The sequence below is a fragment of the Stenotrophomonas sp. JAI102 genome, assembly GCF_013409105.1.
Taxonomy (GTDB): domain Bacteria; phylum Pseudomonadota; class Gammaproteobacteria; order Xanthomonadales; family Xanthomonadaceae; genus Stenotrophomonas; species Stenotrophomonas maltophilia_AA.
Window position 1 is genome coordinate 70,442 of sequence record NZ_JACCCI010000003.1, and the last position, 228,747, is coordinate 299,188.

The following is a 228,747-nucleotide window of genomic DNA, read 5'->3' on the forward strand; positions in this document are numbered from 1 at the left end:
GCTGCTCTGCTTTGATCTGCTCTGCTCTGCTCTGCTTTGATCTGCTCTGCTCTGCTCTGCTTTGATCTGCTCTGCTCTGCTCTGCTTTGATCTGCTCTGCTCTGCTCTGCTTTGATCTGCTCGGCGTTGATGAGCCCTGCGCTGATTGGTTTGGCTTAGCTCTGCTGAACTTTAGTCGGCCTGTTCAACAAGCCTCCGCCTGGCTCCAGCTCGCTCAACCCTGCTGCCTGCGCGCTGTCTTGGCTGAGCTTCCACCGGCATTGCCCACCGAATCAATAGGCCCCTCGGCGCTGCAGAAATGGCGCCGCAGTGCCAGACCGCCCTTGGCTTTGCCTAGGCCACCAACCAATTGTCGGAGGCGGGGTGTGGGTGGGTGTGCGGGACCATATGCCGCCATGGATGGCGGCATATGAGCCCCCATGGATGGGTTCACGGCGGGTCCCGCGCACCCACCCACACCCTGCCCAGCCAGCCATCCCCCAGCCCAAGGCTTCAACGCTTTCAGCCTTTCAAACCCCCAACCCGCGACCGCCAAACACCGTCGCCGATGAACAGCAGCAGCCCGGTCCAGATCGCGGCGAAACCCACCGCCTTCGCCGTATCGAACGGCTCGCGGAAAAAGAACACCCCCAACAGCAGGCCGATACTCGGCGCGATGTACTGCAGGATCCCGACCAGCGACAGCGGAATCCGCTTCACCCCGTACGCAAACCCGATCAACGGCAACGCCGTCACCGCCCCCCCGAAGATCAACAGCGCATCGTTGCGCCAACCCCACCCACTGAAGAACGCCCCGCCGTGCCCATTCTCGCTCCACAGCGCGAACCCGATCGCCGGCAGGAACAGATACAGACTCTCCATCCCAAGGCCGGCCACCGGATCCACCGAGATCATCTTGCGCAGCAGCCCGTACAGCCCGAACGAACAGGCCAGCCCCAGCGCGATCCAGGGCGGCGTTCCCGCATCGACGGTCAGCCATGCCACCCCGAGGGCCGCGCAGGCCACCGCGAGCCACTGCAGGCGGCGCAGGCGCTCTTTCAGCACCACCACGCCGAGCACCACGCTCACCAAGGGGTTGATGAAGTACCCCAGGCTGGTCTCGATCACGTGACCGGCATTGATCGCCCAGATGTACAGACCCCAGTTGAACGCGATCGCCACGCTGCTCAGCGCCAGCGTCGGCAGCGCGCGCGGCTGGGCCGCGATCGCCTTCCACCAGCCCATCCCGTTGCTCAGCAGCAGCCAGGCCACCACCAGCACCGTGCTCCAGATGATGCGGTGCGCGATGATCTGCTGCGACGGCACCGCCTTGAGCAGGTGCCAGTAGACCGGCACCAGGCCCCACAGGGTGAAGGTGAAGGCGGTGATCGCGAAGCCGCGGCGCTGCTCCTGCAGGCTGTGTTGCGCAGGCAGGCTCACTTCGCGCGCGTCCGGGCCAGGGTCAGCACCACCACGCCGGCCAGGATCACCGCCATTGCCAGCAGGTCACGCCCACCGAAATGCTCGTTGCCGATGATCACGCCCAGAATCACCGCGATCACCGGATTGACGTAGGCATAGCTGGCCACCAGCGCCGGACGCACGTTGTGCAGCAGCCACACGTACGCGGTGAAGGCGACGATCGAGCCGAACATGCACAGGTAGGCCACTGCCAGCAGGCCATTCATGCTGGGCCACGTGGTCGGGCGTTCGCCGCTGAGCAGGCCGAGCACGATCAGCATCGCGCCACCGCAGAGCATCTGCCCGGCGGCGGTCATGAACGGGCTGGGCAGGTCCAGGCCGCGCGCCCAGATCGAGCCGAAGGCCCAGCCGATCGGCGCGATCAGCAGCAGGATCAGGCCCTGTGGCGAGGCGGTCAGGCTGCTGCCGGCGTTGAGCCAGACCACGCCGAGGAAGCCGATCGCAATGCCCAGCCACTCGCCGCGGCTGGCGTTCTGCCCGCGCATCGCGCCGAACAGGGCCATCCACAGCGGCACCGAGGCCACGGCGGTCGCGGCCAGGCCCGAGGACACCGTGCGCTCGGCCAGGACCACCATGCCGTTGCCCAGCACCAGCATGGTCAGGCCCATGATCGCCAGGTTGCGCCACTGGCGCCGGGTCGGCGCGGGCGAGCCACGCCAGCGCAGCACGGCGTACATCAGCGAGCCGGCGATGATGAACCGGCCGCCGGAGACCATCGTCAGCGGCAGCGCGCCGCCTTCCAGCGCCAGCCGGATCCCGAGATAGGTGGACCCCCAGACCACGTACACCAGCAGCAGCGCCAGGACGACCAGGCCGCTGCGGGGAGCGGCCGACGGGGATTCGGGTAGGACGGCCATGGGCCACCACGGTGCGGGGGAACCCGAATTCTAGGCGGTTGCCGATGGCGCGGCACCCCTTGTGCTGGCACGCTGATTTCACCGGGCCGCCGCGTGATGCCTGACACGCACCCGTTTTTGACGTGCGGTAAGGTAACAAGAGCCATCAACGCTTCCCAGCCAGGACCCCTACCCTGCATGAGCACTTCCGTCCCCGCCACCGCGGCACACCCCGAACGGGCCGCCCTGCGGCGCTCCATCTCCAACACCCTCAAAGGCTCGGCCGGCAACCTGGTCGAGTGGTATGACGTCTACGTCTACTCGGTCTTCGCGGTGTACTTCGAATCCCAGTTCTTCTCGGCCGCCGACAAGAACTCCACGATGTATGTGTGGGCGATCTTCGCCGCCACCTTCCTGATGCGCCCGATCGGCGCGTGGTACTTCGGCCGCTTCGCCGACCGCTACGGCCGCCGGCTGGCGCTGACGGTGTCGGTCACGGTGATGGCCGCCTGTTCGTTCCTGATCGCGATCACCCCTACCGCCTCGCAGATCGGCATCTGGGCAGCGGTGATCCTGCTGTTCGCGCGCCTCCTGCAGGGCTTCGCGACCGGGGGTGAGTACGGCACCAGTGCGACCTACATGTCCGAGGCCGCCATCCCCGGCCGGCGCGGCTTCCTGTCCTCGTTCCACTACGTCACCCTGGTCGGTGGCCACGTGCTGGCGCAGTTGACCCTGCTGGGCATGCTGACCTTCTGGGACAAGCCGGAGATTTCCGCATGGGGCTGGCGCGTGGCGTTCGGCATCGGCGGCATCGCGGCGATCGTGGTGTTCTGGCTGCGCCGGAGCATGGACGAATCGCTGCAGACCGATTCCATCGAAGCCGCACGCGATGGCCGCGCCAAGGCCTCCGGCTCGATGCGTGAGCTGTTCGTCAACCAGTGGCGTCCGCTGCTGCTGTGCTTCCTGATCACCGCCGGCGGCACCGTCGCGTTCTATACGTATTCGGTCAACGGGCCGAAGATGATCCAGAGCGCGTTCGCGGGCGATGACGTCATGACCGGCACGATGATCAACCTCGGCGTGCTGACCTTCCTGATGGTGCTGCAGCCGATCGGCGGCTGGCTGTCGGACATGGTCGGGCGCAAGAGCCTGCTGGTGTTCTTCGGCATCGGCGGCGTGCTGTACAGCTGGTACCTGATCACCGAACTGCCCAACCAGCACGATCCGTTCATGGCCTTCCTGGTGCTGGGTATCGGCTTCGTGATCCTGACCGGCTACACCTCGATCAACGCCGTGGTCAAAGCCGAGCTGTTCCCCACCCATGTGCGCGCACTGGGCGTGGGCTTCGGCTATGCGATGGCCAACTCGCTGTTCGGTGGCACCGCGCCGCTGCTGTACCAGGGTGCGCTGAAGACCGGCCAGGTCGGCATGTTCGCGGTGTACGTCACGGCGATCATCGCGGTATCGCTGGTGGTCTACATGTTCTTCCTGACCAACAAGGGCCCGAACTGGCTCGATGGCACGCGCAAGTAGGGGACGCGCCATCGCATACGCGCTGACGCCCCACGCTTTGCTGCGCAAATCGCGGGCCCCTTCTTACCAACACCCAGACCCCCGCCGCTACGCGGCCGCCCCCTGACTCAGGGGGCTTTGGTTCTGCTGGCGGATGCGGTGATCCCGCAATCCACCCCTACATCAGCGGCGCGCGGACTCGGTCTTCTCGCGCTCGGCGCGGAATTCGGAGCCTTCTTCCCACTGCGGCCAGCGACGGCTGTTGGCCAGTTCCGCGCCCAGGTCGTAGACCAGCAGGGTGTCGGCAGCGTGGCCGCTCGGGTCCCAGCCCGGGGTCCAGGCATCGCAGGCCTGGTGGTAGCAGGCGGCGAAATACGCATCGCGCAGCTCACGGCCCTTTTCGACGCCACCCTCGCGCATGTCCAGCCCCGGGCCGATGGTGATCGCCGGCACGCCGAGGCGGGCGAAGGCGAAATGGTCGGCGCGGTAGAAGAAGCCGGCTTCCAGGTTCGGATCCGGCGAGTAGGTCCGGCCGCGTGCCTTGGCCACGCGCTCCAGGTCCCCCTCCAGCGAGACCCGGCCGTTGCCCCACGAGGCGATGTCGCGGGTCGGGCCATCCGGGCTGAACATTTCGATGTTGAGCACCGCCGCGGTCTTGTCGAGCGGGGCGAGCGGGTGCGCGGCGTAATAGCTGGCGCCGAGCAGGCCCTTCTCTTCCGCGGTCAACGCCACGAAATACAGCGTGCGCTGCGGCTGCGGGCCGGCAGCGAAGACGCGGCCCAGCTCCAGCACGGTGGCCACGCCGGTGGCGTTGTCGATCGCGCCGCGACGGATGCGGTCGCCCTTGGCATCGGGCTGGCCGATACCGAACGCGTCCCAATGCGCGGAGAAGATCACCGCTTCATCGGCATGCGCGCCACCGGGCAGCTTGGCCACCACGTTGCGGGTGATCACCTGCTCGCGCTTGAGCTTGAAGTCGACCGAGAGCTGCGCATCGCCCAGGGCCACCGGCTTGAAGGCCGGGGTCATGGCGCGGCGCTTCTCGGCCTCGAAATCCAGGCCCGCGTCGCGGAACAACTGCTCGGCCAGGCTGCGCTGCATCCAGCCGCGCACCGGTACGTGCTGGGCCAGGGCCTGCTCGCGGGTGCGTTCGATATCGAACAGCGGCGAGGTGCCCGAGCTCTTTACCGTGGCCCAGCCGTACGCGGCCGGCGCGGTCTCGTGCACGATCAGCACGCCCTGCGCACCGCGGCGTGCGGCCTCCTCGAATTTATAGGTCCAGCGGCCGTAGTAGGTCACGGCCTTGCCATCGAACGCGCCCGGCTGGTCGGCCTCGAAATCGGCGTCATTGATCAGCACCACGGCGATCTTGCCGTGCAGGTCGACGTCCTTGTAATCGTTCCAGTGGCGCTCGGGCGCATCGATGCCGTAGCCGACGAACACCAGCGGTGCGTTCTTGATCGCCACCGCATCCTGCGGACGCAGGCTCTGCAGGGTCACGTCCTCGCCATTGGCCAAGGCGCGCTGCTTGCCCTTCTGGCGCAGCTGCGCGCGCACCGGACCATCGACCTGTGCGCGCACCATCGGTACCGGCTGCACCCAGCCGCCGTCGACGCCACCGGGCTGCAGACCGTACTTCTTGAATTCCTCGATCAGGTACTGGACCGTGCGCTCTTCACCGGGCGTGGCCGGGGCACGGCCTTCGAATTCGTCCGAGGCCAGGATGCGCACATGCCGCGACAGGGCCTGCGGATCGATGCCGCCACCGGGCAGATCATTGGCGGCGTGGGCCAGGCCGCCCACGAACAGGCAGGACGACAGCAGCAGCATGCGCATCGGATTCACGGCAGACACCAGGACGAAAACGGGACACCGGAGTGTAACGTGACACCTCCATGACCGTGCACTAGCGGCGATCGCGATCCAGCCAGCAGGCCAGGCCCTGCGCGTTGAGCTCGATGTCCATCGCCAGCACCCGGGTCACCGCTTCGTCATCCAGCGGGCAACCGTGAGCCTGCGCGCGTTCGAGGTACAGCGCGGTCAGCGCCGCCACCAGGCAGCGATGCCGGTCCGGGCGACCATCGCATTGGCGACCGATCTCGACCATCGCATCGATCTGCTCGACGAGATCCGCCGCCAGTTTCCGCGGCGGTGCCACGGGCCCGTAGTGGGTCAGGTACATGGCCTGCGGATCGTAGGCCAGCATCTTCGCGATCGACTGCTTCAGCGGCTCCGGATCGAACTGGACAGGCGAAGAGGTCGGCACGATGAAGGCGCCCTGTGCGCTGTCCAGCTCGCGGTAGGACAGCCCGAAGGTGTCGCCGGTGAACCAGCTGCGGCTGCGTGCATCCCACACGCACAGGTGATGGCGCGCGTGTCCGGGGGTATCGATGCACAGCAGTGCGCGCCCGGCCAGATCCACGGTGTGGCCATCCTCGGCAATCACCACGCGCGCGGCGGGCACCGGCAGCACCGGGCCATAACTGCGTGCGATCTCGGCTTCGCCATAGACCTCGGTGGCCCCGGCAATCAGGCGGGTCGGATCGACCATGTGCGGCGCGCCGCGCGGATGCACGACCAGGGTGGCATTGGGCAGCTGCTGCATCAGCAGGCCGGCACCGCCGGCATGATCCAGATGCACGTGGGTCAGGATCAGCCAATCGACCTGTTCCGGCACGCAGCCGGCGCGCGTCAATGCGGCGAGCATCGCGGGCACGGCCAGGCCGGTACCGCAATCGATGAAGGCCGCCCGGCCGTTCTCGACGATCAGGTAGGCCGCGTCGAAATCATCGCGCTGGAACGCGGTGTCGATCGTATGAATGCTGGGGTCGGAGTGCATCAACACATCCCTGGCACGAAACGCCCCCATCTTACGTCGATCAGTGCAGTGGCTTCGATGCGGCTTTGGTCGCAGTGGCGGCCAGCAGCGGTCCGCGCAGCAGCACCGCAGCGACCATCACCGCCAGGAACGCACCGTAGGCATAAAGCACCGCCAGTACCTGCCGCCAGATCGGCCCGGCATCGTTCTGGACCACGCCGATGTGGTGGCCCCACAGCATCGCCACGATGCTCAGCACGAAGGCAAGGACCAGCGCGGCGCCATCGAACAGGCGGCGCGCGGTGCCACGCGGCTGGCGCGGGAACAGCCAGTACAGCGTGCCCAGCAGCACGAACCAGGGCAGGAACAACAACAACGACAACCAGGCCATCGCAGTCTCCCGTGCAGGAACACGCCCCTGCGGCGTGCAGGGGCATCATGCCATAGCGGTTCCATCGACCCACGGTCGATGCCTGCGTGATGGGGCGTTCGCCTGGTTGCCGGCCAGCGGCCGGCACTACGTGATGCTGCGGTCACCTGGTCGCCGGGCAGCGGCAGGCGTTACCCGCGCAGCGCCTGGAGTGCAGCCAGCACCACGTCGACCTCGGCCTCGAGCTTGAACAGCTCGCTCTGCAGCCCGTCGCCATGTTCGGTCTGCTTGAGCACGCCGATCAGCTGGCCGGCATCGCGCGGCGAATCGAAGCCTTCGCTCTGGATCAGCGGCGTGCCGTCACCGGCCTGCAGCTTGAAGTAGAAACGGCCGTCCTTCTCGCGGTACTGCTTGAACAGCGGCGGTGCGGCGCGCACGGCCTCGCTTTCCTCGCTGGGCACGTCACCGGCGGTGGACAGATCGCGCAGGCCGACCGCATGGCGCAGCTCCTTGAGCAGCGGCACGGCGAACTGCTCGCGCAGTTGCTGGCCACGACGGCGCAGCAGCGCCTCGATCTTTTCCGGCTCGGCCATCAGCGCGTCATAGCGCTCGCGCAGCGGGGTGATCTCGCTGTCGATGCGCTCGAACAGCTGCTGCTTGGCATCGCCCCAGCTGATGCCGTCGGCGAAGGCCTGCGCGAACGCAGCGGTCTGTTCCGGGGTGGCGAAGGCCTGGTACATCTGGAACAGCGCCGAGCCTTCGGTGCTCTTCGGCTCGCCGGGCGCGCGCGAATCGGTGAGGATCGCGAACACCAGCTTCTTCAGCTCCGCGCGCGGGGCGAACAGCGGGATGGTGTTGTGATAGCTCTTGCTCATCTTGCGGCCATCCAGGCCCGCGAGCGTGGCGACCTGCTCATCGATCACCACCTCCGGCAGCGGGAAGAATTCCTGGCCGTAGACGTGGTTGAAACGCTGGGCGAAGTCGCGCGCCATCTCGATATGCTGGATCTGGTCGCGGCCGACCGGCACGCGGTTGGCCTTGAAGATCAGGATGTCAGCCGCCATCAGCACCGGGTACATGAACAACCCCGCGCTGACCCCGGCGTCATCATCCAACTGCTCCTCGCGGTTCTTGTCCACGGCCGCCTTGTAGGCATGCGCGCGGTTGAGGATGCCCTTGCTGGCGATCACGGTCAGGAACCACATCAGCTCGGTGGTTTCCGGGATGTCGCTCTGCCGGTAGAACCACACCTTGTCCGGATCCAGCCCGCACGCCAGCCAGCTCGCCGCGATCTCCAGCGTGGAGCGCTGGGTGCGCTCCGGCTCCTGCGCCTTGATCAGGCTGTGCAGGTCGGCCAGGAAGAAGAAGCTCTCGATATCCGAGGCCTGGCTGGCGGTGATCGCCGGACGGATGGCGCCGACGTAGTTGCCCAGGTGGGGCGTGCCGGAGGGGGTGATGCCGGTAAGGACGCGGGTAGTCATGGGGGAATCAATGCGGACAGATGAACCGCCCTAGTTTACCTGCCCGCGCTCGACCCCGTTGGCCCGGCCCGTGCGTTTGATCCTGCACCTGCCCTGCGGAGCCCTGCCATGAAACGCCTGATCCTGCCCCTGCTTGCCGTGCTGGCCCTGTGCGGCTTCAAGCCGGCGCCCTCTCTGCGCTACGACACCGGGCCCGTCCACCTGACCGTGATCGACCGCGACAGCGGCCAGGCCCTCACCCAGTACCGCCAGGGCAGCGAGCGCTGGGTGGCAGGGCAGCAGGGCCATCGCTACAGCGTGCGCCTGCGCAACGGCAGCGCCGAGCGGGTGCTGGTCGTGCTCTCGGTCGATGGCCTGAATGCCATCAGCGGCGAGGTGGCTGCCCCCGGCCAGACCGGCTATGTGCTCAACCCGTGGCAAACCACCGATATCCACGGCTGGCGCAAATCTTCCGACGAGGTCGCCCAGTTCGTGTTCACCGATCCGGACCGCAGCTATGCGGCCCGTACCGGGCGCCCGGACAACATCGGGGTGATCGGCGTGGCGGTCTTCCACGAAGCCGGGCGGGTGTCCTGGGAAGCGGCGCCCGCGGTGGCCGGCGCGGCCGATGCCAAGGCACGCCCGCAGGCGCGCGCAGCGACGATGGAGAGCGCACGCGTGACCGGCTCCTCGGCACCCGCCCCCCAACTGGGCACCGGCCATGGCCAGCGCGAGGCATCGCGCGTGCGCAACACCGCCTTCGAGCGCGCCACGGCGGCTCCTGCACAGCAGCTGCAGGTCCGCTACGACAGTGAGCGCAACCTGAGAGCACGCGGGATCCTTCCACGGCGGAGCACGCCGCCGCGCGACGAGCCGCAGGCCTTCCCCGGCCAGTACGTGCCGGACCCGCCGCCGTACCGCGATCGCTGATCCCGGACCAAGCACATGAAAAAACGGGCCGCTCTCGCGGCCCGTTCCGGTTTCAACCCCCGACGGCAGCGCCGTCGCGACGGATCACAAATCAGTGGTAATCCGGATAATCCTTGCGCATGGCCGCTTCGAAGTCGCGGACTTCGGTTTCAGCACGGTCGCGTGCCCAGCCATAGCGTTCCTGCAGGCGTCCTGCGAGGTACTCGGCATTGCCCTCGGCCACCTTGAAATCGTCGTCGGTCAGGTCGCCCCACTTGGCCTGCGCCTTGCCCTTGAGCTGCGTCCACTTGCCGGAAATGATGTCTTTGTTCATGGGTTCGCTTCCTTGATTGCAACGGCCATCTCGCCGTGGGACCAGATTGCGCCACCGCGCGTTGCCGCACGGTCAAGCGGCGATGAAACGCATGCTCACGAGCTTGAATGATTCACTACGGCATCCGTCCGCACTGTCATCCCGCGGACATGAAAAAGGCCGGGAATTCCCGGCCTTTTTCGTTGACTGCTGATCCGCGGATCAGTTGCCCTTGGCAGCGTCTTCGACCGATTCACCGGCCTTCTGCACGTCCTTGCCTGCACCAGCAACGGTGTTGCAGCCGGACAGCATGGCCACCGAGAACATCGACAACAGCATCAGTGCGATAACACGCTTCATGGGGTTCTCCTGGTTGTTCAAATTCAATACCGAAATCCGGTCCCGCCTGTCAGGAGAGCACGCCAGCGCAGCTCCCCTTCCTGACCTGCAGTGCCGTGGGTCGAAACACACGGCGCCGCGTGACGTGCAATCTGGCTGGAGCGGCGTGCAGCGGATGTGAATGCAGGAAAACGCTGTTCAGCCAGAAGTTCTCAATCGCGCATCAGCGTCGATTTGCCGAACAGGCTTTCGACCAGATCCACCGCCAGTTCGGCCGTGGCATTGCGGTTGTCCAGCAGCGGATTCAGCTCGACGATGTCCAGCGAGCCCATGCGCCCGGTGTCGGCGATCATCTCCATCACCAGCTGCGCCTCGCGGTAGTTGACCCCGCCCGGCACCGTGGTGCCCACGCCCGGCGCGATGCTGGGATCCAGGAAGTCCACGTCGAAGCTGACATGCAGGTGGGTGTTGGCATCGATGCCGGCCAGCGCCGCTTCCATGGTGCGCTTCATGCCGGCTTCGTCGATGTAGCGCATGTCGTAGACATCGACCTGGTGCTGCTTGATCAGGCGCTTCTCCTCCTGGTCCACCGAGCGGATGCCGATCTGGTGCACCTGCTGCGGGCGGATCGCCGGGGCGTCGCCGCCGAGCCGGGTCAACGCATCGGGGCCAAGCCCGCACAGGCAGGCCACCGGCATGCCGTGCACATTGCCCGACGGGGTGACCTCGCTGGTGTTGAAGTCCGAATGCGCGTCCAGCCAGAGCACGCGCAGGTCCTTCCCCTGCTCTCGGCACCAGCGCGCGACCGCGGTGATCGAGCCGATGCCCAGGCAGTGGTCGCCGCCGAGCATGATCGGCATGCGGCCGGCCTGCAGTTCGGTGTAGGTGGCGTCCATCAGCGCGCGGTTCCAGGCGACCACCTCGTCGAGATGGCGATAGCCCTGCACCGGTGCCGTCCATGGATTGCGCGGACCGTCCAGGTTGCCGAGATCGCGCACCTCCACGCCCCGCGCGATCAGCGCATCACCCAGGCCCGCGATGCGCAGGGCGTCCGGTCCCAGACCCGCGCCACGGTGGCCCGCCCCGATGTCGGTGGGCACGCCAATCAGGGAAACCGGGGAATACATCGCCATCGCTGTTGCCTCCATTGCAAAGAGGAACAGCATAGCCAGCGCGAGGTGATACGACTCGCGGCGCTGCAGCAGCCGTCATCGACCGTGCAGCAATGGTGCCGGCACCCGGATTCGAACTGGGGACCTACCGCTTACAAGGCGGTTGCTCTACCAACTGAGCTATGCCGGCATCGGCATCGCGGCGGGACGACCCGTCGCGGAGCCGGGATTCTAGCGCACGCGCGCGCATTCCAGCGAGCGCTGCTGGGCTGCGCCGCTACGCTGGCGTGCCGCGGCGGCCTCTGTACCCGCTGCCAGGGTCGCATCCAGCCACCACTGCGCGCTGCCATCGCCACCGCTGGCGACCATTTTCGCCTTGAAACCGGCCGCACTCAGCGCCGCCAGGCGGCGATCCGCGCCTTCCCGGTTGCGGTACTGGCCCAGCGCGATGGCATGGGTCTCCTCGCCCTGGGCAATGATGTAGTAATCGCTCACCCCGGCCGCAACGATGCGCTTGACCGTGGCCTGCGCCTCTTCCCGGCTGGCGGCGGGCGGCAGCAGCACCCGGTAACGGGTGGCGCCGGCATCGGCGACCTCACGCAGCCGGGCCGCGCGCAGGGCACTCCCGGCGCGGGACTGGGCGGCCTGGGCCGTCGCGCGGTCGGCGAAGGGCCCCAGGCTGACGCATTGGGCAGGCGCGGTCGGTGGCGGGACCGGTGCAGGTGGGGCGACCGCCGGGGCGGCAGTAGCGGGGGCGACAGCAGTAGCTGCAGGCGTGGGCGCGGGCGTGGCAGCCACGGCGGTGGGCGGCACTTCGGGGGTCACCGGCGGCTGCGCCACCGGCGCCGCAGCCGGGGCCGACGCCGGCGTCACGTCCTGCAGCGCGGGCGCGTTGTTCGTCGGTATCGCCGCCGCGGGGGGCGCCTGCGTGGGCGGCAGCACTTCCAGCTGCGCTACGCCGACCGGCGAGGCCGGGGGTTCGCTGACTGGTTCGCCGCGCAGCAGCCACCACAGCGCGACACCGAGGTTGAGGATGACCAGGACGACGATCAGGGCACGGGTGAGCATCGGCTGATCCTAGCCTGCCGACGGCGGTTGATGCACGGCCCAGCGGGCCAGCCCGTCGAGCACCAGCGCAGGCTGGAATTCGGCATGGCCGAGCAGCGGCAGCAGGGCGGGTGCACCGCCCCCGTGGACCAGCAGGTGCGGCAGCGTGCCGAGCCGTTCGCCACCCTGTACGCGGCTGCGTTCGATCAGCGCCACCGCTGCACCATCGCAGCCGGACGCCAGCGCATCGGCGGTGTCATTGGCGAACTCGCTGTAGTCGCCGCCGGCCGCGGGCAGCTGCACCGCCCGCGCATGCAGCGCTTCGCGCATGGTGGTCGGCGAGGCCGAGATGCGGCCGCCGTGGTGCTGGCCATCGGCATCGAGCAGATCGATGGTCAGCGCGGTGCCCACGCCGGCGATCAACACAGCCTGGCCCCGCGCCGCCACGGCCAGCAGCGCCAGGTAACGGTCCACGCCGAAGCGGCCGGGATCGGCATAGGCGATCCGCACTCCGGCGTACTCTGCTTCGGTGCGCGCCACGCGCACATGGCGGAAGCGCGCCTGCAGCACATCCAGCATGGCGGCGGTCAGCGAGGGCGCTGCGACGCTGGCGACATAGGCGGTGTCGCCCGACGGCAGCGCATCCAGTGCCGCGGCGGGCATCGCTTCGGCGCCATGCGGCCATGCCTGCACATCGCCCGCGCGCACGCCCTGCAGCGGGGCGAACTTGAAGCGCGAATTGCCCAGATCAAACAACCAGTCGCTCATTGCGCCCTCACGCTGACTTCGCCCGCATGGAAAACCCGTTCGCTGCCGTCGATGCGCACGCGCAACGCTCCGTCGTCGGCCAGACCCAGCGCCGTGCCGGCGAACAGCACGCCGCCTTCTTCCACCTGCACCTCGCGCCCGGCCAGGCTGTCCAACGCGGCATACCGCGCGAGGAACGGCGCCAGGCCGTCCTGCTCGAACGCGTCCAATGCCGGCAGCAGGACCGCGAGGATGCGTGCGACCACCGCGTTGCGCGACGTCTGCGCGCCGGACAGCGTGTCCAGATCGGTCCAGGGCTGGGTGATCTCCGCGGCGAACGCGGGGGGCATGCGCACGTTGACGCCCAGGCCGATCACCGCACGCGCGGGGCCGGCGAACTCACCGCCGCCCTCGATCAACAGGCCGCCGAGTTTGTGCCCCTCGACGACAAGGTCATTCGGCCACTTCAGCGCGACATCCCGGAAGCCCGCCTCGCGCAGCGCCTCGGCTACCGCGACCCCGGCGACCAGACTCAGCCCGCCCAACCGCGACAGGCCACCGGCAAAGCCACGCAGCACGGAGAGATAGATGTGCGCCGCCAGCGGCGAGGCCCAGGCCCGTCCGCGGCGCCCGCGGCCACGGGTCTGGCGCTCGGCCAGCAGGACCATCGTCCCGCGCTCCGGCGCGCTGCAGCGCAGCAATTCACTGTTCGTTGACGCCACCGACCAGGCCACCTGCAGGGAAGCGAGCTGGCGCGCGGCCGGGGCTGGCAGCGCGGCCTGGATCGCGTCGGCGTCCAGCAGTTCCAGTGGCTGCTGCAACTGGTAGCCGTCACCGGCGCGCCCGTCGATATCGACGCCCGCTGCCCTAAGTCCTTGAATCCGCTTCCAAATCGCGGCACGGGTCTGGCCCAGTTCGCGCGCCAGCGCGTCGCCGGACAGGCGCCCGGCGCCCAGTTTGGCCAGCAGTTGGCGGTCGTCCACGGCAGCTTCCATCGGGTAAACGGGAAAAGTATGCGGGAAAGCCGCCGCCAGCGCCCGCCCGGGGCCTTCCAATCCCCCGGCGGAATCGGGCTAGAATCGAGAACTTCACCCGCCGCTGGATGTTGACGATGCGCCCGTTCGCCCATTGCCTGCTCCTCCTGATGGCCCCGCTGGCCGCGCATGCTTCCGATGCGCTCACCACGGCGGGTCGCGGCGCGTGTGTCTATTCGCCCAGTGAAAGCGAGCGCAGTGCGCCTGCATCGGCATCGGCGTCCGCCGCACCCGCCACGGTCAAGCCCAGCGCCGGCAGCGGGACCAGCACCGGCGGCGGCGGCGATGAGGACGTGTTGCCGCGCCTGCGCGCGCCGAAGTGGCACAGCTTCCTGCCGGGTATGTTCCGCTGATCGAACGACTGTTGGGCTGGCTGCGACGCACGCCACGCGAGATCGACCCCACCCTCTGGGACACCACCTGCCACCGCGCCGCCTGGCTGCGGCAGCTGGATGCTGCCCGCCGCGAACGCCTGCGCGCCCTCGCCGCCCGCTTCCTGCACGAGAAAACCATCAGCCCGGCCGCCGGACTGCAGCTGGACGCCGCCGATGGGGTGCTGCTGGCCGCGTTGTGCTGCCTGCCGCTGCTGGAGCTGGGTGAGGTCGGCCTGCGCGGCTGGTCGCAGCTCATCGTCTATCCCGACGCGTTCCGCGTGCACCGCAGCCAGGTGGATGCCGCCGGCGTGCTGCACGAATGGGACGATGCGCTGATCGGCGAATCCTGGGACAGCGGCCCGCTGATCCTGTCGTGGGCCGACATCCAGGCCGACATCGCCGATCCCGAGGCCGGGTTCTGCGTGGCGGTACATGAGATGGCGCACAAGATCGATGCGCTGGACGGCGCGATCGACGGCACGCCGCCGTTGCCACGTGCGTGGCAGAAACAGTGGGCGGCGGATTTCCAGCAGGCCTATGACGCGTTCTACGCTGTTGTGGACCAGGGTCGGGAAACGCAGATCGATCCGTATGCGTCCGAGGCGCCGGAGGAGTTCTTCGCGGTGGTCAGCGAGTACCACTTCTCCGCACCGGCGCTGCTGGCCCGCGAGATGCCGGCGGTGGCTGGGCATCTGCAGCGGTTCTATGGTCCGTCGCCGCTGATGCGGTGAGGTGCGCCACGACCAACGGTCGTGGGCTACCTGTCCCGTGGGAATGCCGGGGTACGGGCCATCGGTAGGTACCGACCGTTGGTCGGTACGGCCTTCAAGGCCCCGGCGGCAACTTCACTTCGAAGCGTGCACCACCCAGCTCCGGCGAACGCTTCACCTGCAGCTCGCCGCGGTAATCCTTGATCAGATCCTGCACGATCGACAGACCGATGCCGTGGCCCTGCACGCGCTCGTCGCCACGCACGCCACGCTGCAGCACCTTGGCGATGTCCTCCGGTGCGATGCCCGGGCCATCGTCATCCACCGACAGCACCAGGCCGGCGCGACGCGCACCCGGTGCAGGCAACGGATGCGCGGTCAGCAGCACGCGGCGCTTGGCCCACTTGAACGCATTCTCCAGCAGGTTGCCGAGCAGTTCCTGCAGATCGCCGGGCTCGCCATGGAAACGCGCGGCCGGATCGATGTCGAACTCGCACAGCACGCCCTTGGAGGCATAGACCTTTTCCAGGCCACGCACGATCTCTTCGGCGTTGGACTCGATCGGCAGCGGGGCGGAGAACAGCTTGTGGCCGGACGACGCCGCGCGCGCCAGCTGGTAGGACACCAGGTTGTTCATGCGTCGCAGCTGCACGTCGAATTCTTCGCGCAGATCCTCGTCGCGTGCGCCGCTGTCGAGCTGCGTGCGCAGCACCGCGAGCGGTGTCTTCAGGCTGTGCGCGAGATCGGCCAGGGTGTTGCGCTGGCGCTCGAGGTTTTCGCGCTCGCTCTCGATGAAGGCGTTGATGCTGTCGGTCAGCGGCTCAAGCTCGCGCGGATGGCGTTCGCTCATGCGCTCGGTTTCACCGCGCTGGACCTTGGTCAGTTCGTTGATCACGCGCCGCATCGGGCGCAGGCTCCACTGCAGAATGACCGTCTGCAGCAGCAGCAGGATCAGACCGATGCCGCCGAGGTAGAACCACACCCGCCCGCGGAACACGCGCAGCTGTGCGCCGAGCGCGCGTGAGTCTTCGAGCACGTAGATCGTGTACGGGAATTCGGTGGCCGGGTCGGCGTCGGCATCCCAGACCAGGCCCATGCCATAGCGGTAGGCCGAGCCCTCGCTGCCGTCGATCTGGATCATCGGCAACGGGCCTTCGAAGACTTCCTGGCGCGGGGCCAGCATGCCGCCGCCTTCGGTCGGCAGCATCGGGCCTTCGGCGGACATGGAGTTGCCCTTGCCGTCGGGCATCACGACCTGCAGATAGAGGCCGCTGCCGGGAACGTCGAAGCGCGGATCCGGCGGCTGCTCGCGGATGTACAGCGAGCGGTCGCGGGTGAAATCGATGCCGGCCGCATACGCGGTGGCGTAGTTCTTCAGCCGCTCGCGCAGGTTGGCCTTCGCGGTATCGGCGAAGGCGGCATCCAGCGCGTAGCCGGCCAGGGCCAGGAAGGCCACCAGGCCCACCGAGGCGGCCAACAGCTGGCGCGCCTGCAGTGAGCGCGGCCGCCAGCGTTTAAAGAACCACAGACGGCCGGACATCATCTATCGCCAGCCGCAGCTCAGCCTTCGTTGCGCGGAATGGCGAAGCGGTAACCGCGGCCACGCACGGTTTCGATCGGCTTGAGTTCGCCGTCGGCATCGAGCTTCTTGCGCAGGCGGCCGATGAAGACTTCCAGCACGTTCGAGTCGCGGTCGAAGTCCTGCTGATAGATGTGTTCGGTGAGGTCGGCCTTGGAGACCAGTTCACCGGCATGCATCATCAGGTACTCCAGCACCTTGTACTCGTAGCTGGTGAGGTCCACGTTGCTGCCGTTGACGCTGACCGTCTGCGCGGCAAGATCCAGCGCGACCGGGCCGCACTCCAGCGTGGGCTTGCTCCAGCCGGCCGCACGGCGCAGCAGCGCATTGACGCGGGCCAGCAGCTCTTCGACATGGAACGGCTTGACGAGGTAATCGTCGGCGCCCTGCTTGAGGCCCTCGACCTTGTCCTGCCAGCTCGAACGCGCGGTCAGGATGAGCACCGGGAACTTCTTGCCCTCGTCGCGCAGCGCCTTGATCAGTTCCATGCCCGACATCTTGGGCAGGCCCAGATCGATGATGCCGACGTCGAACGGTACTTCGCGGCCCATGTACAGACCTTCCTCACCGTCCTGCGCAGCATCGACGGCAAAGCCTTCGCGCTTGAGCCGGGCTGCCAGTGTTTCCCGCAGCGGGGCTTCGTCTTCGACCAGAAGGATACGCATGAACTCTCCCTAGTGTCCTGGGTATGGCCCCATGGGGCCAGTGGGTAATGCAGATGACTGCGGACAACTATCCCTGTTCAGGGGTTATCGCCGCGTAGTGATGACATATCCGAGCGCGGCGTGCGGGGCTGTGAACGCGATGTCGCGGGATCGTCCATATAGCGGACGCGGCCGCGGTCATCCATGTACTTGACCCGGTTGATGTCGCGCCCGTCGAAGGGCACGCGCTCGGCGCCGAGAATGTGTCCACCGGTGGTCCGCTGCACCCGACGGACCGCATCGGACAGCGAGCGCTCCTGCGGGCCACCGCGTTCGGCGGTGCGCATCATCTCGGCACGGGCCGCTTCCGGCGGCATCTGCGCCCACGCACTGGCGGAAGCAGCTGCGCCCGTCGCCAGAAGGGCGAGGGCAGCGATGCGGCGGTGGCGGGTCACGGAGAACATCGGTCTGATCCTAGCGGAGCGCGGCTAAACGTTCAAAAGTTGTGAATCGGCAACCGCCAGCCTGGGCCGGCGCTTTACGAATCTTTAGCGAATTCTTGGTTTTAGCCAGTGAATCCGGTCTGAACTTTTCCGGTTGCCTCCCCGCTTTGTTCATCTAAGTGAACATTGGCGGCCAAAGCGCGGCCCTTGTCAAGCTGACAGGGTGATGCGGTTCACGCTGCGACGCGCTCGGCCTGGGCGCGGGTCACCGCCAGCGCCTGGTCGATCAGGCTCCAGTCTGCCCCGACGCGGTGCGAGCCTTCGCTCAGGATCTGGCGGAAGGCACGCCCACCGGGTTGGCCGTGGAACAGCCCCAGCAGGTGGCGGGTGATGTGCTTGAGCGCCAGCCCGCGGGCCAGCTGGGCCTCGATGTACGGCTGCATGGCGCGCAGCAGCGCCTCGCGCGACTGCAGCGCGGCACCGGTCTGGGCCGCCTCCAGCTGATGCAGCACGTAGGGGTCGTGGTAAGCCGCACGGCCCAGCATCACCCCGTCCAGCCCCGGCAACTGGGCCTGCGCGGCCTCGACCGTGGCCAGACCGCCGTTGAGGACGATCTGCAACTGCGGGCGGTCGGCCTTGAGACGGTGCGCCCAGTCGTAACGCAGCGGCGGCACTTCGCGGTTTTCCTTCGGCGAGAGACCCTTCAGCCACGCGTTGCGCGCATGCACCACGAACATCGCGCTACCGGCGTTGTCCGATTGATCGACGAAGTTAACGAAGTTTTCGTAGTCGTTGTCGTCATCCACGCCCAGGCGGCACTTTACCGTCACCGGGATGTCCACCGCTGCGACCATGGCGCCCACGCACTCGGCGACCAGGGCCGGCTCGCGCATCAGGCAGGCACCGAAGCGCCCGGCCTGGACCCGGTCGGAGGGGCAGCCGCAGTTGAGATTGACCTCGTCGTAGCCCCACTCCTGCGCGATGCGCGCGGCCTGGGCCAGCAGGGCCGGATCACTGCCACCGAGCTGCAGCGCGAGCGGATGTTCGCTGCCATCGAAGCCGAGCAGGCGCTCACGGTCGCCGTGGATCACCGCGTTGGCGTGCACCATCTCGGTATACAGCCGTGCACCCGGTGCCAGCAGCCGGTGGAAATACCGGCAATGGCGGTCCGTCCAGTCCATCATCGGAGCGACGGACAGACGCAGGGAGGCGGCGTAACGCGCGGTGGCGTCGGTGATGGGCTGGGTCATGGGGCGCGGGGCTATCTGGATTCACTGGCAATACCAGCGCAATCAATAGTTTACCCCCTTACAATGAACGCTGCCCGTGGGGCCGACGACCCCGGGACCGCGTAGGGAGTACACGCCTGCAACGACGGCAGTAGACAATGCAGCCCTGCACGTCCCTCCCAGACATCCATGCCCGCGTTCCGCTTGCCCAGCTTCGACCCCACCACCGAACAAGGCGTGCTGCGCCTGTCGATCGCAGCCTCGTTGGCGATGGCGGCGGCCGCAGTGGCCTTCGGCCTGCTCGCCAACTCCTCGCTGATCATCTTCGACGGCATCTATGGCCTGATCGACGTGGTGATGACCTGGCTGTCGCTGCTGGTGGTGCGCCTGATCAGCCTGTCGACCCACGTGGATACCCTGCAGTCGCGCTTGAACCAGCGCTTCACCATGGGTTTCTGGCATCTGGAGCCGATCGTGCTCGGGGTCAGCGGCACGCTGATGATCGGGGCCGCGCTGTATGCCGCGGTCAATGCGGTCGATGCGCTGATGTCCGGCGGGCGCGAGATCGCGCTGGGGCCGGCGATCCTGTTCGCGGTGATCTCGATCGTGGCCGAAACCGGGCTGGCGCTGTTCGTGCGCCGTGCGAACCGGTCGATCGGCTCGGACTTCATCGCGCTCGATGCGAAGAACTGGGTGGTCGCGGCCAGCATGTCGGCCGCGTACCTGGTCGCCTTCGTCGGCGGCTATGTGCTGGGCGGCACCGAGTGGGCGTGGCTGGTCCCGTACATCGATCCGGCGATCCTGCTGGTGGTCTGCCTGTTCGTGGTCGTGGCGCCCCTGGGCACGGTGCGCCAAGCGCTGTCCGACATCCTGCTGATCACGCCGCTGGACCTGCAGGCGCATGTCGACGCGGTGGCGCGCGACATCGTGGCCAGGCACGGTTTCCTGGAGTACCGCAGTTACGTGGCCAAGGTCGGACGCGGTGAGCAGATCGAACTGTTCTTCGTGGCGCGCGCGGACGATCCGCCGCGGCCGCTGATCGAATGGGACCGGCTGCGCGACGAGATCGGCGAGGCGCTGGGCGAGGAGTCGCCGGACCGCTGGCTGACGATCATGTTCACGACGGATCGGGAGTGGGCGATCTAGAGCTGTCCTCAGTGTCTTTGACTGACCATGACTGCTATAGGCTCCCCTCTCAGAGGGAGAATCAAGTCAAGAAGCGTCTTGCACGACACTGCCCTGAGCCCGGCCCTACCCTGTCATGAAGGCCACAACGCCGAATGCCAGGAAAGAAATCAGAAGGAAGATGCGAATGGGGACGACCGCCCCATTGATTTCGCGAAAATCACTCAACCGCACCCTTTTTTCACGCCCTAGAATTAGCCACAGATAGGTCACCTGCCCCTGTATACCAAACGTTTCCGGGCAATCCAGCTGCCTCCATGCATCTGGATACGTCGCTCTAAACTTCCAAGCGAACCGGAAGAAGAGAAAGACGTAGATCGCAGTAGCCGTGAACGCGATTGCGAAAAGAATATTCATAATCATGGCTGATTTTCCTTGTCGCACTCCTTGGCCGGGATGCGCGGAAGCTAGCAACATCGGATGCCTTTCAACGGAACAAAGTCACGAATCTGATGCTTCACTGCACTGCTGATTCCTGCCTCCATGCATAACGTGATGCCGCAAATTGGTGAGTGGAGACCGAAACTCAGCGCAGACAGCGTTGTCCCGCTCCAAAAACGCGCCTCTAGGTCGACAGCGCAGAGAAGCAGATCATCAAGTTGTTGACGACAACCATCGTGTCGTCATCTGCTCGCTTTCGTTCGGCTGCACTGCGCCCCATGCTTCCACTGCCGCGGCGACTGCCCGGTATGCGCCTTGAACGCGCGCGACAATGCCGCCTCACTGCCGTAGCCCACATCGATCGCGATCCGCTTGAGCGGATGGCCGCGGCGCAGCGCCTGCTGCACGAGGCGGGTACGCCAGCCCTGCAGGTAGTGGCCGGGTGTGCTGCCGATGGTGTCGCGGAAACTGTCGGCGAAGGCGCTGCGTGACATGCCGGCGCGCTGCGCGAGCGACTCCAGCGTCCACTCGTCGGCCGGCGCTTCGTGCATGGCGACCAGCGCGTGGCGCAGCCGCGGATGGGCCATGCCGGCGAGCAGGCCGACGCGGATCTGGCCACTCTCCATCAGCGCGCGCAGGATCTGGATCAGCACCACCTCGAACAGGCGATCCAGCAGCGCCTGGCGGCCGCAGCGCTGCGCGAACGCTTCTTCGAACAACAGTGACAGCACCGGCTGGCCGCCGTACAAGCCCTCCAGCGGCAGGCAGACGATCGGCGGCAGTGCCGCGGCGACCGGGTTGTTGGCGCCCCCTTCGAACTGCAGGTGGGCGCAGGCGAAATCCGCACCCCTTGTGGCATCGGTGACGAAGCGGTGCGCGAGCGGACGCGGGTACAGCAGGACGCTGGGCGTGCTGATCTGCAGCGTGCTGCCATCCGGGTGCTCGACACGCACCTCGCCGTCGCGGATCAGATGCAGCTGGCCGCGCTCGCCGTCGGCCGGCAGATCGTTGATGCCGCACAGCGCGCCGGCGTGGAAGACCTCGGCCGAGACTGCGAAACGGTCCAACAGGGATTGCAGTCGATCGACCATGGCGGACTCCAGATCAAGTTTTCTGGACGAAATGTTGCCACAAGTACGAGGTAGGCGCGCAAAGTACACCTGCCATCTGGCCCACCCCTTTCATTCCGCAGGAGAGTCCCATGTCCATTGCCAACGTTCTGTATACCGCCCAGGCCACTGCCAACGGCGGCCGCGACGGCCGCGCCGTCTCTTCCGACAACGTGCTGGACATCCAGCTCTCCACCCCGCGCGAGCTGGGCGGCGCCGGCGGCCCGGGCACCAACCCGGAGCAGCTGTTCGCGGCCGGCTACTCGGCCTGCTTCCTGGGCGCGCTGAAGTACGTGGCCGGCCAGGCCAAGGTCGCCCTGCCGGCCGAAACGCAGATCACCGGCAAGGTCGGCATCGGCCAGATCCCGACCGGCTTCGGCATCGAAGTGGCACTGGAGATCTCGGTGCCGGGCCTGCCGCGCGAGCAGGTCGAAGAACTGGTGCAGAAGGCGCACATCGTGTGCCCGTACTCGAACGCGACCCGCGGCAACATCGATGTGACGCTGACCGTGGTCTGAGCCACCCAAGGCGCCTGCAATCCACGTACGGCCGGGCCTTGTCCCGGCCGTACGCGTGTGTGCGCGCCGTGATGCCGTGAGTCAGGATTGCTTCGTATACTGCCCGCCGGACAATGGAATGAAGGAATCAGGCATGCAGGCGAAGTTCAAACAGTCCCTTCTGGTCGGCCTCACGCTGACCGCGCTGATCGCCAGCGGTGCGGCGATGGCGCGCTCGCCGGTCTCCACGGCGCAGCCCGGCAAGGGCATCAGTGCCTCCTTCACCACCTGCCAGCAGCGCGCCCAGGGCGCGATCGCACAGGCAGCGTGCATCTCGCAGGAAACCAAGCTGCAGGATCAGCGTCTGAACCGGGTCTACAAGGATCTTCAGGGCAAACTCGACGCCGCCGGCAAAGCCAAGCTGGTTGCGGCGCAGCGTGCCTGGCTGGAGTCGCGCAAGCGCGACGGCGAGCTGGAAACCCGGATCTTCGACAGCACCCAGCCCGGCAACCTGCAGGGAAGCGAGATCGAGATGCGCCGCCTTGGCGCCCGTGCGGACCAGTTGCAGGGCTACGTCGACCTGCTCGACTGAGGCCGCGCCCCGCTGACTGCTGACCCGGCCCCGGCCGCCCCCCCGATTGCACAGAAACAAGGAAGTAAGCCATGCCCGACAACATCGATACCCGCAACCTGGATGCCACCTCCGGCGCGGTCTACTTCGCGGTAGGCCGTGGCACCGAAGGCGGCCCGGCGTCGTACCATCTGTCCATCGCAGGCATCACCCGCGGTACCCGCGAGCCGGACTGGGGCGAGGTCAGCAGCGTCGCGCAGAACAGCGGCTACAGCCTCGGCGCGATCCAGGTAGATTTCGGCCAGCGCGGTACCTGGCCGGTCGGCGCGATCGGCGATCGTCCGCTGGCGGCGGGCGAAAAAACCTATGTGGATGCGGTGATCGACCAGGCCCAGGCCTACGCGAAAACGCACAATCTGCCGTTCACCAACGATCGCGCCGACCTGCGTGGCGACCTGCTCAGCCACGGCAACGGGCTCGGCGGGCGTTCTTCGATCCGCTTCATGGACGAACAGACCCGCGACAGCATCAACGCCTGGGCCGGTTCGGACGAAGGAAAGCAGTGGATCCACGCCAACATCGATTACCCGCAGGTGCGCAACGCCACCCAGACCGCGATGTCGATCCTGGACGCGCACGGCAGCCATATTCCCGATGAGCGCCGTTTCGAGGCGATCAGCCTGCTGGCCAAGACCGCCAACCAGATGCCCGGCCAGCTTTCAAAGCTGGAAAAGGTGCTGGAGAACGGCGGCGACTACGACGCCCTGCGCACGAGGGCCGGCGAGATCCGCGCCACACACACCTACTACGATGGCCCCAAGGCCGCCGACATCGCCGCGCGCTACGAAGACGCCTACGCGAACAACAAGGACGCGATGGACCGTGCCCACACCAAGGTCAGCAGTCGTGACTACGCGCCAGCCGGTGAGCGCAATGATGCGGACATCCGCGTCGCGCTCGACCAGATCCATCCGCCGCGCCAGCAGAGTGCGGCCTCGAGCGTGCTCAAGGAAGGCGCCAGCGGCAAGGAGGTCGGCAAGCTGGAGTCCAATCTGACGGTGCTCGGCTACACCGCCGCCAACGGCCAGGCCCTGAACGCCGACAAGCGCTTCGACGGCGACACCCGCGCGGCGGTGGAAGCCTTCCAGCGCGCGCATGGGCTGGAGCCGGTGGATGGAAAGGCGGGGCCGGCCACCCTGGGCGCGATCGACCGTGAAGCACGCCAGCTGCAGACCGCACTGGCCGCGCAGGGACATACGGATGCCAACGGACGCGCGCTGAGCGTGGACGGGCACCTGGGCGCCGGTAGCCGCGCCGCGCTGGGGGCCTACCAGCAGGCGCACGGCCTGGACCCCAGCGGCGTGCTCGACGCGCAGACCCGCGAAGCGATGGCCGCACCGGCACGCATTGAGACACCGGCCGCCATTGCGCCTGCGCTGGACCCCGCGCAGCGCGATGGCGCCACGCTGCGGCCGCTGTCCGACCCGGGCAATGCCCAGTACGTCCTCTATATGGAAACCCTGATGCGCGTGCATGAAGCCGAAGAGGCACGCGGCATCAGCCACGGCCCGCACAGCGAGCGACTGGCGGGTGCCCTGACGGTGGAAGCCGCACGTGCCGGCCTGCACACCATCGACCGCGTCGAGCTCAACCAGGACGGTTCGATGGCGCGCGCAGTGCAGGCCAATGCGCTGCGCGACGAGGCCGCGTTGAACCGCACCAGCGCGCCGGTGCAGACCGCCGAAGCGATGGGCCAGTCGCTGGAAGAAAGCGCGGCCCGCGCGCAGCAGGCCGGCGATCAACAGCGGGAGCAGCGGCTGATGGATCAGCAGGCCCAGCAGCATGGCGCGCGGGCCATGTCGGCCTGAACCCGGCCGCCAGCGACCGGGCTTTACCGGTCGCTGGTGACCAGCTGCACCACGCTGGAGAAATCCAGTTTCCCGCGGCCGGCCTGGTGGTTCATCGAGTACAGGTTGCGGGCCAGCTCGCCCAGCGGGATCGAGGCGCCGACACTCATCGCCGCTTCCACCGCCAGGCCCATGTCCTTGAGCATCAGGTCGCTGCCGAAACCACCGCTGTAACCGCGCGACGCCGGGGCGTTTTCCAGCACACCGGGCCACGGGTTGCACACTTCGGTGGCCCAGCTGCGACCGGTGCTGACCGCCATCATCTGCGAAAGCACCTTCGGGTCCAGCCCGTGTGCGACGCCCAGCGCGATCGACTCACCGGTCACCGCCATGATCACGCCCAGCGCCATGTTGTTGCACAGCTTGGCGACCTGGCCGGCACCGCTGGCACCGACATGGAAGATGTTCTTGCCCATCGCCTGCAGCAGCGGGCGGGCGCGTTCCAGCGCCTCGGCTTCACCACCGACGATGAAGGTCAGGGTGCCGGCCTGGGCCCCCGCGGTGCCGCCGGAGACCGGAGCATCCAGCATCTGCAGGCCACGTGCGGCGGCCGCTTCGGCGACCTTGCGGGCGGTGGCCGGGGCGATCGTGCTGCAGTCGATGACCAGCGCGCCGCCGGGGATATCCGCGAGCAGGCCGTCATCGCCGAGGTAGACGCCTTCGACATGGCGGCTGGCCGGCAGCATGGAGATGACGATCTCGGCGTCGGTCAGCGTATCCAGCGCCGAGGTGGCGGCAGTGGCGCCGGCATCGACGGCGGCCTGCACGGCGGCGGGCACCAGATCGAACACGCGCACGGCGTGGCCGGCTTTGGCCAGGTTGGCGGCCATCGGGCCACCCATGTTGCCCAACCCGATGAATGCAATACGGCTCATGCGTGGCTCCTTTCAGGGACGGTGGCACCGAGGTCGGCCAGCGGATGCGCGGCATCGGACCACGGCGAAACGAAGAAGGTGCGGGCCCACTCGGCCGTCGCGTCAGCCAGCGTGCGCGGCTGCCACTGCGGGGTGCGGTCCTTGTCGATCAGCAGCGCACGGATGCCTTCGGCGAAATCGCCATGGGCCGCCGCGTGCAGGGCTGCGATGTACTCGATGCGATAGACCTCGGCCAGCGAGGCACCCTCGGCCAGGTGCTGCAGCTCGAACGCGAGCCGCGCCGAGCCCGGTGCACCGGCAGCGAGCGTCGCCTTGGCGGTGCTCAGCCAGGCATCGTCCGTCTCCAGGGCAAGGATCGCATCGACGATCGCGCCGACGTCGTCGCCGGCGCACAGCGCATCGACCGTCGCGGCGTTGCGCAGCAGCGGGCCGGTGGCCGCATCGCTGGCATGCTGCTGCAGCAGCGCGGTCAGCTGTTCGTGATTGCGCTTGGCCTTGCGGCTCCAGTGCACGTCCGCCAGCGCGTTGAACACGGTCTCGCGCTGCGCCTCGGCGATGTGGATATCCGCCAGGCCGGCATAGATCGCATCGCCCGCATTGAGCGGCGCGCCGGTCAGGGCCAGGAACAGACCGCCATGGCCGGGCACGCGCGGCAGCAGCCAGCTGCCACCCACGTCCGGGAACAGGCCGACCGTGATCTCCGGGAACGCCAGCTTGGAGCGCTCACTGACCACGCGGTGGCTGGCGCCGGACATCAGGCCGATGCCACCGCCCATGACGATGCCATGGCCCCAGCACAGGATCGGCTTGGGATAGGTGTGGATCGCGTAGTCGACGCGGTACTCGATGTCGAAGAATTCGGCTGCGTAGCTGTTGTCGCGGATATCGGTGTTCCCGCTCCCGCGGTACTCGACCATGCTGCGGTACAGGCTGTGCAGGTCGCCGCCGGCGCAGAACGCCTTCTCGCCCGCGCCCTGCAGCACCACCAGCGCGATGCCGTCATCGCTCGCCCAGGCATCCAGCCGCTCGCGCAGCAGGTGCGCCATCGGCAGCGAGAAGCCGTTGAGGGTGCGCGCTGCGTTGAGCGTGGCGATACCGATGCGCGTGCCGTTGCCGGCCTGGCGCTCTTCGAACAGCACCGGCGCCTCGTCGTTGGCGACGACGGTACTCATGCGTTCTTCCACTGCGCGGCGCGCTTTTCCAGGAAGGCGTTCACGCCCTCGGCCTGGTCGGCGCTGTCGAACAGATCGACGAAGGCCTCGCGCTCGGCCACCAATGCCGAGGCGTGGGTGCCGGTGCGGGTGGCCTGCACCAGGGTCTTGCAGGCGGCGATGCTCGTCGGGCTCTGCTTGCCCGCCTTGTGCGCCCATGCCAGTGCGAGGGCCTTGGCTTCGCCCTTGCCCACCTTTTCTTCGACCAGGCCGATAGGCAGCGCGGTGTCCGCGTCGATGCGTTCGCCGAGCAGGATCATGCGCTTGGCCCAGCCTTCACCGACCAGACGCGGCAGGTTCTGGGTACCGCCGGCGCACGGCAGCAGGCCGACGGTGGCCTCCGGCAGTGCCACCTGGGCGTGTTCTTCGATGATGCGCAGGTCGCAGGCCAGCGCGCATTCCAGACCGCCACCCATCGCGTAGCCGTTGATCGCCGCGATGGAGACACCGCGGAAACCCGACAGGGCTTCGAACGCCTCACCGAAGCGGCGCGCGGCTTCACGAGCGGCGGCCTTGTCACCGGTCGCGAACTGCTTGAGGTCGGCGCCGGCCGAGAAGAATTTCTCGCCATCGCCGGTGATCACCAGCGCGTAGATATCGCGGTCTGCATTGAGCGCGCCGACCAGATCGCGCAGCGCGGACAGGCTGTGCACGGTCCAGGTATGCGCCGGCGGGTTGTCGAGGGTGATGACCGCGACGTGGCCATCGGCCTCGACCTTCAGGCCGACATGATCATGCTGGCGCCACTCCATCATCGCAGTTCCTCTTCAGTGTTGAGCAGGTGGCGGGCCACGATCACACGCATGATCTCGTTGGTGCCCTCCAGGATCTGGTGCACGCGCGAATCGCGCAGCAGCCGTTCAATCGGGTATTCGCGGATATAGCCGTAGCCGCCGTGGATCTGCAGCGCATCGTTGCAGATGTTGAAGCCGGCATCGGTGGCGAAGCGCTTGGCCATCGCGCACCACACATTGGCATCGCTGGCACCGGCGTCGAGCTTGCGCGCGGCGGTATGCACCATCTGCCGGGCGGCCACCAGCTGGGTGACCATGTCGGCCAGCTTGAACTGCAGCGCCTGGAACTCCGACAGCGCCTTGCCGAACTGGCGGCGCTCGCCCATGTAGCGGCGGGCGGCATCCAGTGCGCCTTGGGCAGCGCCCAGCGAGCAGGCGGCGATGTTGATGCGGCCGCCGTCCAGGCCCTTCATGGCCAGCTTGAAGCCGCTGCCTTCCTCGCCGAGCAGATGGCTGACCGGCACGCGCACGTTCTCGAACGTGATGCCGCGGGTCGGCTGGCTGTTCCAGCCCATCTTCTCTTCCTTGCGGCCGTAGCTGATGCCGGGCAGGTCGGCCGGCACCGCGATCGCACTGATGCCACCGGCCCCGGCGCCGCCGGTACGGGCCATCACCACCAGCAGCTCGGTGGCACCGGCGCCGGAGATGAAGGCCTTGGAGCCGTTGAGCACGTAATGCTCGCCGTCGCGTACCGCGCTGGTCTTCAGCGAGGCCGCATCCGAGCCGGCACCCGGCTCGGTCAGGCAGTACGAGGCCAGTTTGGTGCCGGACGAGAGGTCTGCACCCCACTCCGCACGCAGGCTCTCCTGGCCCCATTTGGCCACCATCCACGACGCCATGTTGTGGATGCTGACATAGGCAGCCGTGGACGGATCCACATTGGCGAGCTCCTCGATGACGACGGCGGCGTCCAGACGGCTCAAGCCGCTGCCACCGACCTCGGGGTCCATGTACAAACCACAGAACCCGAGTTCCCCTGCCTTGGCGATCGCCTCGCGCGGAAAGATGCCCTCCGCATCCCATCGCGCGGCGTGCGGCGCCAGTTCGGCCTGGGCGAAGTCACGCGCTGCCTCTCTATAGGCCTGCTGCGCTTCGTCGAGTTCCGTCGTCATCGAGTGGCTCATGGTCGAACTCCGTTGTTGCTTACTTCAGGCTGATGGTGGTGTTGACGCCATGACCCAGCGTCTCGTCATCGAACCAGCGCGAGGTGATCGTCTTGGTCTGGGTGTAGAACATCACCACCTGCTTGCCGTACGGGCCCAGGTCGCCGAGCTTGGAGGCGCGCGAACCGGTGAACGAGAACAGCGGCACCGGCACCGGGATCGGCACGTTGATGCCGACCTGGCCGACGTCGATGTCTTCCTGGAACTTGCGGGCAGCCGCACCGGACTGGGTGAACAGCGCGGTGCCGTTGCCGTTCGGGTTGGCGTTGATCAGTTCGATGGCGTCCTCCAGCGTCTCCGCTTCCAGGATCACCAGCACCGGCCCGAAGATTTCCTCGTCGTACACGCGCATGCCCGGCTTGACGCCGGCGAAGATGGTCGGGCCAACGAAGTTGCCCTTCTCGAAGCCATCGACCTGCGGGTTGCGGCCGTCGAGCACCAGCTTGGCGCCCTGCTCCACGCCCGAGGCGATCAGGCCTTCGACACGCTCACGCGCGGCGCAGGAGATCACCGGGCCGACATCGGTCCCGGCGACGCTGCCGCCGCTGACCTTCAGCGTCTCGGCCTTGGCCACCAGGTCCGGCACCCACTCGCGCGCTTCGCCGACCAGCACCAGGGTGGAGGCGGCCATGCAGCGCTGGCCGGCCGCACCGAAGGCGGCACCGACCATCGCGTTGAGGCTCTGTTCCTTGTTGGCGTCCGGCAGCACCACGGCGTGGTTCTTGGCGCCCATCATGCACTGCACGCGCTTGCCGGCCAGCGAGGCGCGGTTGTACACGTGGGTGCCGACGCGGGTGGAACCCACGAACGAAACCGCCTTGATATCCGGGTGATCGCAGATCGCGTTGACCACGTCTTCGCCACCGTGGACGACGTTCAGCACGCCCTTGGGGATGCCAGCTTCCAGCGCCAGTTCGACCAGGCGCATGGTGACCATCGGGTCCTGCTCGGACGGCTTGAGGATGAAGGTGTTGCCGGTGGCGATCGCCATCGGGAACATCCACAGCGGAATCATCGCCGGGAAGTTGAACGGGGTGATGCCCGCGCAGACGCCCAGCGGCTGCAGCAGGGTGTAGGTGTCCACGCCGTTGGCCACGTTGTTGGCCAGCTCGCCGAGCTGCAGGTTGCCGATCGCCGCAGCGTGCTCGACCACTTCCAGGCCACGGAACACATCGCCCTCGGCATCCGGCACGGTCTTGCCCTGCTCGGCGCTGAGGATGTGGGCCAGCTCGCTCATGTTCTCGCGGATCAGCTGCTGATACTTCAGGAAGATGCGCGCACGGGTGCCGATCGGGGTCTTGCGCCAGGTCTTGAACGCTTCCTTGGCCGAGGCGACGGCGGCGTGGACTTCGCTGGGGGTGGCGAACGGGACCTGGGCCAGGACGTCCTGGGTGGCCGGGTTGACCACGTTCTGCCAATGCGAGCTGGTCGATTCGATGAACTGGCCATCGATCAACATGCGGATACGGGGCGCTGCAACAGTCATGGACAATCCCGACGGGTCGAAAGTTGTTGGCATTATTCACAGTGCCACCCTCGATTTCCGGGCTGTATGCGCTTAATCTGGCCAATGCCCGCTACGATTCTTGTGAATTCTGTGAATAGCCAGCCCGTCCAACGCCAGATCGGCCTGCGCCTGCTCAAGCTGCGCGAGCAGCGGGGCTACAGCCAGCTCGCGCTGGCCAAGGCGCTGGGGCTGTCGGCCAGCTACCTGAACCAGATCGAGCGCAACAAGCGGCCACTGACCCCGGCGGTGCAGGGCAAGCTGCGCGAGGTGCTGGGTGACGTCAGCGACCTGTTCGAGGTCGATGACCCCGGTGCGCTGCAGGAATCGCTGGGCGAGACCCTGCGCGACCTGGGCCTGGCCGATGTCAGCAGCACCGAGCTGCGTGCCATGGCCGGCAACCTGCCCCAGATCAGCCGCGCCCTGCTCGACCTGCACCGCCGCCACCTGATGCTGCGCGAGCATGCCGCCGCGCTGGAGTTCCAGCTGGGCGACGTGCATGCCGGGCAGGCGCTGCCGGCCGGCGACCAGGTGCGTGACTTCTTCAACCGCATGCACAACCACATCCCCGAGCTGGATGACCTGGCCGAGCAGTTGTTCGGCGAATGGGGGCTGGTCGCCGGGCACGTCGCGCCGCGCCTGCGCCAGCTGCTGGCCGACCGCCACGGCGTGCTGGTGGAAGTGGGGCCGCTGCAGGCCGGGCGCGAGAAGCGCGTCTATGACGGCGGCAGCCGCACCTTGTGGCTGCCCGACTACCTGGAGCCGGGCCAGCAGGCGTTCCAGATGGCGGCCGAGCTGGCCCTGCTCGGGTATGCGGCGCAGATCGATGCGGTGATCGCCCGCGCGGGGTTCGGCGAAGCCGAGCAGATCGCGCAGGCGCGGATCGGCATGTCCAACTATTTCGCCGGTGCGCTGGTGATGCCGTATGCCCAGTTCCTGCGCGCCGCCGAGCACAGCGCGTACGACATCGATGCGCTCGCACATCGCTTCGGCGTGGGCTTCGAGGCGGTCTGCCATCGCTTGAGCACGCTGGCGCGACGCAGCGCGCCGGGGCTGCCGTTCTTCTTCATCCGCGTGGACCGCGCCGGCAATGTCTCCAAGCGGCATTCGGCGACCGACTTCCACTTCTCCCAGGTGGGCGGCTCCTGCCCGCTGTGGATCGTGTACGAGGCCTTCAACCAGCCAGGACGGGTGCTGACCCAGACCGCGCGCATGCCCGACGGGCGCCGCCATTTCTGGCTGGCGCGGCAGGTGAGCAGCGGCCCGATCGGGCATGGCCAGCCACGCAAGACCTTTGCGGTGGCGCTGGGCTGTGATCTGCAGCATGCCGAGCGGCTGATCTACACGCGCGGGCTGGACATCCAGAGCCCGGGCAACTCGGTGTCGATCGGCCCGGGCTGCCGGGTGTGCCCGCGCGAGGACTGCATGCAGCGCGCGTTCCCGCAGCTGCCGGGCCGGGGCTGATACGGCCCGGTGGCGGTTGGATCGTGCCGGCCAACGGCCGGCACCTACCGGTTTGGAGGACACCGATCTAGTAGATCGGCGTGACCTTCATCTGCGGCAGCGGTCGCGGTGCGCCGTCGGTGAGGTCCGGCCCGAGGTCTTCCCAGGTCTGGCCCTGCTCGACCATGTGCCGCCACAGCTGCTGCGACGCGCGGCGTTTGTCTTCCGAGCCCAGGCGATAGGACGGCGGTACCGGCGTGCCGGTGGCCACGCTCTGGTAGGCCGCTTCGTACGCCGCCACCCGTTGTGCGCGGTCATCGGTGCGCGCCACATCCAGCGTGTAGCGCTGGTAGGCCGAGGCCAGGTTGCGCCAGCGGATCCAGTAGTGGTTGGCGAAGGAGAAATCGCAGAAGCGTTCGCCGGCGATGCTGCCCTTGTCGGCGATGCGGCTGAGCACGGCCTGCGGCATGTCCAGATTCATGCCGCCCTCGTCGCCCTCCAGCGCGACATGCACGATGCGGTCGCGGTAGCCCGGTGCGCGGGCCTGCAGCACATCGCGCCAGTTCTGCATGGTCGACACGATCGAGAAAAGGAAACCGGACATCTCCGCGGCGGCCAGCGGCTGCGCGATGGAATGGTAGCTGCGCTGCCAGCCATGGCGGTTCTCGGTCGGCAGGAACACCGCCTGCTCCGCACGCGCATGCGCGTCGCCGTGGGCCAGCACGCTGACCGCCTCGGCGTCGCGCGGATACACCAGATTGATGCCGAACGTCGGCCAGCGCGGCAACGCGGCGTCGAACAGGTGGATCGGGAAATTGCTGCTGATCCCGCCATCGGAAAACCAGCAAACGCGGAAGGCCGCGATCACCGGGCCACAACTCTGGCCGCCGCTGGTGAGCCCTTCCATGCTGTCGGCGACGTTGGTGTTGTCGCGACGCGGCTCGGCGTCCGCGACCGGCTCGCAGCGACGCTCACGGCGCGCCGGCTCGTGCAGCGGCACCGCGCTGATCAGCAACGGGAAGCTCAGGCTCATGCGCGTGGCGACCAGCACCGGCAGTTCCTCGCCATCGACCAGGCGGTAGTAGTCGCGCCCATCGACGTGCTCCGGCGTGCCTGCACGCGCCACCAGCCAGTCGACCACGCTCGCCGGGAACAGCTGCGCGAACTCCTCGCGCAGGAACCAGAAATGCGCGGCACTGAACGGCAGCGTGCGCGGCTCGCTGTGCGAGATGCAGGTCGTGATCATCTGCAGGGTGATCGCGTGCGCGCCGCCCGGCTCACCGGGATAGCGCGGCGCGGCGTGCAGATCGCCGAAGGTCAATGGCTGGTCGTCCGGCTTGCCGGCCAGTGCCTGCAGCCGTGCGTGCAGCCAGTCGGTCAGGGCCGGCGCGGAGGCATCGGGCTGGGTACTGCCATTGCACAGGCCGAGCAGGTTGCGCCGTGCCACGCGCGCGACGCGCAGCGCCGAGGCCAGCACGCCGGCGCCATACGCGCACAGCAGCGAGGGCAGCAGCGTGGCCCAGATGCCGTCGAGGCCACCGGCCAGGTAGCCGATCCCGAGCAGCCCGGCCAGCGCAACCAGCAGCTCCACGGGAGCGATCGCGAACACTGCCGCGAGCAGGCAGGCGATCTTGCGCAGCAGGCCGGCCTTGCCGGTGAGCATCACCAGCAGGCGATACGCGGTACGCGCGCCGTACGCCGGCTGGAACAGGCTGTGGATGAACCCCTGCCGCGACAGCTGTGCCGAGACTTCGGCCAGTCCGGGAAAGCCTACCGCCGCCCCGACCGGCTCACCGGTCTGGCGACGCCGATCACCCAGTGCGGCGGCGGCGGCCACGGCGGCGGCAATGGCCCCGGCCGAGGTGCCGCCGATGCTCTTGAAGCGGTACTCGCGGGCCAGCGACAGCACCGCATTGGGATACACGATGCCGCTGGTGATGCCGCCCTTCATGACCAGATCGCAGTACTTGTCCGCCACGTTGCCGTCCTCTGTCCGCCGGTGCGCGGCCGATCCGCACACCCTCCCCGCCTGTTCCCGCACCGATGCAGGGACCGGGGAGGTCGATGGCGACAGTATCGCCCGCGCGCTTCTCAGGGCCTGAGAAGCGCGGCACGGAACGGCTTATTCGGCCTTGCCGGACTGCGGCACGCGCCGTACCTGGGACAGGTCGTAGCCGAGCGCGGCGATGCGGGTCATGGCCGCCTGGTAGTCCGCATCGGAGATGGTTGGCGTGCGCGCCATCAGCCACATGTAATCGCGTTTGCTGCGCCCGACGATGGTCTGCCTGTAGTCGGAATCGAGATCCACGATCACGTACTCGGCCTGGATCGGCCAGATGAACTGCATGCCCCAGACGGCGCCGCCGGTGCCCTCCTTGACCGTCCCGATCGGGTGCATGGTTTTGATCGGGGCCTGGAAGCTGCCCTTGCGGTAGCGGAAGGTGGTCTGGATGCGACCGTCCGGACGCAACGCATAGGACTCCACCGCATCGAACGCTTCACGCTCGGGGCGACTGGGAATATGGGCGATCACATACCAGTCGCCCATGAAGCGCGGCACGTCCACGTGGGCCACGGGCGGAATCGGACGGGTGTTGCCACTGCAGCCGCCGAGCATCATGCCGACGGCCAGCAGGGGGATGAGAGCGCGGAGCGACATGACGGCTTCCTCCAGGAACGTGGGGTGATCACGGACGGTTGAACAGGTAATGGGCGACCTGCCACTGCTGGCCCTGCTGATAGCCGAACAGCTCCGCGCAGGCCATCCAGAACATGCGCCAGCGCTGGTGCCACAGCGCGGCCGACGCATCGCCGTAGGTCTGGCGCAGCACGGCCATCACCGCCTCCTTCTCGCGGTCCTGGTTGGCCAGCCAATGGTTGGCGGTGCGCTCGTAGTGGGTGCCATCGAGCAGCCAGCGCTGCTGCAGCTGCAGGTGCTGCTGGAAGAACAGCAGGGTATCGGCGGCGGGCATCAGGCCACCGGTGAAGAAGTGGCGGCCCATCCAGTTGTCATCGCCCTCGGTCTCGAACGGGTACATCAGCGTGCGGTGCACGAAGATGTGCACGAACAGCTTGCCCTCCGGGCGCAGCCAGCGGTGGATGCGCTGCAGCAGCTGCGGGTAGTTGCGCATGTGCTCGAACATCTCGATCGACACGCAGCGATCGAAGGTCTCCGCATCCAGCATCAGATGGTTCACGTCACGGGTCAGCACGGTGACGTTGATCAGGCCACGCGCGCGGCACTGGCCCAGGATGTACTCGCGCTGGCTGTTGGAATTCGATACCGCGGTGATCTGCGCGTTCGGGTAACGCTCGGCCATCCACAGTGTCAGCGACCCCCAGCCGCAGCCCAGCTCCAGGATGTGCTGTCCATCGGCCAGCTGTGCGCGCTCGCCGTACAGCGCCAGCATCGCCTCTTCAGCTTCGTCCAGCGTTTCCGTGCCGGTGACGTAGTAGCAGCTGCTGTACTTCAGGCGCTTGCCCAGGCAACGGTGGAAGAACTCGGCCGGCACCTCGTAGTGCTGGCGGTTGGCGGCATCCACGTGCAGCGCCACCGCGCTGCTGGCCAGCCCGGCGATGCGCGCGGCAAAGCGCTGCGACTGCACCTGCTGGCCGCCGGCGAGCTCTTCGCGCAGGCGCTGCTCGCACTGGCGGCGGATGCCCAGCCGCAGCAGGGCATCGGGCAGCAGCCCGCGTTCGGCCAGGCCGGTCAGGCCCGGTGCGTAGTCCGGCAGCGGAAGACGGTCACTGGCGACATTCATGGGGAAGATTCCTTGCGGGCATGCGACGAGCGGGAGGGGAACCACGGAAACAGCATCGGCGTGGTGCGCTGGTACTCGCGGTAATCCTCGCCACGCGAACGCAATGCCTGCGCCTCGGTGAAGGGAATCCCGCTGACCCAGCGCAGGAACACGTACATCACCAGTGGCCCGGACCAGGCCAGCCACCACAGCGGCGACTGCACGGCGAGCAGCACATAGGTGAACCAGTGCAGCCACTCGAAGAAATAGTTGGGATGCCGCGAGTAGCGCCACAGCCCGTCACGGCAGGTCTTGCCCTTGTTGGCCGGATCGGCACGGAAGCGCGCCAGCTGACGATCCGCCAGCGATTCGCCGCCCACGCTCAGCAGCCACATCGCGATGGCCGCGATCAGCCAGCCCCAGCCCTGGGGTGCCGGATTCACCGACACCGCCACGAACGGCAGCGCGAACAGCACGATCAACAGCCCCTGGAACTGGAAGAAGCCGAAGATCTTTCCCTGGTGGCCGTTCCAGTGCCTGCGCAGGTGCTGGTAGCGGCCATCCTCGGGCTCGCTGCGCACGCGGTGCCACAGGTGCAGTGCCAGGCGTGAGCCCCACAGGCCGCCCAGCACTGCCAGTGCGATCCGCGGCATCGCCGCGCCATTCCCCAACAGTGCCAGCAGCAGGGCAGAGGCGCCGACGCCCTTGGCCCAGAGCACATCCACCACGCCGATGTTCTGGTGCCGGCGCTGCCACCACCAGCCCCAGGTCATGATCACGGCGGCGTACAGCCACACCCACCACAGCATTTTCATCGTGTCTCTCCCGGAACAAGTGGGCTGAGCGGCGCGGCGTGGCGCTGCCAATGACGGGCGCACGCCGCAAGTACCGGCAGTGCGATCGCCCAGCCGAAGCCGAGCAGCAGCACGCCGTGCCACTGCGGTGCGGCGAACACCACCGACGACCAGCCGCGCGCGGCGGACAGATACGCCAGCGGCGCCAACAACAGGCCGACCAGCGCTGCCGCGACCAGATGTCGCTGCAGCACTGCGAACGACACCGTCAGCGTCATCGCGAACGCGGCCCACAGCGCGAGGATCCAGACCGGGGCGACCCACGCGGGCTCATTGCCGGCCGCGTAGAACACCCACCCGGAAGCGCCGGCCAACCCGTCAACCACCAGGCCGCAGCCGATCGCCACCAGCATCAGTTTGAGTTCCACCGAGGGCTGCGCCGACAGCGCCAGCTGGCTGCCCACATACACCGCCGCCGCCACCAGCGCGGGCCAGCGCAGCCCATGACCAGCGCCGATCACGGCGCACAGCCAGACCAGCTGGTTGCCGATCACGTTGGCCCAGAAGCGGGGCACCTCAGCCTTCCCCGGCGATCAGCGCGGGCCGGTAGCCCGGACGCGCCATCAGCAGGTGCGAGACGCCGATGGAGCGTTCCAGGAAGCCACCTTCGCAGTACGCGAGATAGAACTCCCACAAGCGGATGAAGCGTGCATCGAAGCCCTGCGCGCGCACTGCGGGCAGCTGGGCCAGGAAACGCTGGCGCCACGCGCGGAGGGTGAGTGCATAGGATGGCCCGAAATCATGCTGGCCGATCAGCTGCAGGTCGCTGCTGCGGGTCTTGGCCGCGACGATCGCGTTGATCGAGGGGATGAAACTGCCGGGGAACACGAAGCGCTTGATGTAGTCCACGCTGCGCCGCGCCTGCTCGTAACGCTGGTCTTCGATGGTGATGGCCTGCAGCAGCGCCAGACCGTCATCCTTGAGCAGGCGGGTCAGCGTGGCGAAGTAGGTGTCCAGGTACTGCGCGCCGATCGCCTCGATCATCTCGATGGACACCAGCTTGTCGTACTGACCGTCCAGATCGCGGTAATCCTTGAGCAGCAGGGTCACCTTGTCCTGCAGGCCGGCCGCCTCGACCCGCTGCCTGGCCAGCGTGTACTGCTCGACCGAGATGGTGGTGGTGGTGACGTGGCAACCGATATGGCGCGCCGCGTACAGCGCGAAGCCGCCCCAGCCGGTGCCGATCTCGACCACGCGGTCGCCCGCAGTCAGCTGCAGCTGCTCGCAGATCCGCGCCAGCTTGTGCTGGGACGCAGCCTCCAGCGTGTCCTCGGGGCTCGTGTACAGCGCCGAGGAGTACATCAGGTCCGGGGACAGGAACAGCGAGAAGAACGGATTGCCCAGGTCGTAGTGCGCGGCGATGTTGCGGCGGCTGCCTTCGCGCGTGTTGCGGCGCAGCCGGTTCCAGCCTTTCAGCAGCCAGCCGCCGATCCGCGCCGGGCCGCGCTCCATGCCGTCGAGCAGATCGCGGTTGCGCACCAGCAACTGGACCAGCGCGACCAGGTCATCGCAGCGCCAGTCACCGCGGATGTAGGCCTCGCCTGCACCCACACTGCCCTGCGCGGCGACCGCGCGGTAGAAACCGGGGTCGTCCACCCAGACCGTCACCTGTGGCGTGGCCTTCGGATCGCCGATCACCACATCACCCACGGCGTCGCGCAGCCGCAGATGCCCACCGCGCAGCGGTGCCAGCTGCGCCAGCAGGCGCCCGCGCAGGAACCCTTCAAGGGCGGACGGTTGCGGCACGGCCACCGCACGGGTCATGTCGTTCATGGGGATTTTCCGGCAAGAGAGGGATGGTCGTGGACGGGAGTGCGCTTCAGCCACAGGCGCAGCGCCTGCCAGTGGATCGCGACAACTACCTTGAGCGTCATCAGCGGGTAGCGCAGCAGCACGCCGGCCAGGCCGCGTCCGGTGAGTGGGTGCCGCTGCATCACCAGATCGGCATCGAACTGGCACGCGCCCCCGCGCCACACCTGCATGTGCACGTGCAGGTCGTCGCCCGGTGCGGTGAAGCGCCAGCGGTACTCGCAGTCCATCGGCATGAAGGGCGAGACGTGGAACTGCTTGTCGAACGTCCAGCACAGCGCGCGGCCCTGGGCATCGGCCTGCGCCACCGGCAGCACGTAGGCATGGCGCTCCTTCCACGGCGTGTTGGTGATCTCCGCGACGATGCTGTCCAGCGTGCTGCCATCGGCGGCATAGCAGTAGTAGAAGCTCACCGGGTTGAACACATGCCCGGCGTAGCGCGGATGGGTGAGCAGCCGGATCGGCCCGGCGGGCGCGCGGCCCAGTGCCTCGGTGATGCGTGTGCGCACGGCATCGGCCAGCGGCTGATCGGGCGCGCCGAGATAGTCACTGCGGCGGAACTCGACCACGTTGCGGCGGCCGACCGACCACAGCCAGCGCCGCTCGAACAGGCGCGGCAGTTCGTCCAGGTCCAGCAGCAGCTGCGCGATCGGGTAGCGGAATGCATGCGCGCGCGGCGCGTGCCGCCGATGGCGCATCCAGCCGCGGTAGATCGCACTGGCGCTCATGCCGGCAGCGCCTCGGCCAGCGGCCAGTACGACTCGGCATCCAGCGCCTGCAGAGCATCAACCACGCGCCGCGCACTGCGGATGCCATCCTCGTGGAAGCCCCAGCCCCAGTACGCACCGGCGAACCAGGTCCGGCGGTGGCCCTGGATGTCCGTCCAGCGCTGCTGCGCCCGCACCATCGCGTGGTCGTGCACGGGATGGGCGTACTGCAGGCGACGCAGCACGGTGGCCGGATCGACCGCCTCGCTGCGGTTGAGGGTGACCACCAACGGCGTCGGCGTGTCGATGCCCTGCAGCAGGTTCATGCAGTAGCTCACCGTGCACGGCGCCAGCGGATCGCGCGGCACGTGCGCGTTCCACGCCGCCCAGGCCTTGCGATCACGCGGAAGCAGGCTGGCATCGGTGTGCAGCACGACCTCGTTGGGCTGGTAACGGATCGCGCCGAGCACGGCACGTTCGGTGAGATCGGCATCGGACAGCAGGGCCAGCGCCTGGTCGCTATGACAGGCCAGCACCAGCTGGTCGAAACCTTCCAGGCCGGCAGCGCTGTGCACGCGCACGCCATGCTCGTGGCGCTCCACGCCGAATACCGGGCACTCCAGGCGCTCACGCACCTGCCAGCGGCTGCGAAGCGCCTCGACGTACCGCGCCGAGCCACCCTGCACCACGCGCCACGGCGCGCGCCCGGTCATCTGCAGCATCTGGTGATTGGCCATGAACTGCACCAGGTAGCGCGCCGGGAACGCGGCCAGGCTGGCCGTCGGGGACGACCACAGCGCCGAGGCCATCGGCAGCAGGTGTTCGTCGATGAAGGTGCGGCCGTAACGGCCCTTGTCCAGGAATTCCCCCAGCGAGGGGCCCTCATCGTCGCGTTCGAGCAGCGCCGGTGCCTCGCGGTAGAACCGGCGCAGGTCGCGCAGCATGCCCCAGAAGCGTGGCGACACCAGATTGCGGCGCTGGCAGAACAGCGTGTCCAGCGAGGTGGCGTTGTACTCCAGCCCGCTGCGTTCGCTGTGCACCGAGAAGCTCATGGTGGTCGGCTGTGAGGCGACACCCAGTTCCTCGAACAGGCCGGTCAGCAACGGATAGTGCGCGGGGTTGAACACGATGAAGCCGGTGTCCACCGCCTGCGTGCGGCCGTCGATCTCCACCTCATGCGTGTGGGTATGGCCACCAAGGTAGTCATTGGCCTCGAACAGCGTCACTTCGTGCTGCTGGCTCAACCACCACGCACTGGCGAGGCCGGCGATGCCCGATCCGATCACGGCGATACGCATGTCAGTGCTCCGCCTTGGCCAGCACCCAGGCCGGCACGGGTTTGAGATCACGCACCAGCCCGAGCGCCGCCATTGCCCGCAGGCCATACCAGGTGACATCCACTTCCCACCAGTAGAAGCCCTGGCGCGCGGTCCCCGGGAAGAAGTGATGGTTGTTGTGCCAGCCTTCGCCGAAGGTCAACAGGGCCAGCCACAGGTTGTTGCGGCTGTCATCGCCGGTGTTGAAACGCTGGCGGCCGAACCGGTGCGCCAGCGAATTGATCGTGACCGTGGCATGGAACAGCACGACGGTGGAGATGAAGAAGCCCCACACCAGCATCTGCCCACCGGTAGTGCCCCACGACGGCGCGATGCGCTCCAGCAGGGCGCCCAGGCCGAACAGCGCGGCGGCCAAGGCGATCGGCACCAGCGTGTCGAAGCGATCCAGCCAGCGCAGCTCCGGGTACTTCGCCAGGTCGGGGATGCGCGACCAGTCGGTACGGAAGCCCTCGACCGTGAGGAACCAGCCCATGTGGCTCCACCAGAAGCCATGCACCGAGGGCGAATGCGGATCGGCCGCCGTGTCGGTATGGCGATGATGGTTGCGGTGATGCGCGGCCCACCACAACGGCCCGCGCTGCACGCTGGAGGCGCCGATCAGCGCGAAGAGGAACTGCACGGCGCGCGAGGTGCGGAAGGTACGGTGGGAGAAGTAGCGGTGGTAGAAGGCGGTGATCGCGAACATGCGCACCGCGTACAGCGCGACCGCCACGCCGACCGCCACCCAGGAGACACCCACCCAGATCACCGCCAGGCAGGCCAGGTGCATCGCGGCGAACGGGATCGCCCGCACCCAGTCCACGCGCTGTGGCTGGCCGGTCGCGGCTGCCGCATCGGTGCGGGTGTCGAACCAGCGCAGCAGCGTTGCCCAGCGGCGTCGCTGTGCGGTGCGTCCTGCGTCGGGGGTGGGGCTGACCGACATGACTCGCTTCTCCTGAGGCGTTATCAGGAGATACGGGAGCGGGCGCCGTTTGGATGCACGGATCCGGAAAAATAGTCCGGACCCATGCGGTTACAGGTTCGCGATATCGCCCTTGGCGATGATCGGGCCGGTCGGAATGCCTTGCGGCGCGCCGGTGGACGGCTCCAGCGTGATCGCCAGCACCGAGCCGTTCACAAGTGCATCACGCAGGGTGTCGGGCACGGCGACGGTGTGGGCACGGTTGATCGAGACCAGGCCCAGCGAACGCGGGGCGCCACCGGCCGGGATCAGCCACAGCTCCGGCGCGCGACCGGCCGCGTCTGCCGGTGCCGGGACGGGCACCATCAGCACCTTGCCCTGGGCCGTGTCGACCGAGGCCAGCCAGCCCGGCGTGCCATCGTCGTGCAGCAGCGGAGTGACCGGCTTGGTCGCCTGCTCCGGTTCGGCCGGGGCCGTCGGGGTGCTCGGCGTGACCGCCACCGGGCTGGACACCGGTGCGGCAGGCTCCAGATCGCGGCGGCTGAACACCGCCACCAATGCCAATGCGGCGGCCAGTGCGGTCATGCCCTGCCAGAACCCGGTGCGCTGCCACAGCCGCGGCGAGGCCGTGGCTGCAGACGGCCAGCCCAGCGAGGTCCGGATGCGCGGCCACAGATGCGCGGGCACGGGTTCGCTTCCGAGCGACTCCAGCATCGGCGCGAGGCGGTTTTCCCACTGCGTCACCAGCCGGCCGAACCCAGGATCGCTGGCGATGCGGCGTTCAACCTCGGCGCGTCGCGCAGCATCGAGCACCCCGAGCACGTACTCACCGGCGAGGATGTCGGCGCTCGGCGGTTCGCCGTCGTCATGCTGATCGTGGCGGTCGCGGATGTTCATCGTTCCAGGCACACCCGCAGTTGGCCCAGGCCCCGGCGGATCCAGCTCTTGACCGAGCCCAGCGGCGAGCCGATGCGGCGCGCGAGTTCTTCATAGCTGGCGCCATCGAGGAAGGCCAGCCGGATCAGCGAGCGACGGCGCGGCTCCAGCGTGTCCAGGCAGTCCTGCAGGCGCTCGTGATCGGATGCCTGTTCGGCCACCTGAGCGGGCTGCGGCGCGAAATCGGGCAGTTCCTCGGCCACCGACAGATCATCCAGCGCGCGCGGCGGCGCGGCGCGCAGGCGGTCGATCGAGCGGTTGCGGGCCATCATCGACAGCCAGGTCATGGCCGCGGCCTTGGCACGGTCGAACTGTGCCGCCTTGTGCCAGACCGTAGTGAAGACCTCCTGCAGCACCTCTTCGGCATCGCCGCGGTCGCGCAGCACCTGCAGGCAGATCGCGAACAGGCGGCCGGAGGCAAGCCGATAGACCGATTCGAACGCCTGGCGATCGCCTCCGGCGACGCGCACGAGCAACTCATCCAGGCGGTGTGATGCGGCGGTGGCGGCGGCGTCCAGCTCGGGCATTGCAGGCTCAATGTCGATAACGGGCGTATCGGCATCCTCCTTGCTCCCGGCGCTGTCTGCAAGGGGGCGCTCAGGCACCGCATGTCTTCACCAGCGGCTGCGTGCGGGCAGCGGTGAGCTCGGCGGCGGGCGTTGCAACGGGGGCGGCGGGAAACTCGACCCGCACGTCCGGGTACCTGCCTTTGTCATCGCGGACGTTGCCGGTGCCGGTGAACTGCAGCAGGCGCTGGTCCGCGGTGGCGTAGATCAAGGTCACCGCGGGCACGGCGAAGCCGAACCACGCATCGAGCTTCATCTGCAACTGCTCGGCCGGCTGGCCCTGCCAGGTGACCGGGCCGGTACGCTGCAGCTTCAGCGGCACCAGACGCTGGCGGCTGGGCAGCAGGAACTGGAACGCCACGCTCTGCCCGGCCTGCAGCGCAGCCCAATGGCGGCGCACAGCGGCATCGAAGCCGGCGTCGACCACGGCCCCCGAGGGGATCGCGATCGCCCGGCTGAAGGTGGGCGCCTGGGCGCTGGCGCGGACCGATACCTGGCGGGTAGCGGCACTGCCGCGCACGCCTTCCTGATACCCATCACGGCCGTCGTCCAGTGTGAAGTCCGGTGTCTGCGGGTTGCCCTGCGGCGTCATCCATTTGCGCGCGAACGGACGTCCATCGCTGCAGCGGTACAGCACCAGCCGCGACTGCGCGCTTGCCGGTCCCTGCAGCCAGTGCGTCTCGCGGTACAGCAGGCGCCCATCGGCAGTGGCGTACGCGCGCCCTTCCTGGCGCTGCACGGTCTGGTCGGCGGCACTCACGGGGACGGCGAAGGCCGACATCAGCAGGATCAGGCAGGACATCGGCTGGCGCATGGGGGTCCAAACAGGCGGGCTTGCAGGGAGATACGCTGCGCGCGGTGGTTTGGATGCAGTGGGGCAGCTGAGCAAGCGCTATGCGCAATTTCGACCGGAAATCGGGATGTCATCAGACCAACGTATTGGCGCTTCCACGCCAATGCGAGAAGAGTAGCGGTGCTGAGTTTTTCACTGACATCTCGCGGGCATGCCGACCCGCCCGCCGGTGCTTGTTGGTAACGCTTGACGATACTACCGCACAGCGTTACTATCCTGACTGCGGAACGCCCCATGCCAATAGTGTCTTTCCGATGCATGACGACGCGACGACTCTTCGCCGGTGGGAAGGTCAAAAAGCTGGAGCGCATCGGCACTGTCGCCATGCGGAAGCTGGCGATGTTGGATGCCGCGGTTTCTCTTGCTGACCTGCGCGTGCCACCGGCAAATCGCCTTGAAGCGCTGCGTGGAGATCGCGCCGGTCAGTGGAGCATCCGTATCAACGATCAGTACCGTGTCTGCTTCAGCTGGACAAATGCCGGCGCCTGCAATGTTGAAATCTGCGACTACCATTGAGAGGTCCCGCTATGCGCGCCACTCCCTACCCTCATCCGGGTGAAATCCTGCAGGAAGAGTTTCTGGTGCCTTTCGGCTTGAGCCAGTACAGGCTCGCCAAGGGCATAGATGTGGCGCAGACCCGCATTGGTGAGATCGTGGCCGGCCGCCGCAGCATCACCGCGGATACGGCACTGCGTCTGTCCCGGTTCTTCGGCACGACCGACATCTTCTGGCTGAATCTCCAGGTGGCCCACGATATGGCGAAGGCCAAAGATGCATTGACGGACATTCTTGCCGCCATCGAGCCGTATCACCACGCCGCCTGACGCCAGGCACTGAACACAGTCATCCACGGTAAGGGGCCGGAGACTCCGCCTCCCCTTGACCGACGCCGCAAGTCGGCCTACCTTGTGCTCGCCGAAGGTATCCATCGCTTCATGCAGATGAAGGGATGGATTTAAACGGGAATCCGGTGAAGGCGCCTCGCGCGCCCATTCCGGAGCTGCCCCGCAGCGGTGAATGGAAACGACTCCTGCCAACAGCACTGGGCCTTCGCGCCTGGGAAGCGGCAGGTACTAGGTGGGCGTCCGCGCCCGTGTCCATCAGCCCGAATACCGGCCCCGGCCGGAAGACACGACCGTCTTCCGATTCGACCTGGAACGTCCGCGGGGAGGTTGCCGGGGCCTGCCGCCATGCCGCCTGCATGGCGCTGCCCCCGTGCGTCCGATTCACGGCATCCGGTTCGCCCGCGGGGGCGAAGGTCGCTGGCGGGGCGGAACGGGCTGCAAAGCCCCGGACGGCGCGCGGTTCCTTCGTTCCTCAATGCCCCTACGCAATGAGGACACGTTCCAATGACCACTGTTACCACCCTGGGTTTTCCGCGCATCGGCGCCAAGCGCGAACTCAAGCGCGCGCTCGAAGCCTTCTGGTCCGGCGAGAGCAGCGCCGCGTCGCTGCAGGACACCGCGGCCGCGCTGCGCGAACGCCACTGGCAGCTGCAGCGCGAGGCCGGCGTGGATGTGCCGCCGAGCAACGATTTCAGCCTGTATGACCAGGTGCTCGATGCCGCCTTCCTGTTCGATGCGATCCCGGCCCGTTACCGCGCGCTCGCCGATGCCGAGCCCCTGAGCGGCTACTTCGCGATGGCGCGTGGCCTGCAGCGCGATGGCATCGACCTGCATGCGCTGGAAATGACCAAGTGGTTCGACACCAACTACCACTACCTGGTGCCCGAACTGCATGCCGGCCAGACCTTCACGGTGCGCGGCGACAAGCCGCTGGCCGAGTACCGCCAGGCCAAGGCGCTGGGGATCGAGACCCGCCCGGTGCTGATCGGGCCGGTGACCTTCCTGCGGCTGTCCAAGACCACCGATGGCAGCAACGCGCTGGACCTGCTCGATGCGCTGCTGCCGGTGTACGTGCAGCTGCTGGGCGAGCTCAAGGCCGCTGGCGCTTCGTGGGTGCAGCTGGATGAGCCGCTGCTGGTGCAGGACCTGGACGAGGCCACGCGGGCCGCGTTCCAGCACGCTTATGCGGTGCTGGGCCAGGCCGCCCGCCCGAAGGTACTGGTCGCTACCTACTTTGGTGCGCTGGAGGACAACCTCGATCTCGCCGCGTCGCTGCCGGTCGATGGCCTGCATGTGGATCTGGTCCGCGCGCCGGAACAACTGGATGCGGTGATCAAGGCGCTGCCGGCCGGTCGCGTGCTGTCGGCCGGGCTGGTCAACGGCCGCAACATCTGGCGCACCCACCTGGACAACGCGCTGGTGCTGGCGCGCTACGCGCACGGTCATGTCGGCAGCGATGCGCTGTGGCTGGCCCCCTCGTGTTCGCTGCTGCACAGCCCGGTCGATCTGGACCACGAAAAGAAGCTGGACGACGAACTGCGCAGCTGGCTGGCGTTCTCCCGGCAGAAGCTCGGCGAGCTGCGCGTGCTGGCCGACGCGATCGATGCGCCGGCACGCGCCGAGGCGCCGCTGGCGCACTCGCGTGCGTGCATCGAATCCCGTCGCCGCTCGCCGCGCGTGCACAACCCGGCCGTCGCCGCGCGACTGGCCGCGCTGACCCCGGCCGATGCCCAGCGCCACAGCCGCTACCCGCAGCGTCACCTGGCCCAGGCCGCCGCGCTCAAGCTGCCGCGCTTCCCGACCACCACGATCGGCTCGTTCCCGCAGACGCTGGACGTCCGTGAGGCGCGCGCCCGCAACAAGTCCGGCAAGCTCTCCGATGCCGACTACGATGCCTTCCTGGCCACCCAGACCGAGCACTGCGTCCGCGTGCAGGAACAGATCGGGCTGGACGTGCTGGTGCACGGCGAGTTCGAGCGCAACGACATGGTCGAGTACTTCGGCGAGCAGCTGGATGGTTTCGCCTTCACCAGGAACGGCTGGGTGCAGAGCTACGGCTCGCGCTGCGTGAAGCCGCCGGTGATCTTCGGCGATGTGACCCGCCCGCAGCCGATGACGGTGCGCTGGTCGCAGTACGCGCAGTCGCTCACCCAGCGGCCGATGAAGGGCATGCTGACCGGCCCGGTGACGGTGCTGCAGTGGTCGTTCGTGCGCGATGACCAGTCGCGCGCGGATACCTGCCGCCAGATCGCGCTGGCCCTGCGCGATGAAGTGACCGATCTGGAGGCGGCCGGCATCGGCGTGATCCAGATCGACGAGCCGGCGATCCGCGAAGGGCTGCCGCTGCGCCGCGCGCAGTGGCGCGACTACCTGGACTGGGCGGTCGAAGCCTTCCGGATCAGTGCCAGCGGCGTGCGCGATGCGACCCAGATCCACACCCACATGTGCTATTCCGAGTTCAACGACATCATCCACTCAGTGGCCGCGATGGACGCGGACGTGATCTCGATCGAGACCTCGCGCTCGCGCATGGAACTGCTGGACGCCTTCGTGCGCTTCCAGTACCCCAACGAGATCGGCCCGGGCGTGTACGACATCCACTCCCCGCGGGTGCCGGACAAGGCCGAGATGCTGGCACTGCTGCGCAAGGCTGCCGAGGTGCTGCGTCCCGAGCAGATCTGGGTCAACCCGGATTGCGGCCTGAAGACCCGTGGCTGGCCGGAAACCCGTGCCGCGCTGGAAGCACTGGTGGCCGCTGCGCGTGAGCTGCGCGAGGAAACCGCGGACGCCAACGCCGCCTGATCTGCCCTTTGTAGACGGCCCCAAGGACCCCATCGCCGCCGTTGCCGGCGGTGGGGTCGACGAGAGACCCATGAACACGCCCCAGCTGACACCGATCGACCGTCCCACCCTGTCCCTGCCCGATGGGCACACCAGGCTGCTGCTGCATTCGTGCTGTGCACCGTGCTCGGGCGAAGTGATGGAAGCGATCACCGCCTCCGGTATCGACTACACGATCTTCTTCTACAACCCCAACATCCACCCGGTGAAGGAATACGAACTGCGCAAGCAGGAGAACATCCGCTTCGCCGAGAAGCATGGCGTGCCGTTCGTCGACGCCGACTACGACACGGATAACTGGTTCTCGCGTGCCCGCGGCATGGAGAACGAACCCGAGCGCGGCATCCGCTGCACGATGTGTTTCGACATGCGCTTCGTGCGCACCGCGCTGTATGCGCACGAACATGGTTTCCAGGTGATCAGCAGCTCGCTGGGCATCTCGCGCTGGAAGGACATGAACCAGATCAACGATTGCGGCCACCGCGCCGCCGCGCACTACCCCGGCATCCAGTACTGGGATTACAACTGGCGCAAGGGCGGCGGTGCCGCGCGGATGGTGGAGATCAGCAAGCGCGAACAGTTCTACCAGCAGGAATACTGCGGCTGCGTGTACTCGCTGCGCGACGCCAACCGCCACCGCCGCGAGACCGGACGCGAGCGGATCAAGCTGGGGGTGCTGTATTACGGCGATGGCACCTCCCGGCAGGGCGACGCCGACTGACCGTTACAGGGGCGTCGGCTAGACTGGGCGCCCCCACTGTCGTGAAGCCGCCATGAGCCGTTACCCCGCCGATGTCGCCCTGGTCGTGATCGACCTGCAGCCGGACTTCATGCCCGGTGGCGCGCTGGCCTGCGTGGACGGCGATGCGATCGTACCGGGCATCGCCGCGGTGCTCGCCGAGCGCCATTACCGCACCGTGGTGGCGACCCAGGACTGGCATCCGGCCGACCATGCCTCGTTCGCCCGCCAGCACCCGGGCCACCTGCCGTTCGAGGCGATCCTGCTGCACGCGCAGCCGCAGACCCTGTGGCCGGACCACTGCGTGCAGGGCAGTCTGGGCGCTGCATTGCACCCGGGCGTGGACTGGACCGTGGCCGACCTGATCCTGCGCAAGGGTACCCGGCGCGAGGTGGACTCCTACAGCGCCTTCCGTGAGAACCATGGCCCCGACGGCACCCGCCCGGCCACCGGACTGGCGGGCTGGCTGCATGAGCGCGGCATCCGCGAGGTGCATGTATGCGGCCTGGCGCGCGATTACTGCGTGCTGTGGAGCGCCCAGGACGCGGTGAAGTCCGGGTTCCGGGTGAAATTCCTGTGGGACCTGACCCGGCCGGTCACCGAGGCCAATGACGGCATGGTGCGTGAGGCGCTGGCCAAGGCGAAGATCGCGGTTGTCTGACGGGCGAACCCGGGCGCCGGCCGGAAAGCGTACCCACCAACGGTGGGTACCTACCGGATCAAAGCGCAGGCAGCATCAGGCAGCCGGCACCACATCCCGTCAGCGGAACACGACGGTGCGATGCCCGTTGCGCAGGATGCGATGCTCCACATGCCGGCGTACCGCGCGGGCCAATACCTGCGATTCGGTATCGCTGCCCAGCCGCACCAGGTCGCGCGGCGTCATCGCATGGTCCACGCGCGCGACGTCCTGCTCGATGATCGGGCCTTCGTCCAGATCCGGGGTCACGTAGTGCGCGGTCGCACCGATGATCTTGACCCCGCGGGCGTGCGCCTGGTGGTACGGCTGCGCGCCCTTGAAGCTGGGCAGGAAGCTGTGATGGATGTTGATCGCGCGCCCGGCCAGGGCCTCGCACAGGCGCGGCGACAGAATCTGCATGTAGCGCGCCAGCACCACCAGGTCGATCTGCTCGCGTTCGACCAGGTCGATGATCTGCTGCTCCTGCACGGCACGGTTGTCGGCGTTGACCGGCAGGTGATGGAACGGCACGCCATAGGAGCCGGCCAGGGCGGCGAAGTCCTCGTGATTGGAGGCCACCGCCGCGATGTCCACCTGCAGCTGCCGGCTGTGCGCACGGAACAACAGGTCGTTGAGGCAATGCCCCTGCTTGCTCACCAGCACCAGCAGGCGCGCACGACGGCGGGCGTCATGCAGCTGCCAGTCCATCCCGAACTCGGCGGCCAGCGTGCCCATGCGCGCTTCCACGTCACCCAGCGACTGCGCGGCGGCACGGTCGAAATGCACACGCAGGAAGAACCGGCCGCTCTCGTCGTCGCCGAACTGCTGGGCATCGAGGATGTTGCAGCCCAGCTCGAACAGCAGGCCGGACACACGGTAGACGATCCCGGTACGGTCCGGGCATGACAGGGTGAGGATGGAATCGGGGCGCATCCGACCAGTGTAAGCGAGCACCGCCGGGCTGCGGACGATGCTCTCAGATGCAACCAAGGGCAGTGGCCCAGCCCCTACACCGCCGCCGGATCCACCTTCTCCACATCGATGCCGTAGCGGTCGATCGCCACCTGCAGCCGGGCCCGTTCGATCCGGCCCTCGTCGGCCAGCGACTTGAGCGCGGCGAGCACGATGAAGTGGCGGTCCACTTCAAAGAACGTACGCAGTGACTCGCGCGTATCCGAGCGGCCGAAGCCATCGGTGCCCAACGCGGTGAAGCGGCGGCTGTCGATGAAGGGGCGGATCTGGTCGCCGACGATCTTCATGTAGTCGGTGGCCACGATCACCGGGCCCGGGTGCGCGCCCAGGCATTGCTGCACATACGGCACCCGCGGCTCCTCCACGGGGTGCAGCAGGTTCCAGCGCTCCGCCGCCAGGCCATCACGGCGCAGTTCGGTTAGGCTGGTGGCGCTCCACACGTCGCTGGCGATGCCGAAGTCCTGCAGCAGCAGGGTGGCCGCGGCTTCCACTTCGCGCAGGATCGCGCCGCTGCCCATCAGCTGCACGCGCAGTGCCGGGTCACTGTCGGCGACAGCCGGGTGCAGCAGGTACAGGCCCTTGAGGATGCCGGCTTCGCTGCCTTCCGGCAGTGCCGGGTGCGGATAGGCCTCGTTGAGCACGGTGATGTAGTAGTAGATGTCTTCCTGGTCCACGTACATCCGGCGCAGGCCGTCCTGGATGATCACCGCCAGTTCGAAGTTGTAGGTCGGGTCGTAGGACACACAGCTGGGGATCACCGAGGACAGCACGTGGCTGTGGCCGTCGTCGTGCTGCAGGCCCTCGCCCATCAGCGTGGTGCGGCCGGAGGTGGCGCCGAGCAGGAAGCCACGGGTGCGCGCGTCCGCAGCGGCCCAGGCCAGGTCACCGACGCGCTGCAGGCCGAACATCGAATAGAAGATGTAGAACGGAATCGTGGCCAGGCCGTGGTTGCTGTAGGCGGTGCCGGCGGCGATCCACGAGCAGATCGCACCGGACTCGTTGATGCCTTCCTGCAGGATCTGGCCGTCCTTGGCTTCCTTGTAATAGCTCAGCTGGCCGGCATCCTGCGGCGTGTACAGCTGGCCGAGGTAAGAGTGGATGCCGATCTGGCGGAACAGGCCTTCCATGCCGAACGTGCGCGATTCATCAGGCACGATCGGAATGATCAGCTTGCCCAGTTCGGGATCCTTGAGCAGCGTGGTGAGGATGCGCACGAAGCCCATCGTGGTGGACTGGCCACGCTCGCCACTGCCCTGCAGCTGGGTGGCGAACGCCGACAACGCCGGCACCGGCAACGGATCGACATGGGTGACGCGCGCCGGCAGCTGGCCGCCCTGGGCCTGGCGACGCTGTGCGAAATAGCGCGCTTCGGCACTGCCCGGCGCGGGACGCAGGTACGGCATGTCTTCCAGCTGGTCGTCGCTGACCGGCAGGTCAAACCGATCGCGGAACGCGCGCACGGCGTCGGCGCTCATTTTCTTGAGCTGGTGGTTGATGTTCTGCCCTTCACCGGCCTCGCCCATGCCGAAGCCTTTCACCGTCTTGGCCAGGATCACGCTTGGCCGACCATTGCCGGCGACCGCCTGCGCGTAGGCGGCGTACACCTTCTGCGGATCGTGGCCGCCGCGGGCGAGTGCCCAGATGTCGTCATCGCTCAGGTCCGCGACCAGCGCCAGCAGTTCGGGATACCTGCCGAAGAAATGCTCGCGCACGTAGGCACCGTTCTGCGACTTGAAGGTCTGGTAGTCGCCATCCACGCATTCCATCATGCGTTGGCGCAGCAGGCCGGTGCTGTCCTTGGCCAGCAGCGCATCCCAGCCGCCGCCCCAGATCACCTTGATGACGTTCCAGCCGGCGGCGCGGAAGGTGCCTTCCAGTTCCTGGATCACCTTGGCGTTGCCGCGCACCGGGCCGTCGAGCCGCTGCAGATTGCAGTTCACCACGAACACCAGGTTGTCCAGGCGCTCGCGGCCAGCCACGGAAATGGCGGCCAGCGATTCGGGCTGGTCCATTTCACCATCGCCGAGGAAGGCCCAGACCTTGCGGCCCTGGTGCTCCTTCAGCCCGCGGTATTCCAGATACCGCATGTAACGCGCCTGGTAGGCGGCGGTGAGTGGGCCCAGACCCATCGAGACGGTGGGGAACTGCCAGAAGTCCGGCATCAGGCGCGGGTGCGGGTACGAGGACAGGCCGTCGCGGTCGGATTCGCGGCGGAAGTTGTCCATGCGTTCGGGCGCGATGCGGCCTTCGACGAACGCGCGGCCGTAGATGCCGGGCGCCGAGTGGCCCTGGATATAGATCATGTCGCCGTCGAAGGTATCGGTGCGGCCACGGAAGAAGTGATCGAAGCCGACGTCGTACAGCACCGCCGCGGACTGGTAGGTGGCGATGTGGCCGCCCACGTTGGAGTGCTTGCCGGCGCGCAACACCATCACCATCGCGTTCCAGCGGATCATCGCGTTGAGGCGGCGCTCGATACCGAGGTCGCCCGGATAGGCCGGCTGGCGTTCGACCGGAATGGTGTTGGTGTAGGCGGTCCACACGCGGCCATGCAGGTCGCCGTGGCGCGCCGTGTCCAGCTCGCTCAGCTGGTCCATCAGGTAGTGCGCGCGCGGGCGGCCGGCGGCGTGGATGACCGCCTCCAGCGACTCACGCCATTCCTGGGTTTCCTGCGGGTCGGTATCGAGGGGGGCGAGCGCTGGGTTCATGTGCATCTCCGGGAAAGGCGGCCAGGCCGTGCGCAGGACGCGACGGCAGCGGGGGCGGCACAGCGCGGAAGCGGCGTCGCCCGGGCAACAGAGCCGGGCGAGCGGGCAACCTGGCGGTTGCAGGACAGGCACGATAAGCAGCCGCCGCCGGGGCGGGTAGACCGGATGGGCTTGGCGCTTTATAAAGAAATTCTTTCCAATGGAGCGAGAGAATGGCGGCCAGCATGAACATTCTCCAGTCAATCCGCAGCTTCATCCGGACCGCCGATGCCGGCAGCCTGGCCGCGGCCGCGCGCACGCTGGGGGTCAGCCCGGCGGCGGTCGGGCAGAACATCGCTCGCTTGGAAGCCCATCTGGGCGTGCGCCTGCTCAACCGCACCACGCGCACGCTGGCCCTGACCGAACGCGGCGCGCTGTACCTGGCCCAGGTGCGCCATATCGAGCGCGACCTGCAGCGCGCCCAGGCCGCGGTGACCGACCTGGATGCCACGCCCGAAGGCCGGCTGCGGATCGCCAGCAGCACCGCGTTCGGCCGGCACGCGCTGGCGCCGTTGCTGCCCGCGCTGCAGGCCCGGTTCCGACGCCTGGCGATCGAACTGCTGCTCACCGACCGCAGCGTGGACCATGCGCACGAAGACGTGGACGTCAGCATCCGGATCGAGCCGCAGCTGGAGGAAGGCCTGGTGGCGCGGCCGATCGCGCAGGTGCCGTTCGTGTTCTGCGCGGCGCCCTCGTACCTCGCGCGGGCCGGCATCCCGCTGACGCCGGAGGCGCTGCGCGAGCATCGTTGCCTGCTGTTGCGCTACCCGCTGGACGGGCGCTACCTGCCGTGGGGCTTCGTGCGCGATGGCATGCGTTTCGATGCCGAGGTGACCCCGGCGCTGGTCAGCGACGACATCGATGCGCTGGCCGCGATGGCGGTAGCCGGCGGCGGCATCACCCGGCTGGCGGCGTTCGTGGCCGCGCCCTATCTCGCGCGCGGCGAGCTGCAGGCGCTGTTCGAACCCGGCGATGCGGCGAGCACCCAGGCCTCACCGGAGCCGATGCGGTTGTTCCTGTGCGTCAGCGATCGCCGCGATCTGACGCCCAAGGTGCGGGCGCTGATGCAGCACATCATCGAGGGGCTGCCGCCGGCGTGGCGGGTGGATGCCGGCTGAGTGCAGGGTCACCCGGAGGCCGGCCAGCGGCCGGCACTCCCGTCAGCGTGTCAGCGTTCCGGCGCGATGAACACACCGCGGGCTTCGCGCGGCTCGCAGCGCAGGTACTGCGGTGCCGGGGCGACCGAATCGCCCAGTGCCGCAGCAGCATGCCACGGCCAGCGCGGGTCGTAGAGGATGCCGCGGGCCAGCGCGATCGCATCGGCATGGCCGTGACGCAGGATCGATTCGGCCTGCGAGGGCTCGGTGATCAGGCCCACCGCGATGACCGGCATGCGCAGCTTGTGCGCCTTGATCGCCTGCGCGAACGGCACCTGGTAGCCCGGCGACAGCGGGATCTGCTGGCGCGGATCATTGCCGCCGCTGGAGACGTGCAGGAACTGGCAGCCGCGCGCATCCAGCACGTGCGCCAGGGTCGTGGTCTGTTCGATATCCCAGCCGCCGGCCACCCAGTCGCTGGCGGAGATGCGCACACCGACCGCGATCCGATCGGAGACGGCCTCGCGCACGGCGTCGAACACGCGCACCAGCAGGCGCATGCGGTTTTCCAGCGAGCCACCGTACGCGTCCTCGCGGCGGTTGCTCAGCGGCGACAGAAACTGGTGCAGCAGATAGCCGTGCGCAGCGTGCAGTTCGATCAGGTCCATGCCGACGCGTTCGGCGCGACGGGCCGCAGCCGCGAAGGCGTCGACCACCGCATCGATACCGGCCAGATCCAGTTCGGTCGGCGTCGGATCGGTCTTGGCGAACGGCAGCGCAGACGGCGCGACCGTGGGCCAGGCGCGCGGATCGGACGGGTCCATCGCGCCGCCGCCTTCCCACGGCTTGTTGACCGAGGCCTTGCGGCCGGCATGGCCCAGCTGCACGCCCAGCGGCATCGGCGACCACTGCTTGACCGAGGCCACGACCGAGGCCAGCGCGGCTTCGGTGGCGTCATCCCACAACCCCAGGTCGGCCCAGCTGATGCGGCCTTCCGGCAGCACGGCGGTGGCTTCCAGGATCAGCAGGCCGGCGCCGGACTGCGACAGCTGCCCGAGATGGATGCGGTGCCAGTCATTGGCAAGGCCGTCGACGCAGGAGTACTGGCACATCGGCGCGATCACGATGCGGTTGGGCAGGGTCAGCGGACCGAAGGGGATGGAGGAGAAGAGCTGGCTCAAGGGGGGAACTCGGGAAGAGGAAATGGAACCGGGCGCCATTGCACTCCTGTGCGGCGGCGGAGGCAACCGTGCCAATGGATCAGTGTTTCGTAGCGGCTCAGGCGGCAGCGGTTCCTGGCAGCAGGAAGGCCAGCGCCTCGGCGCAGGATTGGTCGACTTTCAGGCTCAACAGCGCGTCCGCGCGGGTAAGCCCGCGGTTGAGCGCGGCGATCGGCAGCCCGGCCTGGGCCGCGGCCTGCACGAAGCGGAAACCGGAATACACCATCAGCGAGGAGCCGACCACCAGCACCGCATCGGCCTGCTGGAGATGCGCGTGGACGGTCGCGACCCGCTCGCGCGGCACGCTTTCGCCGAAGAACACCACGTCCGGCTTCAGCACGCCGCCACACAGCGGGCACGCCGGCACCTGGAAGGCGGAGAAATCCATCTCCAGATCGGCATCGCCATCGGGCGCCTGCCCGGCGTCAAGATGCTCCCAGCCGGGGTTGAGCGCCAGCAGCCGGTGCTGGAACGCCTCGCGCGGGGTGCGTGCTTCACAGCCCATGCAGCGCACCTGGTCGAGCCGCCCATGCAGATCGATCACCGCCTCGCTGCCCGCCCGCTGATGCAGGCGGTCGACATTCTGGGTAAGCAGCAGCTCGACCTGGCCACGGGCTTCCAGCGCGGCGAGCGCGGCATGCGTGCCGTTCGGCTGGGCCCAGCCGAACCGGGGCCAGCCCAGCAGGCTGCGCGCCCAGTAGCGCTGGCGCGTGGCCAGCTCGCCCATGAAGGCCTGGTAGGTGACCGGCGGGCTGCGCTTCCACTGCCCATCGGCATCGCGGTAATCCGGGATGCCCGAATCGGTGCTGCAGCCGGCGCCCGTCAGCACGAACAGGCGCTGGGCGCGGTCGATGAACTCGGCGAGGGGGGTGCTCATGATCAGCAGATGGGGGCGCGGGCGTGGAGAGGCAATCGTTGGCCGCTCACGGACCCGGGATGTCGCCCGGCAGCGGCGGAACGGTGGTCGGATGGCCGTCGGCATCCAGCGCGATCATCACGAAGTGCCCGCGCGTGCAGAGCTTGCGCTCGCCGTTGTGCAGGTCCTCGGCGATCAGTTCGACCTCGACCTTCATCGAGCTGCGCCCGACCTCCACGATGCGGCCGACGGTCTCGACCATCTGGCCGATGCGGATCGGCAGCTTGAAATCGACCTGGTCCGAGCGCGCAGTGACCACGGTGCGGCGCGAGTAGCGGGCGGCGGCCAGGAACGCCGCCTTGTCCATCCACGCCAGCGCCTGACCACCGAACAGGGTGCCCATGTGATTGGTGTGGTTGGGGAACACGATCTCGGCCATGCGGACTTCGATGGGCGGGATGGTCTCTGGAATGGGGGTCATGGCGGGGGCCGGGAGTGGTGTGGGGTGGCGCGGATGATACGACAGGGGGTGGTGGGTCGCGTAGAGCACAACAAAAAGCCCCGGAACATGTCCGGGGCTTTTCGGAATCACTTCGTAAGCGTCAGATCAGAACGACATGTCGAACGACACTTCGCCCTTCACGCCCACCTGGTAGGCCGAGGAACGACGCTCGAAGAAGTTGGTCAGCTCCTGCACGTCCTGCAGCTCCATGAAGCTCAGCGGATTGCGCACGTTGTACTTCTTCTCCATGCCCAGGCGATGGAAATGATTGTCCGCGCAATGCTGCAGATACTGGCGCATGTCGCGCGTCGAAATGCCCGCCACGCCGCCCGACAGCACGTCCTCGGCGAACTGCACTTCGCACTCGATCGCCTCGGCCAGCATGTCGTACACCTGCTGCTTCATCGCATCGTCGAACAGGTCCGGCTCTTCCTCACGGATCACGTCCACGCACTCGAACGCGAACTCCATGTGCGCGCTCTCGTCGCGGAACACCCAGTTGGTGCCCGAGGCCAGACCGTTGAGCAGACCGCGCGAACGGAAGTAGTAGACGTAGGCGAAGGCCGCGAAGAAGAACAGGCCCTCGATGCACGCCGCGAAGCAGATCTGGTTGAGCAGGAACTGGCGACGCTCGTCACGGGTCTCGATGCGCTTCAGGTTCTGGATCGAATCGATCCACTTGAAGCAGAAGTCCGCCTTCTTCTTGATCGAATCGATGTTCTCCACCGCGTCGAACGCCTTGGCACGCTCGTCCGGATCCGGCAGGTAGTTGTCGAGCAGGGTCAGGTAAAACTGCACGTGCAGCGCTTCTTCGTAGAGCTGGCGCGACAGGTACATGCGCGCTTCCGGCGCATTCAGATGCTGATACAGGTTCAGCACCAGATTGTTGGACACGATCGAATCGCCGGTGGCGAAGAACGCGACCAGGCGGTGGATCAGGTGGCGCTCGCCCGGCGACATCTTGCCGTGCAGGTCGCTGATGTCGATCTGGAAATTGATTTCCTCGACCGTCCAGGTGTTCTTGATCGCGTTGCGATACATGTCATAGAACTGCGGGTAGCGCATCGGGCGCAACGTCAGTTCAAAACCTGGATCGAGCAGCATTTGACTCGGCTTGTCGGCCATGGTGTTTCGTCCTTCTTGGCGACTACCGACCAACGGTCGGTAGCTACCGAATGTGTGATTTTCCGGCGGAACCGGTGTTCCCGGGTAGGCAACGACCGTCCGTCGGTGCACCCGGCGGTGCCGGCCCGGTGGGCCGGCACGCCTTGTTTACTGGCACGCCTCGCAGCTTTCCGGGTTTTCCAGCGAGCAGGCGACGGCTTCGACCGGGGTGTAGCTGCTGACGGTCGTCTTCGCGATCTTGGTCGCCGGGCGCGAACGCAGGTAGTAGGTGGTCTTGATGCCCTGCTTCCAGGCGTACATGTACATGGAGGACATCGCGCCGATGTTCGGGCTTTCCATGAACAGGTTGAGCGAGGCGGACTGGTCGATGAACGCGCCGCGGTCGGCGGCCATGTCGATCAGCGAACGCATCGGCAGTTCCCAGGCGGTGCGGTACACGTGGCGCAGCGTTTCCGGGATCTGGGTGATGCCCTGGATCGAGCCTTCGGCCAGCTTGATCGCGTCGCGCATTTCCGGGGTCCAGTGGCCGAGCTTCTTCAGCTCGTTCACCAGGTAACGGTTGACCTGCAGGAAGTCGCCGGACAGCGTTTCGCGCTTGAACAGGTTGGACACCTGCGGCTCGACGCACTCGTAGCAACCGGCGATCGAGGCAATGGTGGCGGTCGGGGCGATCGCGATCAGCAGCGAGTTGCGCAGGCCGTGTTCCTTGATGCGCTCACGCAGCGCATCCCAACGCGCGGTGTCTTCCGGCACCACGTTCCAGGCATCGAACTGCAGCTCGCCGCTGGCCGCACGGGTGTCGGCGAAGGACGGATGCTTGCCGCGTTCCTGGGCCAGCTCGCACGAGGTTTCCAGCGCGTGGAAGTAGATCGTCTCGGCGATCTTCTTCGACAGCGTACGGGCTTCGGCGCTGTCGAAGGCCAGGCGCTTGCGGAAGAACACGTCCTGCAGGCCCATGCAGCCCAGGCCGACCGGACGCCAGCGCAGGTTGCCGCGGCGGGCGGTTTCGATCGGGTAGAAGTTCAGGTCGATCACGCGGTCAAGCTGGCGCACGGCCAGGCGCACGGTGTCGGCCAGCTTGTCGAAATCGAACTCACCTTGGCCGTCGAAATGATTGCCCAGGTTGATCGAGCCCAGGTTGCACACCGCGGTCTCTTCGGCCGAGGTGATTTCCAGGATTTCGGTGCACAGGTTGGACAGGTGGATCACGTTGCCCGGACGCAGGGTCTGGTTGCTGGCGCGGTTGCACTTGTCCTTGAAGGTCATCCAGCCGTTGCCGGTCTCGGCCAGGGTACGCATCATCCGCGAGTACAGCTTGCGTGCGGAGATCGTGCGCTGGGCCTTGCCCTGGGCTTCGGCCTGCAGGTAAGCCTGCTCGAAGGCTTCGCCGAACAGATCGGTGAACTCGGGCACCACGCTCGGATCAAACAGCGACCATTCCTGGTCGGCCTCGACGCGCTGCATGAACAGGTCCGGCACCCAGTTGGCCAGGTTCAGGTTGTGCGCACGGCGCGATTCGTCACCGGTGTTGTCACGCAGCTCGAGGAAGTCCTCGACGTCGGCGTGCCAGGTTTCCAGGTACACACAGGCCGCGCCCTTGCGCTTGCCGCCCTGGTTCACCGCCGCCACGGACGAATCCATGGTCTTCAGCCACGGCACGATGCCGTTGGAATGACCGTTGGTCGACTTGATCAGCGAACCACGCGAACGCACGCGGCTGTAGCTGACGCCGATGCCGCCGCTGAACTTGGACAGCTGCGCGATGTCGCCGTACTTGGCGTAGATCGACTCCAGCGAATCCTGCGGCGAATCCAGCAGGAAGCACGAGGACAGCTGCTCATGCGTGGTACCGGAGTTGAACAGCGTCGGGCTGGACGGCAGGTAATCCAGGTTGCCCATGCGCTTGTACAGCGCCAGGGTTTCCGGCACGTCTTCGCTCAGCGCGCTGGCGATGCGCAGGAAGAACTGCTGCGGGGTCTCGATCACCTTGCGGGTGTGCGGATGACGCAGCAGGTAACGGTCGTACAGGGTACGCAGACCGAAGTAATCGAAATGCAGGTCCAGCGACGGATCGATCGCGTCATTGAGCTTGCGGGCGTTGATCTGCACGAAGTCGAGCAGGCGCGCGTTGATCAGGCCCACTTCGTGGCCGCGGCCGACCGACTGCGAGAACGCATGGATTTCCTGGCCGGACACTTCCTTGGCGATGAAGTTGGCCAGCAGGCGCGCGGCGAGGCGGCCGTATTCCGGTTCTTCACCGATCAGCAGCGCCGAGGTGCGGATCGACAGTTCGTCCAGCTCCTGGGTGGTCGCGCCGTTGTACAGGCCGGAGATGGTCCGGGTCGCCACGCGCATCGGATCCACTGCATGCAGACCTTCGCAGCAGCGCTGGACAGCGCGCACGATCTTGTTCAGGTCCACCAGTTCGGTCGTGCCGTTGCGCTTGGTCACGCTCATGGCGGTCGCGGTGGGCGGCGAGGTCAGCAGGAATTCGCTTTCCTTATCGATGTCGGTGCTGGTTTCGATGCTCACGGCGTTTTCCTCTTGGCGTGATTGGAAGTGGTACAGCGTCGCCTGCGTTGCAGGCCGAACCGGCGCACGGATCTACAGGGTGGACCTGCGGCGTCGCAGGAGCCGCGACAGCGCAGGCAGGCCTGCGGGCGGATTCCCCTGCGTCACCGGTCCTCTCCCCCCGGAGAGTCGTGCGACCGGCACCACACGCTGTACGTGCGTGCGGTTGTCAGTAGGTCTTCAGGCCATCGGCGTGAAGGCGATACACCCGTCGACTTGTGGTCGGCGGGACCGACGGCCACAAGATAGTGGGGGTACCAGGTGTCGTCAACGCCAAATGTAGTGAATTTCCCTAATCCCTTGCGGCGCAAGGACCGGGCCGGAAAGGCGTCCGACGAACGGTCTGGACCTGTCGAAAGCGAGTGCGCAGTCAAGGGCGGATGACCGGATTGTCCTCCTCGAAAACAGAACAACGGGCGCTCACATGACCCTAACGAATGGCCGCGGGTCAGGGTGACTTCCGACCCGCGGCGGGGTCGCCGCGGGGTGCCACGCTCCGATGCGTCTCCTTTATATGAACGCGACCATGCGCCTGCCCCTGACCGGATGTCTGATGTTGGGCCTGACCCTGGCTGGCACCGCCGCTGCCGGCGAGAGCAAGGCGCCGGCGCTGTCCTCGCGCCAGTGCGGGGTGAGCACGCCCTACAACGTGCTGGTGGACAGCGGCGGGATCTGGCTGCGCAACCGCGAGCAGGTGCCGACGGAGATCTTCTTCCACGATGGCGAGCTGAACATCGACCGCCAGCCGATCCCGGTCAGCGACGCCGACGCCCAGCGGCTGCGCCAACTCGAATGGGGCACCCGCCAGCTGGTGCCTGCCGTGGCCGGGGTGGCCGGGGAGGCCACGGATATCGCCTTCGATGCGCTGGGGGCCACGGTGGAGATCATGACGGGCAGCCGTCGCAAGGCACGCGAGGTGGAAGGGCTGCGCAAGGATGCCCACGATTACGTCGGCCGTACCCTGGGCCGTGGGATCTGGGAGCAGGACCTGTTCGGTACCCAGTTCGAGGCCAGGATCGAGCAGGCCGCCGAGTCGATGTCGGCCTCGCTCGCCCGTGGCGTGATGTGGACGATGCTGACCGGCGGCTCGGATCGGATCGAGGCGCGCGCCGAGAAGATGGAGGCCGACCTGGAGCGTCGCATGGACGTCCGCGGGCAGGCGCTGGAGGCGCAGGCCCGGTCGCTGTGCACGCAGGTGCTGGCGCTGGATGCGATCCAGCAGTCGCTGGAGGTGCGCTACCAGGGCAAGCCGCTGGCGATGATGGTGATGGACCGCGAGGAGGACGCGGCCACGCCGATCGCGCACGAACAGCCGCGCGGGGACGCGCTGGTGTTGCCGCCGTTGTAGAGAGCATCCACGCATGGCGTGGATCTACATCACGGCCTGTCCGGGCCCGGCGTGGATTTACGCGCGGTGCGGGGTGCCCAGGTATTCGGCGCTCTGCATTTCGATCAGGCGCGAGGCGGTACGTTCGAACGCGCCCTGCAGGCGGACGCCCGAATACAGCGCCACGGGGGAATCGGTCGCGGTGCAGACCAGGTTGACGTGGCGGTCGTACAACTCGTCGATCAGGTTGACGAAGCGGCGCGCGGCATCTTCGTTGAGTTTGTCGAAGTGCGGGATGTCGCCCAGCAGCACGGTGTTGAACTCGTGCGCGATCTCGATGTAATCCGAGGGGCCGCGCGGGCCTTCGCAGAGCGCCTTGAAATCGAACCAGACGATGCTCTTGCCGCGCCCGCGCACCGGAATCTTGCGCGCCTCGATCTCGATGTTGCCCGCCTTGGCCGGCTGCCCACCGCTGAGCTCGGCCCAGCGGCCGGCGAGCCAGGCATCGCTGCCGGCGTCGATCGGGGACTGGTACACCGGCGAGCGGGTCAGCGCGCGCATGCGGTAATCCTCGGTGCCTTCGGCGTAGAGCTCCACACAGTAGGTCTGCAGCAGCCCGATCGCGGGCATGAAGCTGTCGCGCTGCAGGCCGTTGAGATACAGGTTTTCCACAGCGGTGTTGGAGGTGGTCACCAGGGTCACGCCCTCGGCGAACATGCGCTCGAGCAGGCGCGCCAGCAGCATCGCATCGCCGATGTCGGTGACGAAGAACTCGTCCAGCACCAGCACGCGCAGCTTGCTGCGCCACTCCTGGGCGATCTTCGCCAGCGGATCGCTCTGCCCCTGGTGCTCGCGCAGGCGCTCGTGGATGCCGCGCATGAAGCGATGGAAATGGGTGCGGTACTTCTGTTCGATCGGCAGCCCGTCATAGAACAGATCGACCAGGAAGGTCTTGCCGCGCCCCACCCCGCCCCAGAAATACAGGCCCTTGACCGGCTCGGGCTTCTTCCAGAATGCGGAGAGGCGATCCAGCCAGCCGTCCTGCGCGCTGTCGACCAGCGCGAGATGGATGCGATCCAGCTCGGCCAGGGCGGCGTGCTGGGCCGGGTCGTTCTGCCATTCGCCCCGGGCCACGCCATCGGCGTAGCGCTGCGACGGGGTCATCACGGTGTCGCTCATGCCGCGTCGGGGGCCGCGTCGGGGGCAGGATCCGGCAGCCACTGCTTGACGCCGTGGATGAGCGCGCCGCGCAGGTCGACGATCTTGCGGTGGAAGAAGTGGCTGGTGTCGGGCATGCGCACCAGTTCGTGCGGTGCATCCAGACCGTCCAGCCAGTCATAGACCGCCTGCGGATCGACGATCTCGTCTTCCTCGCCCTGGATCACCAGCCACTGGGCCGGCGGCTGCATGCCGTCGAAGTCCCAGCGCCCGGCGGGCGGCGCGATCGAGATCAGCGTGGTCGGCTGCAGGTCGCCCGCCGCGCGCAACGAGACGTACGCACCGAAGCTGAAACCGGCCAGCCACAGCGCCTGGCCCGGCCGCTGCGCACGCACCCAGGCGGCGACGGCCTTGAGATCGTCCTGCTCGCCCACGCCGTTGTCGAACGTGCCGGCCGAGTCGCCGACGCTGCGGAAGTTGAAGCGCACGGTGGCGATGCCCAGGTCGCGCAGCGAGCGCGCGGCCATGGTCACCACCTTGTTGTGCATGCTGCCGCCCTCGGTGGACAGGGGGTGGCAGACGATCGCCACCACCGGCTGTTCCGCGACATCGGCCTCGGGCAGATCAACCACGACATCCAGCGGACCGACCGGTCCGTCCAGCGTCAGCGCACCGCTTTCTTGGGGAAATGGGGGATTGTGCATGGCGTCATAATACCGTCCCTCCGCGTGCTTCACCGCCGCCCCCGCCGGATCCGTACATGCACTATCTGGTTTTCAGCGTTCTCTGCAGCGTGCTGGTCTCGGTCCTGCTGAAGCTGGCGCCGCGCCAGCGGCTGGACATGCCGCAGGTGGTGACCTGGAATTACCTGGTCGCCAGCGTGCTCAGCGCGGTGCTGCTGCAGCCCTCGCTGGCCTCGCTGCAGAGCGCGCATGCGCCGTGGGCCGCCCTGCTCTGCCTCGCCGTGGCGCTGCCGGCGATCTTCCTGATGATGGCCCGCGCGGTGACCCGCGCCGGGATCGTGCGCAGCGATGTGGCCCAGCGCTTGTCGCTGCTGCTTTCGCTGCTGGCCGCGTTCCTGGTGTTCGGCGAGACCGCCAATGGCTGGAAGCTGGCCGGACTGGGCCTGGGCCTGCTGGCGATCCTGGGCATCAGCGTGCGCCCGCGCGCCGGGGCGGCCGAGCCCACCGGCGGGCGGGCCTGGCCGTGGCTGCTGGCGGTGTGGGTGGGCTATGCGCTGGTCGACATCCTGCTCAAGAAGGTGGCCTTGTCGGGCACGCCCTCGATGGCCGCACTGCTGGCCAGCTTCAGCCTGGCCTTCGTGCTGATGCTGGCGCTGCAGGTATGGCGCCACCTGCGCGGCATCGCCCGCCTGCAGTGGCGCAACGGGGTCGGCGGCGCCCTGCTCGGCCTGCTCAACTTCGGCAACATCCTGTTCTACGTGCGCGCCCACCAGCACCTGCCGGACAGCCCGGCGGTGGTGTTCGCGGGTATGAACATCGGCGTGGTGGTACTGGGTGCGCTGGTGGGCATCGTCGGTTTCGGCGAGCGCACCAGTGTGTGGAACCGGGTCGGCCTGGCGCTGGCCGTGGTGGCGATCGGGTTGATCGCGTGGGGCACGTGGTAAGCGATTGATGCGGTGCCGGCCAGCGGCCGGCATTACCCGGGCAACGCGAAGGTGACCGGGCGTGCCGGCACACCCGTGCGGTATCAGCGATCAAACCCCAGCAGCAGCGGATCATGGTCCGAGCTGCGCCATGGGCCGGCTTCGTTGCGGTCGCGGTAGCCGACATCGTCGGCCTCATCGGCATTGATGTGCCACTCCGCTGCCGCGCGCAGGCGCCGCGCCATGCCCGGGCTCAACAACGCGTGGTCCAACCGGCCAGTCATGCCGTTATAGACATAGCTGTAAGGCCGTTCGACCTTCGCCACCGCGAACGCATCCCGCCAGCCGGCGGCGTGCAGGGTGCGGATCGGGTCTTCCATCGCATACGCGTTGAAGTCGCCCAGCAGCACCGCATCACGGGTGCCGGCACCGGTCGGGTCGCTTGCCAGCCACTGGTCCAGCAGCGTGGCCGAGGCAACGCGGGTGGCGTTCCAGCAGGCCTGGCCGTCCTTCTGGTCGGCGTCCGCGCCGGTCGCTTCCGAGCAGCCCTTGGACTTGAAGTGATTGGCCACGACCACGAACGGCGCACCCTTGCCGGCGCGGAAGGCCTGCGCCAGCGGCACACGACTGCGCTCGCCGAAAGGCTCCTGCTCCAGCACGGCGGGGGCACCGACCGGGGTCACCCGCGAGGCGCGGTAGAGGATGCCGACCCGGATCGGGTTGTCACCCGGGCCCTGTTTGGCATCGATGAAACGCCAGTCGGCCTCTTTGCCGCGATCCGCATTGAGCGCGTCGACCAGCTGGGCGATCGCCGACTGCGGGCCGTAGCCATCGTTCTCCAGTTCCATCAGCGCGGCGACATCGGCACCGAGGGCGTTGATGGTCGCCACCAGTTTGGCCTTCTGCGCCTGGTGCTCGGCCAGGGTGCGGGCGCCGCGCAGGGTCGGGTAGCCACCGCCCTGGCCATCGCCATTGAAGAAGTTCTCGAGGTTGAACGCCGCCACGTGCAGGGCGCCCGCCACCACCGGCACCGCCGGGCGCTCCAGCGTGGGCAGGTTCAACGGACGGGTCACCTGCAGGCGGGTGTTGCCCTTGGGATCGATGCGGACGATGCCTTCGACATTGCGCAGGACCATGCCGGTGCGCAGGTTTGCGGCCATCGGCAGGTACGCCACCGGGCCGGGATCGCGGGCATCGCTGCCATCATCCAGCACCAGCCGGCGATGCAGGTTGTCGGCCACCACCTGCGCATGCCCCGCCGTGCCCGGTGCGGCCACTTCGCTCGGCTGCCAGAGGCGGCCGCCGAAGGCCACGGTCAGCTCACCGAACCGCGACAGCCCATCGGTGCCGGCCAGGGTCAGCGGCGCGGCGATGCGGACCTGCTGGCCGTCCAGCGTGCGCCAGTCGGTCGGCGGCGCGGTCAGGGTGACCGTGGCCGACGTGGTCGGCGCCGGACGCACCTGCGGCGAGGTGGCGGGCTGCGGCTGGGCGGCATGGACCGCGCCGGACAACGCCAGCGCGAGGGCGAACACGAGGGGGGTACGGCGCATCGGAAGCAGGACTCCAGGGAAGTGCGACAAGGCTAACCATATAAAGTGAAACGCCGCCCTTCGGCGGCGTCGGTGGCCTGATCCGGCAAAGCCGTCATTTCAGGTTGGCGAGCATCCAGTCGACCGTGGCATGGATCTGCTCCTCGGTCAGCGCCGGATTACCGCCTTTGGGCGGCATGATGCCACCGTCCGGGCCGGTGTAGCCCTCCACGGCATGCTTGTAAAGCGTGTCCTTGCCCTGGGCGATGCGCGCATCCCAATGCCCATGGTCCAGGGTCGGCGCCTTGCCGACGCCATTGGTATGGCAGGCGGTGCAGAGGTTGTCGTAGATCACCTTGCCGTCGGTGGTGCCGCCATAGGCCACCTGCGAGGCGGCTTTGACCAGCGCGGCAGCGTGAGCGGCGGCCTGGGCGGCGGCGCCGGTGCTGCCCGCATAGACCGCACCGGCGGGCGCGATGCGCTGTTCGGTGCGCTTGGCCGCCATCGGCGAGACTTCCGGGGGAATGCTGGTATGCAGGTAGGCCGCGAAGATGATCAGGCCAAGTGTGATGGCCATCAGCAGCGCGATGACCATGGAAAAGCGTTTCAGGAACTCGAGGTCGTAATTCCGCACTCTCTATACCCCTGGCTGGTAGTCGTTGGACCACGGCTTGTCGTCGGAGTATGACCAGCGTCGGCGGCGCTGCGCAAGCGACCGCCGGGTGTCGCAATGCAGCATCGGCGCGGCTCAGGCGCCGGCGGCGCGCAGGCAGAAAACACAGATCGACTCGACCAGCGCATCTTCGTCGCCGTGCGCGTCGCGGCTCAGTGCGGTCGGGCCGACCAGCGCCTCGGTGAACGCGCCCACGATGCAGGCCGCGGCGACATGGGTGTCCTGTTGCGGGAAAGTGCCTGCCTCCACGCCATCGGCGACGATGCGCCGGAACACATCGCCGAACAGGCGGCGGCAGCGGATGCGCTCGGCTTCCACTTCGGGATCGACCGGCTCGGCGATGAAGGCATAGGCCAGCCCGGGGCCGGCCAGCGCGCGCCGCACGAAGGCGGTGATCGCCCGGCGCAGGCGCTCCGGCGCGGGCAGCGGCTCGGCCGCGATCGCCTCGAAGATGCGCAGCTCGTGCTCGACGGCGGCGGTCAGCACCTCGACGAACAGCTCGGCCTTGGACGGGAAGTGCCGGTAGATCAGGCCGGTGGAGACCCCGGCTTCGGCCGCCACGGCGGTCACCGGCGCATTGCGGTAGCCGCCGGCCGCCACCAGCGCACGGGTCGCCAGCAGGATGCGTTCGCGGGCGCCGGCAAGGCGTTCTTCCATCAGGGCGGAGCGTTTATAGGCCATTTGTTGATTCTATGTTCAATTTTTGAATTTGTGTTCACTTCTTTATCGAACCCGGCTACGCTGGGGGTACATCGCCCGCGGGACGGCCCTGTCAGCCCGTCCATTCTCCCGGCGCGTCCCATCCCTTGTTGTTGCGGAGTCGCCCATGCACGTCCCGACCATGAACTTCGATCTCGGCGAAGAGATCGACCTGCTGCGCCAGAGCGTGGCCCATTTTGCCGCCGCTGAAATCGCGCCGCTGGCCGCCCAGGCCGACGAAGAGAATCTGTTCCCCAATGCGCTGTGGCGCAAGCTCGGTGAGCAGGGCCTGCTCGGCCTGACCGTGGAAGAGGAATACGGCGGCAGCGGCATGGGTTACCTCGCGCACGTGGTGGCGATGGAAGAGATCTCGCGGGCCTCCGGCGCTATCGCGCTGTCCTACGGCGCGCACTCGAACCTGTGCGTGAACCAGCTGCGCAAGAACGGCAACGAAGACCAGAAGCGGCGCTACCTGCCCGGCCTGTGCAGCGGCGAGCTGGTCGGCGCGCTGGCGATGAGCGAACCGGGCGCCGGCTCGGACGTGGTCTCGATGAAGCTGCGTGCGGACAAGCGCGGTGATCACTACGTGCTCAACGGCAACAAGATGTGGATCACCAACGGCCCGGATGCCGATGTGCTGGTGGTCTATGCCAAGACCGATCCGGATGCAGGCGCCAAGGGCATCACCGCGTTCCTGATCGAAAAGGGCATGAAGGGCTTCTCCACGGCGCAGAAGCTGGACAAGCTCGGCATGCGCGGCTCCAACACCTGCGAGCTGGTCTTCCAGGATTGCGAAGTGCCCGAAGCCAATGTGCTCGGCATGGTCGGCGGTGGCGTCAAGGTGCTGATGTCCGGTCTGGACTATGAGCGCGTGGTGCTCTCCGGTGGCCCGCTCGGCCTGATGGCCGCGGCGATGGATGTGGTGATGCCGTACGTGCACGAGCGCAAGCAGTTCGGCGAGGCGATCGGCACCTTCCAGCTGATCCAGGCCAAGCTGGCCGACATGTACGTCGGCCTCAACGCCTGCCGCGCCTATGTGTATGCGGTGGCACGCGCCTGCGACCAGGGCCGCACCACGCGCCAGGATGCAGCCGGCGCGATCCTGTACTCGGCCGAGAAGGCCACCTGGCTCACCGGCCAGGCGATCCAGATCCTCGGCGGCAACGGCTACATCAACGAGTACCCGACCGGTCGTTTGTGGCGCGATGCCAAGCTGTATGAAATCGGCGCCGGTACCTCCGAGATCCGCCGCATGCTGATCGGCCGCGAACTGTTCCAGCGCACCAAGTAAGGGCCCTGCCATGACCGTACTGAGCACCCAGCTGCAACCGGGCAGCGACACCTTCGAGGCCAACCGCGCCGCACTGCAGGCGGTGGTCGACGACCTGCGCGCCACCCTCGCGCAGACCGCGCTGGGCGGCAGCGAAGCGGCACGCGCCAAGCACACCGCACGCGGCAAACTGCTGGTGCGCGACCGCATCGATGCCCTGCTCGATCCGGGCAGCGCGTTCCTGGAAATCGCCCCGCTGGCCGCGCACGGCATGTACGGCGATCCGATCCCCAGCGCCGGCGTGGTGGCCGGCATCGGCCGGGTCTCGGGCGTGGAGTGCGTGATCGTGGCCAACGATGCCACGGTCAAGGGTGGCACCTACTACCCGATGACGGTCAAGAAGCACCTGCGCGCGCAGGAAGTGGCCGAACAGAACCGCCTGCCCTGCATCTACCTGGTGGATTCCGGCGGCGCGTTCCTGCCGCTGCAGGACGAGGTGTTCCCGGACCGCGATCATTTCGGCCGCATCTTCTACAACCAGGCCAACCTTTCCGCGCAGGGCATCCCGCAGATCGCCTGCGTGATGGGCAGCTGCACCGCCGGTGGCGCCTACGTGCCGGCGATGAGCGATGAAACGGTGATCGTGCGCGAGCAGGGCACCATCTTCCTCGGCGGCCCGCCGCTGGTGAAAGCGGCCACCGGTGAAGTGGTCACCGCCGAAGAACTGGGCGGTGCCGACGTGCATACGCGCATCTCCGGCGTCGCCGACCACATGGCCGACAACGACCTGCAGGCGCTGGCCCGGGTCCGCGCGATCATCGCCCAGCTCAACTGGCGCAAGCCCGAGCCGGCGCTGGCAGTGCAGGCCCCGGTGGAACCGCGGCATCCGGCGCACGAGCTGTACGGCGTGATCCCGGCCGACACGCGCAAGCCCTACGACGTGCGCGAAGTGATCCTGCGCCTGGTCGACGATTCGCGTTTCGATGAGTTCAAGCCGCGCTACGGCAACACCCTGGTCACCGGCTTCGCGCATCTGCACGGCTACCCGGTGGGCATCATCGCCAACAACGGCATCCTGTTCTCCGAGTCCGCGCTGAAGGGCGCGCACTTCATCGAACTGTGCACGCAGCGCGGCATTCCGCTGGTGTTCCTGCAGAACATCACCGGCTTCATGGTCGGCCGCAAGTACGAACACGGCGGCATCGCCAAGGACGGCGCCAAGCTGGTGATGGCCGTGGCCTGCGCCAAGGTGCCCAAGTTCACCGTGGTGATCGGCGGCTCGTTCGGCGCCGGCAACTACGGCATGTGCGGCCGCGCCTACTCGCCCAACTTCCTGTGGATGTGGCCGAACGCACGCATCGGCGTGATGGGCGGCGAGCAGGCCGCCAGCGTGCTGGCCACGGTCAAGCGCGATGGCATCGAAGCCAAGGGCGGGCAGTGGTCGGCCGAGGAAGAAGACGGCTTCAAGTCGCCGATCCGCGAGCAGTTCGAATCGCAGGGCCACCCGTACTACGCCAGCGCCCGCCTCTGGGATGACGGCGTGATCGATCCGGCCGACACCCGTCGTGTGCTGGGCCTGGCGCTGTCGGCCAGCCTCAACGCCCCGGCGAAGAAGACCGACTTCGGCGTGTTCCGCATGTAATGCACGGGCGGTGCCGCCTGGCACCGCCGCCCCTGGCCCGCGCAACGAGACCACCATGTTCACCAAGATCCTGATCGCCAACCGTGGCGAAATCGCCTGCCGCGTCATTGCTACCTGCCAGCGCCTGGGCATCGCCACCGTGGCGGTGTACTCCGACGCCGACCGCAACGCGCGCCATGTGCGCCTGGCCGACGAGGCCATCGCGATCGGCCCGGCGCCGGCGCGTGAGAGCTACCTGCGCGGCGACGCCATCCTGGAGGCCGCCCGCCGCACCGGCGCGCAGGCGATCCATCCCGGCTACGGCTTCCTCTCGGAGAACGCCGGCTTCGCGCAGGCCTGCGCCGAGGCCGGCATCGTGTTCATCGGCCCCTCCGCTGCGGCGATCCGCGCGATGGGCGACAAGAGCGCGGCCAAGGCACTGATGCAGCAGGCCGGCGTGCCGCTGACCCCGGGCTACCACGGCGACGAGCAGATCCCCGAGTTCCTGCGCCAGCAGGCCGACAGCATCGGCTACCCGGTGCTGATCAAGGCCAGCGCCGGCGGCGGTGGCAAGGGCATGCGCCGCGTGGATGACAGCGCGACCTTCACCGAGGCGCTGGCCAGCTGCCAGCGCGAGGCGCAGTCGGCGTTCGGCAACGCCCACGTGCTGGTCGAAAAGTATGTCGAGCGCCCGCGCCACATCGAGATCCAAGTGTTCGGCGACAGCCACGGCAACGTGGTGTACCTGTTCGAGCGCGACTGCTCGGTGCAGCGCCGCCACCAGAAGGTGCTCGAAGAAGCGCCCGCCCCGGGCATGACGCCCGAGCGCCGCGCCGCGATGGGCAAGGCCGCCGTCGATGCCGCGCGCGCGGTCAACTACGTCGGCGCCGGCACGGTGGAGTTCATCGCCGGGCCCGATGGCGATTTCTACTTCATGGAAATGAACACCCGCCTGCAGGTGGAGCACCCGGTCACCGAGTGCATCACCGGCACCGACCTGGTCGAGTGGCAGCTGCGCGTGGCCAGCGGTGAGCCGCTGCCGCTGCAGCAGGATCAGCTGCAGATCCGCGGCCATGCACTGGAAGCACGCCTGTACGCCGAAGACGCCGACCGCGGTTTCCTGCCGTCCACCGGCACCCTGCGCCACCTGCGCCTGCCGGCCAACACCGCGCACGTGCGCGTGGACGCCGGTGTCGAACAGGGCGATGCGATCACCCCGTTCTACGACCCGATGATCGCCAAGCTGATCGTCTGGGATGTCGATCGAGATGCTGCCCTGCGCCGCATGCAGCAGGCGCTGGTCGAATGCGAAGTGGTCGGCGTGACCACCAATGCCGCCTTCCTGCGCCGGCTGGTGATGACCGATTCGTTTACCCAGGCCAAGCTGGACACCGCGCTGATCGAGCGCGAGCAGGCCGCACTGGCCCCCAACGATGGCGACAGCGATCCGGCGCTCTGGGCGCTGGCCGCGATGGCCGGCGTGGCCACCAGCGAGGCGGCCCACCGTGACGCGCGTGACCCGCACTCGCCGTGGCAGGCCCAGGATGGCTGGCGCCTTGGCGCGGCCGCCGCACGCGCGCTGACGCTGGAGCACCGGGGTGCACAGCGCAGCGTGGCCGTGCAGGGCGCGGGCGAACAGTGGACCGTCCACATGGACGGCAACGCGCTGCAGGGCAGCGGCCGCCTGGCCGGTGATGCGCTGCGCGTGCAGATCGGCGAGCAGCTGCACCGTGCCACCGTCATCCGCGACGGCAATGAGCTGTACCTGTTCGGCAGCGAGGGCGTGCAGCGCTTCACCCTGCATGATCCCGTCAGCGAAGCGGACCAGTCCGTCGCCGATGCCGGCAGCCTGGTCGCGCCGATGCCGGGCCGTATCGTTGCCACGCTGGTGGCACCGGGCACGGCGGTCAAACGCGGCGCGCCGCTGCTGGTGCTGGAGGCGATGAAGATGGAGCACACGCTGCAGGCACCGGCCGATGGCATCGTGCAGGGTTACCGGGTCAAGGCCGGGGATCAGGTGGGTGATGGGGCGGTGCTGGTGGATTTCGAGGCGGCGTAGTTACCCGCACTGCGGCCGGCCGGATCAAATTCGGCCGTGCTGCGCTCTACCGCACGGTAGCCCACACCGCAGATCGCCAGCGCGCCCTGTTCCACGCCATCCAGGCCAAAGGCCTGGTCCACGTCACCTTCGTTGATGGCTGCGGTCACAAAAGCACCCAGGCCTGCTTCCGTGGCCGCCAGGTACACCATCTGCGAGATGTGTCCTGCGTCCAGCGTGAGCGCACGATACGCCTTGGCGTGGTTGCGATACTTCCAGAAGCTGCGTCCAAAACGAGGGGCGAGCACGATCAGGACCGGCGCATCGGCGAACCATTCCTGCCCCGATACCATGGTGCGAGCCAGCGATGGCAGCGTGGGAACGGGCGGCGATGGCAACGCCAGAAGCGCGTGGTCCAGCGCGTGATAGTGGTAGAGGCCGGGCGCGAGCCCGTCGACGCGCTGTACCAGCAGCCATACCTCGGTCGGGTGCAGACCCCCGCCCGAAGGGACGTTTTTCTTCAGGATCAGCATGTCCTGCTCGACCTGCAGCGCGGCGTGGGCCATGACGCTGCGCTGGAGGAGCTGGGCCAGCATCGGGAGCGGCAGTGCACGCCCGGGATCGAAGTTGCGACAGGTGGTTCTGGCCGCCAGCAGGGCATCGAACGGGGATTCCTGCACGTTCGGCAGCGGCTGGTACTGGCCCTCCAGAGGATGCACGGCAGGCGGCGGCGCACCCAGCGTCCTGCGCAGACCGACTGCGGTATCCAGGCCCTGCCCGCGCATGTCCGAAACGCTGTCCACGCCCTGCCAGCGCGAGTGCCGGTGCGCCACGGCGGACAGCGGCCACCAATGTGCGTCCTTGATTCGCTGGTCGCGCGCCAGAAGGTCTGCGTGTTCCGGCTGATCGCCCAGCAGCAGGCCGTTGCTCAGCAACTGGCCCCAGCGGGGATCGGCCATGTCCTGCGCCGACAACGTCCGCCACTGCGTTGCGCTGGTGCGGCCAAGCAGTTCGCTTTGCCCGGCGTCGATCTCCACCGGGCCATCCAGGTGCCCCGCAAGCGCCAGCCAGACATGGGTGCTGTTGGCCTCGGTGTTGCCACGCAGAAGCGCCTGCAGGCCGAACGAGACGGTTTCGCGCGGCTCCAGCAGTAGATGGGTACAGCGGCGAACGCGCATCGATCTTCCTGTCGTAATGCAGAGGTAAGCTTATCCCGATGTGCGGTGACCGCACACCGAGGCCTCCGCCGGTGCGTTGTGCTCAACCGGGGAGCGCTTGTGCCGATAGAACACTCTCTTGCCCTGGAAATCGACCATGACGCCTGCTCCCGCCCAGCTCACCCCGACCCAAGCCATGCTGCTGCTCGACCATCTGATTGGCGATACGGCGTTCCGCACGCTGTTTTCCGCCGATGGCGCGGCAGCGCTGGCCTCGATCGGCATCGACCCCGACGGCTGCACCGACTGCCTGGCTGTCGTGGACCTCGCCACGCCTTCGGAACTGCTCGCGCTGCGCAGCGAACTGGAAACCTATCTGAGCACGCATACCGCGTCGATGACGGTGGTGTTCTGTTTCGAAGCTGGCAAGGTTGGCGACACCATCAGCTGACGGTCGCTTCACTGCATGCCGGTCGCCTTGACCGGCACGGACCAGGTGGCCACGTCATGCGCGTTCAACGGCTGCCAGACCTGGATCGCCGCCACCTCGGCAATGGCTTGCCCACGATGCGTGGCCAGCCATTGCTGCTCCTGCAGGACGCCCGCCCCATCCTGCTGGGCCCTCCTGGCCTGCAGCAGCACGACATGCGCCTGCACCGGCTCGGACCCGTCCAGCAGCGGCTGCAGCATTTCTACCGCCGCATCGGCCTTGCCATCGATCAGCAGTGCATTGGAGAACACGATGCGCCGCCACTTGGCGACCACCGGGCTGTGCTGGCGTTCCAGCAGCGCCGCGTTGTCGCGCAAAAGTGTGTCGGCCAACGGATGCTGGCCCTGGCGTTGCGCAAGGTAGACCAGCGCCAGCAACTGCAGGCTGCGGTCGGCGATGTTGGGATGATCGCGCTCTTTCAACATGGGAATCAGCTGCGTTGCGGTCGCAGACAAGGTGCCTTTGTTGGCCCCCCCGCACAGCGTCTCGACGGTGGCATGCACCAGCTTCTGATGAATCTGGTAATCCGCCAGGCCCGGTTTCGCGGCATCCTGGCGCACGGCCGAACGCATGGCGTCGCAGTCTCCCTGGTCGGCGGCGAGCAGCACCTTTGCTCGAAGATGCATCAGGTCCTGCAGGGCGTCCTCGCCTTTGCCCATGCGCTCCACCAGGCGCCTGGCTTCTGCATACCGGCGCAGGCCGACCAGAACATCCACCTGGGTGTCGTCGATACCGTCGCGGCGGAGCGTACGCGCCTGCTGCAGGGTGTTCCGCGCCTCATGGAACTGGTTGCGGGCCAGCTGGATGCGGGCGAGGTGCACCATGGGGTAGATGCGCAGGTAGTCCTGGGGAACGGACGCCGCACGGGCGAAGGGCTCTGCCTCCTGGAAGCGGTTGTCCTGGATCAGATACCAGGACGTGTTGGAAGGACCGGCATAGAAATCCGGGTACACCCCGGCGAGTACCCGCCACTGCTCGACCGGCCACCCGTCCGGCTCCAGCTCCGCCTGCCATCCTTTCAGGTACAGCTGCTCGCGGTGCGGCAGCCGCCCCTTCAACGCCAGCGCTTTTTCCAGCTGCTCGCGCGCACTGCTGCGATCGGCGGTACGCGCGAACGATTTGGCCAGGCCGATATAGGCCAGCGCGAACGCCGGATCGATCTCCAACGCGGTCTGATACAGATTGCGCGCGTCATTGAAACGGCGCTCGCCCAGTGCCGTCTCGGCCAGCGCATACGAGCGCAGGGCGCGCAGACTGGCGGTTGAGGCACTGGGCAGCGGCATGGACCGCTGCAGACCTGCGACGGATTCGCCCAGTCCGGCCCTCAGTTCGCCGATCACCTTGTCGACCGCCTCCACCGCGTTGCCGGTCCCGGACGCCAGGGCCGTGTACGTCTGGATCACCACGTCCTTGCCAGGGTCGATCAGCGAGATCTGCACCTCGTATCCACCACGCCGCGGGATGACCTTCGGTACCAGGACCGCGCGGGCACCTTCGCGTACCGCCACGTCCACCGCGCGCGATCGATCCAGCACGGCATCCACGGGATCGCGTGCCAGTTCGAGGCTTTCGCGGACCTTGCCGTCGGACAGTACGTTGACGTACTTCGACTGTTCCAGGCCCAGCAGCATGGCCTGACGCAGCGAGTCATCGAAAATGGGCTCGCCGGTCTGGTTGGTGACATCCGACAGCACCACCCAGTCACGCTCAGCGAAGGCGATTGCCGGCTGCGACCGCGTCATCATCCAGGCCCCCACCAGCAGCGCGACGGCCAACGTGGCTTCCGCCACCATGGCCGTTGGCTGGCGCCAAAAAGGCAGGTCGCGGGCGGCCTTCGACGTCGCCCGGGGGCGACCGCTGGATGGCATGTCCGATGACATCACTCCGAACACGTCCATCGGCTGCGCCACGCCCTTGAATCGCCAGCGTCCGAACGAAGTCCATTTCAGTCCGTTGTTTTTATCGCGCAACGCAACGCCGGCACGCCGGACCATCGACTCAGCCGTCGCCGACACGAGAATCTGCCCGGGCCGTGCCAGCTGCATGAGCCGCGCCGCCATCGGCTTTGCCAGCCCTTCCACTTCCACCGGCTTGGAGCCCAGCGCGATCGCTTCGGCGCTGTTGTCCCACAGGATGACCTCACCGACATGCAGGCCCGCGCGTGCGCGGATGGGGTGCTGCAGCGATCGACCCAGTGCACCCAGGCCAGCGTGGTAATCCAGGGCGAATCCGAGCGCATCGATGGGCCGCTCGAACAACAGGAACAGCCCGTCCGAGCGATCGATCTGGTGCCCGTTCCACTGCTGCTGCAACGCCAGCACCAGCCGGTCATGCGCCTGGAACAGCTCCGCCGCCGCCGCATCACCGATGCGCTCCACCAGGATCAGCGAGTCGCACAGATCGGTGAACAACAGCGCCCGCATCTGCGGGGCCTGGGTCGACGTTCCGTTGTCGCCGTTCATGCCGATCTCCCGATCAGGGTGTGGCGGTCGCTGATCGCGACCAGTGCAATCGGTTGCCGCCCAGCCGCTTGGCCTGGTACAGCGCATTGTCGGCCCGGGCGTACCACTCGCTCCAGTCGGTCCGCGGGTCGATCAGGCAGACGCCGATGCTGACCGGGCACACATGCGGCACGCCGTGGGCACGGCCGATCAGGCCATGCACCGCGCTGAGGATGAACTCGGCGGCGTGCTGCAGGCTGTCCTGGTCGGCGCTGCGCAGCAGCAGGCAGAATTCGTCGCCGCCCAGCCGGCAGGCGACGTCCGGCTCGGTGGCCACCGAGCGCAGGATGTTGGCCACGCTCTGCAGCACGCGGTCGCCGGCCTGGTGGCCGTGCACGTCGTTGACCTGCTTGAACTGGTCGCAGTCGATCAGCAGCAGGCCCTGCGGCGCGCTGTCTTCCTGGGCACGGCATTCCTGCAGGTACAGCGCCAGACCACGCCGGTTGTGCAGGCCGGTCAGTTCATCGGTGCGCACCAGCTCGCGGGTGTGGGTGAGCTGATGGGTGGTGACGTAGAGATTGTCCAGCGCGGTTTCGAGATCGTGGTTGCGGCGGCGCAGCTGGCGGATGAGCACCTGTTCGTTGCTGACCACGCGCATGATCGTGCGGCGCAGGAAGTAGGCGAGCAGACCAGGATCGCGGTCGACCAGGCGCTGGAAATCCTCGTGGTCCAGTTCCAGCACGATGCTGTCCTCGACCGCACGCGCGCCGGCCGTGCGCTGGTGATCGCCGATCAACAGGCCCAGCTCGCCGAAGAACTCATTGGGACCGAGCGACTTCACGACGAGGTCTTCGCCGAAGTCCAGTTCGATGCAGCCGCTGACGATCACGTACATCGTGTTGCCGGCGTGGCCGCGGTGGAAGAGATGCGTGCCTGAAGGCAGCTTGCGTTGCCGGCCGAATTCGGAGAACAATGCGGACTCGCCATTGCTCAGGATGGCGTGCACGATCTCAGCCATCGCCTTTCGGTCGATGTCTGGTTCCTGTTCGCACATGATCGCCGCCGCACCCTTGCCGGTCATTTCCGAACACCCGCTTTCCAGCGCCCCCTGGTGAGCGATGGAGGATAGCACTCCTCAAAACTGTGCGCCCTATCCCATTTCCGACTTTCAGGCCCCAACATCGTGAAACGGCTTGGGTTCTCCCGTGTCTGGCCATGTGAAGACGGGCCCGGACTACGGAACAGGGCGGCAGGTCCCCCGACCGGCCGCCCTGCAGGCCTTCCCTGGCCTCCCTTCCGGGCTATCAGGCCGCCCGTTCCGCGTTGAACTGCTCTTCCTCGGTGGAGCCGCTCAGGGCGGTGGTCGAGGACTGGCCCTGCTGGATCGCCTGGGTCACCGCGTCGAAGTAGCCGGTGCCGACCTCGCGCTGGTGCTTGACCGCCGTGAAGCCCCGGTCGGCGGCGGCGAACTCGGCCTCCTGCAGCTCCACGAAGGCGCTCATCTGGCGGCGGGCGTAGCCGTGGGCCAGGTTGAACATCGAGTAGTTCAGGGCGTGGAAGCCGGCCAGGGTGATGAACTGGAACTTGTAGCCGTAGGTGGCGATCTCCTTCTGGAAGGTCGCGATCGTGGCGTCGTCCAGGTTCTTCTTCCAGTTGAAGCTGGGCGAGCAGTTGTAGGCCAGCAGCTTGCCCGGGAACTTGGCATGGATGGCCTCGGCGAACCTGCGGGCGAACTCCAGGTCCGGCTTGCCGGTCTCGCACCAGATCAGGTCGGCATAGGGCGCATAGGCCAGGCCGCGGCTGATCGCCTGGTCCAGGCCGTTGCGGGTCTTGTAGAAGCCTTCCACCGTGCGTTCGCCGGTGGTGAACGGCTGGTCGTTGCCATCCACATCGCTGGTCAGCAGGTCGGCGGCCTCGGCATCGGTACGTGCCACCAGCAGGGTCGGCACGCCCATCACGTCGGCGGCCAGGCGGGCGGCGTTGAGCTTTTCGATCGCCTCGCGGGTCGGCACCAGCACCTTGCCGCCCATGTGCCCGCACTTCTTCACCGAGGCCAGCTGGTCCTCGAAGTGCACGCCGGCCGCACCGGCCTCGATCATCGCCTTCATCAGTTCGAAGGCGTTGAGCACGCCGCCGAAACCGGCTTCGGCGTCGGCCACGATCGGCTGCAGGAAGTCGATGTCATCCTTGCCCTCGGCATGGTGCAGCTGATCGGCGCGCAGCAGGGTGTTGTTGATGCGCTTGACCACCGCCGGCACCGAATCGGCCGGGTACAGCGACTGGTCCGGGTACATCTGGCCAGCCAGGTTGGCATCGGCGGCGACCTGCCAGCCGGACAGGTAGATCGCGTTCAAGCCGGCCTTGACCTGCTGCATGGCCTGGTTGCCGGTCAGCGCACCCAACGCGTTGACGAAGTCCTTCTCCTGCAGGTACGTCCACAGCTTCTCCGCGCCCAGCCGTGCCAGCGAGTGCTCTACGTGCACGGTGCCGCGCAGGCGCACCACGTCGGCGGCGGTGTAGTTGCGGGTGATCCCGGCCCAGCGCGGGTCGGTGTTCCAAGCGTGCTGGATCTGTTCGGCGGTCTGCAGGGTGCTCATGTCGAATCTCCAAAGGGAACGGATGCGGTAACAGCAGGTGGATGGCGGGGGGTCAGTCGAGACGGTCGTAGGCGGGCAGGGTCAGGAAGTCGGTGAGCGCGTCGCGGCGGCTGAGTTCGGCCAGCAGCGCGATGGACTCGGGGATGCGGGCGCTGCCCGGCAGCGCGGTGGTATCGCCCAGCCGCGCCGGCAGCTGGGCCAGGGTGGCGTCGAGCAGGGCCAGGTCGATGGCGGTGCCGTCGTCCAGGTGCTGGCCGGGGGTATGCAGCCACTGCCACAGCTGGCTGCGGCTGATCTCGGCGGTGGCCGCGTCTTCCATCAGGTGGTGGATCGGCACGCAGCCGTTGCCGTCCAGCCAGGCGGCCAGGTAGCGCACGCAGACTTCGACGTTGCCCTCGAAACCGGCGCGGGTGATGGTGCCGGTGGGCGCGGCGATCAGGTCATCGCGGCCGACCTGCACGTCGTTGCGCAGCACGCGGTGCTGGTTCGGGCCGGGCATGTGTTCGTCGAAGATCGCCTGCGCGACCGGGATCAGCGCGGGGTGGGCGACCCAGGTGCCGTCATGGCCGGCGGTGACTTCGCGCAGCTTGTCCGCCCGCACCCGCGCCATCGCCTGCTCGTTGGCAGCCGCGTCGTGGTTGATCGGAATCTGCGCGGCCATGCCGCCCATCGCATGCGCGCCGCGGCGATGGCAGGTGCGGATCAGCAGCTCCGAATAGGCTTTCAGGAACGGCTGGGTCATCGTCACCTGGCCGCGCTCGGGCAGCACCTTGTCGGCGTGCCGGCGGAAGGTCTTGATGTAGGAAAAAATGTAATCCCAGCGGCCGCAGTTCAGGCCGACGATGCGATCGCGCAGCGCATGCAGGATCTCGTCCATCTCGAACACCGCGGGCAGGGTCTCGATCAGCACGGTGACCTTGATCTGCCCATGCGGCAGGCCGAGCATGCCCTCGATGTGCGACAGCGCGGTCTCCCACAGCGCCGCCTCTTCCATGCTCTGCAGCTTGGGCAGGTAGAAGTACGGCCCACGCTGCCTGCACATCAGCGTGCGGGCGTTGTGGAAGGCGAACACCGCCGCATCGAACAGGCCACCGGCGATCGGCTGGCCATCGATGCGCACGTGCTTCTCATCCAGGTGCCAGCCACGCGGGCGGACAATCAGCACGGCCTGCTCGTTGAACGGGCGCAGGGTGTACTGCTTGCCCGGCTTCCCATCGACGGACGGGCCGGTGTGGGTCAGATCGCCACGCACCGCGCCGATCAGCGCCTGCTGGCCGGCCAGCAGGTTGCGCCAGGCCGGGGCGGTGGAATCCTCGAAGTCGGCCATGAACACCTTGGCGCCGGAGTTCAGCGCGTTGATGACCATCTTCGGGTCGGTCGGGCCGGTGATCTCCACCCGGCGGTCCTGCAGCGCTTCCGGCAGCGGGGCGACCTGCCAGTCGCCGCTGCGGATTTCGGCGGTATCAGCACGGAAGTCCGGCAGGCCGCCGCCATCGAAGAAGGCCTGGCGGACCACCCGTGCCTGCAGCCGGCGCTGACGCTCCGGCTCCACCGCCCGGTGCAGCGACACCAGCAGCGCCAGTACCCCCGCCGGCAGCAGCGCGGACTGGCCCGCCAGCTGGGTGGTGAGGGCGATGCCGGGAGTGGCCGGTGCATCGGCGGGGGTGGGCTGGGCGGTGGCGTAAGCGACGGCGGACATGGCGGGCTCCTGCGGTGCGGTTGAGCTCCACCGTGCGCCGCCGTGCCGATATTTGACAAAGCAGTTATTGCAATGGCTTACATAAGGTGTGCTTATACTCATGACGCCATGACCACGCCGCGCACGCCAAGTCCCCGGTTTTCCTACAAATCCGATCGGCTCAAGCCGCTGCGGGCGTTCTGCCAGACGGTTCGCCTCGGCTCAGTCTCACGGGCAGCTGAGGCCCTGTTCGTCAGCCAGCCCGCCATCAGCCAGCAGTTGCAGGCCCTGGAGCGCGAACTCGGGGTCAACCTGTTCGAACGCAGTGGGCGCCGCCTGGTGCCCAGCCGCGAAGGCCAGCTGCTGTATGACATGGCGCTGCCGCTGGTGGAGAACCTGGACGGGCTGGAGGCCAGCTTCCGCGACAAGGTGAAGGGACTGGATGCCGGCGAGCTCAACATCGCGGCCAACAGCTCGACCATCCTGTACCTGCTGCCACGCATCGTGGAGCGCTTCCGCCAGCGCCACCCGGATGTCCGCCTGACCCTCCACAACGCGATCAGCGCCGACGGCACCGACCTGCTGCGCAGCGATGCGGCGGACCTGGCGGTGGGCTCGATGACCGACGTGCCGGCCGACCTCAGCTACGCCCCGGCCTATCGCTTCGAGCAGGTGCTGATCGCCCCGCCCGAGCATCCGCTGGCGCATGGCGAACTGAGCCTGGAGGCGATCTCGCAGTACCCGCTGGTGCTGCCGCCCAAACGCCAGATCACCTACCGGCTGGTGGACCAGGTGTTCCAGCGGCATCGGCTGCCCTACACCGTGGCGCTGGAGGTCGGCGGCTGGGAAGTGATCAAGCAGTACGTCGCGATGGGCATGGGCATCTCGATCGTGCCGGCGCTCTGCCTCCACGATGCCGACCGCGAGAAGCTGGTGACGCGCTCGATGAGTGCGTGGTTCCCGGAGCGCAGCTATGGGGTGATCGTGCGTCGCGGGCGGTTTCTGTCACCGCAGGCGCGGGCATTCATCGAGCTGATCCAGCCGGACCTGTTCAGTCCGCGCAGTTATGATGAAAGTGGTCATTCCGAGCGCTGACGCACGCCCCATGTCCATCGAACTCCGCCACCTGCGCTACTTCCTGGCCGTCGCCGAGACGCTGCACTTCGGCCGGGCGGCCGAGCGGCTGGGGATGTCGCAGCCACCGCTCAGCCAGCAGATCCGTCAGCTGGAAACGCTGCTCGGCGCGCGGTTGTTCCTGCGTGCGAACCGCCGCGTGGAACTCACCGATGCCGGGCGCGTGCTGCAGGAACAAGCGCGCGAGGTGCTGGCGCGGGTGGATACTGCGATCGATCTGACCCAGCGCGCGCAGCGCGGGGAGACCGGTGAGCTGCGCATCGGGCTGACCCGGGCTACGCCACTATCCACGCAGATTCCGCGTGCGATCTTCGCCTACCGCCAGCAGTTCCCGCAGGTGCAGTTGAAGCTGCGCGAGATGAACACCCTGCAGCAGATCGATGCGCTGATGGCCGGCGAACTGGATGTCGGGTTGATCCGCAAACGTGCCCTGCCCGCGCCCCTGATGTCACGCAAACTGTTCAGTGATCCGCTGGCGCTGGTGGTGCACGACCAGCATCCGCTGGTGCGTGATCTGCCGGCCGATGCGGCGGTGGCGCTGCGGCTGTTCGCGCATGAGCCGTTCGTCGGCTTCCTGCGCGAGGTCGGCGCGGGCATCCACGATCATTTCATCGCGTTGTGCCGCAGCGCCGGCTTCACGCCGCGCATCGTGCAGGAAGCCGGGGAAGCCTCGACGCTGATCAGCCTGGCGGCCTCTGGCCTGGGCGTGACGGTACTGCCCGCCTCGTGCAGCCATATCCAGGTGGACGGGGCGCGCTTCGTCGCGCTCAGTGATCGTGCCGCCAGTTCAGAAGTGCACGTCGCCTGCCGGCGGGGTGCGGCGTCGCCGTTGATCGGGCACTTCACCCGTCTGCTGCAGGGGGTCAGCGGCTGAGCGCGAGCGCGGCGGTGCCCGGTTGCACGCGTTGCCCCAAGCGCCAGGCGATCACGCCACCGGCCACGGTCAGTACGCCGACGAAGCCGCACACGCCCAGCCAATCCCAGTGCGTGTAGAACACGCCGCCGAGCACGCCGGCCACGCTGGAGCCCAGGTAGTACGCGAACAGGTACAGGGCGGATGCTTCGGCCCGCATCGCACCGGCGCGGCTGCCGACCCAGCTGCTGGCCACCGAGTGACCGCCGAAGAAGCCGAACGTGACCAAGGCGATGCCGGCGGCCATGCAGCCCAGCCACGGCATCGCCAGCAGCACGATGCCCAGCGCGATCAGTCCATAGCAGATCGCCAGCACGCGGCTGCGGCCATGGCGATTGGCCTGCTGCCCCATCCAGGCGGAGCTGAAGGTGCCGACCAGGTACACGCTGAAGATCAGGCCGACCACGGTCTGGCTGAGGCCGTAGGGCGGCGCCAGCAGGTGGAAACCGAGATAGTTGTAGAGGGTGACGAACACGCCCATCAACACGAAGGCGGTGGCGAACAACCACGGCAGGCCGGGATCGCCGAACAGACTGCGCCAGCGCGCGGGCAGTTCGCGCAGGCCGCCACGGCGGCTCTGGAAGTGGCGCGACGGCGGCAGCTGGATCCACAGCAGCACGGTACTGAGCAGCGCGATCAGCGACACCACGCCGATGCCCCAGCGCCAGCCCCAGTGGTCGGCCACGATGCCCGCGATGAGGCGACCGCTCATGCCGCCGATCGCGTTGCCGCCGATGTACAGGCCCATCGCCAGGCCCAGCGCGCGGCTGTCCATTTCTTCGGCGAGGTAGGTCATGCCCACCGCCGGTACGCCACTGAGCGCGATGCCGAGCAGCGTGCGCAGCACCAGCAGCGTGGTCCAGTCATCCACCATCGCCGTGGCGACGGACAACACGCTGGACGCCAGCAGCGCCGCGACCATCACGCTGCGGCGCCCGATGCGGTCGGAGATCCATCCCGCGATCAGCATGGAGACCGCCAGCAGACCGGTGGTCAGCGACAGGGTCAGCGCACTGTTGGCCGCGGAGACACCGAAGTGGCGACTGAATTCGGGCAGCAGCGGCTGCACCGTGTAGAGCAGCCCGAAGGTGGAGAAACCGGCCAGGAACAGCGCGGCCGCCGTGCGCCGGAAGGCCGGGGTGCCCTGCTGGATCTGTTCGCCGACCGGCGCTGCGGTGGTGGTCGGAGGGCTGCGGTCGGGGACCGCTGCGGTGTCGCCATTCATGCCGGTAAGGCCCGCGTGGACGGGCCGGAGCGAGGAGTCAGCGTTCAGGATAGGCAGCGCGGAAAGGTCGATCCATAACCTGATAAGTCTGGATCGAGACGATCCAGATATCGATTCAGATCGTGGCCGGGATTACAGCGCCTGCCAGGTCAGGCCTTCGCCGCGGCGGTAGTAGACGTGCGAAGCCTTGCCATACATCGCGCTGGCCTGGACCAGGCCGAAGAAGCGGCCGTCGGCGCTGTTGCCGCGGTGGTCGCCGAGCATCAGCACCTCGCCCGCCGGGACGGTCAGCCCGGTGATGTCGGGCCCGCCGCCCTGGCCCAGATCCAGCTGCGCCAGATGCTGGCCGAAGTCTTCGATTTCGCCGACGCCGGCCTGGGCCAGCGGATGGCCGTTGATGCTCAGGTGGCCGTCGTGCAGCTCGACCCGATCACCCCCGACAGCCGCGATACGCTTGATCAGGCGGGTGCCGTCCTGCGGCGAATCGAATACCGCCACGTCACCGCGCTGCGGCTGGCCGGTGTGCAACAGCTCCACCGAGGTGAACGGCAGGCGCACGCCGTAGGCGCGCATGTCCACCACCACCCGGTCGCCGGGCATCAGCGTGTGCTGCATCGAGCCGCTGGGCACCTGGTAGTGGTTGGCCAAGGTGTCGCGCGCCGCCGCGAGCAGGCCGAGCATGACCAGTAGCGGCAGGGCTTCTTTCTTGAGCCAGCGCAGCAGGCGGTGGTCGGCGGGGGCCGAGGCGGCGGCGGGGGTGTCCATACGGGCGCTCCAGGGAGTGTGTGGCTGTGACCGGACGGGAGGTGGGCAAGTTCCCTGGCCGGGCCTGAAAAAGCTACGCACTGTTTACGCCGGGCCGGCCGGGTCGGCATCGCGGTTTTACGGGGCGCGGCCGCATCGTGGCGACACCGCGCCGAAGGGCGCTTCGAAGAGACGCTCCATGACCATCCTGCTGATCCGGCATACACCGTCGAACGCCGTGCCGGACGCGTCGCCGCTGCCTGCGCGGGTCGCCGGGCACCGCCTGGCCTGCCGCGACTGCGACTCCCTGCCGGCCCTGGTGCGCTGCCTGCAGCGTGCCCAGCGCAGCCGTCCGGCGCTGGTCCTGATCGCCACCGCGGCGGTCGACGCACCGCAATGGGCCCGTTATGGCCAGGCGCTGCGCACCGCGCTGGAGGACCTGCCGGCGCCGTACATCGAGATGGCCAGCAACGACGACGACGCGCTGGACGAGCACCTGCATCCGCAGCATGCCCCGGCCGCGCGGGTGGTGTGCAGCAGCGGCCGCCAGGATGCGTGTCGCCTGTCGTTGGCGATCGCCGCCCATCGCCTGCAGGCCGTGGAGGGCTGAGCCATGTCAATCTTCATCATCCGTGGGCCGGAAGCGGCCGGGCAGCTGATCCGTACCGCGCAGCCGCTGCCGGCGCTGGTCCTGAAATCCCTGGTGCATCGCGCGATCGATGCGGGCACCACGGTGGCGATCCGCGCGTGCGGCTCGGAGCAGGAACTGCTGGATGCGCTGCGCGTGGCCGATCACAGCCGCGGCGAAGTCACCCTGCTCGATCCCGGTGCGTGCGTGGACAGCGCGCGCCTGCAGCGCCTGCTGCCGCATCTGCACAACGCCTACGTGGAAGTGCACGACGACGATGCGCGCGCCCCGGAGGCGTGCCTGCCGGCGGATGTGGGCCAGCGCATCGGCGTGGCGCGCGGGTACTGCGCGCAGAGTTACATGCACGCGCTGGAGATCGCGCTGGATCACCTGGGGTGCAGTGAGATCGCCGAAGGCGTGCACGTAGGGACGTGAGGCGCGGGGTCGGTGGGGCGGGCGCTGGGCCCCTATGCCCTTGGAGGCGAAATAAAGGGGGAGGGGGCGGCCGCAGGCCGACGCCGGAGGACATTCGCCGGAAAGGGTATAGGGGCCCAGCGCCCGCCCCAGCGGAGCCGCAACCAAAAAAAACGGCAGGGTTTCCCCTGCCGTTTTCGTTTCAGCGTGTACCGGTGGCAAGCGTACCGACCAACGGTCGGTACCTACCGGGATGCCCCGATTATTTCAGCCCACGATTGACCAGCAGCGGTTCCACCGACGGATCCTTGCCGCGGAACTCGCGGTACAGATCGGCCAGCTCCACGCTGTTGCCGCGCGAGAGGATCTTGTCGCGGAAGACCTGGCCGTTCTCCGGGGTCAGGCCGCCGTTCTCCTTGAACCACTCGAAGGCGTCATGGTCGAGCACCTCGGCCCAGAAGTAGGCGTAGTAGCCGGACGAATACCCGCCACCCCAGATGTGATCGAAGTAGCTGGTGCGGTAGCGCGGCGGCACCTGCGGCAGGTCGACCTTGAACTTCTTCAGCGCGGCCGCTTCAAACGGAGCGACGTCCTGCAGCTTGGCGTCGGCCGGCTGGGTGTGCCAGGCCAGGTCGAGCAGTGCGGCCGAGAGGTACTCGGTGGTCGCATAGCCCTGGTTGAAGGTGCGCGCCTTGAGGATCTTGTCGACCAGCGCCTGCGGCATCGGCTCGCCGGTCTTGTAGTTCTTGGCGTAGTTGGCGAAGACCTTCGGGTCCAGCGCCCAATGCTCGTTGAACTGCGAGGGGAACTCGACGAAGTCGCGCGAGGTGCTGGTACCGGCGATGGACGGGTACTTCACCTTCGAGAACATGCCGTGCAGCGCGTGGCCGAACTCATGGAACATCGTGGTCACGTCATCGAAGCTCAGCAGCGCGGGCTGGCCGGCGGCGGGCTTGGTGAAGTTGCACACGTTGTAGACCACCGGCTTGGCACCGGTCAGGCCGTCCTGTTCGACGAACACGTCCATCCAGGCGCCACCGGACTTGCTGTCACGCTTGAAGTAGTCGGTGTAGAACAGGGCCAGCGAGGTGCCGTCCTTGTCGAACACTTCGTAGACCTTCATGTCCGGGTGGTAGGTCGGGATGTCGGTACGCGGCTTGAAGGTGATGCCGTACAGCTGCGTGGCGGCGTAGAAGACGCCGTTCTGCAGCACGTTGTCCATCTCGAAGTACGGCTTGATCTGCGATTCGTCCAGGTCGTACTGCGCTTTGCGCACCTGTTCGGCGTAGAAGTCCCAATCCGATGCGGCGAGCTTGAAGCCGCCCTTCTGCGCGTCGATCACCTTCTGCATTTCGCTGATCTCGCCACGCGCCTTGGCGGTCGCGGCCGGCACGGTGTCGGTCAGCAGCTTGAGCGCGGCGGCCGGGGTCTTGGCCATCTGGTCGGCCAGGCTGTAGGCGGCGTAGTTCTCGAAGCCAAGCAGCTTGGCCTTCTGCGCACGTAGCTGGGCCAGGCGCTGGATGGTCTCGCGGGTGTCGTTGGCGTCGCCCTTTTCGGCACGGGTCTCCGAGGCCTTGAGCACGGCAGCGCGCTGCTCGCGGTCGCTCAGCGAGCCGAGCACCGGCTGCTGGGTGGTGTTCTGCAGCGGAAGCAGGTACTTGCCCTCGAGGTTGCGGGCCTTGGCATCGGCGGCGGCAGTGTTGATCGCATCCTCGTCCAGGCCGGCCAGCTTGGCCTTGTCATCGACGACCACGGCACCGGCGGCGGTCGCGGCGACCAGGCGGGTGTGGAACTGCGTGGCCAGCGTGGTTTCTTCCACGTTGAGCTTGCGCAGCGAGGCCTTGTCGGCATCGTTCAACTGCGCGCCGGCGCGCACGAACTCCTGGTAATCACGCTCGACCAGGCGCTTCTGCACCGGGTCCAGGCCCAGCGCGTCGCGCTGGTCGTAGATGGTCTTGATGCGGGCGAACAGCTTCGGGTCGAGGTTGATCTCGTCCTGGTGCTCGGCCAGCTTCGGGGCGACTTCTTCCTGCACCTTCTGGCGCGCATCGTTGGTATCGGCCTGGACCAGGCCGAAGAAGATGCGCGACACGCGGGTCAGGGTCTCGCCGCTACGCTCCAGCGCTTCGATGGTGTTGTCGAAGGTGGCCGGCTCGGGGTTGTCGGCGATCTTGCGGACTTCGGCCAGGTGCTGCTTCATGCCTTCGTTGAAGGCCGGCAGGTAGTCACTGTCCTTGATCCTGTCGAACGGCGGCGCCTGGAACGGCAGCGTGCTGGCGCTCAACAGCGGGTTGGCGGAGGCATCGGCCGGCTGCTGGGTCGGGGCGGGCTGGGTATCGGTCACGGGGGTGGACTCCTTGCCGGAACAGGCCGCCAGCGCCAGGCTGATGGCAGCGGCCAAAACTACGGTACGCGACATGAAACGGGCTCCTTGGATGAGGGCGCGGGACGGAAAATCCCGCAGCCGATCACCCTACTCCCAAAGCCCGCAGGCGGCATGTGCCGGTCGTGGCGCGTGGCTGTGCGGGCCGTGGGGGCTATCCCGTCCGGCCCGCCCGGCGGCGCTCAGACGGTGCCGCGGGTCTTGCCCTGCCAGGGGCGGTAGTACGCGCGGATCGCGGCCATGTCGGCCACGTCGTTGCCGGTGGGATGGAACAGCGGGCCGATGCCGATGGTCTTTTCCGGGTAGTGGAAATAGGCGGCCAGCACCGGCACGTCGGCCATGCGCGCGATCTTGAGGAAGCCGGCCTTCCAGTGCTGCACCGCCTTGCGCGTGCCCTCCGGGGTGATCGCGTACCACAGGCGGTCCGAGCCGCGGATCAGGCTGACCGCCTGCTCCACGGTGCCCTGCGGCGAACTGCGGTCCAGCGGGATGACGCCGAGCCTGCGCAGCAGCGGGCCCAGCGGCCACCAGAACAGCGAGGCCTTGCCCAGCACCTTGACCTGCATGCCCAGCGCGATCTTGGCCGCCATGCCCCAGAAGCCGTCCCAGTTGGACGAATGCGGGGCGATGATGAACACCACTTTGGGCACATCGGGCAGGGTGCCGGTCACTTTCCAGCCGCCCAGGCGCAGCGTGCAGCGGGCCAGCCAGCGGAGGAAGCAGTTCGGTTTGACCTGCGGCATGTTCGGCGGAACCACCGGCAACAACGGACTTCGGTTGTTCAAGCAATCACTCCCAATTGCGTGTGGTGCGCCCGCGCTTGATCTGCGCGCGCCCCTTTTTGGCGTCCAGACGACGCAGTTTCGACCCGTAGGTCGGCTTGGTGGCCACGCGTGCCTTGGGCACGCTCAGCCCCGCCTGGATGAAGGCGGCCAGTCGATCACGCGCGTCCTCGCGGTTACGGTCCTGGGTTCGGAAACGCTGTGCATCGATGACCAGCACGCCTTCGCCGGTCATGCGCCGGTCGCGGCGGGCCAGCAGGCGCGCGCGCAACGGCTCGGGCAACGAAGGCGAGCCGGCCACGTCGAAGCGCAGTTCGACGGCGGTGGAGACCTTGTTGACGTTCTGGCCACCGGCGCCACTGGCGCGCACGAACCGCTCGACGAGTTCCGTGTCCGGAATCGTCAGGTGCGCGCTGATGGTGACTGGTCCGTTGCCCATGGGCGGCATTGTAAGGGGAGGACCCGCCGGCCGGGGGACTGCAACGTGCGTGGATATCGTCGATAACGTCCTCAATTACGGCCTGATGACGCCATCGCAGGTATCCTCCGCAGTCCACGCAACGCAGGATGCTCCGCCATGTCCCTGATCCGCCCGTTGGCCCGCCGCGGCCTGAGCCGCCTCACTCTGGCCCTGGTCCTGGGCCTGGCCGCGATCGCGCCGGCCCTGGCCGCACCGCCGTCGGATGCCGACATCAACCGGCTGCTGGCCGCGTCGCGGGCGCAGAGCATGCTCGATACGATGCTGCCGCAGATCGAGGCGATGCAGCGCCAGCAGTTCCAGCAGGTGGCGCAGCAGCGTCAGCTGGACGCGACGCAGCAGGCGCAGCTGCAGCGGATCGAGCAGCGGACCAGCCAGACGGTGCGCCAGGCGTTGTCCTGGAAGGAGCTGCGGCCGATGTACGTGGATCTGTACAAGCAGACCTTCAGCAAGGAAGACGTACTGGCGATGGCCGAGTTCTACGAGAGTTCGGCCGGGCAGAGTCTGTTGGACAAGACGCCGGCGCTGATGCAGAACGTGATGGTGGCGATCCAGACCAAGATGCAGCCGCTGTTCGTGGATCTGCAGAAAGACCTGGAGGCGATCGTGAATGAGCCGGCGCCGACGGCCGCGCCCACCAGGAAGTAACCGGTAGGGCCGACCGCTGGTCGGCTATCGCGCGGCATCAGGCGTCAGGCGAGTTCCCAGCCAAACAGATCCATGGCCTTGCGGAACTCGCCGTCCACCGGCGCGCTGATGTCCATCGGCGTGCCATCCGGATGCGGGAAGCGCAGGCGCTCGGCGTGCAGGAGCATGCGGTGGATGCCCTGCATGCGGAAGCTGCGGTTGTGGCGGCCGTCGCCGTGGCTGGTGTCGCCGATCAGGTGATGCGAGAGGTGCTTGAGGTGGCGGCGGATCTGGCGGAAGCGGCCGGTCTGCGGCTGGCAGCGCAGCAGAGCGTAGCGTGAGGTCTCGAACTCGCCCATCGGTATGGCGATCTCGCCGACGGCGACGCGCTGGAAGTGGGTGATCGCCTGCTTCTTGACCGGTTTGCCGGGGCCACCATCGAGGTCGTGGTCGACGGTGAAGGCGTCTTCGGCCGGCCAGCCGCGGCAGATCGCGAGGTAATCCTTGGTGACGTCGCCGCCCATCAGCGATTTGCCGAGCACGCTGGCGCTCTCGCGATCAAAGGCGAGCAGCAGGCAGCCGCTGGTGGCGCGGTCCAGGCGGTGGACGAGGAAGATCGGCTTGCCGAGCTGTTCGCGCAGGCGGTCGGCGAGGAAGTCGTCTTCGCCGCGGGCGAGCTTGCTGTCGTGGACCATCAACCCGGCGGGCTTGTTGACCACGGCAAGCTGGTCGTCCAGGTACAGCAGTTGCAGGGGGGGAAGCGCCACGGGCGCCACGGCGAGGGCCTCTGCCTGCAGCTCGAGGGCGCTCATCGGCGCCACCAGGCACTGGCCAGCGAGAACACGCCGGCCGCGCCGGTCACCCAGCTCCACACCGGAGCATCGCCGAAGTACCAGCCCCCCGGCTGCAGGCCATACAGCACCGCGGCGACGATCATCAGGCCGACGCCGGCGATCGCGGCCACCGCGCGCTTCTGCAGTTTCTGCACGCTGACATTCAGCGCGGCCAGATCGCGCGAGCGCATCGACAGTTCGTGGTCGCCTTCCACCTGCTGGCGCAGCCAGGCGTGGACCAGGCGCGGCATGTCCGGCGTATGCGTCATGATCTCGGGCAGGCGCTTGCGCACTTCCTTGAGTACGCGGCGCGGGCTGTAGCGCTCGCGCAGGATGCGTTCCAGCACCGGCCGCGCGACCGCCCAGATGTCCAGCTCGGGATCGAGCTGACGCCCGACGCCTTCGATGTTGAGCAGGGTCTTCTGCAGCAGGATCAGCTGCGGCTGCAACGTGAGCTCGTAGCGCTGGGCCACGCGGAACAGCTTGATCAGCACCTCGGCCAGCGAGATCTGCGACAGCGGGCGGGTGAAATAGGGTTCGCACACCGAACGCGCGGCCGCTTCGAGTTCATCGATGCGCACGTTGTTGGGCATCCAGCCGGCTTCGACATGCAGCGCGGCCATGCGCCGGTAATCCTTGTTGAAGATGGCCATGAAGTTCTCGGCCAGGTAGTACTGATCTTCTTCGGAGAGCTGGCCCATGATGCCGAAGTCCAGCGCGATGAAGCGCGGGTTGTCGCGGCGCGCCGGATCGGTGTCGACCCAGATGTTGCCGGCGTGCGCATCGGCGTGGAAGAAATTGTCGCGGAACACCTGGGTGTAGAACACCCGCACGCCCTTGGCGGCCAGCGCCTTGCGGTCGATGCCGGCCTTGTCCAGCGCGACGATGTCGTCCGACGGGATGCCCCACACGCGCTCCAGGGTCAGCGCGCGCTCGGCGGTGTGACTCCAGATCACTTCCGGTACGTACAGATCGTCCGAGTCGATCCAGTTGCGGCGCAGCACGCTGGCATTGGCGCCTTCGCGCTGGAGGTCCAGTTCGGCGGCCAGGGTGTTTTCGACTTCGGCGACCACTTCGCGCGGGCGGATCTTGTCGGCGCGCGGGTGCGCGCGCTCGATCAGCGCGGCGGCCGACTTCAGCAGCGCGATGTCCGCGTCGATCTGCTTTTCAATGTCGGGGCGCAGCACCTTGACCACCACCTGGCGGCCGTCGGCGAGCGTGGCCGCGTGCACCTGTGCGATCGAGGCCGAGGCCAGTGGCTGCAGGTCGAAGCTGGCGAACGCTTCGCTGACCGGGCGGCCGAGCGCGCGCTCGACGATGGCCTGCGCGGTGGCGCCGTCGAACGGCTTGACCCGGTCCTGCAGCAGGGTGAGCTCGTTGGCCACGTCGGCCGGGATCAGGTCACGGCGGGTCGAGAGGATCTGCCCGAACTTGACGAAGATCGGGCCGAGGTCCTGCAGCGCCAGGCGCAGGCGGGCCCCACGCGACTGTACGGCGATGTCGGCCGAGGCGCGTGGCACGAACGGCTTGGCCAGGCGCAGCCAGCGCTCGGCCGGGGTGCCCTGGAGCAGATCGTCGAGGCGGTAGCGCAGGATGATGCGGCCGATGCGGCTGGCCCGGAAGATCGCCTTCATGCGCCCACCTGCCGCAGGCGCTGCACGCGCACGGCCAGGCGTTCGACGTCATCACGCATCACGTCCACATCGTCGTGGAAGGCATCCAGTTCTGCTCGCGGTACCACGTCGCGCGACTCCTCGGTGACAAATTCAGCGGCGCTGTGCGCCAGGTCGGACGCGCCGCGGCGGGCGTGCTGCAGGGCCGAGCGCAGGGCGTTGGCGATCTGCACGCCCATCACCTCGCCGAACACGCGCACGAACGGCTGCCGCCAGTCCGGATCGAAACGGGTCGCCAGCTGCTGCAGGCGGCGGGCCAGCTCGGCATCGCCGGAGACCTTGACCCTCCCGGCCGGCGCATCACCGCCACGGCGTGCGTTGGCCAGGAACGGCAACTGGGCCAGCACCCCGCCCAGCGTGCTGCGCACGGCCAGGTCCGGCTCCTGCTGCGGATCGACCGGACCGACCGTGAGGCGTTCACCCTCCACCCCGATCCGCATCGCCAGCGCGGGCGATTCCAGGGTCAGGGCGATGTGGCGGCCATCCAGCGCGGCCAGCGCGCTGCGGGTGTCCGGGTCCAGCGCCAGCGCGCGGTTGAGCGTGAGCTGCAGCGCATTGCCGGCCAGCGGCTTGAGGGAAGAGAGCAGGGAACGGGCCATCAGCGCATTCTACCGCGCCCCCTTGAACGACGGGCGGCGAGCGCGACGACACGGCAGAGGGGTCACGCGGCTGCTGGAGCTGGCGATGGCCCGGCATGCGCATGAGCGCGATCTGCAGAGCTCCATCGCAACGACGGCCTGAGCATCGTTGCCGATGTCAGGCCGTCATGGTTTCCGCTGCGCGTCCCACGCCGGAGAGAGGTGGCGTGGGAAGCGCGGGACACTAGGTCCGCTTGCGGAACATCGACACCACCGCCAGGATCAGGAACACGACGAACAGGATCCAGGCGACGTTGCTGGCGGCGCCGGCAATGCCCGAGAAACCAAGTACCGCCGCGATGATGGCGATGACAAAAAAGATGACGGCGTAATGCAGCATGTCGACCCTCGCGTTGATGCGTGCCGGAGTTGGCGTGGGGCCATGTTCACCAACCTGCGGTGTTCAGGGAGTGATGGATTCCTGTGCGTTCGATGAAGATGCCAGCCGGGCCAGCCCTTCTTCGATGCTGACCCGGGGCACATAGCCGAAGTCGCGGCGCGCCGGCTCCATGCTGTACCAGTGCGGGGTGCACAGCTGCTCGGCCAGGAAGCGGGTCATCGGCGGCTCGCCGCGCAGGCGCAGCAGCGGCCACAGCCGCTCGCAGACCGCGCCGATCCGGTACGCCGCCTTGAAGCTGATCGACTTCGTCACCGGCGGCGCATCCACCGCGGCCAGCAGCCTGTTGAGCAGCTCGCGCATCGGCAGCGGCTCGCCGTTGGAAATGAAGTAGGCCTTGCCGGCGCAGGCCGCCCCCGGCGCGAGGTGCTCCAGAGCCAGGAAGTGGGCGAGCGCGGCATTGTCGATGTAGGTGGTGTCGACCTTGTTCTGGCCGTCACCGACGAAGCGCAGGCGGCCGGCGCGGGCACGCTCGGCCAGGCGTGGCACCAGCTGCTGGTCGCCCGGGCCCCAGATCAGCCGGGGGCGCAGCGCGATGGTGGCCAGGCGTGCATCGTTGGCCGCCAGCACGCGCTGTTCGGCGATGGCCTTGGTGGCCGCGTACGGTGCCTGGAAGTTCTCGCCGTAAGGCACCTCGTCCGCGCCCAGCCCTTCGACCGGGTGGGTGGCGCGGTGGGTCACGCTGGGCGTGGAGGTGTAGACCAGCCTGCCGACGCCGTGGGCACGGCAGGCCGCGATGACGTTGTCGGTGCCGACCACGTTGGCCTGGTGGTAGCTGTCATAGCTGCCCCAGGCACCGGCCTTGGCTCCGTTGTGGAAGACCGCATCGACCCCGGCCACCGCGTGCATCACCGCCTGCGCATCGGCCAGGTCACCCCGGATCTGGCCCACGCCCATCGCCTGCAGCGCGGGATAGTGGCCCCGGTTGAACGCCAGCACCTGGTGGCCGCGCTCGATCAGCCCCTTGCACAGGGCCTGGCCGAGGAATCCACCGCCGCCGGTCACGAGGATCTTCATGCGCGCTGCTCCAGTTGCGTGGTGGCCCAGACCGCGAGCTTCTCGCGGCCGATCTTGGCGTTGTGGCGGATGTCGACCGGGAAGCCCGGGTGGGGCAGGAAGCGCTCGATGCGCGCGGTATGCGCGTGCGCGGCGGCCTCCCGGCGCAGCCGCTCGACCAGCGCGGGGGAATCGACGGTACCGGGCCGCAGCTCGTAGCACAGCACCGGCAGCTGCCGGCCCGGCGCACCCACGCCGACCAGCGCGGTGCGGGCGATGCCATCGAGCGCGTTGAACACCGGCTCGACCTGCTCGGTGTAGAGCGGGCCCTGCGCGGTTTCCACGCGCTGGGTCTTGCGGCCACAGAACCACAGCCGGCCCTGCGCATCGAAGTAGCCGACATCGCCCATCCGGTGCACGACCCGGGTGCTGCCCTCGGCCAGGGTCTCGGTGATCTTCGCTGCGGCGGTGGCCTGCGGGCGGTTGAAGTAGCTGTCGGTGGCGGTCGGGCCGGCCACGGTGATCTCGCCGACCTCGCCGGTGGCCAGCACGCGGGCCTGCGACCAGGCCGGCAGCGGCGCGTCGTCGATGGCGATGATCCGCACTTCGTTGGGTGCGACCACGCGGCCGACGCAGGTGCCGGCGCCGGCCTCGGTGGCCTGGCGGGTGTTCTCCAGCTCACGGCCTTCGATCACCGCGACGGGCAGGCACTCGGTCGCGCCATAGGGCGTCCAGAACTGGGCGTCGTCGGGCAGCAGGCGGCGGATCCGCGCGACCACGTCGGGCGGCACCGGCGCGCCGGCCGAGGTGACCCGGCGCACGCCGGGCAGCGGCTGGCCATGGTCGGCCAGCACCCGCATCAGCGCCGGCGAACCGAACAGCTGGGTGACGCCGAAACGGTTGATCGCGTCATGCAGCTTGCGCGGATCGGCCTGGGCCGGACGGGTCGGGTCCATGTCCGGGATCACCGACGTCAGCCCCAGCGCCGGATCGAACAGCGCGAACGGGGGGAAGGTCGGCAGGTCCACCCCACCCGGCTCCATCCCGAAGGCCGCGCGCAGCAGCTCGACCTGGCCGACGAAATGACGGTGGCGGTAGACCACGCCCTTGGGCACGCCGGTGGAGCCGCTGGTGAACAGGATCGCGGCGACATCCTCGCCATCGGTCGGGGCCAGCGCAGGGGCCACCGTGGCGCCCAGGGATTCCAGCCGGGCCAGGGTGGTGCCACCCCAGCCCCAGCGGCGGCCGACGGTCACCAGCAGGCGCGCGGAGCGGCACCAGCGCAGCACCAGGCGCGCCATGTGGGCCAGGCCGATGCCGATGAAGGCCTCCGGCTGGGCTTCGTCCAGGCACTGTTTCAGCGCGCGCTTGTCGATGCCGGGGTCGACCAGCACCGGCACCGCGCCGTTCTTGAACAGCGCGAACATCAGCAGGAAGAACTCCGGCGAGGGCCGCACCATCACCACCGCGCGCACGCCGCGGCCGATCCCGTGGGCCGCCAGGCCGGCCGCCATCGCGTCGCTGCGGGCATTGAGGGTGCGGTAATCCAGGGTGACGTCATAGCGCGCCATGCCGCCGGGCCCGGGCTTGCCGGGGCAGCGGATGGCGATCTGGTCGGGGCGTTCACGGGCCAGCTCGGGCAGGCGCGCGGCGATATTGATGGCGCTGTTCATCCGTTCATTGTCGCCGCTGCAGAAAATTCTTGCGCGCCGGCCGTTGGCGTGGAAAATTCGCGGCCTTCCCACCCATCCACGCATGGCGTGGTTCTACGCGTCTCCAGCCGGTGCCTCCATGCCCCATCCCTGCCTCACCTGCGGCGCCTGCTGCACCCAATACCGTGTGGCCTTCCATTGGATGGAATCCGACGAGGTCACCCCCGGCGGCGTCCCGCACGAACTCACCCAGGTGCTGGACCCGCACCGGCTGTGCATGCGCGGCACCCTGTCCAAGCCGGTGTACTGCGTGGCGCTGGATGCGGAGATCGGGGTGTATTCGCGCTGCAGCATCCACCCCAACCGCCCCAGCGTCTGCCGTGAGGTCGATGCCTCGTGGGAGTACGGCAAGGCCAGCCCGCAGTGCGACAAGGCGCGCGTGGCGCACGGCATGCCGGCGCTGACCCTGGCCGACTGGCGCTGGCGGGACGAGGCGGACAATGACGATGATCATCCCGATGACAACGGGAATTCGCCGGCGCCGCCGCAGGCACCGATCGCGGCCTAGGACGCGTACCGACCAACGGTCGGTACCTACCGGATCGACGCTGGGTAGGTGACGACCGTGGGCGTCATGCCGGTCAGATCGGGTTGCGATCCAGGAACGCGCGGATCTTCGGCACCAGCACCTCGTGCTTGTCTTCCAGCACGTAATGCCCGGCATCCTCGAAGGCATGCACGTCGGCCTGCGGCAACGCGGCCTGGAAGCCCTTCAGGAAGTGGTGGTCGAACACGAAATCGCGCAGGCCCCAGCCGATGAAGACAGGTCGGTCGGCGTACGACGGCAGCGTCTGGCCGGACCGCTCCAGCAGCGACCAGGCCTTGTCGGCCGGCGACAGCGGGATGTCCTGCATGAAGCGGATGGTGCTGATGCGGTTGGCGTAGCTGTTGTACGGCGATACGTACGCGCGGCGCACGTCCGCCGGCATCTTCCGTTCCACACCCAGCCACGAGGCACCGGACGAGAAGGCGTTGAAGGTGCGGATGATCCACTCGCCCACCGTCCAGTGGCGGCCCAGCGCGATCTGCCACGGCATCGTCTTCGCGGCCGGCATCGGGAAGGCGGCGGTGTTGAGCACCACCAGGCGCTTGACCTGGGCATGGTGCGAGAGCGCCCAGCCGAAGCCGATCATGCCACCCCAGTCGTGCACCGCCAGGGTCACCGGGCCGGTGATGCCCAGATGCGCGAGCAGCGCATCCAGGTCGTCCACGCGCGACTGCAGGGTGTACTCGTAGTGCGCGTCATCGGGCTTGTCCGACAGGCCCATGCCGATATGGTCCGGCACGATGCAGCGGTATCTGTCCGACAACCCGGCCACCAGGGTGCGCCAGTAATAACTCCACGACGGGTTGCCGTGGACCATCACCACCACCTCGCCATCGCGCGGGCCTTCGTCGAGATAGTTCATCGACAGACCGGGACGCACTTCGAAGCGGTGCGGATGGGCGGGGTAACCGGGCAGCTGGGGCATGCAAACGCACCTGTGAAAAGGGCCGGCAGAACCGGCCCTTGATGTTCAATTCCAACGCCGCAGCAGGCTGCGGCGAGTGGTTTACCAGACCACTTCGGCCATCGAGCAGTTCAGGCCCGAGCCAATGCCGAGCAGCGCGATGCGATCGCCCTTCTTCAGCTTGCCCAGCTGCTTGAGCTTGCTCAGCACGATCGGCACCGAGGCCGGGCCGATGTTGCCGTGCTCGCCGAAGATCGTCATCACCTTCTTCGGGTCGATGCCGAAGTTCTTGATGAAGGCGGCGGTGTGCGGCTGGCTGACCTGGTGGATCACGAACTGGTCCAGTTCCTCCACGGCCCAGCCCAGCGCTTCGCGGGCGGCGACGAAGGTCTTCTGCGCCAGCTTGATGCCTTCGATCAGCAGCATGCGGGTGTCGGTGACCATGCGGTCCAGGTTGCCGCGGCACAACTGGTTCCACTCGGTGGCCGAGCGGGTCACGCCACCGCGGTAACGCGGGGCATCGGGCACCAGCTCGGTGCGCGCCATGACCATCGCCGCGGCACCGCAGCCCAGGGTCAGGGCGGCCATCTCGTTGCGGAAGTCATCGGCGGTCACGCCCGGCAGGGCCATGCGCTCGAGGGTCTTCTCGTACACCAGGTTGGCGGTTTCACCGTCGACGATCAGCGCATAGTCGATCTCGCCGCGTTCCAGCATGCGGGCGGCGATGTCCATGCCGTTGATGAAGGCCAGGCAGGCATTGGCGACGTCGAAGGTCATGCATTCGTCGCCGACCCCCAGGTTGCCCGAGACGATGCTGGCCGTGGACGGCTCCAGGTAATCGCGGCTGACCGAGGTGTTGACCAGCAGGCCGATCTTGTCGGCGCCGATCCCGGCGTCTTCCAGGGCTTTGCGGGCGGCCAGCGTGGCGGCGTCGGAGGCCAGCATGTCGGCATCCCACAGGCGACGGGCATGGATGCCCGCGATGTCGCCGAGCACATCGGTACGGATGCCAAGACGATCCAGCGTCGGCTTCAGCCGCTCGTTGATTTCCTTGGACGTCAGCGTGTGCGGCGCGTCGATGTGCGCCAAGCCGGCGATCGAGACATTCTTGAAGAGCATCAGTTAGCGCCAAGGCTCAGGCAAAGGGGGCGTTATTGTAAGCCGGCACGGCTTTCACCGCACCTTTACGAATTCACGCCCGGGCGTATGGTCCGGGCGCGGTGTGAAGGGTTCAGCGTGGCGGGCACTGGAAGGCCAGGAAGCGCTGGCTGCCATCGGCCGGCAGGCCCGAGGCCTGCACGGCGTTGGCACCGGCACTCGGCGCCTCGTTGCGGGCCAGGGTTTCCAGCTCTTCCTGCACGCGCAGCGGGTTGCGGTTGTAGAAGCCGACCTTGCTCTTCACGGTCACCACCACCTCGCCCTTGCTCTGGCAGCCGCTGGGCGCGGGGCCGGCCGGCAGCACGCGGACCGTCTTCCCGGACGACTCGATCGGCACCCAGGTGCAGGCGGAAACGCTGAGGATCAGGGCGGACAGAAGCAGAATGCGCATGGACAAGGCCTGGCTGGAATACATGAGGGAGTGTGCGGGAAACATCTGAATCGGGGGTGATCAGGTGCCGGGAGAGTTCCCGGCACCCGATGTGCTGGCCGGCGCGATGGCCGGCCAGCGGTCTGCATTACCGGGCGTTGGGCTTCGCAGCCGCCGGAGCGACCGGGGCGGCCGGGGCCTGGACGGCGTTCCCTTCCGCATCGATCACCTGCACCTGGCCGAGGTTGAGCGCACGCACCGGCGCCTCGGTCTGCTTGAGGTCACCGACCACCACCCAGGTCAGCGCGTTCGGGTCCAGCGTGGCCGCGGCCTGCTGCACCTGGGCCGGGGTCATTGCTTCGATCTCGGCCTTGCGCTGGACCACATAGTCGTCCGGACGCTGGTAACGCACGATCCCGCTGATGGTGCCCATCACCGCGCTGGCGGTCTCGTAGGCGCCGGGCAGGCTCAGGTTCTGGATGTTGCGGATGCGCGCCACTTCGGCCGGGGTGGCCGGCTTGGCACCGCTGGCGAACTCGGCGATCTCCTTGCGCATCTCCTGCATCGCCTCGGCGGTCTTGTCGATCTGCACCGGCGCGCGGGCACCCCACGGGCGCTGGCCCAGGGTATTGCTGGCACTGCTGCCGGCACCGTAGGACCAATGCTTCTGCTCGCGCAGGTTCATGTTGAGGCGGGAGGTGAAGTCGCCGCCGAGCACGCCATTGGCGATATCGAAGCGGGTCGAGCCCGGGTCCTTGGACGAGGGCACCACCTGGCTGGCGAACAGGTTGGCCTGCACTGCACCCGGCTGATCGATCAGGTACACGCGGGCATGCGCCGGGCGGGCGACATCCACCGGGGCCTTGACCTGCGGCGCCGGGCCTTCGGCCTTCCAGTTGCCGAGCTGGCGCTCCAGCAGCGGCACGATTTCCTTCAGCGTGGTGTCACCCACCACGATCAGCGTGCCCTGCTCCGGGCGCAGCCAGTCACGGTGGAAGTCGACCAGGTCTTCGCGGGTCATGGACTGGATGTCCACTTCATTGCCGCTGCCGGTGAACGGGATCGCATACGGATGGCCCGCGCCGTACAGCAGGGTCGGCATCACCCGCATTGCAACCGCGCTGGGGTTGACCTTCTCCTGCTGGATGCCGGCGATCCAGGTCGCCTTGACGCGGTCGATCTCGGTCTGGTCGAAGCGCGGCTGGCGCAGCATGTCCGCATACAGGGCCAGCGACGGGGCCAGGTTTTCCTTCAGCGCGGACAGGTACACGCTGGTGCTGTCCAGCGAGGCCGAGGCATCGAGCTTTGCGCCCAGCGCATCGGCCGCGTCGGCGAACGGCAGCGCGCCGAGCTTGCCGGCACCTTCGGTGAGCAGGCCCATGGTGAAGTTGGCCGTGCCGGACTTGCGGCCCTGGTCGGCGGTGAAGCCGCCCGGGAATTCATAGCTGAACTGCACGACCGGGATGTCATGGCGCTCGGCCAGGATCACCTGGGTGCCGTTCTTCAGCGTGGCGCGGTGCAGGTCCGGGAATTTCAGGTCCGGGAAGGTCTTGGTCTGCGGCACGCCGGTGCTGCGGTCAACCTGCTTGGGCAGGGTCGTGAAGTTGGGATCCACGGCCGGCACGGTGAACGGCTTGGGCGTTTCCGACGGCAGTTCGGCCAGGGCAACGCGCGCGCCCGGCTCGACCACGATGGTGTGGTCGCCAACGCCCAGCCACTTGGCGCCGACATCGCGCACCTGCGCAGCGGTGGCCGCATCGATGGTGGCCAGCGACGTGCGGAAGCAGCCCGGGTCGCCCTCATACACGGTGCACTCGGCCAGCGCGTCGGCCTTGCCGCCGAAACCGCCGATGCGCTCGATGCCGCGGATGAAGCCGGCGCGGAACGCGGTCTTGCCACGGCTGAGCTCATCGGCGGTCGGACCGTCCTTGGCCAGGCGCTTCACTTCCTCATCGATGATCGCCTCGACCTTGGCCGGGTCGACGCCCTGCTTGACGCTGGCCATGATCACGAAGTTGGAGCCCAGCTGCGAGCTGTAGGCACCGGCGCTGATGTTGTCGACCAGCTTGTCCTGGTGCAGCAGGCGCTGATCGAGGCGCGAGGACTTGGCACCGCCGAGGACCTGCGCGAACAGCTGCAGCTGGTCGATGTCGGTGGTGCCGACCTGGGCCACGTTCCAGGCGCGGTAGATGCGCGCCTGCGGCACCTTGTCGGTCATCACTTCGCGCGTGCTCTTCTCGCGCTTGGCCACGTCCACCTTGGGCTGGGCCATGCTCGGGCCGGCCGGGATGTCGCCGAAGTACTTGGCGACCTTTTCCTTCGCGGTGGCCACGTCGATGTCGCCGGCCAGCACCAGCACCGCATTGTTCGGGCCGTACCAGGTGCGGAACCAGGTCTTCACGTCATCCAGCGAGGCGGCGTTGAGATCGTTCATCGAGCCGATCACGCTGTGGTGGTACGGGTGGCCGGCCGGATACATCGCGCGGGTCAGCTTTTCCCAGACCTGGCCATACGGCTGGTTCTCGCCCTGGCGCTTCTCGTTCTGGACCACGCCGCGCTGTTCGTCGAGCGCGGCCTGGTCGATCGCGCCGAGCAGATGGCCCATGCGGTCGGACTCCATCCACAGCGCCATGTCCAGCGCGGTGGTCGGCACGTTCTCGAAGTAATTGGTGCGGTCGGTATTGGTGGTGCCGTTCTGGCCGGTCACGCCGACCTGCTTGAAGGGCTCGAAATACTCGCCGTCGTGGTTCTCGCTGCCCTGGAACATCAGGTGTTCGAACAGGTGCGCGAAGCCGGTGCGGCCGGCGGGCTCGTCCTTGCTGCCGACGTGGTACCAGATGTTGACGGCCACAATCGGCGCCTTGCGGTCGGTGTGCACCACCACGCGCAGGCCGTTGGGCAGGGTGAACTGCTCGAACGGAATGTCGACCTTGGCCACCGTGGCCGGCTTGGCCAGGACCGGTGCGGGCGCCAGTGAGCCCAGTGCGGCGGAGAGCGCGACAGCCAGCAGCGCAGCACGCGGTCGAAGTTGGACGGTCATTCCGGTTCCTTGGTCATGAAAGTGAAGCCGGATGCTAGCGCGCCGCCCAGGCAAAAGGCATCGGCCAACAGTCATTGGGGTCAAAACGGACAGCCTGCACGCCCTGCGGCGGACAACTGTCCGGACAGCGGACACCGGCATACCGGCAAAAACCCTTAGAAATCAACGACAAAAAGTTGGCACGCGGCCTGCTTGGTACTGGGCAAGGGAAGCAAGGATCAAACCGAAACTGACTGGATGCTGAACAGAAACAAGAAAGTTGAAATTGTTCTTGCACGCCCCGAATCGGTGTACTACCTTACTACCACACCACTGCTCACCAACACTAAACAGGACCTCGCCATGAACACCAAGACGCTCGCCATCGCCATCGCCCTCGCCGCCGGTTCCGCGTTTGCTTCGTCGGTGCAGGCCGCCCCCGCCATCGTCACCCTGGAGACCGTGCAGGTCCGTCCGTCGGCCGACCAGATCGTCCAGGCCGAGGTCGAGCGCACCAGCAGCATCCCGACCCTGGCGGTCGTTGAAGTCCGCCCGACCGCCGGCCTGATCGCCGATTACCGCGCCGAACTGGCGGCCACCCGCCGCGTCACCACGCTGGCCGCCGTCGAAGTGCGCCCGACCGCCGAACAGCGCCAGGCCCTGGCTGCCGAGCAGAGCAAGGACCGCGGTTACGCCGCTACCTTCACTGCGGTTGCGACCGCCGTCGCCAACGAAGTGATCATCAACCTGCCGACCCTGCAGGTGCGTCCGTCGGCCGCCGATCTGCAGGCCCTGGCGATGGAAACCGCTGCCGCCGCCGCCTCGACCGCTGCCTCGACCCTGATCCGCCAGTAAGCCGTAGCTGCGGTCCCCCGCAGCCTCGGCGTACACTTCGCCGATGACTGCCACGCCCACGTTCCATGTCGTCCTGTTCCAACCCGAAATCCCGCCGAACACCGGCAATGTGATCCGCCTCTGCGCCAATACCGGCGCGCGGCTGCACCTGATCGAGCCGCTCGGTTTCGACCTGAGCGACAAGCAGCTCAAGCGCGCCGGCCTGGACTATCACGAATACGCCCGACTGCAGGCCCATCCAGACCTCGAGACCGCCCTGCAGGTGATTGCACCCAAGCGCCTGTTCGCGCTGAGTACCCGCGGCAGCGTGCGTTACGACACCCCGCAATTCGACGATGGCGACGCCTTCCTGTTCGGTCCGGAAACCCGCGGCCTGCCGCAGGACCTGCTCGACAGCCTGCCCGACGGCCGACGCCTGCGCCTGCCGATGCGACCGGACAACCGCAGCCTCAACCTCTCCAATACCGTGGCCGTGGTGATGTACGAGGCCTGGCGCCAGCACGGGTTTGCCGGCGGGGTGTGACGGTGCGTCATCGCGTGCCGAGTTCAGCGTGCCGACCAACGGTCGGCACCTACCGGCTGCGTAGCACCTGACCGTTGGTCAGGTGACCTTAGAACGCGTTGATCCCGGTCAGCTCGCGTCCGATCACCAGCTGGTGGACGGTCTCGGTGCCCTCGTAGGTGATCACCGATTCCAGATTGAGCGCGTGCCGGATCGCCACGTGCTCGGTGGTGATGCCGGCGCCGCCGAGCAGGTCGCGGCACTCGCGCGCGATGTCGATGGCCATGCGGCAGTTGTTCCACTTGGCCAGGCTGACCTGCTGCGGCTGCAACTGGCCGGCGTCCTTCAGGCGCCCCAGTTGCAATGCCAGCAACTGCGCGGTGGTGATCCGCCGCGCCATGTCGGCCAGCTTGATCTGCGCGCTCTGCGTGGCGGCCACCGGCCGGCCGAACAGCACGCGCTGCTTGGTGTAGGCCAGTGCTTCATCCAGGCAGGCCACCGCGGCGCCGATCGGGCCCCAGCTGATCCCGTAGCGGGCCTGGTTCAAGCAGCCCAGCGGACCCTTCAGGCCCTGCACGTTCGGCAGCCGGTTGCGGTCGGGCACGCGCACGTTGTCGAAGAACAGCGCACCGGTGAGCGAGGCGCGCAGGCTCATCTTGTGCTTGATCTCCTGCGTGGTGAACCCGGCCATGCCCTTTTCCAGCACGAAGCCCTGGATGCCATCCTCGGTATGCGCCCAGATGATCGCGATGTCCGCCACCGGCCCGCTGGTGATCCACATCTTGCTGCCGTTGATCACCCAGTCACTGCCGTCGCGCACCGCGCGGGTCTTCATCGCCGCCGGATCGGAGCCGCCGTGCGCCTCGGTCAGGCCGAAGCAGCCGATCACCGTGCCGGTGGCCATGTCCGGCAGCCAGCGCAGGCGCTGTTCTTCGCTGCCATAAGCGTAGATCGGGTACATGCACAGCGAGCTCTGCACCGAGACGAAACTGCGCAGGCCCGAATCGCCGCGCTCCAGTTCCTGGCAGATCAAACCGTAGCTCACCGCGTTCAGTCCGCCGCCGCCGTACTGCTCGGGCAGGCTGGAGCCGAGCAGGCCGAGCGAGGCGATTTCCGGGATCAACTCGTCCGGGAAACGCCCGTCGTCGAAAGCATCGCCGATGATCGGCAGCACCCGCGTATCGGTGAAGCGCGCCACCGTTGCCTGCACCGCGCGCTCCTCCTCGCTGAGCAGCGAACGGATATCGAACAGATCGAACGGATTCAGTGACATGGCATCCCGGCAGGTGGCGGTGGAACAGGCCCCCATTGTGGTCGTTGTCGTGGAATGGGCCAAGGGAAGCGGCAATCGCCGGCACGCGCGCGACGTGCTGCACCGCAGCATCCGCGTACCGAGCACGCGGCGACACCGCTGTCATCGTCGGCGATCTAGGCTTAAATGCGCCGGGCCGGTACTCTGGCGCACTGATCCAACCGTTTCGCCGTGGTGTGACACGCGCGATTCCCAGGCAACCGCCGCCCGTTCAACCGCGGCACTACCCAAGAGTTACGCAGCCCCATGAGCGAAGAAATCAACGTCCTGCCCCCGCGTGAAGTGATGGAATTCGATGTGGTGATCGTGGGTGGTGGCCCTGCCGGCCTGGCCACCGCGATCCGGCTGCGCCAGCGCGCCATCGAGGCCGGCCGCGAACTGTCGGTGTGCATCCTGGAAAAGGGCTCCGAACCCGGCGCGCACGTCCTGTCCGGTGCGGTGATGGACCCGCGGGCGTTGACCGAACTGTTCCCGGACTGGGCCGAGCGCGGCGCACCGCTGAAGCAGAAGGTCACCCGCGACGAATTCCTGTTCCTCAATGAGACGGGCTCGCGCAGCACGCCCAACGCGCTGCTGCCGGAGTGCTTCCACAACGAGGGCAACTACATCGTCAGCCTGGGCGAAGTCACCCGCTGGCTGGCGCAGCAGGCCGAGGCGCTGGAAGTCGCGATCTTCCCCGGCTTCCCGGCGGCAGAAGTGCTGTACAGCGACGACGGCGCAGTGATCGGCGTGGCCACCGGCGACATGGGCATCGAGAAGAATGGCCAGCCCGGTCCCGCGTTCGAGCGCGGCATGGCGCTGCACGCCAGGTACACGATCTTCGCCGAAGGCTCGCGCGGCCATCTCGGCCGCCAGCTGATCGCGCGCTTCCAGCTCGATGCCGGCAAGGATCCGCAGGCCTACGGCATCGGCATCAAGGAACTGTGGCAGATCGATCCGGCCAAGCACGAACCGGGCCTGGTGGTGCATGCCGCCGGCTGGCCGCTGGACAACGACACCTACGGTGGCGCGTTCCTGTACCACGCCGAAGGCGGCAAGGTCTCGATCGGCTATGTGGTCGGCCTGGACTACAAGAACCCGTGGCTGAGCCCGTTCGAAGAGTTCCAGCGCTTCAAGACGCACCCGGACATCCGCAAGCACCTGGAAGGGGGCAAGCGCATCGGCTATGGCGCCCGCGCGATCACCGCCGGTGGCCTGATGTCACTGCCCAAGACGGTGTTCCCGGGTGGAGCACTGGTCGGCTGCGAGGCCGGCTACCTCAACGTCAGCCGGATCAAGGGCAGCCATGCCGCGCTCAAGACCGGCATGCTTGCCGCCGATGCCGCCTTCGATGCGTTGGTCGCCGATCGCCAGCACGATGAGCTGAGCGCGTACCCGCAGGCGTTCGAGTCCAGCTGGCTGCATGCCGAGCTGCTGCAGTCCAAGAACTTCAAGCAGTGGTTCAAGAAGGGCCAGACCGTGGCCGCGCTGATGACCGGCGTCGAACAGTGGCTGCTGCCCAAGCTCGGCATCCGCAACCCGCCGTGGACGCTGCGCCACAGCACGCCGGACCATGCCTGCCTGGAGCCGGCGTCGAAGCACGCGAAGATCACCTATCCCAAGCCGGATGGCGTGCTTACCTTTGACCGGCTCAGTTCGGTGTTCCTGAGCAGCACCAACCACGCCGAAGACCAGCCCGGCCACCTCACGCTCAAGGACGCCAGCGTGCCGGTGCGCATCAACCTGGCCGAGTACGCCGGGCCGGAGGCTCGCTACTGCCCGGCCGGTGTGTACGAGTTCGTCGGCAGCGAAGGGCATGAGCAGCTGCAGATCAACGCGCAGAACTGCGTGCACTGCAAGACCTGCGACATCAAGGACCCGACCCAGAACATCGTGTGGGTCACGCCGCAGGGCGGCGGCGGCCCGAACTACTCGGGCATGTGACCGGCATGGCCTGCGACTACCGGTCGCAGGCCGTCGGGCGCGGCAGGCACCGCCGCACTGGCTATCCTGATCGTCCTGACGGACATCTGCGCTGCGCCATGCCCCCTGCGTTCCGTTCCACCCTGCCGTTGCTGGTCTGCCTGGTGCTGAGCGCGTGCGCGCGCCCCCCGCAGACGCCGGAACAGATCCACCAGCAGGATCTGCAGCGCGCGTTCGCGATCTGCGCCGGCTGCCACACGGTCAGCGCCGGTGGCGTGCACCGCTTCGGCCCGAACCTGCACGGCGTGATCGGCCGCCGTGCCGGCAGCATCGCGGGCTACCCCTACTCCAACGCGATGCGCGAGGCCGGGCTGACCTGGAACGAACAGACCCTGGATGCCTTCCTGCGCTCGCCTGCGCAGGTGGTACCGGGTACCCGCATGGTCAACGCCACCGCCGACCCGGAGCGTCGCCGCCAGGTGATCGAATACCTGCAGCAGCAGCGCTGACCGCCCGGGTGGCGCTCAGGACGCCTGCAGCCGCACAAGATAATCGCGCAGCGCCGCATCGAACGCGCTGATCGCCTCGGCGTGCGCCGCCACGCCGTCTTCATCCACGCTGTCCATCAGGCCACGCGCCTGGACCGCCAGCGCGCCCGCACCCAGCGTTGCCAGGCCGCCCGCCATCCGGTGCAGCACCTCCACCAGCGCGGGCCCTGCCCGCTCATGCAGGGCCGCCTGCAGCCGCACCAGATCGGCGGCGGATGTCGTGCACAGGCCCTCGATCAACACGTCCGCCACATGCGCCGATCCAAACCGGCGCACCAGGGCTTCGCGGTCGGGCGGCGCGTCGGTGACGCCCGATGCCTCCGGTGCGGCTGACCGGGTCGGCGGTACGTCCGGCAACCAGTGCAGCAGTGTCTGACGCAACGTGGCCAACGCCACCGGCTTGATCAGCAGGTCATCGATGCCGGCCTCGCGGCAGCGTTGCAGGTCGTTCCCCATCGTGCTGGCGGTGAGTGCGATCACCGGCATCCGGGCGCTGCCGCGGTCACGCTCCTGGTCACGGATCCGTCGGGCCATGGCGTAGCCGTCCATGACCGGCATCCGGCAATCGGTGAGGACCAGGTCGAAGCGGGTGCGCGCGAGCAGCGCCAGCGCCTGTTCGCCATTGTCGGCCAGGATGTGTGACAGGCCGAGCTGCTGCATGCGCCAGCCCATCACCGCCTGGTTGGTGGGATGGTCCTCGACGATCAGTATCCGCCGCTGCAGCAGCGCGGCCGGCAGCGGCAGCACCTGCGCCTGTTCTTCGGCGGCGCCAGGCTGCTCGTCGATCGGCACTGTGGGCAGGGTCAGCTGCACCTCCACGCAGGTGCCTTCACCCGGCGCGCTGTGCAGCATCAGCGTGCCGTGCATCAGCGCCACCAGCCGCTGGCAGATGCTCAGGCCCAGGCCGGTGCCGCCGTACTGGCGGCTGGTCGCCGCGTCGGCCTGCGCGAAGGGCGCGAACAGGCGCTCGCGCTGCTCGGGCGAAATGCCGATGCCGGTATCGCGCACGGTCAGGCGCAGCCGCTGCGCGCCCTCGGCATCGGTATCGAGCACCCCCAGTGCGATGCCGACCTCTCCTGCGTGGGTGAACTTGATGGCGTTGCTGAGCAGGTTGAAGGCGATCTGGCGCAGACGCAGGCCGTCGACCAGATGCATGGCGGCCACGTCATCGTCGATCTGGATCTGCAGGTCCAGCCCCTTCGCCACCGCCTGCGGCGCGAGCAGCTGCTGCACATTGCCGAGCAGCGCACGCAGCGCGACCGGATGCGGCTGCAGCGACAACGCACCGGCCTCGATCCTGGAATAGTCCAGCAGATCATCGAGAATCTGGCGCAGCATCTGCGCCGAGTCTTCGATCACGCCGATGATGCGGCGCTGCTCCCCGTCCAGCGAGGTATGCGAGAGCACCTCCATCATGCCCAGAACGCCCGCCATCGGCGTGCGGATTTCATGGCTCATCGTCGCCAGGAACTCGGATTTCGCTGCGGTGGCGCGCTCCGCGGCGGCCTTGGCCAGCGCCAGCGCATCGGCCTGCGCGCGCGCCTCGGTGACATCGACCCAATAACCGCTCCACAGCAACGCGCCATCCTCGGCGTCGTAGGGCAGCGCGCGCGAACGCACCCAGCGCAGCGTGCCCCGTGCCGAGGTGCGGAATTCGATGTCCAACGGGGTGAAGTCGCGCGCAGCGCGATCCATGGCCTGGAGGACACCGGCGCGGTCGCGCTCGTCGATGCGATCCATCAACGCACTTTCGTCGGCCATGGCTTCGGCCGCGGTGACGCCGAACAGCGCGTCGGTGTCACCGGCGATGTAGGGCAGGGACACTCGGCCATCACGCTCGCGGCGGCCCTGGTAGACGATCGCCGGCAGGTTGTCGGTGACCTCGGTCAAGCGCTGCTCGGCACGCCGCCGCATCGCCACTTCCCTGCGCAACAGCCAGTAGCCCCACAGGTGCACCAACAGGGCCGTAAGCAGCACCAGCACCAACGGTACTGCCCAGCGCGCGATCGTGCGCCAGTCCGCGTCGCTGCGGTACTCCGCCGACAGCCAGTCCCCTCGGATCGCCTCGTGTTCACGCGCGCTCATGCTGACCAGCATGCGGTCGAAGGTGGTGGCCAACGGCGCGTACTGGCGTTTGACCGCCAGCGACAGGCGGTCGCTGAAGCCGGCCGGCGCGGCCACGTGCAGCTGTGCAGGATAGCGCTCACGCACAATCCGGTCGACGATCGCCAGATTGCCGATGTACGCATCGGCGTCGCCGTTTGCCAACCGCGCAAGGGCCAGCGCGGCACTACGCGCCGGCACGATGCGGGCATTCGGTGCCTGCTGCAGGATGTAGCCGCGCAACCGGTCCGGATCGGACAGCAGGATGCTGCGACCGTCCAGGCCGTTTACGTCCAGCACCGACGCACCGCCGGCCGCCGTGACGATCACGTTCGGCACGGTGATGAAGGGCTGGCTGAACACCCAATCATCGCCGAGGTAGGCCGAATCGTTGGGAATGCCCATGATCGCGTCGACTTCGCCGCGCCGTAGCTGTTCGCGTACCTCGAACCAGTCATGCGCGGGCGCGAGGGTAAGCTGTGCACCGAGGCTGCGCAGAAGGCGCAGGTACTCGGCCGACACACCGCTGGGCTGGTCGGCGCCGTCTATGAAGGCCAGCGGCGCCGCATTCGGTGCGAACGCGAGCCGCAGCGGCGTGGCCAGCGCACGCTGTTCGGCATTGCCGAGGATCATCCGGGATTGCGCCGACCACTCCGGCGTCCGCAGCCAGCGCTGTTGCAGACGCTCACGCTCGCTCTCGGCCAGTGCGGACAGTCCCATGTCCAGGGCCTCGGCCAACGGCTGCTTGGCGTTGGGCACACCGAAGTGCAGGCGTTCCGGCGGCAGGTCACTGGGGCGAAGCAGCGCGACATCGGTCAGCCACCCCTCGGCGATGAGCGCAGTGGCAACGTAGGCATTGCCGATGTACACATCGGCCTCGCCTTTTCCCACCATGGCGAGCGCGGCCATGGTGTCGTCGGCAAGCACGCGGCGAGCGGCGGGAAAGCGCGCGCGGACGTCTTCGCTGGTCACGAACTCGCGCTCGGTGACCACGCGCAGCCCGCGCAGATCGGGATCGGCCGATGCCCGCGTATCGCCGGGGCGACCGACCAGGGCCAAGGGAGCATCGGCATAGGGTCGCGTGTAGACCATGCAGCGGGTGCGGTCGGCGGTGAGGGTGATGTTCATCACCACGTCGATCTCGCCGCGGCACGCCGCGTCCAGGACTTCGGCCCAGTCGCGGTACATCCGTACCTTCACCTGCACGCCCAGCTGCCGCGCGAGCAGGCTCAGGTAATCGTATCCCAGACCGGCAGGTTTACCGTCGCGCAGGGATTCGAACGGCGGCCAGCCGCTGTCGTACATGCCAAGGATGATGGTAGGGTGCCTGCCAAGCCACTCGCTCTGCCGGGGCGACAGGGCGGAAGGGCTGGCGGCGGAGGCCGACACGGCCCAGGCCATTGCGAGCACGACCGGCACCAGCCAGCGAACGACGTAGGTACGCATGCTGCCTGATCTCCGTAGAATGTATCCCCATCCCGGCACGGCCCGACGGCTGCCTTACAGGCAATACTAGTCCATGACCCTGCGCATTATCATTGCCGATGACCATCCGGTCGTACGGATCGGCACCAAGGCCGTGATCGAGTCCAGTGGCGTTGGCCAGGTGGTGGCCGAAGCCAGCACCGTGGCCGAGCTGATGACCGCGCTGTCCGAACACCCGTGCGACGTCCTGGTCACCGATTACGCCATGCCCGGCGGCCAGCAGGCGGATGGGTTCGCGATGATCGAGATGATCCGCCGGCGCTTTCCCACGCTGCCCGTGCTGATGCTCAGCGTGTCCAACAACCTGGCGATCCTGCGCATGGTGGTCGCCACCGGCGTGCTGGGCCTGGTCGACAAGACCTCCTCGATGGACGAACTGCCCACCGCGATCCAGACCGTGCAGCGTGGCATGCCCTACGTCAGCCAGACCCTGAAAGAGCGCATTGACGCGATCGGCACGAACAACGTGGAAGAAGGCGAAGCCAAGCCGCTGTCGCCGCGCGAAGTGGAAGTGCTGCGCCTGCTCGGCAGCGGCATGACGGTCAAGGAGATCGCCCTCCATCTGCACAAGAGCGTGAGCACTATCAGCCGCCAGAAAGGCGATGCGATGTTGAAGCTCGGCCTCAAGGGCGACGCCGAGCTGTTCGATTACCTGCGCGACGGCGAACGCTGATCGCCGCCTCCCACTGACGGCCGCTCAACCGCGTTTTCGGCCAACGCGATGCACGCGCATCGCAGCAATGCCGTGCGCGTGTGCATAGCAGATACCGCGGATAAAGTTCCTTCGAATACCCTTGTATTTATATACTGCTCAGTTTGATATTCAGGGCTAATTGGGGTGACTAACGGATAATTCACACCTGTCGCCAGCAGCGATTTCCCCTCCCCTCTGCTGGCGGACAAAACCAAAAAATAAAAAGGTGTCCCCGATGATGAAGACTTCCCTGCTTGCCCTGGGTCTGCTCGCTGCACTGCCGTTCGCTGCTTCGGCAACCGACGGCCTGTCGTACAACTATGTTGAAGGCGGCTACGTGAACACCGATGCCAAGGGCGGCGACGCCGACGGCTGGGCGGTGAAGGGCTCGGTCGCCGTGGCGCCGAACTTCCACGTCTTCGGTGATTACAACGCGCAGGAAACCAAGCGCGGCAGCAATGATGTGGACCAGTGGAAGGTCGGTGTCGGCTACAACTACGGCATCGCCCCGACCACCGATCTGGTCGCCCGCGTTGCTTACCAGAAGTTCGATCCGAAGCACGGCCTGGACTTCAACGGCTACTCGACCGAAGTCGGCGTGCGCAGCGCGTTCACCCCGAACTTCGAAGGCTACGTGATGGCCGGTTACGAGGATTACAGCAAGAAGCACGGCATCAATCCGGACGGCGAGTTCTACGGCCGCGTCGGCGCCCAGGCCAAGCTCAACCAGAACTGGGGCCTGGCTGGCGAAGTGAAGCTGGCCAAGGGCGGCGACAAGGAATGGTTCGTCGGTCCGCGCTTCACCTGGTAATACGCGATACGCAACACCGCGGTACGTTGTTGGATGGCGCGGTCTCTCTCCCCTGCGCCATGAAGCCCGGCTCACGCCGGGCTTCTTTTATGCAGCACCTGGCGACACCCTCGTCGGTACGCCACGAAACAACCCGGCCACGTGCCGGGTTTTTTCGTTCTGGCGCTGAAAAAAACCCCGGCGCTTGCCGGGGTTTTTCATGCGTCACTTGAACAGCGTGTCCGGATACTCCGGCTTCTGTTCGCGTGCCAACAGCGCACGCAATCCTTCTTCCGGGGTCTGCTCACCGTGCAGCACGGCGCGCACCCGGTCGGAGATGGGCAGGTCGATGCCGTGACGCCGCGCCTGGCGCATCACTTCATCGGCGGTCTGCACCGACTCCACCACCTGGCCGATCTCGCGCACGGCATCGTTCAACGATTGCCCGCGGCCCAGGGCCAGGCCCAGCCGACGGTTGCGCGAAAGATCGCCGGTGCAGGTCAGCACCAGATCGCCCAGGCCGGCCAACCCCATCAGGGTTTCCGGCTTGGCGCCGATCGCGGCGGCCAGCCGCAGCATCTCATTGAGGCCACGGGTGATGAGGCCGGCACGGGCGTTGAGGCCCAGCTGCATGCCATCGGCGACGCCGGTGGCCACCGCCAGTACGTTCTTCATCGCACCGCCGAGCTCGGCACCGACCATGTCATCGCCGGTGTAGGCGCGGAACGCCGGGCCGTGCATCGCATCGGCCACCTGCTGGGCGAAGTCCGGCGCGTCACCGTGCACGGTGATCGCGGTCGGCAGGCCCTGGGTGACTTCCTTGGCGAACGACGGGCCGGTCACCACCGCCAGCGGCACGTCCGGCCCGAGGACCTCACGGGCTACTTCGTGCAGGAACCGACCGGAGCCGGGTTCGAAGCCCTTGGTCGCCCAGGCCACGCCGGCATCGGCCGGCCGCAGCGGCGCCAGCGCACGCACGGTTTCACCGAACGCGTGCGACGGCACCACCACCAGGACCCAGGCGGCGTCCTTGACGGCAGCAGCCAGGTCGGTGGTCGCGCGCAGCGACTCGGGCAGTGGAATGCCCGGCAGATAACGGGTGTTCTCGTGGCGCTGGTCGATGGCCTCGACCATCGCCGCATCGCGCCCCCACAGCACGGTCGGGTGACCGTGCCGCGCGAGCAGGCTCGCCAGGGCGGTGCCCCAGGAACCGGCGCCGAGAACCGCGATTTTGTCTGCGTGGTTGCTCATCCGTACGACTGCAGCGCCGATCAGGCGTTGCCGGCCGGCTCGGAATCAGCGAGCGAGGTCTCGCCCTGTTCCTGGCGCTGGCGCAGGGTTTCGGCGTACAGGCCTTCGAAGTTGATCGGCTGCAGGAAGAACGGCGGGAAGCCGCCGGCCTGGATCAGCTCGCTCACCAGCGAACGCACGTACGGGAACAGGATGTTCGGGCACTGGGTGCCGAGCAGCACGTCGATCGACTGCGGGTCCAGGCCAACCAGGCCGAACACGCCGGCCTGCTGCACTTCGGCCACATAGGCGGTCTTCTCGCCGGCCTTGCAGGTCAGGGTCACGGCCAGCACGACTTCGAAGGCGCTCTCGCCCAGGCGTTGGACGCGCTGGTTCAGGTTGAGCTGCAGTTCCGGCTGCACGGCGTCGTTGAAGACGGCCGGAGCGTTCGGCGATTCGAACGAAACGTCCTTGACGTAGATCTTCTCGACGGTGAACGAGGGACCGGTAGCGGCGTCGACCGGCGCGACGGCGCCGTTGGTGTTCTCTTCGGACATTTCCTGTTGCTCCAAAAATGAATGCTGTAAAAACGGATTGTTACATGCCCTGCGATGGGGGCGCTGTGCGCCGCGTACAAGGCGTGCGCTGCAATCCAAGGGGAATCAGTTGCGGCCCTTGACCAGCGGCAGTTCGGCCTGCTGCCACGCCGGGAGGCCGCCGTCGAGCACGCTGACCTGGGTGAAACCGGCCTTCTTGAGTGCCTTGGCCGCGGTCTCGGAGGCATTGCCGCTGCGGCAGACCAGCACCACCGGGCTCTGCTGCGCCTTGGCCACCAGCTTGTGCTCCGGGCCGAACTGGGCCGGCTGCACGTTGCGGCTGCCGGCGATGTGGCCCTTCTCGAAATCGCTGCTCGAGGACAGGTCGACCACGATGGCGCCACCGGCATTCATCAGCTGGGTCAGTTCAGCCGGCTTGAGCGACTTGAAGCCACGGAACAGGCGGCGGACTTCGGTCACGATGATGGCCACGGTCAGGCCGACCAGGGCCATCGACAACATCGGGTTTCGGCCGGCAAAGGCCAGCAACTCTTCGTAATTCACTAAGATCACGGGTCGATAAGCGGGCGCCGATTGTCGCACATGCAGGCGAATCGGCGTCCAGCCCCGTGCGGGCAGGTCTCAGCGGTCCTGCCAGAGGTCCGGCAGGCCGTTGGCCTGGAGCCAGCGCTTGTCCTCGGCGTCCCAGCGCCAGATCTCCCGCACCCGCACTGTGCGCTCGGACTGGGTGTTGTTGTTGATCACCCGCACCTCGGCCGTGCGCCCCACCCGGCCGTCGGGCATGGGCACGTTGTCGCTGGCGCGATAGCTGGAGATTTTGACCTGCTCGAAGCGGCGCAGCTCCAGATCGGTCAGCGGGTGGGCCTTGGCGTACTCCGGATCCAGGTACGGCAAGGCATCCTCGACCGTGCCCCAGCGCATCGTGGCGTCGTACTTGACCTGGGTTTCCTCCAGCGCCTTGCGCTGTTTCCTGGTGGTCTTCTGCTCGGCGGCCAGCGCGGTCACGCTGGTCAGCGCGAACAGGGCGATCAGCAGGATCTGAAGCGTACGGCGCATGCGAATTCCCCACTAGGCAAGGCGCCCATCCTACCGCCTGGCGAAGGCCACGAAACGGCCGCTCAGTTCAGCGGCCGCCTTGTCGCCGTCGCCCGGCTGGCGGGCGGTGAGGCTGATGCGCGCCTTGCCGCGTTGGGCGAAGGTGGCCAGGAAGCTGTCCCAGTCGGTTTCCGCATCGGCCTGGGCCTGCGCATGCAGATCGCCGTACACCGGCGCGAGGTAGCGGATGTGGCTGTCGGCCACGTAGACATCCGCATCGAACCCGGCCAGGCGCAGCCGCAGCGTCACCAGGGCCCAGCCGGACAGGGTCAGGGCCGAGGCCAGGCTGCCGCCGAAGGCGTTGCCCTTGTCGTTGACGTTGGCGGCCAGCGGGGCATGGATGTGCAGGACGCCGTCGCGATAGTCGTGGACACGGATCTGCATGGCCGCCACCGGCGGCATGGCATCCAGGACATGCTGCAGCGCGGACAACTGCGCCGGCAGGGAATCGGTTGCGGACATCTGGCTGGTCACGTCACATCGAAGGGCTCGCATAATGCCCGCAATGAACACCGAAACGAAAGTCGCGCCCTGGACCCTGATCTCGCTGCGCCCGCGTGGCCAGCATGCGCCGCTGCGGCGCGCGGCCAAGGGCAGCGGCGCAACCGTCATCGCGCTGTCGCCGTGGGCGCTGCAGGCACGCGCGGATGCGGCCACCTGCGTCGACCTCGCCGCTGCGCTGGCGGCCGAGCGGGTCGTCTTCAGCAGTCCAGCCGCCGTGCACGCCGCCGCGCGGCTGGCCGCGCTGGATGCGCCGCACGCCGGCCAGTGGCTGGCGGTCGGCGCAGGGACGGCCGCCGCCCTGGCGCGGCATGGCGCGCGGGATGTGCTCGCCCCGGGGCGGATGGACAGCGAAGGCCTGCTGGCCCTGCCGGCCTTGGCGGACCTGCGCGGCCTGCGTGCCGGGTTGGTGACGGCTCCGGGCGGCCGTGGCGTGATTGCCGCCACCCTCCAGCAGCGCGGCGCCCAGCTGCTGCGCGCCAACGTGTATGCGCGCCAGCCCCTGCCGCTGGCACCGCGCACGCTGCAACGGCTGCGGCGGTCGGCCGCCCCCTGGGCGCTGGCCTTGAGCAGTGGCGAGGCCCTGTCACTGCTGTTGGAGCAGCTCCCCGCGGACCTGCAGGTCCGCCTGCGCACGGCATCCGTGGCCGCGGCCAGCGAGCGGCTGGCAACGCAGGCGCGGGCTGCCGGCTTCCTCAACGTGACCCTGGCCGCCGGCCCGTTGCCGGCGCAGCTGGTCAGCGCTGCACACGCCGCGCTCATGCACCCGGCGTCTTCCTGAACAGGGAGGGCGCGCGGCCTTGCAGGGGGCTCGGGCGACGGGCGATGCTGTGCGCCACGTCGCTCGCCAGCCAGCGGACTGCCCGGCGCGCGCGACAAGGATGCCTGTATGAACGACCCGGTTTCGCCCCCCTCTTCGAGCCGCCCCCTGCGCTGGATCGTGCCGATCGCGGCGTTGGCCGTATTGGTCGGGGCCGGTGCATGGGGTTGGACGCAGTGGCAGGCGCGGCAAGCCCAGGAGCGGTTGCGGCTGGAGAACGCCCAGTTGCAGGTGCAGGGCCTGCTGGACAGCGTCGAAGCGCTGCGCCGCGACCAGCGTTCCACCTCCCAGCGCGTGCAGGATGCCGCCGCGACCAACCGCGTGCTTCGCGATGAAATGCTGGGCCTGAGCCAACGCAACGCCCTGCTCGAAGAGAACCTGGCCAAGCTCGCCGACAGCACCCGCCACGGCGCCCAGGCGCTGCAGCTGGAAGAGGCCGAGCTGCTGCTGAGCCAGGCCGGGCAACGGCTGGCCTATGCCGATGACGTCGAGGGGGCCAAGCGCTTGTACGCGTTGGCGGCCACCTCGCTGGACGATGTGCAGGGCAATGAATACCTGAACCTGCGGCAGGCGCTGATGCAGGAGCGCAACGCGGTGGATGCCCTCGGCCCGGGCGCGCGTGCCCAGGCACAGGCCGCGCTGGCGCAGTTCGCCGCTGCATTGACCGGGCTGCCCGAGCAGATCGACGCAGCGGTCGACGCCACGGCGGTGACGCCGTGGTGGCACCAGGTGCTCGCCCCGTTCGTGACCATCACTCCCACCCGGCTGCAGGGCCCGTTGACCGAAGCCGAGCGTGTGGCCGCCTGGGATTCGCTGCAGCTGGAGCTGACCCTTGCGCGCGCCGCCGTGGAGCGCGGCGACCAGGCCGGCTACGTCCAGGCGCTGGACCGGGTGGCGCTGTGGCTGCCGCGGCTGTGGCCGGATTCACCTGCTCTGCGCGAGCGTCGTGCTGAACTGCACCAACTACGCGCCCGTGAGCTGCGTCCATCGTTGCCCGAACTGGGCAGCACCCTGCAGCAACTGCGCACGATGCGTACTGGGAGTTAATCGATGAAGCCGTTTCAATCTCTAGTGGTCCTGCTGCTGGCCGTGGCCCTGGGCGTGATCGCCTCGCAGTGGCTCGGCACCGAACAGCTGCGCCAGTTCGGTGAAGTGATCTACCGCTACGGCGGTACCGACTACCGCTCCACCGTGCCGCAGGTCGCCCTGATGGTGCTGGTCGGGCTGCTGGTGCTGTGGCTGCTGTGGAGCCTGCTGGCCTCGCCGTTCCGCGCCTGGGGCCGCTACCGCCGCAAGCAGGGCCGCGCCCGCCTGACCGAAGGCCTGCAGGCGCACGAACACGGCCACTGGCAGCGTGCGGAAAAGCTGCTGACCAGTGCTGCTGAAGACAAGGAAGTGAGCGCGGTCGCCATGGTGACCGCGGTGCGCAGTGCGCAGGCGCGCGATGACGATGCTGCGGTCAATCAGTACCTGCAGCGCCTGGCCACCGAAGATGCCACCAGCCATGCCCTGCTGCTGGCCGAACGCCTGCTGGCCCAGGAACGCCCGGTCGATGCGATCAACGTGCTCGACGTGGCCGCGATACAGCCGCTGCCGCCGCGCGGCCTGTGGCTGCGGACCGAAGCACTGGCCCGTGCCGATCGCGCGCACGAGGCGTATGGGCAGCTGGGTGCGCTGCGCAAGCAGAAAGTGCTGCCCGATGCCGCCGTGGCCGAACTGGAAATCCGCCTCGCCGCGCAGTCGCTGCTCGAAGCCGGCGACGTCAACGCCCTGGCCGCGCAGTGGGAAGCCACGCCGAAGGCATTGCGCAGCGATCCCGATGTCGTCTCCGCCTATGCGCTGCGCGCAGTGGCCCTGGACTGGGACGAACCGGCCCTGCTCAACCTCGAACAGGCACTGGACACGCGCTGGGACGAATCGGTGGTGACGCTCTACGGCCAGATGCCGGTAGAGAAACTGGCCACCCGCCAGGCCAACCTGCAGCGCTGGTTGACCACGCAGCCTTCCAGCCCCGCATTGCTGCTGGCGCTGGGCCGCATCGCCGCCCGTCAGCGCCAGCACACGCTGGCCGAGGATTACCTGCACCGCGCGATTGCCGCCGGTGCCGGCCCGGCCGCGTGGGAAGCGTTGGGCGAGGTGTTCCTGGATCGCGGCGAGACCGCGCTGGCCTCGCAGTGCTTCGCCAATGCCCTGCGCCAGCAGCGCGGCGATGACAGCGTGGCGTTGGCCCGTGCCTCGGCCACGACGCCGCTGGACCCGATCGTGCCCGAACGCGCGACCATCGAAGAGCAGTCGCTGATGGGCGAGCCGGCGCCGGTGCAGGATCGCCTGCACGGGGAGCCCGGCCACATGCACGTCGAAGAAGATCGCCTGCACGTGGAACGCGACGAGTTCGGCAATCCGCGCCTGCCGTAACGGGCGGCGCGGCATTTGGGACATCCACGCATGGCGTGGATCTACCCGGGAACGAAGAAGGCCGCCCTTGGGCGGCCTTCTTCGTTTCCGGCGTCGGCGATCAGCGCTCGACGATCGCCACCACGCCCATGCCACCGGCGGTGCAGATCGAGACCAGCGCGCGGCCACCGCCGCGCTCGGCCAGCTGCTTGGCCGCCGTGGCGATCACGCGGGCACCGGTGGCGGCGAACGGATGGCCGGTGGCCAGCGACGAACCCAGCGGGTTGATCTTGGCCGGGTCGATCCTGCCCAGCGGCGCATCCAGGCCGAGGCGGTTGCGGCAGTAGTCTTCGCTTTCCCACGCGCGCAGCGTGCACAGCACCTGGGCGGCGAACGCTTCGTGGATTTCGTAGATGTCGAAATCCTGCAGGGTCAGGCCGTTGCGCTTGAGCATCTCCGGCACGGCGATGGTCGGCGCCATCAGCAGGCCTTCGCCATGCACGAAATCAACCGCGGCCACCTGCGAATCACGCAGATACGCCAGCGGCTCGTGGCCGAGCGCGCGCGCCCATTCTTCACTGGCCAGCAGCACCGCCGAGGCACCATCGGTGAGCGGGGTCGAGTTGGCAGCGGTCAGCGTGCCACGGCCGGAGGCCTTGTCGAACGCCGGCTTCAGGGTGGCCAGTTTCTCCAGTGAGGTATCGGCGCGCAGGATGTTGTCGCGCTCCACGCCGCGGAACGGGGCGATCAGGTCGTTGAAGAAGCCGCGCTCATAGGCCGCGGCCAGCTTCTTGTGCGACGACACCGCCCATTCGTCCTGCGAATCGCGCGCGATGTTCCATTCCTTGGCCATGTCCTCGCAGTGGTCGCCCATGCTCTTGCCGGTGCGCGGCTCGGCCACGCCCGGGAATTCCGGCTTGAGTTCGCTCAGCTTGAAACCACGGGTCAGCGCCTTGAGCTTGTCGCCGGTGCTCTTGGCGCGGTTGGCGGCCAGCAGGCGTGCGCGCAGCTTCTTGCCGTAGACGATCGGCACGTCGGACGTGGTATCCGAACCGCCGCCGATGCCCGAGTCGATCTGGCCGAGCGCGATCTTGTTGGCCACCGCGATGATGGTGTCCAGCGAGGTGCCGCAGGCACGCTGCATGGTGATGCCCGGGGTCAGCGGAGACAGGCCCGAGGACAGCGTCGCTTCGCGGCCGAGGTTCCAGTCGCTGGAGTGCTTGATCACCGCGCCCATCGCCACTTCGCCCAGCTGCTGGCCGTGCAGGCCGAAGCGCTCCACCAGCGCCCCGAGCGTGCGTACCGACATACCGAGGTTGCCGACGTCCGAATAAGCCGTGTTCTGGCGACAGAACGGGATGCGGACGCCGCCGAGGATGGCGACGGGACGGGCGTTGGGCATGGAGATACCTGGCATGGGAGGGGTGTCTGCAACATGGCCTGCACGAAGGAGCAGGCATAATGGGGCCAAGTGTAGCTGCCGCCCTGTGATGGGCCAACCGTGAAACCATGAGCAAACCCGACCACGGCATGAATGCCATTGGCGTACTGGCATTGGAACTGGCCGGCGGCGACGCCCCGCGCCATGCCGCGCTGTCCTCTGAACAGGCTGGTGAACTGGCCGAACGTGTCGGCCGCGATCTGGCCAAGCTGGTGCCCGGCGTCAGCGGGCTGGACTTCGTGTTCGCCGGCGCCCATTTCGATCCGGCCGAAGTGCTGCGTCCGGGCTGGCCGGTACACCGGCGCCTGGAAGAGCTGCAGATGCGTGCCCCGGGCCGCAGCCAGGGCCCGCGCGTGCTGGCCTTCGGTGCCGGCGCCGACGGCGATGTGCCGCTGCCGTTCCAGGCCGATGCCACCCTCACCGGTGGCGGCCTGCGGGTGGTGCCGTTCCTGCTGACCGGCACCGAAGTCGCGCAGACCCAGGCCGTGGCCGAAGCGCTGGAAGAGGTGCTGCTGGCCCAGGGCATGGCGCAGCCCGATACCGCCCTGCAGGCGCAGAACGCGTTCGGCGCACAGATCGAGCATGCGCGCTATTTCACGGTGAACGATCTCGCCGCGATGATGTCGATGCAGTACGACAACCAGGGCCTGGCGATCCTGTGGCCGCTGATCGAGACCGCGCTGATGGCACCGCACGTGGAAGAGTGGCTGGATGCCGCGCCGGAGCCGCTGCTTCGATACGCTGACGGCGAAGTACGTATGGCGCTGTTCGACCCTGCCGGCTGGTGTGCGTACTACAACCACGGCACCGGCGACTGCGATCGCCTGCAGGCCATCTACGACCAGTACCTGATCCGCCAGCGGCAGATGGCCGCCGTGCTGGAAGCGCACGGGCTGCCGGTGCTGTTCGTGCATTGCGAAGCCGGGCAGGACGCGCGCGAATTGCTGGCGCGTTGACGGTAGTGCCGGCCGCTGGCCGGCTCCTCGCGCGCTAATAGCGCGCTAATAGGGACGGAGGTAGTTAAGCCGGCGGCTTAACTACCTCCGTCCCCGTTATTTAAAAAAAACGCCGGCGAATGCCGGCGTTTTTCGTCAACCACGGCCCGGTTTACGGGGCCGCTTTGATCACCGCGCAGGCCAGGCGTGCGCCCGCGTTGCCGGTCGGCTGGGTCTTGTAGTCGTCCGCGTCGGCGTGGACGATCAGGCCGCGGCCGATGATGTCGAAGTCATCGCCCTTGCCGATGTTGACGTTGGTCGAGACCGGAGCGTCGACCACGGCATTGCCCTGGGCGTCGGCCTTGATGTTGGGCATGTCACCGCCGTGGTGCGGTGCGGTGGCAACGCTGCCGTGGTCTTCCTTGCCCGGGTTGAAGTGGCCGCCGGCGCTGGCGCCGTCCGGCGCGCTGCAGTCGCCCTTCTCATGGATGTGGAAGCCATGCTCGCTGTTGGGCTTCAGGCCGCTGACCTGGCCCTTCACGTGGACCTTGCCGTCGACGATGCTGAAGGTCACGTTGCCCTTGACGTCGTTGCCCTGTGTGGCGGCGAGATCGGCGCTGGCGGTGTGGTTGGCATGGGCTTCGCTGGTCATTGCCGGCGGGGATTCCGGGGTCGCTTCGGCCGTCGGCTGGGCCGCGGTGGCTTCGGCGGCCGGGGTGGCTTCCGGGGTCGTGTCGGCCGGCTTGTTGCAGGCGGTCAGGCCGAGCGCGGCGATGGCAGCGAACAACGAGGTATGGATCAGGCGCATGTGGATCTCCTTGCGGGTAGCGTTGGAAGAAGCGACGTCGGGGGACTGCGCGATCAGCGCACGACCCGGATGACGCCGCAGGCGATTCTGGCGCCGGCGTTGCCGGCGGGTTGGCTGCGGTAATCGTCGGCGTTGGCATGCACGATCAGTGCACGTCCGGCGATATCGGTGGCTGCGCCGCCGCCAAGAGTAACCGCTGGCAGGCGGATGTCGACGTTGACGCGACCCTGCGCGTCGGCACGCAGGTTGTCCATGTCACCGGCGTGATGCGCACCGGCACTGTTGCGGCCGTGCGGCTGGCCGGCCGGATTGAAATGCGCACCGGCGCTGCTCGCATCGACCGCACTGCAGTCGCCGCGCTCATGCACATGGAACCCGGCCACCTGCAGGGGCTGCAGGCCGCCGATGACGCCGGTGATATGCACGCCGCGCGTATCCGGGACCAGCGCAAGGCGCCCGCTGACCAAGCTGGCCGAGGCAGGCGACAGATTGGCTTCGGCCATCTGCGCAGTGCTGACCACCGGCACGACGGGTGCCACGGGGCGCGGCGGCGGCGTGCTGCCGCAGGCGGCCAGGCCGACCGCGATCACCGCAGCGAGGACGACAGGGGAACTGCGCATGGGAAGACTCCTTGGTTGCAAACTAACGGTGCGCTCGTCCACAGGCCATGAAAGTGGCCGGGACACGGCGCACACGCGGTGTGGACATGCGGTTCATCCGCCGCGGCGGCGCCCGGCGCCGAGCTTGCGGGTGAGGGTGTTGCGGCCCATGCCCAGCCGCGCGGCGGCCTCGGCACGGCGGCCGTGGGTGATCTGCAGCGCGGCCTCGAGCAGTGCGTGGTCGACGCGTTCACGCACCTGTGCGTGCAGGCCTTCGGCGCCTTCGGCCAGCCGCTGGCGCGCCCACGCCGACAGCAGCGTTTCCCACTGGCCCGGATCGCTGGCGCTGCGCGAGCGCGGCGCACCCGCGCCCCGATGCAGCGCGCTGTCGACGTCGGCCACACCGATGCTGTCGGCCGCAGCGAGCGCGGCCATGCGCCAGCACACATTCTCCAGCTCACGCACGTTGCCCGGCCAATCGTGTTCGCGCAGGGCCTGCAGCGCCGCCGCGGTCAGCCGCTTGGGGGGCGTGTCCAGTTTGTGTGAGGCGGCCGCAAGGAAGGTCTCGGCGAGCTGGGCGATATCGTCGCGACGCTCGCGCAGCGGCGGCAGCCGCAGCCGAACGACATCCAGCCGATGCAGCAGGTCCGCGCGGAAGCGCCCCTGCGCGACCAGGCTTTCCAGGTCCTGGTGGGTCGCGGCGATCACGCGCACATCGACGCGGATCAGTTCGCGTCCGCCGACACGGAAGAACTCACCCTCGGCCAGCACGCGCAGCAGGCGCGTCTGCAGCGGCAACGGCATGTCGCCGATTTCATCGAGGAACAGCGTGCCGCCGTTGGCCTGCTCGAAGCGGCCGATATGGCGACGCTGCGCCCCGGTGAACGCGCCGGCTTCGTGGCCGAACAGCTCGCTTTCCAGCAGTTCGGAGGGAATGGCCGCGGTATTGAGTGCGACGAACGGGCCCTGCACGCGCGGCGATTCGTGGTGCAGCGCATGCGCGACCAGTTCCTTGCCGGTGCCAGTCTCGCCATTGATCAGCACCGACAGCGGCGCCTGCGCCAAGCGCCCGATCGCGCGGAACAGCGCGCGCATCGCCGGGGTATCGCCAACCAGCTGCGGACGCTGGTCCGGCGGCGTGGCGCTGGCGGTCTCGCTCGGCTCGGCCAGGGGCACATCCGGGGCCGGCAGCACGCGCTGCGCCAAGGCGACCGCATCGTCCAGATCGAAGGGCTTGGACAGGAACTCCTGCGCACCGCCGCGGAAGGCACCGGCCGTGCTGGCCACGTCGGTGTAGGCCGACATCACGATCACCGGCAGCTGCGGATGCGCGGCCTTGAGCTTGTCCAGCAGCACCAGCCCATCATCGCCGGGCATGCGCACATCGGTGAACAGCAGGTCCGGTGGCGGCTGATCGGCCAGCATCGCCAGCGCCGCAGCTGCGCCCTCGAAGCCTTCGACACGGTAGCCGGCCTCGCGCAGCGCGGTGCACAGCACGAAGCGCACCGCGCGGTCATCGTCGACTACCCAGACGCGCTGGGCGGCGGTATCGACCTGGTCAGCCATGGGCGGCGGTGTCCTCGGCGGGGGTGCCCTGCCCGATCGGCAGCAGCACGGTGAATACGGTATGGCCCGGGCGCGAGCGGTAGGTCAGGGTGCCGCGATGCTCGCGCGCCACCTGCTGGGCCAGCGCCAGGCCCAGCCCGGTGCCCTCGGCGCGGCCACTGACCAGCGGCAGGAACAGATGCTCGGCCAGGTCTTCGGGCACGCCACGGCCGTCATCGGCGATTTCCAGCCGCAGCGCCAGCGGGTGCAGTTGATCCGTGATGCGCACACCGTGCTCCACCCGCGTGCGCAGGGTGACCGTGCCGGCCCCGGCCTGGATCGCATTGCGGACCAGGTTCCACACGGCCTGGGTGAGGCGGTCGGCATCGCCATCGAACTCGGGAATGCTGGGGTCGTAATCGCGCTGCATCCGGACCGCCCAGCCACCCTCGCTCTCGGCCAGGCGCAGCACGCGCTCCAGCGAGGCATGGATGTTGAGCGCTGCATGCGGCGCGGCCGGTGCCGGCGACAGCAGCTGCTCGAGCAGGCCGTTGAGGCGTTCGATCTCCGAGCCGATCAGCTCGATCAGTTCACGCTCGTCCGGATCGCGTTGCGCGTTGCGGCGTGCCAGCAGCTGGGCCGCGCCCTTCAACCCGGCCAGCGGGTTGCGCAGCTCATGCGCCAAGCCCTTGAGCGCGGCACTGAGCGCGCTGGGCAGCGCCTGGGTGGGATCCAGCCCCGGGAATTCGTCGACCGGATGCGCCTCCAGCAGCCAACCGCCCTCATCCCAGCGGCTCAGCCAGCCCTCGGCAAAGCGCGGTGCATCGCCCGGCAGCGCCAGGGCCAGCCGGTGCAGGCGCAGGGTGTCGCGCTCGTCACGGGCCAGGAAGTGGGCCAACGCGTCGCCCTGCGCTTCCAGCGAGGCCAGCGGCTGGCCCAGCAGGCGCCGCACGCTCACGCCCAGCCAGCGCGCGAAGGCGGGATTGCAGCCCACCAGGCGGCCGCTGGCATCGGCCCAGGCGACCGGGGTGCCGAGGGCGTCGAGGACGGGGGGCGATAGCGCGGTGGTCATTGCACCAATGTAGTGCAAAACGGCAGGCGTGTTGATCCCGGTTTCCTGCCTCGCTCACGCATGCTGAAGAATGTTGACCAGCCGGCCCAACGGATCGCGGAGGTAGAACCGACGCACACCCCACGGTTCGTGGACCGGGCCATAGGCGATGGGGAGGTTGGCCGCGTGCACCCGACGAAGCACTTCGTCCAGGTCGTCGACCTCGATGGAGAGATCGGGCACGACGGTACCGGAGCCGCCTTCGGACGCCACACTCACCTGGACCTTCATTTCGGCGGATCCCGCATAGGTGCGGATCCAACCGTGATCCATGGCCAGTTCCAGGCCGAGGAGGTCCCGATAGAAACTGTCGGCGGCGGCCGGATCGGACGCGGTGATGTTGGCGATGATGCGTTTGATTTTCATGAGTCCTCCCGGCAATCGATCGCTAGTGCTAAGCCTCAGCCCAGCTGAGAAATACACCAAGCAACTCAGTCAAGTTCCCGGCACCACCGCTCGCTACAAACTGCGACTTCTCAACCGTGCAAATGATCCAGTCAGCATCATCTTCCGAGTCCCCGTGGCTGATCGATGCAAAGGGCTTTTGCTCAAGCTCCGTCTCGATGAGATCAATGCTGACGTGCCAGCCGGGGTTATCAAGGGTCTCGATAGTGACCCCAAACGTATGCTCCCAGTCCTCGTTGCACTGCTTTCGATACCAGTGCTGGAGTCGCTGCAGTTCATCCATCGGTGTCACTCGCTCTTGTCAGATGCCTTCGGCAGCGCCACACCCTTCGGCCACAGCATCCAGATCGTGCCCTTCTGCTTCATGTGCCCGGCCAGCTCGCCGGCCGCATCGCCGGTGCCCCAGAAAAGGTCCGCGCGCACCTCGCCGGTGATGGCACCGCCGGTATCCTGCGCGGCGACCGGGCGCACCAGCGCGGTGCCGTCCGGGCGCGTGGTGGACAGCCACAGCAGGCTGCCCAACGGCACCACGTTGCGGTCCACGGCGACGCTGTAGCCGGCGGTGAGCGGCACGTTCAACGAGCCGCGCGGGCCTTCACCGCTATCGGGGCCGCGGGTGAAGAACACATAGCTCGGGTTGCTGGCCAGCAGCTCGGGCACGCGTGCGGGATGGGCATCGGCCCAGGCGCGGATGGCGGCCATGCTCACGTCGGCCTGCTTCAGCTCGCCCTGCTCCACCAGCCAGCGGCCGATCGGGCGGTAGGGATGACCGTTCTGATCGGCGTAGGCGATCCGAAGCTGGCGGCCGTCGGCCAGCTGCACGCGCCCCGAGCCCTGGATCTGCAGGAACTGCAGGTCCATCGGGCTGGTCAGCCAGGCCAGCACCGGTGCTTTGACGCCGTTCGCGGCGATCCGCGCAGCATCGTCATACGGCTTGAGCACGCGCCCCTCCACTCGGCCGCGCAGGCGCTTGCCCTTGAGTTCGGGGTAGAGGCTGTCGAGCTGGACGCTGACCATGTCGTTGGGCACGCCGTACACCGGCACCGATGCCTTGGCGGTGCGGGTGAGGCTGCCGGAATAGATCGGCTCGTAGTAGCCGGTGATCAGGCCATCGGCGCGGTTGCCGGCGGCGCGCAGCGCATAGACGTCAAGATTCGCCTGCAGGAACTGGCGGATGGCGGCCGGCGTGGTGGCAACGTTGGCCGCCGCTGCGCAGGTGGGTGCCCAGTTGGCGTCGCTCTTCAGGCGCGGGCAGGCGGTGCGCCAGGCCGCGAAGCCGGCTTGCAGATCGCTGTCGCTCACGGCGGGGAGCGCTTTCCAGTTGGCCTTGGCGTAGGTACCGGGGGTGGTAGACGGCGGTGCATCGGGCTTGGGCGTGCTGACGCTGCAGGCGGTGAGCAGGGCCAGGCCCAGAAGGGTCAAGGCGAGGTGCTTGAATGCGGCGGTGATGCGCTTGGCCTTCATGGGTGCTCGTTTGTGCGGTGTAAGCGTTTGATTGTAAGTGGCTGCTGCCCACGCAGCGGATCAACAGTCCGCGCTGGCCGTCCGTTCCACCGCTGCAGGAGCAGCGAATGCAGGATGCGGGCGTCTTCGAGGTCGAGATCAGGCGGCAGGTCGTCACGGCCACGGAAGCGGCGATGGAAGGCGCCGGCTGCGGCGGCGCGGTCGTCCAGCGGGTAGCCGAAGGCCTGCAGGGCCAACCACGGGTCGAAGCCTTCCGGCGCAGCGCCATCGCTCGCGCGCGGCCATACCCCGAAACCCGCCTCGGCCAACTGCTGCCAAGGGAAGTAGCGGCTAGGGTCCTGCTTGCGGACCGGTGCCAGGTCCGCATGGGCGATGATCTGCGTGCGCGGGATGTTTAGGCGCGTGCACAGATCGTCCAGCAGGCGCATCAGCGCGGCAATCTGGTCAGCGGCAAACGGACTGTCGCCGTCGTTGTCGATCTCGATGCCGATCGAAGCAGAGTTGAGGTCAATGATGGTGCCCCAGCGGCCACCGCCGGCATGCCAGGCACGGCGGCTATCGGCGACCAGTTGGTAGATGTGGCCATCCGCGCCCACCAGATAATGCGCGCTGACTTTGCCACCGCTGTTGGCGGTGCGCAGAGTGTGCAGGCTCTGCTGGACGTTGTCCTGGTCGGTGTGGTGCAACACGATGATGACCGGGTTGCGACTGTTGTAGTTCGGCGAAGGCACCCAGGTTGCAAGCGGGCTGCGCACATCGGTGCTGGCGCAGGCGGCGAGCAGAAAGGTGGCAAGCAGCACGAGCGGGAGGCGGAATCTGGGCATGGCCTGATTGTGCGTCATTCCGCCTTGCCCTGCGTAGAGCCACGCAGGGCGAAGCCTACCTGCGCTCCCGGGTTATGGTTCCACCTCTCGCACGACTGCAGCCCGCGAGCACGTTGTGGGAGGGCAGTCCGCTGACAAAGCCTATAACGCACTGACCCGATGCAGTGTCTTCGACGCTACAGGTGCGACCTCCCCATCACAGGCTCTGCCTATAGCTTGAACTCCTTGCTCAGAACCTCAACTCCGTCGAGCAACACCGTGCAGCGCTTGGCATCGGCGGCAGGCACGAGCTGGCCGAGCAACGGATTGAGCGAGGCATAGAAGGTCTTGCTGCAGGCATCGTCCTTGTCAAACGGTAAGGAATGGCCCTCTGCGTCAAACGTGATACGGCACTCAAACACCAAGCTCTCAGGCAGGACTGCGATTGGCGCGCCCTTCATCGTGGCCATGTCCATCACGGTGACCATTTCGTTGCAACCACCACCCACGACCTGCCCCTCGTACCGGCCATCGAACACCACATCCTCGTAGTCGGTACCACTGAACACGGACTTTCCATTGATGCTGGCAGTCACACTATTGGGTTTGAACATCCCCGCCGACACAATGCACACCTCAGCCTTGGCGGGAGTACCCTCCATATCCCGTGTCTCCGACTGGCACTCAGCAAACGCCACCGAAGCTCCAGACAGCGAAAGGATCACGATGGCGATTGAGGCGTACGTGCCCTGTTTCATAGAAAATCCTTCATTTATCGGAGACAACAGGGCCGAAGCTCTGGAACAATCGACGCTTCGGACGTTCACGCAACATCCTTGATAGCGATCACCATTGGTACCCGTAAGCCCAAGCCGCATTACCCAGGGCGAGAGCCAGGAAAAGGCAACCACCTGATAGGGCGGCGCCCGGCGACCGAAGAAATTCCACACGTTCAATCAAGCGCTTCTGTGCCTCGCTTAACGCGTCGCGCTTCAGGCCAGCCCAGAGCATGAACATGTAGATCGATAGCACTACAAATACGATTGAATGCAACCACGCTGGAAGAACCGTTCCATTCATTACCAGACAGCTCCAAAGTTAAAAAATCAGCACGCGCTCGCGGATCTGGACCCACTGACCAGAGAGCGGCCTGCGAGCGCGGAAGTTTAGACGAAAGAACCATGAGCACCGGCGACCAGGCCGAGCAGGATTGCCGCGGCTATCCGTCTGGGCGCCCAATCGTCCAGACGCTACCGAACGTCCCACCCAGCAAGGCGCTGAAGATCCCGCCCTCCGCGAAAGCCCCGCCCACCTCAGCGCAAGCATTGCTGCTCTTTATCTTGTCCTGCCGATGCGCCTGACCGACTTCCAGCAGGATGTCGCTTCCGGAGTCTAGGCCCAGTGTGGTGAGTGCCGTCAGGGCGCCCTGGACCACGTGGATGTCGACACGTAGACGGTGCAGACAGATGCCGTTTGATTACGTGCCGGAATTCCCGCTGGCTACATGACAGAGAAGACGCGGAACGACGCTACTGTTCAATCCCCTCTCGTTCCATGAGATGCATCAGTTCATCACCAAGTGCGCTTCCAACGTCCATTGTTACGCCAATTCTCGTTTGATAAGAACTCCTACCCAATGTTGCGAACGACTCGCGCAGACAGGAGAAAAGAACGTTCAGCTCATCCTTGGTCAAATGCAGTTCAATCCTTTCGTCGCCAAGGTTTTTCAGGTCCATTCTTTACCCCCTCATACTCGCTCGGCGTGGCGCGGAAAGCGATCTTTACGTAACGCATCATCTGACCACGCTAGTTCTCCAAGAGAGAGCGAGTCAAGCATTTCTCGCTGTTTTCTGTTCCGCGTACTCCTTTAGATACTCCTCCAATGGTCTATCTGTGCCAAGAACCACAAGCTCTCCAGAATCCCTGTCAATCAAGAAGGGTCCATTACCGGCCAACTGTGCAGAGAGGTCCCCGGTGTCTAAGAATTCCTTTGACTGATAGCAAAAGTACCAACCCTCCTGGAACTCACCCTCAAGCGAGATCTGGACCAGAATGTCAGACTGCCTCAAGTACTCCGCGGCTTGCGATAGAGCCCGGCTGTATGTGATCACAGTTCACCTCACTTACTTTGTTTTTGGAAGTTGTAGAGCTTTGAACGGTAATCCCCCACATCTAGCAGTCGCCAAAAGTGGAACTATGCTGCCAGTGCAAGTTTCTGCATTGGCGTGATGCCGCCAAGCGCCATGTTCGGCCGCTCGTGGTTGTAAGTCCATAGCCAACGAGTGGCGATATCCTGGACCTGTTCGATGTCATTGAACAGGTTGCTGGCAAGCCAAGCGTAACGCACGGTCCGGTTGTAGCGCTCGATATAGGCGTTCTGCTGAGGATTGCTTGGCTGGATGTAGAGCAGCGCTATATCGTGCCGCTCGGCCCATGCTTGCAGGGCTCCGCTGATGTACTCGGGCCCGTTGTCGCCGCGTATGGCGCGGGGCTTTCCGCGCCATTGAATGACCTGTTCCAAGCTGCGGATGACGCGCGCCGCAGGCAAGGAGATGTCGACCTCCATCGCCAGTCCCTGACGGTTGAATTCATCCAGTACGTTGAGCATCCGGAAGCTGCGTCCATCAGCCAACTGGTCGTGCATGAAATCCATCGACCATGTCTGGTTGACCGCCTCAGGCACCGCCAAAGGCTCCGGCACTTCCCGGACGATGCGCTTGCGCGGCTTGATGCGCAGATTCAGCTCCAAATCGCGATAGATCCGATACGCGCGCTTGTGGTTCCAAGCGAAGCCCTTCACGTTGCGTAGGTGCAGGAAGCACAGCCCAAAGCCCCAATCGCGGTAGGCGCTGGTCAGCCTGAGCAACCAGTCGGCGATGGTCGCATTTTCTTGGCAGGCCTTGGCCTGATAGCGGTAGCAGGTCTGACTCACCTCGAACGTCCTGCACGCATGAACGATGCTGGTGATGCCTGCCTGGACCGCCCGTCTGGCCATCTAGCGACGCTGAGATGGCCTCACCATTTTTTTGAGAGCGCTTCCTTCAGCAGCTCGGCACTGAGCTGCGCATCGGCGTACATCTTCTTCAGTCGCCGGTTCTCGTCCTGCAGTTCTTTGAGCTGAGACACCATAGATACATCCATGCCGCCGAACTTGCTGCGCCACTTGTAGAACGTCGCTGAGCTGATGCCATGCTGCCGGCAAAGGTCAGGGACAGGCGTGCCGGCCTCGGCCTGCTTGAGTACGGCGATGATCTGGCTGTCTGTGAATCGTGATTTCTTCATGGGATCTCCTCGGGTTAGGTTACGAGAAAATTCCACTTCTGGCTGCGGCTAACCTGCGGGGGGATTACGCTGTGATTGGACTGGCCCATCAAGCCTGAGCCCTCGCTATAACGCTCTTCTGTGCGATCAGGCTGATAGCGGTCCTTATCAACTGACGCTTGCGGATGTATCTAGATGTCTGGCCGAGGTCCGCGATGCACGAATCGACTGCGCAAGAGTGCATTCAAAACATCGGCGCCAAGTGTTTCTCCTTTAAAACGCGGGTGGATGACGCTTTCATTGGCGCCACTCGTTGTTCAACTTGAAGCCAGCTCTTGCCATCTCTCCTCCACTATTCAGCTCAATGCTGACCTACAGTCACTTCGGCTTCCACTGGGAACAGGCAGCCATCACTCCAGGGAACACCCGACGCCGCGAAGTGACTATCGACCGCTTCAAAGAGACGATCCTCGAATGTTCCGGCACCGGCACCGGCACCAACATGAACATCAGAAACGATATCGAGCAGCACCTGGGTGCCGCACATAAACTTACTGAGCCAATACGACTCGCCTTCCTCGGAGAGGTCAAATGGGTCAAGGCGCGAGAGCGCGGAACACAGTTCGGGAAAATCATGCGAGCCGCCGTCGCGGGGCGACGGCTCATACATTAGTTCACACAGGCCCGAGGTAAGACATCTGTACGTCAGCTCAACTGCATACTGCCACTGCACGACTTGGCTTCCCATTATTTCTCCACCCAGCAGTGCATGTGGCGAATAGTCGTCCATCGTGAACAGATGAATGTCCTCCGCCACGACTCGAGGAATGATAGGAAGCACAACTTGATCCATGAGAATTGAATGTCTCTGGCGGGCGCGAGTCGCTTTCTCCACACGCTACCACACTGGCCGCCCGGACCTTCGGCCACGTCCTGCAGCGACTCGATGGTCAGCGTGCCGCCGGTCTTTACATCGATGCGGTCGGCCGTCGCGGTGGCGCCGCGCAGGGTGGTGTTACTCTCGGCCCTGAGCGAGATGTTCTGGCCGGTGAGCGTGGTGTTCTGCCAAGTGGTGCTGTTCGCGTTGGACCTGCTGCTGCCCACGCTGGCTTCAGCGTAGACATAGAAGCCCGAGAACGAGCGTGTTTGTCTGTGGCGATTCCTTTGCAACACTCGAATTGGACGGGCGCGACACCCCAAGGGGCCATGTGACCCACATCAGCCCGGTCCTACCAGCAGTGGCCGTACCCCGATGGCTGCTAGATTTGCTCCCTGTTCAACTACAGCGTGAAATAGCAAGGCGAACGCCGACGCCAATCTCTGAAGGAGTACTTGTGGCGCTCAAAACGACGTTCTGATCTTCCGGCAGTGCTGCCCATGCATCGAGCCTTTCTTGGACGGAAGGCGATACGACTATCTGCTCGCGAATGCGCTCGGCATGGCAGCTGGATGTCGACTTGAACAGCGCACGCTTGTTCTTGTACCCCAATTGACCCACAACGTCGTCAATACATGCCTCGTAATACTGTCCGTTCAACTTCAGATCGTACAGGTCCTTGTCGAAGGTCACGTCCGGATGGATCCAGACATCATGACGAGGCGCGGCGAGAACAAAGCGACTTGCATCCAGCGCTCTAAGAAGGGCCTCACCGATTAGATGATCTTCGGCCCCGCCATGTAACAAGATTTTCTCCCCCAACGGGTCCCATCGCATACTTCGGTAGCCCGAAAGGGTATGCACAAGAATGAAATCTCTCCCACTCAAAATGACCGCAGACGGTCTTTTTTCAACGTCATTCATATCACTCAACCGTGGTGACCTTGACTGTAATTCCCTTAAGCTTGCCGTATTCCACCGCCTTCATAACCTCGTCCCACTGAGTCGACCCGGTGTTCTTTGGAATTGCCACATGGACCTCACGCTGCGTTATCTGCGATGCGGACAGGCGGACATTGCTGAGCCGGTGTCCCGTAAAAGCGGCTGCATCATCAATATTTCCCCTCAGGGTCGTAAAGATCTGCCGCGGATTGGTCAGTCGGGAAAGCGTGGTTGTATCCAAAGTTTTCGCGCTGATTGCCAAGCCAGTCGCGTCATCGAAGAAGTCGAACGTCTTGAAGTTGGGCGGCAACCTGGCTTCTTCCGGCATCAACTTCGCCAGATAGTTTTCCCAAGGCATGCCCTGCCCCTGGATGCCCTTGCCCCATTGTATCCCTGTGGCGACGAGATCGACGTTCTCAACGCCAACTCGGCCGCCGACCCGTCCAGCCTGCCCTGCCAACGCTTCGGCGGTCTCGGTCAGTAAAGGCTTACCAATAGTGCGCCCGCCACCGGTGCCACCCGCCAGCACAGCTGTCGCGATGTCAACGACGGTCAGGAAGCGGCCGTCCATGGCTTCCACGCCAACGACCTCCAATCCATTCCCCGGGTTTGTCCCGGTCCAAGAACCCCAGGTCTGACCTATGCCTTGAAGGATTCCGGATGTGATACCTGCCATGAAGCGATTGCTTGAATTGCCGTCTTTTTCCGCAACTCCTTCGTAGTACTCGGTCAGTCTCTGGTAAGCGCCCTTTATGGTGGGCTGCAGGTTCACGCCAAGGAAGCGGGCATCCCTGTACTGCATGCCTTGGGTTTGCCAGTAGCGGACGTCCACCGCCTTCATGGTCTCTTCGTTGACGTCGTAGCCGTTGGTTATTAGCGCGTCGCGGGCAGCACTGATGTAGGCGGCACGATGCGCGTCGCGCTGTTCGGACACTTCTTCGAATCGTTTGACCGCGGCGCAGCTGGCCGCATCCTCGCTCTTACAGCCATTCTTCGCCTTTTCGTACTGCTCCCATTCGCCTTGGCTTAGCCAGTTGTGCTCAACCGAGTTGCCCGCAATACCGGTGCCAAGCGCCGCCTCCGCGACGCCGTTGCTCATCCCACCCGCCACCGCCCCGACCGCCTGCGACAGCGCCAGAATCGTCTGCTTCTGCTGATCATTCAGCTCGCCGGTATACCCGGGATACAGCGCCTCGGTCAGCAGCTTCGCCGCCAGTTCGCCACCGGCCGCTGCGCCTGCACCGTTGGCTGCGTTACCACCATTGGCCTCAGCCAACAGCGCACCCAGCAGCGCATGTGACAGCAGCTGCAACGCGGCGTTCGGATCACTGCCATGGTTCGTATCGAACTTGTCGCCGATCAGCTGGGCTGCATACGGTGCCAGTGCATTGGCCGCAACCTGCCCGCCGCCTTGGCCCGATACGACGCCCACCAGCAGCGTAGTCACCGCTTCCAGCGCGCGGCCATTCTGGCTGCCGATGCCCCATTTCTGCTGCTGTGCCACGGCGTCGCTATAGCTGGATGGGAACCTGGCTGCGAGCTCATTGGACTTGCCTTCCGCGCTCTGGCTCTTGAAGCGATCCTTCTCCTCATCGGACAGGGTAGAGAGATAGGAATTCTCCAGATCCCGCATTGCCTGGTCGCCGATATCCCTAGCAATCTGCTTGCTGGTGGCCACCACCGTGCCCATCGCATTCGCCATCGCCTGCTGGTTGGCCAGCTGCAGCTCTGCATTAGGCATCGCCTCAATCGCGCGGTGCGCCGTGGCGGCATCGGTGTTCACGCCCAGCTCGGCGGCAGTCACCTTCTTGCCGCCGATGACGATGTTGCCCTCGGTCAGCGTGGCGTAGGTGGTGCTGCTGTCGCCGCCCTTCTCGTGCATCGGCACGCCACCGCCGAAGTTCGGCGTGGCACCGGTGAACACCGGCGTGTTGCCCTCCATCGCGCCGCCGTAGCCACCGCTGATGCCGCCGGAGCTGGTGCTGTGCTGCATCTGGTTCTGCAGGTCGCTGAAGGTCAGCGTCTGCGCGGTCAGTTCGCTGTTGGTGGCGTTGGTGCTGGCAATCGCACCGCCGACCAGGTTCACGTGACCGGCATCGACGTGGTACCCGCCGTCACCGGCAAACAGGCCCGACTGCTGGCCCACGCCCTGATAGCTGCCGTTGGATTTGCCCCCACTGGCGTAGCCATCAGCACTCCAGGCCGTGCCGAACGACACCTGCACCCGGCCGCCCACCTGGCTGTTCTTGGACATGCTTTCCGCAACGTCCTGCAGCGACTCGATGGTCAGCGTGCCGCCGGTCTCTACATCGATGCGGTCGGCGGTCGCGGTGGCACCGCGCAGGGTGGTGTCACCCTCGGCCTTGAGCGAGATGTTCTGGCCGGTGAGCGTGGTGTTCTGCCAGGTGGTGCTGTTCGCGTTGGACTTGCTGCTGCCCACGCTGGCTTCGGCGTACACGTACACGCCGGTCTGCGCACCTATCGCCACGCCCACGCCCACTTCCGCGCCGGCGTTGCTGCTCTTGCTGCGGTCGGCAAGCTGCGCTTTACCGGCTTCCAGCAGGATGTCGCGTGCCGAATCCAGGCTCACCGTGTTGCCCGCGCTCAGGTTGCCCTGCACCACATGGATGTCACCGCTGGTGCTGGTCAGGTTGAGGTTGCCACCTGCCTGAAGCGTGGAGCCCTGCGAGACTACGCTGCTGCTGTCGGCACTGCTGTTGGCGGTCTTGAAGCCGATACCGGCTTCGGCATTGAACAATGCACCGCTGCCACCGGCACCGGCCGCGTTGGCGATCGCGCTGGCCGACTGGTAGGCATTGGCGGCCGCTGCCATGTTCTGCATGGACGACAGGCGACCGTCGGACTGCCGGGCCGCATCCACGTTGTTGATCAGGTCGATGAAGGGCGACTTCACCCGTGCGAACACGCCGATCTTCAGATCGTCATCGCGCTGCGAGGAGTGCCCGACCTCGTCGGCGGTGAGCAGCTCGATCTGCGCGGCGGTGATGTTGATGTCCTTGGCCGACACCACATTGCTGGCAATCTGGCTGTAGGTGCCGCCGGCGCTCAGGTTGACGTTGCCGCCCAGGCTGCCGACGTTGCTGGCCACCTGAGACACCTGCGCACTGTCATCGTCATGCTCCTGGCGGTGCCAGCCGGAGAACTTCTCGGTGTCGGAGATCTGCACCGTGCCGATCGCCTTGCTCTGCGAAGTGTTGGTGTTGCCCACCGTGTCCTGGCCACTGCGGATGGTCAGGTCACCCGCGGCGTGGATGTTCACGTCCTTCTCGGCCACGATGTTGGCGGCGGTGAGACTGATGTCCCCCTCGCTGGTCGCCATGCGCACCCCACCACCCACCGACAGCTGGGTACCGGTGATGGTGTCGCTGCTGCCGCTGCCTTCGCTGCGCGAATTGTTGGTGCCGAACGGCAGGCCACTGGTGTTGTTGGCGATGCCCCAGCCCTTGCCGCTGCTCTGGCTGGTGCTGGATTCGGTGTTGTGGGCGACATCGAACACGATGTCCTTGGTCGCCAGCAGCAGGGCATCGCCCTCGGCCGCCATCTGCGCGCCCTGGCTGTAGATCGAGCCGCCGTTGGCGATCAGGGTCAGGTCGCCGCCCGCACTGAGCTGGCTTACCCGCGCATCGCTGCTGGACTGGCTCTCGTTGCTGTTGGAGCGCTGGCTGCCCGCGGTGATCACCGTGGAGGTGGTGGCCGCCCGCAGGCCGGAGGCGGCGCCTTCAGCATTGCGGGTGATCTTGCCCATGGTGGAACCACTGTCGGCCATGCCGTCGGTGGTGGAATCGCGGGCGCTGCGATAGGCCTTGGTGGGATCGTAGGTCACCCCCACCGAGAGGCCACTGGATTTGCTGGCGGCGCTGCTCTGCGTCTCCAGCGTGTCCTGCCGCGCGATCAGGTTGATGTCCTTGCCGGCCAGGGTGAGATTGTTGCCGGCGGCGACATCGGAGGCCGCGATGGTCAGCTGGTTGCCGGCATTGATCAGCACGTTGCCGTCCATCGAGCCCACGGCGGAGGCCACCTGGGTGGTGGACTGGCTGGCGCTGTCGTTGGTGCTGCGCGAGCTGCTGTAGCCCACCGAGGCCACGCCATTGCCGAAGCCCCCGGTGATGCCGGATTTCTTCTGGCTGAAGCTGCTGGCCTCGCTGTAGGTGTCCTGTGCCGATTCGATGGTGATGTTGTTGGCCGCGGCGATGCGCAGGTCGTTGTCGGCCAGCACGGTGGAGCCGGTGATGGTCACATCGTTGCCGGCGATCATGTCCACCGTCTTGCCACCGATGGCGCTGCCCACCGCATAGCTGGCCGAGCTCTGGTCATGGGTGGTGGTGGTGGTGCTGGACAGCGTCTTCTTCTTGCGGGTGGTTTCGTCCACCACCAGATCGTGGGTTTCCTGCGCGGTGGTCAGCGCCAGGTTGCGGCCGGCCGAGAGCAGCACGCCGCCCTCGCTGCTGTCCACCGTGGTGGCCTGCAGGGTGAGGTCGCGGCCGGCCTGCAGGGCAACGCCTTCGCCACCGGTGAGCTGGTTGCCCAGCACCCAGCCATCGGCGGCGCTGACCTCGCGCGAGCCGCTCTTGCTCTTGGCACCGCTGTCGAACGTGCGCGTGTCCACCACGGCAACGCTGTTGATATCGCGCCCTGCCTGGGCCACCAATGCGTTGGCGGCCGAAACGTTGGCGGCGCTCAGGTTCAGGTCGTTGCCGGCCCTGAGCACCACATCGCCGGCACCGCTGATGGTGGTGCCGATGTTGATCAACTGGCTCTGGCTGTTGAAGTTGCGGGCGTCATGGGTGAGCGAGACGCTGCTCTGCTCGGCCACCGAGGTGAGGCTGAGGTCGCCACCGGCCACGATCGCGGTCAGGCCGTCGGTACCGGCGTTGGCCAGCTGCGCGGCCCGCAGCTCCACGTTGCCACCGGCGTTGACGCTGAGCACGCCGGCGCCGTCCTTGTTGGTCACGTACAGGCCGGCCACGCGATCCAGCGTGGTGGTCTGCTGCACCAGCAGGTCGCCGTTGTCGCGCCACTCGCGCGTGGTCGAGGCGACGGTGATGTTGCCACCGGCCTTGAGCCCCAGTGCATCGGTGGCGGTGACCGTGCTGCCGATGATGTCGATGTCGTGGGTGGCCTGCAGGCCGACCTGTTGACCGCTGATCTGCCCACCACTGACGTTGCGGATGTTGCCGGCGTCGATGCTCACCAGCTGGCGCCCGGCGATGGCACCGCTGTTGACCAGGTCGCCGCGCAGCTTGATGTCGATGTCGGCACCGGCGAGCAGCGCACCGTTGGTGTCCAGGTCGCCCGGCATCACCCGCAGGTATACCTGCGGCACCAGCGCGCGCACGGTGGAGCCGTCGGCCAGGGTGACGTCCTGCTCCACCAGCCAGACAATGTCGCTGGTGAGGCGGGCCATCTGCTCGGCGGTCAGCGCCACGCCGGGGCGCAGGCCCCACGCACTGGCGACGGTGGCACCCGCCTCCAGCAGCGCGCGGTACTGGTCTTCGTCGCTGGCATGGCCCTCGAGGAAGCGGCGACCAGTGAGCTCACCGATCTGTTCGCGCACCAGCTTCTGTTCGTAGAAGCCGTCGCCCAGGCGCTTCTGCGTCTGCGAGGGCTCATAGCCGGCGCGCTGCAGCAGGTAGTCCGAGCTGAGCCAGTTGCGGTAACTGGCAAAGCGCGGGTCGGTCTCCACCAGGTAGCCGCCGCGGTTGGCATCCACGTTGAACAGGCTGGCGCTGGGGGCACTGGCATTGGGCGTGGTGGTCACCACCACGTGCGGGTCGTTGCCGGCGGCGGCGACGGCCTGCTTGTTGGCCAGTGCGCCATTGCCACCGCTGCCGGCATGGCCGCCGGCCTGCACGGTCGTGGGGCCGTTGGCCGTGGCCTGTGCGGCCTGCCCGGCCGTGATGTCCTGTACGGCGCCCGTGCCCGGGCCCGCCGAGCCGACCTGGCCCGGTCCCTGGGCGCTGGCGGCGTCGGCCAGCTGGCCGCTGGTACGGTCGGCACCCTGCAGGCCCTGGCCTGCCGCGCCCTGCGCGGCACCGGCCGCAGACGGTCCTTGGGCGTGCGCGCCATCGGCCATATGGCCACCAGCGTGCCCCGGCCCCTGTACCGCACTACCGGTTTGACCGTGTGCCGCGCCGGCCGCCGTCGGCCCCTGTGCGTTCACCGGGCCGGCGCCCTGGCCGTTGCTCTGCCCGGGTCCCTGCACCGCGCCGGCACCCGGGCCGACCGAGCCTGCGCCCGGTCCACCCGTGTTGAGGTTGGCCATGCTGTCGCCATCGCGCACGTTCGGCGCATCGCGGCCGGTGTTCTCGTTGCGAAGGTTGCCGACATCAATGCTCAGCTTGCCGCCGGCGGTGATGCCCGCACCCAGCACGCCGATCTGCTCGGAGATCGGCGCGGCACTCCATTGGCTGCGCGAGCCGCCATAGGAGATGGAGACATTGTTGAACGTGTGTGTGCGGAACAGCGTCTTGGCAGTGTTGATGATCGAGGATTCACCCACGTTCAACCCGACCACGGCCAGGTTGCCACCGGCGGCGATGCTGGCGTACTCGTTCCTCAACGTATCGGTGGCGATGCGCATGTGGCCACCGGCATTGATCACCGCGTCGGGGCCGGCGGACACCAGCACGTCTTCGATGGTGGTACGGGTGGCGACGCGGGTCTTCTCGTTGCCATTGGTGTTGCTGGTGTGGCGCTGCATGTTGATCAGCATCGCCTCCGGATTGTCGTAGTCCGGGTAGGTGATCAACTGCACGCAGGTGGTGGTGCAGGTGCCGTAGGCGTTGTTGTACGCCAGGGTGTCCGAGTCGTAACGGAACGCGGGGCTTCCCGGTTGAGTCGCCGAGAGATCGCGGAACGGGTCTTCGGCGCCGGCGCCCAGCTGGTCCGGATTGTTGCGGTTGTCTGCGCGGCCCACGTAGTAGATGACGACCGTCCCGTCCTGCGCAGGCAATCGCGAACGCTCGCCTCGCCCGGCGTGCAAGCCGCCGCGAGCGAAGTAGTAAGCACTGGTGTTGGCGTTCAACCGGACCACGGCGCGGCGGATCTGCTGGCCGTCAGGCGTGATGTATGCCGTGTCTTCCAGGATGTCGGCCGGATTGAGGTAATAGACCTCGTAGGGCTGGAAATTGGCGGTGTTGCGTAGATTTCCGCTCGAGTTGTCGCCGTTCTGGAACCAACCCGGCTGGTTGAGCGTGACCGGCCCATGCTGGATGGTCTGCTGCTGCACCACCACGTTTTCGCGGATGTTGTTCACCGCCAGCGCGGACATGTCCAGGTTGCCGGCGATCTCGATGGTGGAACTGAGGTTGTCGATGCGCTGCGCGCTGCCCACCGCCGTCAGCCCGTTGAGCGCCCCACCGATGGCCGCATCGCCATCGCTGAAGATCAGGCTCTGGCCGCGGTTGTTCAGCACGCCGACGCCCAGGTCCAGGCGCTGGCGTGCGGCGATGGTCGCCGAGCGCTGCGCGCCGCCCACGTTTTCGGCCAGGTTGTTGAGGGTGCCGGCCTGGATGGCGATGTGGTCGCCGTAGATGCGGCCGGTGCCGATGTTGTTCAGCGTGCCGGCGTCGATGTGGGTGATGCGCCCGTCCAGCAGGCCGCGGTTGAGCAGTTCACCGCTGGCCACCAGCCGGGTCAGGCCGACGCTGCTGATCTCGCCGGAGGCCGCATTGTGGATGTTGCCGGCGCTGATGTTCACCCCGGCGCCCTGCAGCTTGCCCAGGTTGTCCAGATTGCCCTGGATGGCCAGGGTGAGCGTGCCGTTGGCGGCGAGCTCGCCGGTATTGGTGTGGCTCTGGCCCAGTTCCAGGGTCATGTCACCCTGCGAGAGCAGCTTGCCGTCACCGGTGATCTCACGCGTGCGCACGATCTGGTTGTTGCCGGCCACGAGCGAACCGCCGGCGTTGGCGATGCTGTCGGCGCGGATATCGGACGTATCGGCGGCCGATATCTGGCCGCCGGTGTTGTTCAGCAGCCCGCCCACCTGCACCACCATGGTGTCGGCCAGGACCTGGCCCTGCTGGTTGTCCAGGCTGCCGGAGGTGACCTGCAGATGCTTGCCCTGCAGGCCCAGTGCGGGGCCGTTGGGCGCGCTGAGGGTGGAACGGTTGTCGATGCTGCCCGCCTGCAGGGCGAGCGTGCCGCCGGCGGCCACCAGGCCACCGCGGTTGTCCAGCGCGCCGGGCAGGACGATGTCCGCATGGCGGCCCACCGTGATCTTGCCACCGGCGTTGGCCACCGACTGCGCGCGCAGGGTCAGGTCGCCTGCCCCCACCAGCGCGCCGCCGGCGGAGTTGTCGACGCTGCTGGCAGTGAGGGTGATCGCGCCTTGGCCAAACACCGCACCGCCGCGGTTGTCGAACGCACCGCTGTGGATCTCCAGCGTGCCGCTGCTGTTGATGCCGTTGCCGTTGGCATTCGTGTTGATCAGGGCCTGGCCGGCGGTGTCGATGCGCAGGTTGCCGGCGGACTGCAGCAGGCCGCCACTGTTGTCCAGCTGACCGGTGCGCAGCGCGGCGCCACCGGTCAGGCTGGCCACGGTGCCTGCGCGATTGTCCAACGTGTAGCCGCGGGTATCGAGATCCACCGTGCCGGCGATGATCCGACCGCTGTGGTTGTCGATGCCGTTGCTGGTCGCGCGCAGATCGGTACCGGCCTGGATCAGGCCGCCGGTATTGCGTACCTGCGTGGCCGCGTCGAGCTGCAGCGCTGCGCCGGCGGCCAGGGTGCCTGCTTCGTTGTTCAAGGATTGCGTGGTGATGTGCGCGTTGCCGCCCGACGACACCGTGCCCTGCGCGCTGTTGTCGAGCAGGCCATCGACGGTGACCGTCAAGGTGGAGCTGCCATCGCTGTGCAGCGTACCGCCGCGGTTGTCCACACGGGTGGCGGTGACCGTGGCGTTGCCGGTGGTCAGGATACGACCGCCGCGATTCTCCAGCGCACCGCCGATGGCCAGCTGATTGCTGCCCGCCCCGGCCGCCTGCACGGTGCCCTGGTTGTTGAGCAACTGCGCGGCGCGCAGGTCCAGCGTGCCGTTGCTGGCCAGGGTGCCGGCGGTGTTGTCCAGCCGGCCGCGTACGTTCAGCGCCAGCACGTCGGTGCCGGTGGCGGTGAGCGTGCCGCCTGCGGTGACCAGTTCACCGGTCTCGATACGGATGCGCTGCGCGGCGGTGGTGCCATCGCGCAGGTCGGTGTTCTCGCCGATCAGCGTCAGGCTGCCGTTGCTGAGCAGCTTGCCGCCTTGGCCATTGAGGGTAGTGGCGTTGATCGCCAGCGTGCCGGTGCCAGCCTGCTGCACGGTGCCGCCGGCATTGCCGAGGGTGGCTGCGGTGATCTGCAGGTCGCCATTGCTGGCCAGCGTGCCGCCGTTGCCATTGTCGAGCACGCCGCTGACCTTCAGGCTGCTGGCCTGCCCGCCCGTGGCCAGCACGGTGCCGCCCTGGTTGTTGAAGGACTCAGCCTGGACGGTCAGTTGGGTTGCATTGAGGGTGGCACCGCGGTGGTCCACCGCACCGGCCTGCAGCGCCAGTGCACCTGCACTGACGATCGTGCCCTTCGCACCATCGAGCTGGCCGACCGTCAGGGTCAGCGACTCGTTGCCGCCGTGGCTGAGGGTGCCTTCCTCATTGATCAGGCGCGCGGCATCGATCTGAAGCTGACGGCCATTGCTGGCCACATCGCCGCGGGTATTGTCGAACGTGCCGAGCACGTTGATGCGGGTATCGCCCGTGCCGGCCGCGCTCAGCGTGCCATCGATGTTGGAGAGCGAGCCGGCCGTGATCTGCTGGGCGCCATTGGCGGCGATGGTGCCGCCGTTGTTGGTGAGCGCCCTGTCCACCTGCAGGGTCATGGCCTGCGTGCCGGTGGAGGTGAGCGTGCCCTTGCTGGTATCCAGGCTGCCGGCGGTCACCGTGACCTGGCGCGCGCCGGTGGTGGCGCCACTGAGATCGAGCGTGTCGCCCTTCAGTTGCAGCGCACCGTTGCCGACAATGCGGCCGCCCGCACCGAGCAGCTCGGTCACTTCGATGGCGAGCGTGCCTTCACCGGCGTGCTCGATGCTGCCGGTCTGGTTGTCCAGGGTAGCGGCGGTGAGGTGCGCATCGCCGCCGCTGGCGATGACACCCTTGCCGCTGTTGTCCAGCCGCCCGTCCACGCCGATGGTCAACGCCCCGCCGGTCTGCAGGGTGCCGCCCTGGTTGTCCACGCTGGCGGCGCCGATGACGGTCGCGCCCGCGGCGAGAATGCGCCCGCCGCGGTTTTCCAACGCCTGGCCCACCTGCAGCTGGTTGCTGCCCGCGCCAGCCGCCTGCAGCGTGCCCTGGTTGTTGATCAGGTTGGCCGCGCGCAGGTCCACCGTGCCATTGCTGGCCAGGGTGCCGCCGGTGTTGTCCAGGCGGTTGCGCACGTTCAGGGCCAGCGGCCCTGTGCCGGTGGCGACGAGGTTGCCGCCGGCCGTGGTCAAATCACCGGTGTCGATGCGGATCTGCTGCGCCGAGGTGGTGCCATTGCGCAGGTCGGTGGTGTCACCGCTGAGCGCCAGCGCGCCGTTGCTGACCAGGGTGCCACCCTGGCCATTGAGGGTGGCGGCGGTGATGCTCAGCGTGCCGGTGCCGGCCTGCTGCACGGTGCCGCCGGCGTTGCCGAGGGTAGCCGCGGTGATCTGCAGGTCGCCATTGCTGGCCAGGGTGCCGTCGTCGCTGTTGTCCAGGGTGCCATCCACCCGCATCGTATTGGCCTGGGTACCGGTGGAGAGCACGGTGCCGCCACGGTTGTCGAGTGCGGTGGCGACGATGTCCAGCTGGCCGGCGCTGAGGGTGGCGTTGCGGTGATCGATCGCCTCCGCACGCAGGGTCAGCGTGCCGGCGGTGGCGATGCTGCCCTTCTGGCCCTGCAGGCTGCCGGTCTGCAGGGTCAGGCCGTTCTGGCCGGCATGGTGGATCCGGCCGGCGTCATTGATCACGCTGCCGGACTGCACCTTCAAGGCCCCACCGTTGCTGGCCAACGTGCCGCGGGTGTTGTCGAACTGACCGGTGACCTCGATGCGGGTGTCGGCACTGCCTGCCGAACTCAGGGTACCGGCGACATTGGACAGTGCACCGGCGCTGATCTGCTGTGCGCCATTGGCGGCGATGGTGCCGCCATCGTTGCCCAGCGCATCGCGCACCTGCAGCACCATGGTCTGCTCACCGGTGCTGCTGAGCGTGCCACCGGCGTTGTCCAGGCTGCCCGCGGTCACGGTGACCTGGCGCGCTGCGGTCGTGCCGCCGCGGATATCCAGCGCCTCGCCCTGCAGGGTCAACGTGCCGTTGCTGATGATGCGGCCGCCGGCGCCCTGCAGCGTGCCGGTATCGATCTGCAGCTGGCCTTCGCCGGCCTGTTCGATGCTGCCGCTGCGGTTGTCCAGCGTGCCCCCGCGCACCTGCGCATCGCCGCCGCTGGCGATCAGGCCGGTGTTGCTGTTGTCCAGCAGTCCATCCACACCCATGCTCAGGTCGGTGGCGCTGTGCACCGTGCCGCCCTGGTTGTCCAGGCTGGCCGCGGTGACGTTGAGATCACCGCTAACGAGGATTTTGCCGCCGCGGTTCTGCAGCGCCTGGCCGACTGTCAGCTGGCTGGCGGCGGTACCGGCGGCCTGCAGGTTGCCGCCGTTGTTGAGCAGCGTGGAGGCATGCAGATCCAGCGCACCATTGGTCGCCACGGTGCCGCCGGTGTTGTCCAGCCGGTCGCGGGCCTGCAGTACCAGTGCATCGGTGCTGGTGGCGGTGAGCGTGCCGCCAGCGGTGGTGAGATCGCCGGTCTCGATGCGGATGCGCTGGGCCGAGGTGGTGCCAGCGCGCAGGTCGGTGGTATCGCCCTGCAGGTGCAGCGTGCCGTTGCTGAGCAGGGTGCCGCCGGCACCGTTGAGGGTGGCGGCGTTGATCGCCAACAGGCCACTGCCGGCCTGCTGCACGGTACCGCCGGCATTGCCGAGTACCGCTGCGTCGAGGGTCAGGTCGCCATTGCTGGCAATCAGGCCATCGTCGCCGTTATCCAGGGTACCGGTCACGGTGATGCGGTTGGCCTGGGTGCCCGTGGCTACGAGCTGACCGCCACGGTTGTCGAACGCCTGTGCCGCCAGCGCGATCTGGGTGGCCTGCAGGGTCGCGCCGCGGTGGTCCACCTCGCCTGCGGTCAGCGTGAGCGCGCCGGCGGTGACGATGTGGCCGTTCTGGCCCAGCAACTGCCCGGTGCTCAGCGTCAGGCCCTGGGTGCCGGCATGGCTGAGGGTGCCGTCGACATTGCGCAGGCTGCCCGATGCCACCTCCAGTGCAGCGGCGTTGCTGGCGATCACGCCCTTGCTGTTGTCCAGCTGCCCCGTCACCTGGATCCGGCTGTTGCCGGTGCCGGCCGAACTCAGCGTGCCACCGCGGTTGGACAGTTCGCCGGCCTCGATGCGCTGGGCACCGTTGGCCGCGATCGTGCCGGTGTCGTTGGTCAGCTGGTCACGCACCTGCACGAGCATGTCCGCCGTGCCGGTGGCGCTGAGCGTGCCGCCGCTGTTGTCCAGGCTGCCGGCCTGCACGGTGATCTGCGTGGCGCCCACCGCACCATCGCGCAGGTCCAGCGTGTCGCCCTGCAGGTGCAGCGCATCGGCCGCGACCAGGGTGCCGTCGGCATTGCGCAGCACCTCGGCTTCGATGCGCAGATCGCCGTTGCCGGAGATCGCGCCGCCGGTGTTGTCCAGCAGCTGGGCCACGCGCACCTGCGAGGCGGCCTCGCCGGCGGCGATGAGCTTGCCGTGGTCATTGATGAAGCGGCCGGCGTTGATGTCCACGGCGCCGTTGCTGCCGAGGGTGCCACCCGTGTTGTCCAGCAGGGTGCGTGCCTGCACCTGCAGTGCCTGGGTGCCCAGCGCGCTGAGCTGACCGCCGGCGGTGATCAGGCGCTCGCTGTCGATGCGGATCTGCTGCGCCGAGGTGGTGCCGTTGCGCAGATCCAGGGTGTCGCCCTGCAGGTCGAGCATCCCATTGCTGAGCATGGTGCCCGCGTGGCCGTTGAGCGTTTCTACCTCGATGGCCAGCGTGCCGGTGCCGGCCTGCTGGATCGTGCCGCCGGCATTGCCCAGGGTGGTGGCGCTGATCGACAGATCGCCGTTGCTGGCCAGGGTGCCGCCATCGCCGTTGTCCAGGGTATTGGTCACCGTCAGCGTGTTGGCGGCGGTGCCGGTGGCGATGATGCTGCCACCGCGGTTGTCCAGCGCCTGCGCCGTGATGTCCAGCTGCTCGGCAGCCAGGGATGCGCCGCGATGGTCGACGGCCCCGGCGTTGAGCTCCAATGCACCGGCCGTGCTGATGCGACCGCGCTGGCCGTCCAGGCGGCCGGTGGTGATGGCCAGGCCGTTCTGACCGGCGTGGCTGAGGGTGCCATCGGTATTGACCAGCGCACCGGCTTGCAGCTGCAACGCGGCTGCGTTGCTGGCGACCGTGCCGCCGGCGTTGTCCAGCGTGCCGGCGACTGCCAGGCGGGTATCGCCGGTGCCGGCCGAATTCAGCGCGCCCCCCCGGTTGGACAACGCGCCTGCCTCGATCTGCTGCGCACCATTGGCGGTGACGGTGCCGCCGTCATTGACCAGGCTGCCGCTGATGCGCAGCTGCATGGCCTGCTCGCCCAGCGACAGCAGGGTGCCGCCGGTGTTGTCCAGCGACCCGGCACGGATATCGACCTCACGGCCGCGGGTGGTGGCCTTGTGCAGGTCCAGCGTCTGCGCCTGCAGCTGCAGCAGGCCGTTGCTGGCAATGCTGCCCTCACCGCCGCTCAGCGTGGTGGTGGTGATCTGCAGGGTGCCGTTGCCGGCGTGATCGATGCTGCCGCCGCTGTTGAGCAGGCGGTCGGCTTCGATGCGCAGGTCGCCATTGGTGGACAGCGTCCCGCCCTGGTTCTGCAGGGACTCGCTGGCGTGCAGGGTCGTCTGCCCGGTGCCGGCGGCGATCAGCTTGCCGCCGGTGTTGATCAACCTTGTGCTGTCGATGGCCAGCGCGCCGTTGCTGCCCAGCGTGCCGCCGGTGTTGTCCAGGGTGCGGGCCACCTGCAGGTCCAGCACGTCGGTACCGGCCGAGGTGAGCGTGCCGCCGGCGGTGATCAGATCGCCGGTGTCGATCGCGATACGCTGCGCCGAGGTGGTGCCATCGCGCAGGTTGGTGGTGTCGCCCTGTACCCGCAGGCTGCCGTTGCTGAGCACGGTGCCGCCCTGGCCCTGCAGGTTGGCTGCGTCGATGCGCAGGCTGCCGGTGCCGGCCTGCTGCACGGTGCCACCGGCATTGCCCAGCAGCGCTGCGGTGATCTGCAGATCGCCATTGCTGGCCAGGGTGCCGCCATCGCCGTTGTCCAGCGTGCCCTGCACGCTGAGCGTGCTGGCCTGCTGCCCGGTGGACAGCACACGCCCGCCGCGGTTGTCGAAGTCGCTGGCGGTCAGGCTCATCTGGTTGGCGATCAACTGCGCCTTGCGGTGGTCGGCACTGCCCAGCTGCAGGGCGATGTCGCCGGCGGTGGCGATGGTGCCCTGCATGCCGTCCAGGCGATCAGCGCGCAGCTGCAGTCCGTTGCTGCCCGCATGGCTGAGGCTGCCGCGGGTGTTGATCAGATGGCCCAGGTCCAGGCCGAAGGTAATGGCGTTACTGGCCAGGCTGCCGTCGCTGTTGTCCAGCGTGCCGATGGACCATGCGGTGGCCGCGCTGCCACCGTGCGCGAGGGTACCGCCGCGGTTGAACAGCGACTGTGCCTGCAGCTGGAAAGTCTGCGCCAGCGCCAGGTGGCCGCCGCTGTTGTCCAGCGTCTGCACTTGGGCCGAGGCCGCCCCCTGCACCTCCAGCCGGCCGCCGACATTGCGCAGCGCTTCGCCCTGCACCTGCAGGGTCTGCACGCCCAGCGTGCCGCGGCTGTTGTCCAGGCTGTTGCGGGCGCTCAGCTGCAGGATGCCGGTGGCATCGATGGCGCCGCCGTCGTTGTCCAGCGAGGTGGCGATGTTGAGTGCGCCTGCTGCCAGCGGGGCGGTAGGCGTGGGCGACGTGGTGCCGCCGGTGCCGCCCTGGCCCGGCGTGGGCGTGCCGGTGCCGGGGGTGCCGCCGCTGCCGGGCTGGCTGGTATTGCCGCCGGGGGTGCCACCCTCGGTCCCCTGGCCCGGCGAGGCGCTGGCCACCGTGCCGATGCTGCCCTGCACGTTGCTGATGTCCGCGCCGCTCAGTTGCAACGTCTGGGTGCCCACCTGTTCGATGCTGCCGCCGCGGTTACGCAGCGCGTCGGCGTTCACTTCGATACGGCGGGCATTGAGCGTGCCGCCGCTGTTGTCCAGATCGGCGGGCGTCTCCACGCGCAGCTCGCGCTCGGCACTGAGCGTGCCCGCATTGGCCACGCCGCCGGCGGCGGTGATCCGGGTGTCCTGCTGCGCGTGCAGCGCACCGGTGTTCTCCAGCCGGCCATCGGCGGTGACCACCAGCTCGCCGGCCTGCGCGCCGATCTTGCCGGCGTTGCTCATGCCGACGCCATGCTCGTTGCCGACCAGCCAGATGCGGTTGGCATACATGCCACCGAGCGCGCCGACATCCAGCGCGAAGGCCGGTGTGCCACCGGCCGGAGCCTGCGCGGTCACGCTGCTGTGGTCAGCACTGACCACGTTGGTGCCCAGGCTGGCCTGCAGCTGGTTGGCCCAGATACCGGCGTTGACCTGCAGCGAGAGGGTGATGATGTCGGTGTAGTCGGTCAGGCTGGCATCCAGGCCCGCGCCAGCCACGCGGATCGCGCCGCCCTGGACCCGGTAGCCTTCCAACGCGCCGTTGTTGAGGATGGGCGTGCCGGTGGTCAGGGTGACCCGGCTGGCATTGAGGAAGCCGGCGCCGTCGATCTGGATGCCGGCCGGGTTGGCGATGACCACCTGGGCGCGGGCACCGGCCACTTCGACATAGCCGTTGAGGTGGCTGGGATTGCTGCCGTTGACTTCATTGAGGATGACGCGCGCGGTGCCGGTGGCCAGCCACGGATTGCCCTGCACCCAGCCGCCGATCTGGGTCTGCACGTCGGTGCGCGAATTGTTGAGGATGACGCCTTGGCGGCCGACATCCAGCTGCTGGTACTGGTTGCGCGACACACCGGCCGCGCTCGGCGTGGTGATGTTGACCTGCGGTGTGCCGTTGGCCGAGGTGACCACGGTGGGCCGCTGCTGGGCCGGTGCGCCAGGGTCGGCGATGATGCGGCCGGCATCGGGCACCTGCTGCGCGGAGAGCGGCTGCACCAGGCCCACCCAACCCAGCACCAGCCACAGCGCGAAGCTCATCGGCTGCAGCGTGGCCATCGTGTTGCCGCCGCGCGCATCGCAGCCTCCGCGGGGTGCGGTCACCAGCTCGGAGGCGACCTGCATGACACCCAGGGTACGGTTGAAGACCAGGCGATAGACTCGATTCACGGCGTTGCTTCCTTTCAATGCGGTATATGGGCGCGCGCCACGGCAGCGCGCAGTGCCCTGCAGCTGGCGTCAGAACGAGACGCCGAGATTCATGCCAAACGTGGTGTAGGCGGTCTGGAAACCATCGGGCTTGTGCAGCGGGCTGCCGACGAAGCCTTCCCATTGCACGTGACGCGAGCCACCGCGCAGGCCCAGTGCCATGCCGGTCAAGCGGTCGCCCAGCAGCCACTCGGTCGAGGGTCCGCCGACCCGGCCATGGTCCACGGCCACGAAACTCTCGACGCCGCCGCCCATGGCGACGGCCAGCTCGTTGCGCAGCAGCCAGCCGCGTTCGCCGGTGAGCGAGAGTTCCCCGTCGAAACCGCGCACGGTGTAGCGGCCACCGATGGAGAAGCGGTCCTGCGGCACCAGCCGCGAGCGGTTCCACTGCGCGCGCCAGCTGCCGGTGTAGCGCAGCGCCTGCCGGCCCCATTGCATCGGCACGGTCAGCTGCGCATCCGCGGTCACCACCCTGCCGCGCGCGGTGCCTTCGCCGAAACCTTCTTCGGGTGCCTGCAGCGCATTGAACGCCCCGGTACCCCGGCGGTAGGCCAGGTTCGCATCCAGCGTGGCCTTGCCGATGAAGTGGCGGTGCGCGATCCCCAGTTCCCAGCCGGCCATGCGCCGGCGCTGCACCAGGATTTCGGTGTCGTCGATGAAGTTGTCCGATTCGCGGTACCAGCCGCGCGCATGCATGCTGGTCTTGGCATGCGCATTACGGAACAGCATGCGGGTCAGGCGCAGTTCGGCATTGCGGCTGGAGCCGCTGTACTCATACGTTTCGTAGGCACCGGCCACGGTCTGCCGGTAGTCGTATTCGCTGGCGTTGGCGCCGAGCAGCCACCCGCCCAGCGGCACGCTGTAGTGCGTGGACCAGCTGTCGGTGCCGCGGTCGCTGCCGTTGAGCACGGACTTGCCCGCATTGAAGTAGAACAGGTCACTCAGCCCGGCCAGGTTGTCCAGCGACAGCGTGGCACCGGCCTGCAGCTTGCCGGTGGACTGGCTGCCGGCATCATCCAGGGTCAGGTTCACGCGGACCGGCGCGCGCTGCGCCCAGCTGATGACCAGGTCGCTTTCACCGGGCTTGTCCTGCGCGCCTTCCTGCGGGGGCGCGATCTGGATGTCGACCGTGGCGGTTGGCACGCGTTGCAGGTTTTCCAGCGCCTGCTCGATGTCGCGCAGGTTGAGCAGATCGCCCGGGCCCACCGCGAGCGCATTCCACAGCGCGGGCGTGCGTCCGTCCTGGCTGGCGAAGCGGACGGCGTTGATGCGGCCGGGGACCACGGTGAGTGTCAGCGTGCCGGTCTTCAGATCCTGCGGTGCGGCCAGGATGCGGGTGGTCACGTAGCCGCGCGCGATGATCGCGTTCTGCATGCGCTTGATCACGATGTCCACGCCGCCAGTGCCCAGGCAACGGCCGGTGGCCGGATCGTCGCTCGGATCGGCCGCGCGCAGTGACCAGCGGAAGCGATCGGCCAGGTCACCCTCCAGTGCGATGTGCTGGATCGGGAAACACGGCGATTCGTCGACCGGCAGGCGCCCCACCGCCTCCTCGGGCGCCGCCTGCAGGCGCACGTCGGGCGTGGCTTCCTGCTGTTCGCGCAGGGCGCGCTCGCGCTCCTGCTGGCGCAGCAGTTCCTGATCCGGGGGGGCGACCTGCGCGCACACGGTGGCCGGCAGGCAGCCCACGGCCACTGCGACACCCACAGTCAATCGCCAGCGCAGCGCACGACTGCGTTCATTACGTCCCTGTTGCACGATCACGCTCTTCCTTGGCCAGAATCCGGGCCAGCCGACACGACAGCCGCTGGCGGGGCGCACTGTAAGCGAATCAGGCCGCCGGAAACAGGGCTGGCACCGACCGTTGGTCGGATCGCGCGTGAAGATGGACGTGTGAAAGAGTGACGCCGGTCAGGGCATGTGGGCTTATGGATGGCGGCCACAAAAAAGCCGGCGACCCGAAGGCCGCCGGCGAAGGTGACACATCTCTCTCTCGTTTCTAATGCGATATCGCGCGGATCAGGCCTCGTAGGCCGACTCGCCGTGCGAGGTGACATCCAGGCCGGTGCGCTCTGCTTCTTCGGTGACGCGCAGGCCGAACACCATGCGCACCACCAGCAGGATCAGCACGGTGGCCACGGCGCACCAGAGGATGGTGAAGCCGACGCTGACCAGCTGCACCCAGACCTGGTGGCCGATGTCCAGGTCGGCCTTGGTGCCGCCCAGCGATTCGGCGCTGAACACACCGGTGAGCAGCGCACCGACGATGCCGCCGATGCCGTGCACACCGAAGACGTCGGCGGTGTCATCGACCTTGAGCAGGCGCTTGAGGCCGGTGACGCCCCAGACGCAGACCACGCCGGCGACCAGGCCGATCACGATCGCGCCCAGCGGGCCCACGGTGCCGCAGGCCGGGGTGATGCCGACCAGGCCGGCCACGGCGCCGGAGGCAGCGCCCAGCGCGGACGGCTTGCCCTTGCTGACCGCTTCGACCAGGGTCCAGCCCAGCACCGCGGCGGCGGTGGCAAGGAGGGTGTTGATGAAGGCCAGCGAGGCGACGGTGTCGGCGGCGGCGGCCGAGCCGGCGTTGAAGCCGAACCAGCCCACCCACAGCAGCATCGCGCCGATATAGGTAAACGGCACGTTGTGCGGCTTCAGTGCGGTCTGGCCGTAGCCGATGCGCTTGCCGACGAAGTACGCGCCCACCAGGCCGGCCACGCCGGCATTGATGTGGACCACGGTGCCACCGGCGAAATCGATCGCGCCGAGCTCGGCCAGGTAACCGCCGCCCCACACGATGTGCGCCATCGGGATGTAGCTCAGGGTGAACCACAGGGCCGAGAACAGCAGCACCGCCTTGAACTTGATGCGCTCGGCGAAGGCACCGACGATCAGTGCGGTGGTGATGCCGGCGAAGGTGGACTGGAAGGCGACGAACAGATAGTCCGGCAGGCCGGCGATCGGCGTGTTGCCGACGGTATCCGGCCCGAAGCCCTTGAGGAAGGCGAACTGGGTGAACGAGCCGAAGAAGGCGTTGCCTTCGCTGAACACCGCGCTGTAGCCATAGGCCACCCACAGCATCAGCACCAGCGAGAACACCACCAGGATCTGGCTGAGGATCGACAGCACGTTCTTGGAGCGCACCAGGCCGCCATAGAACAGCGCCAGGCCCGGCACCACCATCAACAGCACCAGCAGGGTGGAGGTGAGCATCCAGGCCACGTCGCCGTGGTCGAAGGTGGGTGCAGCGGCGGCGTCGGCGGCCGGGGCAGCCGTGGCCTCCGGCGTGGCCGGCAGCGGCTCGACCGCGACCGTTTCAGACGGCACGGGGGTGACCTGGGCCTGGGCATGCGCACTGCTGGAGAAGGCACCAACGGCCAGCGCGCTGAGCAGCATCATCAGGCACACGGCATGGAACCGGGCTTGCCACCCGGTGAACAAAGAGGTCTTCATTGTGGGCTCCGAGTGGGGTTAGAGCGCGTCAGCGCCGATTTCGCCGGTGCGGATGCGGACGACCTGTTCGACCGCGGTGACAAAAATCTTGCCGTCGCCGATCTTGCCGGTGCCGGCCGCGGTCTGGATGGCCTCGACCACGGCCTCCAGGCGATCGTCGGTCACGACGGTCTCGATCTTGATCTTCGGCAGGAAATCCACGACGTACTCCGCGCCGCGATACAACTCGGTGTGGCCCTTCTGGCGCCCGAAGCCTTTGACTTCGGTCACGGTGATGCCCGACACGCCCGCGTCGGAGAGGGCCTCGCGGACCTCGTCGAGCTTGAACGGCCGGATGATGGCGGAGATCAGTTTCATGCGCATATCCCGATGGTGGATGGAACCGGCCCGCGTGGGGCCGATGTCAGGTCAACCGGCGGCCACTTGCACATGGCCGCCGGTCGTTGCGCCGAACGTTGCATGGGCCACGCCGTTGCCGACGCCCGGAGGGCGACGCCAGCGGTGACGCGGGAGGGAGGAAGGGCCCATGACACGCGTCCGGTCTCTCTTGCCCCTGGTGGTGCGTACTGCCTGCGTCGCGGCTCCCCAGCCGCAGCGCATCTACCACTGTCCCGTTGAACCGCAGTGCGGGGCGCGTTGCAGGCCGCCCCGGCCGCGGTTGCAAAAGGTGGCGACGATGACGAAGGGTGGGAGGGAAATCCTTCGTCATCGTCACCCATTGCTCAGTTCGCGTAGTACATCTGGTACTCGAGCGGGTGGGTCGCCGCGCGGAACCTGGTGACTTCCTGCATCTTCAGCGCGATGTAGCCGTCGATGAAGTCGTCGCTCATCACGCCACCGGCCTTGAGGAACTCGCGGTCCTTGTCCAGCGCTTCCAGGGCCTGGTCCAGCGAGGAGCAGACCTGCGGGATCAGCTTCTCTTCTTCCGGCGGCAGGTCGTACAGATCCTTGTCGCTCGGCGCGCCCGGATCGATCTGGTTCTTGATGCCGTCCAGGCCGGCCATCATCAGCACGGTGAAGGTCAGGTAGCCGGACTGGATCGGATCGGGGAAGCGCATTTCGATGCGGCGCGCCTTCGGGTTGGACACCCACGGAATGCGGCACGAGGCGGAACGGTTGCGGGCCGAGTAGGCCAGCATCACCGGGGCTTCGAAGCCCGGGACCAGGCGCTTGTAGCTGTTGGTGCCGGAGTTGGCGAAGGCGTTGATGGCCTTGGCGTGCTTGAAGATGCCGCCGATGTACCACAGCGCCAGCTGGCTCAGGCCGCCGTAGCCGTCACCGGAGAACAGGTTGGTGCCACCCTTGGAGAGCGACTGGTGCACGTGCATGCCGCTGCCGTTGTCGCCGACCAGCGGCTTGGGCATGAAGGTGGCGGTCTTGCCGTTGCGGTGGGCGACGTTCTTGATCACGTGCTTCATGCGCAGCAGTTCATCGGCCTTCTGCACCAGGGTGCTGAACTTGGTGCCGATCTCGCACTGGCCGGCGGTGGCCACTTCGTGGTGCTGCACTTCCACTTCGATGCCGACCTGTTCCAGCGTCTTGCACATTTCCGCGCGCAGGTCGTGCAGCGAGTCGGTCGGCGGGACCGGGAAGTAGCCGCCCTTCACCGCGGGACGGTAGCCGCTGTTGGCGCCGTCGTACTTGTCACCGGTGCTCCATGCCGCTTCTTCGGAATCGATCTTGAAGAAGGTGTGGCCCATGTCGTTGGCGAAGCGGACCGAGTCGAAGATGAAGAATTCCGGCTCCGGGCCGAAGAAGGCCTGCTCGGCGATGCCGGAGGACTTCAGGTAGGCCTCGGCGCGCTTGGCGATACCGCGCGGGCAGCGGCCGTACGGCTGCATGGTGGCCGGATCGAGGATGTCGCAGCTGATGACCAGGGTCGGATCGGCGTAGAACGGGTCGATGTAGGCGCTGGACGGGTCCGGCAGCAGGACCATGTCCGATTCGTTGATGCCCTTCCAGCCGGCGATCGAGCTGCCATCGAACATCTTGCCTTCTTCGAACAGCGACGGCTCCACGATGCTGACCGGGAAGGTGACGTGCTGCTCGATACCACGCATATCGACGAAACGCAGGTCGACGAACTCGATCTGGTTGTCCTTGATCAGCTTCTCAACATTTTCCACGGACATCGGTGAAACCTCAGATGGGTGATTGCCTGTGGGGATAGAGCAATCCCCGTGCCAACTTTTCAGACTTCACAAACCCTTGATTTCACTGGACTCACCGATGACCCGGTGCGCGCCCACCTGCACCAAAGTAGTGCGCGCCCTGCACCACGCACACATTTGGTGCGGGACGCGGATGTTTTATGCTGCCTCCCGATTTCACCCCTTCCGAGCCCCAGCACTCCCGATGTCCGACCTGCTCTCCGCCCTCCTTCTGGGCATTCTTGAAGGCCTCACCGAATTCCTGCCGATCTCCAGCACCGGCCACCTGCTGATCGCCCAGCACTGGTTGGGCGCACGCTCGGACTTCTTCAACATCATCATCCAGGCCGGCGCGATCCTGGCGATCACGCTGGTGTTCCGGCAGCGGCTGTGGACCCTGGCGACCGGCCTGCACGAGCGCGCCAACCGCGACTACGTGCTCAAGCTCGGCACCGCGTTCCTGGTGACGGCCGTGGTCGGCCTGCCGGTCCGCCTGGCCGGCTGGGAGCTGCCCGAGACGGTCACCCCGGTGGCCTGGGCACTGATCATCGGCGGCCTCTGGATGATCCTGGTGGAGGCCTACACCGCGCGCCTGCCCGAACGCGATGAAGTGACCTGGAAGGTCGCGGTCCTGGTGGGTGTGGCGCAGGTGGTGGCGGGCGTGTTTCCCGGCACCTCGCGTTCGGCGGCGGCGATTTTCATCGCGATGCTGTTCGGCCTGAGCCGACGCGCGAAGGCCACCGAGTTCGTGTTCCTGGTGGGTATCCCGACCATGTTCGCCGCCAGCGGCTATGCCTTCCTGGAACTGGCCAAGGACGGCAAGCTCGCCAGCGAGAACTGGACCGATGTCGGCGTGGCCTTCCTTGCCGCGGTCGTCACCGGCTTCGTCGTAGTGAAGTGGTTGCTGGGCTACATCAAGTCGCACCGGTTCACTGCGTTCGCGATTTACCGCATCGCACTGGGCGCGGCATTGCTGCTCTGGTTGCCGGCTGGCAACTGAACAGCCCGGCGCCGGCGCAACCCCGTTGTGGTGGCGCCGGCGTTTTTCCCCAGGTTCCCAAGGAGATGTACATGAAACGCACCCTGATGCTGATCCTGCCGCTGGCCCTGATGGCCGCCTGCAGCAACCCCTCGACCGCCCCGGCCGGCCGCGATGACCTCGCCCCGGCGCCGACCGCCGCCGCCGACCAGGCCGCCGTGGCCCGTCTGGACGTGCAGCGCCTGCAGGGCAGCCATTGGCGCCTGGATTCGGCCACCGATGCCGGCGGCAAGCGCATCGACGCCCTGTTCGCCCGCGCCGACAAGCCGGTCACGCTGGACTTCCAGGATGACCGCATCGCGATCAGCAACACCTGCAACCGCATGGGCGGCGGCTACACGCTGGCCGATGGTTCGCTGACGATCTCGCCGATGGCGTCGACCATGATGGCCTGCACCGACAAGAACCTGATGGCGCTGGACCAGGCCGTCGGCAGCCGCCTGGAAGGCGCCCTCAAGACCGAACTGGGCGATGCCGGCCAGTTGACCCTGCGCACCTCCAAGGGCGATGTGCTGGTGTTCACCCCGGAGCCGACCGCGGAAACCCGCTACGGCGGCGAAGGCGAGACCGTGTTCCTGGAAGTGGCCGCGCAGACCAAGCCGTGCCCGCACCCGATGATCCGCGACAAGCAGTGCCTGCAGATCCGCGAAATCCGCTACGACGCCAACGGCATCAAGCAGGGCGAGCCGGGCGAGTGGGAGAACTTCTACGATGTCATCGAGGGGTATACCCACGAAGACGGCGTGCGCAACGTGGTGCGCGTGAAGCGTTACAAGATCGCCAACCCGCCGGCCGATGCCTCGTCCAACGCGTATGTGCTGGACATGGTGGTCGAGTCCGCGAACGAGAAGAAATAAGAAAGCAGAAGGGCGGCCACTGGCCGCCCTTCTCCATTCTGTAGTGCCGGCCGCTGGCCGGCTCCCGAGAGTGCAGTACCGACCAACGGTCGGTACCTACCGGATTTAACGCCGACCAATTTTCGGCACCGCCGGGTAGGGCGGCGACCAACGGTAGGCACCCACCGGGGGGATCACGCCAACGCCGGGTTCAACGTGTAGGTGCCATGCAGCGATGCTTCGGCCAGCACGTGCCCGTGCATCGCGCGCAGCACGTCCGCCCCGGTGAACGGGCTCGGCAGCGCCAGCTGCGCCACGTCCAGCGCGAACACGCGGAAGAAATAACGGTGCATGCGCTCGTCGTTGAACGGCGGATACGGGCCGTCATAGCCCAGGTACTGGCCGGCCATGTCCGGGTTTCCGGCAAACCAGCCGGTGAAATCATTCACTCCCTGGCGGCTGCCCGCCGGGCCCGCCGGCTGGGTCTTGCCGCGCACCGTGAAACCGTCGCTGCAGCTGCCGGCGGCCAACGCGTGCACGTCGGCCGGAATATCGGCCATCGCCCAATGGATGAAGTGCGCGCGCGGCTGGTCGCGCGGCACCGTGCAATCCTCGCGGCCGACCGTGTCCGGCACGGTCGGCACGTCCGGATCGATGCACAGCAGCGCGAACGACCGGGTGCCGGCCGGCACGTCGTGCCAGGCCAGCTGCGGATTGCGGTTGGGTGCGAAGCCCTCGGCATTGCCGGCCGCGAACGTGGCGGGGATCGGCTGCCCGTTGGTGATGCTGTCACTGCTCAGATGCATGTGCCTCTCCTCACTCTTCCGGGTAGCCCAGGCGCACCGCGACCGAGGTCAACAGTGCGAACGCGGGGCCCATTTCATCGCGGTAAGCGCGCCAATGACCGGGCGCCATCCGGGCCGGGCCCAGCGTTGCCGCCGGCGGGAAGCGCATGCCGAACAGGTTGCCCAGGTACTGGGCCATCGCCTGCGCGTCGTGCCCGATGTCATCGATGCGCACCAGCGCGTTCGGGTACAGATCCTGCTCGTGCAGCGTCGCGACCTGGGCCAGCGAGCGCGCCAGCCACTCGGCGGCTTCGTGCACCGAGTTCACCGCGAACGGCGCCGGCGCACCGAAGGCGATCCATTCCAGCAGCATGTCGCGCGGATCGCGCAGGGCGACGATCAGGCGGCCTTCCGGCAGCTGCGGGCGCAGCGCCCACAACAATGCGTTGTCCCACCACAGCAGCCAATCGATCACGGCACCACTGTTGAGCCCGCGCGCGGGCAGCTGTTCGCGCCACCCAGCGACCAGCGCCTCCGGCGTCAGCGTGCCGGTCGAAAGGTCCTGCAGCGTGTGATAGCTCTGGAAGGCATCGTTGGGCGGCGTCGCACCGAAGCGGTCACCGCGGACCACCGGGCTGGCGGCGGCCAGGGCGGCGATCACGCGCTCCACGCCCGAGCCCGGGGCGCCCCAGACGAAGATCGGCGCGATGGCATTGTCCTCCGGCACCGGTGCCAGCTCCGGCCAGCTCAGCGGCGCCTTGGCCTGCGGCGGCAGCGGCAGGCGCTGGGGCGCTTCGGCGGCGTGCAGATCGACCCACGTCCGGACCGCATCGCGGTACTGGCCGGCGCGGTCCTGAATCGCACCGAGCCACGCGCGCAGCGACGGCCTGGCCGCCTCGGGCGCGCCATCGTGCAGGGCCTGCACGCGCGCGATCGCCGCAGATGGATCCCGCTTCAGCAGGCCTTCGACCAGGCGCGCTTCGCCACTGACGCGGCCCGGCTCCAGGGTGACGATCCGCTCGGCGATCGCTTCGGCCGCGTCTTCTTCATTGTTCATGTCGTGCAGGCGCAGGCGCGTTTCCAGCGCCGGCAGGTGCTCGGGCATGGCCTGCAGCCAGCGCTCGCCGACGGCCACCGCTTCCGGGCCTCCCACCGGCTCGACGGTCAGGCGCGCCATCCACAGGTCGTGCACCTCGGGGTGATCGGCCAGGGTCGCATCGAGCGTCTCGCGGGCCTGCTCTTCGCGGCCCAGGCGCTGCCAGGCCATCAGCAGCAGCTGCAGGGTGTGGCGATCGGACGGCCATTGGCTCAGGACCGGCAGCAGATGCTCCAGCGCCAGCAGCGGCTGCCCGGCCTGCAGCTCCAGCTCACCGGCCAGACGGCGCATCGCCGGGGTGTCACTGGCCGGCGTGGCCAGCACCTGGCGCATCATCTCCGCGGCCACATCCACATGGCCCTGGCGCAGCGCCAGCTGCACGATCAGGCCCTGCAGCGAGGTGACACTCGGGTTCACCTCCAGCACGCGGCGGAAGGCCTGCTCGGCGAAGGCCAGCATGTCCTTGCCCAGGTAGGCGAAGCCGAGCGCGTACAGCACCCGCGAATCGCCCGGCAGAGCTTCGCTGGCGGCCGACAGCAGGGCCAGCGCGCGATCCACCTCGCCCCGGCGCAGCGCGACCATGCCCGAGAGCGCGGCCAGTTCCGGGTGCTCTTCGTCCACGCGGGTGGCCATGCGGGTCAGCCGCTCGGCTTCGTCCACGTCGTTGCGGGCCAGCGCCAGATGCGCCTGGATCACGTAGGCGGACAGTTCATTGGGGTTGAGTTCGGCGGTGCGGTCCAGTGCCGAGCCGGCCGCATCGAACTGGCGCAGGGCCAGCAGCAGGCCGGCCTGCTGCAGGTGCAGGTCGGCATTGTCCGGGGCCAGCGTCAGCGCCTGCTGCAGGCTGGCCAGCGCGTCATCGAACTGGCCCTGCTGCTGCAGCGACAGCGACAGCCAGCGGTGCGCCTGTGGCTGCTCCGGCTCGGACGTGGTCCACTCGCGCGCCAGCTGCACGGCATCGTCCACCGCATTGCGGCGCAGGGCTTGGAGAATCTGGTCTTGCATGACGGTCCGAACTCGAGGGCAAACCCCGATTGTAGCGGGGCCGGCCGGCCTGGGCGGCCGCTCAGGCGGGCGTATTCGCCTCGATCCGCAGTCGCTGGGCCACCCAGCGCTCGGAGAAGCCATCGCCGCGCCAGTTCTCCAGGAAGCCGCAGTGGCCGCCCCAGGGGGCGATTTCCAGGTGGGCGTGGGCCGGCAGGCGCCAGCCGTTGAAGGTGGCGAAGGGGATGACCGGGTCGTCCTGCGCCATCAGGATGTCGGCCGGCACCTGCAGCCCGGCCAGCCGGTCGCCGGCGATCGAGTACCCATCGAAGTAGGCCTGCAGCGAGCCGAACTCGGTGTGGTGCTCGACCAGCCAGGCGGTCAGCGCGCGGATGTCCAGCTTCAGCACGCGGTCGTCCCAGTCGCTCAGCTCGGGGAACAGATCGCGCTTGCGGCGCAGCGAGCCGGCCCACTTGCGCCGGAAGTACCAGTCGTACATCGCCGGGCCGTTCTCGATGCTCTCCATCGTGATCGCCGGGTCCAGCACCGGGCAGACCGAGGCCACGCGGCGCAGCGGCACCCCGGCCGAGGGCGCACGCAGCGCCAGGCGGAGCACGAAGTTGCCGCCCAGCGAGTAGCCGGCCGCGACCAGCGGCAGCTCCGGCCAGCGGCGGGCGATGTCGCCGGCGGCCTGCACCACTTCATCGATGCGGTTGGAGTGGAAGATGCCGGGGTTGAGGTGATGGGTGTTGCCGTGGTCGCGAAAGTTCAGCCGGACCACGTCATAGCCCTCCTCCAGCAGCCGCGCGGCGGTCATGCGCATGTAGCTGGATTCGGCGCTGCCTTCCCAGCCATGCAGCAGCAGCGCCATGCCGATCGGCTGGCGTCCCGGGATATAGCTGTGCCAGCCCTGCAGGCGGACGCCTTCGCCACCATCGAGGATCAGCTCGTCGGTATGCGCGCCGGTGGCCGCAAGCAGCACCAGGCCGCGCTGCATGCGCATCCGGCTGGAGCTGAGCATCGACTGCAGGTGCGGATTGCGCAGCCAACGCGGCGGTTGATAGTCGGCAGCGGTCAACATGGGCGCGAGCCTGCTCCCGGCTGCGACGCTGGCGCGTGAAGGAACACCGCCGGCTTACTCGGCGGACATGGCCGCCAGGATGCGCGCACGCGAGGTTTCCGCGATGCGGCGACGGCCTTCCAGATCATGGGTATCAATGGGCGCGAGGAAGTGCACCTCGGCCCGCCGTGCCGGCTCTCCCAGCAGACGCAGGAAGTTGGCGAAAAAGCTCTCTTTCGGGCCGAAGGCGACAATGGTCTGCGCATCACCGCGCCAGCCATAGCGCAACGCCACCGGCTGGATCGGGACCTGGGTCTCGACCGCGGCCTGGAAAATGCGCGCATGGAACGGGCCCACGTCATGGCCGCCGCGGGTACGCCCTTCCGGGAACACACCTACGGCCTTGCCTTCGCGCAGGCGCACGACCATTTCCTGCATCACGCCGCCCAGCGATTCGGTGCTGCCGCGCTGGTGGAAAATGGTCTGCCCGCGCGCGGCCAGCCACCCGACCACCGGCCAGCCGGCGATCTCCTGCTTGGCCACGAAGCCCATCATGCGCTGGCTGTGCAGCATCGAGATGTCGACCCAGCTGACATGGTTGGCCACGAACAGCACTGCACCCGGCAGCGGCGTGCCGATCCGGTGCAGGCGGAACCCGAAGATCCACATCAGGCCGGCCGACCAGACGTTCACCGCCGCATGCTCGAGCGTGCGCTCGCCCACGCGCACGCGCGCCCACAGCGGCAGCATGGCGATCAGCAGCATCGGCAGGAACAGCAACAGGTGGACCAGCAGCAGCGGTACGCGGTACAGGTAACGGCACACACGCGCCACGCCGCCACGTGAGGCCGGAGTGGGGGAATTCATCCGCGAACGATACCCGAGCGCCGCAGGCTCTGCCAGCGGAATCCGGACAAATCGATGGCGTGCGCACGCCAGCCGCCGCAAGCGATCAAGCCAACGGCCAGCGGCGGCACAACGGCCGTCCGACATGCGCCGGCGCACTGTCGTGGGTCGCGCAACACAGCATCCGTGCCATGTGCGCGATCAGCCCGGGCGCACGGCCGGTACCACCGCCAGGGTCAGCCGCGAGGTGCAGACCAGCTTGCCGGCCTCGTCCTCGATGCGGATGTCCCAGACCTGGGTGCTGCGCCCGACATGCACCGCACGCGCGGTGCCGGTGACGGTGCCGGCGCGCACGGCGCGGATGTGGTTGGCGTTGATTTCCAGCCCCACGCAGACCTGCTGCGTGGTATCCACGCACAGGTTGCCGGCGCTGCTGCCGAGGGTTTCCGCCAGCACCACCGAGGCGCCACCGTGCAGGATGCCGTACGGCTGGCGGGTCCGCGGGTCGACCGGCATGGTCGCGCTGATCCAGTCCTCGCCGGCAGCGGTGAACGTGATGCCCAGATGCTCGATGAGCGTGTTGCGGCCGAGATGGTTGAGGGCTTCGATCGACACCGCTTCGCGGAATACCTGGGACATGCCGCTTCTCCGTGGGGGTTGCAGAGTTACAGAATCGGGACCAGCCCGGCGCCGAAGGCGGTGAGCATGCGCACCAGCAGCCACTTCGGCCCGACGTTGACCTCGGGGAAGTCCCCGACGGCCACATAGCAGGTGTGGAAGGCCGGGTCCTGCCGCTTGAGCGGGTCCGGGCACGCGGGCCCCGGCTGGAATTCGTAGTCGGTGGCGTAGCGCCACGGCCAGAAATCGAGCACCGGCAGCGCTTCGGAGGCCTTGCCGACGCTGTAGTTCAGGCCGGACAGCACCGGCGGCTTGGCCCGCGGCGCAACCACCCAGGAGTTCTGCGGATGGATGTCACGCAGGATGCTCTGCGCCAGCGCTTCGGCGAACACGGGGTCATCGATGATCACCGCGCCTTCGGTGTTGTAGTTCTCGCTGCGCGGATCGAAGTTGTGCGTGCCGATCACGCCGATGCGGCGATCCACCACCATCGACTTGGCATGCAGGCCCATGCGCGCGCCCTTGCGGGTGACCGGCAGCGGCTTGTTGACCGCCTTGGTGCCCAGGAACGAGGGCCGGGTTTCGGCACGCAGCACGCGGCGCTCGACCACGCTGCCATCGGTGCGCCGGCGCGCGGACGGACCCGGCGTGGGCTGGCGCGTGACGCGGGCCTGGCGGGCACTGTCCGCATCGCTGCCAGCGTCGCGGCCGCGTCGACCATCGGCAGTACCGCTGCCATGCGCATTGCTGCCGGCCGCGCTGCCGCCGAGCAGGCTGCTGCGCTTGCCCTGCGACGGCGGCACCTCGGTTCCCAGCGGGGCGGGCAGCAGATTGCGGTAATCCACCGGCGCGTCCAGCGGGAACGGCTTGAACTCGTAGATGTTGAAGCCCAGCTCGCGCAGGTTGCGGCGCTTGTACTTGTAGGAGAGCGCGTAGACGATCGGGTTGTCGGTGGCGGCCAGGCTGTTGGTCGACACCACCACGCGCGGTGCGTGCTCGCGCTTGCGCAGGTCGCGGAACAGGCGCTGCGCCGGCTTGGACAACACCAGATACGGGGTCTGCAGCAGCACTTCGGACTGCGCGCTGGCGATCAGCGCGTCCAGCTGCGGCTCGGTCACGTGCTGGCCGTTGGCCGGCTGGCTGGCGCGTTCGCGGCGATGCTTGCGCGGCAGATCGGCGACGTACTGCACCGAGGCCACCGGCAGGGCGGTATCCACGAACGTGCGGCGCACGAAATCGGGATCGTCGGCCTCTTCGCTGACCCGCTCGACCCGCTCCGGCCGCCGGAAATCGGCCGGCGGCATCGCCGGGACGCCCTGGCGGAGCAACGTGCGCCCGACATCGTTGAGGCGCTCGGCCGGCACGCTGCGTGGCGCGCGCCAGAACGCATCGAAGTTGGCGGCCATCTCGCGCACCTCCGGGCCGGCCACGATCACATCGCGGTCGCGGAAGTTGTATTCGCTGTCCCAGTCGTAATAGTCGTCCTGGTAGTTGCGTCCGCCGACCACGCCGAGCGCGTCGTCCACCACCAGCAGCTTGTTGTGCATGCGCTGGTTGAAGCGGCGGAAACAGCACACCACGCTGGCGGCGTAATCGAAGTAGTTCAGGCGGGCTTTGCCGAACGTCGGGTTGTAGACCCGCAGCGCGAAGTTGGCATGGCTGCTGGACAGGGCACCGAGGATCTCCAGATCGGAGATCGCCGAGAGCTGGTCGATCAGCACCCGTACCTTGACCCCGCGGCGGGCGGCCGCCTGCAGTTCGTCCAGGACCAGCCGGGCGCTGTCGTCCTTGTCGAAGATGTAGGTCTGCAGGTCGATGCTGCGGGTGGCGCTGCGGATCAGGTTCAGCCGCGCGACGAGGGACACCTCGCCCTCGTCCAGGATGGTGGCGTAATGCCGCGGCTGGTCCGGCCGGGATTCGGCGAACGCGCGGCCGCCCAGGGCGCGCAGCGGTGAATCCAGCGCGCAGCGGTCCGGCTGGTCGCAGTCGACCACGGTCGAGCGCGCCTGCACGGCGATGCCGGCCGCGCGGTCGCGCTCCGCATTGGACAGCGAGGCACAGCCGCTGCCCAGCAACAGGGTTGCCAGCACCAACAGACGCAGCAATGGGTTCACGGTTTCGGCGCCTCGCTCAGACGCGCACGCAATACAAAGGTCACTCGATCACTCAGGGCAAGCTGCCAGCTGTCCATCCCATACCGGCCACGCTGGACGGTACCGCGGCTGACCACATCGCAATCATACCCGGGCCGGGCACACGCCGGCGGTTCGACCCGCAGGGTCTCCGGGTGGCTGACCCCGCGCAGGATCAGGCGGCCCTCGATGCTGCCGCCCTTGTCGACCACCTCGGGCCAGTACGGCAGCGAGTCGAACTCGACCACCGGGTAGCGGGCCGAGTCGAAGAACTCCTCGCCGCGCATCCAGCCGGTGTAGCGGGGCTTGCCGGGGATCTCGACATAGCGGGTGAACATCCGCAGGTGCACCTGGTGGCGACCGTCGGAGAGCACCTCGATGTTGCCTTCGAAGCGGGGGAATACCCCCTCCATGCGTTGCCCCAGCCGGGTCCTGATCTCAAACCCGAAGCGCGACTTGGCCGTATCGAAGGCCAGGGCATGGCTGGTCGGTGCCGGTACGGAGGACGGCGGGGCGGCATGCGCCGCCCCTGCCATCAGCAATAGCCCGACCCAGGCCGCGCGGACTGCCCACACGGGTTATGGCCACCAGAAGGCGGTCAAGCTGGCGACACCCGGCTCGATGGCAGCCTCACGGTCGAAGGCCAGCACCGCGATCCCGCCCGGCGGCATGCCGCGGTAGTCGCTGCTGGTGCCCTCGCTCATCAGGGCCACCAGTTGTTCCAGGCCGGGGTTGTGGCCCACCACCAGCAGGCGGTCCACGTCGCGGCGTGCATCGATCAACCCCATCAGGGTGCCCGGGGTGGCGTCGTAGACGGCATCCTCCAGCCGCTTCTCGACGAAGCCGGTGATGCCCAGTACCGCCTCCAGGGTTTCGCGGGTCCGTCGTGACGGCGAGCAGAGCACGCAGTCGGGCAGCAGGTTGTTTTCCTTGAGCCAGCGGCCGGCGGCCTCGGCTTCGGCCAGGCCGACCGGCGACAGCGGGCGGTCCAGATCGGCCTGGCCGGTGCTGGCGGTTTCGGCATGGGCGTGACGCAGCAGTATCAGTTCTCGCATGGGATCTCTCGTGTCAGGCTTTCTTCAGCCACTTCAACAGCGGCTCCCAGTCACTCTGGTGCTCGCGCACCTGGGCCGAGCGGTAGTCGAACAGACTCCGTCCCAGCCCGACCATCACCACATAGCTCTGGCTGTCGCGCAACTGCGCGACGACCTCATACGGCCAATCGGCCAACATCTGTATCGCCTGTTGCGAAGTCTGCGTCCAGGGTTTGGTGCGGTTGAGCACCAGGCCGACCGGCAGGCTGCGGTTGTGCACGCGGGGGACGCGCGACAGGCTGTTGAGGAAGCCGACGATGGCCTCGATGTCCAGCGCCGAAGGCAATACCGGCACCACCACGGCATCGGCAACGTCAAGGAAATGCGGAATATCGTCGGCCATCGCACCGGCCGGGGCATCGATGATGACCTCCTCGGTGCCGTCGGGAATCAGTCGTTCCCAGCTCTTTTTGCGGTACACGTCGATCGGCAGCACGGCGCTTTCCAGGACCGAGCGCCGTTGCGCCCAACGGGTACTGGAGCCCTGTGGATCGGCATCGGCCAGCACGGTCGGTCTGCCCTGCAATGCCGAATGCGCGGCCAGGTGGGTGGCAACGGTGGTCTTGCCCACCCCGCCCTTGGAACCGGCCACCAGGATCGTCTTCATGCAAGCCTCGCTTCCGGGGAACGTTTCCGCAGCCTACACCGGCGCCTGTGACGGAGATAGTCGCAGCGCTGAACCCGAACCGACGGCCGTGGCTTTGCTATCGTGGATGGTTCCAATGGACTGACCGCCAGCATGAGCGAACTACAGGACCTCAGCGCGCTGATCCGCGCCAACACCCCGCTGATCATCATCGAGACCCAGGATGAGGGCCGGGTGGTGGAGCTGTTCCGGCAGACCCTCATGCATGTCTGGCGTGCCCTGCACCGCTGGTCGATCACCGAAGGCCTGCGCCGGATCGACATGGACCGCGAGGACGACCCGGTCGGCCCGCCGGATGCCAGCGCGGCGCTGCAGATGATCCGACAAGCCGAGCAGCGCGGCATCTACCTGCTGCTCGATTTCCATCCCTACCTGGGCTATGCCAGCCATCAGCGCGCGCTGCGCGACCTGATCCAGCGGCGGCACTGCGAGGCGCACGTGCTGGTGCTGATCGGGGCCAAGGTCGAGCTCCCGGCCGAGCTGGAAGCGCTCGCCACCCGCTTCAACCCGCGCCTGCCCGACCTCAACGCGCTGCTGAAGATGCTGCGCGAGGAAGCCGAAGCCTATGCCCGCGAGAACGGCGGACGGCGCGTAGAGGTGGACAACGAGGCGGTCCAGAAAATCCTGCACAACCTGCGCGGGCTGAGCCTGGTCGATGCCCGGCGGATCGCCCGGCAGCTGATCTTCGCCGACGGCGCGCTCAGCCAGGACGACCTGCCGCAGCTGGCCCGGCTCAAGTTCGAGCTGCTCAACCGCGCCGGGCACCTGCACTACGAATACGACACCACCCGCTTTGCCGACGTGGCCGGCGCCAACCGGCTCAAGCGCTGGGTCAACCAGCGCCGCCCGGTGTTCCTCGGCGGTGCCGGCCCGGCCGGCCTGGATCCGCCCAAGGGCATGCTCCTGCTCGGCGTGCAGGGCTGTGGCAAGTCGATGCTGGCCAAGGCGACCGCCGCCGGTTTCGGCGTGCCGCTGCTGCGGCTGGACTTCGGCAGCCTGTACGACAAGTTCCACGGCGAGACCGAGAAGAACCTGCGCGAGGCGCTGGCCTCGGCCGAGCAGCTGGCGCCCTGCGTGCTGTGGATCGACGAGATCGAGAAGGGCTTGGCCAGTGGCGGCGAGGATGGCGGCGTCTCCCGCCGCGTGCTGGGCCACCTGCTGACCTGGCTGGCCGAGCGCAAGAGCACGGTGTTCATCGTCGCCACCGCCAACCAGGTGCACGAGCTGCCGGCCGAGCTGCTGCGCAAGGGCCGCTTCGATGAAATCTTCTTCGTCGACCTGCCCGATCCCAATACCCGGGTCGAGCTGCTGCGGCTGCACCTGGGCAAGCGCCAGCTCAACGCCGACGACTTCGCGCTGCCGGCGCTGGCGGCCGCGGCGGAGGGCTTCTCCGGCGCGGAGATCGAACAGGCGGTGGTCTCCGGGCTGTACGCCGCGCATGCCGAATCCCGGGCGCTGGATACCGGGCTGCTGATGCATGAGATCCGCGGCAGCCGGCCGTTGTCGGTGTTGATGGCCGAACAGGTCACCGCCCTGCGCGACTGGGCCCGGGGGCGCACGGTCAGCGCGGACGAGTGACGCCCGCGCGTCATCCCGCCAGGCGGTGCAGCACCCATACCCACGCCGGCAGCGTCACCAGCGACAGCAGGATGCCGTAGCCGACCAGCGCGGCGGCCAGGCGCGGGGCCAGCCGGTGCGACATCGCCAGCGCCGCGGCGGTGATCATGGTCGGCATCGCCGATTCGAGCACATTGGCCTGCAGCATCGTGCCCTGCAGGCCGAAGGCCCAGGAAATCGGCAGCGCCAGCGCCGGCATCACCAGCAGCTTGAGCAGCAGGCCGATGCCCAGCGGTTTGAGTTCATCCAGGGGCAGCCGCAGCTGGATCGAGAAGCCCACCGCCAGCATCACCAGCGGCAGCATCGCATCGGCCAGCTGCTTCAGTCCGGTGCCGATCCAGGTCGGTGGCTGCTCGGGCATCAGGGTCAACGCGAACAGCAGCGCCCACAGCGGGGGGAATTTCGCGATCCGCAGCAGGATCTGCGCGGCGGTGGGCGGGGTATCGCCGCTGTAGCGTGCGATCACGTACAGGCCGAAGGTCGACAGCAGCACGAAGGTGCCGAACTGGTCGTAGACCACCGCATACGGCAGGGCGTGGTCGCCGAGCAGCGCGCGCACCATCGGGTAGCCGATGAAACTGGAATTGGCCAGCGCCACGCAGATCAGCAGCACCGCGTGCACGTCGCGGGCGAAGCCGAACGCGCGCGTGGCCAGGCTGACCAGGGCCAGGGTGGCGAGCATCAGCAGCCACGGCGTCGCCACCAGTCCGATCAGGCTGGCATCCAGGTGCAGCCGCGGGACGTAGATCAGCACCGCCGCCGGCAGGCACACGTACAGCACGATGCGGTTGAGCACATCGGCGGTGTTGTCCGGCAGCGCGCGCAGGCGCGAGAACCCCATGCCCAGGCCGAGCATGGTCAGGATGAGCGCGAATGCATCGAAAGCCATCGCGACAGCCTAGCCCACTCGCCTGCGGTCTCCGACCCGACCTTGGTCGACGTGCGGTCGCCCCGCGCGACCGACAGTCCCTGCCCGCCCGTGCGGGCAGGGACGCCCGATCACGGCCAGGCCGGCGGCTTCTCGGCCCACGCCTGCTGGATCTCGGCCAGCGTGCTGCGTTCGCTGTCGCGCCAGCCCGGCAGCAGGGCGGCGTAGCGGTCCGTCCCGCTCCACTGCTGCGGCTCGGTGCGCACCGCAGCGGCATACCACTGCACCGCATCGCTCTTGCGACCCAGTGTCCACAGGGCCAGCGCGTACGTGGGCGGCACCCACGACGGGTTGCCGCGCACCCCGTTCTGGGCCGTCGTCCACTGCGCCAGCGCGGCCTCGGTATCGCCCAGGCGGAACAGATCCCAGCCGTAGTTCCAGCGCACCGAACGTGCCTGCGTCGAGCTGGCGCCGGTCGTCGCGGTGGCCTGTTCGTACAGGCTGCGCCCCAGTTCCGGCCGCCCCTGCGCGATCGCCACGCCGGCCAGCTGCACGGTCGCCTCCAGCGCCTTGCGGCCGCGTTCGCGCTGCTTCATCAACTGGTCGACCAGGTCGGCACTGCTGCCCGTCACCGCCACCATCGGCGTGGCGGCCGCATCACTGTCGAAGTAGAACTCCTGCACGGCCGGCAGCGATTGCGCCGACACGTTGAACACACAGGCTCCCATGGCCAGCATCACGCCGGCCAGCATCTGTCTTGCAACTGCCATGCAAACTCCCCCAGGTTGTCACAACAACCTCCCCTCCTGATCCTAACCGCAGCGGACGCCCGGCACAAAGCGCCGTCGACCGGCGGTCGGCGCTACCGCCCGCGCCGCCAGACCCGCAGGCGGTTGTTGGCCGGCATCGCCACGTCTTCGACCAGCACCAGGTCCACCCCGGCCGCCAGCGCATCCACCGCCTCGGCGTCGCGGATGCCCGAGGCCGGATCCCGCGCCTTCAGCCACGCATCGAACTGGCGGTTGCTGTCGCTGCTGAAGGCGCCGTGGTGATTGAAGGGCCCGTAGACCGCCAGCACGGCGTCATCGGCCATGACCGCGGGCAGTCCGGCAAACAGCGCCTGGACGTGCGCCCAGCTCATGATGTGCAGAGTGTTGGCGCTGAACACCGCATCGAACGCCAGCGGCACGGCCGGCAGCGGGCCGAGCCCGGGCGTGGGCGACAGCACCGCCTGCAGGGGCCACGGGGCCGGCGTGTTGGGCAGGCCGGCGGCCTGCAGCCGCGCGGCGATGCCGGGCAGATGATCCGGATGGTCGCTGGCCTGCCACTGCAGGTGCGGCAGTGCGCTGGCGAAGTGCTCGGCATGCTGGCCGGTGCCGCTGCCGATCTCCAGCACCCGGCGGCGGTCGGCGACGTGGCGCTGCAGCACCGCCAGGATCGGCGCGCGGTTGCGCTCACAGGCCTCGGACCAGCGTATCTGGCTCATCGGGATGTCACACCGGCAGGGAATCGATCCCTATCCAACCATGACCGCAGTCACTTGTGCCACTGTGCGATGGCACCGAAAGTCGAAGACTTGTCCAACGCCGCCGCCTCCGTGCCGTCGGCCGTCCTTGGGGGATGTGAGCTGTGCAACGTCGTGAGTTCCTAGCGCTGTCTGGAATGGGCCTGGCTGGCCTGGTACTGCCGCACGGCCGGCTGATCGCCGCCGAGCAGCTGCTCGAACCGGGCGATGTCGGCCGGCGCAAGGCCCTGGCCGAGGCCGCGCTCGCCGCCGCCAAGCGGGCGGGCGCCAGCTACTGCGACGTGCGGATCGGGCGTTACCTCAACCAGGCGATCATCACCCGCGAGAGCAACGTCCAGAACGTCACCAACAGCGAATCCTCGGGCATCGGCATCCGGGTGATCGTCAACGGTGCCTGGGGCTTCGCGGCCACGCACCAGCAGACGCCAGCCGCCGTGCTGGCCACGGTGGAGCAGGCCGCGGCGATCGCCCGCGCCAACGCCGGCATCCAGACCCGCGCGGTGCAGCTGGCCCCGGTCACCGGGGTCGGTGATGTGAGCTGGAAGACGCCGATCCGCACGAACGCGATGGCGGTGCCGATCAAGGACAAGGTCGACATGCTGTTGTCGCTGAACGCGGCCGCGCTCAATGCCGGTGCCGACTTCATCAACTCCACGCTGTTCCTGGTCAACGAGCAGAAGTTCTTCGCCTCCAGCGACGGTTCTTTCATCGACCAGGACGTGCACCGCATCTGGCTGCCGTTCACCGCCACCGCGATCGACAAGGCCAGCGGCAAGTTCCGCACCCGCGCCGGGCTGTCCTCGCCGATGGGCATGGGCTACGAGTTCCTGGATGGCGACGCGCGCGGCAAGATCGCGCTGCCGGGCGGCGTGGTCGCTTACCGCGATTCCTACGACCCGGTCGAAGATGCCATCGCCGCGGCCCGCCAGGCCCGCGAAAAACTCAAGGCGCCGTCGGTCAAGCCGGGCAAGTACGACCTGGTGCTGGACCCGTCCAACCTGTTCCTGACCATCCACGAGAACGTCGGCCATCCGCTGGAGCTGGACCGCGTGCTCGGCTACGAGGCCAACTACGCTGGCACCAGCTTCGCCACGCTGGACAAGCGCGATGCCGGCTTCCGCTGGGGCAGCGACATCGTCAACTTCTTCGCCGACAAGACGGCCCCCGGCAGCCTGGGTGCGGTGGGCTACGACGATGAAGGGGTGAAAACCAAGCGCTGGGACCTGGTCAAGGACGGCATCCTGGTCAACTACCAGGCTACCCGCGACGAGGTGCACATCCTGGGCGAGAAGGAATCGCACGGCTGCAGCTACGCCGATTCGTGGTCCAGCGTGCAGTTCCAGCGCATGGCCAACGTCTCGCTGGCGCCGGGCAGGACCCCGCTCAGCGTGGCCGACATGATCAGGAACGTGGAGAACGGCATCTACATCCACGGCCGTGGCTCGTACTCGATCGACCAGCAGCGCTTCAACGCGCAGTTCGGCGGCCAGCTGTACTACCAGATCAAGAACGGTGAGATCACCGGCATGGTCGAGGACGCCGCCTACCAGATACGCACCCCGGAGTTCTGGAATGCCTGCAGCGCGATCTGCGACGAGCGCGATTTCCGCTTCGGCGGTTCGTTCTTCGATGGCAAGGGCCAGCCGGGCCAGGTCTCGGCGGTCTCGCATGGCTCGTCGACCACGCGCTTCGATGGCATCAACATCATCAACACCGCGCGCAGCCTGGGATGAGCCTGTCCCCGCTCCGTGCCGAATGTCACTACCGCGGCGCCCGTACGGCCGCAAGAATCGGCTGTGCCGCCGCGGCGGTCGCCCTGATGTCGCTGTTTCCCTGCCACCCCCACACCGACGTGGAGAGCTGCCTTGCAAAGACGTGACTTCCTCGCCCTGACCGGGCTTACCGCCGGCGGACTGATCGTGCCGTCGTTCTTCGGCAAGGTCATTGCCGCCGAACAGCTGCAGAGCGCACTCGATCCAGCCCTGAAGAAGCGCCTGGCCGATGCCGCGCTGGCCGCCGCCCGCCAGGCCGGCGCAACCTACTGCGACGTGCGCATCGGCCGTTACCTGCGCCAGTACGTGATCACCCGCGAGGACAAGGTCCAGAACGTGGTGAACACCGAATCGACCGGCGTGGGCATCCGCGTGATCGTCAACGGCGCCTGGGGCTTTGCCGCCACCAACCAGCTCGGCACCACCGATGTGGCACGTGCCGCGCAGCAGGCCGCCGCGATCGCCAAGGCCAACGCCGGCGTGCAGACTGCCCCGGTGCAGCTGGCGGCCGCGCCCGGCGTGGGCGAAGTGTCCTGGCGCACGCCGATCCGCAAGAACGCGATGGACGTGCCGATCAAGGAGAAGGTCGAGCTGCTGCTGGACGTCAATGCAGGCGCGATGGGCGCCGGCGCCAGCTTCGTCAACTCGATGCTGTTCCTGGTCAACGAGCAGAAGTACTTCGCCTCCACCGATGGCTCCTACATCGACCAGGACGTGCACCGCATCTGGGCGCCGATGACGGTCACCGCCATCGACAAGAGCACCGGCAAGTTCCGCACCCGTTCGGGGCTGTCCTCGCCGATGGGCCTGGGCTACGAGTACCTCGATGGCGTCGGCACCGGCAAGGCGGTCTCGCCCAACGGCGTGGTCAACTACCGCAACTCCTACGACATGAAGGCCGATGCGATCGCGGCGGCCAAGCAGGCGCAGGAGAAGCTCAAGGCACCGTCGGTGAAGCCGGGCAAGTACGACCTGATCCTGGATCCGTCGCATACCTGGCTGACCATCCACGAGTCGGTCGGCCACCCGCTGGAACTGGACCGGGTGCTCGGCTACGAAGCCAACTACGCCGGCACCAGCTTCGCCACGCTGGACAAGCGCGAGCAGCATTTCCAGTACGGCAGCGACAAGGTCAACATCTTCGCCGACAAGACCCAGCCGGGCAGCCTCGGCGCGGTCGGTTACGACGATGAAGGCGTCAAGACCAAGCGCTGGGACCTGATCAGCGAAGGCAAGCTGGTCGATTACCAGACCATCCGCGACCAGGCCCACATCCTGGGCAAGACCGAGTCCGACGGCTGCTGCTACGCCGATTCGTGGTCCAGCGTGCAGTTCCAGCGCATGGCCAACGTGTCCCTGGCGCCGGGCAAGACCAAGCTGAGCGTGGCCGACATGGTCAAGGACGTCGAGAACGGCATCTACATCATCGGCGACGGCTCGTTCTCCATCGATCAGCAGCGCTACAACGCGCAGTTCGGTGGCCAGCTGTTCTATGAGATCAAGAACGGCCAGATCACCCGCATGCTCGAGGACGTGGCCTACCAGATCCGCACGCCGGAGTTCTGGAACGCCTGCACCGCCGTGGCCGATGAAAGCGACTACCGCCTGGGCGGTTCGTTCTTCGACGGCAAGGGCCAGCCGGGCCAGGTCTCGGCGGTCTCGCACGGTTCGTCCACCGCGCGCTTCAACGGCATCAACGTCATCAACACCGCGCGCAGCCTCGGCTGACCGGTCAGGAGCCCCAATCCATGAGTATCTTCACCGAAGCCCAGGCCAAGGCCATCCTCGACAAGGTCATCGCGCTCTCCAAGGCCGATGAGTGCACCGCCGTGCTGGCCGGCTCGATCGACGGCAACATCCGTTTCGCACTGAACAACGTCTCCACCAGCGGCATCGTCGACAACACCGAACTGGCCGTCACGGTCGCCTTCGGCAAGCGGGTCGGCACCGCCTCGATCAACGAGTTCGACGACGCCGCGCTGGAACGCGTGGTGCGCCGCGCCGAGGATCTGGCCCGCCTGGCCCCGGAAAACCCGGAATTCCTGCCGGCGATCGGCAAGCAGACCTACCGGCCCAGCCCGACCTTCAGCGCATCCACCGCGGCGATCGACCCGGCGTTCCGCGCCAAGGTCGCCGCCGATTCGATCGCGCCGTGCCGTGGCAACGGCCTGATCGCGGCCGGCTTCCTCGAAGACGGCCAGAGCTTCCAGGCCACCGCCAACAGCAACGGCAACTTCGGCTACCAGCGCGGCACCAACTTCGATTACACCTGCACGGTGCGCACCGAAGACGGCCGCGGCTCGGGCTGGGTCGGCCGCAACCTCAAGGAGGCCGCCGACTTCAAGGCCGACCAGGACATCCGCATCGCCATGCGCAAGGCCACCGAATCGGCCGAAGCCAAGGCGCTGGAGCCGGGCAAGTACACGGTGATCCTGGAGCCGGCCGCCGCGGCGGGCCTGATCAGCTTCATGATGAACTTCTTCGATGCGCGCTCGGCCGATGAAGGCCGCAGCTTCCTGTCCAGGAAGGGCGGCGGCAACAAGCTCGGCGAACAGGTCTACGACCCGCGCGTGAACATGGTGGCCGACCCGTGGCACCCCGAGGCCGCCGTGCTGCCGTGGGACAACGAAGGCCAGCCGCGCGAGAAGCTGGACATCATCAAGAACGGCAAGATCGCCAACCTCAACTACTCGCGCTTCTGGGCGCAGAAGCAGGGCAAGACCGCCAACGCGCGGCCCGGCAACCTGCTGATGGCCGGTGGCGACAAGAGCACCGCCGAGCTGGTGCGTGGCACCCAGAAGGGCATCCTGGTCACCCGCACCTGGTACATCCGCATGGTCGATCCGCAGACCGTGCTGCTGACCGGCCTGACCCGCGATGGCACCTTCTACATCGAGAACGGCCAGATCAAGCACCCGGTGAAGAACTTCCGCTTCAACGAATCGCCGGTGATCATGCTCAACAACATCGAAGAACTGGGCAAGCCGGTGCGTGTGGCCGGTGACGAATCCAGTCTGGTGATGATGATCCCGCCGATGAAACTGCGCGATTTCACCTTCACCTCGTTGTCCGACGCGGTCTGATGCACGGCCGTGACGGCCGCTGGCCGTCTTTCCGTCTGGCCGGTTGCCCCCGGGAACGTGCGTGGCGATGAACCGCGCACAGTTCCTGCGCCTGATGCTGGGCAGTGCCGCCTTCGCGGCATTGCCCGCGCCGGCGCGTGCCCAGGCCGGGCGCTATGACGTCTGGTTCACCCGCCTCAAGTACGACTCCGGCGACTGGGACGTGGATGCGCGCATGCCGTCCAACGTGATCACCTCGCTGATCGATTACACCTCCCTGCGCGTGGACCCGACCGAGCACGTGATCGCCCTGTCCGATCCGCGCATGCTGGAGGCGCCGTTCTGCTATCTGGCCGGGCACAAGCTGGTCGAGTTCAATGCCGCCGAGCGGCAGAACTTCGTGCGTTACGTGCGCAACGGCGGCTTCGTGTTCGTCGATGACTGCAACCACGACATCGACGGTCTGTTCGCGAAGTCCTTCGAAGCACAGATGGCCAAGCTGTTCGGGCCGAAGGCGCTGAACAAGCTGCCGAACAACCACGCGCTGTACCGCAGCTTCTTCCGCTTTCCCGAGGGCCCGCCCGCCACGGGATTCGAGCTCAATGGCTGGGGCGACGACCTGGTCCACGATTACCTCAAGGGCATCGAGATCGATGGCCGGCTCGGCGTGCTCTACAGCAACAAGGACTACGGCTGCGAGTGGGACTACGACTGGCGCAACAAGCGTTTCCTGGCCGAAGACAACACCCGCTTCGCGGTCAACATCATCATGTATGCGTTGAACAATTAGGTTTCTTCATGCTTTTTCAGCCACGCGTGGCGTGGCTCTACACCGATCTTCTGCGAGTGCCTTATGACGACCGACAGCCTTGATGTCCTCCTGCCCCGACTGGATCACCTGCGCAGCGCGCTGGGCCAGGCCGTGGTCGGCCAGCACGCCGTGGTCGAGCAGCTGCTGATCGGCCTGCTGGCTGGCGGCCACTGCCTGCTGGAAGGCGCACCGGGCCTGGGCAAGACCCTGCTGGTGCGCTCGCTCGGCCAGGCGCTGGAACTGCAGTTCCGGCGGGTGCAGTTCACCCCGGACCTGATGCCCAGCGACATCCTTGGCACCGAGCTGCTGGAGGAAGACCACGGCACCGGCCACCGTCACTTCCGCTTCCAGAAGGGCCCGATCTTCACCCACCTGCTGCTGGCCGACGAGCTCAACCGTACCCCGCCCAAGACCCAGGCCGCGCTGCTGGAAGCGATGCAGGAGCGTACCGTCAGCTACGCCGGCACCACCTATGCGCTGCCGGCGCCGTTCTTCGTGCTGGCCACGCAGAACCCGATCGAACAGGCCGGCACCTACCCGCTGCCCGAAGCGCAGCTGGACCGTTTCCTGCTGCACGTGCGGGTGGACTACCCCACCGAGCAGGAAGAGCGCGACATCCTGCTGCAGACCACCGGCAGTGCCACGGGCAGCGTGCCCAAGGTGATGCACGCCGAAGACGTGCTGGCCCTGCAGGCGGCCGTGCGCCAGGTGCACATCAGCGAGGACGTGCTGACCTGGATCACCCGCCTGGTGCGTGCCAGCCGACCTGGCAGCGATGCGCCGGCGGCGGTGAACCAATGGATCAAGTGGGGTGCTGGCCCGCGTGCCGGACAGTCGCTGGTACTGGCCGCCAAGGCACGTGCACTGCTGCAGGGCCGTTTCGCCGCAACCCGCGAGGATGTGCAGGCGCTGGCGGCCCCGGTGATGCGCCATCGCCTGCTGTTGTCCTTCGCCGCCGAGGCCGAGCAGAAGAGCGCCGACGACGTGGTCGCCGCGCTGCTGCAGGCCGTGCCGTTCCCGGGTTGATCCACACGCCGTGAGCCGCAACGCACCGATCGCGATCCCCGCCGATGTCCGCAACCGCCTGAAGGCACTGCGGCTGCTGCCGCGCCGTGCGCGCGGTGCACACGGGATCGGCCAGCACGCCAGCCGCAGTCGTGGCGCCGGGTTGGAGTTCGCACAGTACCGCGCCTATGAGCCCGGCGATGAGCTGCGGCAGATCGACTGGAAGCTCTACGCGCGCTCGGACCGCTTCTTCGTGCGCGAATCCGAGCGCGAAAGCCCGATCACGCTCTGGGTACTGCTCGATGCCACCGCCTCGGCGGGCCAGAGCGATCGCGCGCGACCGGACTGGTCGCGGCTGGACCACGCCTGCGCCACCGCCGCCTGCCTGGTTGAACTGGCCCTGCAGCAGAGCGACCGGTTCGGCGTGATCGTCCTGACCGGCGAGGGCGTGCAACTGGTGCCGGCCGGCCATGGCCCGCGCCAGCGCGACCGCGTGCACCTGCTGCTGCGCCAGGTGCAGGCCAGCGGCAGGTGGCCGCCGGTCACGGCGCTGGCGCCGATCTGGGAGCGCGTACAGGCCGGCGACCTGCTCGTTGCGCTGGGCGATGGTTTCGACGAGGCCGGCATCGTGCTGCTGGAGCGGCTCGCTGCCGCACGCCGCGAGGTGCTGCACCTGCAGCTGCTGACCGCCGAAGAGCGCGATTTCCCGTTCACCGACGGCCACCGCTTCCGCGATCCGGAGACCGGCGAAGAACTGCTGGGCGACGGCCGCGCCATCCGCGCGGATTACCTGGCCCGCTTCGAGACGGCGCAGCGCGCATTGCAGGCACGCCTGCACAGCAGTGGCATCGGGCATGCCACCGGTTATCTCGACCAGCCGCTGGATCAACCGCTGCGTGTGCTGCTCGGTGCCGGGGGCGCCGCATGAGCCTGCTGTATCCGCTTGGCTTGCTGGCACTGGCTGCGTGGCTGGTGCCGCTGCTGATCCACCTTGCACGCCGGCATCAGTACGCGCCGCTCGACTTCGCCGCCCTGCGCTGGCTGCGGGCCCGGATCCGGCCGCGCCAGAAGATCCGTTTCGATGAGTGGCCGCTGCTGCTGGTGCGACTGCTGCTGCTCGCCGCACTGGCCCTGCTGCTGGCACGCCCGCTGTTGCATGGCGGTGCGGCCGACACCCACCCGGTGACAGTGGTCGCCCCGGGGCTGGACGGCACTGCCCTGCGCGGGCAGGACGCGAAGGGCGACTGGCGCTGGCTGGCCCCGGGTTTCCCGGCCCTGGCCGATGCTGTCCCCGCATCCCCCTCACCGCTGGCCAGCCTGCTGCGCGAACTGGACCAGACCCTGCCCGCCGGTGCACCGCTGACCGTCTACATTCCCGACCCGATGCCCGGGCTGGATGGCGCGCGTCCGCGCCTGTCGCGCGCCGTGACCTGGCGGCCGGTGCCGCTGGCGCCCGCCATCACGCGCGCGGCGACGCTGCCGGAGGTGCAGGTCGGTGCCGGCATCGCCGACGCCGGGCAGCGGGTGCTGGCAGCGATCCAGCGCGCCTGGTCGAACCAACCGCTGTCGCCTGCACGCGCCGCGGGCACCGCCCCGGACGATGGCCAGCTCGGCGTGTGGCTTGCCGCTGGGCCGTTGCCCACCGCCTGGCAGGCGTGGGTGCAGCGGGGCGGCAGTGTGCTGGTCGCGCCCGGTGCTGCGGGGTCCAGCTGGACGCCGGCGCTGCGCGATGCACAGGGCGCGGTGGTGCTGGAACAACGGCAGGAAGGCAGCGGTCGTCTGCTGCGCTTCAGCGCAGCGCTGTCGCCGACAGAACTGCCGGCATTGCGTGATCCCGGCTTCCCCCGCCAATTGCTGGCCGTCATCGCGGCACCGGCCGCACCCACCCTCGCCCCTGCGGCCACACAGGCACCGTTGCGTGGCGCTGCCGCACCGCTCCCCGCACCGCGTGAGCTGACGCCGTGGCTGCTGGCGCTGATCGTGCTGCTGTTCGCGCTCGAACGGGTGATGGCCACCTCGCCGCGCCGTGGAGCAAGGGCATGAACGCCATCATCCAGCGTGGTTGGCAGCGCGCGCGGCGGCGGCAGTGGTGGATCACCGCCGTACTCGCGGTGCCGATCGCGCTGGCACTCAGTGCGGTTGCATGGCGGGTCGCGGGTTTCAATGCGTTCACCGTGATCCTGCTGCTGACGTTGCTGGTCGGCGTCGGGCTGGCCACCTGGCGCGCACGTCGTCTTGATCGCCAGTGGCTGGTTCGCCGCCTGGATGAACACCCGGTGGCGCAGGACAGTGCCGACCTGCTGTTCGCCGCACCGGAGGCATTGAACCCGTTGCAGCGGCGCCAGCGCGCGCATGTCGAGGCGGCACTGCAGTCGCGCCTGCCCGAGCTGCGGCCCCGCTGGCCGTGGCGCTGGGTACTGGCCTCGGCGGTGATGTCAGTGCTGGCCATGGCGCTGGCCTTCGGCTGGCCGCGCGGCCAGAGCGCAGCGCCGCTGTTCCCCGGCGCGAGCGCACCGCCGGCCACACCGGCGCAACCGCCGCAGCTGCGTTCGACGCGGCTGGAGATCACCGCCCCGGCCTACACCGGGCAGGCGGTGCGCGTGCAGAACGCGCTGGATGGCAAGGTCGCGCAGGACAGCCGCCTGCAGTGGTCGCTGCGCTTCTCCGCGCAGCCGCACACCGCCGCCCTGCAGTTCCACGATGGCCAGCGCATCGCGCTGCAGCGCGACGGCGACCTCTGGACTGCACGGTGGACCGCGACCCGCCCGGCGCTGTACCGCGTGGTGACCGAGCCCGCCCTGCGCGACACCCGTCTGTACCGGCTCGATGTGGTGCCGGATCGCCCCCCGGTGGTGCGCGTGATCGCCCCGGACCGCAGCCTCGTGCTGGGCACGCCCGGCCAGCGCCAGTGGCCGCTGCAGTTCGAGGCCACCGACGACCATGGCGTGGTCGCCACCGCGCAGTTGAAGGTCACGTTGGCCCAGGGCAGCGGTGAGAACATCACCTTCCGCGAGCAGACCTTCACCCTGTCCGGCACCGGGCCGGCGACGCAGCGGCGCTTCGCGCGCACGCTCGATCTCGGCGCGCTGGGCGCCACCGAAGGCAACGATGTGATCGCGCAGCTGACCGTGCGCGACACCCACGCGCCCACCGCGCAGAGCGCACAGAGCAGCAGCGTCATCCTGCGCCTGCCCAGCGCCGCCGAGATCCAGGGCACCGACATGGAGGGCATGGTCAAGAAGACCCTGCCGGCGTACTTCCGCAGCCAGCGCCAGATCATCATCGACGCCGAGGCGCTGATCAAACTGCGCCGCCAGCTGCCGGCCGAGGCGTTCGTCAAACGCGCCGATGCGATCGGCGTGGACCAGCGCATCCTGCGCCTGCGCTATGGCCAGTTCCTGGGCGAGGAAAGCGAGGGCGGGGCCAAGCCGCCACCGACCAGCGACACCCTGCCCACCAGCGACACGCCGGCGACCCCGCATGACGAGGATCATGATCACCATGGGGATCCTGCGCAGGCCCAGGCACAGGCCGGTCATGATGATCACGACCATGGCGCACCAACCGACGGCACCGCACCCGTGTTTGGCAGCGCCACCGATGTGCTCTCCGAGTATGGCCATACCCACGACCATGCCGAGGCCGCCACCCTGCTCGATCCCAAGACGCGCGCCACGCTGAAGGCGGCGCTCGACCAGATGTGGTCGTCGGAAGGCGAACTGCGCCAGGGCCAGCCCGAACGCGCCCTGCCCTATGCCTACAAGGCGCTGGGTTTCATCAAGGAAGTGCAGCAGGCCGAGCGCATCTATCTCGCGCGGGTCGGTCCGGAGCTGCCCCCGATCGATGAAGGCCGGCGCATGACCGGCAATCGCGCCGAGCTGGCCAGCAGGGCATTGCCGCTGCGTGCGCTGGAGGCCCCCGACCAGGCCATCGTGCAGGTCTGGCAGCAGCTGGCCGATCCCGGCAGCGCGCCCGATCTGGACGCGCTGACCGAGTGGCTGCGGCGCAATGAAGCGCGGCTGCCGGATCCATTGAGCCTGGCCGCCGCCATCGAAACACTGCGCATCACCCCGGACTGCGCCGACTGCCACCAGGCCCTGCGCGCGCAGCTGTGGCGTGCCCTGCTGCGGCCGCTGCCGCAGGTGCCTCGCCGCAACGCACCCGATGCCATGGGCCAGCGCTACCTGGATGCACTGGAGGCCACCCCATGAGCGAACCGCGCTGGATCCTGATCGCGCTGGTGGCCGTGCTGCTGCTGGCCAGCGCACGCCTGTGCTGGCAGCAGTGGCGTGGGCCGGTGCGGGCGCGCGGGGTGTTCGCCGGCCTGCTGCTGTTGCAGATCGCCGTCATCGCACTGCTCTACCTGACCCTGGTGCCGCCGATGCAGCGCGCGGCCGGCGGTCAGCTCACCGTGCTGACCGCGGCGGCCGATCAGGTGCGCTGGTCGGCCGCGCCCGGCGAGACCGTGGTCGCGCTGCCGGAAGCGCCAGCGGCGGCCGATGCCCTCCGTGCACCCGACCTGGCGACCGCGCTGCGCCAGCATCCGGGTACCACCTCCCTTCGGCTGATCGGCGATGGCCTGACGGCCCGCGATCGCGATGTAGCGCTGCCGCGCAGCGTGCATCTCGTATCGCCCGGCGCACCGCAGGGCTGGATGTCACTGCAGCCGCCGCCGCTCACCGCGCCCGGTGCGGTGTTCACCGTCAGCGCGCGTGCGCAGGGCGTGCCGCACGCGCGCGCCGAGCTGGTGGATCCGGCCGGCCTGGTCGTCGACCGTGCCACGCCCGGCGCGGATGGCAGCGTGCACCTGGACGGTGTGGCACGCGTCCCCGGGCAGAGTGTGTTCCGCCTGCGCCTGCTGGATGCCGGCCAGCATGTGGTCGACACCCTGGCCGTGCCCGTGGATACCGCCGCCACGGCCACGCCGCGCCTGCTGATCCTGGCCGGTGCGCCGGGCCCGGAACTCAAATACCTGCGCCGCTGGGCCACCGATGCCGGGCTGCGCGTGCAGGCGCAGGCCAACGCGGGCGGTGGGGTATCGCTTGGCGATGCGCCGATCACGCTCACCGCGGCCAGGTTGGCCGACACCGATGTCGTGGTGCTGGATGAGCGCAGCCTGGTCGCACTGTCGTCCACGCAGCGCAGCACGCTGCAGCAGGCGATCCGCAATGGGCTCGGCGTCCTGGTCCGTACCACCGGCCCGCTTGGCGATGGCGCCCGCCAGGTGCTGCGCAGCTGGGGACTGTCCGTCACCGGCGGCAACCAGGCCGCGCCCCTGTCACTGCCGGCGGATGCCGACGCCGCGTTGCTGCAGGCACGCCGTGGCCCACAGCGACCCGCATCGGATGCCACCGCCTACATCGAGGAAGCCGACGCGGCCTCGCACCAGGCCGCGCTGCCGGTGTTGGAGCGGTTGGCGGTGCAGAGCGCCGACGCGACGCCGCTGCTGCACGATGCCAAGGGCGCCTCGGTCGGCGGCTATCGCGCCCTCGGGCGCGGACGCGTCGCGCTGCTGCCGGTGACCGACAGTTACCGGCTGGTGCTGGCCGGCCGCGACGATCGCCATGCCGAGCTGTGGAGCAGCGTGCTGGCCAGCATCGCGCGCGCGCTTCCCGCCGCGGAGGTCCCACGCATCGACGCCATCACGCCTTGGGCCGGCGAGCGCATGGCCCTGTGCCACCTGCAGGCGACCACGCAGGTGCGTGCACCGGACGGCGCGTTCATTCCATTGCGGATCGATCCAGCCAGCGGTGCGGAGCACTGCGCAGGCTACTGGCCAGCGCAGGCCGGCTGGCATCAGCTGCAGCAGGGCGAGAACCGCCACACGTTCTACGTGTTCGACCCGGCCACTGCGCGACCGCTGCATCGGCAGCAGCTGCGGGAGGCCACCGCACAGCGTCTGGCTGGCGGCACCGCCGCCGCATCGATGGGCGTGATCGAAACGCCGGGCGCACGCTGGCCGTGGCTGTTGGCCTTCGTGCTGGCGGCAGGGTTGCTGTGGTGGCTGGAGCGGCGGCGGGTGGCGGCAACGCGATGACGGCAGGTCTGCCTGGCCGCTACTCCGGCAACGGCGGCAGCGGCGTCAGGCACCCGCCCTGCTGCGCACACACCTCCATCGCCCGACGCTGTTCTTCCTCGGTGAGTTCCGGCGGAGGGCGGGCGGTCGCGGACTGGATCTGCGCGGGCCCGCCCGTGAGCTTGTTCACGCCCTGCGCGGCCTTGGCCAGTCCCTTGTTGATGCCCATCATCAGATAGCCACCGCTCATGCTGACCTGCTCGGGCGACGGCGGCTCGCTCCAGGTGCGGCTAAAGCGATTGGGCTGCACCTGTACCGGATTCTTGAAGCGGTACAGATCCAGCGGTTCGTCGTCGGGCTTGAGCGCCCGCACCTCGCCCAGCGTGGTGACCTCCCCCTGCGCTGTCGTGGGCGGTGGCTCCACCGGCTCGGACGCAGCGGCCTGCTGGGCCTGTGCGGCGGCACCCAGCAGCAGGCCGGCCAGCAGCGCGGCGCCTTGATGTCCACGTAATGCCACAGCGACTCCATCCGTGTTTGGTTGCGGGCTGATCTCAAGGATACGGAGGCCGGTGTCAGATTTCGTTGATGGCAGCTGTCCAGGCGACGCCGCCACGCACTGAACCATTCACCCGCGCGCATCCCGATGTCTCAGACATTGAGACGCGGTCATGTTTCCATAGCGTCCTTTGCAGACCGTTGTGACCATGGCTTACGAACTCGCCAAGCGCACTGAAGACGCCGAGCGCCGCCTCGCCACCACCGATGGGCTGCCCTCGCGCGATGGCGCGCTGCTGACCGCGCGCCTGCAGCGCCGCTACAACGACCGCATCACCGGCAGCTTCACGATTCCGGCCCGCGAGGGCCAGTACGCGCCGATCCCGGCCGATGTGCCCGACGCCCTGGTCCATGCGCTGAAGGCGCGTGGCATCGAGCAGCTCTACAGCCACCAGGCGCAGGCGTGGGAGGCCAGCCAGCGCGGTGAGCACGTGGCCATCGTGACCCCGACCGCCAGCGGCAAGTCGCTGTGCTACACCCTGCCGGTGGTCAGCGCGGCGATGCAGGGCAAGGCCAAGGCGCTGTACCTGTTCCCGACCAAGGCGCTGGCCCAGGACCAGGTGGCCGAGCTGCTGGAACTCAACCGCGCCGGCGATCTGGGCGTCAAAGCCTTCACCTTCGATGGGGATACGCCGGGCGATGCGCGCCAGGCGATCCGCCTGCACGGCGACATCGTGGTCTCCAACCCGGACATGCTGCACCAGGCGATCCTGCCGCATCACACCAAGTGGGCGCAGTTCTTCGAGAACCTGCGCTACGTGGTCATCGATGAAGTGCACACCTACCGCGGCGTGTTCGGCAGCCACGTCACCAACGTGCTGCGCCGGCTCAAGCGGATCTGCGCGTTCTATGGCGTGGAGCCGCAGTTCATCCTGTGCTCGGCGACCATCGGCAACCCGCAGGCGCATGCCGAGGCGCTGATCGAAGCGCCGGTGACGGCGATCACCGAGTCCGGCGCGCCCAGCGGGCCGAAGCATGTATTGCTGTGGAACCCGCCGGTGGTCAACGCCGATCTCGGCCTGCGCGCTTCGGCGCGCTCGCAGAGCAACCGCATCGCCCGCATCGCGATCAAATCCGGGCTGAAGACCCTGATCTTCGCGCAGAGCCGGCTGATGGTCGAAGTGCTGACCAAGTACCTCAAGGACATCTTCGACCACGACCCGCGCAAGCCGGCGCGCATCCGTGCCTACCGGGGCGGTTACCTGCCCACCGAGCGCCGCGAGACCGAACGCGCCATGCGCGCCGGGCAGATCGACGGCATCGTCAGCACCTCGGCGCTGGAGCTGGGCGTGGATATCGGCAGCCTCGACGTGGTCATCCTCAACGGCTATCCGGGCAGCGTCGCCGCGACCTGGCAGCGCTTCGGCCGCGCGGGCCGCCGCCAGCAGCCCGCGCTGGGCGTGATGGTGGCCAGCTCGCAGCCGCTGGACCAGTACGTGGTGCGGCACCCGGACTTCTTCGCCGAGGCCTCGCCCGAGCACGCGCGCATCGCGCCGGACCAGCCGCTGATCCTGTTCGACCACATCCGCTGCGCCGCCTTCGAGCTGCCGTTCCTGGCCGGCGATCCGTTCGGCCCGATCGACCCGCTGGTGTTCCTGGAAGCCCTGGCCGAAACCGAGGTCGTGCATCGCGAAGGCGACCGCTGGGAGTGGATCGCCGACAGCTATCCGGCCAACGCGGTCAGCCTGCGCTCGGTCGCCGATGGCAACTTCGTGGTGGTGGACCGCAGCGACGGCAAGCAGCAGATCATCGCCGAAGTGGATTATTCCGCCGCCGCGCTGACGCTGTACGAAGGCGCCATCCACATGGTGCAGTCCACGCCCTACCAGGTGGAGCGGCTGGACTGGGAAGGCCGCAAGGCCTACGTCACCCGCACCCACGTGGACTACTACACCGACAGCATCGACTTCACCAAGCTCAAGGTGCTGGACCGCTTCGATGGCTGCATCGCCGGGCGCGGCGATTCCCACCATGGCGAGGTGCACGTGGTGCGCCGCGTGGCCGGCTACAAGAAGATCCGCTACTACACCCATGAGAACATAGGCTACGGCCCGGTCAACCTGCCCGACCAGGAGCTGCACACCACGGCGGTGTGGTGGCAGTTGCCGCAGGCGCTGCTGCTGACCGCGTTCGACAGCAAGCAGGAAGCGCTGGACGGTTTCCTCGGCGCCGCCTACGCGCTGCACATCGTGGCCACCGTTGCGGTGATGGCCGATGCGCGCGATCTGCAGAAGGCGGTCGGCAATGGGGATGGTGCGTGGTTCGCGGTGGCCGACCAGAGCGGGCGCGGACAGCTGCGCGGCGCCGAGTTCGATGCCAGCGCGATCGAACTGCAGCAGCAGTTCGTGCCCACGGTCTATCTGTACGACAACTTCCCCGGCGGCGTGGGCCTGAGCGAGCCACTGTGGGTGCGCCAGGCCGAGCTGCTGCTACGCGCGCGCGAACTGGTGCAGGGCTGCGACTGCAAGGCCGGCTGCCCGGCCTGCGTCGGCCCGGTGCTGGCCGGCCAGGAGGACGATGCCACCACGCCGAAGGCGCTGGCGTTGAAGGTGCTGGACCTGTTCGACAGTGCCGCGCTGCCGTCCACAGCGGAACGTGAGCGCCAGCATGCCGAGGTGGTCGCCCCGTGAGCCTGAGCCTGGACAAGCTGCGCCTGCTGCGCCGGCAGGCCGGCGATGCGACGGCGGCGGCCTCTGATCCGGCCATCGCCCCTGCGCGCGGATCCGCTGCTACTGACACTGGCGCGCCCGGCGACATGGGCGGCGCCCCTCTTCCGGCCGCCGCCAACGACGCGCGTGCGCGCACGCCTGCACCCGCCTCCGTTTTCGGCTGGGTCGAGCAGGAGATCCGCCACAAACCGACCGGCGCCGCCGCACGCGAGAACGCACCGGCGGTACCCGCTGTTCCTGTTTCTGTCCCCGCGCCCGCGCTGCGCAGACCCGAGATCGGTGGCCTGCGCCGTCTGCTTGGCCTGCGCGATCGGGGCATCAGCACCGCCACCCCGCGCGGGAACGCCGCGGATCGCCACGTGCCGGGCGAGGAAATCGCGCCGGGGCTGTTCCTGATCGAATCGTTCGTCGCGCAGGCGATCCCCACCGAACCGCTGTCGCTGGCCTTCGCCAGGCGCGAGGGCGAGCAGGTGCAGCCGCGGGATCTGTTGTTCTTCGACACCGAGACCACCGGCCTGGCCGGCGGCACCGGTACCCGTGCCTTCATGATCGGCGCGGCGGACTGGCACACCCATCCCGAACGTGGCGACGGCCTGCGCATCCGCCAGTTGCTGATGACCACGATGGCGGCCGAGGCCGCGATGCTGCGCGAGTTCGCCGGCTGGCTGCAGCCGGGCACGGTGTTCTCCAGCTACAACGGGCGCTGCTACGACGCCCCGCTGCTCAAGACGCGCTATCGGCTGGCGCGGCAGCGCTGCCCGATCACGCCGCTGGACCACGTCGACCTGCTGTTCCCGACCCGCCGCCGCTATCGCGGCACCTGGGAAAACTGCCGGCTGGCCACGATCGAACGCCAGCTGCTGCAGATCGTGCGCGAAGACGATCTGCCCGGCTCGGAAGCCCCCGCTGCCTGGCTGAACTATCTGCGCGGCGGCAGCGCAGTGAACCTGCGCCGGGTGGCCGAGCACAACCACCAGGACGTGGTGACCCTGGCGCTGCTGATGCGGCGGCTGGTGGCCGAGGAACAGCGCGATCGGGAGACGTTGGCGCTGCAGGCCATTGACGCGGTGTAAAGGCGGGTCCACGGACACTGCGGGTACCTACCGTGGGAGGACCACCACATGCGTCTGAACCTTCTGTTCGCCCTGGGCTGTGCCCTGCCGCTGGCCGCCTGCAGTCATCCGGGCAAGACGGCGGGAACACCCGCTGACAGCCCGACCTCGACCGCGCCCCCCGCGGTGGCCGGTGGTGGCGGCCAGTGCGATCCGGAAAAGCTCACCGGCCTGACCGGCCAGACCGCCACCGAAGCGGTGATCCAGAAAGCAGTGAAGGACAGCGGTGCCCGCAATGCCCGCGTGCTCAAGCCGGGCATGGCGATGACCATGGATTTCCGCGAAGACCGGCTCAGTATCGAAGTCGACGCGCAGAACAGGATCGTGCGCGCCAACTGCGGTTGAGAACGCTGCCTGCGGATCAGTCGATCAGGCGCTGGGCCTTGCCGCTGGCCAGCGCCTGATCGATGGCGGTGCGCACTTCCCGCACGGCGCGGGCCGAGGCCAGGCTCTGCTGTTGCGCCAGGCGCGCCTGCTCCCGGCCCAGCTCGGCCTGCTCGCGCGCGACCAGGGTGATCTGACGGGCGTCCACCGCTTTCGCGGCGGCGACACGCGCTTCGCGCGCTGCCTGGCTGGCACCGGCGGCCGCCGCACGTGACTGCCGCGCGGCCTGGTTGGCCTCCGCGGCGGCATCCAGTCCCGCTTGGCGCGTGGCGTGGTTGACCACTGCCGCGACATCCACCGCGGCCAACGCGTCGGCGGTGACCTGCATCGAGACCTGGGCCAGCTGCTGGCCGATCGCCGCCTGGCGGTTGCCCAGCTCGGCCTGCGCGTTGCCCAGGGCCGCCACGTCGGACTGACTGCGGCTGAGCTGGCTGAGGACGGCCGGATCGCGGATGAGATAGCGCGCCTGGCCCCGACGTACCCACAGCGCCGGTTCGTCGCCGCCCGCATCGCGCCGCGCCTGCTTGAGATCGGCCACCGAGGCATCGACGAAATTGTCGTCCTGCCCCATCAGCACGAACGCCTGGGCGGGTTGCTGGCGGATGTTGAGCTGGCCATGGGTGACGAAGGACATCCCGTCATCCAGATCCTTCGGCGGTTCCGGCGCACGCGGGGCGGCGGGGGCGGCCGGCGGTTCCGGGGCGGGCATCGGCTCCGGTGCGGGCATCGGCTCCGGCGCGGCGACCGGGGCGGGTGCCGGGCGGGGCGCACGCGCAGGCAACGGCGCTGGCGGCGTGGGCACGTTCGGTGCGGTCGGGGCCGGGGGCGCCGGCGGCGGCGGCGCAGCCACCAGCCGCAGCGGCGCCACGCCGACCACCACGAACAGCGCGGTGATCGCCAGCGCGGCCACGCGTGGGAAACTGCGGGTCTGCTGCAGGGTCAGCAGACGGCGCTTGAGGCTGCGCAGGTTCGGCGAGGCGCTGGCCACGCCGACGGCGGGACGCGGTGCGACACCCAGTTGCACCAGCAGGCGACCATAGTCGTGCCGGCAATGGTCATGCCCGGCCACCACCGCACCATCGCAGGCTTCTTCGCGGGCCAGGGCGTATTCGCGCGCGGCCAGATGGACCAGCGGATGGAAAAAGAACAGATGCTGCGACAGTGCCGGCAGCAGGCCCCACCACAGGTCGCGGCGCTGCAGATGGATCAGCTCATGGGTCAGCGCCATGTCCAGGTCATCGGCCGACATCGCCGGCAGTTCGCGCGCCGGCAGCAGCAGCACGGGCCGCCACGGGCCGATCAACTGCGGCGAGCGGATCTGTGCGGAGAGCTTCAGGCGCGGCGCGCGGCGCAGGCCATGCGCTTCGGCGGCAAGCTGCAGGGCCTGCTGCAGGCCGGCGTCGGTGCAGTCGGTGGCACCGCGCACCAGCGCGCGGCTCGCGCGGTAGCCGCGCAGGCTGTGCACCAGCATCACGAGCACGCCGGCGGCCCACAGGGCCAGCAGCAGCGACGGCCAGGACACCGCCATCGTCGCCGTCTCGGCCGCGCTTGCTGCATGGATGACCGGCGCGGCCTGCACGGCGGCATCGAACGCAGGCAGTGCCGTCACCGGGGCGGTCGGCGCAGTCAGCGCGACGGGTGCAGGCAGCACCGCCAGTTCCAGCGGGCTGCTCCAGAACAGGCCCAGCACCGCCTGCGCGGCCACCAGCCACCACAGCCGGCAGCGGGTCGCGGAGGGCAGCTGCGGCAGCAGGCGGCATACGCCCCAGACCAGCGCCACCAGCACCGCACTCTGCACGCTGGTCCAGCCCAACCGCATCAGCAGTTCGCTCATCATCATGTCCATGGCTCAGCCCTCCCGCTTGCGTGACTGCAACTGTGCGACCAGCGCTTCCAGCTCGGCCAGCTCCTGATCGCTGACGTCCACCTTGTGCGACATGAACGCCACGAACGGCGAGACCGAGCCCTGCAGCGTCTTCTCCACGAAGCTGGCCACCGCGCCCTGCACCACGCTGTCCTGGCCGCTGGTGGTGGCATAGCGGTACACGCCGTCCACCTGCTTGCGGCTCAGGTACGACTTGGCGCGCAGGCGCTCCATCATGGTCAGCACGGTGGACCGTGCCAGCCCGCGCTGCTCGCCGAACCCGGCGGCGACTTCGCCGACGCTTGGACGGTCCTGTTCCGCGATGTACTGCAGCAGGGCCAGTTCCTGGTCCCCGATGGTCTTGCCGCGCATGGCGCACTCCCTATGACTACACGTGTCGCTACCGTGCCAGTGACTACATGTGTCGTCAAGTGCCGGACGGTCGGTGCCGACGAACGGTAGGCCGAGCGCGGTCGCCCTGCCGGTGGCCTTAAACCTTTCCGCCGCGGCCCGCATCCAAGCCTTCGAGCTGCGGCATCCCGCCCTGGCGCCGCGTCACCTTCGCCAAGGACCTTCTGCATGCGCTCCACGTACCGCGTGATCTTGATGGTCGCCCTGCTGTTCCCGCTTTGCGCGCAGGCGCGAGCCGGCAATGTGGACACCGCCAACCAGCAGACCCGGCAGTTCATCGGCCGGACCATGGACGCCCTGCGCATTCCCGGGCTGCAGATCGCCGTGATCCAGGACGGAAAGGTAGTGCTCTCGGAGAGCCACGGGCTGGCCAACGTCGAAAACGGGCTGCCGGCCACGCGCACGACGCGTTTCCCGCTCAACTCGGCGACGAAATCGTTCACCGGGGTGGCGATGATGCAGCTGGCCGAGGCGGGCAAGGTGAACCTGGATGCGCCGATCTCGACCTACCTCGCCGATCTGCCCGAGGCGTGGCGCGGCGTTCGTGTACGCCAGCTGCTGGCGCACACCTCCGGGCTGCCGGACATCCTCGATGCGCAGGGACTGCTCGGCGGAGGGAGCGAGCAGGCGGCCTGGGCGGCGGTGACCCGGCTGCCGGTGGAGGCCGCCCCCGGCGCGCGCTTCACCTACAACCAGACCAACTACGTGCTGCTGGCTCGGATCATCGCCGCGCAGTCGGCGATGCCGTACGACCGCTATGTGGCCACGCGTCAGTTCGATGTCGTCGGGATGCCGTCCACGACGTTCGGCGACAGCTACGACCTGATCGCCAACAGCGCCACGATCTACAGCTGGTTCCCGCGGCGCACCGATGCGCCGGACGCCGCGCCACGTCTCTCGCACTGGTTCTACGACATGACGCCCGGGCTGTGGGCCGGCGGCGGCATGCTGACCACCGCCGATGACGTCGCGCAGTGGCTGGTCGCGGTGTCCGGCAACCGCCTGATCAACGCGGCCAGTACACGCAGGATGTGGACGCCGGAACGGCTCATCGATGGCAGCGAGGGCCCTTGGGGAGACGGCTGGGCGGTGTTGCAGGGCGCCCCGCAACGCCAGGTGGCCGGCATGGGTGGCGCGCGTTCGGCCTTCATCGTCTACCCCGACCAGGGGCTGGCCATTGTGGTGCTGACCAACCTGGTCGGGGCCAACCCGCAGAACTTCATTCCGCAGATCGCCGCGTTCTACGGCGTGGACGCGCCGGTACCGACGGTCAGCCGCGCGGCCCGCCCATCACCGGCAGGATCACGCCGCTGATGTAACTCGCGGTGATCGGCGAGGCGAGGAATACATAGGCCGGCGACAGTTCTTCCGGCTGCGCCGGTCGGCCCATGTCGCTGTCCTGGCCGAACTCGGCCACATCGCGGGCTTTCTTGTCGGCCGGATTGAGCGGCGTCCAGACCGGTCCCGGGGCGACTGCATTGACCCGGATGCCGCGCGGCAGCAGCTGGCTGGCCAGCGCCTTGGTGAAGGCATGGATCGCGCCCTTGGTGGCCGAGTAGTCCACCAGCGACTTGCTGCCGAACAGGCCGGTTTCCGAGCCGGTATTGATGATGCTGGCGCCTTCGCCCAGATGCGGCAGCACCGCGCGCGCCATCTGGATGTAACCGCCGATGTTGGTCTGCAGGGTTTCCTGCAGGTGGTCGTCCTCGAGATCTTCCAGGCGGTCGCAATGCAGCTGGAAGGCGGCGTTGTTGACCAGGATGTCGACCCCGCCGAAGGCCTTGACCACCTGCTTCACCGCCTTGTTGCAGAAGGCCGGGTCGCGTACGTCGCCGGCGATCACCACGCAGCGGCCGCCTTCCTTCTCGACGTGCTCGCGGGTGATCTTCGCGTCCTTCTTCTCATCCAGGTGCAGCACCGCCACATCCGCCCCTTCTCGCGCGAACAGCACGGCCACCGCGCGGCCGATGCCGGAGTCGGCGCCGGTGATGATCGCGCGCTTGCCCTTGAGCTTGCCGCTGCCCTGGTAGTCCGGCGCAAGGAAACGCGGGGCCAGCTGCATCTCGTGTTCGTTGCCCGGTTTGGCCAGCTGCTGGGCGGGCATTTTTTCCGGCTGGCGGCGTGTGCCGGCCTGGGTCGCCTTCTTGGTCTTGGTCGCGGCGGCCTTCTTCGCCGCACGCGCGTCCTTGGCCTTCTCCTGGTCCTGCAGACGGCGCTGGCGCGCCGCCACGCGCGCAGCGCGCGGATCGGTGGCGGCAGCCTTGCGGGTCGCGGTTTTCACGACCGGCGCACGGGTACGCGGTTCGTTTGTGTCGGCCGCGGGGGCCGCCTTGCGGGACGTGGGGGTCTTGGTGGTCTTACGGGGTTTGGCCGTGGCCATGTTCGACTCCTGTTGCCGGAAATACGCAGCCCCACTATGGTCAACCCGACGGCCAGGGATGGTGAATGGAGCGTGCCCACACCGTGTAGAGGATTCATGCGCCGCATACGGGCGCCGATGCACCCTGAGCGCAATTCCCATGGAGTGCGTCGCATGCTTCGTTACCTGTCTTCGGCTGTGGCCGTCCTTGCTTTGTCCGCCTGCAGCAGCACCCCTGTCGCGCAGGTCCAGCCGATCGACGGCGTGATTTCCGGCCAGTGCCACGTGGACAAGGTCCGCGGCGCCGTGGGCCTGGCGGCATCGCAGGCCACGGTCGAGCGTGCCCGCGTGGACAGCGACAGCTTGCAGGTCATCGTCGTGCGCAGCGAGCGTGCCGCAAGTGGCGCAACTGCCAGTGGCGCGGCCAATCCCACCCCGGGTGCGGAGCAGGGCGGCGAACGGCTGACCATCGAAACCGGTCGTACCAACAACATCACCGCACTCTACTGCGGCTGACCGGCGTTCATCCCGCGCGGGCGCGCCGGACGGTGCGCCGCGCGGCTTTGAGTACTTTCAGCGTGGCCAGTTCCCACTGGCGCTCGCCGCGCAGCCCGGCAAGCACCTTCAATGAGCCGGCCCGCCAGCCATCGAATACGCAAGGATCGATGTAGGCCTTGCGGCACACCGACGGTGTGTTGCCCAGCAGGTTGGCCACCTCGCATACCACCTGCTTCTGCAATGCCGCCAGCGCGCGCTCACTGGAGGGTTCGGGCAGCTCGGTCGCGGCAAGCTGACGGATCGCCTCCAGCGTGCCGCCCCAGGTGCGGAAGTCCTTGGCGCTGAAATCCTCGCCCATCGCATCGTGCAGATAGTCATTGACCATGCCCGAGTCCACCGGTTGTACCGCGCCCGCGTCATCGCGGTACTGGAACAGCGCCTGCCCGGGCAGCTGCTGGCAGCTGCGGATGAGCTTGACCAGTTCGCGGTCATCCACGTCCACCTCATGCGCCTGCCCGGACTTGCCCCGGAAGCGCATCTGCGCCCGGCCGCCCTTGACCAGCGCGAGGTGGCGGTTACGTAGCGTGGTCAGCCCGTAGGAGCGGTTGTCACGTGCATAGACTTCATTGCCAACGCGCACCAGCGTCTGTGCCAGCAACGCCACCACGATCGCCAGCACTTTGTCGCGCGGGAAGCCGGGCAGCTTCAGATCGCGGCGCAGGCGACGACGCAGCGTGGGCAGCGCGGTACCAAACGCAATGATGCGATCGAATTTGCCATCGCCCCTCACCCGCGCCCAGTCGGCGTGGTAGCGGTACTGCTTGCGCCCGCGCGCGTCGCGGCTGGTCGCCTGCAGGTGGCCGTTGGGCAGCGCGCAGATCCACACATCGGTGTACGCCGGCGGGATCGCCAGCGCGCGGATCCGGGCCAGGGTGGCGGCATCGCGCACCGCCGCACCATCGGCATCGCGGTAGGCGAAGCCCTTGCCGGCCTTGCGGCGGGCGATGCCGGGCAGCTCATCGCTGACATACCGCAGGCCGGCCTGGCGGGCGGCGGCGGCTTCGGGGGTCGTGGTGCGGCTCGGGCTCATGGCGGTGGCGCGGATCAGGGGAACGCAGTGTTACCGCTGCCGGTGCGGCGCCGCGTCAATAACGCAACACAAACACCTCACGCTGCGCTTGGCGATATCCTCCACCGTTTACTGGCTCGCTTTCTGGAGTACCGATGTCGTCTCTGTCGTTCCGCCGCGTGCGGCGTTCTTTCGGGCTGATCGCCCTGTTCCCCGCCCTGCTGGTCCTTGGTGCGTGCAGCGCCCCGCCGATGGACGAACAGGAGGCCGTCGCCACCCATGCGCAGAAGGCCGCCGAGGCCGCCGCCGCGCCGACCGACGAAGCCGGCAAGGCGACCGAAGCGCCGCCGGTCGGCAGCTGCGATGCCACCCAGGTGCAGAGCCTGGTCGGCCAGCCGTACACGGCCGAGCTCGGCAGCCAGGCCCAGCAGGATGCCGGGGCGACCAGCCTGCGCGTGCTCAAGCCGAACGACATGACCACGATGGAGTTCATCGGCGAGCGCCTGAACGTCGAAGTGGATGCCAAGAACGTGGTGGCCGGCGTCCGCTGCGGCTGAACAGGCGACGGAGAAAACCCCTGAAACTCAGGGGTTTGGTTGCGCCTGCAACCGTGTATTGCGGCGTTGCAGCAACTATGCTCTAGTCGAGTCATCCGGTGCCTCCAGATGCGCTCAACGGATTGAGCGGGGACGAGTGTCGCCGCTCACCCGACATTGAGGCAGAGATGGCCCCCCGCAACCGCCAAGGGCTTTACGACCCGCAAGATGAGCGAGATGCCTGTGGTTTCGGCATGGTCGCCCAGCTCGACGACCAGCCGTCCCGACTGCTGGTCGACACCGCTATCGCCGCGCTCTCGCGCATGACCCACCGCGGCGGCGTCGCTGCCGACGGTGTCACCGGGGACGGCTGCGGCCTGTTGCTGCGCCGCCCCGACGTGTTCCTCAAGGCACTTGCCGCCGAAGCGGGCCTCACGCTGGGCGCGCGCTTCGCCGCCGGCGTGGTGTTCCTGCCGCACGACACCGCTGCCGCACAGGCCTGCCGCGACACGCTGGAACAGCAGCTGCGCGAGGCCGGCTGCCAGCCGGTCGGCTGGCGCGTGGTCCCCACCGATTCCAGCGTCTGCGGCCAGCTCGCGCGCGACACCCTGCCGCACATCGAACAGGTGTTCGTCGATGCCGGTGCCGCGCAGGACGAGGGCGCCTTCACCCTGGCCCTGTTCCTGGCCCGCCGCCGCAGCGAACAGCAGCTGCGCGAGCACGCCGATTACTACGTCACCACGCTCAGCCCGAATGCGATCAGCTACAAGGGCATGGTGCTGCCGGACAAGCTGAGCCGCTTCTACGTGGACCTGCAGCGCAACGACCTGGCCTCCAGCGCGATCGTGTTCCATCAGCGCTTTTCGACCAACACGCTGCCGCGCTGGCCGCTGGCGCACCCGTTCCGGATGCTGGCGCACAACGGCGAGATCAACACCATCGAGGGCAACCGCCGGTGGGCGCAGGCGCGCAGCAAGGTGTGGAAGACCCCGCGCTTCGACATCGGCGAATTCAATCCGGTCATCTCCATGCACGGCTCGGACTCGCAGAGCCTGGACAACATGCTCGAGCTGATGGTCAGCGCCGGCATGGAGCTGATCCAGGCGCTGCGCATCCTGGTGCCGCCGGCGACCCAGTCGCTGGAGTTCAAGGATCCGGACCTGGCCGCGTTCTACGAGTTCTACGGCCTCAACAGCGAGCCGTGGGACGGCCCGGCCGGCATCGTCGCCTGCGACGGGCGCTATGCCGCCTGCACGCTGGACCGCAACGGCCTGCGCCCGGCGCGCTGGATGCTGACCTCCGACCGCCACTTCCTGGTCGCCTCCGAAGCCGGTGTCTGGGAAGTGCCGGCCGAGCGCGTGGTGCGCAAGGGCAAGCTCGGCCCGGGCGAGATGATGGCGATCGACCTCAAGCGCGGCGACCTGCTCGACTCGGACGCCATCGACCGCATCAACCGTGGCCGCGCGCCGTACAAGCAATGGCTGCAGCAGGGCGTGACCTACCTGCAGACCGAGCTGATCGATCCGTCGCTGGTGGAAGAGCCGTTCGACGAGCGCACCCTGCGCAGTTATCACAAACTGTTCCAGCTCAGCACCGAGGAAGTGGAGCAGATCCTGCGTCCGCTGGCCGAGACCGAGCAGGAAGCTACCGGCTCGATGGGCGATGACACGCCCATGGCCGTGCTGAGCCAGCACAGCCGTCCGCTCTACGATTACTTCCGCCAGGCGTTCGCGCAGGTCACCAACCCGCCGATCGATCCGCTGCGCGAAGACTGCGTCATGTCGCTCTCCACCCAGCTCGGCAAGGAGACCAACATCTTCCATGCCGGCGCGGAGACGGTGAACCACGTCATCCTCAACTCGCCCGTGCTCAGCCAGCGCAAGCTGCGCCAGCTGATCAAGATGGAGCAGTACGCCGACAAGAACCGGCTGATCGATCTGTCCTACAGCCTGGACGAAGGCCTGAAGGCCGGCATCGAGCGCATCTGCGCCGAAGCCGAAGCCGCCGCGCGCGAAGGCATCGTCATGCTGCTGCTGAGCGACCGTTACCCGGTTGCCGACCGCCCGATGGTGCATGCCCTGCTGGCCACCAGCGCGGTGCATCACCATCTTTCCAATGCGGGGCTGCGCTGCGACGTCAACCTGATTTTGGAAACCGGCACCGCGCGCGATCCGCACCACATGGCCTGCCTGCTCGGCTTCGGTGCCACCGCGGTGTACCCGTACCTGGCCTACCAGACCCTGTTCGACCTGGGCCGGCGCGGCATCCTGCAGCTGAGCAAGGGCGGCGAGCAGTCGCAGATCGGCCGCCGCTACCGCAAGGGCATCTACAAGGGCCTGTCCAAGATCATCTCCAAGATGGGCATCTGTACCGTGGCCAGCTACCGCGGCGCGCAGCTGTTCGAGATCGTCGGGCTGGATGACGAGGTGGTCGACCTGTGCTTCCCGGACACCGCCTCGCGCGTGGCCGGGGTCGGCTTCGCGCGCCTGGACGATGAGGCCCGCGAGCTCACCGTGCGCGCCTGGAATGATCTGCTGCGCCCGGACGTGGGCGGCGTGCTCAAGTACGTGCACGGCGGCGAGTACCACATGTACAACCCGGACGTGGTCATGACCCTGCAGCGCGCCGCGCGCAGCGGCGATGCCGCGGACTGGCAGCGCTACTGCGAGGCCGTGCATGGCCGACCGGTGTCGGCGCTGCGCGACCTGCTGCAGCTCAAGGCCGCGCCCACGCCGACGCCGCTGGACGAAGTGGCCCCGGCCGAAGACCTGTTCCGCCGCTTCGACACCGCCGCGATCAGCCTCGGTGCGCTGTCGCCGGAAGCGCACGAAGCGCTGGCGATCGCCATGAACCGGCTCGGCGGCCGCAGCAATTCCGGCGAAGGCGGCGAAGACCCGGTGCGCTACGGCACCGAGAAGCGCAGCAAGATCAAGCAGGTGGCCTCGGGCCGCTTCGGCGTCACCGCCGAGTACCTGGTCAACGCCGAAGTGCTGCAGATCAAGGTCGCCCAAGGCGCCAAGCCCGGCGAAGGCGGCCAGCTGCCCGGGCACAAGGTCAACGAACTGATCGCGCGGCTGCGGTACGCCAAGCCGGGCATCGGCCTGATCTCGCCGCCGCCGCACCACGACATCTACTCGATCGAAGACCTCGCCCAGCTGATCTACGACCTCAAGCAGGTCAACCCGACCGCACTGGTCTCGGTGAAGCTGGTCAGCCATGCCGGGGTCGGCACCATCGCCGCAGGCGTGGTGAAGGCCGGCGCCGATCTGATCACCGTGTCCGGCCATGACGGCGGCACCGGTGCCAGCCCGGTCAGCTCGATCCGCTATGCGGGCGTGCCGTGGGAGCTGGGCGTGGCCGAATCGCACCAGGCACTGGTCGCCAACGACCTGCGCGGGCGCACCCTGCTGCAGACCGATGGCGGCCTGAAGACCGGCCTGGACGTGATCAAGGCCGCGCTGCTCGGTGCGGACAGCTTCGGTTTCGGCACCGCGCCGATGATCGTGCTGGGCTGCAAGTACCTGCGCATCTGCCACCTCAACAACTGCGCCACCGGCGTGGCCACGCAGGACGAGCGCCTGCGCGCGCAGTACTTCACCGGCCTGCCCGAGCGCGTGGAGAACTTCTTCCGCCTGCTGGCCGAGGAAGTGCGGGGCTGGCTGTCCTACCTGGGCGTGCGCTCGCTGGAGGACATCGTCGGCCGTACCGACCTGCTGCAGCAGCTGGACGTTTCACCGCGTCCGGGCGTCAAGGTGGATCTGTCGCGCCTGCTGCACCTGGCCGACTACGCGGGCAGCCACTGCGCCGCACAGCGTCTGTACGAATCGCCGGACAGCCTGGCGACGCAGATGGACGGTCTGCTCGCACCTGCGATCGCCGGCAAGCTCGGCGGCGAGCACCGCTTCCTGATCCACAACACCGACCGCTCGATCGGCACCCGCCTGTCCGGCGAGATCGCGCGCACGCATGGCAACCAGGGCATGGCCGATGCACCGCTGACCCTGCGCTTCCGTGGTACGGCCGGGCAGAGCTTCGGTGCGTTCAACGTCGGCGGCCTGCAGCTGGAAGTCGAAGGCGAAGCCAACGATTACGTGGGCAAGGGCATGGCCGGCGGCCGGCTGGTGGTGCGCCCGCCGCGTGGCGCACGCTTCGAGGCGCGCAACACCGCGATCATCGGCAACACCTGCCTGTACGGCGCCACCGGTGGCGAGCTGTTCGCCGCGGGCCGTGCCGGCGAGCGCTTCGGCGTGCGCAACTCCGGCGCGCTGGCGGTGATCGAAGGGGCCGGTGACCACTGCTGCGAGTACATGACCGACGGCATCGTGCTGGTGCTGGGCAAGGTCGGGCTCAACTTCGGCGCCGGCTTCACCGGCGGCCTGGCCTACGTGCTGGATATCGACCGCGATTTCGTGGACCGCTACAACCACGAACTGATCGACATCCACCGCATCTCGGCCGAGGGCTTCGAGAACCATCGCCAGCACCTGCATACGCTGATCAGCCGCCACCGCGAACTGACCGGCAGCATCTGGGCGCAGCAGATCCTCGATGAGTTCCGCGATTACGTCGGCAAGTTCTGGCTGGTCAAACCCAAGGCCGCCAGCATCGAATCGCTGACCGACTCACTGCGCCGCGCCGCGTGATCCATCCCGGTAGTGCCGGCCGCTGGCCGGCAACGCCACACAACCCGAGCAACCCATGAGCCGCAAGCAAGCTTTCCAGTTCCTCGATCTGCCCCGGACGATGCCGCAGCGCATCCCGGTCGAACTGCGCACCTCCGGCGACTGGGGCGAGCTGTACGGCAAGTTCGGCAAGGAAGACGCGCAGTTCCAGGCGGGACGTTGCCTGGATTGCGGCAACCCGTACTGCAGCTGGAAGTGCCCGGTGCACAACGCCATCCCGCAGTGGCTGCAGCTGGTGCAGGAAAACCGCATCCACGAAGCGGCCACGCTGTGCCATTCGACCAATCCGCTGCCGGAAGTGTGCGGCCGGGTGTGCCCGCAGGACCGCCTGTGCGAAGGCAGCTGCACGCTGGAGGAGTTCGGCGCGGTGACCATCGGCGCGGTCGAGAAGTACATCGTCGATACGGCGCTGGCCACCGGCTGGCGTCCGGACATGAGCGCGGTGGAAGCCACCGGCAAGCGCGTGGCGGTGATCGGCGCCGGCCCGGCCGGGCTCGCCTGCGCCGACAAGCTGGCGCATGCCGGCGTGCAGGCCGTGGTGTATGACCGCTACGAACAGATCGGCGGGCTGCTGCAGTTCGGCATCCCCAGTTTCAAGCTGGACAAATCGGTGATCAGCCGCCGCCGCAACGTGCTCGAAGGCATGGGCGTGCAGTTCCGCCTCGGGGTGGAGATCGGCCGCGATGTGAGCATCGATGACCTGCTGGCCGAGTACGACGCGGTGTTCGTGGGTACCGGCGCCTACCGCTATACCGACGGCGGCCTGCTCGGCCAGGACCTCAAGGGCGTGCTGCCGGCGCTGCCGTTCCTGGTGCAGAACAGCCGCATCGTCGGTGGCAGCGATGCCCATGGCCGGCCGATCGCCGGCTGGGAAGACCAGATTGCCCTGCCCGACCTCGAAGGCAAGCGCGTGGTGGTGCTGGGCGGTGGCGATACCGGCATGGACTGCGTGCGCAGCGCGATCCGGCTCGGCGCGGCCAAGGTGACCTGCGCCTACCGCCGCGACGAGGCCAACATGCCCGGCTCGGCGCGCGAAGTGGCCAATGCCCGCGAGGAAGGCGTGCGCTTCCTGTTCAACCGCCAGCCACTGTCGATCGAAGCTGGTGCGGATGACGAAGTGATCGGGGTGATGGTGGTCGAAACGCAGCTGGACGCGCCGGATGCACAGGGCCGGCGCAATGCGGTACCGATCGCCGGCAGCGAATCGCTGCTGGAAGCGGACGTGGTGATCATTGCCTTCGGCTTCTCGCCGAGCGCCCCGGGCTGGCTGACCGAGCAGGGTGTCGAGGCCGGCAACAATGGCCGCATCGTGGCCGGTGGCAGTGGCCGCCTGCCGTTCCAGACCGCCCACCCGCGCCTGTTCGCCGGCGGCGACGCGGTACGGGGCGCGGACCTGGTGGTGACGGCCGTGGCCGAGGGCCGCGACGCGGCCGGCAGCATCGTGCAGCTGCTTTCGGCGTAACGGCGCGCCCTACCGAAGCGCGCCTCTCACGCGGCGCGCGGTACCGCGGGTACTGGCCTGTGACGCACGCCGGCCCGCTCGATCTCCAGCGCCATCAGCAGCTCGATGTTGTCGAGCTGGTCACGGATGCGACGGTTGCTGGCCGCATCGTCGTGGCCGCGGCCCATGTGCGCATCGAGCATGCGGGCGAGCCCGGCCAGCAGCACGTCGGCGTCCGCCTGCGGGGCATCCCGCAACACCGCGGCCAGCGCACGGATGCGACGACCCGGATCCGCCGGAGCGGACGCAGACAAGGTGGCAACAGCAGAAAGGGAGAGGGTCATGGCAGGGGTTTCCTGATTGACGGACGACCTCTACTGTCGGATATGGCCCCTCCTGACACCATGCAACAATTACGAAAATGCGTGAGGGCATGTGACCACCATCACCGTTCAACGCCTGCACCGCTGCAACCTGAACGGCTTACACTGGCGACGTCTTCCTCTGGACTGCCCCCATGCGCATCGGCCTGGCCGCGAACCGCCTGCACCACCACGACAAGCACGCCGCGCTGTTCCGCTGGCTGCGCGCCAGCGACACCGGACTGCGCGAACTGGGGGTGGAGCTGCACGCGGTCGGGCGCACCTTCGATGCGATCCAGCGGCTGGGCTTCCTGCAGGACTTCGCCCCGCTGCGGCGCTACCCGAACGGCCGCGAGGGCGGGCTGATGAAGCTGGTCGCCGAGGTGGTCGGCATGGGCACGCCCGAGCGCACCCTGGATGGCGCCATCTACCTGATGGACCCGGTCGATCCCTCCTCGGTGTTCCCGGAGGCGACCGCGCTGAAGCGCCAGTGCGTGATCCACGGCAAACCCTTCATCTCCACCGTCGCCACCGCGCGCGACTGGGTCGAGGTGGAGCGCCTGCACGCCGGCCTGGCCCCGGACCCGGGCGCCGATGACCTGCACGCCTTCGCGCAGCACACGCTGGCACTGATCGCGCATGACGCGATGAAGCCGGCGATGCTGGCCTTCGCCGACGAGCACTTCGAGGTGCTGTCGCGCTTCCGCAGCCGGGTCGGCACCGGCACCACCGGCCAGCGCCTCAACGAACTGGCCTGGAGCCGCGGCTGGCCGCAGGGCGAGGAATGGGTGATGCGCTACCAGAGCGGCCCGATGGGCGGCGATGCGCAGATCGCCGACCGCGTGCTGGAAGGCCATTGCCAGCGGGCGATCTTCTTCGAGGATCCGCATGTGGCGCGCCAGCACGAGGCCGACATCCAGCTGCTCGAGCGCGCGGTCACCACCGTGACCGATCAGGCCGTGTGCATCACCGCGCCGCGGGTGGCGGCGCGTTGGGCGCAGGCGGCGGCGTTGCGGATGGGGAACTGAGAAACATCGCATCGGTAGTGCCGGCCGCTGGCCGGCAATCGCGCGCGGGTGGGTTTCATGGGGAGCCGGCCAGCGGCCGGCACTACCGGTGGCGGGCGTGGCAGCAGCCGCCTCTACCCCGCCGGGGTCAGCATCTGCCGCAGCATCGCCTTCAGCCGCCGCCCTTCGAGCTGGAAGTAATCCCGCTCGGCGTGCCACGCCGGGAAACGCTTCTCCACCTCGGCCCAGAACGCCAGCGAGTGGTTGGCCTGGATCAGGTGGCAGAGCTCGTGCACCAGCACGTACTCGAACGCCGACGGCCGCCCCAGCACCAGGGCCAGATCCAGCGCCATGCTGCCGTCCGGGGCCAGCGAGCCCCATTGCGAGGACATCACCTTGAGCCGCAGCCGCGCCGGTGCGCGCGGCAGGCCCGGCAAGTAGCGCGGCAGCCACTGGCCGACATCGGCACGGGTCTGTGCTTCGTAGAACTCGCGCAGGGTGCGGCGCAGCGTGGCGTCGCTGCCCCGGCTGGGCCAGTGCAGGCAGGCGCCGTCGGCGTCGATCTCCATATGCGCATAGCGGCCGGTTTCCCAGCGCAGTGGCAGCAGCTCACCGCGCAGCGGCAGCACGCCCGCCTCGCCGATCACCAGCGGCGGCGGCAGGTTGGTCGCCTGGTAGTTGCGCAGCTGTTCGGACAACCAGCCACGGTGCTGCTCCAGGAAGCGCTCGCCCATCACCAGGCTGGCGCGCGGTGGCAGGGTCAGGCGCACGCCGCGCTCATCGACGCTGAGCTTGATCCGGCGCGCACGCGGATCGCGTACGCGCAGCACATCGATCTCGGCATCCTCCAGGCGCAGCCGTACCGTATCGCGCTGCAGCGTGCTGACAGCCGGCGAAATCAGGCGGCGGAGGAATCCGGACATGGGTACAGCATAGCGCCGGCCGTGACCGGCGCATGACTGGGGACTGATCGGATCCGGTCAGTCCGCCTTGCTGAGCTTGAAGGCCTCTTCCAGCAGCAGGAACAGGCGGCGCACTTCGCCGCTCTGCAGGGCGAAACGGGCGTCCAGTTCGGCGCGGCGGCCGTCATCGTCGGCATGCTCGAGCTGGTCCAGCGCGCCATCCAGGAACTTCAGCTTGCGCACGATCAGGTCGTCGCCGAGCACGAAGGACAGGTTGTCCTCGAACACCAGCGCCAGCTTGGTCACCTGCTTGCCGGCATCCAGGTGCTTGTCGATCTCGTCGCAGCGCAGTTCCTGGTGCTGGCACTTGACCACCGCACCGCCCTCGGCCGGGTCCTTCATCTCGCACTCTTCGCCCAGGCTCAGCCCGGTCGGCAGGGGTTCGCCGGCGATCCAACCGGTGAGGATCGAGCGCGGCGCCACTTCGGCATTCAACGGCATCGCGGGGAAGCTGCCGAGCAGGCCACGGATGTCGGACATCATGTTCTCGCCCTTCTTGCTGCTCGAGCAGTCCACCGCGACGTAGCCGTGGGTCAGGTCGATCAGCGCGTCGGTACGCGAGCTCTTCACGAAGGCACGCGGCATCAGCTCGTGCAGCAGGTCGTCCTTCATGCGCTTGCGCTCGCGGCCGCCGGGCTTGCGGCCTTCCTTCTCTTCGATTTCCTCGAGCTTGCGCGCGAGCAGGTCGTTGACCACCGCGCCCGGCAGGATCTTGTCCTCACCGCCGACGGTCAGCCACAGCGCATCGCCGACGCGGTGCGAGAACACGGCCTTCTCTTCACGGCCGAACGGCGAGATGAAGCCACGGGAATTCATTTCAAGCGGACCGACCGGCTTGAGCAGCACCTGCGGCAGCAGGGTGTCCACGTCGGAGAAATCGGTGGCGGTCGGGAAGCGGAACAGCGTCAGGTTGCGAAAGAACATGGACGTCCAGAGTAAGAGCGTGAAAGGGAGGGCGGGCGCGCCGGCGTGGCTCAGGCCGGGCCGGGGGCGTCGCCGGGGTCGTGGGCAGTGCCGGGCCAGGCCGGCGGATCGGGCAGCGGGGCCGCCGCGGCGCGCCCCAGTGCCATGAAATCGAACAGCGCCGGATCGGCCAGCTGCGAAGGATGGATGTTGCCCAGCGCGCGTGCGATCTGGTCGATGCGGCCGGGCTGGTCGCGCTCCCACTGCTGCAGCATCTGCTCCACCTGGCGGCGCTGCAGGGTGTCCTGGCTGCCGCACAGCGTGCAGGGAATGATCGGGAACGCGCGTGCCTGTGCGTAGGCGCCGATGTCCGCTTCGCTCACGTAGGCCAGCGGGCGGATCACGATGTGCTGGCCGTCGTCGCTGCGCAGCTTGGGCGGCATCGCCGAGAGCTTGGCGTGGTGGAACAGGTTGAGGAAGAACGTGGCCACGCTGTCGTCGCGGTGGTGGCCCAGCGCGATCTTGGTGAAGCCGTGGTCGGCCGCATGCCGGTACAGCGCACCACGGCGCAGGCGCGAGCACAGCGAACACATCGTGCGGCCTTCCGGGATCACCCGGCTGACCACCGAATAGGTGTCCTGCTCGATGATCTGGAACGGCACACCGATCGAGGCCAGGTAAGCCGGCAGCACGTGCTCGGGAAAGCCGGGCTGCTTCTGGTCCAGGTTCACGGCCACCAGCTCGAACGGCACCGGCGCTTTTTTCTGCAGCTGCAGCAGGATGTCGAGCAGGGTGTAGCTGTCCTTGCCACCGGACAGGCACACCATCACTTTGTCGCCGGCCTCGATCATGCCGAAGTCGGCGATCGCCTGGCCCACCTGGCGCCGCAGCTGCCGCGCCAACCGGTCCTGCACGCCGCCGGGCGCGCGCGGATCGCGGGCGCGCGGGACGGGATCGGGCAGGCGGATGACAGCGCTCATGGGGTTCATTCTACCGGCTCGCACCGGCCGCCACGGACCCCGTGAGGTGACTGCGTTCACTCCCGGTGGTCATCCGGGATGTGTATGCTCGGAGCCTGTGGAAACCATGACGCCCAGCGATATCAGTGCCCGCCTTGCCACGCTCCGGCAGGAGCACCGTGCGCTCGATGACCAGATCCTGCGCATGGCCGCCAACGGCGACGACGAGCTGGAAGCCAAGCGGCTGAAGCGGCGCAAGCTGCAGTTGAAGGACTGCATCGCCAAGCTGGAAGACATGCTGATTCCGGACGAGCCGGCGTGAGCCAGATGCCCAAATCGCGGTGGTAGCGACCGTTGGTTGTCACACGATGACCTGGGTGCCTTCCGTCCCACCGTCATGAAGCCCTGAAAGGCGGCTCCGGACGGTGGTCAGCGTCGGTCAGCCGGTGCACACCGTGTTGCCTGGTCTCCGGACGCTTGTGCCGCGCTTGCGCGCGGGTACCGACCAACGGTCGGTACCTACGAATTGCTGGCGAACGCAATAAGATCCGGATACGTCCGGATTCGTCGGATCGACGACGGGCCGTCGTCAATCCTGGGCTACCGGTTCCTCTGGCTTCGCTGCTTCCGGGCTGACGCGCTCGATGGTGTGGCGCAGTTCGCGACCGAGGATGAATTTCGCGTCCTTGGCCCACGCGTCCAGGCGCGCGTCGAACAGCAGCTTGCTGTTCTCATCCGGCCACACCAGGCGCAGCTCGCGCAGCTTCTGGATGAAGCCGCGGAACAGCGTGCGGTCGAAGAACTCCGGCGCGGCCGGCGCGTAGAGCAGGCTCAGGCGCTGCGCGGCCTGCTGGCAGAGGCTTTCCAGCTCGGCCGCACCCAGCGTACCCGGGCCGTTCTTCACCAGCACCGAGATCGCGATGTAATAGCGCTCGAATGCCTGCTGCAGCGAATGGCCGATCGCGCGCAGGCGGAAGACTTCATCGGTCTGCCCGGTGTTGCGCGCCAAGATGCCGCCGTCGTCATCGTTGGTGTTCTGCAGCAGCCCTTCGCGCACGAATACGTTGATGGTCTGCTCGATGCGCTGGGCGAACTCGTCTTCGGTCCACGGCAGGAACAGCTCGGCCTGCAGGAACGGGTACACGGTGCGGCCCAGCTGGACCAGCCCGGTGCGGCTCATGCGGCGGTTGTTCTGGAAGCAGCAGGCGACCCACGACGAGGCCGTGAACAGGTGGATGACGTTGTTGCGGAAATAGCTCAGCAGCACCGCGGTGTCGCCGCTGACGCTGAGCACATCGCCCAGCGGGTGCTTGATGCGGGTGAGGACGTTGATCTCCTCGGCGTGGGCGATGATCCGCTCCGGCGAGTGCGGGGTCACCGTCACCCGGTCCGAGTAGGGCATCTCGACCAGCAGGGTCTTGCACAGCTCGATCTGCGCGATCAGGTCCGCCTCGCCCATCGCATGCTTGGGCGTGGACAGCAGCGCCAGCGCGAGCAGGTTGATCGGATTGACGTCGGCCGCGCCGTTGATGTGCACCTGGATGCGTTCGGCCAGGTGATCCACCGTGCCGGACAGCCACGAAGGCTTCTCGTCTTCGCCCACCGGCTGGCCATTCCAGTCCGGCGCACGCTGGGCGAGCACGTCGTTGAGCGCGATCGGCTCGCCGAAGTTCACCACCACCTGGCCGTAGTTCTGCTTGAGCACTTTCGGGATCGACCACAGCAGCGACCAGATCGATTCCTTTTCCTTCGGCCGGCCGGACAGTTCGTCCAGGTAGCTGCCGCCTTCCATCAGCTTTTCATAGCCGATGTAGACCGGCTGGAACAGCACCGGCTTGCGCGGCTGGCGCAGGAACGCGCGCAGCGTCATCGAGATCATGCCGCCCTTGGGCTGCAGCAGGCGCCCGGTGCGCGAGCGGCCGCCTTCGACGAAATACTCGATCGAGTAACCGCCGGCGACCAGCTGCGCCACGTATTCGCTGAGCACCGCCGAGTACAGCGCATTGCCGCGGATCGAGCGGCGGATGAAGAACGCACCGCCCTTGCGCAGCAGCGTGCCGACCACCGGCAGGTTGAGATTGATGCCGGCCACGATGTGCGGCGGCACGATGCCGCGGTCGTACAACAGGTAGGACAGCAGCAGGTAATCCATGTGGCTGCGGTGGCTGGGCACGTAAACCACTTCGTGCCCGGGCGCGGCCGCCTTGAACTTGTCCAGGTGATGGACCAGCACGCCGGCATAGATGCGGTTCCAGACATGGCTGAGCATGAAGCTGGCCGAGCGCACGACCGGACTGGAGTAATCCGCGGCGATTTCCCACGCGTAGGCGTGGGCTTTTTTCCAGGCATCGGCCGGCTTGGAGTTGTCGCGCTTGGCCTGCGAGGCGATCGCCTCGCGCACGGTGTCCGCGTCCAGCACCTTGTCCACCAGCAGGCGGCGGGTCGACAGGTCAGGACCGATCACCGACTCGCGGATGCGGCGGAAATGGGTACGCAGCACACGCTGCAGCTTGCGCACGGTGCGCTCGGGGTCCAGCCCCTCATCGATCGTGCTGCGCAGCGAGATCGGCGGGGCGAAGCGCACGATCGTGCTGCGGCCGTTGAGCAGCACCGCCAGCAGGCGACGGAAACGACCCACCAGGGCCCAGTTTTCCGAGAACAGCACCGCGAACCAGCCGCTCTGCTTGTCCGGCGCGCGGCCGACGAAGATCGATACCGGCACCAGATGCACGTCCAGCTCACCACGTGCGCGGTGCGCCTGCAGGACCTTGGCCAGCGAGTCCGAGTGGGTCTTGGCGCCGCGCTGCTCGGGAATCAGCGAGTTGCTGCTGCTCCGGCGCGACAGCGCCAGGTAAGCGCGCCTGCGCCCGGTCGGGTCACCGGCGATCGGCACCAGCGGCGAGGGCAGGCCGGCTTCGCGGCAGGCCTTGTCCAGGATCAGCGCGTTGGACAGACCGTAGTCCTCCAGCACGTAGACCACCGGGCGGCCGTCGTTGTACTGGCCGGGGTGTTCGGGTTCGATCTTCAGCGACAGCCACGGCTCGACCAGGCGGCCGAGCAGGCGCGCCCACCACGGCGGGCGGCCACTGGGCGGACGCGTGCCGGGCACGATCGCGGACGGCACGACGGTGGACGGCTCCGCATCGACCGCAACGGCATCCACCGGCGCGCCAGCGACCGGCGGGACCGGGGCGGCGGCACCGTCGGACGGCACGGTAGCGGGCGACGAGGACGTGGCGTCCGGCGTCTTGGGCGGCTCTTCGCCGGGGAAAGGCAGGGGATTCTGGTTCGGCATCGGCTTCATTATGGCTTAGCCGGTGCAGAAGCACCGTCCTCGACCGTCGCGGCGGCCTCTGCGTCGGCCGCCTGCCGGGCGTCATGTTCAGCTTGCGCGGCGTCGGCGGCCTGCAGCAGCGCATCGGTGTCTTCCAGCGTGCGGGTCACATACCAGTGGCCCTCGCGGCGGGTCATCCGCACCTGCGCTTCGATCTGCTCACCGGCCAGCGTGTACTGGATGCGCACCACCGCGTCGTCGCCCAGCGCGGAGGTCAGTTCGCCGCGCAGCCCGGTCAACGCGCCGTCCAGCGACAGCCCGTAGCTGGCCAGTGCGGTCTTGAAGGCTTTGATGAAGGGGCCAAGGCGACGCAGGCTCTCTTCCATGCCCGCCGCCTGCAGCTCGGCATCGGTGGACAGCCCGGCGGTGCGCGCGGTGGCGGTGAGCAGGGTGATGGTCGTCTTCGCCCGCTGCTTGTCGGTCAGTGGCGCCGCGGCGGCCCAGCGGCTGAGCGCGTTCACCACCTGGGTGTAGTGGGCGCGCTCGCTGTCGCTGTACTCGCTCTGGTTGCGCAGGTACTGTTCGCCGAACAACCCCATCGAGTGGGCCGCCTGGCGGACCTGGGAGGCCTGGCCGGCGATCTGGGTATCGAACGAGCGCTGCAGCCGCTGTGGCGCATCCGGCCGCGACAGCGCGGCCAGCATCGGCAGCAGCTGCCCATCCAGCGGCAGCTCGGTCAACGGCCAGCGGCTGTGGCCCTGGTTCCAGGCGCCCTGCAGGCGCGCGTACTGGGCCGGTGGCACCGCCGCCTTGGCGTAGCCGACCAGATCATTGTCGGCGACCCGCTGCGCCAGCTGCTGCAGGGCGGCGACCGGCTCGGACGCCGGTGCGTCCGGATCGATCCGCTTGTCCTTGCAGGCACTGAGCAGCACCACCCCGCACAGGGCCAGCGCCAACGCCTGCCCTCGGTACTGCCACGGCTTCAACGACATGGACATGAATTCGGACTCCCCGGACCGGTCCGCATCTTGCGGCCTGTTCAGTGACAGCGGCAAGCCGGCAACCCCGCCGACCTCGCGCCATATGCGCAAGCCGTTGAATGTACAGAAAAACCGGTGGTGACGGGGCCGCTCCGCCCCGTCGTCGCCTCAGCGCGCGGCCAGGGCCTGGGCGATCTCGGCCTGGATGGCGCGCGCGGCGGCCTGCGGATCGCTGGCCAGCCGGATCGGGCGCCCGACCACGATCGCATCAGCGCCGTCGGCAAAGGCCTGGGCCACGCCGACGGTGCGCTTCTGGTCATCGCCGACCGGGCCGCCGGGGCGGATGCCCGGGCACACGATCGAGAACCCGGCACCCGTGGCGGCGCGGATCGGGCCGGCCTCCTGGCCGGAGGCGATCACGCCATCGATGCCGGCGGCCTGGGCAGCCAGCGCGCGTTCGACCACCACCTCGACCGGCTCGCGGTCGATGCCCATCCGGGCCAGGTCGCTGCGCCCCATCGAGGTCAGCACGGTCACCGCCAGCAGGCGCATGTCGCTGCCGTTGGCCGCCGCGCAGGCCTCCATCATCGCCGGGTGCCAGCCATGGATGGTGGCGTAGCTCACCGGCCACTGCGACAGGCGCTTGATCACCGCCGCGGCGGTGGCCGGGATGTCGAAGAACTTCAGATCGACGAACACCCGCTTGTCGCGCGCGGCCAGTGCGTCGAGCACGTCGAAGTACTCGCCGGAGGCCAGCAGTTCCATGCCGATCTTGTAGAACGACACGGCATCGCCCAGGCGATCGACCCAGGCCAGCGCGTCGTCGCGGCCGGGCACGTCGAGCGCGAAGATCAGACGCTCCTCGTCACGCAGCGGCAGCGGCGCGCGGCTCACGGTGCGTAGTCCAGCGCGGCACGCTTGGCGTCGTGGCGGGCCTGGCGCGACTGGCTGTAATCGTTGTTGAACTGGGCCGGCTCGAAGCCGCCGTAGGTCGGGTTGGGCAGCATCCACCAGCGCTCGCCGAACCAGTCGTGGTACTGCTGCAGCAGCGCGTCACGGCCATCGTTGGTGTTGGCGGTGACTTCCACGAAGTCGCCCAGCTGGTCGCCGAACTGCATCAGCACGCGGTACTTCTGGCCGGCCAGGCGGCGGCGGCAGTTCTTCTCGCTGCCGGCCTGCTCGCAGCCGTCGACCACGGTGCCCAGGCCGAGGAACACGCTGTCGTCGGCCACCGGCAGGCCCTGCTCGCGCAGGTTGGACAGGGTGGCGTCCTTGAGGTGCACGGCGCGGTTGGAGATGTACAGCAGGGTGACGCCCTTGGCGTTGGCGGCCTTGGCGAAATCGACCACGCCCGGAATCGCCTTGGCCTTCTTCTCGGCCACCCACTGGTCCCAGCTCAGCTCGTCGTATTCCTTGCCGTCGCGCACCAGGCGCGCCTGGTAGGGCGAGTTGTCCAGCACGGTTTCATCCACGTCCAGCACCACGGCCGGCTTCAGGCCCTTGGCGGCGTTGCCGCGTTCTTCCGGCACCAGCGCGTCCCAGTTGGGTTCCTTCAGCGCTTTGTCCAGGTGATCGGCCGCCGAACGGTACGTCTGCTCGGTGATCGCCCGGTACTCCTGCGAACGCTGGATCCACAGCACGGCATTGAGGTTGTCATTGGCGGCCACGGCGGCATCGCCGGTGGCGGCAGGCGCGCTCGCTGCGGCAGCGGCTGCCGGCGGGGCGGCATCGGCCGGGGTTTCAGTGCGCTTGCAGGCACTCAGTGCCAGCACGGCACAGGCAAGCACGGACAGGGAAACAGCACTACGACGCATGGCATTCACCGGCAACAGATTCGCGCCAGTTTACCGGCTTGTCCGGCGGCATTCATGGGGCAGGCGGGGCTCGGCTATGCTGCACGCCCCTGAAACACCGCGGAGCGCCCCATGACCGACGACACCCAGACCCCTGCCCTGCCCGTGCTCAGCGCGGCCCAGGCCCGCGCGTTGGGCTGCCTGATCGAGAAGGAGGCGACCACCCCGGACGCCTACCCGCTGACGGTCAACGCCGCCCAGGTGGCCGCCAACCAGAAGACCGCCCGCGAGCCGGTGATGGCGCTGTCGGCCGGCGATGTGCACCACGCGCTGCGCCAGCTGGAGACCCTAGGCCTGGCGCGCCAGCAGTACTCCTCGCGCGCCGAGCGCTACGAGCATCGCGCCGGTGCCGCGCTGGACCTGACCCGCCAGCAGCTGGCCATCCTGGGGCTATTGCTGCTGCGCGGCCCGCAGACCCTCAATGAGCTGCTGACCCGCAGTGAGCGCCTGGTCCGCTTCCAGGACGTGGACGAACTGCGCCACCACCTGGAGCGCATGATCCAGCGCGGTATGGCGGTCCAGCTGCCGCGCGCCAGCGGCCAGCGCGAAGACCGCTACATGCACCTGCTGGCCGGCCCGGTGGACGTGCAGGCGTTGGCGGACCAATACAGGTCGGCGCCTTCCAGCGCGGGTGGTGGCGGTGGCGGTGCCCAACCGGCATTGGAGTCGCGCGTGCAGCAGCTGGAAGCCACGGTGGCCGGGCTGCAGGAGCAGCTGGCGGAGTTGCGCGCGCAGTTGGGGGGGTGAAGTGCAGCCACGCATGGCGCGGCTCTACTGGTCGGATGGCGTTGTTCCACCGGGTCAGACGGCCGGCGCGCCCGGGGTGGCGAACAACAGGATCACATCGCCGCCATGCGGCGGCGGCAGCAGCAGGTCGCCGCGATCTTCCATGCCGAGCTTGCGCAGCAGCGCGGCCGAACGCACGTTGTCCGGCGCGACGATGCCGTACAGATCGGTGTAGCCCAGCACATCGCGCGCATAGTGCATCACCCCGCGCGCGGCTTCGAACGCGTAACCCTGGCCCTCGTAAGGCGACAGGAGCGCATAGCCGATATCCGGTGCCGGCAGTCCGTCGCGACGGACCAGGCCGGCGTTGCCCATCCAGGCGCCGTCTTCGCGGCGGACGATCGCGTACATGCCGAAACCGTTGAGGGTATAGCTGCCCAGCACGCGCTCGGCGGTGTAGTCACGCGCCTGCGCCAGGGTACGCACGCCGCGGTCGGCGATGTTGCGGATGAAGCCGGGCTCGTTGAGCAGGGCCAGCATGTCGGCCGCGTCATGGTCGGGGTCGATCAGGCGCAGGTGCAGGCGGTCGGTCTGGATCACGGCGGACATGCGGGTACCGGTGGGTGGCGATACCGCGATTGTGCCGTAACGGCGATGGGTAGATCCGACCCATGGTCGGATATTGCCGGTGGGCATCCGACCATGGGTCGGATCTACCGACGCTCAGTCGAACAGGGCCTGGATTGCCGCCAACCCGGCACTCGCGCGTTCCTTCTTGCGCGCGGCATCGGCGACCGGATCGGCACCGTCGCGCTGCATTTCCTCGGCCGGAATCTCATCGAAGAACCGGCTGGGCTTGAGCCGCACGTGCTCGCCGAACTTGCGGGTGAGCTTGCTGTAGCTCATCCACAGCTGCACCTTGGCGCGGGTGATGCCCACGTACAGCAGGCGCCGTTCTTCCTGCAGGTTGCCTTCGTCCAGGCTGACCTGGTGCGGCAATACGCCGTCCTCGCAGCCGATGATGAACACGTACGGGAATTCCAGGCCCTTGGAGGCGTGCATGGTCATCATCCGCACCTGGTTGCCGCCGTCGTCCTTGTCGTTGCGCGACAGCAACGCCAGCTGCGCGGCAAGATCCGCCGTGGAGGCACCCCGCGGGCCGCCTTCAAACCATTGCGCCAGTTCTTCCAGGTTGCCGAGGCGACGCTGGTACACGGACTCTTCCTTGCACGAACTGCGCAGGTCCGAGACCAGCCCGGAGTCCTTCACCAGCTTGCGTACCAGGTCGCCGGAGCTGAGCTTGGGCATCTCCGCGCGCAGGTCGCGCAGGATGTCGGTGAAGCGGCTCAGGCCGTTGGCCGCACGCGGCGGCAGCTGCGAGAGCGCGCCGATCGCTTCGGCGGCATGCGCCATCGGCAGGTCTTTTTCCGACGCCAGCTCGGCCAGCTTGGCCAACGTGCCGGCGCCCACTTCGCGTTTGGGCGACTGCACCGCCCGCATGAAGGCCGTATCGTCGTCCGGGTTCACCAGCAGGCGCAGCCAGGACAGCGTGTCCTTGACCTCCTGCCGTTCCAGGAACGCGGTACCGCCGGTGATGTGGTACGGCGCGCGCACCAGCTGCAGCGCTTTTTCCAGCGGCCGCGACTGGAAGTTGCCGCGGAACAGGATGCAGAAATCGCTCCACGGAATCTTCTTGGAGGTGGCCAGGAAGGAGATTTCCGCCGCGACTTTTTCTGCCTCGTGCTCGCTGTTGCGGCACTCCCACACGCGGATGCGCTCGCCGTCGGCCTGGTCGCTCCACAGCTTCTTGAGGTGTTCGTGCGGGTTGTTGGCGATCAACGCATTGGCCGCGCGCAGCACGCGGTTGGAGCAGCGGTAGTTCTGCTCCAGCTTGATGATTTCCAGCGCGGGATAATCGCGCGCCATCTGCTGCAGGTTTTCCGGATTCGCACCGCGCCAGGCGTAGATCGACTGATCGTCATCGCCCACGCAGGTGAAGTTGCCCTTGCTGCCGGCCAGCTGCTTGAGCAGCCGGTACTGCGCATCGTTGGTGTCCTGGCATTCGTCGACCAGCAGATACCCGATGCGTTCACGCCAGGCGATGGCGATCTCGGGATTCTCTTCCAGAACCTGCACCGGCAGCCGGATCAGGTCATCGAAATCGACCGCGTTGAACGCGGTCAGGCGCAGCTGGTAGCGCTCGTAGACGCTGGCCGCTTCCTTCTCGCGCGTGCTGCGCGCGGCCGCCATCGCCTGCTCGGGCGACAGGCCGGCGTTCTTGGCGCGCGAGATCAGGTTCTTCACATCCTCGATGTCGTCCGGCTTGGCCCCGTACATCAGATCCTTGACCTGCGCGGTCGAATCGTCGGCATCGAAGATCGAAAACCCGCGCTTGAGCCCCACCGCGGCGTGCTCGATCTGCAGGAACTTCAGCCCCAGCGCGTGGAAGGTGCAGATGGTGACGTCGTCGGCGTCTTCCCCGCGCAGGCGCTTGGCCACGCGCTCGCGCATTTCCTTGGCGGACTTGTTGGTGAAGGTGATCGCCGCGATCCGCCGCGCCGGGTAGCGCTTGCTGGCGATCAGGTGGCCGATCTTCTCCACGATAACGCGCGTCTTGCCGCTGCCGGCGCCCGCGAGCACCAGCAGTGGACCTTCGCAGTGCATCACTGCCGCGTGTTGGGGAGGATTGAGACCGTGCATGCCATCTCCGGGGGAGGGGCATTGTACCGGGCCGCCCGGCCGGAGCGTGGTGATCGCCGGCAGCGGACGAAAGCGACCGCTCCTTTGGGCCCGGCAGCCACGAGAAGCGGCCGGGCGTCTAGAATTGGCCGATGGCCAAGCTCTATTTCTATTATTCGGCGATGAACGCCGGCAAGACCACGACCCTGCTGCAGTCGGCGCACAACTACCGCGAGCGGGGCATGCGCGTGGCCATCCTCACCCCCCGGCTGGATGATCGCGCCGGACGCGGCGTGGTCGCCTCGCGGATCGGCCTGAAGGCCGACGGGATCGCGTTCCAGCAGGACACCGACCTGCAGCAGCTGATCGCCGACGACATCGGCACGCATGGCCCCTTGGGCTGCGTGCTGGTCGATGAAGCGCAGTTCCTGACCCGCAGCCAGGTCTGGCAGCTCAGCGAGGTGGTCGACCAGATGCGCATCCCGGTGCTCTGCTACGGCCTGCGTACCGATTTCCGCGGCGAGCTGTTCGAAGGCAGCCAGTACCTGCTGGCCTGGGCTGACGAGATGCAGGAGATCAAGACCATCTGCCACAGCGGCAAGAAGGCCACGATGACGGTCCGCGTGGACGAGCACGGCCACGCGGTGCAGGACGGCCCGCAGGTGGAGATCGGCGGCAACGAGCGCTACGTGTCGGTGAGCCGCGCGGAGTTCAAGAAGATCACGCGCGGCGAGGGAAGAATCGACCCGGCACAGGTCCCATTGCCGCTTTGATCAATACAACGTGCGTTCCGGCGCGCCCTTCGGCGGCGGGCTGTACTGGTACAGCCAGGTTTCGGTGAGGGTCTTGCCGCCGCTGCGCAGGTACAGGCGGATGTCGATCTGCTCGGTGGACTCGTCCGGCGGCACGACATCGAACATGGCGCGGTAGCCCTTGATCTCGCGCAGCGGACGCGCCGAGACGATCTCGGTGCGGCCACGGCTGACCTGGACCACGGCTTCGACCTCGCCCTTGTCGATCAACGCCGCCAGCTCGCCGCCTTCGAAATCGACCGCGAAGCGCCACGAGAAATACGCGCGCTTCTTGCCGATCACGCCGCCCAGGCCGGTACGGCTGGCCACGCAGTGCGCCAGCGGCGTGCGGGCCGGCGGCTCGGCGCCCCAGTACAGGCGGTAGCCCAGCAGCAGCTCCTGGCCGGGCTGCGGCTTGGTCTCGGGATTCCAGAACGCCACGATGTTGTCGAAGGTCTCATCCACGGTCGGGATCTCGACCAGCTGCACCGAGCCCTTGCCCCACTGCCCCTTCGGCTCCACCCACAGGCACGGCCGCTTCTCGTAGAAGACGCCGTCGTCCTGGTAGTGATCGAAGTTGCGGTCGCGCTGGAGCAGGCCGAAGCCGCGCGGATTGTTGTCCACGAACATGTTGAAGCGCAGGTTGTACGGGTTGCACAGCGGGCGCCAGATCCATTCCCCGGCCCCGGTCCACATCGACAGACCGTCGGTATCGTGGATCTCCGGGCGCCAGTCCCAGGCCATGCGGCGGTCGTTCTCGCCCACCTGGTACATGCTGGTGCACGGCGCGATGCCGAGCCGCTCGATCGCCTTGCGCGGGTACAGCGCGCAGTCGATGTCCATCAGCAGCACGTCACCGTTGGTGATCGCGAAGCGGTAGGCGCCGGTGGTGCTCGGCGAATCCAGCAGGGCGTACACCACCAGCGTGTCGGAGTCGGCCGCCGGCTGCTCCAGGTAGTAGGCGATGAAGTCCGGGAATTCCTCGGGCTTGCCCATGCCGGTATCGATCGCCAGGCCGCGCGCGGACTGGCCGTACTGGCCTTCCTTGCCGACCGCGCGGAAATAGCTGGCACCAAGGAACGCGGCGAAGTCGCGGTTGGTGTCCTTGCGCGTGTTGAGGCGGAAACCGGCGAAGCCGAGGTCGGCTGGCAGGTGGCTGCCCTTCAGGCCGCTCTTGCCGTAATCGAACGCCGCGCCGTCATAGGCCAGCTCCTGCGCCTTGCCGTCGGTCACGTCGAACATCCGCACCGGCGAGTGGAAGTACAGGCCGAGGTGGAAGAACTTGGCCTGGTAGCGGCCGGGCTGGTCGGCCCACAACGCATGGTCCTGGCGATACTGGATCGACTGGTACTGGTCCCAGTCCAACGCTTCGACCGGGCCGGGCAGCGTGCGCTTGTGGCTCTGATAAGCGGCCTGGGACAGCGCGCGGGCCTGCCCCTTCAGCGAGGCGAAGTCGAACGGCTGCGCCTGGCCGAGCCGGCGCAGGCCGACCTGGTTGCCCTGCGCGGCGCAGGCCGGCAGTGCGGGCAGGCCGAAGGCGGCCAGGGCCACGGAGGCATTGCGGAGGAAGTCGCGTCGTTGCATGCAGGCAGCGATGGCAGGGAAGGGCCGGCCATCATAGGCACGCAGACGTTAATTCGCCGAAGTGAATACGGCGCAGCGTTCAGCCAGCGCGCTCAGGGAGTGGCGGCTACCTGCGCCGATGCGCAGGCCTGACGTGCCCGCTCCACCTCCGCCACCAGCTGTCCCCCCTGCGGGAACTGCGCCTGCAGCGTCTGGTGGAGCTGCCCCAGCGCCTCGCGGGCACGCGCCGGTGCGCCGCGGCAGTCGAGTTCGGCCATCGCCGCCCGGGCGCGCCAGCGCAGCGCGCGGCTCTCGGGGTCGGCCGTGTCGCCCACCAGCAGGGGCGCCAGCGCGCGGCGGGCTTCCACGGTCTGGCCCATGCGGCCCAGGTTGCGCCCCCAGGCCAGCTGCAGCGCACGCTGCAGGGCCGGGCCGGCGGACCCGGCCCGGTCCACCCGGGGCATGAGCGCGGCCAGCTGCTCCCCGGCCTGGCGCGGGTCGCCGTGCGCACTGACCAGCTCGGCCATGCGGCGGTCGGCCTGCTGCACCGAGGCATCGTCATCGCCGCGCTGCGCGGCCTGCCACTGCCGCCCCTCATGCAGGGCGGCCAGGGCGGCCTGCCAACGCCCGGCCAGGGCCAAGGCCTCGCCCTGGTCGTACAGGCCCTGCGGCAGCAGTCCCACGCAATCGGGCTGCCGCCAGATCGCCACGGCCCGGGCGAAGTCATCGAGGGCGGTGGCGCTGTCGCCGCGCTCCATGGCCAGCCGACCCAGCGCGTGCCAGGTCAGCCCGGTATCGCGGTGTTGCTCACCCAGCGCCTGCCGGGTGAGGCGATGAATCTGCTGCAGTTCGGCCTGTGCCTGGCCGAGGTCGCCCCGCTGCATCGCCAGCAGGGCGCGCAGGCGGCGGATCGAGAGGGTTTCGGGGTGGTCCGGCCCATACAGCGTCACCGCATCGGCAGCTGCCAGTCGCAGCGCCTGCTCGGCGGCGTCCAGATCCCCCTGCGCGGCCAGGCTCTCGCCCATGTGCCGGCGCAGCGCGATCAGCTGCGGGTATCGCATCGTGGCATCGGCCTGCAGCAGCTGCAGCGCCTGCCGGTAACCGGCCAGTGCCGCCGGGGCGCGGCCATCGTCGCTGTCCAGCGCGGCAAGGTCGGCCAGGCTCTCGGCGGTGCCGGGCGTGTCGCGGAGGATGTCGCGGCGCAGGACCAGCGCCTGGCCGAAGGCCGCGCGCGCGTTGTCGCGGTAGCCCAGGAGTTGCTGGCAGCGGCCGAGCTGGGTGTGGTACGCGGCCACGGCCGCCGGCAGCCGCAGGCGGTACTCCGTGGCCAGCGACTGCATCGGGGTGAGGTGGGTCACGCAGTCACGCGAGCGGCCGAGCATGCGCAGCGCACGCCCGCGCTGGGTCACGGCCTCCAGCTGCAGCGTCGGCGGCACCTCGCCGACCTCTTCCAGTAACGCGCGCTGGCGGTCGAGCGTCTGCAGTGCCAGCTGGTAGTCGCCCATGCCGATCCGGAGCCGGCCGATCACCCCTTCCAGCTCCGCCAGCGACAGCGGCTGATCCCGCAGTTCGGCCTCGCCGCGTTGCTGTCCGGTCGCCAGCAGCTGGCGAAGATCGAAGCTGCCGTGGCGCACACCGGCGGCGCGGTCGAACAACCCCACGGTGAAATCCTGCATGGCCTGGGCCCGCGCGATCTCGCGGCGCGCCTGCTGCATCTGCCACAGCGCGGTCAGTGCCAGGGCAAGCAGGGCCAGCACCGCGACGCTGCCCAGCGCCACCCCCCACCGGTGCCGGCCCAGGTATTTGCGCAGCCGGTAGCCCACATGCTGTGGACGCGCATGGATCGGCCGGCCTTCGAGGAAACGGCGCAGGTCCTGGGCCAGTGCCTCGACCGAGGGGTAGCGCTGTGCCGGCTCCTTCTGCAGGGCTTTGAGCAGGATGGTATCGAGGTCACCACGCAGGCGTCGTGACAGGCGCCTGGCCGCCACCGCGAGCTCGCCACCGGCGGCGGCCAGGCGCGCCATCACCGACGAGGCACGCGGTGCCTGCACCTCCAGGATCGAGCGTTCCCACTCGGCATCGCTGTGCCGGCGCAGCCGGTAGGGTTTCTGGCCGGTGATCACTTCGAACAGCACCACGCCCAGCGAGTAGACATCGGTGAGCGTGGAGACCGGCTCGCCACGCACCTGCTCCGGCGCGGCGTAGTGCAGGGTGAAGGCGCGCGCTTCGGTGGGCGGATGCGCGGGCGGCTTGCCGTCGTCGTCGTCCAGCAGCTTGGCGATGCCGAAGTCCAGCAGCTTCACCTCGCCATCGGCGGTGACCAGGATGTTGGACGGCTTCAGGTCGCGGTGCACGATCAGGTTGGCGTGCGCGTGGCTGACCACCGCGCACACCTGCAGCATCAGCTGCAGGCGACGCTCCAGCGGCAGCGCCAGCCGCTGGCAGTGGTCGGTGATCGGCTCGCCTTCGACATAGGCCAGCGCCAGGTACGGCTGCCCCTGCAGGTCCACGCCCGCATCGAACAGCTGGGCCAGGTTGGGATGCTGCAGCCGGGCCAGGATTTCGCGTTCGCGGCTGAAGCGCTGGCGCAGGCCGGGATCGGCGTAGCCGCTGCGCAGCAGCTTCAGGGCCACCTGGCGCTCGTACAGACCGTCGGCGCGCTCGGCCAGCCAGACCTCGCCCATGCCGCCCTCGCCGAGCGGGCGCAGCAGCCGGTAAGGGCCGACCCGGGTGCCGACCCGGCTGTCTTCGGGCGCGGCGGTCCACAGCGGCTGCGCCAGGAACTCGTGACTGTCGCGCTCGTGGGCGAGCAGGCGCTCCACGTCGTCGGCCAGGCCGGGATCCTCCGCGCGCAGGCGCAGCAGCCGCTGCTCACGCGCCGGTTCGGGCAGTTCCAGCAATTGATCCAGCAGGCAGGACAGCTGCCGCCAGCGTGACGCCTCCATCGCGCCTCTCCCCGGACGATGCGTGGCTGTTCAGGACGCCCCGACCGAGGCCAGCAGGAACATGCGCGCCTTCTGCCAGTCGCGGCGGATGCTGCGCTCCGAGCGCTGGCACAGATCGGCGATCTCCTGCTCGGAGAGGCCGGCGAAATAACGCAGTTCCACCACCTTGGCCAGGTGCGCATCCACCGCATGCAGTTGTGCCAGCGCGACATCCAGCGCGAGCAGGTCTTCATCCAGGCGCACGCCGCTGCTGCTGTTCTCGGGCAGTTCCACCCGTTTGAGATCGCCGCCGCGCTTGCGGGCCAGCCGGTTGCGTGCGTAATCGACGACCACGCTGCGCATCGCCGAGGCCGCATAGGCGAAGAAATGCGCACGATCCTCGAAGCGGGCCGCGCCCCGGGAGCCGAGCAGCTTCAGGTAGGACTCGTGCACCAGCGAGGTGGCATCCAGGGTGCGTCCCTGCTGCCCGGCCAGCTGCCGGCGGGCCATGCTGTGCAGCTCGTGATAGAGCAGGGTCAGGACCCGGTCGAGCGCGGCGCGGTCGCCCGCCCGGGCCGAATCCAGCCACACGGTGATATCCGGTCCTTCGTCCATCGCACACCCCCGCCGGTGATGTTGGGCGGACTATACCGCCGGGGGAGCGACAGCCGCGCGACGATTCAGCGCTGGCAGTGCCCGCACCAGACGCTGGCACGCTGGCCGATGGTGGCGTGGCGGAGCAGCCGGCCGCACTGGCGGCAGGGCTCGCCTTCACGTCCGTAGACCAGCAGTTCCTGCTCGAAATACCCCGGCGCCCCGTCCGGATTGATGAAATCGCGCAGGGTAGTGCCGCCGCGGGTGATGGCGTAGGCCAGGATCTGCTTCACCGCGTCGGCCAGGCGCTGGTAGCGCTCGCGCGAGATCCGCCCGGCCTCGCGCAGCGGGTTGATCCCGGCCATGAACAGGCTTTCGGCGGCATAGATGTTGCCGACGCCGACCACGATGGCCTGATCCATCAGGAAGGTCTTCACCGAGGCGCTGCGGCCGCGGCTGCGGGCGAACAGATAGTCGCCGTCGAACGCCTCATCCAGCGGCTCCGGGCCGAGCCCGGCGAGCAGCGGATGGGTCTCCCCGGCCGGCTGCCAGAGCAGGCTGCCGAACCGGCGCGGGTCGTTGAAGCGCAGCAGCCGGCCGTTGTCCAGGCTGATGTCCACGTGGTCGTGCGCCCGCACCGGGGTATCGCCGGGCAGCACCCGCAGGCTGCCGGACATGCCCAGGTGCAGCACGGCGCTGCCGACGGCGGTATCCAGCAGCAGGTATTTGGCGCGGCGGCGCACGCCCTCGATGGCCTGGCCGGGAAGCTGCTCGCTGACCTCCGGCGGGATCGGCCAGCGCAGGTCCGGGCGACGCAGGATCACACCGTGGACGCGGCGGCCTTCCAGATGCGGCGCAAGGCCGCGGCGGGTGGTTTCTACTTCGGGGAGCTCGGGCATGGCGCAATTCTAAGGCGTCCCCCGATGAACCGCGGTAGAGCGGCGCGCTGCCCCGCTACGGTCCGAGCGAGGCTCAGCGCGGCGGTGCCGCCAGTTCGCGCGCACTCAGATAGCCGTCGCCATTGGCATCCTGTTTGTGGAACCGCTGGACCAGCGTCTGCCGCTGCTGCTCGCGCGTGATCGGCGGGCCCTTGCCACCGGGCAGCTCATCGGCGCCGAGCACGCCATCGCTGTTGCGGTCCATGCGATCGAAGGCGTACAGCAGCCACTGCACGTACTCCTCCACACTGACCCGGCCATCGCCGTCGGTGTCCATGCGCTGCAGGTAGCTGCCGGTGTCGGTGACCTGCGCATGGGCCGTCGCGCCGAACAGGCCCACGGCCAGGCCCAGACACGCAGAACGCCGCACGAGGCGGCGTTTCGCGGACACGTCCCCGGGCGGGAGGCGCATCGATCAGTGTGCCGTCAGCGCGTAGCCCTTCAGGCGCGCGGCGTAGTTCTGCAGCGCGGCGATGCCACTGGCTTCGGCTTCATGGCACCAGGCCTGGAGCAGCTTGAGGCGCTCGGCGGCGTCGTTGCCGCGGGCTTCAAGCAGGGCGGCCAGGCGGGCGCGGTGTTCGACCAGCACGCGGATGCGCGGGCGCTGCTCGACCCAGGTGCTGAGCTGGGCGCGGCAATCCGGCTTGAGCCAGCGGCCGTCGTTGACCAGGCCACGGCGCATGCGACGCGGCAGCAGCTTGCGCAGCTTGGCGCCGGCCATCGCGGCCTCTTCGCGCAGGGCCGGCACGAACACGTTGCGCTGGTAGTCGGTCATCGCCTGGAAGCGGTGCGACAGCAGGGCCTTGAGGGTTTCAGCATCCGGCACGGCGATGTTCGGGCGCACGTCCATGCTCGGTGCCACGCGCAGCACCTTGGCCAGGCGCAGGGCCTGCAGGCCGCGGATCACCGCCCAGCCGATATCGAACTCCCAGCGGCGCATCGAGAAGCGCGCCGAGCTCGGGAAGGCGTGGTGGTTGTTGTGCAGTTCTTCACCGCCCACCCAGAACGCCCACGGCGTCAGGTTGGTGGAGGTGTCGGCCGATTCGAAGTTGCGGTAGCCCCACCAGTGGCCCAGGCCATTGATGACGCCGGCCGCCCAGAACGGGATCCATGCCATCTGGATCGCCCAGAGGGCCACGCCGGGCAGGCCGAACAGCACGCTGTTGATGACCAGCAGCGCGACCGGGCCGAGATTGGCGTGCGGGGTATACAGGTGGCGCTCGATCCAGTCGTCCGGGGCACCACGCCCGTACTGCTCGATGTCCGCGCGCATCGCCCGGGCCTCGCGGTACAGCTCCACGCCGCGCCAGAACACCATGCCGATGCCCTTGGTCACCGGGCTGTGCGGGTCTTCATCGGTCTCCACCTTGGCGTGGTGCTTGCGATGGATCGCCACCCACTCCTTGGTGATCATCGAGGTGGTCAGCCAGGTCCAGAAGCGGAAGAAGTGCGCGATGACCGGGTGGAAATCCACGCCGCGGTGCGCCTGGCTGCGGTGCAGATACAGGGTCACGGCGAAGATGGTCAGCTGGGTGAACACCAGCAACACCAGGCCCATACCCCACCAGCCGAGGCCGACGACACCGCCGGTCAGGAAGTTGAGGAGCGTATCGAACATCGCAGGACTCCGGGCCGCAGTCGGCCGTCAAGGAAACAGGGCTACCTAGCGACATGATGGGGCCTGACGTTGCAAAGTTCATCCCTCTGATGCCATTTTTGCGCAGTCATTCAGTTCCTCCCTTACCTTCGTGAGCATGCCCCCGCATTCATGACAGTCGCAGCCTCGCCGGTGGTGCCGGCCTCCCCCGTCCCGCTGATCGAGCTCGACCGCGCCTGTGTCATCCGCGGCCAGGTCCGGGTCCTGCACGATCTCAGCCTGCGCATCGAACAGGGCCAGCACACCGCCCTGCTCGGCCCCAACGGCTGCGGCAAGTCGTCCTTCATCAAGCTGATCACCCGCGAGCTCTACCCGCTGGCGCATGGCGATGGCACGGTGGCGGTGCGCGTGCTCGGCCAGAACCGCTGGCAGGTGGACCGGCTGCGCTCGCAACTGGGCATCGTCACCGGCGATCTGAGCAGCAATCTCTCCGACATGCCCGGGCTGACCGTGGAAGAAGCGGTGCTGACCGGCTTCTTCGCCAGCTTCGTGGTGCCGGCCTTCCGTGAAGTGAGCGCGGAGATGCGCGACCGCGCGCGCGAAACCCTGGCCATGACCGGTGCCCTGCCCCTGCTGCAGCGTGGCTATGCCGAGCTGTCTGCCGGGGAAACCCGGCGCGTGCTGATCGCCCGCGCGCTGGTGAACCGCCCGCAGGCCCTGCTGCTGGATGAGCCGTCCACCGGGCTGGACCTGATCGCCCGCGAGCAGCTGATCGCCACCATGCGTGATCTCGCCCGCCAGGGCATCACCCTGGTGCTGGTGACCCACCACATCGAGGAGATCATTCCCGAGATCGAACGGGTGGTGATGCTGCGCGGCGGCAAGATCCTCGCCGATGGCGCGCGTGCCGAGCTGCTGCGCGATGCGCCGTTGTCCGAGCTGTTCGGCGGCCCGATCCGGGTGGTGGAGCAGGCCGGCCGATTGAGTGCGTTCGCGGGTTAGATCACGCAGCCTAGAACCGCACCGCCACTGCGCGTGATTCGATCGGTGCCATCCGGCTCTGGTCCTGTAGTTGCAGGTCACGCACCTCGAACGGGGCGGCGTAGCCACTCGGCAACGCCACGCTGGCAAACGTCAGGCGCAGCTCACCCGCCCCCGCCATCGCGAACCACGCCGCACTGTGCGCCTGCGCTACCGGCCCCAGCGTCCCGTCGGGGCCGGTGGCATACAGCGTGCCTCGCGCCTCGTAGCGGCCGGGCGCACCGATCTGCAACGGCAGGCGCACCTCGCGGCGGCTGGCATCCGCCTCGACCTGGCCTTGGAAGCGCGCCGTCGCCCGCGCCACCGCGAACGCCACCTTGGCATCGCGCTGCACGCCGTCGGCACTGACGAACGCCTGCAGCTCCCACAGCCCCTGGCCGGTGCCGATGTCCTGCGGCACAGTCACCTGTGCATGCAGACCGTCTCTGGCGGCGATCAGCGGTACAGGCCAGCTGCGGCCATCCGGCGCCACCAGCAGGGCCTCGCCCACGGCCGGCAGCGGCCGCGCGCTGGCACGGCCGAACTGCGCCGCTGCCGTGCCACCGTCGTTGACCAGACGCGCGCTCAGCGCCAGCGTGCCACCGGCGAGCACCCGTTCGCTGCTCGCCTGCAGCTGCAAAGCGATCGGGCTGTTGGGTTCGAGCACCTGCACCACATAGCGGCCTTGGGCCTGTGCACTCTGCAGCCGGTAACGGCCCACCGCCGATGTGGCACCCGTGCGGACCATGGCCGTGCCCGCGCCGACCGACATCCCCGCCGCGCGCAGTTGCCGGTCATCGACCACCTTGGCCACCGCCAGCGCGCCGGCCGGGTCACGCACCTGCCATTGGGTGGTATCCAGCGCACGGGCGCCCTGCACGGGGCTGAGCTGGATCACCGCGTCGGGCGCGGTCAGCGGCAACGCCAGGCCCTGCTGCAGCGTCGGCGCGTCCACCATCGCCCAGTAGTTGCGGCTGCTGGCCATGAAGGCCGGCGTGGGGGTCAGTGCCTGGGCTGGATCCAGCGCCCACGCAAAGCTCAGCGGCGCCTGCTCCACCGGTCCGGCTGGCAAGGGCGCACGTTCCACCGCGCGTGGCACCTGGTCGCTGGCGCGGGCGGCCTGCAGCGGTTGTGCTGCCTGCAGTGGCAGGGCTGCCAGCGCGGCGAACAGGGCCACCGCGATCGTCGTATGTCGCATCATCGGGGTGCTCCTCACAGGGTCAGGTCGTTGCGCAGGATCGTGCCCAGGCCGAAGCACTCGCGCCGGCTCTGGTTGTGGCTGAGCGGTTCGGCGCCCTGGGTGCGCTGCTTGTCGGTGAACCAGGTGGTGCCGGCGGCCTTCTGGCTGCTGCACTCCAGGAAACCATCCGAGCAGCTGTTCAACCAGTTCTGGGTGAACTCCAGGCCCACGTTCTGCGCATAGCCACCGCAGTAACTGTTGCTGTCCCACACCGCCGATTCCACATCCGAGCCGACCACCGCGCGGAACGGCTTGGGCAACGCAGGGCGGCCGGCGGTCCCGTACAGATTCTGCGTGTTGTAGGTGGCCATGTGGCCCACCTGCTGCTGGCGCACGGCATCGCTCTTGTAGCCCAGCAACCAGCCCACCGAGGTTTCGAACACGTTGCCATTGAGCACCGCGTCGGCCAGCGGCGTACCGGCCGAGGACGGCGCCAGCGCGGTGACCTTGCTGACCCTCTGGATGATCTTCGGATAGCGGCTGTCGTAGGTGGGGTTGGAGAGGATCCAGCGCACCACGTTGCCGCCGTTGGAATGGGTGATCACCACCAGCTTGGTGATGCCGCGGCTGTTGATGAAGCTGGTCAGCTGCCCGGCCAGGCAGCCGGCCGCCTCGGGCTTCCACATGTACTGCTCGAAATCGCAGTTGATGACGGTGTAGTTGCTGCTGTTGGGCAGCCCGAGGCGCACCGTATCGATGATGCCCGGCTGCCAATAGTCCGCGCGCGCATCGGTCTGTTTGCCGGTGCCATGCACGAACGCCACCCCCACCACATCGGCCGCGTGCACGCTCCCGCACGCCAGTACCAGACCCAGGGCGAGACCGCCACCCAACCTTCCCGCGTTGCTTCGCATCCGCTGTCTCCTTGCAGGTGATCCCCCTGATGACCGGCGCTGCCGCGCTGCCATGGAGTGCATATATCCATGGAGATATGACGAACGATGGCGCCTGCGATGACGCTATGTCGTGCGCCCCCACGAAATCCGTGAACCAGTCGCGGGTTTCCGTCATCCGGGGCGTGGGCATGCCGGATCTGGCCGGATGACGAGCGGCCGCTGTCGTTGCCGGAGGAAGCTGCGATCATGCGGCTCCCCCCTCTTCGAGACCTGCCGATGTCCTCGTCCCTGCGCTCTGCTGCCGTTCGCCCGATGCTGGCGAACGCCCTGCTCGCCGCCCTCGCCGGCTGCTCGTCGACGGCGGCGCCGCGCACCACGGCGGTGGAAGCCTCGGTCACCACCAAGGCCGTCGGCTACCTGCAGGGCGCTGCCGTGCCGGCCAGCCTGGCGCTGGTACCGGCGCCGCCGGCCGCCGGCTCGGCCGGCTTCGCGCTGGACGAACAGGTCAGCCGTGAAGCCCGTGCCCTGCGCGGCAGCCCGCGCTTCGAGCAGGCACACCGCGACGCCGAACTCGCCTTCCCGGCCGGTGCCAACCAGTTCTCGTGCGCGATCGATGTCGATGTGGACGCGGTGAAGACGCCGGCCCTGTACCGCCTGCTGGAACGCAGCCGGATCGATGCCAGCGCGGCCACCCGCACCGCGAAGAAGCACTACCAGCGCGCGCGGCCGTTCATGGTCAATGGTGAGCCCACCTGCTCGCCGGAAGACGAGCAGGACCTGCGCGGCAACGGTTCGTATCCCTCCGGCCACACCTCGATCGGCTGGGCGTGGGCGCTGATCCTGTCGGAGATCGCCCCGGACCGCGCTGATGCGATCCAGGCACGCGGCCGCAACTACGGCGAAAGCCGCCTGGTCTGCAACGTGCATTGGCAGAGCGACATTCTGGAGGGCCGATTCATGGGTGCGGCTGCCGTGGCGCGCCTGCATGACAATGCCGCGTTCAACAGTGATCTGCTGGCGGCGCGCAAGGAGATCGCCGCGGCGCGCAGGGCGGGGCTGCATTCGGCACGGGATTGCGCGGCCGAGGAAGCGGTGTTGAAGGTGCGGCCGGCCAGCGCGTTGTAGGGCCGTCGGAAGAGGTAGTGCCGGCCGCTGGCCGGCTCTGCATGTTGCTCGGCACCGCGAGGAGCCGGCCAGCGGCCGGCACTACCATTTCAGCAGGATGCGGAGCCGGCCAGCGGCCGGCGGTACCGATACGGCGGTACCAACCAGCAGTCGGTCGGCGGTCGGCGGTCGGCGGTCGGCGGTCGGCGCGACGATGGCGGCACACAAGAAAAACGGCGCGGATTTCTCCGCGCCGTTTTCGTTTCAACAGCGTACCCACCAACGGTGGGTACCTACCATCAGAACTTCGCGGTGAACTCCAGGCCGAACGTGCGCGGCTCGTTGAGGAAGCCGGTCAGGTTGTTGAAGTCGATCGCGCCGACCACGCGCACCTGGTCGGTCAGGTTGCGGCCGTACACGGCGACGTCGTACTGGCCGTAATCCCAGTTGTAGCCCAGGCGCAGGCCACCTTCCAGCGAGGAGCGGCTGCGGAACTCCGGCGACTCGTACAGGAAGAAATTCACTTCGCTGCGGTAGGCCCAGTCGGTGTAGACGTAGAACTCGCTGGCATCGTTGACCGGGAAGCCGGCGCGCAACGTCAGGTTGTGGATCCACTTCGGCGCCTGCGGCAGCGGGTTGCCGTTGACCAGCGCGTAGGTTCCGCCATCGATGACCGTGGTCGGGTCGGTGATGGTGCAGCCGCCGCCACAGATCGCCACCGCCAGATCCTTGTCCTTGATCTCGGTGTCGTTGTAGCTGCTGCCCAGGGTCAGCAGCACGTGGTCGGTCAGGTAGGCTTCGAAGTCGAGCTCGGCGCCCTGGCCGAGGGTCTTGTCGGCGTTGAGCAGGGTCGCGGTGTTGTTGGTGCCACCCACGGCGATCAGCTGCTGGCCGTCGACGTTGTAGCGGAACACGTTGAAGCCCAGGCGTGCACGGCGGTCGAACAGGTCGGCCTTGATGCCGGCCTCGTACGAGATCACCTTCTCCGAATCGGCCTGCGAGACGCCACCGAAGGCCAGGCGGCCCTGGATCGACGGCGCGCGGAAGCCCTTGGCCACGCGGGCGTACGCGTTGAGGTTGTCGGTGATCTGGTAGACGCCGCTCAGGTCCCAGCTGACGTCGTTGACGTCGGTCTTGGCGATGTACGGGCCGCTGACCGGGGTGCCGAACGGCACGGCCTGCAGCACGCTGGCGCTGAAGTCCTTCTTGTCCTGCGTGTAGCGCACGCCACCGCGCAGCTTGAAGCGCTCGGTCACGTCGAAATCGCCGGAGGCGAAGGCCGCCCACGCCTTGTTGCGCTGCTGCTGCACGGCATGACCGGTCTGCGGATTGCCCGGGGTCAGCGAGTCGTAGTTGAAGCTGTCGATGGTGACGTCTTCATCGAAGTAGAACACGCCGGCCTGCCAGTCGAAGCGGCCCCACTCATTGGATTCCACGCGGAATTCCTGGGTCCACTGGCGGTGGTGCGGCAGGCCATCGGCCGATTCGGAGGCGAACGGGATGTTGCCCGGGCCGTAGTTGCCGGCGCCGAGGAAGCTGGCACCGTAACCGCCGTCGATGTCGCCGTGGTTCAGCGATTCGGCGGTCTCGTAGCCGGTGATCGAGTGCAGCGTCACGCGGCCCAGGTCCCACTTCAGGCGTGCGCTGCCGCCCCAGGTTTCCAGGTCGGAGAAGTTCTGGCCATCGGTGGAGACTTCATCGCGGTCGAAGTTCTCGACCAGCTGGTTGGTACCCGGCTTGAGGATGTTGGCGCGGAACAGGCGCGCGGTGCCGTTGAGCTTGCGCTTGTGCAGGTTGAACAGCGCTTCGACATCATCGCCTTCGTACAGGAACTGCACGCGGGCAGCGGCTTCGTCATAGCCTTCGAAGCCCTGCGCCGGTGCGCCCTGGCGGGTGTTGGTGACCCAGTCGTCGCGGCGCTGGTACAGCGCGGAGACGCGGGCCGACCAGCGGTCGGTCAGCGGGCCGCCGTAGGCGCCCTGCGTATTCCAGGTGTTGTAGCTGCCGTAGGCGACCTTGATGTACCCGTCGGCATCCTGCGAGGGACGCGCCGAATCGAACTTCACCACACCGGCCGGGGTGTTGCGGCCGAACAGCGTGCCCTGCGGGCCGCGCAGCACTTCCACACCGGCCAGGTCGAACAGCGGGAAGCCCTTCAGCAGCGGGCTTTCCTGCACCACGTCGTCATACACCAGCGACACCGGCTGCGACGCATTGAGGTCGAAATCGGTGTTGCCCAGGCCGCGGATGTAGAAACGCGGGAAGGCACGGCCGTAGGACGATTCGATGTTCAGGCTGGGCACACGCGCCGACAGGAAGCGGATGTCATCGCCGGCCGAACCGAGCACGTCGAGCTTTTCACCCTGGATGGCCGAGATCGAGACCGGCACGTCCTTGGCGTTTTCGACGCGGCGTTGCGCCGTGACCTGCAGCGTATCGAGGGCGACCGGATCCTTGGTGGCGGGGGCGTCCTGGGCTGCGGCCGTCAATGGCAGCAGGGCGGCAAGGGCGACAACGAGCGGGTGCACGGACGGGAAACGGCCGTGGGCAGTGCGGTTCGGGAACATGGCGTTTAGGCTGTGTTGGGAGGGGTGGTGGACCGGCGCTACCAGACAATTGTTGCAGTACAACAA

The 228,747-nt window shown here is 67.9% G+C and carries 192 protein-coding genes, 1 tRNA gene, 1 pseudogene and 1 riboswitch; of the genes and pseudogenes, 64 read left to right on the forward strand and 130 right to left on the reverse strand.

The genetic code is table 11. From position 1 onward, the window contains the following. Positions 1-501 precede the first annotated feature (501 nt). A complete protein-coding gene (rarD, locus tag HDC96_RS13540) occupies positions 502-1,419 on the reverse strand; it encodes an EamA family transporter RarD (protein WP_179460464.1) in 918 nt (305 codons plus the stop codon). Next, on the reverse strand, positions 1,416-2,318 hold the full coding sequence (gene yedA / locus HDC96_RS13545; RefSeq protein ID WP_179460465.1) for a drug/metabolite exporter YedA: 903 nt from the start codon (positions 2,316-2,318) through the stop codon (positions 1,416-1,418). The genes rarD and yedA overlap by 4 nt, the downstream gene beginning before the upstream one ends. 177 nt (positions 2,319-2,495) lie before the next feature. Here yedA and HDC96_RS13550 point away from each other — a divergent pair, with 177 nt between their 5' ends. Next, positions 2,496-3,830, forward strand: a complete 1,335-nt coding sequence (locus HDC96_RS13550) for an MFS transporter (RefSeq protein ID WP_176990148.1) — start codon at positions 2,496-2,498, stop codon at positions 3,828-3,830. Positions 3,831-3,992: 162 nt separating this feature from the next. Here the strand turns inward: HDC96_RS13550 and HDC96_RS13555 are convergent, their stop codons facing one another. The 4 genes from HDC96_RS13555 to HDC96_RS13570 form a co-directional block, all read right to left on the reverse strand. Beyond that, positions 3,993-5,645: a M28 family metallopeptidase gene (locus HDC96_RS13555; protein WP_179460704.1), complete on the reverse strand. Its 1,653-nt coding sequence runs from the start codon at positions 5,643-5,645 to the stop codon at positions 3,993-3,995. 70 nt (positions 5,646-5,715) lie between these two features. Continuing rightward, entirely contained in the window at positions 5,716-6,648 is a 933-nt protein-coding gene (locus HDC96_RS13560; RefSeq protein WP_179460466.1) for an MBL fold metallo-hydrolase, read from the reverse strand. A gap of 40 nt (positions 6,649-6,688) precedes the next feature. After that, positions 6,689-7,018, reverse strand: a complete 330-nt coding sequence (locus HDC96_RS13565) for a hypothetical protein (protein ID WP_179460467.1) — start codon at positions 7,016-7,018, stop codon at positions 6,689-6,691. 170 nt (positions 7,019-7,188) lie between these two features. Beyond that, entirely contained in the window at positions 7,189-8,478 is a 1,290-nt protein-coding gene (locus tag HDC96_RS13570; RefSeq protein WP_179460468.1) for a tryptophan--tRNA ligase, read from the reverse strand. A gap of 108 nt (positions 8,479-8,586) precedes the next feature. On the opposite strand from HDC96_RS13570, the gene HDC96_RS13575 reads away from it, so the two are divergent. After that, positions 8,587-9,387, forward strand: a complete 801-nt coding sequence (locus tag HDC96_RS13575; protein ID WP_179460469.1) for a hypothetical protein — start codon at positions 8,587-8,589, stop codon at positions 9,385-9,387. Between the two features lie 91 nt (positions 9,388-9,478). On the opposite strand, the gene HDC96_RS13580 is transcribed toward HDC96_RS13575, so the two are convergent. From HDC96_RS13580 to birA, 7 genes are all read right to left on the reverse strand, one after another. Next, a complete protein-coding gene (locus HDC96_RS13580) occupies positions 9,479-9,700 on the reverse strand; it encodes a CsbD family protein (RefSeq protein ID WP_019185523.1) in 222 nt (73 codons plus the stop codon). Between the two features lie 201 nt (positions 9,701-9,901). Further along, the gene (locus tag HDC96_RS13585; protein WP_123731139.1) at positions 9,902-10,039 is read right to left on the reverse strand and encodes an entericidin A/B family lipoprotein; all 138 of its coding nucleotides are present in this window, start codon (positions 10,037-10,039) and stop codon (positions 9,902-9,904) included. A gap of 191 nt (positions 10,040-10,230) precedes the next feature. After that, complete coding sequence (gene rocF / locus HDC96_RS13590; protein WP_179460470.1) at positions 10,231-11,151, reverse strand: arginase; 921 nt, start codon at positions 11,149-11,151, stop codon at positions 10,231-10,233. 93 nt (positions 11,152-11,244) lie between these two features. Next, a tRNA-Thr gene (locus HDC96_RS13595) sits at positions 11,245-11,320 on the reverse strand. Between the two features lie 41 nt (positions 11,321-11,361). Continuing rightward, entirely contained in the window at positions 11,362-12,198 is an 837-nt protein-coding gene (locus HDC96_RS13600; RefSeq protein ID WP_179460471.1) for an SPOR domain-containing protein, read from the reverse strand. A gap of 9 nt (positions 12,199-12,207) precedes the next feature. Further along, complete coding sequence (locus HDC96_RS13605) at positions 12,208-12,945, reverse strand: type III pantothenate kinase (RefSeq protein WP_179460472.1); 738 nt, start codon at positions 12,943-12,945, stop codon at positions 12,208-12,210. Beyond that, positions 12,942-13,907, reverse strand: a complete 966-nt coding sequence (gene birA / locus HDC96_RS13610) for a bifunctional biotin--[acetyl-CoA-carboxylase] ligase/biotin operon repressor BirA (RefSeq protein ID WP_179460473.1) — start codon at positions 13,905-13,907, stop codon at positions 12,942-12,944. The genes HDC96_RS13605 and birA overlap by 4 nt, the downstream gene beginning before the upstream one ends. Before the next feature lie 128 nt (positions 13,908-14,035). On the opposite strand from birA, the gene HDC96_RS13615 reads away from it, so the two are divergent. Both HDC96_RS13615 and HDC96_RS13620 read left to right on the forward strand, forming a co-directional pair. Then, positions 14,036-14,311: a hypothetical protein gene (locus tag HDC96_RS13615; protein WP_179460474.1), complete on the forward strand. Its 276-nt coding sequence runs from the start codon at positions 14,036-14,038 to the stop codon at positions 14,309-14,311. Beyond that, positions 14,278-15,063, forward strand: coding sequence for a M90 family metallopeptidase (locus tag HDC96_RS13620; protein WP_179460475.1), 786 nt, complete (start codon positions 14,278-14,280; stop codon positions 15,061-15,063). Before HDC96_RS13615 ends, HDC96_RS13620 begins: the two co-directional genes overlap by 34 nt. 94 nt (positions 15,064-15,157) lie before the next feature. Here the strand turns inward: HDC96_RS13620 and HDC96_RS13625 are convergent, their stop codons facing one another. The 4 genes from HDC96_RS13625 to dusA all read right to left on the reverse strand — a co-directional run bounded on the left by HDC96_RS13625 (position 15,158) and on the right by dusA (position 18,958). Then, a complete protein-coding gene (locus HDC96_RS13625; RefSeq protein ID WP_176990159.1) occupies positions 15,158-16,582 on the reverse strand; it encodes a sensor histidine kinase in 1,425 nt (474 codons plus the stop codon). Between the two features lie 20 nt (positions 16,583-16,602). Next, positions 16,603-17,286 (reverse strand): response regulator transcription factor, encoded by a 684-nt coding sequence (locus HDC96_RS13630; protein ID WP_019185514.1) that lies wholly within the window; start codon positions 17,284-17,286, stop codon positions 16,603-16,605. Between the two features lie 77 nt (positions 17,287-17,363). After that, complete coding sequence (locus tag HDC96_RS13635) at positions 17,364-17,729, reverse strand: hypothetical protein (RefSeq protein ID WP_179460476.1); 366 nt, start codon at positions 17,727-17,729, stop codon at positions 17,364-17,366. A 212-nt stretch (positions 17,730-17,941) separates the two neighbouring features. Then, entirely contained in the window at positions 17,942-18,958 is a 1,017-nt protein-coding gene (gene dusA / locus HDC96_RS13640; protein ID WP_179460477.1) for a tRNA dihydrouridine(20/20a) synthase DusA, read from the reverse strand. A 168-nt stretch (positions 18,959-19,126) separates the two neighbouring features. Between dusA and HDC96_RS13645 the strand changes: the two genes are divergently transcribed. Next, a complete protein-coding gene (locus HDC96_RS13645; protein WP_179460478.1) occupies positions 19,127-20,083 on the forward strand; it encodes a cation transporter in 957 nt (318 codons plus the stop codon). 105 nt (positions 20,084-20,188) lie between these two features. On the opposite strand, the gene HDC96_RS13650 is transcribed toward HDC96_RS13645, so the two are convergent. Together HDC96_RS13650 and HDC96_RS13655 are read right to left on the reverse strand one after the other, a co-directional pair. Continuing rightward, positions 20,189-20,485, reverse strand: a complete 297-nt coding sequence (locus HDC96_RS13650) for a hypothetical protein (RefSeq protein ID WP_179460479.1) — start codon at positions 20,483-20,485, stop codon at positions 20,189-20,191. Between the two features lie 260 nt (positions 20,486-20,745). Further along, the gene (locus HDC96_RS13655) at positions 20,746-21,594 is read right to left on the reverse strand and encodes an AraC family transcriptional regulator (RefSeq protein ID WP_179460480.1); all 849 of its coding nucleotides are present in this window, start codon (positions 21,592-21,594) and stop codon (positions 20,746-20,748) included. A 110-nt stretch (positions 21,595-21,704) separates the two neighbouring features. Between HDC96_RS13655 and HDC96_RS13660 the strand changes: the two genes are divergently transcribed. The 3 genes from HDC96_RS13660 (at position 21,705) to HDC96_RS13670 (ending at position 24,548) form a co-directional block, all read left to right on the forward strand. Next, positions 21,705-22,130: an organic hydroperoxide resistance protein gene (locus HDC96_RS13660; protein ID WP_019185509.1), complete on the forward strand. Its 426-nt coding sequence runs from the start codon at positions 21,705-21,707 to the stop codon at positions 22,128-22,130. A gap of 133 nt (positions 22,131-22,263) precedes the next feature. Next, positions 22,264-22,701 carry a lysozyme inhibitor LprI family protein gene (locus HDC96_RS13665; RefSeq protein WP_179460481.1) on the forward strand — a complete coding sequence of 146 codons (438 nt, stop codon included), beginning with the start codon at positions 22,264-22,266 and terminating at the stop codon, positions 22,699-22,701. Positions 22,702-22,772: 71 nt separating this feature from the next. Beyond that, on the forward strand, positions 22,773-24,548 hold the full coding sequence (locus HDC96_RS13670) for a peptidoglycan-binding protein (protein WP_179460482.1): 1,776 nt from the start codon (positions 22,773-22,775) through the stop codon (positions 24,546-24,548). Positions 24,549-24,571: 23 nt separating this feature from the next. Here HDC96_RS13670 and mmsB read toward each other — a convergent pair whose 3' ends face one another. From mmsB to HDC96_RS13695, 5 genes are read right to left on the reverse strand one after another with little or no spacing between them, the layout of a single operon-like run. Next, a complete protein-coding gene (mmsB, locus tag HDC96_RS13675; protein ID WP_179460483.1) occupies positions 24,572-25,462 on the reverse strand; it encodes a 3-hydroxyisobutyrate dehydrogenase in 891 nt (296 codons plus the stop codon). Continuing rightward, on the reverse strand, positions 25,459-26,634 hold the full coding sequence (locus HDC96_RS13680) for an enoyl-CoA hydratase/isomerase family protein (RefSeq protein WP_179460484.1): 1,176 nt from the start codon (positions 26,632-26,634) through the stop codon (positions 25,459-25,461). Before HDC96_RS13680 ends, mmsB begins: the two co-directional genes overlap by 4 nt. Beyond that, positions 26,631-27,428, reverse strand: a complete 798-nt coding sequence (locus tag HDC96_RS13685) for an enoyl-CoA hydratase (protein WP_179460485.1) — start codon at positions 27,426-27,428, stop codon at positions 26,631-26,633. The genes HDC96_RS13680 and HDC96_RS13685 overlap by 4 nt, the downstream gene beginning before the upstream one ends. Further along, positions 27,425-28,591, reverse strand: coding sequence for an acyl-CoA dehydrogenase family protein (locus HDC96_RS13690; RefSeq protein ID WP_179460486.1), 1,167 nt, complete (start codon positions 28,589-28,591; stop codon positions 27,425-27,427). Before HDC96_RS13690 ends, HDC96_RS13685 begins: the two co-directional genes overlap by 4 nt. 19 nt (positions 28,592-28,610) lie before the next feature. Beyond that, entirely contained in the window at positions 28,611-30,116 is a 1,506-nt protein-coding gene (locus tag HDC96_RS13695; RefSeq protein ID WP_179460487.1) for a CoA-acylating methylmalonate-semialdehyde dehydrogenase, read from the reverse strand. Between the two features lie 84 nt (positions 30,117-30,200). Between HDC96_RS13695 and HDC96_RS13700 the strand changes: the two genes are divergently transcribed. Further along, positions 30,201-31,598: a short-chain fatty acyl-CoA regulator family protein gene (locus HDC96_RS13700; protein ID WP_176990172.1), complete on the forward strand. Its 1,398-nt coding sequence runs from the start codon at positions 30,201-30,203 to the stop codon at positions 31,596-31,598. 67 nt (positions 31,599-31,665) lie between these two features. Here HDC96_RS13700 and HDC96_RS13705 read toward each other — a convergent pair whose 3' ends face one another. The 12 genes from HDC96_RS13705 to HDC96_RS13760 all read right to left on the reverse strand — a co-directional run bounded on the left by HDC96_RS13705 (position 31,666) and on the right by HDC96_RS13760 (position 43,229). Next, positions 31,666-33,555, reverse strand: a complete 1,890-nt coding sequence (locus HDC96_RS13705; RefSeq protein WP_343203018.1) for an RpoH suppressor — start codon at positions 33,553-33,555, stop codon at positions 31,666-31,668. A gap of 144 nt (positions 33,556-33,699) precedes the next feature. Further along, positions 33,700-34,236: a lipocalin family protein gene (locus tag HDC96_RS13710; RefSeq protein ID WP_179460488.1), complete on the reverse strand. Its 537-nt coding sequence runs from the start codon at positions 34,234-34,236 to the stop codon at positions 33,700-33,702. A gap of 28 nt (positions 34,237-34,264) precedes the next feature. After that, the gene (locus tag HDC96_RS13715; protein WP_179460489.1) at positions 34,265-35,338 is read right to left on the reverse strand and encodes a class I SAM-dependent methyltransferase; all 1,074 of its coding nucleotides are present in this window, start codon (positions 35,336-35,338) and stop codon (positions 34,265-34,267) included. After that, complete coding sequence (locus HDC96_RS13720; protein WP_179460490.1) at positions 35,335-36,132, reverse strand: DUF1295 domain-containing protein; 798 nt, start codon at positions 36,130-36,132, stop codon at positions 35,335-35,337. Before HDC96_RS13720 ends, HDC96_RS13715 begins: the two co-directional genes overlap by 4 nt. Beyond that, the gene (locus HDC96_RS13725) at positions 36,129-36,686 is read right to left on the reverse strand and encodes a DUF2878 domain-containing protein (RefSeq protein WP_179460491.1); all 558 of its coding nucleotides are present in this window, start codon (positions 36,684-36,686) and stop codon (positions 36,129-36,131) included. Before HDC96_RS13725 ends, HDC96_RS13720 begins: the two co-directional genes overlap by 4 nt. Position 36,687: 1 nt before the next feature. Continuing rightward, complete coding sequence (locus HDC96_RS13730; RefSeq protein WP_179460492.1) at positions 36,688-37,944, reverse strand: cyclopropane-fatty-acyl-phospholipid synthase family protein; 1,257 nt, start codon at positions 37,942-37,944, stop codon at positions 36,688-36,690. Next, positions 37,941-38,708 (reverse strand): DUF1365 domain-containing protein, encoded by a 768-nt coding sequence (locus HDC96_RS13735; RefSeq protein ID WP_179460493.1) that lies wholly within the window; start codon positions 38,706-38,708, stop codon positions 37,941-37,943. Before HDC96_RS13735 ends, HDC96_RS13730 begins: the two co-directional genes overlap by 4 nt. Next, complete coding sequence (locus tag HDC96_RS13740) at positions 38,705-39,985, reverse strand: FAD-dependent oxidoreductase (protein ID WP_179460494.1); 1,281 nt, start codon at positions 39,983-39,985, stop codon at positions 38,705-38,707. Before HDC96_RS13740 ends, HDC96_RS13735 begins: the two co-directional genes overlap by 4 nt. Position 39,986: 1 nt before the next feature. Next, a complete protein-coding gene (locus tag HDC96_RS13745; RefSeq protein ID WP_179460495.1) occupies positions 39,987-40,946 on the reverse strand; it encodes an acyl-CoA desaturase in 960 nt (319 codons plus the stop codon). A gap of 90 nt (positions 40,947-41,036) precedes the next feature. Further along, positions 41,037-41,822 carry an anti-sigma factor gene (locus HDC96_RS13750; RefSeq protein ID WP_179460496.1) on the reverse strand — a complete coding sequence of 262 codons (786 nt, stop codon included), beginning with the start codon at positions 41,820-41,822 and terminating at the stop codon, positions 41,037-41,039. Beyond that, positions 41,819-42,388: a sigma-70 family RNA polymerase sigma factor gene (locus HDC96_RS13755; protein WP_257018755.1), complete on the reverse strand. Its 570-nt coding sequence runs from the start codon at positions 42,386-42,388 to the stop codon at positions 41,819-41,821. The genes HDC96_RS13750 and HDC96_RS13755 overlap by 4 nt, the downstream gene beginning before the upstream one ends. A gap of 70 nt (positions 42,389-42,458) precedes the next feature. Next, the gene (locus HDC96_RS13760) at positions 42,459-43,229 is read right to left on the reverse strand and encodes a hypothetical protein (RefSeq protein ID WP_257018756.1); all 771 of its coding nucleotides are present in this window, start codon (positions 43,227-43,229) and stop codon (positions 42,459-42,461) included. A gap of 309 nt (positions 43,230-43,538) precedes the next feature. Here HDC96_RS13760 and HDC96_RS13765 point away from each other — a divergent pair, with 309 nt between their 5' ends. The 5 genes from HDC96_RS13765 (at position 43,539) to pncA (ending at position 48,366) form a co-directional block, all read left to right on the forward strand. Beyond that, positions 43,539-43,796: a type II toxin-antitoxin system RelE/ParE family toxin gene (locus HDC96_RS13765; RefSeq protein ID WP_306455643.1), complete on the forward strand. Its 258-nt coding sequence runs from the start codon at positions 43,539-43,541 to the stop codon at positions 43,794-43,796. Positions 43,797-43,807: 11 nt separating this feature from the next. Then, the gene (locus HDC96_RS13770; protein ID WP_179460499.1) at positions 43,808-44,104 is read left to right on the forward strand and encodes a HigA family addiction module antitoxin; all 297 of its coding nucleotides are present in this window, start codon (positions 43,808-43,810) and stop codon (positions 44,102-44,104) included. Positions 44,105-44,182: 78 nt separating this feature from the next. After that, positions 44,183-44,416, forward strand: a riboswitch (cobalamin riboswitch). Positions 44,417-44,629: 213 nt separating this feature from the next. After that, entirely contained in the window at positions 44,630-46,927 is a 2,298-nt protein-coding gene (gene metE, locus HDC96_RS13775; RefSeq protein WP_179460500.1) for a 5-methyltetrahydropteroyltriglutamate--homocysteine S-methyltransferase, read from the forward strand. Between the two features lie 70 nt (positions 46,928-46,997). Continuing rightward, positions 46,998-47,687, forward strand: coding sequence for an epoxyqueuosine reductase QueH (locus tag HDC96_RS13780; RefSeq protein ID WP_179460501.1), 690 nt, complete (start codon positions 46,998-47,000; stop codon positions 47,685-47,687). A gap of 52 nt (positions 47,688-47,739) precedes the next feature. Next, on the forward strand, positions 47,740-48,366 hold the full coding sequence (pncA, locus tag HDC96_RS13785) for a bifunctional nicotinamidase/pyrazinamidase (RefSeq protein ID WP_179460502.1): 627 nt from the start codon (positions 47,740-47,742) through the stop codon (positions 48,364-48,366). A gap of 99 nt (positions 48,367-48,465) precedes the next feature. On the opposite strand, the gene purU is transcribed toward pncA, so the two are convergent. Together purU and aceE are read right to left on the reverse strand one after the other, a co-directional pair. Continuing rightward, complete coding sequence (gene purU, locus HDC96_RS13790) at positions 48,466-49,317, reverse strand: formyltetrahydrofolate deformylase (protein WP_179460503.1); 852 nt, start codon at positions 49,315-49,317, stop codon at positions 48,466-48,468. A 74-nt stretch (positions 49,318-49,391) separates the two neighbouring features. Beyond that, positions 49,392-52,064 carry a pyruvate dehydrogenase (acetyl-transferring), homodimeric type gene (gene aceE / locus HDC96_RS13795; protein WP_179460504.1) on the reverse strand — a complete coding sequence of 891 codons (2,673 nt, stop codon included), beginning with the start codon at positions 52,062-52,064 and terminating at the stop codon, positions 49,392-49,394. A gap of 224 nt (positions 52,065-52,288) precedes the next feature. Here aceE and HDC96_RS13800 point away from each other — a divergent pair, with 224 nt between their 5' ends. Continuing rightward, positions 52,289-53,221 carry a LysR substrate-binding domain-containing protein gene (locus HDC96_RS13800; RefSeq protein WP_179460505.1) on the forward strand — a complete coding sequence of 311 codons (933 nt, stop codon included), beginning with the start codon at positions 52,289-52,291 and terminating at the stop codon, positions 53,219-53,221. A gap of 50 nt (positions 53,222-53,271) precedes the next feature. On the opposite strand, the gene HDC96_RS13805 is transcribed toward HDC96_RS13800, so the two are convergent. The 5 genes from HDC96_RS13805 to HDC96_RS13825 form a co-directional block, all read right to left on the reverse strand. Beyond that, positions 53,272-54,420: an NADH:flavin oxidoreductase/NADH oxidase gene (locus HDC96_RS13805; protein WP_179460506.1), complete on the reverse strand. Its 1,149-nt coding sequence runs from the start codon at positions 54,418-54,420 to the stop codon at positions 53,272-53,274. 58 nt (positions 54,421-54,478) lie between these two features. Next, positions 54,479-55,297 carry an NAD-dependent protein deacetylase gene (locus HDC96_RS13810; protein ID WP_179460507.1) on the reverse strand — a complete coding sequence of 273 codons (819 nt, stop codon included), beginning with the start codon at positions 55,295-55,297 and terminating at the stop codon, positions 54,479-54,481. Positions 55,298-55,343: 46 nt separating this feature from the next. Beyond that, positions 55,344-55,757, reverse strand: coding sequence for an acyl-CoA thioesterase (locus HDC96_RS13815; RefSeq protein ID WP_123731098.1), 414 nt, complete (start codon positions 55,755-55,757; stop codon positions 55,344-55,346). Positions 55,758-55,883: 126 nt separating this feature from the next. Then, positions 55,884-56,903: a ribonucleotide-diphosphate reductase subunit beta gene (locus HDC96_RS13820; protein WP_179460508.1), complete on the reverse strand. Its 1,020-nt coding sequence runs from the start codon at positions 56,901-56,903 to the stop codon at positions 55,884-55,886. Positions 56,904-57,050: 147 nt separating this feature from the next. Next, complete coding sequence (locus HDC96_RS13825; RefSeq protein ID WP_179460509.1) at positions 57,051-59,435, reverse strand: ribonucleoside-diphosphate reductase subunit alpha; 2,385 nt, start codon at positions 59,433-59,435, stop codon at positions 57,051-57,053. Between the two features lie 592 nt (positions 59,436-60,027). Between HDC96_RS13825 and HDC96_RS13830 the strand changes: the two genes are divergently transcribed. Continuing rightward, positions 60,028-60,822 carry a DUF2884 family protein gene (locus HDC96_RS13830; RefSeq protein ID WP_179460510.1) on the forward strand — a complete coding sequence of 265 codons (795 nt, stop codon included), beginning with the start codon at positions 60,028-60,030 and terminating at the stop codon, positions 60,820-60,822. Between the two features lie 57 nt (positions 60,823-60,879). On the opposite strand, the gene zapE is transcribed toward HDC96_RS13830, so the two are convergent. Further along, positions 60,880-61,980 (reverse strand): cell division protein ZapE, encoded by a 1,101-nt coding sequence (gene zapE, locus HDC96_RS13835; protein ID WP_179460511.1) that lies wholly within the window; start codon positions 61,978-61,980, stop codon positions 60,880-60,882. After that, on the reverse strand, positions 61,977-62,663 hold the full coding sequence (locus HDC96_RS13840) for a CocE/NonD family hydrolase (protein ID WP_179460512.1): 687 nt from the start codon (positions 62,661-62,663) through the stop codon (positions 61,977-61,979). The genes zapE and HDC96_RS13840 overlap by 4 nt, the downstream gene beginning before the upstream one ends. Positions 62,664-62,719: 56 nt before the next feature. On the opposite strand from HDC96_RS13840, the gene HDC96_RS13845 reads away from it, so the two are divergent. Beyond that, complete coding sequence (locus HDC96_RS13845; protein WP_179460513.1) at positions 62,720-63,586, forward strand: EamA family transporter; 867 nt, start codon at positions 62,720-62,722, stop codon at positions 63,584-63,586. A gap of 83 nt (positions 63,587-63,669) precedes the next feature. On the opposite strand, the gene HDC96_RS13850 is transcribed toward HDC96_RS13845, so the two are convergent. The 3 genes from HDC96_RS13850 to HDC96_RS13860 all read right to left on the reverse strand — a co-directional run bounded on the left by HDC96_RS13850 (position 63,670) and on the right by HDC96_RS13860 (position 66,448). After that, positions 63,670-65,115, reverse strand: coding sequence for an ExeM/NucH family extracellular endonuclease (locus HDC96_RS13850; protein WP_179460514.1), 1,446 nt, complete (start codon positions 65,113-65,115; stop codon positions 63,670-63,672). A gap of 94 nt (positions 65,116-65,209) precedes the next feature. Beyond that, positions 65,210-65,728, reverse strand: a complete 519-nt coding sequence (locus tag HDC96_RS13855; RefSeq protein WP_070474313.1) for a c-type cytochrome — start codon at positions 65,726-65,728, stop codon at positions 65,210-65,212. A 114-nt stretch (positions 65,729-65,842) separates the two neighbouring features. Beyond that, complete coding sequence (locus tag HDC96_RS13860; RefSeq protein ID WP_176990198.1) at positions 65,843-66,448, reverse strand: TetR/AcrR family transcriptional regulator; 606 nt, start codon at positions 66,446-66,448, stop codon at positions 65,843-65,845. A gap of 145 nt (positions 66,449-66,593) precedes the next feature. Here HDC96_RS13860 and HDC96_RS13865 point away from each other — a divergent pair, with 145 nt between their 5' ends. From HDC96_RS13865 to HDC96_RS13875, 3 genes are read left to right on the forward strand one after another with little or no spacing between them, the layout of a single operon-like run. Beyond that, positions 66,594-67,757 carry an isovaleryl-CoA dehydrogenase gene (locus HDC96_RS13865; protein ID WP_179460515.1) on the forward strand — a complete coding sequence of 388 codons (1,164 nt, stop codon included), beginning with the start codon at positions 66,594-66,596 and terminating at the stop codon, positions 67,755-67,757. Between the two features lie 10 nt (positions 67,758-67,767). Next, positions 67,768-69,378, forward strand: coding sequence for a carboxyl transferase domain-containing protein (locus tag HDC96_RS13870; RefSeq protein ID WP_070474306.1), 1,611 nt, complete (start codon positions 67,768-67,770; stop codon positions 69,376-69,378). A 55-nt stretch (positions 69,379-69,433) separates the two neighbouring features. Then, a complete protein-coding gene (locus HDC96_RS13875; protein WP_179460516.1) occupies positions 69,434-71,416 on the forward strand; it encodes an acetyl/propionyl/methylcrotonyl-CoA carboxylase subunit alpha in 1,983 nt (660 codons plus the stop codon). Here the strand turns inward: HDC96_RS13875 and HDC96_RS13880 are convergent. After that, positions 71,371-72,573 carry a putative peptide maturation dehydrogenase gene (locus HDC96_RS13880; protein WP_179460517.1) on the reverse strand — a complete coding sequence of 401 codons (1,203 nt, stop codon included), beginning with the start codon at positions 72,571-72,573 and terminating at the stop codon, positions 71,371-71,373. The genes HDC96_RS13875 and HDC96_RS13880 overlap by 46 nt on opposite strands. A 136-nt stretch (positions 72,574-72,709) precedes the next feature. Between HDC96_RS13880 and HDC96_RS13885 the strand changes: the two genes are divergently transcribed. Then, the gene (locus HDC96_RS13885; RefSeq protein ID WP_179460518.1) at positions 72,710-73,003 is read left to right on the forward strand and encodes an NHLP-related RiPP peptide; all 294 of its coding nucleotides are present in this window, start codon (positions 72,710-72,712) and stop codon (positions 73,001-73,003) included. A gap of 8 nt (positions 73,004-73,011) precedes the next feature. Here the strand turns inward: HDC96_RS13885 and HDC96_RS13890 are convergent, their stop codons facing one another. The 4 genes from HDC96_RS13890 to aceB all read right to left on the reverse strand — a co-directional run bounded on the left by HDC96_RS13890 (position 73,012) and on the right by aceB (position 79,779). Further along, the gene (locus HDC96_RS13890; RefSeq protein ID WP_179460519.1) at positions 73,012-75,504 is read right to left on the reverse strand and encodes a putative peptide modification system cyclase; all 2,493 of its coding nucleotides are present in this window, start codon (positions 75,502-75,504) and stop codon (positions 73,012-73,014) included. Positions 75,505-75,517: 13 nt separating this feature from the next. After that, positions 75,518-76,564 carry a GGDEF domain-containing protein gene (locus HDC96_RS13895; protein WP_176990203.1) on the reverse strand — a complete coding sequence of 349 codons (1,047 nt, stop codon included), beginning with the start codon at positions 76,562-76,564 and terminating at the stop codon, positions 75,518-75,520. A gap of 223 nt (positions 76,565-76,787) precedes the next feature. Beyond that, on the reverse strand, positions 76,788-78,080 hold the full coding sequence (gene aceA, locus HDC96_RS13900) for an isocitrate lyase (RefSeq protein WP_179460520.1): 1,293 nt from the start codon (positions 78,078-78,080) through the stop codon (positions 76,788-76,790). Between the two features lie 52 nt (positions 78,081-78,132). Further along, positions 78,133-79,779, reverse strand: a complete 1,647-nt coding sequence (gene aceB / locus HDC96_RS13905) for a malate synthase A (RefSeq protein WP_179460521.1) — start codon at positions 79,777-79,779, stop codon at positions 78,133-78,135. Between the two features lie 108 nt (positions 79,780-79,887). On the opposite strand from aceB, the gene HDC96_RS13910 reads away from it, so the two are divergent. Both HDC96_RS13910 and HDC96_RS13915 read left to right on the forward strand, forming a co-directional pair. Continuing rightward, complete coding sequence (locus tag HDC96_RS13910) at positions 79,888-80,853, forward strand: LysR substrate-binding domain-containing protein (protein ID WP_179460522.1); 966 nt, start codon at positions 79,888-79,890, stop codon at positions 80,851-80,853. A 10-nt stretch (positions 80,854-80,863) separates the two neighbouring features. Further along, positions 80,864-81,766: a LysR substrate-binding domain-containing protein gene (locus HDC96_RS13915; RefSeq protein ID WP_179460523.1), complete on the forward strand. Its 903-nt coding sequence runs from the start codon at positions 80,864-80,866 to the stop codon at positions 81,764-81,766. Here HDC96_RS13915 and HDC96_RS13920 read toward each other — a convergent pair. Then, positions 81,756-83,030 carry an MFS transporter gene (locus HDC96_RS13920; protein ID WP_179460524.1) on the reverse strand — a complete coding sequence of 425 codons (1,275 nt, stop codon included), beginning with the start codon at positions 83,028-83,030 and terminating at the stop codon, positions 81,756-81,758. The genes HDC96_RS13915 and HDC96_RS13920 overlap by 11 nt on opposite strands. A gap of 132 nt (positions 83,031-83,162) precedes the next feature. Then, positions 83,163-83,795 carry a signal peptidase I gene (lepB, locus tag HDC96_RS13925; RefSeq protein WP_179460525.1) on the reverse strand — a complete coding sequence of 211 codons (633 nt, stop codon included), beginning with the start codon at positions 83,793-83,795 and terminating at the stop codon, positions 83,163-83,165. A gap of 178 nt (positions 83,796-83,973) precedes the next feature. Here lepB and HDC96_RS13930 point away from each other — a divergent pair, with 178 nt between their 5' ends. Together HDC96_RS13930 and HDC96_RS13935 are read left to right on the forward strand one after the other, a co-directional pair. Then, entirely contained in the window at positions 83,974-84,384 is a 411-nt protein-coding gene (locus HDC96_RS13930; RefSeq protein ID WP_046272279.1) for a hypothetical protein, read from the forward strand. A gap of 3 nt (positions 84,385-84,387) precedes the next feature. Then, a complete protein-coding gene (locus HDC96_RS13935; protein WP_046272278.1) occupies positions 84,388-84,837 on the forward strand; it encodes a 3-dehydroquinate dehydratase in 450 nt (149 codons plus the stop codon). Between the two features lie 241 nt (positions 84,838-85,078). Here HDC96_RS13935 and dcp read toward each other — a convergent pair whose 3' ends face one another. The 3 genes from dcp to arfB form a co-directional block, all read right to left on the reverse strand. Continuing rightward, entirely contained in the window at positions 85,079-87,235 is a 2,157-nt protein-coding gene (gene dcp, locus HDC96_RS13940) for a peptidyl-dipeptidase Dcp (protein WP_179460526.1), read from the reverse strand. A gap of 146 nt (positions 87,236-87,381) precedes the next feature. After that, positions 87,382-87,942 (reverse strand): lysophospholipid acyltransferase family protein, encoded by a 561-nt coding sequence (locus HDC96_RS13945; RefSeq protein ID WP_257018772.1) that lies wholly within the window; start codon positions 87,940-87,942, stop codon positions 87,382-87,384. A gap of 46 nt (positions 87,943-87,988) precedes the next feature. Further along, positions 87,989-88,420, reverse strand: a complete 432-nt coding sequence (gene arfB, locus HDC96_RS13950; RefSeq protein WP_121044396.1) for an alternative ribosome rescue aminoacyl-tRNA hydrolase ArfB — start codon at positions 88,418-88,420, stop codon at positions 87,989-87,991. A gap of 138 nt (positions 88,421-88,558) precedes the next feature. On the opposite strand from arfB, the gene HDC96_RS13955 reads away from it, so the two are divergent. Then, positions 88,559-89,107 carry a DUF2059 domain-containing protein gene (locus tag HDC96_RS13955; protein WP_179460528.1) on the forward strand — a complete coding sequence of 183 codons (549 nt, stop codon included), beginning with the start codon at positions 88,559-88,561 and terminating at the stop codon, positions 89,105-89,107. 44 nt (positions 89,108-89,151) lie between these two features. Here HDC96_RS13955 and HDC96_RS13960 read toward each other — a convergent pair whose 3' ends face one another. From HDC96_RS13960 to oleC, 6 genes are all read right to left on the reverse strand, one after another. After that, positions 89,152-89,898 (reverse strand): pseudouridine synthase, encoded by a 747-nt coding sequence (locus HDC96_RS13960; protein WP_179460529.1) that lies wholly within the window; start codon positions 89,896-89,898, stop codon positions 89,152-89,154. Beyond that, complete coding sequence (ubiB, locus tag HDC96_RS13965) at positions 89,895-91,553, reverse strand: ubiquinone biosynthesis regulatory protein kinase UbiB (RefSeq protein WP_179460530.1); 1,659 nt, start codon at positions 91,551-91,553, stop codon at positions 89,895-89,897. The genes HDC96_RS13960 and ubiB overlap by 4 nt, the downstream gene beginning before the upstream one ends. Further along, the gene (locus HDC96_RS13970; protein ID WP_179460531.1) at positions 91,550-92,191 is read right to left on the reverse strand and encodes an SCP2 sterol-binding domain-containing protein; all 642 of its coding nucleotides are present in this window, start codon (positions 92,189-92,191) and stop codon (positions 91,550-91,552) included. Before HDC96_RS13970 ends, ubiB begins: the two co-directional genes overlap by 4 nt. A gap of 223 nt (positions 92,192-92,414) precedes the next feature. Continuing rightward, positions 92,415-92,570 carry a DUF1328 domain-containing protein gene (locus HDC96_RS13975; protein WP_019184873.1) on the reverse strand — a complete coding sequence of 52 codons (156 nt, stop codon included), beginning with the start codon at positions 92,568-92,570 and terminating at the stop codon, positions 92,415-92,417. Positions 92,571-92,633: 63 nt separating this feature from the next. Continuing rightward, the gene (gene oleD, locus HDC96_RS13980) at positions 92,634-93,644 is read right to left on the reverse strand and encodes a 2-alkyl-3-oxoalkanoate reductase (protein ID WP_179460532.1); all 1,011 of its coding nucleotides are present in this window, start codon (positions 93,642-93,644) and stop codon (positions 92,634-92,636) included. Next, a complete protein-coding gene (gene oleC, locus HDC96_RS13985) occupies positions 93,641-95,296 on the reverse strand; it encodes an olefin beta-lactone synthetase (RefSeq protein ID WP_179460533.1) in 1,656 nt (551 codons plus the stop codon). The genes oleD and oleC overlap by 4 nt, the downstream gene beginning before the upstream one ends. Before the next feature lie 118 nt (positions 95,297-95,414). Between oleC and HDC96_RS13990 the strand changes: the two genes are divergently transcribed. After that, entirely contained in the window at positions 95,415-95,843 is a 429-nt protein-coding gene (locus HDC96_RS13990; protein WP_152154128.1) for a YkgJ family cysteine cluster protein, read from the forward strand. Between the two features lie 73 nt (positions 95,844-95,916). Here HDC96_RS13990 and HDC96_RS13995 read toward each other — a convergent pair whose 3' ends face one another. The 4 genes from HDC96_RS13995 to HDC96_RS14010 all read right to left on the reverse strand — a co-directional run bounded on the left by HDC96_RS13995 (position 95,917) and on the right by HDC96_RS14010 (position 101,354). Continuing rightward, a complete protein-coding gene (locus HDC96_RS13995; protein ID WP_179460534.1) occupies positions 95,917-96,807 on the reverse strand; it encodes an alpha/beta fold hydrolase in 891 nt (296 codons plus the stop codon). 81 nt (positions 96,808-96,888) lie between these two features. Next, the gene (locus tag HDC96_RS14000; RefSeq protein WP_019184878.1) at positions 96,889-97,905 is read right to left on the reverse strand and encodes a 3-oxoacyl-ACP synthase III; all 1,017 of its coding nucleotides are present in this window, start codon (positions 97,903-97,905) and stop codon (positions 96,889-96,891) included. Between the two features lie 112 nt (positions 97,906-98,017). Further along, the gene (locus tag HDC96_RS14005) at positions 98,018-98,335 is read right to left on the reverse strand and encodes a DUF4156 domain-containing protein (RefSeq protein WP_088434811.1); all 318 of its coding nucleotides are present in this window, start codon (positions 98,333-98,335) and stop codon (positions 98,018-98,020) included. A 127-nt stretch (positions 98,336-98,462) separates the two neighbouring features. Next, entirely contained in the window at positions 98,463-101,354 is a 2,892-nt protein-coding gene (locus tag HDC96_RS14010) for a pitrilysin family protein (RefSeq protein ID WP_179460535.1), read from the reverse strand. 342 nt (positions 101,355-101,696) lie between these two features. On the opposite strand from HDC96_RS14010, the gene HDC96_RS14015 reads away from it, so the two are divergent. Together HDC96_RS14015 and trmL are read left to right on the forward strand one after the other, a co-directional pair. Continuing rightward, entirely contained in the window at positions 101,697-102,188 is a 492-nt protein-coding gene (locus tag HDC96_RS14015; RefSeq protein ID WP_179460536.1) for a hypothetical protein, read from the forward strand. 43 nt (positions 102,189-102,231) lie between these two features. Next, positions 102,232-102,711: a tRNA (uridine(34)/cytosine(34)/5-carboxymethylaminomethyluridine(34)-2'-O)-methyltransferase TrmL gene (trmL, locus tag HDC96_RS14020; RefSeq protein WP_179460537.1), complete on the forward strand. Its 480-nt coding sequence runs from the start codon at positions 102,232-102,234 to the stop codon at positions 102,709-102,711. Positions 102,712-102,799: 88 nt separating this feature from the next. Here the strand turns inward: trmL and HDC96_RS14025 are convergent, their stop codons facing one another. Beyond that, positions 102,800-103,963 carry an acyl-CoA dehydrogenase family protein gene (locus HDC96_RS14025; protein ID WP_179460538.1) on the reverse strand — a complete coding sequence of 388 codons (1,164 nt, stop codon included), beginning with the start codon at positions 103,961-103,963 and terminating at the stop codon, positions 102,800-102,802. A 285-nt stretch (positions 103,964-104,248) separates the two neighbouring features. Here HDC96_RS14025 and HDC96_RS14030 point away from each other — a divergent pair, with 285 nt between their 5' ends. After that, on the forward strand, positions 104,249-105,925 hold the full coding sequence (locus HDC96_RS14030) for an electron transfer flavoprotein-ubiquinone oxidoreductase (RefSeq protein ID WP_179460539.1): 1,677 nt from the start codon (positions 104,249-104,251) through the stop codon (positions 105,923-105,925). A 98-nt stretch (positions 105,926-106,023) separates the two neighbouring features. After that, positions 106,024-106,413, forward strand: coding sequence for a c-type cytochrome (locus HDC96_RS14035; protein WP_179460540.1), 390 nt, complete (start codon positions 106,024-106,026; stop codon positions 106,411-106,413). 15 nt (positions 106,414-106,428) lie between these two features. Here HDC96_RS14035 and HDC96_RS14040 read toward each other — a convergent pair whose 3' ends face one another. Next, positions 106,429-110,001, reverse strand: coding sequence for a transporter substrate-binding domain-containing protein (locus HDC96_RS14040; RefSeq protein WP_179460541.1), 3,573 nt, complete (start codon positions 109,999-110,001; stop codon positions 106,429-106,431). 73 nt (positions 110,002-110,074) lie between these two features. Here HDC96_RS14040 and HDC96_RS14045 point away from each other — a divergent pair, with 73 nt between their 5' ends. Further along, positions 110,075-110,713: a response regulator transcription factor gene (locus tag HDC96_RS14045; protein WP_179460542.1), complete on the forward strand. Its 639-nt coding sequence runs from the start codon at positions 110,075-110,077 to the stop codon at positions 110,711-110,713. Between the two features lie 259 nt (positions 110,714-110,972). Then, entirely contained in the window at positions 110,973-111,545 is a 573-nt protein-coding gene (locus HDC96_RS14050) for an Ax21 family protein (RefSeq protein WP_172407593.1), read from the forward strand. Positions 111,546-111,749: 204 nt separating this feature from the next. Here HDC96_RS14050 and HDC96_RS14055 read toward each other — a convergent pair whose 3' ends face one another. From HDC96_RS14055 to HDC96_RS14075, 5 genes are all read right to left on the reverse strand, one after another. Continuing rightward, positions 111,750-112,775, reverse strand: a complete 1,026-nt coding sequence (locus tag HDC96_RS14055; protein WP_088434819.1) for an NAD(P)H-dependent glycerol-3-phosphate dehydrogenase — start codon at positions 112,773-112,775, stop codon at positions 111,750-111,752. A gap of 20 nt (positions 112,776-112,795) precedes the next feature. After that, the gene (gene secB, locus HDC96_RS14060) at positions 112,796-113,311 is read right to left on the reverse strand and encodes a protein-export chaperone SecB (RefSeq protein ID WP_019184891.1); all 516 of its coding nucleotides are present in this window, start codon (positions 113,309-113,311) and stop codon (positions 112,796-112,798) included. A 105-nt stretch (positions 113,312-113,416) separates the two neighbouring features. Further along, a complete protein-coding gene (locus tag HDC96_RS14065) occupies positions 113,417-113,854 on the reverse strand; it encodes a rhodanese-like domain-containing protein (RefSeq protein ID WP_179460543.1) in 438 nt (145 codons plus the stop codon). A gap of 78 nt (positions 113,855-113,932) precedes the next feature. Further along, positions 113,933-114,367 carry a hypothetical protein gene (locus HDC96_RS14070; RefSeq protein ID WP_179460544.1) on the reverse strand — a complete coding sequence of 145 codons (435 nt, stop codon included), beginning with the start codon at positions 114,365-114,367 and terminating at the stop codon, positions 113,933-113,935. 30 nt (positions 114,368-114,397) lie between these two features. Then, positions 114,398-114,868 carry a YiiD C-terminal domain-containing protein gene (locus HDC96_RS14075; protein ID WP_179460545.1) on the reverse strand — a complete coding sequence of 157 codons (471 nt, stop codon included), beginning with the start codon at positions 114,866-114,868 and terminating at the stop codon, positions 114,398-114,400. A 43-nt stretch (positions 114,869-114,911) separates the two neighbouring features. Here HDC96_RS14075 and HDC96_RS14080 point away from each other — a divergent pair, with 43 nt between their 5' ends. The 3 genes from HDC96_RS14080 (at position 114,912) to HDC96_RS14090 (ending at position 118,142) form a co-directional block, all read left to right on the forward strand. Continuing rightward, positions 114,912-115,688 (forward strand): uroporphyrinogen-III synthase, encoded by a 777-nt coding sequence (locus HDC96_RS14080; protein WP_179460546.1) that lies wholly within the window; start codon positions 114,912-114,914, stop codon positions 115,686-115,688. 108 nt (positions 115,689-115,796) lie between these two features. Then, the gene (locus tag HDC96_RS14085; RefSeq protein WP_179460547.1) at positions 115,797-116,774 is read left to right on the forward strand and encodes a uroporphyrinogen-III C-methyltransferase; all 978 of its coding nucleotides are present in this window, start codon (positions 115,797-115,799) and stop codon (positions 116,772-116,774) included. Between the two features lie 3 nt (positions 116,775-116,777). Then, the gene (locus HDC96_RS14090; protein WP_179460548.1) at positions 116,778-118,142 is read left to right on the forward strand and encodes a heme biosynthesis HemY N-terminal domain-containing protein; all 1,365 of its coding nucleotides are present in this window, start codon (positions 116,778-116,780) and stop codon (positions 118,140-118,142) included. Positions 118,143-118,242: 100 nt separating this feature from the next. Here the strand turns inward: HDC96_RS14090 and HDC96_RS14095 are convergent, their stop codons facing one another. Beyond that, complete coding sequence (locus HDC96_RS14095; RefSeq protein WP_179460549.1) at positions 118,243-119,538, reverse strand: acetyl-CoA C-acetyltransferase; 1,296 nt, start codon at positions 119,536-119,538, stop codon at positions 118,243-118,245. A 92-nt stretch (positions 119,539-119,630) separates the two neighbouring features. Here HDC96_RS14095 and HDC96_RS14100 point away from each other — a divergent pair, with 92 nt between their 5' ends. Continuing rightward, positions 119,631-120,518, forward strand: a complete 888-nt coding sequence (locus HDC96_RS14100; RefSeq protein WP_179460550.1) for a hypothetical protein — start codon at positions 119,631-119,633, stop codon at positions 120,516-120,518. A 151-nt stretch (positions 120,519-120,669) separates the two neighbouring features. Here the strand turns inward: HDC96_RS14100 and HDC96_RS14105 are convergent, their stop codons facing one another. The 12 genes and pseudogenes from HDC96_RS14105 to HDC96_RS14165 form a co-directional block, all read right to left on the reverse strand. Beyond that, positions 120,670-121,305, reverse strand: a complete 636-nt coding sequence (locus HDC96_RS14105; RefSeq protein WP_179460551.1) for a superoxide dismutase family protein — start codon at positions 121,303-121,305, stop codon at positions 120,670-120,672. 53 nt (positions 121,306-121,358) lie between these two features. Next, positions 121,359-121,925, reverse strand: coding sequence for a superoxide dismutase family protein (locus HDC96_RS14110; protein ID WP_179460552.1), 567 nt, complete (start codon positions 121,923-121,925; stop codon positions 121,359-121,361). Between the two features lie 93 nt (positions 121,926-122,018). Next, entirely contained in the window at positions 122,019-123,470 is a 1,452-nt protein-coding gene (gene ntrC / locus HDC96_RS14115) for a nitrogen regulation protein NR(I) (RefSeq protein ID WP_179460553.1), read from the reverse strand. Beyond that, the gene (locus HDC96_RS14120) at positions 123,463-124,521 is read right to left on the reverse strand and encodes an ATP-binding protein (protein ID WP_179460554.1); all 1,059 of its coding nucleotides are present in this window, start codon (positions 124,519-124,521) and stop codon (positions 123,463-123,465) included. Before HDC96_RS14120 ends, ntrC begins: the two co-directional genes overlap by 8 nt. Before the next feature lie 54 nt (positions 124,522-124,575). After that, a complete protein-coding gene (locus tag HDC96_RS14125; RefSeq protein WP_179460555.1) occupies positions 124,576-124,926 on the reverse strand; it encodes a VOC family protein in 351 nt (116 codons plus the stop codon). A 28-nt stretch (positions 124,927-124,954) separates the two neighbouring features. Then, positions 124,955-125,248, reverse strand: coding sequence for an immunity 53 family protein (locus HDC96_RS14130; RefSeq protein ID WP_179460556.1), 294 nt, complete (start codon positions 125,246-125,248; stop codon positions 124,955-124,957). 5 nt (positions 125,249-125,253) lie between these two features. Beyond that, a complete protein-coding gene (locus HDC96_RS14135; RefSeq protein ID WP_179460557.1) occupies positions 125,254-126,429 on the reverse strand; it encodes an MltA domain-containing protein in 1,176 nt (391 codons plus the stop codon). Next, the gene (locus HDC96_RS14140) at positions 126,426-127,253 is read right to left on the reverse strand and encodes an N-acetylmuramoyl-L-alanine amidase (protein WP_179460558.1); all 828 of its coding nucleotides are present in this window, start codon (positions 127,251-127,253) and stop codon (positions 126,426-126,428) included. The genes HDC96_RS14135 and HDC96_RS14140 overlap by 4 nt, the downstream gene beginning before the upstream one ends. A gap of 209 nt (positions 127,254-127,462) precedes the next feature. Beyond that, positions 127,463-127,990, reverse strand: coding sequence for a hypothetical protein (locus HDC96_RS14145; RefSeq protein ID WP_179460559.1), 528 nt, complete (start codon positions 127,988-127,990; stop codon positions 127,463-127,465). Between the two features lie 771 nt (positions 127,991-128,761). Continuing rightward, on the reverse strand, positions 128,762-128,968 hold the full coding sequence (locus HDC96_RS14150; protein ID WP_179460560.1) for a hypothetical protein: 207 nt from the start codon (positions 128,966-128,968) through the stop codon (positions 128,762-128,764). Positions 128,969-129,426: 458 nt separating this feature from the next. After that, a pseudogene (locus HDC96_RS14160) lies at positions 129,427-130,514 on the reverse strand (IS3 family transposase). 340 nt (positions 130,515-130,854) lie between these two features. Continuing rightward, entirely contained in the window at positions 130,855-131,346 is a 492-nt protein-coding gene (locus tag HDC96_RS14165) for a hypothetical protein (RefSeq protein WP_179460416.1), read from the reverse strand. Between the two features lie 123 nt (positions 131,347-131,469). On the opposite strand from HDC96_RS14165, the gene HDC96_RS18405 reads away from it, so the two are divergent. Continuing rightward, positions 131,470-131,613: a hypothetical protein gene (locus tag HDC96_RS18405; RefSeq protein ID WP_257018759.1), complete on the forward strand. Its 144-nt coding sequence runs from the start codon at positions 131,470-131,472 to the stop codon at positions 131,611-131,613. 156 nt (positions 131,614-131,769) lie between these two features. Here the strand turns inward: HDC96_RS18405 and HDC96_RS14175 are convergent, their stop codons facing one another. From HDC96_RS14175 to glnA, 6 genes are all read right to left on the reverse strand, one after another. Next, entirely contained in the window at positions 131,770-132,294 is a 525-nt protein-coding gene (locus tag HDC96_RS14175; RefSeq protein WP_179460563.1) for a contact-dependent growth inhibition system immunity protein, read from the reverse strand. A gap of 1 nt (position 132,295) precedes the next feature. After that, positions 132,296-148,768, reverse strand: a complete 16,473-nt coding sequence (locus tag HDC96_RS14180; protein ID WP_179460564.1) for a hemagglutinin repeat-containing protein — start codon at positions 148,766-148,768, stop codon at positions 132,296-132,298. A gap of 69 nt (positions 148,769-148,837) precedes the next feature. Continuing rightward, positions 148,838-150,502, reverse strand: coding sequence for a ShlB/FhaC/HecB family hemolysin secretion/activation protein (locus HDC96_RS14185; RefSeq protein ID WP_343203020.1), 1,665 nt, complete (start codon positions 150,500-150,502; stop codon positions 148,838-148,840). Between the two features lie 324 nt (positions 150,503-150,826). After that, positions 150,827-152,260, reverse strand: a complete 1,434-nt coding sequence (gene amt, locus HDC96_RS14190; protein ID WP_179460566.1) for an ammonium transporter — start codon at positions 152,258-152,260, stop codon at positions 150,827-150,829. Between the two features lie 18 nt (positions 152,261-152,278). Then, complete coding sequence (locus HDC96_RS14195; protein ID WP_019184907.1) at positions 152,279-152,617, reverse strand: P-II family nitrogen regulator; 339 nt, start codon at positions 152,615-152,617, stop codon at positions 152,279-152,281. 365 nt (positions 152,618-152,982) lie between these two features. Beyond that, entirely contained in the window at positions 152,983-154,392 is a 1,410-nt protein-coding gene (glnA, locus tag HDC96_RS14200) for a type I glutamate--ammonia ligase (RefSeq protein ID WP_179460567.1), read from the reverse strand. Positions 154,393-154,615: 223 nt separating this feature from the next. Here glnA and HDC96_RS14205 point away from each other — a divergent pair, with 223 nt between their 5' ends. Next, positions 154,616-155,410 carry an undecaprenyl-diphosphate phosphatase gene (locus tag HDC96_RS14205; protein ID WP_179460568.1) on the forward strand — a complete coding sequence of 265 codons (795 nt, stop codon included), beginning with the start codon at positions 154,616-154,618 and terminating at the stop codon, positions 155,408-155,410. Positions 155,411-155,481: 71 nt separating this feature from the next. Continuing rightward, entirely contained in the window at positions 155,482-156,306 is an 825-nt protein-coding gene (locus tag HDC96_RS14210) for an META and DUF4377 domain-containing protein (protein ID WP_179460569.1), read from the forward strand. 173 nt (positions 156,307-156,479) lie between these two features. Here the strand turns inward: HDC96_RS14210 and HDC96_RS14215 are convergent, their stop codons facing one another. The 9 genes from HDC96_RS14215 to HDC96_RS14255 all read right to left on the reverse strand — a co-directional run bounded on the left by HDC96_RS14215 (position 156,480) and on the right by HDC96_RS14255 (position 165,507). Then, the gene (locus tag HDC96_RS14215; protein WP_179460570.1) at positions 156,480-157,091 is read right to left on the reverse strand and encodes a YbhB/YbcL family Raf kinase inhibitor-like protein; all 612 of its coding nucleotides are present in this window, start codon (positions 157,089-157,091) and stop codon (positions 156,480-156,482) included. A 10-nt stretch (positions 157,092-157,101) separates the two neighbouring features. Beyond that, on the reverse strand, positions 157,102-159,171 hold the full coding sequence (locus HDC96_RS14220) for a tetratricopeptide repeat protein (protein WP_179460571.1): 2,070 nt from the start codon (positions 159,169-159,171) through the stop codon (positions 157,102-157,104). Positions 159,172-159,232: 61 nt separating this feature from the next. Continuing rightward, positions 159,233-160,228: an alpha/beta fold hydrolase gene (locus HDC96_RS14225; protein ID WP_179460707.1), complete on the reverse strand. Its 996-nt coding sequence runs from the start codon at positions 160,226-160,228 to the stop codon at positions 159,233-159,235. A 57-nt stretch (positions 160,229-160,285) separates the two neighbouring features. Next, on the reverse strand, positions 160,286-161,077 hold the full coding sequence (locus HDC96_RS14230) for a lysophospholipid acyltransferase family protein (protein ID WP_179460572.1): 792 nt from the start codon (positions 161,075-161,077) through the stop codon (positions 160,286-160,288). 180 nt (positions 161,078-161,257) lie between these two features. Next, positions 161,258-161,695, reverse strand: coding sequence for a hotdog fold thioesterase (locus HDC96_RS14235; protein WP_179460573.1), 438 nt, complete (start codon positions 161,693-161,695; stop codon positions 161,258-161,260). A gap of 26 nt (positions 161,696-161,721) precedes the next feature. Next, entirely contained in the window at positions 161,722-163,788 is a 2,067-nt protein-coding gene (locus HDC96_RS14240; protein ID WP_179460574.1) for a phospholipase D family protein, read from the reverse strand. Continuing rightward, on the reverse strand, positions 163,785-164,342 hold the full coding sequence (locus tag HDC96_RS14245) for a YceI family protein (RefSeq protein WP_179460708.1): 558 nt from the start codon (positions 164,340-164,342) through the stop codon (positions 163,785-163,787). The genes HDC96_RS14240 and HDC96_RS14245 overlap by 4 nt, the downstream gene beginning before the upstream one ends. 42 nt (positions 164,343-164,384) lie before the next feature. Further along, positions 164,385-164,861 carry a histidine phosphatase family protein gene (locus HDC96_RS14250; protein ID WP_176990257.1) on the reverse strand — a complete coding sequence of 159 codons (477 nt, stop codon included), beginning with the start codon at positions 164,859-164,861 and terminating at the stop codon, positions 164,385-164,387. Positions 164,862-164,874: 13 nt separating this feature from the next. Beyond that, on the reverse strand, positions 164,875-165,507 hold the full coding sequence (locus HDC96_RS14255) for a ParA family protein (RefSeq protein WP_176990258.1): 633 nt from the start codon (positions 165,505-165,507) through the stop codon (positions 164,875-164,877). A gap of 132 nt (positions 165,508-165,639) precedes the next feature. Here HDC96_RS14255 and HDC96_RS14260 point away from each other — a divergent pair, with 132 nt between their 5' ends. Then, a complete protein-coding gene (locus HDC96_RS14260; RefSeq protein WP_179460575.1) occupies positions 165,640-167,124 on the forward strand; it encodes an AAA family ATPase in 1,485 nt (494 codons plus the stop codon). Positions 167,125-167,134: 10 nt separating this feature from the next. On the opposite strand, the gene HDC96_RS14265 is transcribed toward HDC96_RS14260, so the two are convergent. The 3 genes from HDC96_RS14265 to HDC96_RS14275 all read right to left on the reverse strand — a co-directional run bounded on the left by HDC96_RS14265 (position 167,135) and on the right by HDC96_RS14275 (position 169,517). Next, entirely contained in the window at positions 167,135-168,052 is a 918-nt protein-coding gene (locus HDC96_RS14265; protein WP_179460576.1) for an AEC family transporter, read from the reverse strand. Between the two features lie 110 nt (positions 168,053-168,162). Beyond that, on the reverse strand, positions 168,163-168,801 hold the full coding sequence (locus HDC96_RS14270; RefSeq protein ID WP_179460577.1) for a tetratricopeptide repeat protein: 639 nt from the start codon (positions 168,799-168,801) through the stop codon (positions 168,163-168,165). Between the two features lie 92 nt (positions 168,802-168,893). Continuing rightward, complete coding sequence (locus HDC96_RS14275; RefSeq protein ID WP_179460578.1) at positions 168,894-169,517, reverse strand: DUF938 domain-containing protein; 624 nt, start codon at positions 169,515-169,517, stop codon at positions 168,894-168,896. Between the two features lie 143 nt (positions 169,518-169,660). Here HDC96_RS14275 and HDC96_RS14280 point away from each other — a divergent pair, with 143 nt between their 5' ends. The 9 genes from HDC96_RS14280 (at position 169,661) to HDC96_RS14320 (ending at position 182,243) form a co-directional block, all read left to right on the forward strand. After that, positions 169,661-171,289 (forward strand): TldD/PmbA family protein, encoded by a 1,629-nt coding sequence (locus HDC96_RS14280; RefSeq protein WP_179460579.1) that lies wholly within the window; start codon positions 169,661-169,663, stop codon positions 171,287-171,289. A 132-nt stretch (positions 171,290-171,421) separates the two neighbouring features. Further along, entirely contained in the window at positions 171,422-173,056 is a 1,635-nt protein-coding gene (locus HDC96_RS14285; protein WP_176990264.1) for a TldD/PmbA family protein, read from the forward strand. 20 nt (positions 173,057-173,076) lie between these two features. Next, a complete protein-coding gene (locus HDC96_RS14290) occupies positions 173,077-174,411 on the forward strand; it encodes a TldD/PmbA family protein (RefSeq protein ID WP_179460580.1) in 1,335 nt (444 codons plus the stop codon). A 67-nt stretch (positions 174,412-174,478) separates the two neighbouring features. Further along, positions 174,479-175,180 (forward strand): DUF4159 domain-containing protein, encoded by a 702-nt coding sequence (locus HDC96_RS14295; protein ID WP_179460581.1) that lies wholly within the window; start codon positions 174,479-174,481, stop codon positions 175,178-175,180. Between the two features lie 63 nt (positions 175,181-175,243). Beyond that, the gene (locus tag HDC96_RS14300; RefSeq protein ID WP_179460582.1) at positions 175,244-176,227 is read left to right on the forward strand and encodes a MoxR family ATPase; all 984 of its coding nucleotides are present in this window, start codon (positions 175,244-175,246) and stop codon (positions 176,225-176,227) included. Positions 176,228-176,237: 10 nt separating this feature from the next. Continuing rightward, positions 176,238-177,134, forward strand: coding sequence for a DUF58 domain-containing protein (locus HDC96_RS14305; RefSeq protein ID WP_179460583.1), 897 nt, complete (start codon positions 176,238-176,240; stop codon positions 177,132-177,134). Beyond that, entirely contained in the window at positions 177,131-178,249 is a 1,119-nt protein-coding gene (locus HDC96_RS14310; RefSeq protein WP_179460584.1) for a BatA domain-containing protein, read from the forward strand. Before HDC96_RS14305 ends, HDC96_RS14310 begins: the two co-directional genes overlap by 4 nt. Next, the gene (locus tag HDC96_RS14315; protein ID WP_179460585.1) at positions 178,246-180,417 is read left to right on the forward strand and encodes a hypothetical protein; all 2,172 of its coding nucleotides are present in this window, start codon (positions 178,246-178,248) and stop codon (positions 180,415-180,417) included. Before HDC96_RS14310 ends, HDC96_RS14315 begins: the two co-directional genes overlap by 4 nt. After that, a complete protein-coding gene (locus tag HDC96_RS14320; protein ID WP_179460586.1) occupies positions 180,414-182,243 on the forward strand; it encodes a hypothetical protein in 1,830 nt (609 codons plus the stop codon). The genes HDC96_RS14315 and HDC96_RS14320 overlap by 4 nt, the downstream gene beginning before the upstream one ends. 19 nt (positions 182,244-182,262) lie before the next feature. On the opposite strand, the gene HDC96_RS14325 is transcribed toward HDC96_RS14320, so the two are convergent. Further along, positions 182,263-182,739: a hypothetical protein gene (locus HDC96_RS14325; RefSeq protein ID WP_179460587.1), complete on the reverse strand. Its 477-nt coding sequence runs from the start codon at positions 182,737-182,739 to the stop codon at positions 182,263-182,265. Positions 182,740-182,926: 187 nt separating this feature from the next. Here HDC96_RS14325 and HDC96_RS14330 point away from each other — a divergent pair, with 187 nt between their 5' ends. The 3 genes from HDC96_RS14330 to HDC96_RS14340 are packed head-to-tail and all read left to right on the forward strand — an operon-like array spanning position 182,927 to position 186,903. After that, entirely contained in the window at positions 182,927-185,407 is a 2,481-nt protein-coding gene (locus HDC96_RS14330) for a DEAD/DEAH box helicase (RefSeq protein ID WP_179460588.1), read from the forward strand. Continuing rightward, positions 185,404-186,519 carry a ribonuclease H-like domain-containing protein gene (locus HDC96_RS14335; protein ID WP_179460589.1) on the forward strand — a complete coding sequence of 372 codons (1,116 nt, stop codon included), beginning with the start codon at positions 185,404-185,406 and terminating at the stop codon, positions 186,517-186,519. The genes HDC96_RS14330 and HDC96_RS14335 overlap by 4 nt, the downstream gene beginning before the upstream one ends. 48 nt (positions 186,520-186,567) lie before the next feature. Next, on the forward strand, positions 186,568-186,903 hold the full coding sequence (locus HDC96_RS14340) for an I78 family peptidase inhibitor (protein WP_179460590.1): 336 nt from the start codon (positions 186,568-186,570) through the stop codon (positions 186,901-186,903). A gap of 16 nt (positions 186,904-186,919) precedes the next feature. Here the strand turns inward: HDC96_RS14340 and HDC96_RS14345 are convergent, their stop codons facing one another. Together HDC96_RS14345 and HDC96_RS14350 are read right to left on the reverse strand one after the other, a co-directional pair. Beyond that, positions 186,920-188,776, reverse strand: coding sequence for a M56 family metallopeptidase (locus tag HDC96_RS14345; protein ID WP_306455644.1), 1,857 nt, complete (start codon positions 188,774-188,776; stop codon positions 186,920-186,922). 15 nt (positions 188,777-188,791) lie between these two features. Next, a complete protein-coding gene (locus HDC96_RS14350) occupies positions 188,792-189,178 on the reverse strand; it encodes a BlaI/MecI/CopY family transcriptional regulator (protein ID WP_070472651.1) in 387 nt (128 codons plus the stop codon). 207 nt (positions 189,179-189,385) lie between these two features. Between HDC96_RS14350 and HDC96_RS14355 the strand changes: the two genes are divergently transcribed. Next, entirely contained in the window at positions 189,386-190,531 is a 1,146-nt protein-coding gene (locus HDC96_RS14355) for a serine hydrolase domain-containing protein (RefSeq protein ID WP_257018761.1), read from the forward strand. Here the strand turns inward: HDC96_RS14355 and HDC96_RS14360 are convergent. Beyond that, positions 190,488-191,597, reverse strand: coding sequence for an SDR family oxidoreductase (locus HDC96_RS14360; RefSeq protein ID WP_179460592.1), 1,110 nt, complete (start codon positions 191,595-191,597; stop codon positions 190,488-190,490). The two genes, HDC96_RS14355 and HDC96_RS14360, sit on opposite strands and share 44 nt — an antisense overlap. A gap of 153 nt (positions 191,598-191,750) precedes the next feature. Between HDC96_RS14360 and HDC96_RS14365 the strand changes: the two genes are divergently transcribed. Continuing rightward, complete coding sequence (locus HDC96_RS14365; RefSeq protein WP_179460593.1) at positions 191,751-192,092, forward strand: hypothetical protein; 342 nt, start codon at positions 191,751-191,753, stop codon at positions 192,090-192,092. A gap of 7 nt (positions 192,093-192,099) precedes the next feature. Here the strand turns inward: HDC96_RS14365 and HDC96_RS14370 are convergent, their stop codons facing one another. Next, entirely contained in the window at positions 192,100-193,164 is a 1,065-nt protein-coding gene (locus tag HDC96_RS14370; protein ID WP_179460594.1) for a DNA topoisomerase IB, read from the reverse strand. Between the two features lie 134 nt (positions 193,165-193,298). Between HDC96_RS14370 and HDC96_RS14375 the strand changes: the two genes are divergently transcribed. From HDC96_RS14375 to HDC96_RS14385, 3 genes are all read left to right on the forward strand, one after another. Continuing rightward, positions 193,299-193,700 carry an I78 family peptidase inhibitor gene (locus tag HDC96_RS14375; protein WP_179460595.1) on the forward strand — a complete coding sequence of 134 codons (402 nt, stop codon included), beginning with the start codon at positions 193,299-193,301 and terminating at the stop codon, positions 193,698-193,700. A gap of 167 nt (positions 193,701-193,867) precedes the next feature. Beyond that, positions 193,868-198,322: a glutamate synthase large subunit gene (gltB, locus tag HDC96_RS14380; RefSeq protein WP_179460596.1), complete on the forward strand. Its 4,455-nt coding sequence runs from the start codon at positions 193,868-193,870 to the stop codon at positions 198,320-198,322. A gap of 55 nt (positions 198,323-198,377) precedes the next feature. Next, a complete protein-coding gene (locus tag HDC96_RS14385; RefSeq protein ID WP_179460597.1) occupies positions 198,378-199,823 on the forward strand; it encodes an FAD-dependent oxidoreductase in 1,446 nt (481 codons plus the stop codon). 26 nt (positions 199,824-199,849) lie between these two features. Here the strand turns inward: HDC96_RS14385 and HDC96_RS14390 are convergent, their stop codons facing one another. Continuing rightward, on the reverse strand, positions 199,850-200,146 hold the full coding sequence (locus HDC96_RS14390) for a hypothetical protein (protein ID WP_179460598.1): 297 nt from the start codon (positions 200,144-200,146) through the stop codon (positions 199,850-199,852). A 173-nt stretch (positions 200,147-200,319) separates the two neighbouring features. On the opposite strand from HDC96_RS14390, the gene HDC96_RS14395 reads away from it, so the two are divergent. Continuing rightward, positions 200,320-201,192, forward strand: a complete 873-nt coding sequence (locus HDC96_RS14395) for a methylglyoxal synthase (RefSeq protein WP_176990285.1) — start codon at positions 200,320-200,322, stop codon at positions 201,190-201,192. A 113-nt stretch (positions 201,193-201,305) separates the two neighbouring features. Here HDC96_RS14395 and HDC96_RS14400 read toward each other — a convergent pair whose 3' ends face one another. Genes HDC96_RS14400 through ttcA form a run of 3 tightly spaced genes read right to left on the reverse strand, consistent with a single transcriptional unit; the run spans position 201,306 to position 204,016 of the window. After that, positions 201,306-202,094, reverse strand: a complete 789-nt coding sequence (locus HDC96_RS14400; protein WP_179460599.1) for a SprT family zinc-dependent metalloprotease — start codon at positions 202,092-202,094, stop codon at positions 201,306-201,308. 57 nt (positions 202,095-202,151) lie between these two features. Continuing rightward, complete coding sequence (locus HDC96_RS14405) at positions 202,152-203,057, reverse strand: recombination-associated protein RdgC (protein WP_019184123.1); 906 nt, start codon at positions 203,055-203,057, stop codon at positions 202,152-202,154. Positions 203,058-203,107: 50 nt separating this feature from the next. Beyond that, on the reverse strand, positions 203,108-204,016 hold the full coding sequence (gene ttcA, locus HDC96_RS14410; protein WP_257018763.1) for a tRNA 2-thiocytidine(32) synthetase TtcA: 909 nt from the start codon (positions 204,014-204,016) through the stop codon (positions 203,108-203,110). Positions 204,017-204,113: 97 nt separating this feature from the next. Between ttcA and HDC96_RS14415 the strand changes: the two genes are divergently transcribed. Further along, complete coding sequence (locus tag HDC96_RS14415) at positions 204,114-204,317, forward strand: DUF465 domain-containing protein (protein ID WP_176990288.1); 204 nt, start codon at positions 204,114-204,116, stop codon at positions 204,315-204,317. Positions 204,318-204,584: 267 nt separating this feature from the next. Here the strand turns inward: HDC96_RS14415 and plsB are convergent, their stop codons facing one another. The 4 genes from plsB to HDC96_RS14435 form a co-directional block, all read right to left on the reverse strand. Beyond that, positions 204,585-207,299, reverse strand: a complete 2,715-nt coding sequence (plsB, locus tag HDC96_RS14420; protein ID WP_179460601.1) for a glycerol-3-phosphate 1-O-acyltransferase PlsB — start codon at positions 207,297-207,299, stop codon at positions 204,585-204,587. Beyond that, positions 207,299-208,267 carry a hypothetical protein gene (locus HDC96_RS14425; protein WP_179460602.1) on the reverse strand — a complete coding sequence of 323 codons (969 nt, stop codon included), beginning with the start codon at positions 208,265-208,267 and terminating at the stop codon, positions 207,299-207,301. Before HDC96_RS14425 ends, plsB begins: the two co-directional genes overlap by 1 nt. Before the next feature lie 150 nt (positions 208,268-208,417). Further along, positions 208,418-209,143: an orotidine-5'-phosphate decarboxylase gene (gene pyrF / locus HDC96_RS14430; RefSeq protein WP_179460603.1), complete on the reverse strand. Its 726-nt coding sequence runs from the start codon at positions 209,141-209,143 to the stop codon at positions 208,418-208,420. Beyond that, on the reverse strand, positions 209,140-210,063 hold the full coding sequence (locus HDC96_RS14435; protein ID WP_179460604.1) for a 5'-nucleotidase, lipoprotein e(P4) family: 924 nt from the start codon (positions 210,061-210,063) through the stop codon (positions 209,140-209,142). Before HDC96_RS14435 ends, pyrF begins: the two co-directional genes overlap by 4 nt. A gap of 111 nt (positions 210,064-210,174) precedes the next feature. Here HDC96_RS14435 and HDC96_RS14440 point away from each other — a divergent pair, with 111 nt between their 5' ends. Then, a complete protein-coding gene (locus HDC96_RS14440) occupies positions 210,175-210,849 on the forward strand; it encodes a DUF480 domain-containing protein (RefSeq protein WP_179460605.1) in 675 nt (224 codons plus the stop codon). Positions 210,850-210,903: 54 nt separating this feature from the next. Here HDC96_RS14440 and HDC96_RS14445 read toward each other — a convergent pair whose 3' ends face one another. Together HDC96_RS14445 and HDC96_RS14450 are read right to left on the reverse strand one after the other, a co-directional pair. Continuing rightward, entirely contained in the window at positions 210,904-211,437 is a 534-nt protein-coding gene (locus HDC96_RS14445; RefSeq protein WP_179460606.1) for a GNAT family N-acetyltransferase, read from the reverse strand. A 114-nt stretch (positions 211,438-211,551) separates the two neighbouring features. Continuing rightward, positions 211,552-213,528, reverse strand: coding sequence for a UvrD-helicase domain-containing protein (locus HDC96_RS14450; protein WP_179460607.1), 1,977 nt, complete (start codon positions 213,526-213,528; stop codon positions 211,552-211,554). A 131-nt stretch (positions 213,529-213,659) separates the two neighbouring features. Between HDC96_RS14450 and HDC96_RS14455 the strand changes: the two genes are divergently transcribed. Beyond that, positions 213,660-214,280 (forward strand): thymidine kinase, encoded by a 621-nt coding sequence (locus tag HDC96_RS14455; RefSeq protein WP_176990296.1) that lies wholly within the window; start codon positions 213,660-213,662, stop codon positions 214,278-214,280. On the opposite strand, the gene HDC96_RS14460 is transcribed toward HDC96_RS14455, so the two are convergent. From HDC96_RS14460 to HDC96_RS14485, 6 genes are all read right to left on the reverse strand, one after another. Then, on the reverse strand, positions 214,281-215,882 hold the full coding sequence (locus HDC96_RS14460; protein WP_179460608.1) for a glucan biosynthesis protein D: 1,602 nt from the start codon (positions 215,880-215,882) through the stop codon (positions 214,281-214,283). Positions 215,883-215,974: 92 nt separating this feature from the next. Beyond that, complete coding sequence (locus HDC96_RS14465; protein ID WP_179460609.1) at positions 215,975-218,806, reverse strand: serine/threonine-protein kinase; 2,832 nt, start codon at positions 218,804-218,806, stop codon at positions 215,975-215,977. A 30-nt stretch (positions 218,807-218,836) separates the two neighbouring features. Beyond that, positions 218,837-219,400, reverse strand: coding sequence for an ECF-type sigma factor (locus HDC96_RS14470; RefSeq protein ID WP_179460610.1), 564 nt, complete (start codon positions 219,398-219,400; stop codon positions 218,837-218,839). Positions 219,401-219,465: 65 nt separating this feature from the next. Beyond that, a complete protein-coding gene (mutM, locus tag HDC96_RS14475) occupies positions 219,466-220,278 on the reverse strand; it encodes a bifunctional DNA-formamidopyrimidine glycosylase/DNA-(apurinic or apyrimidinic site) lyase (RefSeq protein WP_179460611.1) in 813 nt (270 codons plus the stop codon). Positions 220,279-220,351: 73 nt separating this feature from the next. Continuing rightward, complete coding sequence (locus HDC96_RS14480; protein WP_179460612.1) at positions 220,352-220,729, reverse strand: EF-hand domain-containing protein; 378 nt, start codon at positions 220,727-220,729, stop codon at positions 220,352-220,354. Positions 220,730-220,732: 3 nt separating this feature from the next. Beyond that, positions 220,733-221,935 (reverse strand): fatty acid desaturase, encoded by a 1,203-nt coding sequence (locus HDC96_RS14485; protein ID WP_176990302.1) that lies wholly within the window; start codon positions 221,933-221,935, stop codon positions 220,733-220,735. 150 nt (positions 221,936-222,085) lie between these two features. Here HDC96_RS14485 and HDC96_RS14490 point away from each other — a divergent pair, with 150 nt between their 5' ends. Further along, positions 222,086-222,916 (forward strand): ATP-binding cassette domain-containing protein, encoded by an 831-nt coding sequence (locus HDC96_RS14490; RefSeq protein ID WP_179460613.1) that lies wholly within the window; start codon positions 222,086-222,088, stop codon positions 222,914-222,916. Between the two features lie 10 nt (positions 222,917-222,926). On the opposite strand, the gene HDC96_RS14495 is transcribed toward HDC96_RS14490, so the two are convergent. Continuing rightward, a complete protein-coding gene (locus tag HDC96_RS14495) occupies positions 222,927-224,135 on the reverse strand; it encodes a DUF4785 domain-containing protein (RefSeq protein WP_179460614.1) in 1,209 nt (402 codons plus the stop codon). A gap of 11 nt (positions 224,136-224,146) precedes the next feature. Continuing rightward, a complete protein-coding gene (locus HDC96_RS14500) occupies positions 224,147-225,028 on the reverse strand; it encodes a hypothetical protein (RefSeq protein WP_257018764.1) in 882 nt (293 codons plus the stop codon). A 258-nt stretch (positions 225,029-225,286) separates the two neighbouring features. Here HDC96_RS14500 and HDC96_RS14505 point away from each other — a divergent pair, with 258 nt between their 5' ends. Then, entirely contained in the window at positions 225,287-226,135 is an 849-nt protein-coding gene (locus HDC96_RS14505) for a phosphatase PAP2 family protein (RefSeq protein WP_179460711.1), read from the forward strand. A gap of 278 nt (positions 226,136-226,413) precedes the next feature. Here HDC96_RS14505 and HDC96_RS14510 read toward each other — a convergent pair whose 3' ends face one another. Further along, positions 226,414-228,681: a TonB-dependent receptor gene (locus HDC96_RS14510; RefSeq protein ID WP_179460615.1), complete on the reverse strand. Its 2,268-nt coding sequence runs from the start codon at positions 228,679-228,681 to the stop codon at positions 226,414-226,416. Positions 228,682-228,747: the final 66 nt, after the last annotated feature.

What these genes read in the sequence shown, in the direction of transcription:
- yedA (WP_179460465.1), bottom strand. Translation starts at nt 2,318, where the DNA reads ATGGCCGTCCTACCCGAATCCCCGTCGGCCGCTCCCCGCAGCGGCCTG.
- HDC96_RS13550 (WP_176990148.1), top strand. Translation starts at nt 2,496, where the DNA reads ATGAGCACTTCCGTCCCCGCCACCGCGGCACACCCCGAACGGGCCGCC.
- HDC96_RS13555 (WP_179460704.1), bottom strand. Translation starts at nt 5,645, where the DNA reads ATGCGCATGCTGCTGCTGTCGTCCTGCCTGTTCGTGGGCGGCCTGGCC.
- HDC96_RS13560 (WP_179460466.1), bottom strand. Translation starts at nt 6,648, where the DNA reads ATGCACTCCGACCCCAGCATTCATACGATCGACACCGCGTTCCAGCGC.
- HDC96_RS13565 (WP_179460467.1), bottom strand. Translation starts at nt 7,018, where the DNA reads ATGGCCTGGTTGTCGTTGTTGTTGTTCCTGCCCTGGTTCGTGCTGCTG.
- HDC96_RS13570 (WP_179460468.1), bottom strand. Translation starts at nt 8,478, where the DNA reads ATGACTACCCGCGTCCTTACCGGCATCACCCCCTCCGGCACGCCCCAC.
- HDC96_RS13575 (WP_179460469.1), top strand. Translation starts at nt 8,587, where the DNA reads ATGAAACGCCTGATCCTGCCCCTGCTTGCCGTGCTGGCCCTGTGCGGC.
- HDC96_RS13580 (WP_019185523.1), bottom strand. Translation starts at nt 9,700, where the DNA reads ATGAACAAAGACATCATTTCCGGCAAGTGGACGCAGCTCAAGGGCAAG.
- HDC96_RS13585 (WP_123731139.1), bottom strand. Translation starts at nt 10,039, where the DNA reads ATGAAGCGTGTTATCGCACTGATGCTGTTGTCGATGTTCTCGGTGGCC.
- rocF (WP_179460470.1), bottom strand. Translation starts at nt 11,151, where the DNA reads ATGGCGATGTATTCCCCGGTTTCCCTGATTGGCGTGCCCACCGACATC.
- HDC96_RS13600 (WP_179460471.1), bottom strand. Translation starts at nt 12,198, where the DNA reads ATGCTCACCCGTGCCCTGATCGTCGTCCTGGTCATCCTCAACCTCGGT.
- HDC96_RS13605 (WP_179460472.1), bottom strand. Translation starts at nt 12,945, where the DNA reads ATGAGCGACTGGTTGTTTGATCTGGGCAATTCGCGCTTCAAGTTCGCC.
- HDC96_RS13615 (WP_179460474.1), top strand. Translation starts at nt 14,036, where the DNA reads ATGCGCCCGTTCGCCCATTGCCTGCTCCTCCTGATGGCCCCGCTGGCC.
- HDC96_RS13625 (WP_176990159.1), bottom strand. Translation starts at nt 16,582, where the DNA reads ATGTCCGGCCGTCTGTGGTTCTTTAAACGCTGGCGGCCGCGCTCACTG.
- HDC96_RS13630 (WP_019185514.1), bottom strand. Translation starts at nt 17,286, where the DNA reads ATGCGTATCCTTCTGGTCGAAGACGAAGCCCCGCTGCGGGAAACACTG.
- HDC96_RS13635 (WP_179460476.1), bottom strand. Translation starts at nt 17,729, where the DNA reads ATGTTCTCCGTGACCCGCCACCGCCGCATCGCTGCCCTCGCCCTTCTG.
- dusA (WP_179460477.1), bottom strand. Translation starts at nt 18,958, where the DNA reads ATGACCCAGCCCATCACCGACGCCACCGCGCGTTACGCCGCCTCCCTG.
- HDC96_RS13645 (WP_179460478.1), top strand. Translation starts at nt 19,127, where the DNA reads ATGCCCGCGTTCCGCTTGCCCAGCTTCGACCCCACCACCGAACAAGGC.
- HDC96_RS13650 (WP_179460479.1), bottom strand. Translation starts at nt 20,485, where the DNA reads ATGATTATGAATATTCTTTTCGCAATCGCGTTCACGGCTACTGCGATC.
- HDC96_RS13655 (WP_179460480.1), bottom strand. Translation starts at nt 21,594, where the DNA reads ATGGTCGATCGACTGCAATCCCTGTTGGACCGTTTCGCAGTCTCGGCC.
- HDC96_RS13660 (WP_019185509.1), top strand. Translation starts at nt 21,705, where the DNA reads ATGTCCATTGCCAACGTTCTGTATACCGCCCAGGCCACTGCCAACGGC.
- HDC96_RS13665 (WP_179460481.1), top strand. Translation starts at nt 22,264, where the DNA reads ATGCAGGCGAAGTTCAAACAGTCCCTTCTGGTCGGCCTCACGCTGACC.
- HDC96_RS13670 (WP_179460482.1), top strand. Translation starts at nt 22,773, where the DNA reads ATGCCCGACAACATCGATACCCGCAACCTGGATGCCACCTCCGGCGCG.
- mmsB (WP_179460483.1), bottom strand. Translation starts at nt 25,462, where the DNA reads ATGAGCCGTATTGCATTCATCGGGTTGGGCAACATGGGTGGCCCGATG.
- HDC96_RS13680 (WP_179460484.1), bottom strand. Translation starts at nt 26,634, where the DNA reads ATGAGTACCGTCGTCGCCAACGACGAGGCGCCGGTGCTGTTCGAAGAG.
- HDC96_RS13685 (WP_179460485.1), bottom strand. Translation starts at nt 27,428, where the DNA reads ATGATGGAGTGGCGCCAGCATGATCATGTCGGCCTGAAGGTCGAGGCC.
- HDC96_RS13690 (WP_179460486.1), bottom strand. Translation starts at nt 28,591, where the DNA reads ATGAGCCACTCGATGACGACGGAACTCGACGAAGCGCAGCAGGCCTAT.
- HDC96_RS13695 (WP_179460487.1), bottom strand. Translation starts at nt 30,116, where the DNA reads ATGACTGTTGCAGCGCCCCGTATCCGCATGTTGATCGATGGCCAGTTC.
- HDC96_RS13700 (WP_176990172.1), top strand. Translation starts at nt 30,201, where the DNA reads ATGCCCGCTACGATTCTTGTGAATTCTGTGAATAGCCAGCCCGTCCAA.
- HDC96_RS13710 (WP_179460488.1), bottom strand. Translation starts at nt 34,236, where the DNA reads ATGTCGCTCCGCGCTCTCATCCCCCTGCTGGCCGTCGGCATGATGCTC.
- HDC96_RS13715 (WP_179460489.1), bottom strand. Translation starts at nt 35,338, where the DNA reads ATGAATGTCGCCAGTGACCGTCTTCCGCTGCCGGACTACGCACCGGGC.
- HDC96_RS13720 (WP_179460490.1), bottom strand. Translation starts at nt 36,132, where the DNA reads ATGAAAATGCTGTGGTGGGTGTGGCTGTACGCCGCCGTGATCATGACC.
- HDC96_RS13730 (WP_179460492.1), bottom strand. Translation starts at nt 37,944, where the DNA reads ATGAACGACATGACCCGTGCGGTGGCCGTGCCGCAACCGTCCGCCCTT.
- HDC96_RS13735 (WP_179460493.1), bottom strand. Translation starts at nt 38,708, where the DNA reads ATGAGCGCCAGTGCGATCTACCGCGGCTGGATGCGCCATCGGCGGCAC.
- HDC96_RS13740 (WP_179460494.1), bottom strand. Translation starts at nt 39,985, where the DNA reads ATGCGTATCGCCGTGATCGGATCGGGCATCGCCGGCCTCGCCAGTGCG.
- HDC96_RS13745 (WP_179460495.1), bottom strand. Translation starts at nt 40,946, where the DNA reads ATGTCGGTCAGCCCCACCCCCGACGCAGGACGCACCGCACAGCGACGC.
- HDC96_RS13750 (WP_179460496.1), bottom strand. Translation starts at nt 41,822, where the DNA reads ATGAACATCCGCGACCGCCACGATCAGCATGACGACGGCGAACCGCCG.
- HDC96_RS13755 (WP_257018755.1), bottom strand. Translation starts at nt 42,388, where the DNA reads ATGCCCGAGCTGGACGCCGCCGCCACCGCCGCATCACACCGCCTGGAT.
- HDC96_RS13760 (WP_257018756.1), bottom strand. Translation starts at nt 43,229, where the DNA reads ATGTCCTGCCTGATCCTGCTGATGTCGGCCTTCGCCGTCCCCGTGAGT.
- HDC96_RS13765 (WP_306455643.1), top strand. Translation starts at nt 43,539, where the DNA reads ATGACGACGCGACGACTCTTCGCCGGTGGGAAGGTCAAAAAGCTGGAG.
- HDC96_RS13770 (WP_179460499.1), top strand. Translation starts at nt 43,808, where the DNA reads ATGCGCGCCACTCCCTACCCTCATCCGGGTGAAATCCTGCAGGAAGAG.
- metE (WP_179460500.1), top strand. Translation starts at nt 44,630, where the DNA reads ATGACCACTGTTACCACCCTGGGTTTTCCGCGCATCGGCGCCAAGCGC.
- HDC96_RS13780 (WP_179460501.1), top strand. Translation starts at nt 46,998, where the DNA reads ATGAACACGCCCCAGCTGACACCGATCGACCGTCCCACCCTGTCCCTG.
- pncA (WP_179460502.1), top strand. Translation starts at nt 47,740, where the DNA reads ATGAGCCGTTACCCCGCCGATGTCGCCCTGGTCGTGATCGACCTGCAG.
- purU (WP_179460503.1), bottom strand. Translation starts at nt 49,317, where the DNA reads ATGCGCCCCGATTCCATCCTCACCCTGTCATGCCCGGACCGTACCGGG.
- aceE (WP_179460504.1), bottom strand. Translation starts at nt 52,064, where the DNA reads ATGAACCCAGCGCTCGCCCCCCTCGATACCGACCCGCAGGAAACCCAG.
- HDC96_RS13800 (WP_179460505.1), top strand. Translation starts at nt 52,289, where the DNA reads ATGAACATTCTCCAGTCAATCCGCAGCTTCATCCGGACCGCCGATGCC.
- HDC96_RS13805 (WP_179460506.1), bottom strand. Translation starts at nt 54,420, where the DNA reads ATGGCGCCCGGTTCCATTTCCTCTTCCCGAGTTCCCCCCTTGAGCCAG.
- HDC96_RS13810 (WP_179460507.1), bottom strand. Translation starts at nt 55,297, where the DNA reads ATGAGCACCCCCCTCGCCGAGTTCATCGACCGCGCCCAGCGCCTGTTC.
- HDC96_RS13815 (WP_123731098.1), bottom strand. Translation starts at nt 55,757, where the DNA reads ATGACCCCCATTCCAGAGACCATCCCGCCCATCGAAGTCCGCATGGCC.
- HDC96_RS13820 (WP_179460508.1), bottom strand. Translation starts at nt 56,903, where the DNA reads ATGGCCGACAAGCCGAGTCAAATGCTGCTCGATCCAGGTTTTGAACTG.
- HDC96_RS13830 (WP_179460510.1), top strand. Translation starts at nt 60,028, where the DNA reads ATGTTGGGCCTGACCCTGGCTGGCACCGCCGCTGCCGGCGAGAGCAAG.
- zapE (WP_179460511.1), bottom strand. Translation starts at nt 61,980, where the DNA reads ATGAGCGACACCGTGATGACCCCGTCGCAGCGCTACGCCGATGGCGTG.
- HDC96_RS13840 (WP_179460512.1), bottom strand. Translation starts at nt 62,663, where the DNA reads ATGCACAATCCCCCATTTCCCCAAGAAAGCGGTGCGCTGACGCTGGAC.
- HDC96_RS13845 (WP_179460513.1), top strand. Translation starts at nt 62,720, where the DNA reads ATGCACTATCTGGTTTTCAGCGTTCTCTGCAGCGTGCTGGTCTCGGTC.
- HDC96_RS13850 (WP_179460514.1), bottom strand. Translation starts at nt 65,115, where the DNA reads ATGCGCCGTACCCCCCTCGTGTTCGCCCTCGCGCTGGCGTTGTCCGGC.
- HDC96_RS13860 (WP_176990198.1), bottom strand. Translation starts at nt 66,448, where the DNA reads ATGGCCTATAAACGCTCCGCCCTGATGGAAGAACGCCTTGCCGGCGCC.
- HDC96_RS13865 (WP_179460515.1), top strand. Translation starts at nt 66,594, where the DNA reads ATGCACGTCCCGACCATGAACTTCGATCTCGGCGAAGAGATCGACCTG.
- HDC96_RS13870 (WP_070474306.1), top strand. Translation starts at nt 67,768, where the DNA reads ATGACCGTACTGAGCACCCAGCTGCAACCGGGCAGCGACACCTTCGAG.
- HDC96_RS13875 (WP_179460516.1), top strand. Translation starts at nt 69,434, where the DNA reads ATGTTCACCAAGATCCTGATCGCCAACCGTGGCGAAATCGCCTGCCGC.
- HDC96_RS13880 (WP_179460517.1), bottom strand. Translation starts at nt 72,573, where the DNA reads ATGCGCGTTCGCCGCTGTACCCATCTACTGCTGGAGCCGCGCGAAACC.
- HDC96_RS13885 (WP_179460518.1), top strand. Translation starts at nt 72,710, where the DNA reads ATGACGCCTGCTCCCGCCCAGCTCACCCCGACCCAAGCCATGCTGCTG.
- HDC96_RS13890 (WP_179460519.1), bottom strand. Translation starts at nt 75,504, where the DNA reads ATGAACGGCGACAACGGAACGTCGACCCAGGCCCCGCAGATGCGGGCG.
- HDC96_RS13895 (WP_176990203.1), bottom strand. Translation starts at nt 76,564, where the DNA reads ATGACCGGCAAGGGTGCGGCGGCGATCATGTGCGAACAGGAACCAGAC.
- aceA (WP_179460520.1), bottom strand. Translation starts at nt 78,080, where the DNA reads ATGAGCACCCTGCAGACCGCCGAACAGATCCAGCACGCTTGGAACACC.
- aceB (WP_179460521.1), bottom strand. Translation starts at nt 79,779, where the DNA reads ATGTCCGCCGTCGCTTACGCCACCGCCCAGCCCACCCCCGCCGATGCA.
- HDC96_RS13910 (WP_179460522.1), top strand. Translation starts at nt 79,888, where the DNA reads ATGACCACGCCGCGCACGCCAAGTCCCCGGTTTTCCTACAAATCCGAT.
- HDC96_RS13915 (WP_179460523.1), top strand. Translation starts at nt 80,864, where the DNA reads ATGTCCATCGAACTCCGCCACCTGCGCTACTTCCTGGCCGTCGCCGAG.
- HDC96_RS13920 (WP_179460524.1), bottom strand. Translation starts at nt 83,030, where the DNA reads ATGAATGGCGACACCGCAGCGGTCCCCGACCGCAGCCCTCCGACCACC.
- lepB (WP_179460525.1), bottom strand. Translation starts at nt 83,795, where the DNA reads ATGGACACCCCCGCCGCCGCCTCGGCCCCCGCCGACCACCGCCTGCTG.
- HDC96_RS13930 (WP_046272279.1), top strand. Translation starts at nt 83,974, where the DNA reads ATGACCATCCTGCTGATCCGGCATACACCGTCGAACGCCGTGCCGGAC.
- HDC96_RS13935 (WP_046272278.1), top strand. Translation starts at nt 84,388, where the DNA reads ATGTCAATCTTCATCATCCGTGGGCCGGAAGCGGCCGGGCAGCTGATC.
- dcp (WP_179460526.1), bottom strand. Translation starts at nt 87,235, where the DNA reads ATGTCGCGTACCGTAGTTTTGGCCGCTGCCATCAGCCTGGCGCTGGCG.
- HDC96_RS13945 (WP_257018772.1), bottom strand. Translation starts at nt 87,942, where the DNA reads ATGCCGCAGGTCAAACCGAACTGCTTCCTCCGCTGGCTGGCCCGCTGC.
- arfB (WP_121044396.1), bottom strand. Translation starts at nt 88,420, where the DNA reads ATGGGCAACGGACCAGTCACCATCAGCGCGCACCTGACGATTCCGGAC.
- HDC96_RS13955 (WP_179460528.1), top strand. Translation starts at nt 88,559, where the DNA reads ATGTCCCTGATCCGCCCGTTGGCCCGCCGCGGCCTGAGCCGCCTCACT.
- HDC96_RS13960 (WP_179460529.1), bottom strand. Translation starts at nt 89,898, where the DNA reads ATGAGCGCCCTCGAGCTGCAGGCAGAGGCCCTCGCCGTGGCGCCCGTG.
- ubiB (WP_179460530.1), bottom strand. Translation starts at nt 91,553, where the DNA reads ATGAAGGCGATCTTCCGGGCCAGCCGCATCGGCCGCATCATCCTGCGC.
- HDC96_RS13970 (WP_179460531.1), bottom strand. Translation starts at nt 92,191, where the DNA reads ATGGCCCGTTCCCTGCTCTCTTCCCTCAAGCCGCTGGCCGGCAATGCG.
- HDC96_RS13975 (WP_019184873.1), bottom strand. Translation starts at nt 92,570, where the DNA reads ATGCTGCATTACGCCGTCATCTTTTTTGTCATCGCCATCATCGCGGCG.
- oleD (WP_179460532.1), bottom strand. Translation starts at nt 93,644, where the DNA reads ATGAAGATCCTCGTGACCGGCGGCGGTGGATTCCTCGGCCAGGCCCTG.
- oleC (WP_179460533.1), bottom strand. Translation starts at nt 95,296, where the DNA reads ATGAACAGCGCCATCAATATCGCCGCGCGCCTGCCCGAGCTGGCCCGT.
- HDC96_RS13990 (WP_152154128.1), top strand. Translation starts at nt 95,415, where the DNA reads ATGCCCCATCCCTGCCTCACCTGCGGCGCCTGCTGCACCCAATACCGT.
- HDC96_RS13995 (WP_179460534.1), bottom strand. Translation starts at nt 96,807, where the DNA reads ATGCCCCAGCTGCCCGGTTACCCCGCCCATCCGCACCGCTTCGAAGTG.
- HDC96_RS14000 (WP_019184878.1), bottom strand. Translation starts at nt 97,905, where the DNA reads ATGCTCTTCAAGAATGTCTCGATCGCCGGCTTGGCGCACATCGACGCG.
- HDC96_RS14005 (WP_088434811.1), bottom strand. Translation starts at nt 98,335, where the DNA reads ATGCGCATTCTGCTTCTGTCCGCCCTGATCCTCAGCGTTTCCGCCTGC.
- HDC96_RS14010 (WP_179460535.1), bottom strand. Translation starts at nt 101,354, where the DNA reads ATGACCGTCCAACTTCGACCGCGTGCTGCGCTGCTGGCTGTCGCGCTC.
- HDC96_RS14015 (WP_179460536.1), top strand. Translation starts at nt 101,697, where the DNA reads ATGAACACCAAGACGCTCGCCATCGCCATCGCCCTCGCCGCCGGTTCC.
- trmL (WP_179460537.1), top strand. Translation starts at nt 102,232, where the DNA reads ATGACTGCCACGCCCACGTTCCATGTCGTCCTGTTCCAACCCGAAATC.
- HDC96_RS14025 (WP_179460538.1), bottom strand. Translation starts at nt 103,963, where the DNA reads ATGTCACTGAATCCGTTCGATCTGTTCGATATCCGTTCGCTGCTCAGC.
- HDC96_RS14030 (WP_179460539.1), top strand. Translation starts at nt 104,249, where the DNA reads ATGAGCGAAGAAATCAACGTCCTGCCCCCGCGTGAAGTGATGGAATTC.
- HDC96_RS14035 (WP_179460540.1), top strand. Translation starts at nt 106,024, where the DNA reads ATGCCCCCTGCGTTCCGTTCCACCCTGCCGTTGCTGGTCTGCCTGGTG.
- HDC96_RS14040 (WP_179460541.1), bottom strand. Translation starts at nt 110,001, where the DNA reads ATGCGTACCTACGTCGTTCGCTGGCTGGTGCCGGTCGTGCTCGCAATG.
- HDC96_RS14045 (WP_179460542.1), top strand. Translation starts at nt 110,075, where the DNA reads ATGACCCTGCGCATTATCATTGCCGATGACCATCCGGTCGTACGGATC.
- HDC96_RS14050 (WP_172407593.1), top strand. Translation starts at nt 110,973, where the DNA reads ATGAAGACTTCCCTGCTTGCCCTGGGTCTGCTCGCTGCACTGCCGTTC.
- HDC96_RS14055 (WP_088434819.1), bottom strand. Translation starts at nt 112,775, where the DNA reads ATGAGCAACCACGCAGACAAAATCGCGGTTCTCGGCGCCGGTTCCTGG.
- secB (WP_019184891.1), bottom strand. Translation starts at nt 113,311, where the DNA reads ATGTCCGAAGAGAACACCAACGGCGCCGTCGCGCCGGTCGACGCCGCT.
- HDC96_RS14070 (WP_179460544.1), bottom strand. Translation starts at nt 114,367, where the DNA reads ATGCGCCGTACGCTTCAGATCCTGCTGATCGCCCTGTTCGCGCTGACC.
- HDC96_RS14075 (WP_179460545.1), bottom strand. Translation starts at nt 114,868, where the DNA reads ATGTCCGCAACCGATTCCCTGCCGGCGCAGTTGTCCGCGCTGCAGCAT.
- HDC96_RS14080 (WP_179460546.1), top strand. Translation starts at nt 114,912, where the DNA reads ATGAACACCGAAACGAAAGTCGCGCCCTGGACCCTGATCTCGCTGCGC.
- HDC96_RS14085 (WP_179460547.1), top strand. Translation starts at nt 115,797, where the DNA reads ATGAACGACCCGGTTTCGCCCCCCTCTTCGAGCCGCCCCCTGCGCTGG.
- HDC96_RS14090 (WP_179460548.1), top strand. Translation starts at nt 116,778, where the DNA reads ATGAAGCCGTTTCAATCTCTAGTGGTCCTGCTGCTGGCCGTGGCCCTG.
- HDC96_RS14095 (WP_179460549.1), bottom strand. Translation starts at nt 119,538, where the DNA reads ATGCCAGGTATCTCCATGCCCAACGCCCGTCCCGTCGCCATCCTCGGC.
- HDC96_RS14100 (WP_179460550.1), top strand. Translation starts at nt 119,631, where the DNA reads ATGAGCAAACCCGACCACGGCATGAATGCCATTGGCGTACTGGCATTG.
- HDC96_RS14105 (WP_179460551.1), bottom strand. Translation starts at nt 121,305, where the DNA reads ATGCGCCTGATCCATACCTCGTTGTTCGCTGCCATCGCCGCGCTCGGC.
- HDC96_RS14110 (WP_179460552.1), bottom strand. Translation starts at nt 121,925, where the DNA reads ATGCGCAGTTCCCCTGTCGTCCTCGCTGCGGTGATCGCGGTCGGCCTG.
- ntrC (WP_179460553.1), bottom strand. Translation starts at nt 123,470, where the DNA reads ATGGCTGACCAGGTCGATACCGCCGCCCAGCGCGTCTGGGTAGTCGAC.
- HDC96_RS14120 (WP_179460554.1), bottom strand. Translation starts at nt 124,521, where the DNA reads ATGACCACCGCGCTATCGCCCCCCGTCCTCGACGCCCTCGGCACCCCG.
- HDC96_RS14125 (WP_179460555.1), bottom strand. Translation starts at nt 124,926, where the DNA reads ATGAAAATCAAACGCATCATCGCCAACATCACCGCGTCCGATCCGGCC.
- HDC96_RS14130 (WP_179460556.1), bottom strand. Translation starts at nt 125,248, where the DNA reads ATGGATGAACTGCAGCGACTCCAGCACTGGTATCGAAAGCAGTGCAAC.
- HDC96_RS14135 (WP_179460557.1), bottom strand. Translation starts at nt 126,429, where the DNA reads ATGAAGGCCAAGCGCATCACCGCCGCATTCAAGCACCTCGCCTTGACC.
- HDC96_RS14140 (WP_179460558.1), bottom strand. Translation starts at nt 127,253, where the DNA reads ATGCCCAGATTCCGCCTCCCGCTCGTGCTGCTTGCCACCTTTCTGCTC.
- HDC96_RS14145 (WP_179460559.1), bottom strand. Translation starts at nt 127,990, where the DNA reads ATGAAACAGGGCACGTACGCCTCAATCGCCATCGTGATCCTTTCGCTG.
- HDC96_RS14150 (WP_179460560.1), bottom strand. Translation starts at nt 128,968, where the DNA reads ATGGACCTGAAAAACCTTGGCGACGAAAGGATTGAACTGCATTTGACC.
- HDC96_RS14165 (WP_179460416.1), bottom strand. Translation starts at nt 131,346, where the DNA reads ATGGATCAAGTTGTGCTTCCTATCATTCCTCGAGTCGTGGCGGAGGAC.
- HDC96_RS18405 (WP_257018759.1), top strand. Translation starts at nt 131,470, where the DNA reads ATGCGGTCGGCCGTCGCGGTGGCGCCGCGCAGGGTGGTGTTACTCTCG.
- HDC96_RS14175 (WP_179460563.1), bottom strand. Translation starts at nt 132,294, where the DNA reads ATGAATGACGTTGAAAAAAGACCGTCTGCGGTCATTTTGAGTGGGAGA.
- amt (WP_179460566.1), bottom strand. Translation starts at nt 152,260, where the DNA reads ATGAAGACCTCTTTGTTCACCGGGTGGCAAGCCCGGTTCCATGCCGTG.
- HDC96_RS14195 (WP_019184907.1), bottom strand. Translation starts at nt 152,617, where the DNA reads ATGAAACTGATCTCCGCCATCATCCGGCCGTTCAAGCTCGACGAGGTC.
- glnA (WP_179460567.1), bottom strand. Translation starts at nt 154,392, where the DNA reads ATGTCCGTGGAAAATGTTGAGAAGCTGATCAAGGACAACCAGATCGAG.
- HDC96_RS14205 (WP_179460568.1), top strand. Translation starts at nt 154,616, where the DNA reads ATGTCCGACCTGCTCTCCGCCCTCCTTCTGGGCATTCTTGAAGGCCTC.
- HDC96_RS14210 (WP_179460569.1), top strand. Translation starts at nt 155,482, where the DNA reads ATGAAACGCACCCTGATGCTGATCCTGCCGCTGGCCCTGATGGCCGCC.
- HDC96_RS14215 (WP_179460570.1), bottom strand. Translation starts at nt 157,091, where the DNA reads ATGCATCTGAGCAGTGACAGCATCACCAACGGGCAGCCGATCCCCGCC.
- HDC96_RS14220 (WP_179460571.1), bottom strand. Translation starts at nt 159,171, where the DNA reads ATGCAAGACCAGATTCTCCAAGCCCTGCGCCGCAATGCGGTGGACGAT.
- HDC96_RS14230 (WP_179460572.1), bottom strand. Translation starts at nt 161,077, where the DNA reads ATGAATTCCCCCACTCCGGCCTCACGTGGCGGCGTGGCGCGTGTGTGC.
- HDC96_RS14235 (WP_179460573.1), bottom strand. Translation starts at nt 161,695, where the DNA reads ATGTCCCAGGTATTCCGCGAAGCGGTGTCGATCGAAGCCCTCAACCAT.
- HDC96_RS14245 (WP_179460708.1), bottom strand. Translation starts at nt 164,342, where the DNA reads ATGGCAGGGGCGGCGCATGCCGCCCCGCCGTCCTCCGTACCGGCACCG.
- HDC96_RS14250 (WP_176990257.1), bottom strand. Translation starts at nt 164,861, where the DNA reads ATGCGAGAACTGATACTGCTGCGTCACGCCCATGCCGAAACCGCCAGC.
- HDC96_RS14255 (WP_176990258.1), bottom strand. Translation starts at nt 165,507, where the DNA reads ATGAAGACGATCCTGGTGGCCGGTTCCAAGGGCGGGGTGGGCAAGACC.
- HDC96_RS14260 (WP_179460575.1), top strand. Translation starts at nt 165,640, where the DNA reads ATGAGCGAACTACAGGACCTCAGCGCGCTGATCCGCGCCAACACCCCG.
- HDC96_RS14265 (WP_179460576.1), bottom strand. Translation starts at nt 168,052, where the DNA reads ATGGCTTTCGATGCATTCGCGCTCATCCTGACCATGCTCGGCCTGGGC.
- HDC96_RS14270 (WP_179460577.1), bottom strand. Translation starts at nt 168,801, where the DNA reads ATGGCAGTTGCAAGACAGATGCTGGCCGGCGTGATGCTGGCCATGGGA.
- HDC96_RS14275 (WP_179460578.1), bottom strand. Translation starts at nt 169,517, where the DNA reads ATGAGCCAGATACGCTGGTCCGAGGCCTGTGAGCGCAACCGCGCGCCG.
- HDC96_RS14290 (WP_179460580.1), top strand. Translation starts at nt 173,077, where the DNA reads ATGAGTATCTTCACCGAAGCCCAGGCCAAGGCCATCCTCGACAAGGTC.
- HDC96_RS14295 (WP_179460581.1), top strand. Translation starts at nt 174,479, where the DNA reads ATGAACCGCGCACAGTTCCTGCGCCTGATGCTGGGCAGTGCCGCCTTC.
- HDC96_RS14300 (WP_179460582.1), top strand. Translation starts at nt 175,244, where the DNA reads ATGACGACCGACAGCCTTGATGTCCTCCTGCCCCGACTGGATCACCTG.
- HDC96_RS14310 (WP_179460584.1), top strand. Translation starts at nt 177,131, where the DNA reads ATGAGCCTGCTGTATCCGCTTGGCTTGCTGGCACTGGCTGCGTGGCTG.
- HDC96_RS14315 (WP_179460585.1), top strand. Translation starts at nt 178,246, where the DNA reads ATGAACGCCATCATCCAGCGTGGTTGGCAGCGCGCGCGGCGGCGGCAG.
- HDC96_RS14320 (WP_179460586.1), top strand. Translation starts at nt 180,414, where the DNA reads ATGAGCGAACCGCGCTGGATCCTGATCGCGCTGGTGGCCGTGCTGCTG.
- HDC96_RS14330 (WP_179460588.1), top strand. Translation starts at nt 182,927, where the DNA reads ATGGCTTACGAACTCGCCAAGCGCACTGAAGACGCCGAGCGCCGCCTC.
- HDC96_RS14340 (WP_179460590.1), top strand. Translation starts at nt 186,568, where the DNA reads ATGCGTCTGAACCTTCTGTTCGCCCTGGGCTGTGCCCTGCCGCTGGCC.
- HDC96_RS14345 (WP_306455644.1), bottom strand. Translation starts at nt 188,776, where the DNA reads ATGAGCGAACTGCTGATGCGGTTGGGCTGGACCAGCGTGCAGAGTGCG.
- HDC96_RS14350 (WP_070472651.1), bottom strand. Translation starts at nt 189,178, where the DNA reads ATGCGCGGCAAGACCATCGGGGACCAGGAACTGGCCCTGCTGCAGTAC.
- HDC96_RS14355 (WP_257018761.1), top strand. Translation starts at nt 189,386, where the DNA reads ATGCGCTCCACGTACCGCGTGATCTTGATGGTCGCCCTGCTGTTCCCG.
- HDC96_RS14360 (WP_179460592.1), bottom strand. Translation starts at nt 191,597, where the DNA reads ATGGCCACGGCCAAACCCCGTAAGACCACCAAGACCCCCACGTCCCGC.
- HDC96_RS14365 (WP_179460593.1), top strand. Translation starts at nt 191,751, where the DNA reads ATGCTTCGTTACCTGTCTTCGGCTGTGGCCGTCCTTGCTTTGTCCGCC.
- HDC96_RS14370 (WP_179460594.1), bottom strand. Translation starts at nt 193,164, where the DNA reads ATGAGCCCGAGCCGCACCACGACCCCCGAAGCCGCCGCCGCCCGCCAG.
- HDC96_RS14375 (WP_179460595.1), top strand. Translation starts at nt 193,299, where the DNA reads ATGTCGTCTCTGTCGTTCCGCCGCGTGCGGCGTTCTTTCGGGCTGATC.
- gltB (WP_179460596.1), top strand. Translation starts at nt 193,868, where the DNA reads ATGGCCCCCCGCAACCGCCAAGGGCTTTACGACCCGCAAGATGAGCGA.
- HDC96_RS14385 (WP_179460597.1), top strand. Translation starts at nt 198,378, where the DNA reads ATGAGCCGCAAGCAAGCTTTCCAGTTCCTCGATCTGCCCCGGACGATG.
- HDC96_RS14390 (WP_179460598.1), bottom strand. Translation starts at nt 200,146, where the DNA reads ATGACCCTCTCCCTTTCTGCTGTTGCCACCTTGTCTGCGTCCGCTCCG.
- HDC96_RS14395 (WP_176990285.1), top strand. Translation starts at nt 200,320, where the DNA reads ATGCGCATCGGCCTGGCCGCGAACCGCCTGCACCACCACGACAAGCAC.
- HDC96_RS14400 (WP_179460599.1), bottom strand. Translation starts at nt 202,094, where the DNA reads ATGTCCGGATTCCTCCGCCGCCTGATTTCGCCGGCTGTCAGCACGCTG.
- HDC96_RS14405 (WP_019184123.1), bottom strand. Translation starts at nt 203,057, where the DNA reads ATGTTCTTTCGCAACCTGACGCTGTTCCGCTTCCCGACCGCCACCGAT.
- ttcA (WP_257018763.1), bottom strand. Translation starts at nt 204,016, where the DNA reads ATGAGCGCTGTCATCCGCCTGCCCGATCCCGTCCCGCGCGCCCGCGAT.
- plsB (WP_179460601.1), bottom strand. Translation starts at nt 207,299, where the DNA reads ATGAAGCCGATGCCGAACCAGAATCCCCTGCCTTTCCCCGGCGAAGAG.
- HDC96_RS14425 (WP_179460602.1), bottom strand. Translation starts at nt 208,267, where the DNA reads ATGTCCATGTCGTTGAAGCCGTGGCAGTACCGAGGGCAGGCGTTGGCG.
- HDC96_RS14435 (WP_179460604.1), bottom strand. Translation starts at nt 210,063, where the DNA reads ATGCGTCGTAGTGCTGTTTCCCTGTCCGTGCTTGCCTGTGCCGTGCTG.
- HDC96_RS14440 (WP_179460605.1), top strand. Translation starts at nt 210,175, where the DNA reads ATGACCGACGACACCCAGACCCCTGCCCTGCCCGTGCTCAGCGCGGCC.
- HDC96_RS14445 (WP_179460606.1), bottom strand. Translation starts at nt 211,437, where the DNA reads ATGTCCGCCGTGATCCAGACCGACCGCCTGCACCTGCGCCTGATCGAC.
- HDC96_RS14450 (WP_179460607.1), bottom strand. Translation starts at nt 213,528, where the DNA reads ATGCACGGTCTCAATCCTCCCCAACACGCGGCAGTGATGCACTGCGAA.
- HDC96_RS14455 (WP_176990296.1), top strand. Translation starts at nt 213,660, where the DNA reads ATGGCCAAGCTCTATTTCTATTATTCGGCGATGAACGCCGGCAAGACC.
- HDC96_RS14460 (WP_179460608.1), bottom strand. Translation starts at nt 215,882, where the DNA reads ATGCAACGACGCGACTTCCTCCGCAATGCCTCCGTGGCCCTGGCCGCC.
- HDC96_RS14465 (WP_179460609.1), bottom strand. Translation starts at nt 218,806, where the DNA reads ATGGAGGCGTCACGCTGGCGGCAGCTGTCCTGCCTGCTGGATCAATTG.
- HDC96_RS14470 (WP_179460610.1), bottom strand. Translation starts at nt 219,400, where the DNA reads ATGGACGAAGGACCGGATATCACCGTGTGGCTGGATTCGGCCCGGGCG.
- mutM (WP_179460611.1), bottom strand. Translation starts at nt 220,278, where the DNA reads ATGCCCGAGCTCCCCGAAGTAGAAACCACCCGCCGCGGCCTTGCGCCG.
- HDC96_RS14480 (WP_179460612.1), bottom strand. Translation starts at nt 220,729, where the DNA reads ATGCGCCTCCCGCCCGGGGACGTGTCCGCGAAACGCCGCCTCGTGCGG.
- HDC96_RS14485 (WP_176990302.1), bottom strand. Translation starts at nt 221,935, where the DNA reads ATGTTCGATACGCTCCTCAACTTCCTGACCGGCGGTGTCGTCGGCCTC.
- HDC96_RS14490 (WP_179460613.1), top strand. Translation starts at nt 222,086, where the DNA reads ATGACAGTCGCAGCCTCGCCGGTGGTGCCGGCCTCCCCCGTCCCGCTG.
- HDC96_RS14495 (WP_179460614.1), bottom strand. Translation starts at nt 224,135, where the DNA reads ATGATGCGACATACGACGATCGCGGTGGCCCTGTTCGCCGCGCTGGCA.
- HDC96_RS14500 (WP_257018764.1), bottom strand. Translation starts at nt 225,028, where the DNA reads ATGCGAAGCAACGCGGGAAGGTTGGGTGGCGGTCTCGCCCTGGGTCTG.
- HDC96_RS14505 (WP_179460711.1), top strand. Translation starts at nt 225,287, where the DNA reads ATGTCCTCGTCCCTGCGCTCTGCTGCCGTTCGCCCGATGCTGGCGAAC.
- HDC96_RS14510 (WP_179460615.1), bottom strand. Translation starts at nt 228,681, where the DNA reads ATGTTCCCGAACCGCACTGCCCACGGCCGTTTCCCGTCCGTGCACCCG.